This is a genomic window from Salmonella sp. 32120201201600049SM (genome assembly GCF_017572835.1).
In the GTDB taxonomy this organism is placed as follows: Bacteria; Pseudomonadota; Gammaproteobacteria; order Enterobacterales; family Enterobacteriaceae; genus Salmonella; species Salmonella enterica.
The window spans coordinates 573,740-804,425 of sequence record NZ_JAGESA010000001.1 but is presented as its reverse complement, the minus strand read 5'-3'; the positions used below and the strand labels follow the sequence as shown (position 1 = coordinate 804,425).

Annotated in this window: 222 protein-coding genes, 2 tRNA genes, 4 other RNA genes, 2 pseudogenes, 1 riboswitch and 1 other annotated feature (2 of these 232 cut by a window edge); of the genes and pseudogenes, 111 read left to right on the top strand and 119 right to left on the bottom strand. The window is 51.2% G+C overall.

Annotated features, from left to right (window positions below; genetic code table 11):
* The 4 genes from J4650_RS03990 to rlmA form a co-directional block, all read left to right on the top strand.
* Positions 1–116, top strand: the 3' portion of a protein-coding gene (locus tag J4650_RS03990; RefSeq protein WP_001537930.1) for a DUF2627 domain-containing protein. It extends 28 nt beyond the left edge of the window; 116 of the gene's 144 nt are visible here — the last part of the coding sequence; its start codon lies off the left edge, out of view; its stop codon occupies positions 114–116.
* 12 nt (positions 117–128) lie between these two features.
* On the top strand, positions 129–338 hold the full coding sequence (cspE, locus tag J4650_RS03985) for a transcription antiterminator/RNA stability regulator CspE (RefSeq protein WP_001062678.1): 210 nt from the start codon (positions 129–131) through the stop codon (positions 336–338).
* Between the two features lie 219 nt (positions 339–557).
* Positions 558–2,303 carry a peptidoglycan glycosyltransferase FtsI gene (gene ftsI / locus J4650_RS03980; RefSeq protein ID WP_000730322.1) on the top strand — a complete coding sequence of 582 codons (1,746 nt, stop codon included), beginning with the start codon at positions 558–560 and terminating at the stop codon, positions 2,301–2,303.
* A 65-nt stretch (positions 2,304–2,368) separates the two neighbouring features.
* Entirely contained in the window at positions 2,369–3,178 is an 810-nt protein-coding gene (gene rlmA / locus J4650_RS03975) for a 23S rRNA (guanine(745)-N(1))-methyltransferase (RefSeq protein WP_023993321.1), read from the top strand.
* Here rlmA and mntP read toward each other — a convergent pair.
* The 5 genes from mntP to manX form a co-directional block, all read right to left on the bottom strand.
* Positions 3,175–3,741 carry a manganese efflux pump MntP gene (gene mntP, locus J4650_RS03970; RefSeq protein ID WP_001518359.1) on the bottom strand — a complete coding sequence of 189 codons (567 nt, stop codon included), beginning with the start codon at positions 3,739–3,741 and terminating at the stop codon, positions 3,175–3,177. The genes rlmA and mntP overlap by 4 nt on opposite strands.
* 111 nt (positions 3,742–3,852) lie before the next feature.
* A riboswitch (yybP-ykoY riboswitch) is annotated at positions 3,853–3,954 on the bottom strand.
* A gap of 196 nt (positions 3,955–4,150) precedes the next feature.
* The gene (locus tag J4650_RS03965; protein WP_000156274.1) at positions 4,151–4,609 is read right to left on the bottom strand and encodes a DUF986 family protein; all 459 of its coding nucleotides are present in this window, start codon (positions 4,607–4,609) and stop codon (positions 4,151–4,153) included.
* Between the two features lie 58 nt (positions 4,610–4,667).
* Positions 4,668–5,519 carry a PTS mannose transporter subunit IID gene (locus J4650_RS03960; protein ID WP_001518647.1) on the bottom strand — a complete coding sequence of 284 codons (852 nt, stop codon included), beginning with the start codon at positions 5,517–5,519 and terminating at the stop codon, positions 4,668–4,670.
* A gap of 12 nt (positions 5,520–5,531) precedes the next feature.
* Positions 5,532–6,332, bottom strand: coding sequence for a PTS mannose transporter subunit IIC (manY, locus tag J4650_RS03955; protein ID WP_000406918.1), 801 nt, complete (start codon positions 6,330–6,332; stop codon positions 5,532–5,534).
* A 52-nt stretch (positions 6,333–6,384) separates the two neighbouring features.
* Complete coding sequence (gene manX, locus J4650_RS03950) at positions 6,385–7,353, bottom strand: PTS mannose transporter subunit IIAB (protein WP_000150523.1); 969 nt, start codon at positions 7,351–7,353, stop codon at positions 6,385–6,387.
* 472 nt (positions 7,354–7,825) lie between these two features.
* Between manX and yoaE the strand changes: the two genes are divergently transcribed.
* Complete coding sequence (yoaE, locus tag J4650_RS03945; RefSeq protein WP_000421815.1) at positions 7,826–9,385, top strand: CNNM family cation transport protein YoaE; 1,560 nt, start codon at positions 7,826–7,828, stop codon at positions 9,383–9,385.
* A 21-nt stretch (positions 9,386–9,406) separates the two neighbouring features.
* Here yoaE and J4650_RS03940 read toward each other — a convergent pair whose 3' ends face one another.
* The 4 genes from J4650_RS03940 to pabB all read right to left on the bottom strand — a co-directional run bounded on the left by J4650_RS03940 (position 9,407) and on the right by pabB (position 14,720).
* On the bottom strand, positions 9,407–11,008 hold the full coding sequence (locus J4650_RS03940; RefSeq protein WP_001192523.1) for a cyclic diguanylate phosphodiesterase: 1,602 nt from the start codon (positions 11,006–11,008) through the stop codon (positions 9,407–9,409).
* 137 nt (positions 11,009–11,145) lie between these two features.
* Positions 11,146–12,510, bottom strand: coding sequence for an L-serine ammonia-lyase (gene sdaA, locus J4650_RS03935; protein WP_000624277.1), 1,365 nt, complete (start codon positions 12,508–12,510; stop codon positions 11,146–11,148).
* A gap of 263 nt (positions 12,511–12,773) precedes the next feature.
* Positions 12,774–13,352, bottom strand: a complete 579-nt coding sequence (locus tag J4650_RS03930) for a CoA pyrophosphatase (RefSeq protein ID WP_000381544.1) — start codon at positions 13,350–13,352, stop codon at positions 12,774–12,776.
* Positions 13,353–13,355: 3 nt separating this feature from the next.
* Entirely contained in the window at positions 13,356–14,720 is a 1,365-nt protein-coding gene (gene pabB / locus J4650_RS03925) for an aminodeoxychorismate synthase component 1 (protein ID WP_023994269.1), read from the bottom strand.
* An 80-nt stretch (positions 14,721–14,800) separates the two neighbouring features.
* On the opposite strand from pabB, the gene J4650_RS03920 reads away from it, so the two are divergent.
* Positions 14,801–14,980 carry a YoaH family protein gene (locus J4650_RS03920; RefSeq protein WP_000457328.1) on the top strand — a complete coding sequence of 60 codons (180 nt, stop codon included), beginning with the start codon at positions 14,801–14,803 and terminating at the stop codon, positions 14,978–14,980.
* Positions 14,981–14,985: 5 nt separating this feature from the next.
* Here the strand turns inward: J4650_RS03920 and J4650_RS03915 are convergent, their stop codons facing one another.
* Positions 14,986–15,330, bottom strand: a complete 345-nt coding sequence (locus J4650_RS03915) for a RidA family protein (RefSeq protein ID WP_000029550.1) — start codon at positions 15,328–15,330, stop codon at positions 14,986–14,988.
* A 131-nt stretch (positions 15,331–15,461) separates the two neighbouring features.
* Here J4650_RS03915 and J4650_RS03910 point away from each other — a divergent pair, with 131 nt between their 5' ends.
* The 5 genes from J4650_RS03910 (at position 15,462) to rnd (ending at position 21,868) form a co-directional block, all read left to right on the top strand.
* On the top strand, positions 15,462–17,372 hold the full coding sequence (locus J4650_RS03910) for an ATP-dependent DNA helicase (protein WP_000128800.1): 1,911 nt from the start codon (positions 15,462–15,464) through the stop codon (positions 17,370–17,372).
* Between the two features lie 57 nt (positions 17,373–17,429).
* Entirely contained in the window at positions 17,430–18,125 is a 696-nt protein-coding gene (gene tsaB / locus J4650_RS03905) for a tRNA (adenosine(37)-N6)-threonylcarbamoyltransferase complex dimerization subunit type 1 TsaB (RefSeq protein ID WP_001221017.1), read from the top strand.
* A gap of 71 nt (positions 18,126–18,196) precedes the next feature.
* Entirely contained in the window at positions 18,197–18,778 is a 582-nt protein-coding gene (locus J4650_RS03900; protein WP_000290594.1) for a Slp family lipoprotein, read from the top strand.
* A 204-nt stretch (positions 18,779–18,982) separates the two neighbouring features.
* Positions 18,983–20,668 carry a long-chain-fatty-acid--CoA ligase FadD gene (fadD, locus tag J4650_RS03895; RefSeq protein ID WP_001532413.1) on the top strand — a complete coding sequence of 562 codons (1,686 nt, stop codon included), beginning with the start codon at positions 18,983–18,985 and terminating at the stop codon, positions 20,666–20,668.
* A gap of 72 nt (positions 20,669–20,740) precedes the next feature.
* Positions 20,741–21,868, top strand: a complete 1,128-nt coding sequence (gene rnd, locus J4650_RS03890) for a ribonuclease D (RefSeq protein WP_001109124.1) — start codon at positions 20,741–20,743, stop codon at positions 21,866–21,868.
* A 121-nt stretch (positions 21,869–21,989) separates the two neighbouring features.
* Here the strand turns inward: rnd and minE are convergent, their stop codons facing one another.
* The 3 genes from minE to minC are packed head-to-tail and all read right to left on the bottom strand — an operon-like array spanning position 21,990 to position 23,803.
* Positions 21,990–22,256, bottom strand: coding sequence for a cell division topological specificity factor MinE (gene minE / locus J4650_RS03885; RefSeq protein ID WP_001185666.1), 267 nt, complete (start codon positions 22,254–22,256; stop codon positions 21,990–21,992).
* A 3-nt stretch (positions 22,257–22,259) separates the two neighbouring features.
* Positions 22,260–23,072, bottom strand: a complete 813-nt coding sequence (gene minD, locus J4650_RS03880) for a septum site-determining protein MinD (protein WP_000101047.1) — start codon at positions 23,070–23,072, stop codon at positions 22,260–22,262.
* 23 nt (positions 23,073–23,095) lie between these two features.
* Entirely contained in the window at positions 23,096–23,803 is a 708-nt protein-coding gene (minC, locus tag J4650_RS03875; RefSeq protein ID WP_000072527.1) for a septum site-determining protein MinC, read from the bottom strand.
* Positions 23,804–23,928: 125 nt separating this feature from the next.
* Here minC and J4650_RS03870 point away from each other — a divergent pair, with 125 nt between their 5' ends.
* From J4650_RS03870 to J4650_RS03850, 5 genes are all read left to right on the top strand, one after another.
* The gene (locus J4650_RS03870) at positions 23,929–24,222 is read left to right on the top strand and encodes a YcgL domain-containing protein (protein ID WP_001525604.1); all 294 of its coding nucleotides are present in this window, start codon (positions 23,929–23,931) and stop codon (positions 24,220–24,222) included.
* A gap of 49 nt (positions 24,223–24,271) precedes the next feature.
* Positions 24,272–24,931 carry a fumarylacetoacetate hydrolase family protein gene (locus J4650_RS03865; protein ID WP_124234947.1) on the top strand — a complete coding sequence of 220 codons (660 nt, stop codon included), beginning with the start codon at positions 24,272–24,274 and terminating at the stop codon, positions 24,929–24,931.
* 92 nt (positions 24,932–25,023) lie between these two features.
* Positions 25,024–25,470 carry a YcgN family cysteine cluster protein gene (locus J4650_RS03860; protein WP_001285703.1) on the top strand — a complete coding sequence of 149 codons (447 nt, stop codon included), beginning with the start codon at positions 25,024–25,026 and terminating at the stop codon, positions 25,468–25,470.
* Between the two features lie 351 nt (positions 25,471–25,821).
* Positions 25,822–25,959, top strand: coding sequence for a hypothetical protein (locus J4650_RS03855; protein WP_001519337.1), 138 nt, complete (start codon positions 25,822–25,824; stop codon positions 25,957–25,959).
* A gap of 192 nt (positions 25,960–26,151) precedes the next feature.
* On the top strand, positions 26,152–26,325 hold the full coding sequence (locus J4650_RS03850; RefSeq protein WP_001083583.1) for an addiction module toxin, GnsA/GnsB family: 174 nt from the start codon (positions 26,152–26,154) through the stop codon (positions 26,323–26,325).
* 71 nt (positions 26,326–26,396) lie between these two features.
* Here J4650_RS03850 and J4650_RS03845 read toward each other — a convergent pair whose 3' ends face one another.
* The 3 genes from J4650_RS03845 to nhaB all read right to left on the bottom strand — a co-directional run bounded on the left by J4650_RS03845 (position 26,397) and on the right by nhaB (position 29,063).
* The gene (locus J4650_RS03845; RefSeq protein WP_000018967.1) at positions 26,397–26,738 is read right to left on the bottom strand and encodes a DUF1971 domain-containing protein; all 342 of its coding nucleotides are present in this window, start codon (positions 26,736–26,738) and stop codon (positions 26,397–26,399) included.
* A 108-nt stretch (positions 26,739–26,846) separates the two neighbouring features.
* On the bottom strand, positions 26,847–27,377 hold the full coding sequence (gene dsbB / locus J4650_RS03840) for a disulfide bond formation protein DsbB (protein ID WP_000943475.1): 531 nt from the start codon (positions 27,375–27,377) through the stop codon (positions 26,847–26,849).
* A 141-nt stretch (positions 27,378–27,518) separates the two neighbouring features.
* Positions 27,519–29,063 carry a Na(+)/H(+) antiporter NhaB gene (gene nhaB / locus J4650_RS03835; protein WP_000406446.1) on the bottom strand — a complete coding sequence of 515 codons (1,545 nt, stop codon included), beginning with the start codon at positions 29,061–29,063 and terminating at the stop codon, positions 27,519–27,521.
* A gap of 219 nt (positions 29,064–29,282) precedes the next feature.
* On the opposite strand from nhaB, the gene fadR reads away from it, so the two are divergent.
* Complete coding sequence (gene fadR, locus J4650_RS03830; protein WP_000234826.1) at positions 29,283–30,002, top strand: fatty acid metabolism transcriptional regulator FadR; 720 nt, start codon at positions 29,283–29,285, stop codon at positions 30,000–30,002.
* A gap of 46 nt (positions 30,003–30,048) precedes the next feature.
* Here fadR and J4650_RS03825 read toward each other — a convergent pair whose 3' ends face one another.
* Entirely contained in the window at positions 30,049–31,581 is a 1,533-nt protein-coding gene (locus tag J4650_RS03825; protein ID WP_020839290.1) for a SpoVR family protein, read from the bottom strand.
* 322 nt (positions 31,582–31,903) lie between these two features.
* On the opposite strand from J4650_RS03825, the gene J4650_RS03820 reads away from it, so the two are divergent.
* A complete protein-coding gene (locus J4650_RS03820) occupies positions 31,904–33,202 on the top strand; it encodes a D-amino acid dehydrogenase (RefSeq protein ID WP_001266938.1) in 1,299 nt (432 codons plus the stop codon).
* A 13-nt stretch (positions 33,203–33,215) separates the two neighbouring features.
* Complete coding sequence (dadX, locus tag J4650_RS03815; protein ID WP_023993320.1) at positions 33,216–34,286, top strand: catabolic alanine racemase DadX; 1,071 nt, start codon at positions 33,216–33,218, stop codon at positions 34,284–34,286.
* Between the two features lie 61 nt (positions 34,287–34,347).
* Here dadX and J4650_RS03810 read toward each other — a convergent pair whose 3' ends face one another.
* Positions 34,348–36,081, bottom strand: coding sequence for a potassium/proton antiporter (locus J4650_RS03810; RefSeq protein ID WP_000338376.1), 1,734 nt, complete (start codon positions 36,079–36,081; stop codon positions 34,348–34,350).
* Between the two features lie 96 nt (positions 36,082–36,177).
* Entirely contained in the window at positions 36,178–37,092 is a 915-nt protein-coding gene (gene ldcA / locus J4650_RS03805; RefSeq protein WP_023993319.1) for a muramoyltetrapeptide carboxypeptidase, read from the bottom strand.
* A gap of 170 nt (positions 37,093–37,262) precedes the next feature.
* Here ldcA and emtA point away from each other — a divergent pair, with 170 nt between their 5' ends.
* Positions 37,263–37,874 carry a membrane-bound lytic murein transglycosylase EmtA gene (gene emtA / locus J4650_RS03800; RefSeq protein WP_000776974.1) on the top strand — a complete coding sequence of 204 codons (612 nt, stop codon included), beginning with the start codon at positions 37,263–37,265 and terminating at the stop codon, positions 37,872–37,874.
* A 13-nt stretch (positions 37,875–37,887) separates the two neighbouring features.
* Here the strand turns inward: emtA and ycgR are convergent, their stop codons facing one another.
* Positions 37,888–38,622, bottom strand: a complete 735-nt coding sequence (gene ycgR / locus J4650_RS03795; protein ID WP_000017414.1) for a flagellar brake protein YcgR — start codon at positions 38,620–38,622, stop codon at positions 37,888–37,890.
* 168 nt (positions 38,623–38,790) lie between these two features.
* Between ycgR and J4650_RS03790 the strand changes: the two genes are divergently transcribed.
* Complete coding sequence (locus J4650_RS03790; RefSeq protein ID WP_000511323.1) at positions 38,791–39,045, top strand: GlsB/YeaQ/YmgE family stress response membrane protein; 255 nt, start codon at positions 38,791–38,793, stop codon at positions 39,043–39,045.
* A gap of 62 nt (positions 39,046–39,107) precedes the next feature.
* On the opposite strand, the gene J4650_RS03785 is transcribed toward J4650_RS03790, so the two are convergent.
* From J4650_RS03785 to hyaA, 11 genes are all read right to left on the bottom strand, one after another.
* Positions 39,108–40,820 (bottom strand): alpha,alpha-trehalase, encoded by a 1,713-nt coding sequence (locus tag J4650_RS03785; protein ID WP_023993318.1) that lies wholly within the window; start codon positions 40,818–40,820, stop codon positions 39,108–39,110.
* Positions 40,821–41,033: 213 nt separating this feature from the next.
* Positions 41,034–42,308, bottom strand: a complete 1,275-nt coding sequence (locus J4650_RS03780) for a Glu/Leu/Phe/Val dehydrogenase (RefSeq protein ID WP_023210510.1) — start codon at positions 42,306–42,308, stop codon at positions 41,034–41,036.
* A gap of 394 nt (positions 42,309–42,702) precedes the next feature.
* Entirely contained in the window at positions 42,703–42,792 is a 90-nt protein-coding gene (cbdX, locus tag J4650_RS03775) for a cytochrome bd-II oxidase subunit CbdX (RefSeq protein WP_000270301.1), read from the bottom strand.
* A 12-nt stretch (positions 42,793–42,804) separates the two neighbouring features.
* Positions 42,805–43,941: a cytochrome d ubiquinol oxidase subunit II gene (gene appB, locus J4650_RS03770; RefSeq protein ID WP_000888118.1), complete on the bottom strand. Its 1,137-nt coding sequence runs from the start codon at positions 43,939–43,941 to the stop codon at positions 42,805–42,807.
* A gap of 11 nt (positions 43,942–43,952) precedes the next feature.
* Positions 43,953–45,497 carry a cytochrome bd-II oxidase subunit 1 gene (gene appC, locus J4650_RS03765; RefSeq protein WP_000263613.1) on the bottom strand — a complete coding sequence of 515 codons (1,545 nt, stop codon included), beginning with the start codon at positions 45,495–45,497 and terminating at the stop codon, positions 43,953–43,955.
* A gap of 74 nt (positions 45,498–45,571) precedes the next feature.
* Positions 45,572–46,420 (bottom strand): hydrogenase expression/formation protein, encoded by an 849-nt coding sequence (locus tag J4650_RS03760; protein ID WP_000063377.1) that lies wholly within the window; start codon positions 46,418–46,420, stop codon positions 45,572–45,574.
* Positions 46,417–46,821 carry a hydrogenase-1 operon protein HyaE gene (gene hyaE / locus J4650_RS03755; RefSeq protein WP_001262581.1) on the bottom strand — a complete coding sequence of 135 codons (405 nt, stop codon included), beginning with the start codon at positions 46,819–46,821 and terminating at the stop codon, positions 46,417–46,419. Before hyaE ends, J4650_RS03760 begins: the two co-directional genes overlap by 4 nt.
* Positions 46,811–47,407 carry a hydrogenase 1 maturation protease gene (hyaD, locus tag J4650_RS03750; RefSeq protein ID WP_023254289.1) on the bottom strand — a complete coding sequence of 199 codons (597 nt, stop codon included), beginning with the start codon at positions 47,405–47,407 and terminating at the stop codon, positions 46,811–46,813. Before hyaD ends, hyaE begins: the two co-directional genes overlap by 11 nt.
* Positions 47,404–48,135, bottom strand: a complete 732-nt coding sequence (hyaC, locus tag J4650_RS03745) for a Ni/Fe-hydrogenase b-type cytochrome subunit (RefSeq protein ID WP_023993317.1) — start codon at positions 48,133–48,135, stop codon at positions 47,404–47,406. The genes hyaD and hyaC overlap by 4 nt, the downstream gene beginning before the upstream one ends.
* An 18-nt stretch (positions 48,136–48,153) precedes the next feature.
* A complete protein-coding gene (gene hyaB, locus J4650_RS03740) occupies positions 48,154–49,947 on the bottom strand; it encodes a Ni/Fe-hydrogenase large subunit (RefSeq protein ID WP_000070978.1) in 1,794 nt (597 codons plus the stop codon).
* Positions 49,944–51,062 (bottom strand): hydrogenase 1 small subunit, encoded by a 1,119-nt coding sequence (hyaA, locus tag J4650_RS03735; RefSeq protein ID WP_001058311.1) that lies wholly within the window; start codon positions 51,060–51,062, stop codon positions 49,944–49,946. The genes hyaB and hyaA overlap by 4 nt, the downstream gene beginning before the upstream one ends.
* 494 nt (positions 51,063–51,556) lie before the next feature.
* Between hyaA and J4650_RS03730 the strand changes: the two genes are divergently transcribed.
* The gene (locus J4650_RS03730) at positions 51,557–52,822 is read left to right on the top strand and encodes a DUF4427 domain-containing protein (RefSeq protein WP_124234948.1); all 1,266 of its coding nucleotides are present in this window, start codon (positions 51,557–51,559) and stop codon (positions 52,820–52,822) included.
* A gap of 489 nt (positions 52,823–53,311) precedes the next feature.
* Here J4650_RS03730 and J4650_RS03725 read toward each other — a convergent pair whose 3' ends face one another.
* The 3 genes from J4650_RS03725 to pth all read right to left on the bottom strand — a co-directional run bounded on the left by J4650_RS03725 (position 53,312) and on the right by pth (position 56,758).
* Positions 53,312–54,079 (bottom strand): hypothetical protein, encoded by a 768-nt coding sequence (locus J4650_RS03725; protein ID WP_020898832.1) that lies wholly within the window; start codon positions 54,077–54,079, stop codon positions 53,312–53,314.
* Between the two features lie 886 nt (positions 54,080–54,965).
* Complete coding sequence (gene ychF, locus J4650_RS03720; protein ID WP_000505850.1) at positions 54,966–56,057, bottom strand: redox-regulated ATPase YchF; 1,092 nt, start codon at positions 56,055–56,057, stop codon at positions 54,966–54,968.
* A gap of 116 nt (positions 56,058–56,173) precedes the next feature.
* Complete coding sequence (gene pth, locus J4650_RS03715; RefSeq protein ID WP_000985595.1) at positions 56,174–56,758, bottom strand: aminoacyl-tRNA hydrolase; 585 nt, start codon at positions 56,756–56,758, stop codon at positions 56,174–56,176.
* A gap of 275 nt (positions 56,759–57,033) precedes the next feature.
* On the opposite strand from pth, the gene ychH reads away from it, so the two are divergent.
* Positions 57,034–57,312 (top strand): stress-induced protein YchH, encoded by a 279-nt coding sequence (gene ychH, locus J4650_RS03710; protein ID WP_000823878.1) that lies wholly within the window; start codon positions 57,034–57,036, stop codon positions 57,310–57,312.
* Positions 57,313–57,356: 44 nt separating this feature from the next.
* Here ychH and dauA read toward each other — a convergent pair whose 3' ends face one another.
* The 4 genes from dauA to lolB all read right to left on the bottom strand — a co-directional run bounded on the left by dauA (position 57,357) and on the right by lolB (position 61,851).
* Positions 57,357–59,042 (bottom strand): C4-dicarboxylic acid transporter DauA, encoded by a 1,686-nt coding sequence (dauA, locus tag J4650_RS03705; RefSeq protein ID WP_208231560.1) that lies wholly within the window; start codon positions 59,040–59,042, stop codon positions 57,357–57,359.
* A gap of 124 nt (positions 59,043–59,166) precedes the next feature.
* Positions 59,167–60,114, bottom strand: a complete 948-nt coding sequence (prs, locus tag J4650_RS03700; RefSeq protein ID WP_001518537.1) for a ribose-phosphate diphosphokinase — start codon at positions 60,112–60,114, stop codon at positions 59,167–59,169.
* Positions 60,115–60,379: 265 nt separating this feature from the next.
* Positions 60,380–61,231: a 4-(cytidine 5'-diphospho)-2-C-methyl-D-erythritol kinase gene (ispE, locus tag J4650_RS03695; protein ID WP_000988258.1), complete on the bottom strand. Its 852-nt coding sequence runs from the start codon at positions 61,229–61,231 to the stop codon at positions 60,380–60,382.
* Entirely contained in the window at positions 61,228–61,851 is a 624-nt protein-coding gene (gene lolB / locus J4650_RS03690) for a lipoprotein insertase outer membrane protein LolB (protein ID WP_000174481.1), read from the bottom strand. The genes ispE and lolB overlap by 4 nt, the downstream gene beginning before the upstream one ends.
* Before the next feature lie 313 nt (positions 61,852–62,164).
* On the opposite strand from lolB, the gene hemA reads away from it, so the two are divergent.
* Genes hemA through kdsA form a run of 6 tightly spaced genes read left to right on the top strand, consistent with a single transcriptional unit; the run spans position 62,165 to position 67,468 of the window.
* The gene (hemA, locus tag J4650_RS03685; RefSeq protein WP_000173208.1) at positions 62,165–63,421 is read left to right on the top strand and encodes a glutamyl-tRNA reductase; all 1,257 of its coding nucleotides are present in this window, start codon (positions 62,165–62,167) and stop codon (positions 63,419–63,421) included.
* Between the two features lie 40 nt (positions 63,422–63,461).
* Complete coding sequence (gene prfA, locus J4650_RS03680) at positions 63,462–64,544, top strand: peptide chain release factor 1 (RefSeq protein ID WP_000804703.1); 1,083 nt, start codon at positions 63,462–63,464, stop codon at positions 64,542–64,544.
* Complete coding sequence (gene prmC, locus J4650_RS03675) at positions 64,544–65,377, top strand: peptide chain release factor N(5)-glutamine methyltransferase (RefSeq protein WP_023993315.1); 834 nt, start codon at positions 64,544–64,546, stop codon at positions 65,375–65,377. The genes prfA and prmC overlap by 1 nt, the downstream gene beginning before the upstream one ends.
* Positions 65,374–65,763 (top strand): invasion regulator SirB2, encoded by a 390-nt coding sequence (gene sirB2, locus J4650_RS03670; RefSeq protein WP_000150667.1) that lies wholly within the window; start codon positions 65,374–65,376, stop codon positions 65,761–65,763. The genes prmC and sirB2 overlap by 4 nt, the downstream gene beginning before the upstream one ends.
* A gap of 3 nt (positions 65,764–65,766) precedes the next feature.
* Positions 65,767–66,576 carry an invasion regulator SirB1 gene (gene sirB1 / locus J4650_RS03665; RefSeq protein ID WP_001257065.1) on the top strand — a complete coding sequence of 270 codons (810 nt, stop codon included), beginning with the start codon at positions 65,767–65,769 and terminating at the stop codon, positions 66,574–66,576.
* Between the two features lie 37 nt (positions 66,577–66,613).
* The gene (gene kdsA, locus J4650_RS03660; protein ID WP_000811046.1) at positions 66,614–67,468 is read left to right on the top strand and encodes a 3-deoxy-8-phosphooctulonate synthase; all 855 of its coding nucleotides are present in this window, start codon (positions 66,614–66,616) and stop codon (positions 67,466–67,468) included.
* Between the two features lie 53 nt (positions 67,469–67,521).
* Here kdsA and chaA read toward each other — a convergent pair whose 3' ends face one another.
* Positions 67,522–68,622, bottom strand: coding sequence for a sodium-potassium/proton antiporter ChaA (gene chaA / locus J4650_RS03655; protein WP_000148418.1), 1,101 nt, complete (start codon positions 68,620–68,622; stop codon positions 67,522–67,524).
* A gap of 266 nt (positions 68,623–68,888) precedes the next feature.
* On the opposite strand from chaA, the gene chaB reads away from it, so the two are divergent.
* Positions 68,889–69,119 carry a putative cation transport regulator ChaB gene (chaB, locus tag J4650_RS03650; RefSeq protein ID WP_001519701.1) on the top strand — a complete coding sequence of 77 codons (231 nt, stop codon included), beginning with the start codon at positions 68,889–68,891 and terminating at the stop codon, positions 69,117–69,119.
* 79 nt (positions 69,120–69,198) lie between these two features.
* On the opposite strand, the gene J4650_RS03645 is transcribed toward chaB, so the two are convergent.
* Positions 69,199–69,552, bottom strand: a complete 354-nt coding sequence (locus tag J4650_RS03645; RefSeq protein ID WP_001179794.1) for a DsrE/DsrF/TusD sulfur relay family protein — start codon at positions 69,550–69,552, stop codon at positions 69,199–69,201.
* A gap of 176 nt (positions 69,553–69,728) precedes the next feature.
* Here J4650_RS03645 and J4650_RS03640 point away from each other — a divergent pair, with 176 nt between their 5' ends.
* Positions 69,729–71,153, top strand: a complete 1,425-nt coding sequence (locus tag J4650_RS03640; RefSeq protein ID WP_031234490.1) for a YchO/YchP family invasin — start codon at positions 69,729–69,731, stop codon at positions 71,151–71,153.
* Here the strand turns inward: J4650_RS03640 and narL are convergent, their stop codons facing one another.
* A complete protein-coding gene (gene narL / locus J4650_RS03635; RefSeq protein WP_001064598.1) occupies positions 71,154–71,804 on the bottom strand; it encodes a two-component system response regulator NarL in 651 nt (216 codons plus the stop codon). It lies immediately after the preceding gene.
* Complete coding sequence (gene narX / locus J4650_RS03630; protein WP_000476244.1) at positions 71,797–73,593, bottom strand: nitrate/nitrite two-component system sensor histidine kinase NarX; 1,797 nt, start codon at positions 73,591–73,593, stop codon at positions 71,797–71,799. The genes narL and narX overlap by 8 nt, the downstream gene beginning before the upstream one ends.
* A gap of 340 nt (positions 73,594–73,933) precedes the next feature.
* On the opposite strand from narX, the gene narK reads away from it, so the two are divergent.
* The 6 genes from narK (at position 73,934) to J4650_RS03600 (ending at position 84,149) form a co-directional block, all read left to right on the top strand.
* Positions 73,934–75,331 (top strand): nitrate transporter NarK, encoded by a 1,398-nt coding sequence (narK, locus tag J4650_RS03625; RefSeq protein WP_000019850.1) that lies wholly within the window; start codon positions 73,934–73,936, stop codon positions 75,329–75,331.
* 387 nt (positions 75,332–75,718) lie between these two features.
* On the top strand, positions 75,719–79,462 hold the full coding sequence (locus tag J4650_RS03620) for a nitrate reductase subunit alpha (protein WP_023993313.1): 3,744 nt from the start codon (positions 75,719–75,721) through the stop codon (positions 79,460–79,462).
* Positions 79,459–80,994 (top strand): nitrate reductase subunit beta, encoded by a 1,536-nt coding sequence (gene narH / locus J4650_RS03615; protein WP_000702629.1) that lies wholly within the window; start codon positions 79,459–79,461, stop codon positions 80,992–80,994. The genes J4650_RS03620 and narH overlap by 4 nt, the downstream gene beginning before the upstream one ends.
* Positions 80,991–81,701, top strand: a complete 711-nt coding sequence (gene narJ, locus J4650_RS03610) for a nitrate reductase molybdenum cofactor assembly chaperone (protein WP_000571668.1) — start codon at positions 80,991–80,993, stop codon at positions 81,699–81,701. Before narH ends, narJ begins: the two co-directional genes overlap by 4 nt.
* The gene (gene narI, locus J4650_RS03605; RefSeq protein WP_000545594.1) at positions 81,701–82,378 is read left to right on the top strand and encodes a respiratory nitrate reductase subunit gamma; all 678 of its coding nucleotides are present in this window, start codon (positions 81,701–81,703) and stop codon (positions 82,376–82,378) included. The genes narJ and narI overlap by 1 nt, the downstream gene beginning before the upstream one ends.
* A gap of 241 nt (positions 82,379–82,619) precedes the next feature.
* Entirely contained in the window at positions 82,620–84,149 is a 1,530-nt protein-coding gene (locus J4650_RS03600) for a tetratricopeptide repeat protein (protein ID WP_023993311.1), read from the top strand.
* Positions 84,150–84,235: 86 nt separating this feature from the next.
* Here the strand turns inward: J4650_RS03600 and J4650_RS03595 are convergent.
* From J4650_RS03595 to J4650_RS03560, 8 genes are all read right to left on the bottom strand, one after another.
* Positions 84,236–84,367: non-coding RNA, RtT sRNA (locus J4650_RS03595), on the bottom strand.
* 43 nt (positions 84,368–84,410) lie between these two features.
* Positions 84,411–84,541: non-coding RNA, RtT sRNA (locus J4650_RS03590), on the bottom strand.
* Positions 84,542–84,584: 43 nt separating this feature from the next.
* Positions 84,585–84,669, bottom strand: a tRNA-Tyr gene (locus tag J4650_RS03585).
* Positions 84,670–84,703: 34 nt separating this feature from the next.
* Positions 84,704–84,829: non-coding RNA, RtT sRNA (locus J4650_RS03580), on the bottom strand.
* 44 nt (positions 84,830–84,873) lie between these two features.
* A tRNA-Tyr gene (locus J4650_RS03575) sits at positions 84,874–84,958 on the bottom strand.
* 28 nt (positions 84,959–84,986) lie between these two features.
* Positions 84,987–85,128, bottom strand: a non-coding RNA gene (locus J4650_RS03570) — RtT sRNA.
* A 170-nt stretch (positions 85,129–85,298) separates the two neighbouring features.
* Complete coding sequence (gene purU, locus J4650_RS03565) at positions 85,299–86,141, bottom strand: formyltetrahydrofolate deformylase (RefSeq protein WP_001191156.1); 843 nt, start codon at positions 86,139–86,141, stop codon at positions 85,299–85,301.
* Positions 86,142–86,191: 50 nt separating this feature from the next.
* Entirely contained in the window at positions 86,192–86,650 is a 459-nt protein-coding gene (locus J4650_RS03560) for a YchJ family protein (RefSeq protein ID WP_001540172.1), read from the bottom strand.
* 110 nt (positions 86,651–86,760) lie between these two features.
* Between J4650_RS03560 and rssA the strand changes: the two genes are divergently transcribed.
* The 3 genes from rssA to galU all read left to right on the top strand — a co-directional run bounded on the left by rssA (position 86,761) and on the right by galU (position 89,881).
* Positions 86,761–87,666: a patatin-like phospholipase RssA gene (gene rssA, locus J4650_RS03555; RefSeq protein ID WP_001230575.1), complete on the top strand. Its 906-nt coding sequence runs from the start codon at positions 86,761–86,763 to the stop codon at positions 87,664–87,666.
* A gap of 90 nt (positions 87,667–87,756) precedes the next feature.
* On the top strand, positions 87,757–88,770 hold the full coding sequence (gene rssB, locus J4650_RS03550; protein WP_000193432.1) for a two-component system response regulator RssB: 1,014 nt from the start codon (positions 87,757–87,759) through the stop codon (positions 88,768–88,770).
* Between the two features lie 202 nt (positions 88,771–88,972).
* Positions 88,973–89,881 (top strand): UTP--glucose-1-phosphate uridylyltransferase GalU, encoded by a 909-nt coding sequence (galU, locus tag J4650_RS03545; RefSeq protein WP_000729450.1) that lies wholly within the window; start codon positions 88,973–88,975, stop codon positions 89,879–89,881.
* 131 nt (positions 89,882–90,012) lie between these two features.
* Here galU and hns read toward each other — a convergent pair whose 3' ends face one another.
* Positions 90,013–90,426 carry a histone-like nucleoid-structuring protein H-NS gene (gene hns / locus J4650_RS03540; RefSeq protein WP_001287383.1) on the bottom strand — a complete coding sequence of 138 codons (414 nt, stop codon included), beginning with the start codon at positions 90,424–90,426 and terminating at the stop codon, positions 90,013–90,015.
* Between the two features lie 662 nt (positions 90,427–91,088).
* Here hns and tdk point away from each other — a divergent pair.
* A complete protein-coding gene (gene tdk, locus J4650_RS03535; protein ID WP_000068097.1) occupies positions 91,089–91,706 on the top strand; it encodes a thymidine kinase in 618 nt (205 codons plus the stop codon).
* Between the two features lie 195 nt (positions 91,707–91,901).
* On the opposite strand, the gene adhE is transcribed toward tdk, so the two are convergent.
* Positions 91,902–94,580: a bifunctional acetaldehyde-CoA/alcohol dehydrogenase gene (gene adhE, locus J4650_RS03530; protein WP_000301678.1), complete on the bottom strand. Its 2,679-nt coding sequence runs from the start codon at positions 94,578–94,580 to the stop codon at positions 91,902–91,904.
* Between the two features lie 476 nt (positions 94,581–95,056).
* On the opposite strand from adhE, the gene J4650_RS03525 reads away from it, so the two are divergent.
* The 7 genes from J4650_RS03525 (at position 95,057) to J4650_RS03495 (ending at position 102,968) form a co-directional block, all read left to right on the top strand.
* The gene (locus tag J4650_RS03525) at positions 95,057–95,704 is read left to right on the top strand and encodes a YchE family NAAT transporter (protein ID WP_000615840.1); all 648 of its coding nucleotides are present in this window, start codon (positions 95,057–95,059) and stop codon (positions 95,702–95,704) included.
* A 763-nt stretch (positions 95,705–96,467) separates the two neighbouring features.
* On the top strand, positions 96,468–98,099 hold the full coding sequence (gene oppA / locus J4650_RS03520; RefSeq protein WP_023182233.1) for an oligopeptide ABC transporter substrate-binding protein OppA: 1,632 nt from the start codon (positions 96,468–96,470) through the stop codon (positions 98,097–98,099).
* 121 nt (positions 98,100–98,220) lie between these two features.
* Positions 98,221–99,141 carry an oligopeptide ABC transporter permease OppB gene (oppB, locus tag J4650_RS03515; protein WP_000911097.1) on the top strand — a complete coding sequence of 307 codons (921 nt, stop codon included), beginning with the start codon at positions 98,221–98,223 and terminating at the stop codon, positions 99,139–99,141.
* Between the two features lie 14 nt (positions 99,142–99,155).
* Positions 99,156–100,064 carry an oligopeptide ABC transporter permease OppC gene (gene oppC / locus J4650_RS03510; RefSeq protein ID WP_000979653.1) on the top strand — a complete coding sequence of 303 codons (909 nt, stop codon included), beginning with the start codon at positions 99,156–99,158 and terminating at the stop codon, positions 100,062–100,064.
* Between the two features lie 11 nt (positions 100,065–100,075).
* Positions 100,076–101,083 carry an ABC transporter ATP-binding protein gene (locus J4650_RS03505; protein WP_000058857.1) on the top strand — a complete coding sequence of 336 codons (1,008 nt, stop codon included), beginning with the start codon at positions 100,076–100,078 and terminating at the stop codon, positions 101,081–101,083.
* Complete coding sequence (gene oppF, locus J4650_RS03500; protein WP_000994698.1) at positions 101,080–102,084, top strand: murein tripeptide/oligopeptide ABC transporter ATP-binding protein OppF; 1,005 nt, start codon at positions 101,080–101,082, stop codon at positions 102,082–102,084. Before J4650_RS03505 ends, oppF begins: the two co-directional genes overlap by 4 nt.
* Before the next feature lie 47 nt (positions 102,085–102,131).
* Complete coding sequence (locus tag J4650_RS03495) at positions 102,132–102,968, top strand: ion transporter (protein ID WP_000059074.1); 837 nt, start codon at positions 102,132–102,134, stop codon at positions 102,966–102,968.
* A 47-nt stretch (positions 102,969–103,015) separates the two neighbouring features.
* On the opposite strand, the gene J4650_RS03490 is transcribed toward J4650_RS03495, so the two are convergent.
* Both J4650_RS03490 and cls read right to left on the bottom strand, forming a co-directional pair.
* Positions 103,016–103,345 (bottom strand): HI1450 family dsDNA-mimic protein, encoded by a 330-nt coding sequence (locus J4650_RS03490; protein WP_000425070.1) that lies wholly within the window; start codon positions 103,343–103,345, stop codon positions 103,016–103,018.
* A gap of 33 nt (positions 103,346–103,378) precedes the next feature.
* A complete protein-coding gene (cls, locus tag J4650_RS03485; RefSeq protein WP_000206886.1) occupies positions 103,379–104,839 on the bottom strand; it encodes a cardiolipin synthase in 1,461 nt (486 codons plus the stop codon).
* A gap of 142 nt (positions 104,840–104,981) precedes the next feature.
* Between cls and J4650_RS03480 the strand changes: the two genes are divergently transcribed.
* Positions 104,982–105,155, top strand: a complete 174-nt coding sequence (locus J4650_RS03480) for a YciY family protein (protein WP_001531561.1) — start codon at positions 104,982–104,984, stop codon at positions 105,153–105,155.
* A 43-nt stretch (positions 105,156–105,198) separates the two neighbouring features.
* Here J4650_RS03480 and J4650_RS03475 read toward each other — a convergent pair whose 3' ends face one another.
* Complete coding sequence (locus J4650_RS03475) at positions 105,199–105,495, bottom strand: YciI family protein (RefSeq protein ID WP_000967605.1); 297 nt, start codon at positions 105,493–105,495, stop codon at positions 105,199–105,201.
* Positions 105,496–105,718: 223 nt separating this feature from the next.
* Between J4650_RS03475 and tonB the strand changes: the two genes are divergently transcribed.
* Positions 105,719–106,441: a TonB system transport protein TonB gene (tonB, locus tag J4650_RS03470; RefSeq protein ID WP_001532427.1), complete on the top strand. Its 723-nt coding sequence runs from the start codon at positions 105,719–105,721 to the stop codon at positions 106,439–106,441.
* 59 nt (positions 106,442–106,500) lie between these two features.
* Here tonB and yciA read toward each other — a convergent pair whose 3' ends face one another.
* The 4 genes from yciA to J4650_RS03450 form a co-directional block, all read right to left on the bottom strand.
* The gene (gene yciA / locus J4650_RS03465) at positions 106,501–106,902 is read right to left on the bottom strand and encodes an acyl-CoA thioester hydrolase YciA (protein WP_000210317.1); all 402 of its coding nucleotides are present in this window, start codon (positions 106,900–106,902) and stop codon (positions 106,501–106,503) included.
* A gap of 160 nt (positions 106,903–107,062) precedes the next feature.
* Positions 107,063–107,602, bottom strand: coding sequence for a septation protein A (locus J4650_RS03460; RefSeq protein ID WP_000808682.1), 540 nt, complete (start codon positions 107,600–107,602; stop codon positions 107,063–107,065).
* 56 nt (positions 107,603–107,658) lie between these two features.
* Positions 107,659–108,402, bottom strand: coding sequence for a YciC family protein (locus tag J4650_RS03455; protein WP_000028507.1), 744 nt, complete (start codon positions 108,400–108,402; stop codon positions 107,659–107,661).
* Positions 108,403–108,427: 25 nt separating this feature from the next.
* Complete coding sequence (locus J4650_RS03450; protein WP_000114955.1) at positions 108,428–108,832, bottom strand: YkgJ family cysteine cluster protein; 405 nt, start codon at positions 108,830–108,832, stop codon at positions 108,428–108,430.
* A gap of 337 nt (positions 108,833–109,169) precedes the next feature.
* On the opposite strand from J4650_RS03450, the gene ompW reads away from it, so the two are divergent.
* Positions 109,170–109,808: an outer membrane protein OmpW gene (gene ompW / locus J4650_RS03445; RefSeq protein WP_000714801.1), complete on the top strand. Its 639-nt coding sequence runs from the start codon at positions 109,170–109,172 to the stop codon at positions 109,806–109,808.
* A gap of 81 nt (positions 109,809–109,889) precedes the next feature.
* Here the strand turns inward: ompW and J4650_RS03440 are convergent, their stop codons facing one another.
* From J4650_RS03440 to trpL, 10 genes are all read right to left on the bottom strand, one after another.
* Complete coding sequence (locus J4650_RS03440; RefSeq protein WP_000488354.1) at positions 109,890–110,768, bottom strand: manganese catalase family protein; 879 nt, start codon at positions 110,766–110,768, stop codon at positions 109,890–109,892.
* A gap of 19 nt (positions 110,769–110,787) precedes the next feature.
* The gene (locus J4650_RS03435) at positions 110,788–111,294 is read right to left on the bottom strand and encodes a ferritin-like domain-containing protein (RefSeq protein WP_001109977.1); all 507 of its coding nucleotides are present in this window, start codon (positions 111,292–111,294) and stop codon (positions 110,788–110,790) included.
* 73 nt (positions 111,295–111,367) lie between these two features.
* Positions 111,368–111,871, bottom strand: coding sequence for a ferritin-like domain-containing protein (locus J4650_RS03430; protein WP_023993308.1), 504 nt, complete (start codon positions 111,869–111,871; stop codon positions 111,368–111,370).
* An 89-nt stretch (positions 111,872–111,960) separates the two neighbouring features.
* On the bottom strand, positions 111,961–112,143 hold the full coding sequence (locus tag J4650_RS03425) for a general stress protein (RefSeq protein ID WP_000807657.1): 183 nt from the start codon (positions 112,141–112,143) through the stop codon (positions 111,961–111,963).
* A gap of 479 nt (positions 112,144–112,622) precedes the next feature.
* Positions 112,623–113,429, bottom strand: coding sequence for a tryptophan synthase subunit alpha (trpA, locus tag J4650_RS03420; protein WP_000443031.1), 807 nt, complete (start codon positions 113,427–113,429; stop codon positions 112,623–112,625).
* Positions 113,429–114,622 (bottom strand): tryptophan synthase subunit beta, encoded by a 1,194-nt coding sequence (gene trpB / locus J4650_RS03415; protein ID WP_000209485.1) that lies wholly within the window; start codon positions 114,620–114,622, stop codon positions 113,429–113,431. The genes trpA and trpB overlap by 1 nt, the downstream gene beginning before the upstream one ends.
* 9 nt (positions 114,623–114,631) lie before the next feature.
* Positions 114,632–115,990: a bifunctional indole-3-glycerol-phosphate synthase TrpC/phosphoribosylanthranilate isomerase TrpF gene (gene trpCF / locus J4650_RS03410; protein ID WP_023993307.1), complete on the bottom strand. Its 1,359-nt coding sequence runs from the start codon at positions 115,988–115,990 to the stop codon at positions 114,632–114,634.
* A gap of 3 nt (positions 115,991–115,993) precedes the next feature.
* The gene (gene trpD / locus J4650_RS03405) at positions 115,994–117,589 is read right to left on the bottom strand and encodes a bifunctional anthranilate synthase glutamate amidotransferase component TrpG/anthranilate phosphoribosyltransferase TrpD (RefSeq protein ID WP_000763483.1); all 1,596 of its coding nucleotides are present in this window, start codon (positions 117,587–117,589) and stop codon (positions 115,994–115,996) included.
* Positions 117,589–119,151: an anthranilate synthase component I gene (gene trpE / locus J4650_RS03400; protein ID WP_023993306.1), complete on the bottom strand. Its 1,563-nt coding sequence runs from the start codon at positions 119,149–119,151 to the stop codon at positions 117,589–117,591. The genes trpD and trpE overlap by 1 nt, the downstream gene beginning before the upstream one ends.
* A 22-nt stretch (positions 119,152–119,173) precedes the next feature.
* Positions 119,174–119,269: a sequence feature (Trp leader region), on the bottom strand.
* Positions 119,246–119,290, bottom strand: a complete 45-nt coding sequence (trpL, locus tag J4650_RS03395; protein WP_010989026.1) for a trp operon leader peptide — start codon at positions 119,288–119,290, stop codon at positions 119,246–119,248. It overlaps the preceding feature by 24 nt.
* A 121-nt stretch (positions 119,291–119,411) precedes the next feature.
* Here trpL and rnm point away from each other — a divergent pair, with 121 nt between their 5' ends.
* The 3 genes from rnm to rluB all read left to right on the top strand — a co-directional run bounded on the left by rnm (position 119,412) and on the right by rluB (position 121,897).
* Complete coding sequence (rnm, locus tag J4650_RS03390) at positions 119,412–120,293, top strand: RNase AM (protein ID WP_017465596.1); 882 nt, start codon at positions 119,412–119,414, stop codon at positions 120,291–120,293.
* A 7-nt stretch (positions 120,294–120,300) separates the two neighbouring features.
* Positions 120,301–120,921 carry an L-threonylcarbamoyladenylate synthase gene (locus tag J4650_RS03385; protein ID WP_000077250.1) on the top strand — a complete coding sequence of 207 codons (621 nt, stop codon included), beginning with the start codon at positions 120,301–120,303 and terminating at the stop codon, positions 120,919–120,921.
* Positions 120,922–121,021: 100 nt separating this feature from the next.
* Positions 121,022–121,897: a 23S rRNA pseudouridine(2605) synthase RluB gene (gene rluB, locus J4650_RS03380; protein WP_001291233.1), complete on the top strand. Its 876-nt coding sequence runs from the start codon at positions 121,022–121,024 to the stop codon at positions 121,895–121,897.
* An 86-nt stretch (positions 121,898–121,983) separates the two neighbouring features.
* Here rluB and cobO read toward each other — a convergent pair whose 3' ends face one another.
* Positions 121,984–122,574: a cob(I)yrinic acid a,c-diamide adenosyltransferase gene (cobO, locus tag J4650_RS03375; RefSeq protein WP_023993305.1), complete on the bottom strand. Its 591-nt coding sequence runs from the start codon at positions 122,572–122,574 to the stop codon at positions 121,984–121,986.
* Positions 122,571–123,332 (bottom strand): YciK family oxidoreductase, encoded by a 762-nt coding sequence (locus J4650_RS03370; protein ID WP_000559308.1) that lies wholly within the window; start codon positions 123,330–123,332, stop codon positions 122,571–122,573. Before J4650_RS03370 ends, cobO begins: the two co-directional genes overlap by 4 nt.
* A gap of 237 nt (positions 123,333–123,569) precedes the next feature.
* Between J4650_RS03370 and sohB the strand changes: the two genes are divergently transcribed.
* Entirely contained in the window at positions 123,570–124,616 is a 1,047-nt protein-coding gene (gene sohB, locus J4650_RS03365; RefSeq protein WP_000422082.1) for a protease SohB, read from the top strand.
* A 41-nt stretch (positions 124,617–124,657) separates the two neighbouring features.
* Here sohB and J4650_RS03360 read toward each other — a convergent pair whose 3' ends face one another.
* A complete protein-coding gene (locus tag J4650_RS03360) occupies positions 124,658–124,909 on the bottom strand; it encodes a YciN family protein (protein WP_000548616.1) in 252 nt (83 codons plus the stop codon).
* Positions 124,910–125,311: 402 nt separating this feature from the next.
* Between J4650_RS03360 and topA the strand changes: the two genes are divergently transcribed.
* From topA to acnA, 5 genes are all read left to right on the top strand, one after another.
* Complete coding sequence (gene topA / locus J4650_RS03355; RefSeq protein ID WP_000513593.1) at positions 125,312–127,909, top strand: type I DNA topoisomerase; 2,598 nt, start codon at positions 125,312–125,314, stop codon at positions 127,907–127,909.
* A gap of 411 nt (positions 127,910–128,320) precedes the next feature.
* Positions 128,321–129,295, top strand: a complete 975-nt coding sequence (gene cysB, locus J4650_RS03350; RefSeq protein ID WP_000776233.1) for an HTH-type transcriptional regulator CysB — start codon at positions 128,321–128,323, stop codon at positions 129,293–129,295.
* Positions 129,296–129,575: 280 nt separating this feature from the next.
* Positions 129,576–129,716: a YmiA family putative membrane protein gene (locus tag J4650_RS03345; protein ID WP_213083417.1), complete on the top strand. Its 141-nt coding sequence runs from the start codon at positions 129,576–129,578 to the stop codon at positions 129,714–129,716.
* Between the two features lie 280 nt (positions 129,717–129,996).
* On the top strand, positions 129,997–130,089 hold the full coding sequence (gene ymiC, locus J4650_RS22725) for a small membrane protein YmiC (protein WP_223148964.1): 93 nt from the start codon (positions 129,997–129,999) through the stop codon (positions 130,087–130,089).
* A 182-nt stretch (positions 130,090–130,271) separates the two neighbouring features.
* Positions 130,272–132,947, top strand: coding sequence for an aconitate hydratase AcnA (acnA, locus tag J4650_RS03340; protein ID WP_000099469.1), 2,676 nt, complete (start codon positions 130,272–130,274; stop codon positions 132,945–132,947).
* Between the two features lie 55 nt (positions 132,948–133,002).
* Here acnA and ribA read toward each other — a convergent pair whose 3' ends face one another.
* Positions 133,003–133,593, bottom strand: a complete 591-nt coding sequence (gene ribA, locus J4650_RS03335; protein ID WP_001176284.1) for a GTP cyclohydrolase II — start codon at positions 133,591–133,593, stop codon at positions 133,003–133,005.
* 195 nt (positions 133,594–133,788) lie between these two features.
* Between ribA and pgpB the strand changes: the two genes are divergently transcribed.
* The 5 genes from pgpB to yciH all read left to right on the top strand — a co-directional run bounded on the left by pgpB (position 133,789) and on the right by yciH (position 137,441).
* Positions 133,789–134,553 (top strand): phosphatidylglycerophosphatase B, encoded by a 765-nt coding sequence (pgpB, locus tag J4650_RS03330; protein WP_000948636.1) that lies wholly within the window; start codon positions 133,789–133,791, stop codon positions 134,551–134,553.
* Positions 134,554–134,702: 149 nt separating this feature from the next.
* Complete coding sequence (locus J4650_RS03325) at positions 134,703–135,011, top strand: LapA family protein (RefSeq protein ID WP_000876301.1); 309 nt, start codon at positions 134,703–134,705, stop codon at positions 135,009–135,011.
* Between the two features lie 6 nt (positions 135,012–135,017).
* Complete coding sequence (lapB, locus tag J4650_RS03320; protein ID WP_000891378.1) at positions 135,018–136,187, top strand: lipopolysaccharide assembly protein LapB; 1,170 nt, start codon at positions 135,018–135,020, stop codon at positions 136,185–136,187.
* Between the two features lie 190 nt (positions 136,188–136,377).
* Complete coding sequence (gene pyrF / locus J4650_RS03315; RefSeq protein ID WP_023993304.1) at positions 136,378–137,115, top strand: orotidine-5'-phosphate decarboxylase; 738 nt, start codon at positions 136,378–136,380, stop codon at positions 137,113–137,115.
* Positions 137,115–137,441, top strand: a complete 327-nt coding sequence (yciH, locus tag J4650_RS03310) for a stress response translation initiation inhibitor YciH (protein WP_001285199.1) — start codon at positions 137,115–137,117, stop codon at positions 137,439–137,441. Before pyrF ends, yciH begins: the two co-directional genes overlap by 1 nt.
* Before the next feature lie 119 nt (positions 137,442–137,560).
* Here yciH and osmB read toward each other — a convergent pair whose 3' ends face one another.
* The 9 genes and pseudogenes from osmB to J4650_RS03265 all read right to left on the bottom strand — a co-directional run bounded on the left by osmB (position 137,561) and on the right by J4650_RS03265 (position 146,137).
* Positions 137,561–137,779, bottom strand: coding sequence for an osmotically-inducible lipoprotein OsmB (gene osmB, locus J4650_RS03305; protein ID WP_000481166.1), 219 nt, complete (start codon positions 137,777–137,779; stop codon positions 137,561–137,563).
* A gap of 258 nt (positions 137,780–138,037) precedes the next feature.
* Positions 138,038–138,790, bottom strand: coding sequence for a DNA-binding transcriptional regulator YciT (locus J4650_RS03300; RefSeq protein ID WP_001088594.1), 753 nt, complete (start codon positions 138,788–138,790; stop codon positions 138,038–138,040).
* 86 nt (positions 138,791–138,876) lie between these two features.
* Positions 138,877–139,056 (bottom strand): hypothetical protein, encoded by a 180-nt coding sequence (locus tag J4650_RS03295; RefSeq protein ID WP_001279854.1) that lies wholly within the window; start codon positions 139,054–139,056, stop codon positions 138,877–138,879.
* 121 nt (positions 139,057–139,177) lie between these two features.
* Positions 139,178–141,160 (bottom strand): cyclic di-GMP phosphodiesterase, encoded by a 1,983-nt coding sequence (gene pdeR, locus J4650_RS03290; RefSeq protein ID WP_023993303.1) that lies wholly within the window; start codon positions 141,158–141,160, stop codon positions 139,178–139,180.
* 261 nt (positions 141,161–141,421) lie between these two features.
* A complete protein-coding gene (locus J4650_RS03285) occupies positions 141,422–143,356 on the bottom strand; it encodes an exoribonuclease II (protein ID WP_124234949.1) in 1,935 nt (644 codons plus the stop codon).
* Between the two features lie 244 nt (positions 143,357–143,600).
* A pseudogene (locus J4650_RS03280) lies at positions 143,601–144,578 on the bottom strand (CMD domain-containing protein); the annotation flags it as partial.
* Positions 144,579–144,777: 199 nt separating this feature from the next.
* Positions 144,778–145,566: an enoyl-ACP reductase FabI gene (fabI, locus tag J4650_RS03275; protein WP_000506501.1), complete on the bottom strand. Its 789-nt coding sequence runs from the start codon at positions 145,564–145,566 to the stop codon at positions 144,778–144,780.
* A 117-nt stretch (positions 145,567–145,683) separates the two neighbouring features.
* Positions 145,684–145,983 carry a hypothetical protein gene (locus J4650_RS03270; RefSeq protein ID WP_010989025.1) on the bottom strand — a complete coding sequence of 100 codons (300 nt, stop codon included), beginning with the start codon at positions 145,981–145,983 and terminating at the stop codon, positions 145,684–145,686.
* Positions 145,958–146,137, bottom strand: coding sequence for a hypothetical protein (locus J4650_RS03265; RefSeq protein WP_001535215.1), 180 nt, complete (start codon positions 146,135–146,137; stop codon positions 145,958–145,960). Before J4650_RS03265 ends, J4650_RS03270 begins: the two co-directional genes overlap by 26 nt.
* Positions 146,138–146,171: 34 nt before the next feature.
* Between J4650_RS03265 and steC the strand changes: the two genes are divergently transcribed.
* Together steC and J4650_RS03255 are read left to right on the top strand one after the other, a co-directional pair.
* On the top strand, positions 146,172–147,545 hold the full coding sequence (gene steC, locus J4650_RS03260) for an SPI-2 type III secretion system effector kinase SteC (RefSeq protein WP_001116912.1): 1,374 nt from the start codon (positions 146,172–146,174) through the stop codon (positions 147,543–147,545).
* Between the two features lie 466 nt (positions 147,546–148,011).
* A complete protein-coding gene (locus J4650_RS03255; RefSeq protein WP_001268395.1) occupies positions 148,012–148,719 on the top strand; it encodes an EAL domain-containing protein in 708 nt (235 codons plus the stop codon).
* Positions 148,720–148,734: 15 nt separating this feature from the next.
* On the opposite strand, the gene sapF is transcribed toward J4650_RS03255, so the two are convergent.
* From sapF to pspF, 6 genes are all read right to left on the bottom strand, one after another.
* The gene (gene sapF, locus J4650_RS03250; protein WP_000230462.1) at positions 148,735–149,541 is read right to left on the bottom strand and encodes a peptide ABC transporter ATP-binding protein SapF; all 807 of its coding nucleotides are present in this window, start codon (positions 149,539–149,541) and stop codon (positions 148,735–148,737) included.
* 1 nt (position 149,542) lies between these two features.
* Positions 149,543–150,535, bottom strand: a complete 993-nt coding sequence (sapD, locus tag J4650_RS03245) for a peptide ABC transporter ATP-binding protein SapD (RefSeq protein ID WP_001128869.1) — start codon at positions 150,533–150,535, stop codon at positions 149,543–149,545.
* The gene (sapC, locus tag J4650_RS03240) at positions 150,535–151,425 is read right to left on the bottom strand and encodes a peptide ABC transporter permease SapC (protein WP_001146150.1); all 891 of its coding nucleotides are present in this window, start codon (positions 151,423–151,425) and stop codon (positions 150,535–150,537) included. The genes sapD and sapC overlap by 1 nt, the downstream gene beginning before the upstream one ends.
* Positions 151,412–152,377, bottom strand: a complete 966-nt coding sequence (gene sapB, locus J4650_RS03235) for a peptide ABC transporter permease SapB (RefSeq protein ID WP_000583298.1) — start codon at positions 152,375–152,377, stop codon at positions 151,412–151,414. Before sapB ends, sapC begins: the two co-directional genes overlap by 14 nt.
* On the bottom strand, positions 152,374–154,023 hold the full coding sequence (gene sapA, locus J4650_RS03230; protein ID WP_001241630.1) for a peptide ABC transporter substrate-binding protein SapA: 1,650 nt from the start codon (positions 154,021–154,023) through the stop codon (positions 152,374–152,376). The genes sapB and sapA overlap by 4 nt, the downstream gene beginning before the upstream one ends.
* A 111-nt stretch (positions 154,024–154,134) precedes the next feature.
* Positions 154,135–155,115, bottom strand: a complete 981-nt coding sequence (gene pspF / locus J4650_RS03225; RefSeq protein WP_001738297.1) for a phage shock protein operon transcriptional activator — start codon at positions 155,113–155,115, stop codon at positions 154,135–154,137.
* A gap of 170 nt (positions 155,116–155,285) precedes the next feature.
* On the opposite strand from pspF, the gene pspA reads away from it, so the two are divergent.
* The 8 genes from pspA to tyrR all read left to right on the top strand — a co-directional run bounded on the left by pspA (position 155,286) and on the right by tyrR (position 161,521).
* A complete protein-coding gene (gene pspA / locus J4650_RS03220) occupies positions 155,286–155,954 on the top strand; it encodes a phage shock protein PspA (protein WP_000510996.1) in 669 nt (222 codons plus the stop codon).
* Positions 155,955–156,013: 59 nt separating this feature from the next.
* Entirely contained in the window at positions 156,014–156,238 is a 225-nt protein-coding gene (gene pspB / locus J4650_RS03215; protein WP_001274953.1) for an envelope stress response membrane protein PspB, read from the top strand.
* A complete protein-coding gene (gene pspC, locus J4650_RS03210; protein ID WP_000508938.1) occupies positions 156,238–156,597 on the top strand; it encodes an envelope stress response membrane protein PspC in 360 nt (119 codons plus the stop codon). Before pspB ends, pspC begins: the two co-directional genes overlap by 1 nt.
* A 22-nt stretch (positions 156,598–156,619) precedes the next feature.
* Positions 156,620–156,838 carry a phage shock protein PspD gene (pspD, locus tag J4650_RS03205; protein ID WP_001097607.1) on the top strand — a complete coding sequence of 73 codons (219 nt, stop codon included), beginning with the start codon at positions 156,620–156,622 and terminating at the stop codon, positions 156,836–156,838.
* Positions 156,839–156,913: 75 nt separating this feature from the next.
* Positions 156,914–157,228: a thiosulfate sulfurtransferase PspE gene (gene pspE, locus J4650_RS03200; protein ID WP_000913428.1), complete on the top strand. Its 315-nt coding sequence runs from the start codon at positions 156,914–156,916 to the stop codon at positions 157,226–157,228.
* 148 nt (positions 157,229–157,376) lie between these two features.
* Entirely contained in the window at positions 157,377–158,774 is a 1,398-nt protein-coding gene (locus J4650_RS03195) for a YcjX family protein (RefSeq protein ID WP_000825858.1), read from the top strand.
* On the top strand, positions 158,771–159,832 hold the full coding sequence (locus J4650_RS03190; RefSeq protein WP_023138304.1) for a YcjF family protein: 1,062 nt from the start codon (positions 158,771–158,773) through the stop codon (positions 159,830–159,832). The genes J4650_RS03195 and J4650_RS03190 overlap by 4 nt, the downstream gene beginning before the upstream one ends.
* Positions 159,833–159,979: 147 nt before the next feature.
* Complete coding sequence (tyrR, locus tag J4650_RS03185) at positions 159,980–161,521, top strand: transcriptional regulator TyrR (protein ID WP_001235493.1); 1,542 nt, start codon at positions 159,980–159,982, stop codon at positions 161,519–161,521.
* Between the two features lie 89 nt (positions 161,522–161,610).
* Here tyrR and tpx read toward each other — a convergent pair whose 3' ends face one another.
* Complete coding sequence (gene tpx, locus J4650_RS03180) at positions 161,611–162,117, bottom strand: thiol peroxidase (RefSeq protein WP_000084401.1); 507 nt, start codon at positions 162,115–162,117, stop codon at positions 161,611–161,613.
* Positions 162,118–162,232: 115 nt separating this feature from the next.
* On the opposite strand from tpx, the gene ycjG reads away from it, so the two are divergent.
* The gene (ycjG, locus tag J4650_RS03175; protein WP_001258073.1) at positions 162,233–163,198 is read left to right on the top strand and encodes an L-Ala-D/L-Glu epimerase; all 966 of its coding nucleotides are present in this window, start codon (positions 162,233–162,235) and stop codon (positions 163,196–163,198) included.
* Here the strand turns inward: ycjG and mpaA are convergent.
* A complete protein-coding gene (mpaA, locus tag J4650_RS03170) occupies positions 163,173–163,901 on the bottom strand; it encodes a murein tripeptide amidase MpaA (protein ID WP_000219107.1) in 729 nt (242 codons plus the stop codon). The two genes, ycjG and mpaA, sit on opposite strands and share 26 nt — an antisense overlap.
* Positions 163,902–164,090: 189 nt before the next feature.
* Here mpaA and J4650_RS03165 point away from each other — a divergent pair, with 189 nt between their 5' ends.
* Positions 164,091–165,704 (top strand): peptide ABC transporter substrate-binding protein, encoded by a 1,614-nt coding sequence (locus tag J4650_RS03165; protein WP_001216563.1) that lies wholly within the window; start codon positions 164,091–164,093, stop codon positions 165,702–165,704.
* Between the two features lie 96 nt (positions 165,705–165,800).
* On the opposite strand, the gene J4650_RS03160 is transcribed toward J4650_RS03165, so the two are convergent.
* Positions 165,801–166,730: an aromatic alcohol reductase gene (locus tag J4650_RS03160; protein WP_023993301.1), complete on the bottom strand. Its 930-nt coding sequence runs from the start codon at positions 166,728–166,730 to the stop codon at positions 165,801–165,803.
* A 118-nt stretch (positions 166,731–166,848) separates the two neighbouring features.
* Here J4650_RS03160 and J4650_RS03155 point away from each other — a divergent pair, with 118 nt between their 5' ends.
* Both J4650_RS03155 and J4650_RS03150 read left to right on the top strand, forming a co-directional pair.
* Positions 166,849–167,754, top strand: coding sequence for a LysR family transcriptional regulator (locus J4650_RS03155; RefSeq protein ID WP_023202503.1), 906 nt, complete (start codon positions 166,849–166,851; stop codon positions 167,752–167,754).
* A 275-nt stretch (positions 167,755–168,029) separates the two neighbouring features.
* Positions 168,030–168,899: an aldo/keto reductase gene (locus J4650_RS03150; RefSeq protein WP_000456771.1), complete on the top strand. Its 870-nt coding sequence runs from the start codon at positions 168,030–168,032 to the stop codon at positions 168,897–168,899.
* Positions 168,900–168,989: 90 nt separating this feature from the next.
* Here J4650_RS03150 and bdcA read toward each other — a convergent pair whose 3' ends face one another.
* Complete coding sequence (gene bdcA / locus J4650_RS03145; protein ID WP_023993300.1) at positions 168,990–169,703, bottom strand: SDR family oxidoreductase; 714 nt, start codon at positions 169,701–169,703, stop codon at positions 168,990–168,992.
* A 77-nt stretch (positions 169,704–169,780) separates the two neighbouring features.
* On the opposite strand from bdcA, the gene J4650_RS03140 reads away from it, so the two are divergent.
* Complete coding sequence (locus J4650_RS03140; RefSeq protein WP_000208474.1) at positions 169,781–170,371, top strand: TetR/AcrR family transcriptional regulator; 591 nt, start codon at positions 169,781–169,783, stop codon at positions 170,369–170,371.
* A gap of 128 nt (positions 170,372–170,499) precedes the next feature.
* Positions 170,500–170,736, top strand: coding sequence for a YgdI/YgdR family lipoprotein (locus J4650_RS03135; protein WP_001168017.1), 237 nt, complete (start codon positions 170,500–170,502; stop codon positions 170,734–170,736).
* Between the two features lie 213 nt (positions 170,737–170,949).
* Here J4650_RS03135 and J4650_RS03130 read toward each other — a convergent pair whose 3' ends face one another.
* Together J4650_RS03130 and J4650_RS03125 are read right to left on the bottom strand one after the other, a co-directional pair.
* Entirely contained in the window at positions 170,950–172,059 is a 1,110-nt protein-coding gene (locus J4650_RS03130) for a hypothetical protein (protein ID WP_023993299.1), read from the bottom strand.
* Positions 172,060–172,449: 390 nt separating this feature from the next.
* The gene (locus tag J4650_RS03125) at positions 172,450–173,307 is read right to left on the bottom strand and encodes a GyrI-like domain-containing protein (RefSeq protein ID WP_077248414.1); all 858 of its coding nucleotides are present in this window, start codon (positions 173,305–173,307) and stop codon (positions 172,450–172,452) included.
* A 296-nt stretch (positions 173,308–173,603) separates the two neighbouring features.
* Between J4650_RS03125 and zirU the strand changes: the two genes are divergently transcribed.
* From zirU to J4650_RS03105, 4 genes are all read left to right on the top strand, one after another.
* Positions 173,604–174,449 carry a two-partner-like secretion system exoprotein ZirU gene (gene zirU / locus J4650_RS03120; protein WP_023993298.1) on the top strand — a complete coding sequence of 282 codons (846 nt, stop codon included), beginning with the start codon at positions 173,604–173,606 and terminating at the stop codon, positions 174,447–174,449.
* Positions 174,450–174,523: 74 nt separating this feature from the next.
* Positions 174,524–176,506 carry a two-partner secretion translocator ZirT gene (gene zirT, locus J4650_RS03115; RefSeq protein ID WP_023993297.1) on the top strand — a complete coding sequence of 661 codons (1,983 nt, stop codon included), beginning with the start codon at positions 174,524–174,526 and terminating at the stop codon, positions 176,504–176,506.
* 20 nt (positions 176,507–176,526) lie between these two features.
* Entirely contained in the window at positions 176,527–177,357 is an 831-nt protein-coding gene (gene zirS / locus J4650_RS03110) for a two-partner-like secretion system exoprotein ZirS (protein WP_001242918.1), read from the top strand.
* 98 nt (positions 177,358–177,455) lie between these two features.
* On the top strand, positions 177,456–178,013 hold the full coding sequence (locus tag J4650_RS03105) for a peroxiredoxin (RefSeq protein WP_023993296.1): 558 nt from the start codon (positions 177,456–177,458) through the stop codon (positions 178,011–178,013).
* Positions 178,014–178,118: 105 nt separating this feature from the next.
* Here J4650_RS03105 and J4650_RS03100 read toward each other — a convergent pair whose 3' ends face one another.
* Both J4650_RS03100 and J4650_RS03095 read right to left on the bottom strand, forming a co-directional pair.
* A complete protein-coding gene (locus J4650_RS03100) occupies positions 178,119–178,457 on the bottom strand; it encodes a hypothetical protein (RefSeq protein ID WP_000051812.1) in 339 nt (112 codons plus the stop codon).
* Positions 178,458–178,484: 27 nt separating this feature from the next.
* The gene (locus J4650_RS03095) at positions 178,485–179,171 is read right to left on the bottom strand and encodes a B3/4 domain-containing protein (RefSeq protein ID WP_000097251.1); all 687 of its coding nucleotides are present in this window, start codon (positions 179,169–179,171) and stop codon (positions 178,485–178,487) included.
* Between the two features lie 43 nt (positions 179,172–179,214).
* On the opposite strand from J4650_RS03095, the gene J4650_RS03090 reads away from it, so the two are divergent.
* Positions 179,215–179,817, top strand: a complete 603-nt coding sequence (locus J4650_RS03090; protein WP_000163362.1) for a helix-turn-helix domain-containing protein — start codon at positions 179,215–179,217, stop codon at positions 179,815–179,817.
* A gap of 81 nt (positions 179,818–179,898) precedes the next feature.
* Here the strand turns inward: J4650_RS03090 and J4650_RS03085 are convergent, their stop codons facing one another.
* Positions 179,899–180,930 (bottom strand): mechanosensitive ion channel family protein, encoded by a 1,032-nt coding sequence (locus J4650_RS03085; RefSeq protein ID WP_000493665.1) that lies wholly within the window; start codon positions 180,928–180,930, stop codon positions 179,899–179,901.
* 238 nt (positions 180,931–181,168) lie between these two features.
* On the opposite strand from J4650_RS03085, the gene J4650_RS03080 reads away from it, so the two are divergent.
* Positions 181,169–181,423 (top strand): DUF2534 family protein, encoded by a 255-nt coding sequence (locus tag J4650_RS03080; RefSeq protein ID WP_000605339.1) that lies wholly within the window; start codon positions 181,169–181,171, stop codon positions 181,421–181,423.
* A gap of 54 nt (positions 181,424–181,477) precedes the next feature.
* On the opposite strand, the gene uspE is transcribed toward J4650_RS03080, so the two are convergent.
* The 3 genes from uspE to ogt form a co-directional block, all read right to left on the bottom strand.
* Positions 181,478–182,425: a universal stress protein UspE gene (gene uspE, locus J4650_RS03075; RefSeq protein WP_001262138.1), complete on the bottom strand. Its 948-nt coding sequence runs from the start codon at positions 182,423–182,425 to the stop codon at positions 181,478–181,480.
* A 150-nt stretch (positions 182,426–182,575) separates the two neighbouring features.
* Positions 182,576–183,328, bottom strand: a complete 753-nt coding sequence (gene fnr / locus J4650_RS03070; protein WP_000611914.1) for a fumarate/nitrate reduction transcriptional regulator Fnr — start codon at positions 183,326–183,328, stop codon at positions 182,576–182,578.
* A gap of 195 nt (positions 183,329–183,523) precedes the next feature.
* Entirely contained in the window at positions 183,524–184,039 is a 516-nt protein-coding gene (gene ogt / locus J4650_RS03065; protein WP_000945036.1) for a methylated-DNA--[protein]-cysteine S-methyltransferase, read from the bottom strand.
* A 257-nt stretch (positions 184,040–184,296) separates the two neighbouring features.
* On the opposite strand from ogt, the gene smrA reads away from it, so the two are divergent.
* From smrA to dbpA, 4 genes are all read left to right on the top strand, one after another.
* Positions 184,297–184,860, top strand: a complete 564-nt coding sequence (smrA, locus tag J4650_RS03060; RefSeq protein WP_001046799.1) for a DNA endonuclease SmrA — start codon at positions 184,297–184,299, stop codon at positions 184,858–184,860.
* A 392-nt stretch (positions 184,861–185,252) separates the two neighbouring features.
* A complete protein-coding gene (locus J4650_RS03055; RefSeq protein ID WP_023993295.1) occupies positions 185,253–186,407 on the top strand; it encodes a methyl-accepting chemotaxis protein in 1,155 nt (384 codons plus the stop codon).
* 145 nt (positions 186,408–186,552) lie between these two features.
* A complete protein-coding gene (gene zntB / locus J4650_RS03050; RefSeq protein WP_000387373.1) occupies positions 186,553–187,536 on the top strand; it encodes a zinc transporter ZntB in 984 nt (327 codons plus the stop codon).
* Between the two features lie 486 nt (positions 187,537–188,022).
* Positions 188,023–189,396 carry an ATP-dependent RNA helicase DbpA gene (gene dbpA, locus J4650_RS03045; protein WP_023993294.1) on the top strand — a complete coding sequence of 458 codons (1,374 nt, stop codon included), beginning with the start codon at positions 188,023–188,025 and terminating at the stop codon, positions 189,394–189,396.
* 43 nt (positions 189,397–189,439) lie between these two features.
* Here dbpA and ttcA read toward each other — a convergent pair whose 3' ends face one another.
* Both ttcA and J4650_RS03035 read right to left on the bottom strand, forming a co-directional pair.
* On the bottom strand, positions 189,440–190,375 hold the full coding sequence (gene ttcA / locus J4650_RS03040; protein ID WP_001156218.1) for a tRNA 2-thiocytidine(32) synthetase TtcA: 936 nt from the start codon (positions 190,373–190,375) through the stop codon (positions 189,440–189,442).
* A 51-nt stretch (positions 190,376–190,426) separates the two neighbouring features.
* A pseudogene (locus J4650_RS03035) lies at positions 190,427–190,630 on the bottom strand (tyrosine-type recombinase/integrase); the annotation flags it as partial.
* Between J4650_RS03035 and J4650_RS22965 the strand changes: the two are divergent.
* Both J4650_RS22965 and J4650_RS03030 read left to right on the top strand, forming a co-directional pair.
* Positions 190,586–190,738 (top strand): hypothetical protein, encoded by a 153-nt coding sequence (locus tag J4650_RS22965; protein WP_000089155.1) that lies wholly within the window; start codon positions 190,586–190,588, stop codon positions 190,736–190,738. The pseudogene J4650_RS03035 and the gene J4650_RS22965 sit on opposite strands and share 45 nt — an antisense overlap.
* The gene (locus tag J4650_RS03030) at positions 190,731–191,069 is read left to right on the top strand and encodes an SMR family transporter (RefSeq protein ID WP_000159240.1); all 339 of its coding nucleotides are present in this window, start codon (positions 190,731–190,733) and stop codon (positions 191,067–191,069) included. The genes J4650_RS22965 and J4650_RS03030 overlap by 8 nt, the downstream gene beginning before the upstream one ends.
* Positions 191,070–191,118: 49 nt before the next feature.
* Here J4650_RS03030 and uspF read toward each other — a convergent pair whose 3' ends face one another.
* The 3 genes from uspF to J4650_RS03015 all read right to left on the bottom strand — a co-directional run bounded on the left by uspF (position 191,119) and on the right by J4650_RS03015 (position 195,919).
* A complete protein-coding gene (uspF, locus tag J4650_RS03025) occupies positions 191,119–191,553 on the bottom strand; it encodes a universal stress protein UspF (protein ID WP_001082296.1) in 435 nt (144 codons plus the stop codon).
* Between the two features lie 481 nt (positions 191,554–192,034).
* Positions 192,035–195,559 carry a pyruvate:ferredoxin (flavodoxin) oxidoreductase gene (gene nifJ / locus J4650_RS03020; RefSeq protein ID WP_001193248.1) on the bottom strand — a complete coding sequence of 1,175 codons (3,525 nt, stop codon included), beginning with the start codon at positions 195,557–195,559 and terminating at the stop codon, positions 192,035–192,037.
* A gap of 60 nt (positions 195,560–195,619) precedes the next feature.
* Entirely contained in the window at positions 195,620–195,919 is a 300-nt protein-coding gene (locus J4650_RS03015) for a hypothetical protein (RefSeq protein ID WP_001137722.1), read from the bottom strand.
* On the opposite strand from J4650_RS03015, the gene J4650_RS03010 reads away from it, so the two are divergent.
* The gene (locus tag J4650_RS03010; RefSeq protein WP_001200679.1) at positions 195,835–196,101 is read left to right on the top strand and encodes a DUF333 domain-containing protein; all 267 of its coding nucleotides are present in this window, start codon (positions 195,835–195,837) and stop codon (positions 196,099–196,101) included. The two genes, J4650_RS03015 and J4650_RS03010, sit on opposite strands and share 85 nt — an antisense overlap.
* Positions 196,102–196,144: 43 nt before the next feature.
* Here the strand turns inward: J4650_RS03010 and hslJ are convergent, their stop codons facing one another.
* Both hslJ and ldhA read right to left on the bottom strand, forming a co-directional pair.
* Complete coding sequence (gene hslJ, locus J4650_RS03005) at positions 196,145–196,555, bottom strand: heat shock protein HslJ (protein ID WP_000725242.1); 411 nt, start codon at positions 196,553–196,555, stop codon at positions 196,145–196,147.
* A gap of 110 nt (positions 196,556–196,665) precedes the next feature.
* Positions 196,666–197,655 (bottom strand): D-lactate dehydrogenase, encoded by a 990-nt coding sequence (ldhA, locus tag J4650_RS03000; protein ID WP_124234950.1) that lies wholly within the window; start codon positions 197,653–197,655, stop codon positions 196,666–196,668.
* 239 nt (positions 197,656–197,894) lie between these two features.
* Between ldhA and J4650_RS02995 the strand changes: the two genes are divergently transcribed.
* The 4 genes from J4650_RS02995 (at position 197,895) to J4650_RS02980 (ending at position 201,645) form a co-directional block, all read left to right on the top strand.
* Complete coding sequence (locus J4650_RS02995) at positions 197,895–200,531, top strand: YdbH family protein (protein WP_023993293.1); 2,637 nt, start codon at positions 197,895–197,897, stop codon at positions 200,529–200,531.
* Entirely contained in the window at positions 200,531–200,722 is a 192-nt protein-coding gene (locus J4650_RS02990) for a YnbE family lipoprotein (protein WP_000784063.1), read from the top strand. The genes J4650_RS02995 and J4650_RS02990 overlap by 1 nt, the downstream gene beginning before the upstream one ends.
* A gap of 7 nt (positions 200,723–200,729) precedes the next feature.
* The gene (locus tag J4650_RS02985; RefSeq protein WP_000760345.1) at positions 200,730–201,053 is read left to right on the top strand and encodes a YdbL family protein; all 324 of its coding nucleotides are present in this window, start codon (positions 200,730–200,732) and stop codon (positions 201,051–201,053) included.
* Between the two features lie 142 nt (positions 201,054–201,195).
* Positions 201,196–201,645, top strand: a complete 450-nt coding sequence (locus tag J4650_RS02980; protein ID WP_001518898.1) for a GFA family protein — start codon at positions 201,196–201,198, stop codon at positions 201,643–201,645.
* Here J4650_RS02980 and azoR read toward each other — a convergent pair.
* Positions 201,642–202,247, bottom strand: a complete 606-nt coding sequence (gene azoR / locus J4650_RS02975) for an FMN-dependent NADH-azoreductase (protein WP_000048924.1) — start codon at positions 202,245–202,247, stop codon at positions 201,642–201,644. The two genes, J4650_RS02980 and azoR, sit on opposite strands and share 4 nt — an antisense overlap.
* Positions 202,248–202,447: 200 nt before the next feature.
* Here azoR and hrpA point away from each other — a divergent pair, with 200 nt between their 5' ends.
* The 3 genes from hrpA (at position 202,448) to cybB (ending at position 207,861) form a co-directional block, all read left to right on the top strand.
* Entirely contained in the window at positions 202,448–206,350 is a 3,903-nt protein-coding gene (hrpA, locus tag J4650_RS02970; protein ID WP_031234497.1) for an ATP-dependent RNA helicase HrpA, read from the top strand.
* 63 nt (positions 206,351–206,413) lie between these two features.
* Positions 206,414–207,214, top strand: a complete 801-nt coding sequence (locus J4650_RS02965; RefSeq protein WP_001098500.1) for a YdcF family protein — start codon at positions 206,414–206,416, stop codon at positions 207,212–207,214.
* A gap of 116 nt (positions 207,215–207,330) precedes the next feature.
* Positions 207,331–207,861 carry a cytochrome b561 gene (gene cybB / locus J4650_RS02960; RefSeq protein ID WP_023993291.1) on the top strand — a complete coding sequence of 177 codons (531 nt, stop codon included), beginning with the start codon at positions 207,331–207,333 and terminating at the stop codon, positions 207,859–207,861.
* Positions 207,862–208,131: 270 nt separating this feature from the next.
* Here the strand turns inward: cybB and J4650_RS02955 are convergent, their stop codons facing one another.
* The 6 genes from J4650_RS02955 to J4650_RS02930 form a co-directional block, all read right to left on the bottom strand.
* The gene (locus J4650_RS02955; RefSeq protein ID WP_001531566.1) at positions 208,132–208,794 is read right to left on the bottom strand and encodes a class I SAM-dependent methyltransferase; all 663 of its coding nucleotides are present in this window, start codon (positions 208,792–208,794) and stop codon (positions 208,132–208,134) included.
* A gap of 463 nt (positions 208,795–209,257) precedes the next feature.
* On the bottom strand, positions 209,258–210,808 hold the full coding sequence (locus J4650_RS02950; protein WP_023993290.1) for a glycosyltransferase family 39 protein: 1,551 nt from the start codon (positions 210,806–210,808) through the stop codon (positions 209,258–209,260).
* A gap of 136 nt (positions 210,809–210,944) precedes the next feature.
* Positions 210,945–211,625 carry an amino acid ABC transporter permease gene (locus tag J4650_RS02945; RefSeq protein WP_000560166.1) on the bottom strand — a complete coding sequence of 227 codons (681 nt, stop codon included), beginning with the start codon at positions 211,623–211,625 and terminating at the stop codon, positions 210,945–210,947.
* Positions 211,622–212,353, bottom strand: a complete 732-nt coding sequence (locus J4650_RS02940) for an amino acid ABC transporter ATP-binding protein (RefSeq protein ID WP_001196341.1) — start codon at positions 212,351–212,353, stop codon at positions 211,622–211,624. Before J4650_RS02940 ends, J4650_RS02945 begins: the two co-directional genes overlap by 4 nt.
* A 24-nt stretch (positions 212,354–212,377) precedes the next feature.
* Positions 212,378–213,025: an amino acid ABC transporter permease gene (locus J4650_RS02935; protein WP_000094446.1), complete on the bottom strand. Its 648-nt coding sequence runs from the start codon at positions 213,023–213,025 to the stop codon at positions 212,378–212,380.
* Positions 213,026–213,031: 6 nt separating this feature from the next.
* Positions 213,032–213,793: a transporter substrate-binding domain-containing protein gene (locus J4650_RS02930; protein WP_000949370.1), complete on the bottom strand. Its 762-nt coding sequence runs from the start codon at positions 213,791–213,793 to the stop codon at positions 213,032–213,034.
* A gap of 906 nt (positions 213,794–214,699) precedes the next feature.
* On the opposite strand from J4650_RS02930, the gene J4650_RS02925 reads away from it, so the two are divergent.
* Entirely contained in the window at positions 214,700–215,044 is a 345-nt protein-coding gene (locus J4650_RS02925; RefSeq protein WP_001748412.1) for a DUF1294 domain-containing protein, read from the top strand.
* Between the two features lie 120 nt (positions 215,045–215,164).
* Here the strand turns inward: J4650_RS02925 and sseJ are convergent, their stop codons facing one another.
* Positions 215,165–216,391 (bottom strand): SPI-2 type III secretion system effector SseJ, encoded by a 1,227-nt coding sequence (gene sseJ, locus J4650_RS02920; protein WP_023993289.1) that lies wholly within the window; start codon positions 216,389–216,391, stop codon positions 215,165–215,167.
* A gap of 425 nt (positions 216,392–216,816) precedes the next feature.
* Here sseJ and J4650_RS02915 point away from each other — a divergent pair, with 425 nt between their 5' ends.
* The gene (locus J4650_RS02915) at positions 216,817–217,533 is read left to right on the top strand and encodes a membrane protein (RefSeq protein WP_000997195.1); all 717 of its coding nucleotides are present in this window, start codon (positions 216,817–216,819) and stop codon (positions 217,531–217,533) included.
* Between the two features lie 128 nt (positions 217,534–217,661).
* Here J4650_RS02915 and steB read toward each other — a convergent pair whose 3' ends face one another.
* Positions 217,662–218,063 (bottom strand): type III secretion system effector SteB, encoded by a 402-nt coding sequence (gene steB, locus J4650_RS02910; protein WP_001540100.1) that lies wholly within the window; start codon positions 218,061–218,063, stop codon positions 217,662–217,664.
* A gap of 522 nt (positions 218,064–218,585) precedes the next feature.
* On the opposite strand from steB, the gene J4650_RS02905 reads away from it, so the two are divergent.
* The 3 genes from J4650_RS02905 to J4650_RS02895 all read left to right on the top strand — a co-directional run bounded on the left by J4650_RS02905 (position 218,586) and on the right by J4650_RS02895 (position 221,805).
* A complete protein-coding gene (locus tag J4650_RS02905; RefSeq protein WP_001120770.1) occupies positions 218,586–218,861 on the top strand; it encodes a metal/formaldehyde-sensitive transcriptional repressor in 276 nt (91 codons plus the stop codon).
* A 31-nt stretch (positions 218,862–218,892) separates the two neighbouring features.
* Positions 218,893–220,011: an S-(hydroxymethyl)glutathione dehydrogenase/class III alcohol dehydrogenase gene (locus J4650_RS02900; protein WP_000842135.1), complete on the top strand. Its 1,119-nt coding sequence runs from the start codon at positions 218,893–218,895 to the stop codon at positions 220,009–220,011.
* A gap of 168 nt (positions 220,012–220,179) precedes the next feature.
* Positions 220,180–221,805: a methyl-accepting chemotaxis protein gene (locus J4650_RS02895; RefSeq protein WP_000528480.1), complete on the top strand. Its 1,626-nt coding sequence runs from the start codon at positions 220,180–220,182 to the stop codon at positions 221,803–221,805.
* A 60-nt stretch (positions 221,806–221,865) separates the two neighbouring features.
* On the opposite strand, the gene J4650_RS02890 is transcribed toward J4650_RS02895, so the two are convergent.
* Positions 221,866–222,789: a LysR substrate-binding domain-containing protein gene (locus tag J4650_RS02890; RefSeq protein ID WP_000414259.1), complete on the bottom strand. Its 924-nt coding sequence runs from the start codon at positions 222,787–222,789 to the stop codon at positions 221,866–221,868.
* A 292-nt stretch (positions 222,790–223,081) separates the two neighbouring features.
* Here J4650_RS02890 and J4650_RS02885 point away from each other — a divergent pair, with 292 nt between their 5' ends.
* The 5 genes from J4650_RS02885 to J4650_RS02865 all read left to right on the top strand — a co-directional run bounded on the left by J4650_RS02885 (position 223,082) and on the right by J4650_RS02865 (position 229,842).
* Positions 223,082–224,425 carry a VOC family protein gene (locus tag J4650_RS02885; RefSeq protein ID WP_023258967.1) on the top strand — a complete coding sequence of 448 codons (1,344 nt, stop codon included), beginning with the start codon at positions 223,082–223,084 and terminating at the stop codon, positions 224,423–224,425.
* Positions 224,426–224,473: 48 nt separating this feature from the next.
* On the top strand, positions 224,474–225,982 hold the full coding sequence (locus tag J4650_RS02880; protein WP_023993288.1) for a carboxylesterase/lipase family protein: 1,509 nt from the start codon (positions 224,474–224,476) through the stop codon (positions 225,980–225,982).
* Between the two features lie 219 nt (positions 225,983–226,201).
* Positions 226,202–227,857, top strand: a complete 1,656-nt coding sequence (locus tag J4650_RS02875; protein ID WP_023993287.1) for a glucan biosynthesis protein — start codon at positions 226,202–226,204, stop codon at positions 227,855–227,857.
* Positions 227,858–228,052: 195 nt separating this feature from the next.
* A complete protein-coding gene (locus J4650_RS02870; protein ID WP_023993286.1) occupies positions 228,053–228,628 on the top strand; it encodes a YceI family protein in 576 nt (191 codons plus the stop codon).
* 11 nt (positions 228,629–228,639) lie between these two features.
* Positions 228,640–229,842 carry a lactate oxidase gene (locus tag J4650_RS02865; RefSeq protein WP_000848084.1) on the top strand — a complete coding sequence of 401 codons (1,203 nt, stop codon included), beginning with the start codon at positions 228,640–228,642 and terminating at the stop codon, positions 229,840–229,842.
* A 54-nt stretch (positions 229,843–229,896) separates the two neighbouring features.
* On the opposite strand, the gene aac(6') is transcribed toward J4650_RS02865, so the two are convergent.
* Together aac(6') and J4650_RS02855 are read right to left on the bottom strand one after the other, a co-directional pair.
* The gene (gene aac(6'), locus J4650_RS02860) at positions 229,897–230,334 is read right to left on the bottom strand and encodes a cryptic aminoglycoside N-acetyltransferase AAC(6')-Iy/Iaa (RefSeq protein ID WP_023993285.1); all 438 of its coding nucleotides are present in this window, start codon (positions 230,332–230,334) and stop codon (positions 229,897–229,899) included.
* Positions 230,334–230,686: the 3' end of a DeoR/GlpR family DNA-binding transcription regulator gene (locus J4650_RS02855; protein ID WP_001682390.1), read on the bottom strand. The gene runs 439 nt beyond the window's last position; the window shows 353 of its 792 coding nt (coding positions 440–792); its start codon lies off the right edge, out of view; its stop codon occupies positions 230,334–230,336. Before J4650_RS02855 ends, aac(6') begins: the two co-directional genes overlap by 1 nt.

The window sequence follows — 230,686 nt, the reverse complement described above, 5'->3', positions numbered from 1 at the left end:
TGAGTAAACACGTTGACGTTGAATACCGCTTCTCTGCCGAACCTTATATTAGTGCCTCAAGCAGTAATGTCTCAGTTTTATCTATGTTATGCCTACGGGCAAAGAAAACACTCTAAGGAATTTTGCAAATGGCAAAGATTAAAGGTCAAGTTAAGTGGTTCAACGAATCCAAAGGTTTTGGCTTCATTACTCCGGCTGACGGCAGCAAAGATGTGTTCGTACACTTCTCCGCTATCCAGGGCAATGGTTTCAAAACTCTGGCTGAAGGCCAGAACGTTGAGTTCGAAATTCAGGACGGCCAGAAAGGTCCGGCTGCTGTTAACGTAACAGCTATCTGATCGACACCACTGATTTGATGCGTTTGTCGCGTCAGCCTCAGATATAAAGCCTCGCTAAAAGCGGGGCTTTTTAATTCAATATCCTTCAAAATGTGTCTGGATGCGCTCTCGTTAGCGATTTGTTGCAAAGGCTCGAGGTTATTAGCATTGTTTTTTCTGGTTTTTCCGGCCGTTTCCCGTTAAATCAATCACCTGAAAAATGATTCGGCTGGAGATCAGGTGAAAAAGAAAAGCGACGGCGATACCCGTAATTTTACGCCCATACGTTTTGCACTACTTTGCACTGCCATTCTGCTCAGTATGGCATTGTTGTTAGGGCGGGTGGCATGGCTGCAAATTGTTACGCCGTCGAAACTGGTGAAACAAGAAGATATGCGCTCGCTTCGTGAAGTGACCACGGCCTCTCCACGCGGCATGATCACCGACAGAGAAGGGCGGCCCTTAGCGGTGAGCGTTCCGGTTAATGCTGTCTGGGCCGATCCGAAGACTATCATAAGCAAAGGCGGCGTTGGCTACAATGAGCGCTGGCAGGCGCTGGCCAGCGCCTTACATCTGTCTCTCAGTACGCTTGCGGAACGGGTAAACAGTAACCCGGCAGGCCGTTTTATCTACCTTGCGCGCCAGGTTTCACCCCAGCAAGCCGAATGGATAGATAAACTGAATCTACCGGGTATTAACCTGCGGGAAGAGTCGCGCCGTTTTTACCCTGCCGGACACGTAGCGGCCAATTTGATCGGCTTTACCAATATCGACGGGCAGGGAATAGAAGGTATTGAAAAAAGCTTTAACGCGCAACTGACGGGAAAACCGGGCTCCCGACTGGTGCGTAAAGATAAATTTGGTCACGTTATTGAGAACATTACGGAAGTGAATCCGGTTCCTGCTCATGAACTTCAGCTTAGCATTGATGAACGTCTGCAAACGGTTACCGAAGATGCGCTGGATAACGCCGTCATCTGGAACAAAGCGGAATCCGGCGCTGCCGTATTGATTAACATCCCAACGGGTGAAATTCTCTCGATGGCGAGCTATCCGGATTTCAATCCGAACAACCGTGAAGGCGCGCAGTTGGACGATTTTCGTAACCGCGCGATTAGCGACACTTTCGAACCCGGTTCTACTGTGAAGCCATTGGTCATTATGACTGCGTTACAGCAGGGCATCGTGCAGCCGGACAGTGTTATCGATACCCATCCTTTTACTCTCGATGGACACCGTATCCGCGACGTCGGTTACTATCCGGAACTGACATTAACCGGCATTTTGCAAAAATCCAGCGATACCGGCGTTTCTCACCTTTCTCTGGCGATGCCGGTGCAGAAATTAATGGATACTTATAAAAGCTTTGGTTTCGGCGTGCCTACCGGACTGGGTCTCACCGGAGAGAGCAGCGGGTTATTACCGAAACGCCGTTACTGGAGTGATTTAGATCGCGCTACCTTCGCTTTTGGCTATGGATTAATGGTGACGCCGCTGCAACTGGCGCATGTTTATGCCACGATTGGCAGCTTTGGTATCTACCGTCCGTTATCGATCACCAAAGTTGATCCGCCCGTGATCGGCACGCGGGTAATGCCGGAAGAACTGGTGCACGAGGTGGAACATATGATGGAGAGCGTCGCGTTGCCTGGCGGCGGCGGAACAAAAGCCGCAGTAAGAGACTACCGTATTGCGGTCAAAACCGGGACGGCGAAAAAAATTGGCGATGATGGTAAATACGTCGATAAGTATGTGGCATATACCGCAGGCGTCGCGCCGGCAAGTAACCCCAGATTTGCGCTGGTGGTGGTGATTAATAATCCGCAAAACGGGGCTTATTATGGCGGCGCGGTATCTGCGCCCGTATTCAGCCAGATCATGGGCGATGTGCTGCGGCTGGAAAATGTTGAGCCAGACGGTATGCCAGCCGATTCAGATCACCTTCTGGTGATGCATGGCAGCCACGTTGCGGTTCCGGGCTCGTAAAGGATTTTCCCGGGGCGCAATTCGCGTTACACTTGCGCCCTTTAGCGCCCCAGTCCGGAGTTGTCATGTCGTTTACCTGTCCGCTTTGCCATCAGCCGCTTACGCAGATTAATAACAGCGTTATATGTCCACAGCGCCATCAGTTTGATGTGGCGAAAGAGGGCTACATCAATCTGCTGCCGGTACAGCATAAACGTTCGCGCGATCCGGGCGACAGCGCCGAAATGATGCAGGCAAGGAGAGCGTTTCTTGATGCAGGCCATTATCAGCCGCTGCGCGATGCCGTGATTAACCTGTTGCGCGAGCGGCTGGGTCAGTCGGCCACGGCGATTCTGGATATCGGCTGCGGCGAGGGGTATTACACTCATGCTTTTGCCGAGGCGTTGCCGGGAGTCACCACGTTTGGACTGGACGTTGCTAAAACGGCGATCAAAGCGGCAGCGAAGCGCTATTCGCAGGTGAAGTTTTGTGTGGCGTCAAGCCATCGACTGCCCTTTGCCGATGCGTCAATGGATGCGGTGATCAGAATCTACGCCCCGTGTAAGGCGCAGGAATTGGCGCGCGTGGTGAAACCAGGTGGTTGGGTCGTTACCGCCACGCCTGGACCGCATCATCTGATGGAACTAAAAGGGCTCATTTATGATGAGGTGCGTTTACATGCGCCGTATACCGAGCAGCTCGACGGATTCACATTGCAGCAGAGTACCCGCCTTGCTTATCACATGCAGCTCACCGCCGAAGCGGCTGTAGCACTGTTGCAAATGACGCCATTTGCCTGGCGCGCCAGACCAGAAGTGTGGGAACAACTGGCTGCCAGCGCCGGACTTAGCTGCCAGACGGATTTCAACCTTCATCTCTGGCAGCGTAACCGTTAACCGTGAAAATGCGTCCAGAGGATCTGGACGCCAATTCCTATCAGTACGACCCCGCCGAGAATTTCAGCACGCTTACCCAGCATTGGGCCGATAAAGCGACCGATCATCATTCCGAGGGTGGACATGATAAGCGTGGCGCAACCGATAGCTAATGCGGTAGCGATGATGTTTACCTGCAAAAACGCCAGACCGACGCCAACCGCCATCGCATCGAGGCTGGTCGCGATAGCCGTCGTGACTAATAGCCAAAAGCTGTGGCGGCGTAACGGTGTTTCATCTTCATCACTACCGCCGCGGATACCTTCGATGATCATGCGTCCGCCCAGAAAGATCAGCAGAACAAAGGCTATCCAGTGGTTCCATTCCAGAACGAATTTACTCGCCAATATCCCCAGCCCCCAGCCGATTAACGGGGTCAGCGTTTCAACCGCGCCAAAGATAAGGCCGGTACGCAACGCTTCTGAGAATTTGGGTTTATGTAGGGTGGCGCCTTTGCCAATTGATGCCGCGAAAGCATCCATCGACATGCCGAAAGCGAGAAGAACAGTAGCAGTAAAGTGCATGACAACGTCCTGACCGGGGTATCCATTAAACACATCACTGCCCCCAGCAAACATGCATGTCGCCATTCTGTGACGAAATACACAGCAGTTGATGCGCCTATGGTCTCGCCTGACCAGCGGCGGCTGGTCCGTACGCGCCACGTTTTGCAACGAGTATGTTGACGCGTACATTTCCGGAGTCTGGAAATCGGCTACTCCCCAATTGACGGCGCAACATTAACATATTTTTAGAATATAAAACAACAGCGATAAAATATTATTTGCCTTCTAATTGAAAACGATTTTCATTTAGATTTATTCATCAATAAAACGTTAAATTAAATAACAATTGGTCAATAGAAAATATAGCCTTAGCTATATTATGATTCGAAATAAAATTCGAAAAACATAGTTGAGGCTATATCTTAGATTATTGATTTTCAATAAGAAGTTTATATATTTTTTCCAGATCGTCGATATTGCGTACACGGATAAGCAAGCGTCGTTGTTCTAATTGCATCACCAGTACGCCGTCTTCCGATAAATTCATCTCTTTAATACGGTTATATTCTATCCAGACATTGGCGAAGAAAAAGCCACGTTGTTTAAAGATGATCCGTGGCGTGCGGATCCAGAATATATAAAACCCCATTAACGCCAGCGCGCTTAATAACCATGTGGTCATCTGCGCTCCGTGGCCGGTTACGTTGTTATAAATAAGGATGGCGACCAGCCCAACGAAGATAACGCTGTCTACGCGACCGCGGCGGAGCAGGGCTATAGAAAGCAGAGTGGGGCCATTGCGACGGGGCATGATGAACTGATCGTAGAGAGCGTAAGCCAATAATGCGGCAATAAAGAGAATCAGCACCAGGTCCGTGATAGTCATTTATCCTCCAGAGAAATAAAAAAACGGGGCCGTTTGGCCCCGGTAGTGTACAACAGCCTTACTGACCCAGCAGTCCTACGGAGTAGCCGGCGATACCGATGACGAAGAAGCCCACGATAATCCACAGCGGGTTAACTTTCTTACGCAGCAGCCACATACAGGCAAAGGTCAACAGTAGCGGAACCAGACCCGGCATCAGCTGGTCGAGAATGGTTTGCACGGTGGTAACGCGGGTCTGACCATCCTGACCGGTGATGGTGGAGACCACCAGCGGGATATTCACGTGCGTCCACTTGTTAACCAATGCCCCCATGACAAACAGGCCGAGGATTGACGCCCCCTCAGTCAGTTTTTGCAGGAAGCCGCCGCCCATATCTTTAACGATATCGACGCCTTTGCGGTAGCCATAAGCTACGCCATAATAGCGGGTCGCCAGACGCACCAGGTTAAACAGGATGAAAAACAGCAGCGGACCAAGCAGGCTGCCGCTCATTGCAATACCTGCGCCCAGCGCCGCGAATACCGGACGGACGGTACCCCAGAAGATAGGGTCGCCGACGCCTGCCAGCGGTCCCATCAGACCGACTTTGATGCCGTTGATAGCACCATCGTCAATCTCTGCGCCGTTCGCACGCTTTTCTTCCATTGCCAGGGTCACGCCCAGTACCGGCGCCGCAACGTAAGGATGGGTGTTAAAGAACTCCAGGTGACGTTTAATCGCCTGTTTACGCGCGTCATTATTCTCCGGATACAGGCGACGAATCGCCGGCACCATAGAGAAGCAGAAGCCCAGCGCTTGCATACGTTCGAAGTTCCATGACCCCTGGAACAGGTTAGAACGAAGAAATACGCCGCGAATATCGCTCGGAGTGAGTTTTTTCTCGGTGGTAGTTTTAGTCATATCAACCATTTCGCTCACCTGTTAGTCCAGTTCGTTATCGAGATCGTTATTGCCAGCCGCCGCTGCAGGCGCGCCCGCTACACGGTTGTATTTCGGGCTCAGCTGGATGTAAAGAATAGCCATCACTGCGCCGATGACACCCAGTGCGACCAGGTTGAAGTTTGTGAAAGCCGCGGTGACGAAACCGAGGTAGAAGAACGGCATCAGGTAGCCTGCGCGCATCATGTTGATAACCATCGCATAACCAACCACGACGATCATGCCGCCGGCGATGTTCAGACCGCCCGTGACGACTTCAGGAATCGCATTCAGCATCCCCTGTACTTCGCTGGTGCCTACGGAGATGGCAACGATAACCGCCGGGATAGCGATACGCATTGCCTGCAGGAACAGAGAAGAAACGTGCAGCCAGGAGAGCGCCGTCAGGTTGCCGTTTTCAGCCGCCTTGTCCGCCGCGTGCTGGAATGCCACGGTGATGGTACGAACGATAATGGTCAGTACCTGGCCTGCCGCCGCCAGCGGAATCGCCAGCGCGATACCGGCGCCAATGCTTTGATGCCCGGCGATGACCAGAACGGTAGAGATGATGGACGCCAGTGCGGCATCAGGCGCAACGGCAGCACCGATGTTCATCCAGCCCAGAGCGATCATTTCCAGAGTACCGCCGATGATAATACCGGTTTTCATGTCCCCCAAAACGGCGCCGATTAAGGTACAGGCGATCAGCGGACGGTGGAACTGAAATTCATCAAGTACCGACTCCATACCTGCGATACATGCGACGATGAACACCAGCACAATCTGAAGAGTGGTAATCTCCATTGTACTTCTCCTATTGCTATCTTAAGTGTGAAAGCTAATTAAATGCCGGCGGTTATTTCGCCACTTTGGCAATTAAATCCATCATTTTCAGTTTCGGATCGGTGGAAACTTTACGCACCTCAAGCTCGATGCCGCGCTCGTTGAGCTTTTTAAAGGCTTCGATATCCTTTTCATCGACGGAAACGGCGTTGTTCACCTGCGTTTTACCTTGACGGTAGGCCATACCGCCAATGTTCACGGAGGTGACTTTCACGCCGCCCTCAACGATGCGCTCGACGTCGGTAGGATTGGTAAACAGAAGCATCACGCGTTCGCCGGCGTATTTCGGGTTATTGTAGACGCGAATCATCTTCGCGACGTCAACCACATGCGCCGTAACGCCCGGCGGCGCAACTTGCGTCAGCAGCGTTTTACGTACGGTATCCGCCGCGACTTCATCGCTCACAACAATAATACGGCTGACATTGGTCTCTTTGGTCCAGCGGGTAGCGACCTGACCGTGAATGAGGCGGTCATCAATACGGGCAAGCCCGATAACCATATAATCATTCGGGCCCATCGGTTTTGCCGGCGTGGCCGCTTTTGGCGCGGCGGCGACTGGCGCTGGCGCGGCTTTTTCTACCGGTTTCGCTTTCAGCGCTTTTACGCCTTCACGACCGGTTTCTACCGCCAGTGCGACCAGCTCGTCAAAGCTTGGATCGTCGTCACGAGCCATAAACGTTTCGACCAGCATCGGGATGTTGACGCCGGCAATAACTTCATAGCGCTCTTTATCGACGACAATGCGGCTGGCAGCATTAAACGGACTGCCTCCCCATGTATCAACGAGAAATAGCACGCCTTTACTGGTATCGAGTTTAGCCAACTGAGCGTTGTACTTTTCGATCAGCGTTTCGGCATTTTCGCCTGGAACGAAATCGATCCAGCCGACGTTTTCCTGCTCGCCTAACAGCATTTCGGCTGTTTTAAGTAACTGCTCTGCAGCCCAACCATGTGTGCCTATAACAATAGCAATGGTCACTTGCTACCTCCTTTATTATTGTCAACACATCAACTTGACAGATGTATTTTTTGAATCGCCGTCCGCAAGCGAATCGATTCAGATGAGGGTTACAACGAAAAACGCATGATTTTCGTGAATTATTTTAGATATCGAAAAAAATATTTTGTGTGATGGAGATCCGTAATTTTGTTTTCGATAATGAGAAATTTCGAAGTGTAAAATATCCCGGTTACATCTCTTTGCAAAGGAAGGTAAATCTTTGCCAAAAACCAGTTGTCTCTGTTATGTTTAGATTCCGTTTAATTAGAATGGGGTATAGGGCAGCAGCCCGTTGTATGGATCGTCACCGACGTCATTTCACTCTTTGGCCGTTTTGCGCCTGTCAATCTGGCATATCTTGCCATAGCCTTACTTTGTTTATTGCGTTACCGCCTGCATCCTTTGAGATGTTGTGGGCGCCGTTTAGTCATTCCTTAAGCAGGAGCTTGTCATGGAATTATTAATGGATCCCTCAATTTGGGTGGGTTTACTCACGCTCGTCGTCCTGGAAATTGTCCTGGGTATCGATAACCTGGTCTTTATCGCGATCCTCGCCGATAAATTGCCGCCAAAGCAGCGTGACAAAGCGCGTCTTATCGGGCTCTCGCTGGCGCTGATTATGCGTCTGGCGCTGCTGTCCATTATTTCGTGGCTGGTGACCTTAACAAAGCCGCTCTTTACCGTCTGGGATTTTACCTTCTCCGGCCGCGATTTAATTATGCTGCTGGGCGGTATATTCCTGCTGTTTAAAGCGACCACCGAGCTGCATGAACGTCTGGAAAACCGCGAGCATGACACCGGACACGGTAAAGGCTATGCGAGCTTCTGGGTGGTAGTCACGCAGATTGTCATCCTGGATGCGGTCTTCTCGCTGGACGCCGTGATTACGGCGGTAGGTATGGTAAACCATCTGCCGGTTATGATGGCGGCGGTGGTGATTGCGATGGCGGTGATGCTACTGGCGTCAAAACCGCTGACCCGTTTTGTCAACCAGCATCCGACGGTGGTAGTGCTCTGTCTGAGTTTCCTGCTGATGATCGGCTTGAGCCTGGTGGCGGAAGGGTTTGGTTTCCATATTCCGAAAGGGTACCTGTACGCGGCAATTGGTTTCTCGATCGTTATCGAGGTGTTTAACCAGATTGCGCGCCGCAACTTTATTCGTCATCAGTCCACGTTGCCGCTGCGCGCGCGTACTGCGGACGCTATCCTGCGTCTGATGGGCGGTAAACGTCAGGCAAGTACGCAACATGAGACGGATAGCCCGGCCGCGATATCGGTGTCGGAAGGCGCCTTCGCCGAAGAAGAACGCTACATGATTAACGGCGTACTGACTCTGGCGTCGCGCTCCCTGCGCGGCATTATGACGCCGCGAGGCGAAATTAGTTGGGTGGATGCGAATCTCAGCGTAGCTGAAATCCGTCAGCAGTTACTCTCTTCTCCGCATAGCCTGTTCCCGGTATGTCGGGGCGAGCTGGATGAAATTATCGGTATCGTTCGGGCGAAAGAGTTGCTGGTGGCGCTGGAAGAGGGCGCGGACGTTGCGGCTATCGCCGCGTCTTCTCCGGCGATAGTGGTGCCGGAAACGCTTGATCCTATCAATCTGTTAGGCGTTTTGCGTCGCGCGCGCGGCAGTTTCGTTATCGTCACTAACGAGTTCGGCGTGGTGCAGGGGCTGGTTACGCCGCTGGATGTGCTGGAAGCGATTGCCGGTGAGTTCCCGGATGCCGATGAAACGCCGGAAATCGTTGCCGATGCCGAGGGCTGGATAGTGAAGGGCGGCACCGATCTTCATGCGTTACAGCAGGCGCTGGAAGTTGACCATCTGGTGAACGAAGAGGGCGATATTGCGACGGTCGCGGGGTTAGTGATCGCCGCTAATGGCCATATTCCTCGTGTAGGCGATGTCATTGATGTTCCGCCACTGCGGATCACCATTGTCGAGGCCAACGACTACCGTGTCGATCTGGTTCGGATTGTTAAAGAACAGCCTGCCCACGACGAAGAGGAATAACGTCACACGCAGGAATCAAGTCTATAGATGCGGCATCGCGGACATAATCTGTCCGTTATGCCGGGCGGGCGGCGGCGCGCTGCCCGCCAGCCACTGTGGAAATTCGCTAATGGGCATCGGCTTCGCATAGAGATAGCCCTGTAACATTTGCACGCCATGCTGGCGCAAATGCTGTGCCTGCGTCTGGTTTTCGACCCCTTCCGCCACCAGTTCAATATTCAGTCTTTGCCCCAGCGCGATAATAATATCGGTCACCGTTGAATTGACCGCATCGGTACCGATGGCGGCGGTGAAGGATTTATCGATTTTCAAAATATCCGGCCGCAGTTTTTCCAGCCAGGAGAGCGAGCTGTTTCCTGTGCCAAAATCATCGATGGCTAACTTCACGCCTTTACGATGCAGCTCGCGCATCAGGCGGTAATCAACGTCAAGCAACGCGTCGCGTTCCGTGAGCTCCAGCACCAGTTGCTGAACAGGTTCCGCACTAAACCAGTACTGATTAAGATCTTTGAGAAGCACGCCGTGTCGGAAATGGCTTGCCGCTACATTGATGCCGATATGAAACTGATGGTTGATGGGGAAGTAGTGCCGCTGCCGAATGGTTTCCGCAATCACATAGCGGGTCAGCGGCGCTATCAGGTTATGTTCCTCGGCGATAGGAATAAAAACATCCGGTGAGATCCAGCCCTGGCGCGGGTTGTTCCAGCGTAACAGGATCTCAACGCCGGTACATTGCTGCGTGCGGGCATTAAGCAACGGCTGACAAAATAGCTCAAACTCCCGTTCGGCAAGGGCCAGATTAATTTCCCAGGAAAAGCTCATTCTGCTGGCCGTTGCCAGCCAGGCGATATAACCGATCAACAGGCTAAGCAATACGGCCAGCGGTAACTGCGTCGGGAGATGTTTGAACGCCAGTACGCCTGCCGACGGCCCGCTGACGCTGATAGTAAAAGGGAAATGCCGCGATGAAAGCTGGTAACGCTCTTCATCTTTTTTTAATTCCGGAAGAGTATCGACCACGCCCCGACCATATAACAGGTGCCGTTTGCCGACCGTCAGGCTGGCGCTGGTAATTTGCGGCTGCTGAGGCTCAAGTAGCATAGTCGCCAGCAAGTCAATATTCACAATTTCCATCACGCCATCCTGGCCATCGGCAGAGGCGGGATACCACTGAATGAGGATCGGGCTTCCCTTGAGTAACGATTGGTCCGTGGAAAGTAGCAGCAGATCGCCAACTGCGGGAAGATCGGGCTGAAGCTGGCGTATGGGAGTGTTACGGGCGCCAAAAATGCTTGAGCAGTAGAGAATTCCCTCTTTTACCAGCCCGATAGAACGAATGGTTTGCAGGCGGGCGGCTTGCTTACGCAACGGCAAATGCGCGGTCGCGCACGGAAGCTCAAGTAAGGGTAGCAGTATGTTTCGTCCGACCAGGAGAGGATGCAGCACATTATCCAGCGCATCAACGGCATGATTCGCGAATGCAACCGTGCGATGGTGATTTAAGTTCCGCTCCGAAATAAATCGGATGCTCAACGTAAGAATGAGCGTGACCAGTGCACAAATCGTGCAAACAATGAAACGATTACGGCGATAATGATTGATGATCCGTTGTGCTGTTTGCATGCGGGCCGCCCAATAAGCGTTGGCGACAAAAGCCAACCGCGACACAGCAAGTGTAGTGGGGAAACGTGGAGTCGACGAGGAAGAGATAAAAATTTCGCCCATCCGTAGCAGATGGGCGAAGGGAGGGGAAACGGCGTTTAATCACACTGGACTTTAATAGCCAACCCGCCGCGCGACGTTTCGCGGTATTTTGCGTTCATGTCTTTTCCGGTCTCGTACATCGTTTCGATGACTTTATCCAACGAGACGCGCGGCGCGCTGGTTCGACGCATGGCCATACGCGCAGCGTTGATCGCTTTAACCGAAGCAATGGCGTTACGTTCGATACACGGCACCTGCACCTGACCGGCAACCGGGTCGCAGGTCAGCCCCAGGTTATGCTCCATGCCGATTTCAGCGGCAACGCAAACCTGTTCCGGACTGGCGCCCAGCAGTTCAGCAAGGCCTGCCGCCGCCATCGAACAGGCGACCCCGACTTCGCCCTGACAGCCGACTTCCGCGCCGGAAATAGACGCGTTCATCTTATACAGCGCGCCAATAGCGCCTGCCGCCAGGAAGTAGCGGGTGTAAATATCCGGGCTGACAGACTCAATAAAATGGTCGTAGTAAGCCAGTACCGCAGGCACGATGCCGCACGCGCCGTTGGTTGGCGCCGTCACGACGCGACCACCTGCGGCGTTCTCTTCGTTCACCGCCAGAGCAAACATGTTCACCCAGTCAATGACGTTCATCGGATCGCTGGAAAGCTTATCGCTGGAAACCAGCATACGACGCAGCGCAGAGGCGCGACGCGGTACGCGCAGCGGCCCCGGCAGCACGCCTTCGGTATTCATACCACGATCAATACAGGCCTGCATGGTCTGCCAGACGTGACCGAAATACTCTTCAATCTCTTTCTTGCTATGCAGCGCCAGTTCGTTTTGCATCACCATGCCGGAGAGTGAAAGGCCGGTACTGTTGCAATACTCCAGCATTTCTTTCGCCGATTTAAACGGATAAGGTACAGTAACCTCATTCGTCGCTTCCTGGCCGAAATGCTCTTCATCAACGATAAAGCCGCCGCCGATGGAATAGTACGTCTTGCTATAAATGACCGTGTCGTCATGCCAGGCGTGGATCTGCATCCCGTTTTCATGCAGCGGCAAATTGCCGTTGTGAAAACGCATTCCGTCATCTTTCGGGAAGTCGACTTCGTGACGTCCCTGGGCCAGTAACAGACGCTCGCGCGTTTCGACGTCGCGAATAAAACCGGGGATACTATCAATATCCACGGTAGCGGGTTCATTACCCGCCAGACCCATAATAATGGCGATATCGGTATGGTGACCTTTCCCCGTCAGCGACAGCGAGCCGTAGACATCGACAGCGACGCGGGTAACGTTATCCAGTAATCCTTTTTCGACCAGGTCATCGACGAACTGTTTACCGGCCTTCATCGGGCCAACAGTGTGGGAAGAGGAGGGACCAATCCCTACCTTAAACATGTCGAATAGGCTAATCACGATAATACTCCTGACAGGGCAACCGGGGCTTCCGGTTACGATGTTATAACTGCGCATAGTGTAAGAGGGAACGCTGGCATCAGCTTAACTATTCACATGAATTAAACTAATGAATAACCGCGTTTTTACTAATATTGCGACAGTAATCTCAAGTCGTGTCTTGCGCACGTAAAGTTAAGTATATACACGTTGCCCTTCAGGCTGCCTCTTTGGGGGAGGCGATTGTTACCGCCTTGAGGCAACGTGAATGGCGTTGTGTACAGTCAGGGCTTTACGCCGATTTGCAGCGCCAGCTCACGAAGAATGTTTGCGGTCATGCCCCAGACGAAATAATGCTCATACCAGGAGAGCCATACGCGGTGCGAATTGCCGCGACGGTAAACATCAAGCGGATGATATCGACCCAGTTGCAACGCTTGCGCCAGCGGCATTTCAAACACCGCAGACACTTCGTCTTCACTGGCGCGCCAGGGGAGATTTGGCGGAATAATGCCGACCACCGGGGTGACCTGAAAACCGGTCACGCTGTCTACCGGCGGTAAAACGCCAATCACTTCCACGGCTTGCGGCGGGATGGCGACTTCCTCCTGCGCTTCGCGAAGCGCTGCGGCGATAAGCGAAGCATCGGTACTGTCCACGGCCCCGCCGGGAAAGGCGACCTGTCCGGCGTGTTTGCGCAAATGAATAGCCCGCTGGGTCAACAGCAGCCCCGGCTGGGGGCGGCGAACCACAGGGATCAGTACGGCGGCCTGACGTTGATTTAACGTTTCATGAGTCATCTGCGGGCGCAAAAGCTGAAAGCGCGATAAGAAATGATCGAGCGTCAGACGGCTGGTATCCACGTATTAGTTCTCCAGTGGGTGCAGGATACGATTAACTTTATCAAAAGTTTCCTGATATTCCGCTTCTTCGTTGCTATCGGCCACGATACCGCCGCCGGCTGAGCAATAGAGTTGGCCCTGCGTTGCCGTGACGGTGCGGATAGTAATACTGGTATCCATCTTGCCGCAGAAACTCAGATAACCGATGCTACCGCACCAGGCGTTGCGTCGCTGCGGCTCCAGTTCGTCGATAATTTCCATTGCCCGCACTTTAGGCGCGCCGGTAATGGAGCCGCCGGGGAAAGCCGCGCGCAGCAGGTCGGTAGCATGAAGCGAGTCCGGTAAACGGGCGGTAATGGTGCTAACCAGATGGTGAACGGCAGGAAATGGTTCGACGACGAACAGTTCCGGCACTTTCACCGAACCCGGCACGGCGACCCGGCCAATATCGTTACGCATCAAATCGACAATCATCAAATTTTCAGCGCGATCTTTCATTGAATTAGCCAGTTTCTGCGCCTGCTGACGATCCGCCTGCGGATCGTTAAGCCGTGGAAGCGTACCTTTGATCGGGCGCGTCTGAATATGACCGTTCTCCAGTTGGATAAAACGCTCGGGAGAAAGGCTCAATATGGCGCCGTCATGTAAACGAAGAAAGGCGCTGAACGGGGCGCGATTTGCGCGGTTAAGGCGTTCGAAAGCCTGCCACTCATCACCCTCGTAGCTCGCCTGAAAACGCTGGGAAAGATTGACCTGATAGCAGTCCCCGCTGTGCAGCCAGGCCTGCACCTGACGAAACTTCTCGCCATACTCGCAACGCGTCATATTGGATTGCCAGGCCGAGGTAAGCCTGAAGGGCGTTCGGGTTGGCGCGCGCTGGCTGGTGAGCCAGCGATATCGGGCGTCTGCATCGTGATAGCTTATCAGCGACACTACCTGTTTATGGTGATCGACAATCAGCGCCCAGTCGTAAAGGCCAATCGCCATATCGGGTAAAGCGATATCGCGCGCGGCAGTATCGGGCAGAATTTCGAAACGCCGCCCTAAATCATAACCAAACAGACCCAGCGCGCCGCCCTGAAAGGGTAAGTCAGGGTCAGGCTGAGGATGAAAAGGCAGCGCCTCCAGTTGAGTCTGCAAAACGTGTAACGGATCGTCGAGAGTGACGGTAGTCGTGCGCGCAGTACATACCGTGGTTTCCTGCGCGCGCGTGGTCAGCGTGGTGACAGGATCGGCGACCAGAATATCAAAGCGGTTATAGGGATGAATAGCATCACCTGAATGCAGCAGCATCGCCCAGGGCAAATGGTTTACGGGCGCAAAATAGTGTTCAGCGGCGTCCGGACGCCAGGGTAAGGTGATAACAGTGGGAGATAACGTCTTCATCATTCCTGACTCGTTACAACACTACTGGCTTACCGCCGGGTAGCGTGAAATAATTAGCGCTAACAATTTAGCAGGAGTTAATCATGTTTGCAGGTTTACCTTCACTCAGTCATGAACAACAGCAAAAAGCCGTAGAACGTATCCAGGAATTGATGTCGCAAGGTATGAGCAGCGGAGAAGCGATTGCCCAGGTAGCGGGCGAACTTCGCGCCAACCATACCGGCGAACGGATAGTGGCGCGTTTTGAGGATGAAGACGAATAAGCGGCTTATACCGCCGCGACAATCTTAATCTCAACTTTATATTTCGGGTTCATCAACCCGGCCTGTACGGTACAGCGTACCGGCGCATGGCCTGCGACGACCCACGCATCCCACGCCTTATTCATGGCGGCAAAATCCGCTTTATCGCTCAGGAAAATAGTGGCATCCAGAATACGTGACTTACTGGAGCCCTGTTTTTCCAGCACCGCATCAATTTGCGCCAGAGTATTCGCCGTTTGCTCAAAAGCGTCGGCGTCGAGGTTTTCCGGCACGCCGGTATACCACAGCGTATTATTGTAGATCACCACGTCTGACCAACGATCTTCGGCATCAATACGCACGATAGACATCACTTATTCCTCATTTGCTTTCCATTTGAATGGCTCAAGACTGCCACAATGTGGCGCCGCCGTCACCTCTGTAACTGGCGTAAGCCTTTCTACCCTGACATAATCCCCTGTGCAAATTAACAGGGGGCAGTGTGACGGACGATTTTGCAGCAGATGGCCAACTGGCCAAAGCGATAACTGGCTTTAAACCGCGCGAACCACAGCGACAAATGGCGGTTGCCGTAACACAAGCGATTGAAAATGCGCAGCCTCTGGTTGTTGAAGCCGGCACCGGAACCGGGAAGACCTATGCTTACCTCGCTCCGGCGTTGCGCGCCGGGAAAAAAGTCATTATTTCGACCGGGTCGAAAGCGTTGCAGGATCAACTCTACAGCCGCGATCTGCCGACGGTAGCAAAAGCGTTGGCGTTTACCGGTAAGACGGCCCTGTTGAAAGGACGTTCAAACTACCTCTGCCTGGAGCGTCTGGAACAACAAGCGCTGGCGGGCGGCGATTTACCGGTACAAACGTTAAGCGACGTGATATTGCTGCGCTCCTGGTCAAATCAGACGCGGGATGGCGATATCAGCACCTGCGTCAGCGTGGCGGAAGATTCCCAGGCCTGGCCGCTGGTCACCAGTACCAACGACAACTGCCTTGGCAGCGATTGCCCGCTCTACAAAGAGTGCTTTGTGGTGAAAGCGCGTAAAAAGGCGATGGACGCGGATGTGGTGATTGTAAACCACCACCTTTTTCTTGCGGATATGGTGGTTAAAGAGAGCGGGTTTGGCGAACTTATCCCTCAGGCTGAAGTAATGATCTTCGATGAAGCCCACCAACTGCCTGACATCGCCAGCCAGTATTTCGGACAATCGCTCTCCAGCCGTCAGTTACTGGATTTAGCAAAAGACATCACCATCGCCTACCGGACGGAACTGAAAGACACTCAACAGTTGCAAAAATGCGCCGATCGCCTTGCCCAGAGCGCCCAGGATTTTCGTCTGCAACTGGGGGAGCCCGGCTACCGGGGAAATTTGCGTGAACTGTTAGCCGACCCACGTATCCAACGGGCATTTTTACTGCTGGATGATACGCTGGAGCTTTGTTACGACGTGGCGAAGCTGTTGCTGGGCCGTTCGGCGCTGCTGGATGCGGCTTTTGAACGCGCCACGCTATACCGTTCACGGCTGAAACGCTTAAAAGAGATCAATCAGCCGGGATACAGCTACTGGTATGAGTGCACTTCGCGCCATTTCACCCTGGCGCTGACGCCGCTCACCGTGGCGGACAAATTCAAAGAGGTGATGGAACAGAAACCCGGTAGCTGGATTTTTACCTCGGCCACGTTATCGGTAAATGATGATCTTCACCACTTTACCGCCCGTCTGGGAATTGAACAGGCAGAATCCATGCTGCTGCCCAGCCCATTCGACTATACGCGCCAGGCGTTACTCTGCGTACCGCGTAACCTACCGCAAACCAACCAGCCCGGCGCGGCGCGACAGTTGGCGGCTATGCTCAGGCCGATTATCGAAGCCAATAACGGGCGATGTTTTATGCTGTGCACCTCGCACGCCATGATGCGCGATCTGGCGGAGCAGTTTCGCGCCACCATGACGCTGCCAGTGTTATTGCAAGGGGAAACCAGTAAAGGCCAACTGTTACAGCAATTTGTTAGCGCCGGCAACGCGCTGCTCGTCGCCACCAGCAGCTTCTGGGAAGGGGTGGACGTGCGCGGCGATACGTTATCGTTGGTGATTATCGACAAATTGCCGTTTACCTCCCCGGACGACCCGTTGTTAAAAGCGCGAATGGAAGACTGTCGTTTGCGCGGTGGCGATCCGTTTGATGAGGTTCAACTGCCCGATGCGGTGATTACGCTGAAGCAGGGGGTGGGGCGGCTAATTCGCGATGCGGACGATCGCGGGGTGTTAGTGATTTGTGATAACCGGCTGGTGATGCGGCCCTATGGCGCCACGTTTCTCGCCAGCCTGCCTCCTGCGCCGCGCACGCGTGATATCGCCCGTGCCGTTCGCTTTCTTGCGATTCCATCCGCCGAGTAATTTGTTACGGAGTATGGTAAGATGCGCGCTATTTTATTGATCTAAGCACGAAACCTCATGCGAATTCTGGCTATCGATACCGCCACAGAGGCCTGTTCTGTCGCCCTGTGGAACAACGGTACTATCAATGCTCACTTTGAGCTTTGTCCACGAGAACACACTCAACGTATCCTGCCCATGGTGCAGGAGATTCTGGCCGCCAGCGGCGTCTCGCTCAATGAGATAGATGCGCTGGCGTTTGGGCGCGGTCCGGGCAGCTTTACCGGCGTGCGTATCGGCATTGGTATTGCGCAAGGGCTGGCGTTAGGGGCAAATCTGCCGATGATCGGTGTTTCGACGCTTGCCACGATGGCGCAGGGCGCGTGGCGTAAAACCGGCGCGACCCGCGTACTCGCCGCGATTGACGCGCGGATGGGCGAAGTGTACTGGGCGGAATACCAGCGTGATGCGCAGGGCGTCTGGCAGGGCGAAGAGACGGAAGCGGTGCTGAAACCGGAACGGGTCGGCGAGCGGTTGAAACAGCTTTCCGGCGAGTGGGCGACGGTAGGAACGGGTTGGTCCGCGTGGCCCGATCTGGCGAAGGAGTGCGGCCTGACGCTTCATGATGGGGAGGTGTCGCTCCCGGCAGCGGAAGATATGTTGCCCATCGCCAGTCAAAAGCTGGCGGCAGGAGAGACCGTTGCCGTGGAACATGCCGAGCCGGTTTATTTGCGTAACGAAGTGGCGTGGAAGAAACTTCCCGGCAAAGAATGACTCTCACTACTATTACCTCCCATACTTTATGCTGTGGGGTGGAATAGAGGTCGAGAAAAAGGAGTCGCATCATGGCGGTTCAAAAAAGGTTAATAAAAGGGGCGCTGGCGTGCGCTTTTGCGCTTATGCTGAGTGGTTGCGTGACTATCCCGGATGCCATTAAAGGTTCGAGTCCGACGCCGCAGCAGGATTTGGTGCGGGTGATGAATGCGCCACAACTCTATATCGGGCAAGAGGCGCGTTTCGGCGGTAAAGTTGTGGCGGTACAAAATCAGCAGGGAAAAACCCGGCTTGAAATCGCGACCGTACCGCTCGACAGCGGCGCGCGTCCTGTTCTGGGCGAAGCCTCGCGCGGCAGAATTTTTGCCGATGTGAACGGTTTTCTGGACCCGGTGGACTTCCGTGGCCAGTTAGTTACCGTTGTCGGCCCGATAACCGGCACGGTTGACGGTAAAATCGGCAATACGCCGTATAAATTTATGCTGATGCAGGCTACCGGCTATAAACGCTGGCATCTTGTTCAGCAGGTCGTCATGCCTCCACAGCCGATCGATCCGTGGTTTTACGGCGGACGCGCCTGGCCTTATGGCTATGGCGGTTGGGGGTGGTATAACCCTGGACCCGCAGAGGTTCAGACGATAGTAACAGAGTAACTCTTTGTTTTATCAATAAAAGAAACAGCGGCTGGTCCGCTGTTTCTGCATTCATAGAGACATAATAAAAATAAATAGTGACGCGCTTCGCAACCTTTCAGTTGCGTAATTAATAAACTGGTACGCTGAGTTAATATAATGTTAACGACTTGTTTATTAACTGGGGTTGTGATGACGACGAACACTCATTTTAGAGGTGATGCATTGAAGAAGGTTTGGCTTAACCGTTATCCTGCTGATGTTCCGGCGGAGATCAACCCTGACCGTTATCAATCCCTGGTTGAACTGTTTGAACATGCGGCGACGCGCTATGCCGATCAGCCTGCGTTCGTCAATATGGGGGAGGTAATGACCTTCCGCAAATTAGAAGAACGTAGTCGGGCATTTGCGGCTTATTTACAACAAGGGCTGGGACTCAAAAAAGGCGACCGTGTGGCGCTGATGATGCCAAACCTGTTGCAGTATCCTGTCGCGCTATTTGGTATTTTACGCGCCGGCATGATTGTGGTGAACGTTAACCCGCTTTACACGCCGCGCGAACTTGAGCATCAGCTTAACGATAGCGGCGCGGCGGCAATCATTATTGTTTCTAACTTTGCCCATACGCTGGAAAAAGTGGTCGAGAAAACGTCGGTACAGCACGTTATTCTGACGCGGATGGGCGACCAGCTTTCTACCGCCAAAGGTACGGTTGTTAACTTTGTCGTGAAATACATCAAGCGTCTGGTGCCAAAATACCACTTGCCAGATGCGATCTCGTTTCGCAGCGCGCTACAGCATGGCTACCGTATGCAGTATGTCAAACCCGAGGTTGTCGCTGAAGATCTGGCTTTCCTGCAATATACCGGCGGTACGACGGGCGTGGCGAAAGGCGCGATGTTGACCCACCGCAATATGCTGGCGAATCTGGAGCAGGTGAAAGCGACCTATGGGCCGCTGCTGCACCCGGGGAAAGAGCTGGTAGTGACCGCGCTGCCGCTGTATCACATTTTTGCCTTAACTATGAACTGTCTGCTTTTTATCGAGCTGGGTGGGCAAAACCTGCTGATTACCAATCCGCGTGATATCCCCGGCCTGGTCAAGGAGCTGGCGAAATATCCATTTACGGCGATGACTGGCGTTAATACGCTATTCAACGCTCTGCTCAATAATAAAGAGTTTCAACAGCTGGATTTTTCTTCGCTGCATCTGTCAGCCGGCGGCGGGATGCCGGTGCAAAACGTCGTTGCGGAACGTTGGGTAAAGCTGACCGGGCAATACCTGCTGGAAGGCTACGGGCTGACCGAGTGCGCCCCGCTGGTGAGCGTCAACCCGCATGATATTGATTATCACAGCGGCAGTATCGGCCTGCCAGTACCGTCAACAGAAGCCAAACTGGTGGATGACGATGACAATGAAGTCGCGCCGGGTGAGGCCGGAGAGCTTTGCGTGAAAGGTCCGCAGGTTATGCTGGGATACTGGCAGCGTCCTGACGCGACGGATGAAATCATTAAAGATGGCTGGCTGCATACGGGCGATATTGCGGTTATGGATGAAGAGGGCTTTCTGCGGATTGTCGATCGTAAGAAAGATATGATTCTGGTTTCTGGTTTCAACGTTTATCCAAACGAAATTGAAGATGTGGTGATGCAGCATTCTGGCGTGCAGGAAGTCGCGGCGGTTGGCGTGCCTTCCGGTAGTAGCGGCGAAGCGGTGAAGCTTTTTGTGGTTAAGAAAGATCCGGCATTGACTGACGATGCGTTGATCACCTTCTGCCGTCGCCATCTGACCGGATATAAGGTGCCCAAACAGGTAGAGTTTCGCGAGGAATTACCAAAATCTAACGTTGGGAAAATTTTACGACGAGAACTGCGTGACGAAGCCCGTGGCAAAGTAGACAATAAAGCCTGAGCGTTAAGTCAGCTAACGAGAGACGCCGGTTAAGCCGGCGTTTTTTTTGGCGCGAACCAAAGAGAACACGATTTGAATTACCAAATGATTGAAACGGACGATGCGCTGGCGAGCCTGTGTGAGGCTGTCCGCGCATGTCCGGCTATTGCTTTAGATACGGAATTTGTCCGTACCCGCACCTATTACCCGCAGTTAGGATTGATCCAGTTATTTGACGGGGCAAATGTCGCCCTGATCGATCCGCTCGGCATCAGCGACTGGTCGCCGTTAAAAGCGGTGTTGCGCGATACGGGAATCACCAAATTTCTGCACGCGGGTAGCGAAGATCTGGAAGTATTTCTGAATGCGTTTGGCGAACTGCCGGAGCCCCTGATTGATACGCAAATTCTGGCGGCGTTTTGCGGGCGTCCGCTGTCGTGGGGGTTTGCGGCGATGGTAGAAGAGTATACGGGCGTGGCGCTGGATAAAAGCGAGTCTCGTACCGACTGGTTAGCCCGGCCTTTAAGCGAACGTCAGTGTGAATACGCGGCGGCGGATGTCTGGTATCTGTTACCGATCGCCAAAAAGCTGATGATTGAAACTGAAGCCGCAGGATGGCTGCCTGCCGCGCTTGATGAATGCCGATTGATGCAGCAGCGTCGTCAGGAGATTCAGGCGCCGGAAGAAGCATGGCGGGATATCACTAATGCCTGGCAACTGCGTACCCGCCAGTTAGCCTGTCTGCAACTTTTAGCTGACTGGCGGCTGCGTAAGGCGCGTGAGCGCGATATGGCGGTGAACTTTGTTGTGCGTGAAGAAAACCTGTGGGCGGTCGCGCGTTATATGCCGGGCAGTCTCGGTGAGCTGGATAGCCTGGGGCTTTCCGGCAGCGAGATTCGTTTTCACGGCAAGACGTTGATATCGCTGGTGGCGAAAGCACAGGCATTACCGGAAGAGGCATTGCCGGAACCCCTGTTGAATCTGATGGACATGCCGGGCTATCGCAAAGCGTTTAAGGCCATCAAAGCGCTGGTGGCGGAGGTGAGCGCGTCGCATCACGTCAGCGGCGAGCTACTGGCATCGCGTCGGCAGATTAATCAGTTGCTTAACTGGCACTGGAAATTAAAACCGCAAAATGGGCAACCGGAATTGATTTCCGGCTGGCGCGCCGAACTGATGGCGGAGAAGTTAACTCTTCTGTTGCAGGAGTACCCGCGTTAACGGCGGTAATTGCCGGGAAAACGGCCAGTGAAATAAATGTCCGTATCCGGAATAATGTAAAAAAATAAAAAAGGCAGATTCTTCTGCCTTTTTTAATCCAGGAATTTTCCCATAAAAGAGCTTATTTTGACTCTTCGGCTTCCGGCAACGTTACGTTAAGTTCAAGGATGGAGATATCACCATCTTTTTGCTCAAGCTGGACGGTAACCATTTCCGGATCGATTTGTACGTATTTACAAATGACCTCAAGAATATCTTTACGTAACTGCGGTAAATAATGCGGTTCGGCATCGCTACGGCGACGTTCCGCGACAATGATTTGCAACCGCTCTTTTGCAATATTAGCGGTACTCTTTTTCCGCGAGAGAAAAAAATCCAGTAATGCCATAATTTATCCTCCGAACAGGCGTTTGAGGAAACCTTTCTTCTCTTCTTCAATGAAGCGGAAAGGACGTTCTTCTCCCAACAGACGATCTACGGTATCTGCATAGGCTTTACCCGCATCCGCAGTGGCGTCAAGAATCACCGGTTCGCCCTGGTTCGATGCGCGCAGTACGGATTGATCTTCCGGGATCACACCGACGAGTTTAATACGCAGAATCTCCAGTACATCTTCCATGCTGAGCATGTCGCCTTTATTGACGCGGCCTGGATTGTAGCGCGTCAACAGGAGATGTTCTTTAATCGGTTCTTCGCCATTTTCTGCGCGACGAGATTTCGATGCCAGAATACCCAGAATACGGTCCGAGTCACGGACAGAAGAGACTTCCGGGTTGGTCGTGATGATCGCTTCATCGGCAAAATAGAGCGCCATCAGCGCCCCGGTTTCGATACCCGCCGGCGAGTCGCAAACGATGAACTCAAAGTCCATCGCTTTCAGTGAGTCCAGTACCTTAGCGACGCCTTCGCGCGTTAGCGCGTCTTTATCCCGGGTCTGCGACGCCGGAAGAATGAAGAGATTTTCAGTACGCTTATCTTTGATCAGCGCCTGATTCAGTGTCGCATCGCCCTGAATGACGTTTACAAAATCGTAAACGACACGACGTTCGCACCCCATAATCAGATCGAGGTTACGCAGTCCGATATCAAAATCAATGACGACAGTTTTCTTTCCCTTCTGGGCCAAACCTGTAGCGATGGCCGCGCTGGAGGTGGTCTTGCCAACGCCCCCTTTACCCGAAGTAACAACAATAATGCGTGCCATAAAAATTCCTTGTTAAAAAGGGATCAATTCAACGGTTGAACTGTCAAAGCGTTGTCTGCTAAACGCAGGCGCGCCGCTTTGCCATAAAATTCTGCCGGGATTTTATCACTCAGCCAGTAAACACCTGCGATAGAGACCAGTTCTGCCGTCAGATGGGTACAAAAAATTTGCGCTTCCCGATCGCCGCTCGCTCCTGCCAGCGCGCGACCTCTCATCATGCCATAGACATGGATATTGCCGTCAGCGATAAGCTCTGCGCCAGCGCTGACGTGACTTGTAACAATCAGATCACATTGTGGAGCATAAATGCGCTGACCGGAACGAACCGGAACATCAATTAATCGCGTTTTTGTGATGGGATTAGCGTTTTGCGGCGGTTCGCTGGGCGTTGCCGGCTCAACGGGCGCAGGCCGAACCGCTTTCTCTTTACCTTCAGTCAGTAAAGGAAGACCCATCCGATCGATTTCTACTTTCAGGCTGGCGTCTTTACAGCCGCTCACGCCGATAATGCGTAAGCCGGTTGAGGTCACGATCTTATGCAGTTCCGGCCAGTTTACCGGGCTTTCAAGACCGCTAACGTTAATAACGACAGGGGCGTGTTTTAAAAACGCAGGAGCCTGCGCTATTTTGTCTTCTAACGCCTGACGAATAACCTCTGGTTCCGCTTCATGCAAATGAACCACTGATAAGGTGAAGCTACTGCCTTTAAGCTCGATTGGCGTGTTTGACATCCTGGCCTTACTCAATTTGCTATTTATCATCTCCGATACGGAGTGATATTCCGAAGTCCAGAAGGCATGTTATAGTCAGTATTATATTGAGGCAAGTCACCATCCCGTTAATTCAGAGTAAAAGTATGTTTTGTGTGATCTATAGAAGTAGCAAGCGCGATCAAACCTATTTGTATGTCGAAAAAAAAGACGATTTTTCGCGGGTGCCTGAAGCGTTGATGAAAGGATTCGGTCAGCCGCAGTTAGCGATGATGCTGCCGCTTGATGGACGTAAAAAATTAGTCAATGCCGAGCTCGAAAAAGTAAAACAGGCGTTAAGCGAGCAGGGCTATTATTTACAATTGCCGCCGCCGCCGGAAGATTTGCTGAAACAACATCTTTCTTCGGTGGGACAAAATACGTCGCCCGCTGACCGTTAAACGGTATTCGGCGCCGCGCCTGAATTCCATCATGATCTTAGGGGAAAATATGTATCAACATCGTAACTGGCAAGGTGCCTTGCTTGATTACCCGGTAAGTAAAGTGGTCTGCGTGGGCAGTAATTACGCAAATCACATCAAGGAGATGGGCAGTGCGACGCCGGAAGAACCCGTGCTTTTTATCAAGCCGGAAACCGCATTGTGTGATATTCGCCAGCCGCTGGCGATTCCGGCGGATATGGGCGCTGTTCATCATGAAGTTGAACTTGCCGTGCTGATTGGCGCAACGCTCCGCCAGGCGACCGAAGATCATGTACGTAAAGCGATAGCCGGTTATGGCGTGGCGCTTGATTTAACCCTGCGCGATATTCAAGGGAAAATGAAAAAGGCCGGGCAGCCCTGGGAAAAAGCCAAAGGTTTTGATAACGCATGTCCGATTTCAGGCTTCTTCCCTGTCGCGGCCTTCTGCGGCGATCCGCAAAATACGGTTATCGGACTTAACGTTAATGGCGAGGTTCGCCAGCAAGGGTCGACCGCGGATATGATTCATCCTATTGTGCCCCTTATCGCCTATATGAGCCGCTATTTTACGCTCAAAGCCGGGGACGTGGTGCTAACCGGCACGCCGGCAGGCGTGGGGCCATTATTAAGCGGCGATGAGCTGGACATTCGTTTTAATGGCGAAACGTTGTCTACCCGCGTTCTGTAAAATCTGCTTGCCGCCTTCAGCGGCGGTAAAACTTGCATCTGCAGGCCAGACTGGTTATAAGGTGCAGCTTTAGTGCAATGGCGGATACTTTAATGAGCGATACACCTTTCTGGCAACGTAAAACCCTGGATGAAATGACCGATGCCGAGTGGGAGTCGCTGTGCGATGGCTGCGGTCAATGCTGCCTGCATAAGCTGATGGATGAAGATACAGATGAAATCTACTTCACCAACGTGGCGTGCAGGCAATTAAATATCAAAACGTGCCAGTGCCGTCATTATGAACGCCGTTTTGAATTTGAACCCGACTGTATCAAACTCACTCGCGAAAACTTGCCAGACTTTGAATGGTTGCCGATGACCTGCGCCTACCGTTTGTTGGCGGAAGGTAAGCCCTTGCCGACGTGGCATCCGCTGCTGACTGGATCGAAAGCCGCTATGCATGGCGAGCGAATTTCTGTCCGTCATATCGCGGTTAAAGAATCTGAAGTACGGGACTGGCAGGATCATATTTTAAATAAACCGTCGTGGGCAGAATAAGTCTTCGGCAAAACGGCTGATTGTTTACAATTCTTTAATTTACGCCGGGCGACCCCTGAAATCAGGAATTGCGTGCAAATTCCGTCACCTGGCGTTATCACTGCCTTCTACTCCTCCCTGACGCGCCTTGTCGCTGCGCTCGCGCACGTATGGTGGCGACTCTATACTTTCAAAGCAGTATATCGCTGCCTATCCTGAGGAGTTACCCCATGAATAACCAACCGTTGCGCGTTTCAAAGGATCAGCCCAGGAAGCCTGATAAGACACCCGAAGACGAAGGAAAAAATCCAAAGAAAAACCAAAAGTAGTGCTGTAGGGTATCTTTAATAACTATGGTTCGTTGGAGGCTTTATGTCTGAACGTCCTGATTTAGTCGATCCATTACCAGAGGATGAGCCGCTTCCTGGTGAAAATATTCCGGATACGCCAGAGGGAGACGATCCTCTCGACCCGGATACCCAGAATGAGGTTGAAGATCCTCGTAGATAGCGACTTGTGCTATTAACCAACCGCCTGATGCAGCTCCTGTGCCAGGCGGTTTTTTTGCATCTTTCAAAGTGAAACATCCTGATAACTCTCAGAAAGATAGCCTATAATTTTTTGTACGTTAAAATAGTAGCGCGTCCATGACGACACTGTCTTATTGCGCTTAGCCGTTTGCGAGTTCAAAGGAGGAAATCAATGAACAGCGAAGAGTTGACACATAAAGCAGAAGAGGAAATCGCGGCACTCATTAGCAAAAAGGTTGCCGAACTACGGAAGAAAACCGGGCAAGAGGTTTCCGAAATAGAGTTCGTGCCGCGAGAAACGATGAAAGGGCTTGAGGGATACCACGTTAAAATTAAACTACTCTAGCGTTTAATTAGCGCCATTAATCACCTGGCTACTGGGCGGGACGCCGCCCAGTGGTGACTGGTTTACCGATGTCAGGCTTTTTTCTGTTGATACATTTCCTCGCCCTGATGGTCTTCCTCTACCCAAAAATGAATGTTGAACCGCGCATCATCGCTCAGCTCTACCCGATGCCAGTATTGCGGCGGACTGGTGGCGAATTGCCCGGCATTAATCACCACTTTCACTTCTGGTTCTGTCGCGGTTTCATTCGCAAAACCATAGTAGGTCACGGTGCCTTCCATCACGCAGAGTTGTCCGAAAACGCCTGCCGCTGTGTTGTGATGAGAGAGCAGTGCCGCCGGAACATTCTCTTTGGTGAAAAAGGGGGTAGAGCGTTTAACTTTCCAGTTTGCCGGGATGCGTAAGTGGGACATAAGACATCTCCCTGATGTGGTGATTAAAAGGTGTATTTAATATACACCTTTTAATCACTGGCAAACAACGCTTCGGGCAAAAAAAACGCTCACGAAGGAGCGTGTGTATCAACGACCGAACAGGTCGCGTTTTTTAGGCTTAAATGCCTGGGCTATGACGACGGCTATCGCCACCACAAGGTAAGCGGCAAAGATCCCCAACAGCCATTGCGGCATCTCCAGCGTTAAAAACGACCACTGGCGCTCGGCGCAATCACCGGATGCCACAAACACCTGCGGTAGCCATTTACCCAACGGTAACCAGTCTGGAAAGCGCGCCATAAAGTCACAGGTCATGAACGGCGAGGGATGCAACTGAATCATCGTATGTTCATACGCCAGTTGTAGACCCCGCCAGGCGCTGTAAATCCAGATAACCATTGCCACGTATCGCAGCGGCGTTTTCGGCGCTATTGCGCCGACCAGACCCGCGCCCATCACGCCAAACAGGGCGCAACGTTCGTAAATACATAGCACGCAAGGTTTAAGTAACATGACGTGCTGGAACCACAGCGCCACCATTTCCAGCGCCAGGGCGGTAAACGCCATCAGTAACCATGCGCCCCGACCCCGTGAGCACTGGTTTAAAAATCGCAACATAATAATTTCCCTGCAACATGCGTAGAGACCGCAGTGTAAACCAATTCAATTCGTGCGCCACTAGCGGGAAATGAAATAATGTGTAATTGGATAATTATCAGGCAAAAATCGGAGCCGGGCGGTGTATTGCCCGGCCAAACGTTACGAAAGCGTTGCTAACCATCCTGCCTGAGTCATCCATTCGGTGGCCGGCGCAAGAGTGAATTCGACGCACAGTAGCCCTATCAGGGTCAGTACGATAGTGTACGGTAACGCCATCCAGACCATACGGCCATAGGAGAGACGGATTAACGGCGCCAGCGCGGAGGTCAGCAGGAATAAGAATGCCGCCTGACCATTTGGCGTCGCTACCGATGGCAGGTTAGTACCGGTATTGATGGCCACAGCTAACAGCTCAAACTGTTTTAAGCTGATAGCGCCGTTTTCCATTGCCGCCTTCGCTTCGTTGATATAAATGGTGCCGACAAAGACGTTATCTGAGATGGAAGACAACAGGCCGTTAAAGAGATAGAACAGCGTTAGCTGCGCGTGTTCAGAGGCTTGCAAGACGAACTGAATAATCGGCGCGAAAAGATGTTGATCGATAATAACCGCCACAATGGAGAAGAAAACGGTTAACAGCGCAGTAAACGGCAGCGACTCGGTAAACGCTTTGCCGATGGCGTGTTCATCGGTGACACCCGTTAACGCGGTGGCCAGAATAATGACCGACAGACCAATCAGTCCCACCTCCGCGAGATGGAGGGCGAGGGCGGTAACCAGCCAGACGCCAATAACCGCCTGGACTATTAGTTTAATTTTATCCTGGCGGGTGCGCTTCTTACGGCTTTGATCGTCGAATTGCTGCAAGACGTCGCGGACTTTTTCGGGCAACGTTTCGCCATAGCCAAACCAGCGCATTTTCTCGACCAGCATACAGGTTAACAGTCCACATACCAGTACCGGGACGGTGACAGGCGACATCCGCAAAAAGAAGTCGCCGAAATGCCAGCCAGCCGCTTTAGCGATGATCAGGTTTTGCGGCTCCCCGACCATGGTCATGACGCCGCCCAGCGCCGTCCCCACGCCCGCATGCATCATCAGGCTACGTAAGAATCCGCGGAATTGCTCCAGCACCGTTTTGTAATGCGGATCGATATGGCTGTCGTCCAGCATATCGTTCTCTTCGCCGCGCGATGAGGCCACACGATGGTAAATCCCGTAAAAACCGACGGCGACGCTGATCACCACCGCAACGACGGTAAGCGCGTCAAGGAAAGCCGACAAGAACGCGGCGGCGACGCAAAAGGCCAGCGACAGAACCATCTTCGAGCGGATACTGAGTAACAGACGGGTAAAAATAAACAGCAATAACTGCTTCATAAAGTAGATGCCTGCCACCATAAACATCAGCAGCAGCAAGACTTCCAGGTTGGCGGCAACCTCTTCACGTACATGGGCGGCGCTGGTCATACCGATGATGACGGCTTCAATGGCCAGTAACCCGCCGGGCAGCAGGGGGTAACACTTTAACGCCATCGCCAGAGTGAAGATAAACTCTGCCACCAGCAGCCAACCGGCAACAAAGGGATTAGCTAAGAAAATGAATGGGTTAACAATTAAAAAGACAAGTAGTGCCAGTTTGTACCAGTCGGGCGACTGGCCTAAAAAGTTGCGCCACATGGCGCGACCCCATGAGATCTCCATGAAATTTTTCCTTACCTAGAAAAATGAAATAGCGTTTTTATGTTTAAACACAGAGAGTAGCGAGCGCGACGAATGCAAGCAAGTCCTTAACGATATTGGCAGGCGATATCAGAAATGGTGCCTTGATCCCCTTTTTCTTCATTGCGTCCGCTATCAGGTGTTACGCCCGTCTGGTATGATGAGTACAACTATGTTTTGCTGTGTAATGGAAATCTCACTATGGTCATTAAGGCGCAGAGCCCGGCGGGTTTCGCGGAAGAGTATATTATTGAAAGTATCTGGAATAACCGCTTTCCTCCTGGCACGATCTTACCGGCAGAACGAGAACTCTCCGAACTGATCGGCGTGACGCGCACGACATTACGCGAGGTGTTACAGCGGCTGGCGCGAGATGGCTGGCTGACCATTCAGCATGGCAAACCGACAAAGGTTAATAATTTTTGGGAAACGTCAGGGCTGAATATCCTTGAAACGCTGGCCCGCCTTGATCATGAAAGCGTTCCGCAACTGATCGACAATTTGTTGTCGGTGCGTACCAATATTTCTACTATCTTTATTCGTACCGCATTGCGTCAACACCCGGATAAGGCGCAGGAAGTGCTGGCCACTGCCCACGAAGTGGCCGACCATGCCGATGCATTCGCCGATCTGGACTATAACATCTTTCGTGGTCTGGCATTCGCCTCCGGCAATCCTATTTACGGCTTGATCCTGAACGGCATGAAAGGGTTATACACCCGCATTGGTCGCCACTATTTCGCCAATCCGGAAGCGCGCAGTCTGGCACTGGGTTTCTATCATAAATTATCGTCGTTATGCGAGCAGGGCGCGCACGACCAGGTGTATGAAACGGTGCGGCGTTATGGGCATGACAGCGGCGAGATTTGGCATCGGATGCAGAAAAATCTGCCCGGCGATTTAGCGATTCAGGGACGATAATCCCGCGATGCCCGGTAGACGCAAACACTACCGGGCAGCATCTCGATTACAGCGTGTTCATGCGCGGCGGACAACGTTCCAGCAGTTCTACGCTGCCATCCTCATTTTGTTGCTCCAGCATCACATCAAAGCCCCATAACCGATGCACATGTTTCAGCACCTCTTTGCGGCCTTTATCCAGCGGCGCGCGGTTATGCGGGATATAACGCAACGTCAGCGATCTGTCGCCGCGTAAATCCACATTCCAGACCTGAATATTCGGCTCCAGGTTGCTCAGGTTATACTGTGACGACAGTTTTGATCGAATCTCCCGATAACCTTCTTCGTTATGAATGGCGGAGATCTCCAGATAATTATGCCTGTCATCATCAAGTACCGTGAAGAAACGGAAATCACGCATCACTTTTGGCGACAGGAACTGGCTGATAAAGCTTTCATCTTTAAAATCGCGCATGGCGAAGTGCAGCGTTTCCAGCCAGTCGGAACCGGCAATATCCGGAAACCAGTATTTATCTTCATCCGTGGGCGACTGACAAATACGTTTGATATCCTGGAACATGGCAAAGCCGAGCGCATAGGGGTTAATTCCGCTATACCAGGGGCTATTATAGGGCGGCTGAAATACGACATTGGTATGGCTGTGTAAAAACTCCAGCATAAAGCGTTCCGTCACTTTGCCTTCATCATACAGATGGTTCAGGATGGTGTAGTGCCAGAAGGTCGCCCAGCCCTCGTTCATGACCTGCGTCTGTTTCTGCGGATAAAAATACTGGCTGACTTTACGCACGATGCGCAGAATTTCGCGCTGCCACGGCTCGAGCAACGGGGCGTTTTTCTCCATAAAATAGAGCAGGTTTTCCTGCGGTTCAGCGGGAAAGCGGCGTGCTTCGGTGACAGTTTTTTCTTCCTCGCGTTTTGGCAGCGTGCGCCACAGCATATTCACCTGGCTTTGTAGATACTCTTCCCGGCTTTTTTGTCGCGCTTTCTCTTCCTGCAACGAGATTTTCTGCGGGCGCTTATAGCGATCGACGCCGTAATTCATCAGCGCGTGGCAGGAGTCGAGCAGTTTTTCTACTTCATCCACTCCGTAGCGTTCTTCACAGCGGGTAATGTAATTTCGGGCGAAAATCAGGTAGTCGACGATAGAGCTGGCATCCGTCCAGCTCCGGAAGAGATAATTATTTTTAAAAAAGGAGTTGTGGCCGTAACAGGCGTGCGCCATGACCAGCGCTTGCATGGTGATGGTGTTCTCTTCCATCAGGTAGGCAATGCAGGGATTAGAGTTGATCACAATTTCATAAGCCAGTCCTTGTTGACCATGCTTATACAGACGTTCCGTCTCAATGAACTTTTTGCCAAACGACCAGTGCGGATAATTGATCGGCATCCCGACGCTGGAGTAGGCGTCCATCATCTGTTCGGAAGTGATGACTTCAATTTGGTGCGGGTAAGTATCCAGTTGGTAGAGCTTCGCCACGCGGTCTATCTCTGCCAGATAGACATCCAGCAGATCAAATGTCCAGTCGGGTCCATCGCTCAAACGTGTGGTGTCCTTGTTCATGGAATCAATCGTTGCCATTCGCGCACCCTCATTGTTGGCGACGCTCTCTGTATGGAGCGCCTCCTTTCAAGCATAGAACACCATGTTAAAAAACGACTTGATCGTGAAAACTTTTCTTTGCGATTTCCTCCACATTGAACGGCAAAAAATCGGGTATTGGCATCATTTTATGCTGTATAGCCATGCCGCGTAGCAGGAGATCCCAAACCAGTGGGATCGCTTGTCTTTAGGGTATATGTGAAGCACGTCACCATAAAAAAGTCATATGTTGAATAATATTTTCATCTGGGTTATCAAGATGTAATCAGAAGATTGTTCTTTTACTATTAACGGAGTGGCTATGCGAGTTGTCATCCTGGGGAGTGGCGTAGTTGGCGTGACCAGCGCCTGGTATTTGAGTCAGGCGGGGCATGATGTCACCGTCATCGATCGCGAATCCGGCCCGGCGCAAGAAACCAGCGCGGCGAATGCCGGACAAATTTCACCGGGATATGCGGCGCCCTGGGCGGCCCCTGGCGTACCGCTGAAGGCGATAAAATGGATGTTCCAGCGCCATGCGCCGCTGGCGGTGCGTCTGGATGGCACCCCGTTTCAACTGAAGTGGATGTGGCAAATGCTGCGTAACTGCGATACCCGGCATTATATGGAAAATAAAGGCCGCATGGTGCGCCTGGCGGAATATAGTCGCGACTGTCTGAAAACGCTACGCGCCGCGACCGGTATCGAATATGAAGGCCGCCAGGGGGGAACGCTACAACTCTTCCGCACCGCGCAACAGTATGAGAACGCCACCCGTGATATCGCCGTGCTGGAAGATGCCGGGGTGCCGTATCAGCTCCTGGAATCCAGCCGACTGGCGGAAGTTGAACCCGCTCTGGCTGAAGTTGCGCATAAATTAACCGGCGGACTGCGCTTACCGAATGATGAAACCGGGGACTGTCAGCTCTTTACCCAGCGTCTGGCGCGCATGGCGGAGCAGGCGGGCGTAACCTTTCGCTTTAATACTCCCGTGGAAAAATTACTGTACGAAAATGATCAGATTTACGGCGTGAAATGCGCCGATGAGATCATTAAAGCAGATGCGTATGTTATGGCGTTTGGATCGTATTCGACGGCGATGCTTAAAGGCATTGTTGATATCCCGGTGTATCCGCTGAAAGGCTATTCATTAACCATCCCAATCGTCGAGCCAGACGGCGCGCCGGTATCGACGATTCTTGATGAAACCTACAAAATCGCTATTACGCGTTTTGATAAGCGTATTCGCGTGGGGGGAATGGCGGAAATCGTGGGCTTTAATACCGACTTACTGCAACCGCGCCGCGAGACGCTGGAGATGGTTGTGCGCGATCTCTTTCCGCGCGGCGGTCATATTGAGCAGGCCACATTCTGGACCGGCCTGCGCCCCATGACGCCGGACGGCACGCCGGTAGTCGGACGTACCCGTTATAAAAATCTGTGGCTTAATACTGGACACGGCACGTTAGGCTGGACGATGGCCTGCGGTTCAGGCCAGTTGTTAAGCGATATCTTGTCGGGTCGTACGCCAGCGATACCCTACGACGATCTGAGCGTGGCGCGATACCGTTCCGATTTTACGCCCACCCGCCCGCAACGTTTGCATAGCGCGCATAACTGATAAAGGAAGTGAAATGACCCGCCCTATACAGGCCAGCCTTGATTTACAGGTAATGAAACAAAATTTGGCTATTGTGCGCCGGGCGGCCCCGGAGGCGCGCGTCTGGTCGGTAGTGAAAGCCAACGCCTACGGCCACGGTATTGAACGCGTCTGGAGCGCGCTGGGCGCCACAGATGGTTTCGCTATGCTCAACCTTGAAGAGGCGATTACCCTGCGTGAGCGCGGGTGGAAAGGGCCGATATTGATGCTGGAGGGGTTTTTCCATGCGCAAGACCTGGAGGCGTATGACACTTATCGGCTGACCACCTGCATCCACAGTAACTGGCAGTTGAAAGCGCTGCAAAATGCGCGGCTTAACGCGCCGCTGGATATCTATGTCAAAGTCAACAGCGGCATGAACCGACTCGGTTTTCAGCCTGAGCGGGCGCAGACCGTCTGGCAGCAATTGCGGGCAATGCGCAATGTCGGTGAAATGACCCTGATGTCACATTTTGCTCAGGCCGATCATCCGGAAGGTATCGGGGAGGCGATGAGGCGTATTGCGCTGGCGACGGAAGGCCTTCAATGTTCATACTCGTTATCAAATTCGGCAGCGACGCTGTGGCATCCCCAGGCGCATTATGACTGGGTCAGGCCGGGCATTATTTTGTACGGCGCGTCGCCGTCAGGACAGTGGCGGGATATTGCCGATACCGGACTAAAACCCGTGATGACGCTGAGTAGCGAAATTATTGGCGTGCAGACGCTGAGCGTTGGTGAAAGGGTAGGCTATGGCGGAGGGTATTCTGTTACTCAGGAACAACGCATTGGCATCGTCGCGGCGGGTTATGCCGATGGCTATCCACGCCATGCGCCGACCGGGACGCCCGTGCTGGTGGACGGTATCCGTACCAGAACAGTAGGCACCGTTTCAATGGATATGCTGGCGGTGGATTTGACGCCGTGTCCGCAGGCGGGAATCGGCACGCCGGTTGAATTATGGGGCAAAGAAATTAAGGTCGATGATGTCGCCTCTGCGGCAGGCACGCTGGGCTATGAGCTACTGTGCGCCGTAGCGCCGCGCGTGCCGTTTGTGACAACGTAACCTAACTCAGGCTAAGGCGTCGACCGGTCCACCGGGGGCGGGTCGACGTTGTCCGGCGACCTTATTCTGCTTCGTCTTCGGCGACGCGTACCCCAATCTTGCGTACCACGTTATCTTCTTTTTCAGCTACCGTCCAAATCATGCCGCCAAACTCCACCTGATCGCCAACGACCGGCGCAGCGCCCAGCAGCTGCTGTATGATTTCACCCAGAGTTTGTTGTTTATCCCGGTATTCCGTTCCTTCTTCCAGCCCGTAGATAAGCGCCACGTCGGCGAATTTCGCATTCGCTTCGAGGATAAAATCGCCAAAGAAACGCTGATCTAACGAAACCGGCGGCGACTGGCTAAACAATTTGCCCAGCGCTGGCAGATCGCGCTCCCGGCCAATCACGCAGAGTACGTCGCCTTCCTGCAGGCGAGTGCTACCCGTGGGGTGAAACAGTTCATTATTGCGAAATAGCGCGGCAATGCGGGTTTCGTTCGGCATATGCAGGTCGCGCAACGCCGCGCCGACGCACCATTTGTCGGCGCTCAACTGATAAATGAATTGCTCCCACGGATTATCAGGATGGATGTCAAGCCCCACGCGCGATACTGGCCAGCCAACCGGAGGCACGACCACTTTGGCTCTTTTCGCCGCCCATGACAGCGATGTTCCCTGCAGAAGCAGCGACACCAGTACCACAAAGAAAGCGACATTAAAGAACAGGCGAGCGTTTTCAAGCCCGGCCATCATCGGGAAAACGGCGAGAATAATCGGCACCGCGCCGCGCAGTCCGACCCAACTGATGAAAATGCGCTCCCGAAGATTGAAGCCGCGAAATGGCAGCAGGCCGGTAAACACCGACAGTGGGCGGGCGAAGAAAATCATCCAGATGGAGAGAATAAGCGCAGGGACGGCAATCGGCCACAGATCGGAAGGCGTCACCAGCAGCCCCAGAACCAGGAACATCGCGATCTGCGCCAGCCAGGCTAGTCCGTCAAAGTTTTGCAGGATGCCGTAACGGTTGCGAATCGGGCGGTTTCCTAACAGGAATCCGCACAAATAGACCGCGAGAATGCCGCTGCCTTCAAGCGCGGTCGTCAAAGCAAAAATCAGAATACCGCCGCTGAGCGCCAGCATCGGATACAGGCCGCTGGGCAGAGAAATACGGTTGATCATCTGCTGTAGCAGGTAACCGCCGCCCAGGCCAAAAACAATACCGAGACCGAACTGTTGGATAATATGGACGGCAAACATCCAGTCCAGGCCGGTTTCATGCTTCTGGATCATCTCAATTAATGTAATGGTCAGAAAAACGGCCATCGGGTCGTTACTTCCCGATTCGATCTCCAGCGTGGAGCCTACACGTTCGTTTAGCCCTTTGCCGCCAAGCAGAGAAAAGACCGCTGCGGCGTCAGTGGAACCGACTATCGCGCCGATAAGCAGACCTTCGATAAGATCCAGATGAAACAGCCAGGCGGCCATCATACCTGTTAACCCCGACGTGATTAGTACGCCGAGCGTCGCCAGCGACAGCGCGGGGCCCAGCGCTACCCGGAAAGAGCTGGCCTGGGTGCGCATGCCGCCATCGAGTAAAATAATCGCCAGCGCCAGGTTACTGACCATATAAGCGAAAGGATAATTATCGAAAGGAATACCGCCAATGCCATCCACACCCGCTAACATCCCAATGGCGAGAAAAATGACCAGAATCGGGATACCCAGTCGCGATGAGAATGAACTTAACAGGATACTGCTGGTTACAAGGATGGAACCTAAAATAAATAGACTAATAATTGTTGCAGCATCCAACGTTTTATATCTCCTGACTCACACGACTTCGTATTATTTAACATTAACATAATAACGGCCAGGGCAGCGTTTTACTTAGCCTGTCGGGGACTTTTTTTACAATTGCAGCGTAGGATGGCCAGATAAAGTGAGTTGAGTCCCCTGGCGCGTATTTTTAAGCGTCGCGTTTGCCCCGATAGGGAGCGTCACCGTACGCTGTTCATGCCCGAAGTCGAGACCGGTAATCAGCGGAACGGACAGACGGGAACGTAAAAACGCGTAGACGCTCTCCAGAGAATAGCCGGCGTCATACTCGTTGGGCGCCGCGCCGCTAAAGCTGCCGAGAACGATGGCGCTCTGGCGGTTTAAAATTCCGGCGTACTCCAGTTGCAAAAGCATACGCTCCACCCGGAAAGGATGCTCATTGACATCTTCCAGCACTAAAATTCCTTTATCGATAGTCGGCATCCAGGGCGTACCGATAAGGGAAATCAACATCGCCAGATTTCCGCCCCATAAGGTGCCTTGTACGTCGCACTGAGGGCCGTCGCCTTGCCACTCTACGGTAAATTGCGCCTTGCGTAGCGCCAGCCAGAAATGTTGCTCGGTGAACGTATTCAGCGTTTCGGCGCCAAAATTTGCCGCCAGCATAGGACCGCTAAAGGTGATGACATTGGCCTGCGCCAGGAGTCCAGCCTGAATCGCCGTAAAATCGCTATGACCGCAAATCAGTAAGGGATCGCACTGTTGCCGGGAGGCGAGCGCCTGCCAGTCGATACGATCCAGCAAGCGGCTGGCGCCATAGCCGCCGCGAACCGGCATGACGATCGTATCCGGCGAAGTTAGCGAGGCCAGCGAATTAACATCGGCCAGCCGTTCCGAGTCCGTACCGGCAAAACGCTGATAGCGGCGACGAATCACCTCGTCATTCTCCACCTGATGACCCGCGTCAGTCAGGCGCTGAACGCCGCGTAACGCGGCCTGTTGGTTAATACAGTAGCCCGAGGGGGCGATTAAATGAAACAGAGACATGGTAATTCCTTGCTGACAATAGAATGCAAATGTATATCATGCCGCATATATTAGGCGATGTCCCTCGTTGTGCGACGTTTCTGGATGCGCACCAGGGAGGCAACCTAAGTGCCTGGCCGGGGCGGTATGACCTCTTCGGCAGATAAGTTACGGCTATAAGGATAGATGACGTGAAATTAAGATGGTTTGCTTTTTTGGTAGTAATACTGGCTGGCTGTAGCTCAAAACAGGATTACAGGAATCCGCCGTGGAATGCCGAAGTGCCTGTAAAGCGTGCGATGCAGTGGATGCCCATCAGTGAAAAAGCCGGGGCGGCATGGGGGGTTGATCCGCATTTAATCACCGCGATTATCGCCATTGAATCCGGCGGCAACCCTAACGCGGTCAGTAAATCCAATGCGATTGGCCTGATGCAGTTAAAGGCGTCGACCTCCGGGCGCGACGTTTACCGTCGTATGGGCTGGCGTGGCGAACCGACCACCAGCGAGCTGAAAAACCCTGAGCGTAACATCTCAATGGGCGCGGCGTATCTGAGCATTCTGGAAAATGGGCCGCTGGCCGGCATCAAAGATCCGCAGGTGATGCAATATGCGCTGGTCGTCTCTTATGCTAACGGCGCAGGCGCGTTATTGCGTACTTTTTCATCCGACAGGAAGAAGGCGATAGAAAAAATTAACGATCTGGATGCGGACGAGTTTTTTGAGCATGTTGTTGATAATCATCCCGCGCCGCAGGCGCCGCGCTATATCTGGAAGCTTCAGCAGGCGCTGGACGCCATGTAGTTTAGCGTGAAGATTATTCTCGCACTTTATTCGCCCTTTCTCGGGCCTCGCGCTCAAGCGAAAAAATAATCCGCTGCAACTCCCGCTCCACCGCCGGGCTAACGTTAAGGAAACGAAAGCTCAGGCGGGGAGTGGTGATCGTTTCATTTTTCCCATCAATCACCTTACGCTCGCTGATGGCGATAAGCTGGGCGTCAACGTGAAAAATCCCCCATGGCCCCATGTTCAGTTCAACCTGCGAAAAGCGCGCGCCTTCGATTAGTCCGTCGGGGATGGCGGATTCCAGTAGCGCGCCCATGCCGCCCAGGGAAAGATCAAACAGGCGAAAACGTAACGTACGGGTGTCCGGTAGCGTGGTGACGCCGTAATAAGGCGGATACAGCGGCGCGCCAATACGAAAATACTCCCGGCGCTGGACAAACCACAGTGACGACGGCAGGGGCGTGATAAAGGCCGGCAGCCGCTGATATTCGCCTGTAACGAGTTGCGGCAACGTGAACTCGACTTTTGCGCCCTGCGTTTCTGCGATAATGGCTACCTGCCCGGCACGTAATACGGCGCTATTTTCATATTCCTGGCTGCCGTAATCCACGATGAGTTTTTCCGGGTCTACCGCCAAAATTTTACTGATGAATTGACCATGCGCCCATGAAATACGCAGTGGAACCTGATTTTTATTTAAATCCCGTAGCACGCCTAATATCGCTAATGGATTTTTTTTCAGGAACTGCTCATTGTAACCACTCACACGAAATAACCCCTGATACGCAGACTATCGTTGGGTTATCGGCATCGGTAGAAAGAACTTAATAGCGATAAATAAATTTTTATGTCCGCGAGATAAATCAGTGTTCAGAAATGCGACGCTCGACTTTGCCTATACTTAAAACGTTTTTACTGGAAAGAGGGTTTGCAAATGGGAATTATCGCCTGGATTGTTTTTGGTTTGATTGCCGGCGTTATCGCCAAATTGCTTATGCCGGGGCGCGATGGCGGGGGATTTATCCTGACCTGTATTCTCGGTATCGTCGGGGCGGTCGTTGGCGGATGGCTGGCGACGATGTTTGGTATTGGCGGCAGTATCAGCGGCTTTAATCTGCACAGTTTCCTGGTCGCCGTGGTGGGCGCGATTGTGGTGCTGGTGATTTTTCGCCTTCTGCGACGCGGCTAACCGCTGCAAAACGTTTAAGCGTTGACCCGGTCAGCGCCGGGTCAACCTACTATAAACACGCGTTACTGCGTCGCTGCAGACGGCGTTTTTGTCGGCGTTGCGCTTAACGATGCCGGACGAGTAGACGGTACGCTATCGCACGGTTTTTCCTGCGGACAAATCAGATCGAGCATTTTCAGCGTCACGCCGTTGGTCCAGCCAAAGCCGTCCTGAAGTGGATATTCGCCGCCGCCACCGCCGGTTCCGGTGCTGCTGACATCATATTTTTCGACCAGTTTTTTCTCGCGATCGTAGGTGTGCTGCACATTGGTTAAAAAGCGCCAGGTGACTTCCATTGCCACGTCATCCTGCCCATAATTTTGCAATCCTTCGGCAGCGACCCATTGTAACGGCGCCCAGCCGTTTGGCGCATCCCATTGCTGTCCGCTTTTAACCGAGGTGGTAGCCAGCCCGCCAGGCTGTAGCAGATGCGCCTGGGCCGCCGCCGCCACTTTCGCGGCGCGATCTTTCGCGGCGGCGTTTACATAGAGCGGGAACAGCGCGGCAGCGGTGAGTTGGTCACGGATTTTATTGTTCTTCAGATCGTAGTCGGCATACCAACCCTCTTTGTTATTCCACAGATGCATTTCAATGGCTTTTTGCCGCGCGTTGGCCAGCGCGTCATAGTGCGAGGCTTTGGCCCGATCGCCCGCCGCAGCGCTGGCGCGGGCGAGGGTTTTCTCCAGTTGATACAGCAGAGCGTTAAGATCGACAGGGGCAATAGTGGTGGTACGAATGGTACTGAGCTGCTGCGGATTATCCATCCAGCGGGAGCTGAAATCCCAGCCGGAGGCGGCAGCAGAACGGAGGTCTCGATAGATCTCCGTTGCCGGGCGGTTGGGGTTGCTTTTGGCGGTAGCGATATCTTCAACCCAGGATTCAGGGCGGGGCGTATCCCGATCGTCCCAGTAGCGGTTGAGAACGCTGCCGTCTTCCAGTTTGACGACGCGTTGGTTTTGTTGCCCTGGCTGCAATGTCTCAACGCCCTCCATCCAGTAGGCGTACTCTTTTTGCAGTTGCGGCAGGTATTCTTTCAGCGCATCGTCACCTTCATGTTGCGCCAGTAACTCAACCATAAACGCAAAGAAAGGCGGCTGCGAACGACTCAGGTAGTAGGTACGGTTGCCGTTAGGAATATGCCCCCAGGCGTCAATTTCGTAACCAAAGTTCGCCACCATATCCGCCACCTTATCCCAGTGCTCGCTTTCCGCCAGCCCCAGCATCGTAAAGTAGCTGTCCCAGTAGTAAATCTCTCTGAATCGCCCACCCGGTACGACATAGGATTCAGGCAACGGCAAGAGCGAGTCCCACTTTTCGACGTTTTTAGTTGAACGGGTCAGCACCGGCCACAGGCCATCAATATGTTCACGCAATGACTGGCCGGCCGGCGGGACATATTTTTCACCCGCTTTCGGCAGGGTGAAGTTAACATCAACAAAATGACGCAAATCGAAGCCGGACTGGTTCCGCTGCATACGATAATCCGCAAGAATCATGAGCGGATCGCTATTAGGTATGGCGTCAGCAAAGGTTTTCTGATCGGGGAAGAGTTTTGCATTCTGGACATCATTAAAGAGCGGGCCAAGCAAAATATCCGGCGGCTGCGGAGTTTCAGTGTCGGAAGACGGGTCTGCGGCAGTCGCCGAAAACGATGCAAACGTCAGCAGCGTCCCTGCCAGCGCCAGTTTTATGGCTTTCTGCAGTAGAACAGAACGGCGAATCTCTGGGGGTATCATCAAGTTATCTCCTTAGCGGTGAGCCAAAGCCAACGGCATTTACCATGACAAAACCTTAGTCTACGATGACCAGATACGCGTGATTGAACCGCTATTTTGCGAACAAACAGACATTTTATTGAGACAGAATTTATCGGCGCGCGCGTGGAAAACGGGGTATACAGACAAAAAATCCACGCCGGGACGTGGATTTTAGCGCAATGATTTGTCGCCTTAACCTGGATAGATACCGCGATCTTTACGGGCCAACAGAATGCGCTCACAGGCGACAATATAGGCTGCGGTGCGCAGAGAACAGGATTTCTCAGTCGCTTTCTCCCAGACATGGACGATCGCGTCGGTCATGATTTTGTCCATGCGCGCGTTGATCTCTTCTTCGCTCCAGAAGAAGCTGGCCATATCTTGGACCCATTCGAAGTAGCTGACGGTTACGCCGCCTGCGTTACAGACCACGTCAGGCACCACAAGGATACCACGGCTGGCCAGAACATCATCAGCATCCGGATAGGTCGGGCCGTTAGCCCCTTCCAGCACCAGCTTACACGTCAGGGCTTCCGCGCGCTGACGAGTTATCTGGCCTTCAAGCGCCGCCGGGATCAGAATATCCATCTCCAGACGCCAGAACGCATCGCTGGCGATAGTTTCCGCACCCGGGAAACCGGCTATCTGTTTGTGTTCTGTCTGCCATGCCGTGAGCGCCTTCATGTCAATACCGGTGGCGTTAAACAGCGTCGCGGTATGATCCTGAATCGCCACGACACGGGCGCCAGCGCCTGCAAACAGACGCGCGGCTTCGCTGCCGACGTTACCAAAACCCTGAACCGCAACGCGAGCGCCTTCAACGGCGATATTCGCCCGACGCGCGGCTTCCAGTCCGCTGACGAAAACGCCGCGCCCCGTCGCTTTTTCACGGCCCAGCGAACCGCCAAGATGGATAGGCTTACCGGTAACGACGCCAGTGATCGTCGTGCCATGATTCATGGAATACGTATCCATCATCCAGGCCATCACTTTACCGTTGGTGCCGACATCCGGCGCAGGAATATCTTTCTGCGGCCCGATGATAATGCCGATCTCGCTGGTATAGCGGCGGGTCAAACGCTCCAGTTCACCTTCCGACAGCGAGAACGGATCGACGCGGATGCCGCCTTTGGCGCCGCCGTACGGCAGGTTCAGCGCGGCACATTTGATGGTCATCCATGCTGACAGGGCCATCACTTCATTGAGATCAACGTCAGGATGGTAGCGAACTCCGCCTTTACCCGGACCTCGGGAGAGGTTGTGCTGCACGCGATATCCTTCGAAATGACGAATAGTGCCATCATCCATTTGTACCGGAATATCGACGATCAGAGCGCGTTTTGGGTGGCGCAGAGTATCCACCCAGGGGGATAACTCGCCCAGATAAGGGGCCACACGCTCGATTTGTTGCAGGTAGGTATTCCAGGCAGATGTGCTGCTATCTGAAGCGTAAGATAACTTATCCATGATAAACCTTAGTGATAAAAGTAATATGTTCTTTAATTGACCGTGGTACATAGTAGATCACACCATGTAGCGATAAATTTAACACTTTTTTAAACAATTAACTCAGATCAAAAATGGCAGGCAGTTGGATTTTCGTTATGTTTTTGGATGAGAAGTGGTTAACTATCCGCTATAAGAGGTGATATATCGCTAATTATGCAATTAATTGCTTAAATATGCGTGATATGTGCAAGACGGCTATTTGTCATAATTATGACGCACCTCTAAAAGTAAACATTATGATAACGACATGTATCAATGTTATGTCGTCCTGTCGGCGGGGAAACGTCTTCGCCAGGCGCGTAAAAAGATAAAAATAACCGGAGTCAGATGGCGCTGGCCCCGGTTTACCTCTTTATTGTTGACGCGACTCAAGCCATACCAGCGCCAGTGTCGACAGTGAGCACATCAGCAGAATGCCGACAAACCACAGTAAATACCACATCGCTCCCGCTCCCTAATAAAGTTCATGATCGTTGCGGCGGAGGGTCTCCAGGTTGATACGCCCCAACATTTTGTAATAGCTCCACAGCGTATAGAGCAGTACGATTGGCAGAAAAATCAGCACAATCACCAGCATGATTTCGAGCGTCATCTGGCTGGAGGTGCTGTCCCACACCGTCAGGCTGGAGAGAGGACTAACACTCGACGGCATCACAAAAGGAAATAGCGTTATGCCGGCGGTAAAGATGACGCAGGCCTGGGTCAGGGAAGCGAACAGAAATCCACGAATAGTCTGACCGCGAAGGCAGGCATAGAAAGCCAGAATCGGCAGGATCATACCGAGCAACGGGATGATGAGCAGTAGCGGCGAGCGTATAAAGTGGTTCATCCATGCGCCAGGGAGTATCGCCACGCCTTTTAAGAGCGGATTGGAAGGGCCGTTGGCATCCTGCGTGAGTAAGACAAAGCCATCAACGCCGGCCCACAGCCAGTAACCGGCCAGCAGGAAGCAGATCACGATCAGCAGCGCGCTGTGGCGGGTGGCCGACAGAGCCCGTTGACGAATAACGCCCTCCGTTTTCAACTGTAACCAGACGCCTCCTTGCATAATCACCAACGACAGACTCAATAATCCACACAGTAGGGCAAAGGGCGAGAGTAACTGCCAGAAGGTGCCAAAATAGTTAACATGAAGCTGCGGCGTGAAGGCAAACGGCACGCCTAAAAACAGGTTGCCGAACGCGATGCCGAATACGACTGGGGGAACCAGGCTGCCGATAACCAGACCGGTATCCCACAGCGCGCGCCAGCGGGCATTGGCGATTTTACCCCGATAATCAAAGGCCAGCGGGCGAAAGAAGAGGGCACACAGCACCAGGATCATCGCCACATAAAAACCGGAAAACGCGGCGGCATAGACCCGTGGCCAGGCGGCGAATAATGCCCCGCCCGCGAGAATCAACCATACCTGGTTTCCTTCCCAGTGGGCGCCGACGCTATTGATCAATACCCGGCGTTCGTCATCGTTGCGCGCTATCAGCGGGAGCAGGCAACCGACACCCATATCAAACCCGTCAGTTACCATAAATGCCACCAGGATGACGCCGATCAGCAGCCACCAAATGAACCGCAACGTTTCATAATCCAACATGATTGTCTCCTTTATCCCTGTTGTTGCGCTTGTTGTTGATGTTGCATGGCGCTCGGCCCAAGACGCGCGTACTTCTGCATCAGATAGACTTCCGCGATTAAAAACAGGGTGTAAAGTCCGAGGATAAGCCCCATTGAGAAGGCCAACTGGCCCGGCGTCAGCGCGGAGTGAGCGTACCAGGTCGGCAGAATGTCCTGAATCGCCCAGGGCTGACGGCCAAACTCCGTCATAAACCAACCGGCTTCAATGGCAATCCACGGTAACGGCAGGCTCCAGAGCGTCATACGCAATACCCAGCGATGCTGGTCGATACGCATTCGCAGCGTCTGTATCAACGCAATCAACATCACCACTAACAGCAGCGAACCGCAGCCGACCATAATACGGAAACTCCAGAACACCGGCGCCACCTGAGGAATAGCGCCACGCTGGGCCGCACGATACTGCTCCGGCGTCACATGGTTCATATCCGGGGCATATTTCGCCAGCAGAATGCCGTACCCCAGATCGCCCTCAACGGCGTGAAACGCATTCAGTACCTGCGGCGAGCGATTGCCTTGCGCTATCTCCTGCATGAGTAGCCAGGCCTCCCGGCCACGCTTCAGGCGCGGCAGAGCGTCGTCCATCAGGTTTTTTAACCCCGGAACCGGCGTATCCAGCGAATGGGTGGCCAGAATACCCAGCAGAGCAGGGATCTTCACGGCAAACGCATTACGCTCCTGTTCCTGCTGCGGCCAGGCAATCAGATGAAACGGCGCGGGCGCGGGTTCGGTTTGCCATTCGCCTTCCATCGCCGCCAGTTTCACCGGCTGAATTTGGGCGACCTCGTAGGCCGAACTGTCCCCCAGTTGCAGGGTTCCCAGAATGGCCAGGGTGCCGAATACTGAGCCGATAGCAAACGAGCGCAAGGCCACCTCACGCTCGCGGCCACGTAGCAGATACCAGGCGCTGATAGACATAATAAACATGGCGCCGGTGACATAACCGGACATGACGGTATGGACGAATTTCACCTGGCTCACCGGGTTAAAGACCAGATCGCTGAAGCTGCTCATTTCCATCCGTAACGTATCGATGTTGAAATGAGCGCCGGTAGGATACTGCATCCAGCCATTGGCATTCAGAATCCATAATGCTGAAATATTGGAGCCGAAGGCCACCAGCCAGGTGACCAGCAGGTGTTGGTATTTATTCAGCCGCTGCCAGCCGAAAAAGAACAGACCGACAAAAGTGGATTCGAGAAAAAAGGCCAGTAACGCTTCCATCGCCAGCGGCGCGCCGAAGATATCGCCCACATAGTTGGAATAGAGCGACCAGTTAGTCCCGAACTGAAACTCCATGGTCAGGCCGGTAGCCACACCGAGAGCAAAATTGATCCCGAAGAGCTTGCCCCAGAAACGCGTCATATCGCGGTAGACGGTTTTCCCCGTCACCACATAGATCGTCTCCATGACGGCCAGCAAAAAAATCAGCCCAAGCGTAAGAGGAACAAATAAAAAGTGATACAGCGCGGTCAGCGCAAACTGCCAGCGCGATAAGTCAATGACATCCCACATGCTAACTCCTGTAGGCAGAAAGAGAGTAAAAAGCTAATCAGTACCGGACTCCGGTGACGTTCCTGTTGAGAGCGCTAGCGCGTCTCCAGCCATCGGCAGACTTCATCCAGGCGCTGGCGCGAATCGGCCAGATCTTCCGGGGCCGCCAGTACCAGCTCCGGCAAAGGACAAATCTCATAGCTATCGAGCAACGGCCCTTTAAGGGCGTCCAGACAGCGCACATGCCAGAGATGGCGCAATGCTGTGGCGTTGATTTGGCTTTCGCCATACCCGGAGATGCGAATCTGGATGTTCCCGTGTCCGCATAAACGCGCCAGAAAAAGACGATCGGCCTCGCTGAGCGGCAGTTGGGTCAAATTGATGCTGTGTGGTTGCAACGCCGGATCGCGTACGTGCGCCAATAATTCATGGGCCAGCGGCAGTCCATTCATCAGGCCAGCGACAGGCGGAGGCAGCAGAGAGTCGTCAGGCAGCGTATCGGCAGTCGCCGCTTGCCATAATGTCAGGGGCGCGCTACCCGCTTCCAGACGATCCGTCAGCAGACGTCGGTTATGCAGATGGCGTACCCGCCACAGGCCGCAGAAGATGGTCTCCTGGATCTCGCTTTCACTCCCGTCCGGATGCTGAATGCGTACCGAGACTTCGCCTTCGCCCAATAGCGTATTGAGGAATGAGAGATCATCGGCATTCAGGGGAGATAACTCCCATCCCAGCACGTCGCCGACTTCCGGGATGCGCCGGGCAAGCTGACCTCGCAGATCGGTCAACAATGCCATCACCGCCGGGCTGTGAGCGCAGCGCTCCAGCGCCGCCATACTTGGGTCGCCATTGACCTGACAGGTGAGCGGTAAGGGATTCATCGAGAAACTGGCGTCATCAGGCTGCGTACCTGGCCCCAGCAGATGAAAAAAGGCGTTGCTCATTGTACTGTCTCCTGCGCTGCGGGAGTGTCAACTATCGAACGCATCAGCGTGAGCAGTTCAGCCCAGGGATGAATGCCGCTGAGCGCGCCGCGTAGCTTGCCGTCTGTAAAAACCAACGTCGCCGGAAACCGACGTACATTAAAGCGATCGCCGATAGCTTCGCTTTGTTCAAGGTCGGCCACCGCCACCTGCCAGTCAAACTGCGGGAACTCACGCAGGAGTTCGGCAATCATCACCGGGTTATCGCTGACTTCCGGCGTACGCCGCGGATCGCTACTTAACAGGATGACGCCATCTCCAACCCGTTTGATCCAGTCGTCTACCGTAGAAGCCTCTACCGGTTGCCATCCACGGGTTAACAGGCGTTGCCATAGCGCAGAGAACGGGGTGTCATTCGCCACTTCTTTTGCCCTCCAGACGTGTCTGATACTGACGTATGCGCACTCCCTCATAATTTTCCATCGACAGGCATTTATAGTTCAGGCAGCGTGCGACCTCGTTTGCCTGCGGTACGATCCCCCAGGCGGCCAGTTGCGCCAGGGCGGCCTGTTCCGCCGCCGGTAGCTGGTCGCGAGCTATTTCGCTCAGGCTACCGCCATAGTCGTCCAGGTGCGCCGGTTGCAGACCGACCAGCGCTATGTGACAGGGCAGATGCCCGCGGATGTCGGCCAGCGCCAGAACTTCGGAAAAACTGTTTTGATGCAGACTCATTTTTTTGGCGCTGAGATACGCGGGGATTTTCTCGCCGGCATAGGTTCGCAGGCTGCCCGGCGCCAGGCCGTAATCGATCGCGTCAAGGAGCAGGAGATGGCTGGCTTGCTCAACATAACCTAACAGGTTTAGCCCTTGCGTACCGCCGTCCACAATTTCTACCTCTTCAGGCCAGTGATATCGGGCATACAAACGCTCCGCGACCCGGATACCGAATCCTTCATCGGCCCACAGCAGGTTTCCTAACCCCATCACCACTACGCGTTGCGCATTCATGAGGGCTCCTTGTCGTGCGGTTTGGGGAATTTATGGCTGCGATAGCCATTGATCATGGTGGAGATCACCGTATCGTCGGACATAATGTCTTCCCGGATAGCGAGGTAAACGTGCCCGACGATGAAGGCGGCGATCAGCCACATGCCCAGTCGGTGCCAACTGTGAATATCGATGGAGTTGCCGCCGGTCCAGTAGAAAAATTCAACCACATAGCGGAACGGCGCAAAGATGGCGTACTGGCTATGCTCGCCAAACAGAGCGAAACCGGTGAGGATCATAAATACCGATAACAGGAAATAGCCGAACATCGCGGCCTGCGCGACAGGGTTATGTCCGATGTCGCTCCCCGGTTTTTTCTCCAGAAACAGATACCAGCGAACCACGGAGAAAGCGCCTTGCCACCAACTGCGACGCCAGACCGGGACGATAAACAGCTCTCGCGAATAGCGGTTGCCGACACAGGCCCAATAAATTCGCCCCAGCAGTAACATGGTAAAGATCATCGCGGCGGCAAAGTGGATCAGCCGGATATAGCCCATGTAAAACAGATAGGTCGCCTCGCCACTCACCGACGGCAAAGGCCGGCCAATGAAGTAGCCTGTTACCATCAGTACCAACATGCAGGCCACCGTTAGCCAGTGCCACAGGCGTACCGGCGCTTCAAACACATAGTGGCTGACGGCAGTATCACGCGCCTCCCCGACGCGTGGAGATAGCTTTCCAGTCATCGTTCTTTTCCTTAACGCTTAGCGTACCTGGACGGCAATCAGTTCGCTGCCGTCGTCGCCGAGCACGTGGGTTGAACAGGCGAGGCAGGGGTCGAAGCTGTGCAGCGTCCTCAGGATTTCTAACGGTTGGTCGGGAATCGCCATTTGCGTTCCCATCAATGCCGCTTCATAGGCGCCGATCTGTTTTTTAGGATCGCGTGGGCTGGCGTTCCAGGTGGTGGGGACCACGCACTGATAGAGTTCAATCTTCTGATCGCGGATTGACGCCCAGTGTCCCAACGCTCCACGAGGCGCTTCGGTAAAACCGATGCCGCGGCAGTGCTGCGGCCAACTGGCCGGTTCCCATTTCTCGGTATTGGCGGTGGCCAGGTCGCCGTTTTTCAGGTTGGTCATAAGCCTGTCGAAAAAATACTGCAGCTTACCGACGGCCCATTGCGCTTCGTGCGCGCGGCATAAAATACGGCCAAGCGTAGACTGGATACCGGAGAGCGGCAGTTTTAGGGCGGACATCATGCGATCTACCGACTCTATGGTGGCGGCATCCCCTTTGTGATACGCGATAAGCGTTCGGGCAAGCGGGCCGACTTCCATGGCATGACCCCGCCAGCGCGGCGCTTTAATCCAGGAGTAACGTTCCTGCTCGTTGAGCTGCTGGATATGCGTATCGCTGCCTTTGACATCACCCGGGTTGTACCAGGGATCGGTAATGCCGTCAAAAGGATGACGGCCCAGCCGATCGTCCGGATAGCGATACCAGGCGTGATCCACAAACTCCTGTATCTGCTGCGGATCGGCCAAATCTACCGGCATAACGTTTTTAAAATCGCCATTGATCACCGCGCCGCCCGGCATTAACAGGCTTTGCTGGCTGAAGTCGTTGGCAATGTCCGGAAATGCGCCGTAGCTCAGCACGCATTTATCCGACAGACCGGTGCCAATTTGACTCCATGCTTTATTGAACTGGCCGATAGCCAGCGCGTCCGGAACCATCACGTTGTTAATGAAGTCGGCGGTGCGGGTGATGATCGACTGCACCAGGTTGAGGCGCTCCATATTGATAGCCCCGACCGCGCCGCTTTGATCGAGATTGATCGCGCACGGCATCCCGCCAACGATCCAGTTAGGATGGGGGTTCTTACCGCCAAATATGGTATGGATTTTGACGATCTCGCGCTGGAAGTCGAGGGCTTCAAGATAGTGGGCAAAGCCCATCAGATTAGCCTCTGGCGACAGTTTGTACTGTGGATGTCCCCAATAGCCGTTACGGAATATCCCAAGCTGGCCGCCATCGACAAATTTCTTCAATCGATTTTGTACGTCAAAGAAGTAGCCCGGCGATGACATCGGCCAGGCGGAAAGGCTTTGCGCCAACTGCGAGGTGGCGCGCGGATCGGCTTTCAGCGCATTCAGAACATCAATCCAGTCCATACCGGCTAACTGATAAAAATGGACCAGATGATCGTGACACCACAACGTAGCCAGCATGATGTTACGTATAATATTGGCGTTATCCGGCACCTGGATACCAATCGCATCTTCGATAGCGTACACCGATGCCAGAGCATGTACCCCGGTACATACACCACAAATACGTTCAACAAACGCCCAGGCGTCACGCGGGTCACGGCCTTGCAGAATGATCTCCAGCCCGCGGAACATTGTGCCGCAGGAAACGGCATTGGTAATGACGTTTTGCTCATCAATGTTCACTTCGCAGCGCATATGCCCTTCGATGCGGGTAATCGGGTCCACGATCAGACGACGGCCGGCGTCGTTAACGGTATAACCCTGGGTTTGATACTGGTTACTCATGCCTGTTTATCCTCATTGTCCGGCTGTTGTTCGGCTTGCGCTAACTGTTGTTTGTGGCGTTTACGTTGGTTGAGCGCGCTGGCGATAGCGTGACCGCCAACGCCCGCCGCGACCACGCCCAGCGCGGTCAGCCCCACCGTATCGGCGGTTGAATGGGTACCCATCTGGGGAATATCCACCACGCGGCTATAAAACGAGCCGCGATCCCAGAAACCATTTTCTGAGCATCCCAGACATCCGTGACCGGACTGGATAGGAAAGGAGACGCCGTCATTCCAGCGTGTGGAGGAGCAGGCGTTATAGGTGGTTGGCCCTTTACAGCCCATCTTGTACAGGCAGTATCCCTTGCGGGCGGCGTCATCATCCCAGCTCTCGACAAATTCACCGGCGTCAAAATGGGCGCGGCGGTAGCATTTATCGTGGATACGCTGACCATAGAACATCAGTGGACGGCCCATGCGATCGAGTTCCGGCAGACGATCAAACGTCACCATATAGGTGATAATGGCGCTCATGACATCCGGGATTGGCGGACATCCAGGGACTTTCACGATCGGCTTGTCGGTGATCACTTTATCGATAGGCGTTGCCTGGGTCGGATTGGGGCGGGCGGCCTGGACGCAACCCCAGGAGGCGCAGTTTCCCCAGGCGATAATAGCGCTGGCGCCCGCGGCGGCTTTCTTCAGTTTTTCAATAAACGGGCGGCCGCCGCTGATACAGAACATTCCTTGCTCTCCTAACGGCGGATTGCCTTCCACCGCCAGAATGTATTTCCCGGCGTAGCGAGTGGTAATATCGTCAAAGACTTCTTCGGCCTGTGCGCCGGCGGCGGCCATCAGGGTGTCGTCATAATCAAGGGAAATCAGCGAGAGGATCACATCTTTGGCTAGCGGGTGCGAGGAACGGATAAAGGATTCGGTACAGCAGGTGCATTCCAGTCCATGAATCCAGACCACCGGAATCCGCGGTTTATTCTCCAGCGCCCAGGCGATCTTTGGCGTCATTCCGGCGCCCAGTCCCAGCGATGTGGCGGCAAGGCTACAGAATTTGAGAAAGCTGCGTCGGGTCACTCCCTTACGACGCATGGCTTGATAAAAGGTCTCCTCGTTATTCATAACGCGTATTTTTTCTCCTTTTTGCACCACGCTCCGCCAGGGGCATAAGGCGCTTTTGCGGGTCCGTTGACGTTCCGCCAGCAAGGTAAATCATTGTGTTACGCGCGAGCGCGGAAACGAGCCCGATTCACTTTGCACCGGCGTATACCGCCAGAAATAATGTGAAAAAAGCGTATCGGATTAACGATAAGAAACAATGTGAAGTGTGTGGGTATAGCTTATAGCGGTATATTTATACCCATTATCGGTTTTTCGGCGAAAGGGCCGTGGCGGGGAAGGACGGTTGAGCTTGTTCCAGGATGAGGTTTTCAGCGAGCAACCTCGGGTAGATTTAGCCTGGTCTCGCCATTTCAGGGATACGTAAGTTGACGCAAAAGGAGGGAGGATTTGATGTCATCGTTAAAAGAAGCATACTTCGTGATGATTTTTATATAAAATGATGGTGCTGGTTTTAAAGGAATGCAAAAAAGAGACCGTTTGAAAGAGGGCGTCCCATGAAAAATAACATCAGATTTGACTTATCCGATTATTTGATTCATTTTTTTCGGGACGTTGATTTAGAGACCGGTAGCCATATTTATTTGCCTGAACACTGTGGTTTTAATAATCAGCACCACGCATGTTTCATTGATGCTAAATATTTACTTCGATTATCTTTACGCAGTCATAAAAATTTCTCGTCCTGGTCATACCGAAATGGGCAACGAACCGTATATGGTGACTCCCCGGTGGTATGCTTTACAGATATGCCGATTGCAGCTTATTTAGAAACTGGTGTTCGCCGATTAGAACGAAAAGAAAAAATCGGTTTATATGCAATCGTTTTACCTAAAGAGCAAATGTTTAATTATGGGGCAAGGCCAGTCATATATGGGTTGGATCAGCATAACAATGCTCGCTGCTCGCAAGGCAGAAACGGGGAACGTATTCTTGATGAAACGGCTCTTCCTTTGATTGAGCAATATAGATATGTTACTTATGTTCCAGGTAAGATTGACTGGACACATGAACGCGAATGGCGATGGCCATATCGTGGCGATATTAAAAATTTCCTTAATCATATTAAAGAGTATGGTATTCCGGAAAACATTGAAAGCACCCCAGGGTTTGATTTTAAATCAAGCGAAATAAATGGTGCGGGAATAATCGTCCCGTTTGCAGAAGATATCCTTACCGTAGCTCACGATATTTTAACTTTAATTGACCGGGGCGTCATTGGAAGAAACACTTTCAAATTCATTATAGCTGTAGAGAGTTTACAATCATGGACCCAGCTCTCGGAACCGGGCGCGTTACTGTCTTGTATTAATGATAATACTTTCGGATTTGAATCTTTTTTTGATTTATCTGCATCTAAAGTAAAAAATTATGCTGATTCTATCAATGATTATGTAAGTGAATTATACTCAAAAAAAGATTTTCTAAATGATAGTTATGCAATGGAATTTGGAAATGCCTGGGTCTGGATTCATGATAACCAATCCCAGGTGGTACGGGCGTTACTGCAGGCTGGAATGATCGAGGTTAATAAAGAAGGGCGGTACTTATTAGATGTTAATTTGGCTTCTGTTGATTGGCCATTAAGAAGAAAAGAAGCTTTCGCAAGTCATGTTGCGGGATGGCTCAAACATCGTTTTGATATCGAAGCGGGAAGGTATTCCGTTTGGGGAAAAGATGATTATGATGCGATCCCAAGTTATGAGACGCCGCTAAAGGATCAGCATCCTTTTTATAATCATACAGTGAATGTCGACTGGTAATTAAGAAAAGAACTTACCCTGTAAGATCTGCGTTAATTTAACGCATTGATTTTTATAGATGAATGAAAGAAATTAGAGGCTATTATAAAATAGACTCTAATTAAAATTGCACATCTGTCTGTTTTTGATATGTGTATTCCAACAACAGAGTCAGGCAGCTTGTGGACGAATTAAAATTCTGCGGCTCGCTACGAAAGTTGCTACAGCCCTTAAAAACTATAGGCGCTGTCGAATCGCTATGGACAGCCTTTGAGAAACGCAAAGTATTTCTGACGGAGGCAAAATTATTTATCCGGCGATCAAGGATGCGTCGAAAAATGGAGTGTGTTGCTCTGGAGTGCTGGCGAAGAACCGTTTTATTATCGGAGTTTAGTGACCGTCTGACGATCACCTTCAAGAAAGCAGGCAGTTACAGAGAATTACTAGTAACCTCTGATAACAGGCACTTTTCATACTCTTTTATGCATCATAAAATGCTGTCTGAACTTGTTAAGCTCTTTCCATAGCATTTGTAAAATAACTATTTTCAAGATATTGATACCAGTGCTCGAAAGATTCATCTTCACCTTTTGGTGCATAGCAATTACCATTCTTATAGAGTTGACCACCAATTAGATAGTGAGATACTCTTAATGTCAATATACCATTTTTAATAGAAAGACTATTTAGTTTTGATTTTTTGTTTCCTTCATCTATAAAATAAAAATAAACGTGGTGATTTGTTTTTGAAAGCTCAAGGAGTTTCTGAAAGGTATCCCTTTCTGGGTAGTGAGTACGAATTACTTCAATGATAATGTTTGGATAGGCTGAGCGGGGGAAAAATTTGTTTCTATCCCTTCCTCCAATATCGGGTTGAATATAAGAATCCTCATGAAATGCAATACGTGCGTCCTTTTCTTTATACCACCCAAAATCACTATCTTTCAGCGGACTAAAAATTACTTGCTCTTCATATGTTCGATCCTCTGCAAAAACATATGTAGAGAACTTAACAGCTTCAATATTTTTATTATTTAACTCATCATATAAATAATTTACGCAATTATCGTGAGTTGGATTATCTTCGGCTCTACCTAACCTTTTGCCGAAAGATGGATTTCCTACTCTTCTGAAATGGGGAGTAATCTCATTTCTTACAGGGACAACAATACAGTCATCTTCATTAAGAAGAGGTTCCTCCTTCATTCTTGGATATAAAGTATGGTCAAAGATATCGCATTCCGAATAGTCTCGGCCTGAGATTAGTCCTCTTGGCATATGTGCTCCTTAAGCTTAGATGTTTAAACCTTGTAATAAAATTTAGCTGAAAAATTAAATGTTCTTTTATGATATATTATAATGAACATATGAAGTTTACCACAGGATATTACTGTAGCTTGATAATAATCAATATAATTATCGTTAATCCGCACTCAGTGGTGATTAGATTGCTTGAATTAATCTATTCTCAGCTTGCATAAAATTGATGAATAATATCAATCTGGATAGTTATAAATGATATCTTTAAAGTACTTTATGGTTTCGCAACGCTGTGATAGCTATTATGGTTGGTTGTTAAATTCGTGACCAAATTTTAATATTTACCAATGCTGATATGCGAAAATCGAATGAAGTTTCCCTTTCAACGGACAGTAAATTCTTCGGGGACCTAAAGAATGCAGGGGCGGACACCGTTTTGAAGCCTGTTAGAAGGCGCTTTTAGAAATCTACCGATACTGAAGTTCCTAATATTTATAATATGGGTGATAATGGTGGTAAAAATTCACCTCATAGATATTCCATTGATAGAAAATATCGTATCATTTTGGTGTAAATATACAATTCGTGAACATTATTCCCTAAATTATGTAGTCGTTGGTGGCGAGTCTATCTGTTCTGGAACCAGTCATTCAGACAATTCACTGCCATTTTGAAAACGTTAACTGTAGTGAGCTTCTGGATGCTCAGCTAATTTGAGTGGGCGGACTTATCATGTGTGAAAATAGCTGCTTATTGTACTCACTGGAATGCTCAGTTTTAGTCGCGTTTCTACGCTCTCATCTGAGATACTATAAAAGATAAAATCCACGCAATGGCGTGGATTTTATAGGGTTTTACCGCTGTCATGAGATTCAGCGAAACCTCATGAGGCAACAGAAACTAATTAGACGTTGAACAGGAAGTTCATTATATCGCCATCTTTAACGATGTAATCTTTGCCTTCCGCTCGCATTTTACCGGCTTCTTTCGCGCCTTGCTCACCTTTATAGGTAATAAAGTCGTCAAAGGCGATAGTTTGGGCGCGGATAAAGCCTTTTTCGAAGTCGGTATGGATTTTACCTGCTGCTTGCGGCGCGGTTGCGCCAACCGGAATGGTCCATGCGCGAACTTCTTTCACCCCGGCGGTGAAGTAGGTCTGGAGGTTCAGCAGGCGATAACCAGCGCGAATAACGCGGTTCAGCCCCGGTTCTTCCAGACCCAGTTCAGCCATAAATTCGTCACGCTCGTCATCATCCAGCTCAGCAATATCAGCTTCGACGGCGGCACACACCGGAACCACGACCGAACCTTCTTTCGCGGCGATTTCGCGAACCTGGTCCAGATACGGGTTATTTTCAAAACCGTCTTCATTGACGTTAGCGATATACATCGTCGGCTTCAGCGTCAGGAAGCTTAAATAACGGATAGCCGCTTTATCTTCGTCCGTCAGGTCCAGCGAACGCAGCATCCCCGCTTCGGCCAGGTGCGGCAGGCATTTTTCCAGTGCGGCCAGTTCCGCTTTGGCGTCTTTATCGCCGCCTTTGGCTTTCTTCTGTACGCGATGGATAGCGCGCTCGCAGGTATCGAGGTCAGCCAGCGCCAGTTCGGTATTGATAACATCAATATCTTCTGCCGGGTTTACTTTACCCGCCACGTGGATGATATTGTCGTTCTCAAAGCAGCGAACCACGTGACCGATAGCTTCGGTTTCACGGATATTGGTCAGGAACTGGTTACCCAACCCTTCGCCTTTGGATGCGCCTTTTACCAGACCGGCGATATCCACGAACTCCATCGTGGTTGGTAGAATGCGTTGCGGTTTAACAATCTCAGCCAACTGGTCCAGACGCGGATCGGGCATCGGAACGACACCGGTATTCGGTTCGATAGTGCAGAACGGAAAGTTTGCCGCTTCAATACCGGCTTTTGTCAGCGCGTTGAACAGGGTGGATTTCCCGACGTTGGGCAGACCGACGATACCGCATTTGAATCCCATGATTTAACTCACCTTAATATCTTAATAATCAACCTGTTATAGAAAACAGATTGCAGAAATGGAAATAACTTCGCCTATTATACACGGCGTGCGGCAAAAATGCCGCACATCACTGGTTATTGCGCCTTAAAGGTATGCAAACGGCTTGTTGCTTTGGCCAGACCCTCTTTGAACCACAATTCCGTACAGCGTGCCGCTTCGTCAATGGCCTCATCAATTAATTTTTGTTCAGAAACAGGGGGTTTACCCAGCACGAAACCAACAACTTTATTTTTATCGCCTGGATGACCAATTCCAACGCGTAAGCGGTGAAAGTTGGGATTATTGCCCAGCTTGCTGATGATGTCTTTCAGACCATTGTGGCCGCCGTGGCCGCCGCCAAGTTTAAATTTCGCGACGCCCGGAGGGAGATCCAGCTCGTCGTGAGCGACCAAAATTTCGTCCGGCTGAATACGGTAAAAACTGGCCATTGCGCCAACTGCTTTACCACTGAGGTTCATGAACGTGGTGGGTACCAGCAGGCGAACATCTTCCCCTTCCAGCGTGATGCGTGAGGTATAGCCAAAGAATTTAGGCTCTTCACGCAACGGCGCGCGCAGGCGCTCCGCCAGTAAATCGACGTACCATGCGCCTGCATTGTGTCGCGTCGCGGCATATTCCGCACCGGGATTCGCCAGACCAACAATCAATTTAATTGCCACGTTTTTTGTCCTGAGTAGATCCATAACTGGCGCGTAGTTTACTGTCTGTCTGCCCGCTTGACAAAACACAGTGGCACTCTGAAGTAAATTAAATAATTGCCAGCATTGATTATTAAAAATGTAAACTGTTCAGAGTGTTATTTGTAAAGTTTTGTTAAATGAAACTTTACATTTGTGATCGCACCCGCACTTACAAATGGAAGTGTTGTCTATACTTTACACATAAAGTTTAGGGGGATTTCCTAAAAACAACCCAAAAGTTCCGGAGGTGACATATGAAACGCAAAAACGCTTCGTTATTCGGTAACGTGCTGATGGGGTTGGGGCTGGTCGTGATGGTTGTCGGCGTGGGTTACTCTATTTTAAACCAACTGCCGCAGTTTAATTTGCCGCAATTTTTTGCGCATGGCGCAATACTGAGTATTTTTGTCGGTGCAGTTCTTTGGCTGGCAGGGGCTCGTGTAGGGGGGCATGAGCAGGTGAGCGACAAATATTGGTGGGTACGTCACTATGACAAACGTTGCCGCCGTAACGACAATCGTCGTCATAGCTAACCGGTTCAGGCCCGGTAAGCGTTATCGCCACCGGGCATTGTCCATTAACTGAGTAAATCCGCTAACGCCTCCGTCCTGTTCGGGAAGAAGGTCAGACGCCCAGGAATAGGTTTGATACCGGCACGCGCCATTGTGCGCAGCGGTTGGAACTCCAGATTACTGATACGCAATTCGCAACCCTCCGGCAGACGCTTCACAAAACGCTGAAAAGCATCAAGCCCGCCTGCATCCAGCACTGGTACTGCGTCCCATTTCAGAACGACGATACGTTTGCCCTTAATACGTGACTCAAGGTCGGTAAACAGCCCTTCCGCCGCGGCGAAAAAGAGCGGACCGATAACACGCAGCACCAGCACATCTTCAGGCACATCGACATTGACCGGCGCAAGTCGAGTCATACGCGCAATACGGCGCATAAACAGCAGGGAAGCAAGGACAATCCCCACGCTGATGGCGATGACCATATCAAACAGAACCGTTAATGACATGCACAGCAGCATAACGATAATGTCGTCTTTCGGCGCATGGCGTAACAGATCCACCACTTTATGGGCTTCACTCATATTCCATGCCACCATCAGCAGTAGCGCCGCCATCGCGGAAAGCGGCAGCCAGGAGAGTAGCGGGGCCAAGACCAGTAGCGCCAGAATGGCCAGGATAGCGTGAATTACCGCCGAGATGGGAGAGGTCGCGCCAGCGCGGACGTTGGCGGCAGAGCGGGCAATCGCGGCGGTGGCGGTGATGCCGCCAAAGAACGGCGCGACCATATTCCCCAGTCCCTGGCCGATAAGTTCGCTGTTAGCTTTATGTTTGGTGCCGGTCATGCCGTCCAGCACGACGGCGCAGAGCAATGATTCGATTGCCCCCAGCATTGCCATCGAGAAGGCCGCTGGCAGCAGCGCGCGCAGCGAATCCCAGCTTAGCGTGAAATCGGAGCCAGGAAGACTCCACGGCAGCATCAGTTGCGGCAGGAGCTGCGGGATGCCGTTGCCCTGAGTGCCGTCAGCCAGAACATAATGGAACTGTGAGCCGATAGTCGCCACATTGCCGCCCAGCAGATTAACGATCCCCATCACGGCGCAACCAGCCAGCAGCGCGGGAAGATGTCCTGGCAGACGAATACCGAGACGCGGCCAGAAAATCAACGTTCCCAGCGTTACCACGCCAATGGCGGCATCGCCAATATTGACGGTGGGCAACGCCATAAACAGCGCGCCGACTTTCTGCAAATAGTGCTCTGGCACATGGGCCATCTGCAGACCAAGAAAATCTTTAATCTGCATGGTACCGATGGTAATACCAATCCCTGAGGTAAAACCCAACGTGACCGACACCGGGATATATTCAATCAATCGCCCCAGTCTCGCCAGGCCGAAAAGGATCAGGAAGAAGCCCGACATCAGCGTGGCGACCAGTAGGCCCGCCAGACCAAACTGTTGCGATACCGGATACAAAATCACCACAAACGCGGCGGTAGGGCCGGAAACGCTAAAGCGCGAGCCGCCGGTTAGCGCGATCACGATCCCGGCGACAGCGGAGGTATAGAGGCCATACTGCGGCGCAACGCCACTGCCAATTGCCAGCGCCATCGCCAGCGGGATAGCAATAATCCCGACGGTGATCCCGGCTATCACATCACGGGTGAACCGGGAGGCGGTATATTTTTCTTTCCAGCAAGCATCGATGAGAGCGCGGAAAGGCATCACATGTGAGGAAAATAATTTGTTCACAATAATGTTTCATCCATGAGCGCATCATCTGTCAACTAAATGGCAGGTGAAGGAGGCATAAGTCATACAAAAGGGTGTTACAGACAAAAAAACCCGCCGCAGCGGGTTTCAGATCCGGGTTCGATCAATGCTCGAACATGGCGGAAATCGATTCTTCGTTGCTGATACGGCGAATCGCTTCGGCCAGCATACCTGACAGGGTCAAGGTACGCACGTTCGGCAGCGCTTTGATTTCGTCGGTCAGCGGAATGGTGTCGCAGACAACGACTTCATCAATGACGGAGTTGCGCAGGTTGTTTGCCGCATTGCCTGAGAAGATCGGGTGCGTCGCGTAGGCAAACACGCGTTTAGCGCCACGTTCTTTCAATGCTTCTGCTGCTTTGCACAGAGTACCGCCGGTATCGATCATATCATCAACCAGCACGCAGTCACGGCCAGCGACGTCGCCGATGATGTGCATCACCTGAGAAACGTTCGCGCGCGGACGACGTTTATCAATGATAGCCATATCGGTATCGTTCAGCAGCTTAGCGATAGCGCGGGCACGAACCACGCCGCCAATATCCGGAGAAACCACGATCGGGTTATCCAGATTCAGTTGCAGCATATCTTCGAGCAGGATTGGGCTACCGAACACGTTATCAACCGGAACGTCAAAGAAGCCCTGGATCTGTTCAGCATGCAGATCTACGGTGAGAACGCGGTCAACGCCGACGCTGGACAGGAAGTCAGCGACAACTTTTGCGGTAATCGGCACACGGGCGGAACGTACGCGACGGTCCTGACGTGCATAGCCAAAGTAGGGGATAACGGCGGTGATACGACCTGCGGAAGCACGACGCAGGGCATCAACCATAACGACCAATTCCATCAGGTTGTCGTTGGTTGGGGCACAAGTGGACTGGATGATGAAAATATCACCACCGCGTACATTTTCGTTGATTTGTACGCTGACTTCGCCGTCGCTAAAGCGACCTACGGCGGCGTCGCCGAGAGAAGTGTACAGGCGGTTGGCAATACGTTGTGCTAGTTCCGGGGTGGCGTTACCAGCAAAAAGCTTCATATCAGGCACGAGAAGAACCTCAGGCATGCGTCCATTGGTGGAAAGAATCTGCCGAAAACTGTGCGGGCCAGGCAAAATCCTATCCAGGCGGTGTATTAAAGAGCGCGATGCAACGTCTGGAACAAGGTGACGTTGTCACCGAAGCTCAGCTTGCCCGGCTTACTCGTCTTCATTCACGTTTCATGTGCGCTGGTATCGATGCCTCACACCGGTCAAATACGGCATATATGACCGGCGACTCGTCATTTCGCCATCTTCCTGAAACCCGAATGCGTTAGAGTAACTCTCGATGCAATGGGGAGAGGTTGACACCCTTCGCCACAAAAGCATTGAGCCATTCCGGGGCTTGCTCAAGCACCTGGCGAGCACAAGACTCTGTATCGAATTCAGCAAAGACACAGGCCCCTGTCCCAGTCAGGCGCGACGGCGCGTATTCTAACAGCCAGGAAAGCGCCGCATCAACCTCGCGAAAACGTTTTCTTGCGATAACCTCGCAATCATTGCTGAATTCACATTTTAGTAACGTATCTATTGACCTTTTTGGCGTATTACGCGGCAATTGAGGATCTTTAAAGATAACCGGCGTCGGAATGCTTACGCCAGGGTGCGCGACCAGATACCATTTTTCCGGCGGATTCACCGGCGTTAATATTTCGCCTACGCCTTCGGCAAACGCGGCGTGGCCACGAACAAAGACCGGAACGTCGGCGCCGAGCGTCAGGCCGAGCGTCGCCAGTTCATCAATGGAAAGCCCGCATTGCCAAAGATGATTGAGCGCCACCAGAACGGTCGCGGCGTTAGACGAGCCGCCACCCAGACCGCCGCCCATGGGAAGGCGCTTCTCAATGCTGATATCCGCGCCGCTTCCGGCGGGCAGGCGTCCACTCTCCGAGGCGATTTTCATCAACAGCCGCGCGGCGCGGACGATCAGATTGTCTTCATTTTCAACGCCGTTAACCGGCGTTAATAAATGGATTTCGCCATCGCGACGCGGTTCGATGTGGAGTGTGTCGCCATAATCCAGAAACTGAAACAGCGTCTGCAGCGTGTGGTAGCCGTCTGCACGCTGTCCGGTGATATATAAAAACAGGTTTAATTTTGCCGGAGAAGGCCAATGGGTCATCATTTCACAATCCAGTTATCCATTTTCAGCTTAATGCGCTGACTGCCGTCTGAAAGCTCCATATTGGCAGGCATGGCAGGCTGCGTTTTGCTGTCATAGCCACCGTAAACCACTTTCCAGTTTTTACCATCCTGGCGATAGTTCACTTCGCTCAGGCGATACTGGTCGTCCAGTTTGTAGTCGGTGGCATCGCCAGGCAGACCGAGGATCCACTGCCGCAGGCTGTTTAACGGAATCGGCATCCCGGTGAGTTTGCCGATCATCTCTTCGGCGTCATCGGCGGTATAACGCTGGCCTTTGTTATCCACCAACTGGACGTTGCCCGGCTGGGCGTTAAGCTCCAGCTCGGTGCTGCCCAGCGGATTGGTAAGCAGCAGGCGGTAGCGATCCTGTCCGGTCTGTTGCCAGAAGAAGCGCGCATAGACTTTCTGATCATCTGAGATGTAAGCAAAGGCGCCGCGCGTCTGGTATTGATTCAGATGACGCACCTCTTGCTGATGCTGGCGCCACTGAGGGGAATCCGGGCTCTTGCCCGGGCCTTCATGCCCAGGAAGCGTACAGGCGGTGAGAACCAGGCTTGCTAACGGCAGTAGACGAATCAGGCGAAAATCGGGCAGGGTCATAGTGATGACGAATCCTTGTGATACGGTGCAATAATTGCCTGATGGCATTACGCTTATCAGGCCTGAAAACTGAACCTGCAGGCTGTAAAAACGTTCGCGCCGCGATTCGGCAAATTTTTGCTATCGGTTACAGTTATAGTCTTTAATGCTAGCGCCGCCTGGTGACATCGTCTACTTTCAAGTTGTCTTAAATCATCAAATTAGCGAGCGCTGCCAATTACTCCAAAAGGGGGCTCTCTCTTTTATTGACCACGCGCATCCTGTATGATGCAAGCAGACTAACCATATCAACGCTGGTACTACTCCCGCAGACATGACCCTTTTAGCGCTCGGTATTAACCATAAAACGGCACCTGTATCGCTGCGAGAACGCGTAACGTTTTCGCCGGACACGCTTGATCAGGCGCTGGACAGCCTGCTTGCGCAGCCAATGGTGCAGGGCGGGGTCGTGCTGTCAACCTGTAACCGTACAGAACTGTATTTGAGCGTGGAAGAGCAGGATAACCTGCAAGAAGCGCTGATCCGCTGGTTATGCGATTACCATAACCTGAATGAGGACGATCTGCGCAACAGTCTGTACTGGCATCAGGACAATGACGCCGTCAGCCACCTGATGCGCGTCGCCAGCGGTCTGGATTCACTGGTGCTGGGCGAACCGCAAATCCTCGGTCAGGTGAAAAAAGCGTTTGCGGATTCGCAAAAAGGCCACCTTAACGCCAGCGCGCTGGAGCGAATGTTTCAGAAGTCGTTTTCCGTCGCCAAGCGAGTGCGGACTGAAACCGATATCGGCGCCAGCGCCGTCTCCGTCGCGTTTGCCGCCTGTACGCTCGCCCGCCAAATCTTTGAATCGCTGTCGACGGTCACTGTACTGTTAGTTGGCGCGGGCGAAACCATTGAACTGGTGGCGCGTCACCTGCGCGAGCATAAAGTACAAAAGATGATTATCGCCAACCGAACCCGCGAGCGCGCGCAAGCCCTGGCGGATGAGGTTGGCGCTGAGGTTATCTCGCTCAGCGATATCGACGCCCGCTTGCAGGATGCCGATATTATCATCAGTTCGACCGCCAGCCCGCTGCCGATTATCGGTAAAGGCATGGTGGAGCGCGCATTAAAAAGCCGTCGCAACCAGCCGATGCTGCTGGTGGATATCGCCGTACCGCGCGACGTTGAGCCGGAAGTCGGCAAACTGGCGAACGCTTATCTTTATAGCGTCGATGATTTACAGAGCATCATTTCGCATAATCTGGCGCAGCGTCAGGCTGCGGCGGTAGAAGCGGAAACGATTGTTGAGCAGGAAGCCAGCGAGTTTATGGCCTGGCTACGCGCCCAGGGGGCTAGCGAGACCATTCGGGAATACCGTAGTCAGTCGGAGCAGATTCGTGACGAACTGACTACCAAAGCGCTGTCGGCCCTTCAACAGGGCGGTGATGCGCAAGCCATCTTGCAGGATCTGGCATGGAAACTGACCAACCGCCTGATTCATGCGCCAACGAAATCACTTCAACAGGCTGCCCGTGACGGGGATGACGAACGCCTGAATATTCTGCGCGACAGCCTCGGGCTGGAGTAGCAGCACACACCACACTTTTTTACAGGGTGAATTTACGCCTATGAAGCCTTCTATCGTTGCCAAACTGGAAGCCCTGCACGAACGCCATGAGGAAGTTCAGGCGTTGCTGGGCGATGCGGGAATTATCGCCGACCAGGACCGCTTTCGCGCATTGTCGCGCGAATATGCGCAATTAAGCGACGTTTCTCGCTGTTTTACGGACTGGCAACAGGTTCAGGACGATATCGAGACGGCTCAGATGATGCTCGACGATCCTGAAATGCGAGAAATGGCGCAGGAAGAACTGCGCGAAGCGAAAGAAAAAAGCGAACAACTGGAGCAACAGTTACAGGTACTGCTGCTGCCGAAAGATCCGGACGATGAACGAAACGCGTTCCTTGAGGTTCGCGCCGGCACTGGCGGCGACGAAGCGGCGCTGTTTGCCGGCGATCTGTTCCGCATGTACAGCCGTTATGCCGAAGCGCGCCGCTGGCGCGTGGAGATCATGAGCATGAGCGAAGGCGAGCATGGCGGTTATAAAGAGATCATCGCCAAAATCAGCGGCGACGGCGTGTATGGCCGGCTGAAATTTGAGTCCGGCGGACATCGCGTACAGCGTGTTCCGGCGACCGAGTCGCAGGGGCGTATCCATACCTCCGCCTGTACCGTCGCCGTGATGCCGGAGCTGCCGGAAGCCGAGTTGCCGGATATTAACCCGGCGGATCTGCGCATTGATACGTTTCGTTCTTCCGGCGCGGGCGGTCAGCACGTTAACACCACCGACTCCGCTATCCGTATTACCCACTTGCCGACCGGCATCGTGGTGGAATGCCAGGACGAGCGTTCGCAGCATAAAAACAAAGCGAAAGCGCTCTCGGTGCTCGGGGCGCGCATTCACGCCGCCGAAACGGCAAAACGCCAGCAGGCCGAGGCGTCAACGCGCCGCAACCTGCTTGGCAGCGGCGATCGCAGCGATCGTAACCGGACCTATAATTTCCCGCAGGGGCGCGTGACCGATCATCGTATTAATCTGACGTTATATCGCCTTGATGAAACGATGGAAGGTAAGCTGGATATGCTGATTGAGCCGATTGTTCAGGAACATCAGGCTGACCTGTTAGCCGCATTGTCCGAGCAGGAATAATGGATTTTCAGCACTGGCTGCATGAGGCGGTAAACCAGCTCCGGGACAGTGACAGCCCCCGGCGCGACGCCGAGATCCTGCTTGAGTACGTTACGGGCAAGGGGCGGACGTATATCATGGCCTTTGGCGAAACGCCGCTTACCGACGTCCAGCAACAACAGCTCGCGGATCTGCTGCAGCGGCGTAAACAGGGCGAACCCATTGCGTACCTGACGGGCTTACGCGAATTTTGGTCGCTGCCGCTCTTCGTTTCTCCCGCCACGCTAATCCCGCGCCCGGATACCGAATGTCTGGTTGAACAGGCGTTGGCGCGATTGCCGGTAAAAACCTGTCGTATTCTGGATTTAGGCACCGGAACCGGCGCGATTGCGCTGGCGCTGGCCTACGAGCGACCGGATTGCGAGGTGACTGCGGTCGATCGTATGCCTGATGCGGTTGCGCTGGCGATACGCAACGCGGAACATTTGGCTATCCGGAATGTGCGTATACTGCAAAGTTGTTGGTTCAGCGCGCTATCGGGGCAGCAGTTCGACATGATTGTCAGCAATCCGCCCTACATTGACGCGCAGGACCCGCATCTTAGCGAAGGCGATGTACGCTTTGAACCGCGCTCGGCGTTGGTGGCGGACGAAAACGGTATGGCGGATCTTACGCATATTATCGATAACGCCCGCCAGATGTTAACGCCCGGCGGCTTCCTGCTGCTGGAACACGGTTGGCAGCAGGGCGAAGCGGTAAGAGCGGTTTTCAGGCGGTCTGGTTACTCGGATGTAGAAACGTGTCGTGATTATGGTGGTAATGAACGCGTGACCTGCGGACGTTTTACGCCATGACAATTGCAATGTTGCTCACGCTTCATCTTATCTGTGTTGCGCTCTCCGTCAGTTTGTTTGTCGCTCGTTACTGGTGGCGCTATTGCGGCCATGCGTTGGCCGCCGCGCGCTGGACACGAATCGTGCCTCCCGTCATAGATACCCTGTTACTGCTTAGCGGTATTGGGTTAATCGTTAAAACGCACATCCTGCCATTCACGGAGTCGGGCTCATGGCTGACTGAAAAACTGTTTGGCGTTATCATCTACATCGTTTTGGGTTTTATTGCGCTTGATTATCGTCAGGCGCGCAGCCAGCAGGCGCGTTTTATCGCTTTCCCGCTGGCGCTGGTGGTGCTGTACATCATCATTAAACTCGCCACCACAAAAATACCGTTACTGGGGTAAGTCATGAGGTCGTTAGCTGATTTCGAATTTAACAATGCGCCGCTGTGTGATGGCATGATCCTGGCATCAGAGATGATTCGCCTGGATTTTCCCACGCAGTTTGTCTACGACGAACTGGAACGTCTGGTCAGTCTGGCGCAGGAAGAAATTAGCCAGCTCCTGTCTCAGGATGAGCAACTGGAAAAATTGCTGGCACTTTTTTACGGCGAGTGGGGGTTCACGGATTCCCGCGGCGTCTACCGTCTTTCTGATGCTTTATGGCTCGATAAAGTCCTGAAAAAACGCCAGGGGAGCGCGGTATCGTTGGGCGCTATTTTATTATGGATAGCAAACCGTCTTGATTTGCCGTTGGTGCCCGTTATCTTCCCAACGCAGTTGATTTTGCGTATTGAATCGCTGGAAGGGGAAATGTGGCTGATTAACCCGTTCAACGGTGAAACGCTTGATGAACATACTCTGGAAGTCTGGTTAAAAGGCAATATTAGTCCGGTCGCCGAGTTGTTTAATGAAGATTTGGACGAAGCGGATAACGCCGAAGTGATTCGTAAGCTACTGGATACGCTGAAATCCTCGCTGATGGAGGAACGGCAAATGGAGCTGGCGCTACGCGTTAGCGAAGCATTGTTGCAATTTAACCCGGAAGATCCTTACGAAATCCGTGACCGCGGGTTGATCTACGCGCAGCTTGAGTGTGAACACGTTGCGCTGACTGATTTAAGCTACTTCGTTGAACAGTGTCCGGAAGACCCGATCAGCGAAATGATTCGTGCGCAGATCAACACCATTGCGCACAAGCAAATTGTTCTACATTAATTAACCGACATTTTACCTATAAGTGTAAGGCGATCCTATGAAACAAAAAGTGGTTAACATTGGCGACATTAAGGTGGCAAATGACCTGCCGTTTGTGCTGTTTGGCGGTATGAACGTGCTGGAGTCACGCGATCTGGCAATGCGCATTTGTGAGCACTACGTAACCGTTACCCAGAAGCTGGGTATTCCTTACGTGTTCAAGGCCTCTTTTGATAAAGCCAACCGTTCCTCTATTCACTCTTACCGTGGGCCGGGTCTGGAAGAAGGGATGAAAATCTTCCAGGAACTCAAGCAGACATTTGGCGTAAAAGTGATCACTGACGTCCATGAAGCCAGCCAGGCGCAGCCTGTTGCTGATGTGGTTGACGTGATTCAGCTCCCGGCGTTTCTGGCGCGCCAGACCGACCTGGTGGAAGCGATGGCGAAAACCGGCGCTGTGATTAACGTGAAAAAGCCGCAGTTCGTAAGCCCGGGTCAGATGGGCAATATTGTGGATAAGTTCCATGAGGGCGGTAACGATAAGGTGATTCTGTGCGACCGCGGCGCGAACTTCGGCTATGACAACCTGGTGGTGGATATGCTGGGCTTTAGCGTGATGAAAAAGGTCTCCGGCAACTCGCCGGTGATTTTCGACGTCACCCACGCGCTGCAATGCCGCGACCCATTTGGCGCCGCCTCTGGTGGTCGTCGAGGTCAGGTGACCGAGCTGGCGCGCGCCGGTATGGCTGTCGGTCTGGCGGGCCTGTTCCTGGAGTCGCATCCGGACCCGGCTAACGCGAAGTGCGACGGTCCTTCCGCGCTGCCGCTGGCGAAACTGGAGCAGTTCCTGACCCAGATAAAAGCGATTGATGATTTGGTGAAAAGCTTCGACGAGCTGGATACCGAGAACTGATTGCGGTTTTTAGCTTGTGTAGGCCGGATAAGATACTATCCGGCTTTTTTATATCAGGCAAAAATCGTCATCAGATAGGCGGCAAATAAAGCCAGATGCGCCGCGCCGTTTAGCACGTTGGTGCGTCCGGTAGAGAACGAAATATGGCACAGCACTAACGAGGCCACCATCACTACCATTTCCGGCGCGCCTAAACCAAATACCAGATCATTACCTGTCGCCCAGGCGATGAGCGTGACGACCGGCACGGTTAATGAAATCGTCGCCAACACCGATCCGAAGAACAGATTCATTGCCCGCTGAACCTGATTATTCAGTACCGCCTTCAGCGCACCCAGTCCTTCCGGCGAGAGAATTAACAGCGCGACCAGGAAACCGGTAAAGGCGACCGGGGCGTTCATGCTGGTCAGCAACGCCTCCAGCGGGCTGGCATTCATTTTGGTAACGGCAATGACCGCAATTAAATGAATGAGTAACCAGACCGTATGCCAACCGCTACTGTGCGCGGAGGGTTTACCGTGGTGTGGATTGTCATCATCGCCTTCATCTTCATGTTCATAGATAAATAAGCTCTGGTGCGTTTTGGTTTGAATCAACAAAAATACGCCGTACATCGCGGCGGAAATTAACGCGACCAATAATGCCTGACCGGTAGAGAAATTGGCTTGCGGCAATGCCATTGGAAAAACCAGCACAATAATCGCCAGCGGAAACAGCGCGATAAGATACTGCTTAATCCCAAATAAATTCATATATTGCGTTGCGAATTTACGCCCGCCCAACAACAACGAGAAACCGACCAGTCCCCCGGTGACAATCATAATAATAGAGTAGAGCGTATCGCGCATAAGCGTTGGCGCAGCATCGCCGGTAGCCATCAGCGCTGAAATTAAACTCACCTCAAGAATAACGACGGACAGGCTTAAAATAAGCGATCCATAGGGTTCGCCGAGTCGATGCGCTAATACATCGGCATGACGGACCACGCTAAATGCGCTGCTTAAAATACCAATAAGTGCAAGGATATTGATGCCAATAACCACTGGTAGTGACTGGCTGCTTCCCCAAAGGAACAGCACTACCAGCGCAAGAACCGGGAAAATAAGCGAAGTCTCCTTATGGCGGGTTTTCACCGCCTCACAGGCATGTGTCATGAGGGTCTCCCTTGTGCAGGTGTTAATATTTTGGAAAGAGTAAAGAAGGTAAAAATAGCAGAAATTTGTATTTTTTTAGTGGTTTTTTACGTAGTTTTACGGCGTAGACGATTTTTTTCTTTCAAGGTCAGTAAAACAACGATCTTGTTTTAACAGTGTTTAAATAACAAAAAGTTAATTTCCGTAAAAAGCAAAAATCCTCCTCGACTGGCGTAATAACGCATTGTTTACCACACTTAATGTTTTCCCTGAAGACGGAGGCGCTGATGCCGTATAAAGCCAAAAGTGATTTACCCGATAATGTGCGGAATGTTCTTCCAACCCATGCCCAGGACATTTACAAAGAAGCCTTTAATAGCGCCTGGGAGCAATATAAAGATAAAGCCGATCGTCGTGATGACGCCAGCCGCGAGGAAACCGCACACAAAGTCGCCTGGGCGGCGGTTAAAAACGATTATGAAAAAGGCGAGGATGATAAATGGCATAAGAAAAAATAAACGCGGTATTACTCGCGTGTTAGCCTGATTTTCTTGCTGGAAGTCTATCCTGACGCGGGAGCTTTTCCCGCGTACAGATTTAAAATGTCAGCACTTTGTCCGCCGCCAGCGTCCATTGCGCCAGCTCGACCAGCGTTCCGATTTCCACACCGTCAATCAGCGGCAGGGGAGTGATACCACGTCCGTCCGCACAGGTTTTGCATAATTTTACCGGTACGTTTTGCGCGGTCAGAATTTCCAGCATTTGCTGAATATTGTAGCCTTCGGCTGGTTTTTGACCGCGTAACCCTGCGGTTACGGCATCTGACATCAAAAACAGGCGTAAATCGAGATGGCTTTCCTGCTCGCGCAGCGCAATGGCCAGACGCAGGCTATTAAATAATGATTCGCTGCCGTAGGCGGCGCCGTTAGCGATAATGACGATATTTTGCATGGATAACCTTTCTCCTTGAGAAATTTTGTCGGCAATGGCGTTATGTTACCTCGGGAACCGGGTACCGCCAAATGCGTGGAGAAAATCCTGGGACGCTCTGCGGAAAAAATAAGGATATTCCTGGAAGCACGAGAAAAGGCTGCAAAACCTGTCCGGACACGTTATGGTTTACTCTGATGCCATTCCTCTCATCTTTTGTTGTAGAAGTTGCCGACACGTTGAGCCGTATTATTTTTCGTTCATTCTCACTCTCGCTTCTCTTGCTGGCTGCCAGCGGTACGATCCGTGCGCAGGCGCAAGATCCTTTCACGCAAAACCGTCTGCCGGATTTAGGCATGATGCCGGAATCCCACGAAGGGGAAAAGCATTTTGCCGAGATGGCCAAAGCGTTTGGCGAAGCCAGCATGAAAAATAACGATCTGGATACCGGTGAACAGGCGCGGCAATTTGCTTTCGGACAGGTACGCGATGTGGTCAGCGAGCAGGTTAACCAGCAGCTTGAAAGCTGGCTATCAGCCTGGGGCAGCGCCAGCGTGGATATTAACGTCGATAACGAAGGTCATTTTAACGGCAGTCGCGGAAGCTGGTTTATCCCTTTACAGGATAAACAGCGCTATCTGACCTGGAGCCAGCTTGGTCTTACGCAACAGACTGACGGACTGGTAAGCAACATTGGCGTAGGACAGCGCTGGGCGCAGGATGGCTGGCTTCTTGGCTATAATACCTTTTACGATAATCTGCTGGATGAAAATCTGCAGCGCGCCGGCTTTGGCGCGGAGGCGTGGGGAGAATATTTGCGTTTATCCGCCAACTATTACCAGCCTTTTGCCGACTGGCAGACGCATACGGCGACCTTAGAACAGCGAATGGCGCGCGGATATGATATCAACGCGCAAATGCGGCTGCCGTTTTACCAGCATATCAATACCAGCGTTAGTCTGGAGCAGTACTTTGGCGATAGCGTGGATCTGTTTGACTCCGGAACGGGGTATCACAATCCTGTCGCGTTAAAACTGGGTCTCAACTATACGCCAGTACCTTTGCTTACCATGACCGCCCAGCACAAACAGGGCGAGAGCGGGGTCAGTCAGAATAACCTGGGGCTGACGCTTAACTACCGCTTCGGCGTGCCGCTCAAAAAGCAGCTTGCCGCCAGTGAAGTGGCGCAAAGCCAGTCATTACGCGGTAGCCGCTATGATACGCCGCAACGTAACTCGCTGCCGACAATGGAGTATCGGCAGCGTAAAACGTTAACGGTTTTTCTGGCGACGCCGCCCTGGGATCTTACGCCTGGTGAGACGGTTGCGTTAAAATTGCAGGTGCGCAGCGTGCATGGTATTCGTCATTTGAGCTGGCAGGGCGATACTCAGGCATTAAGTTTGACGGCAGGAACGGACACCCGCAGTACCGAGGGCTGGACAATCATTATGCCGGCCTGGGATCACCGCGAAGGCGCGGCAAATCGCTGGCGTTTATCGGTGGTGGTTGAAGATGAAAAAGGTCAGCGTGTCTCTTCCAATGAGATCACGCTCGCGCTGACTGAACCGTTTATCACGATGCCGGACGATAATCCGCATTGGCAACCGTTCCAGGAGCAATAATTAAAAGATGCGTTCCTGATGTACCCAGACGGCGGCCTCCACGCGCGATTTCAGCTTCATTTTCTTGAGCATATGTTTCACGTGCACTTTGACCGTACTTTCGGTGATATCCAGACGCCGGGCAATCATCTTATTTGGCAATCCCTGCGCGATGAGCTTAAGAATATCGCGCTCACGCGGGGTGAGTTGCGTTACATCGCGATCGGTGGTAGCGCGGTTGGCCCGCAGGCTGGCCGCCAGTACCGGCGTTAACGCTTCACTTAATACCATTTCGCCGGCGGCGGCCTGTTGTAACGCTTTGAGCAAGTCCTCCGGCTCCATGTCTTTCAACAGATAACCATCCGCGCCGCGCTTTAGCGCCGTGACGACATCTTCTTCATGGTTGGATACGCTGAAAACGACAATACGTCCTGACAGCGCTTTTTCGCGTAATTTATCCAGCGTTTCGAGACCATTCATTCCCGGCATATTCAAATCAAGGAGGATCAGATCGGGATCGAGCGATTCCGCCAGGTCAATACCCTGCTCACCGTTGCTGGCTTCTCCGACCACGCTGATATCGGGCGCCATACTCACAAGCTGCTTTACACCCGTGCGTAGCATCGGATGGTCGTCAATTAACAGGATGGTTGCCGGTTCCTGATTATTCATGGGTATCTCCCTGGGTTTCTGTGAAGTTTGTTTCTGGAATAAAAGTAACAGTGACCTCTGTTCCGCCAGTCTCGCGTCGGCGTACCTGGCAATCGCCGCGCAAACTTTGCGCCCGATCGCGCATGATGATCATGCCGTAGTGATTACTGCGTTCGGCGTTTTCCGGGACGCCGCAGCCATTATCCTGCACTTTTAGTTTGACCTGTTTGCCACATTGCGTCACTGTCACCACCACATCGTCGGCATGAGAGTGTTTAAGGGCGTTGCTGAGGGCTTCCCTGGCAATTTGCAACAGGTGTATCGCCTGGTGTGACGGCACCAGGCGGGGGGGAAGCTGATAATCCAGTTTTACCGTAAAGCCAAACCGGGCGCTGAACTCCTGGCAGCTTGCTTCCAGCGCCGGACGTAGCCCGGGTTCCGTCAACTGTAAGCGGAAAGTGGTTAACAGTTCGCGCAGTTGCGCCCAGGAGCAGTTCAGCTCATTGCGAATTTGGCTGAGTAACTCACGGCTGCTTTCCGGTAACACGTCGCCCTGCATTTGCAGGCAGCTCACCTGCATCTTCATACAAGAGAGCGACTGGGCAATAGAATCATGCAGTTCGCGGGCAATGGTGGCACGCTCTTCCATGACAATCAACTGCTGCTGGCGCTCCTGATGCCTGTCGAGCGCCAGAGTCGCGGTAAGCTGTTCAACCAGCGTGTCCACCAACTGTTGCTGATCGTGGCTGAGATGGCGTCCATAGGGCAGCGTCGCCAGCAAAATACCGTATTGGGTGTGAGAGTCGGTGAGCCGCCATTTTAAGGTGGTACCGCCGTTAATCATCGGCAGGGCGCTACGTGGGCAAAGGTGGCAGCCTTTATCATCGCAACTGATGTCCGACTGACAGGTAAATTCCTGGTGATTATCTTCATCTTCCAGGTCATAGACTCGCAGCTCAATATCATGCAACTGGGTTAAATTTTGCAGGCCATTCAGTACCGGTGAAAGACGCTCACATAGCGGAGCCTGTGAATGCAGTCGGCGGTTGGCTTGCCACAAAAACGAGAGAATCTGGTTTTTATGTTCCAGACCGGCTGTTTTTTCCTGTACGCGCTGTTCCAGTACCGCATAACTTTCGGCCAGTTCTTCAGACATATTATTGAGCGCAGAACCCAACGCGGCCATCTCATTGCGTCCACTGATATTGGCACGTTGGGTAAAGTCGCGCTGACTGACGGCGCGCGCCATTGATAATAACTGTTTCCAGGGCTGCAAAAGGCGAACACGTAGCCAGATAATCGTAAATACCAGCAATAGCGCCATAAAGATCGCCATTACCCGGTGAACTAATACCACGCGTTCGATACGCAATTCAGTAGTATGGTCGAACGACGTCACCAGGCGATCCAGGCCCGCCACAAAGCGCGTGACATCTTCTGCGACCGCGTGCGCGTTTTGCGCGTGCTGTAGCCCTGGCGAGAGTTCGTTATGCCAGTAATCCTGCAACGCTTTAAGCTGTTTCTGCTGCCCGTCTCGCTCAGCGGCGCGGGTCAGTTCCGGGCTGAATGCCGTTTGCTCCATCTCATCCAGCAGCTTTTGATCTTTAGCATCCAGCGGGACAGCGGCCAGTAGTCGATAGCTTTGCATACGCAATGAGCCCGCTTTATTAATCGCATGAGCGCTACCCTGCACGCCCTGAACCAGCCAGCCGGAAACCGCCATCCCCGCCACGCCGATAGCGGTAGAGAGCATGACAATCAGCGCCAGTTGGTTAACCAGCGTAAGAGGAGAGAAACACCGTTTAAACATGTTACCTTCTTTCTTCGGGGTAATGTCGCCGAAAAAACGTAGCAAAAAAGAGGGGCGTCAATCGGCTGTGCCGCTATTCTCAACGATACAGCGGAGTATACCCATACCTATAACGAGTTACTCCTTAATTGCCGCCGTAGAGAGGTATCTGCGACGGGAAGGAGTAGACAGACACAGCATGGTGAAAAACCACAGCTTTTTTACCAAAATAGCCTACTCATTAAGGGTAATAACTATTTTTAGTCGCCGGTGATGACGACTTTTCCTTTGATTTATATCAACTTACCTTCGGCAGTAAACCCTAATGTGGCAGACATCAAATCAAGAATCAGAGGTGTCTATGAGTCACTCATCCGCCCCGGAAAGGGCAACTGGCGCTGTTATCACGGAATGGCGTCCGGAAGATCCGGCGTTCTGGCAGCAGCGCGGCCATCGTGTCGCTAGCCGTAATTTGTGGATTTCTGTCCCGTGTTTACTGCTGGCGTTTTGCGTCTGGATGCTATTCAGCGCAGTGGCGGTGAACCTGCCGAAAGTGGGATTTAATTTTACGACCGATCAGCTCTTTATGTTGACTGCGCTGCCATCTGTTTCCGGTGCGCTGCTACGGGTGCCTTACTCCTTTATGGTGCCGCTATTTGGCGGACGTCGCTGGACAGCGTTCAGTACCGGTATCCTCATCGTGCCTTGCGTATGGTTAGGCTTTGCCGTTCAGGATACCAGTACGCCATTTAGCACTTTCATTATTATTTCCTTGCTGTGTGGTTTTGCCGGCGCGAACTTTGCCTCCAGTATGGCGAACATCAGCTTTTTCTTTCCTAAACAAAAGCAGGGCGGCGCGCTGGGTCTGAACGGCGGTCTGGGCAATATGGGCGTGAGCGTGATGCAGCTGGTTGCGCCGCTGGTGGTTTCGCTCTCTATCTTTGCCGCCTTTGGTAGCCACGGTGTAGAGCAGCCGGATGGTTCTCAGCTCTATCTGGCGAACGCAGCCTGGATTTGGGTGCCTTTCCTGGCCATTTTTACGCTGGCGGCGTGGTTCGGCATGAACGAATTGGCGACGTCTAAGGCCTCGCTAAAAGAGCAACTGCCGGTGCTCAAACGTGGTCATCTGTGGATCATGAGTCTGCTGTATCTGGCGACCTTCGGATCGTTTATCGGTTTCTCCGCGGGGTTCGCTATGCTGTCTAAAACACAATTCCCGGATGTGCAGATCCTGCATTATGCGTTTTTCGGTCCGTTTATCGGCGCGCTGGCGCGTTCGGCAGGCGGCGCAATTTCTGACCGTCTGGGGGGGACTCGCGTCACGCTTATCAACTTTGTCCTGATGGCGATTTTCAGCGGTCTGCTGTTCCTGACATTACCTACTGGCGGCGTTGGCGGTAGCTTTATCGCGTTCTACGGGGTATTTCTGGCGCTGTTCCTGACGGCTGGGTTGGGGAGTGGTTCTACCTTCCAGATGATCTCCGTTATCTTCCGTAAACTGACAATGGACCGGGTAAAAGCGGAAGGCGGGTCGGAAGAAAGAGCCATGCGTGAAGCGGCAACTGATACGGCGGCGGCGCTGGGCTTTATTTCCGCGATTGGCGCGATTGGCGGCTTTTTTATTCCGAAAGCGTTTGGTTCATCTTTAGCATTAACCGGTTCTCCAGTCGGCGCGATGAAAGTCTTTCTTATTTTCTATATCGCCTGCGTCGTTATTACCTGGGCGGTATATGGACGTCATTCTAAAAATAAAAAGTAACTTTTGATTATCCTTTGCGCGGCGTTAGACCGCGCTTTTTTTTATCTGTATTTAGTTACAACATACTTATAATCAAGAAGAGAGACGCGGCAGGGCTAACCACGCACATCTTTATCGGTCATCCAGGGGGATACCCCTTAATACCCACTTGTTGAAAATTTAACATTCATGTCGTGCGTAAATTTAATTTTATGTAATTAAATCAGTAATATATATAAATAAAACTCCTCCTCCAAAAGGAGTATGCAGGAGGTTTGCGCGCCATTTGCATCCCTGCCCGCCTTGATCGTTATCAATTCTCACGCCCATTCAGCGCGTTACCTTCGCCCTTAGTTAAGCAATGTCGATTTATCAGAGAGCCGTAAGGTTCCACACAGGAGAAACCCGATGAGTAAATTCCTGGACCGGTTTCGCTACTTCAAGCAGAAGGGCGAAACCTTTGCCGATGGGCACGGCCAGCTTCTCGAAACAAACCGGGACTGGGAGGACGGATACCGCCAACGTTGGCAGCATGACAAAATTGTGCGCTCAACCCATGGGGTGAACTGCACCGGTTCTTGTAGCTGGAAAATTTATGTCAAAAATGGTCTGGTGACCTGGGAAACACAGCAAACCGATTACCCGCGCACCCGTCCTGATATGCCAAACCATGAACCTCGCGGCTGCCCGCGCGGCGCAAGCTACTCCTGGTATCTCTACAGCGCTAACCGACTGAAATATCCGCTAATGCGCAAACGTCTGATGAAGATGTGGCGCGAGGCGAAAAAACTGCATCGCGATCCGGTAGAGGCATGGGCCTCAATTATTGAAGATGCCGATAAAGCCAAAAGCTTCAAACAGGCGCGTGGTCGTGGCGGCTTTGTTCGCTCCTCATGGCAGGAAGTGAACGAGCTGATCGCCGCTTCCAACGTGTACACCGTGAAAACCTATGGCCCTGACCGCGTCGCGGGCTTCTCACCCATCCCGGCGATGTCGATGGTCTCCTACGCTTCCGGCGCACGTTATCTTTCGCTGATTGGCGGTACCTGCCTGAGCTTCTACGACTGGTACTGCGACCTGCCGCCAGCCTCCCCGCAAACCTGGGGCGAGCAGACCGACGTGCCGGAATCCGCTGACTGGTACAACTCCAGCTATATTATCGCCTGGGGCTCTAACGTGCCGCAAACCCGTACGCCGGATGCCCACTTCTTTACCGAAGTACGTTACAAAGGCACTAAAACCGTCGCGGTGACGCCGGACTATGCCGAAATCGCCAAACTGTGCGATCTGTGGCTGGCGCCGAAGCAGGGGACCGATGCGGCGATGGCGCTGGCGATGGGCCACGTCATGCTGCGCGAGTTCCACCTCGACAACCCGCGCCAGTACTTCACCGATTATGTCCGTCGCTATACCGACATGCCAATGCTGGTGATGCTTGAAGAGCGTGATGGTTATTATGCCGCAGGTCGTATGCTGCGCGCTGCCGATCTCGTTGATTCGCTGGGGCAGGAAAATAACCCGGAATGGAAAACCGTCGCTATCAACAGCAACGGTGAAATGGTGGCGCCAAACGGTTCAATTGGTTTCCGCTGGGGCGAAAAAGGCAAATGGAACCTCGAACAGCGCGACGGGACTACCGGTGCAGAAACTGAATTGCAGCTCAGCTTGCTGGGCAGCCAGGATGAGATTGCTGACGTGGGCTTCCCGTATTTCGGCGGCGAAGGTTCAGAGTACTTTAATCATGTGGCGCTGGATAACGTCCTGCTGCATAAATTGCCGGTTAAACGTCTGCAACTGGCCGATGGTTCTTCAGCGTTAGTCACTACCGTGTATGACCTGACCATGGCGAACTATGGTCTGGAACGCGGCCTCAACGATGAAAATTGTGCCGCCAGTTATGATGATACCAAAGCGTATACGCCAGCATGGGCCGAGCAGATCACCGGCGTGCCGCGGGCGCAGATCATCCGTATCGCACGGGAGTTCGCCGATAACGCGGACAAAACGCACGGGCGTTCAATGATTATCGTTGGCGCCGGTCTGAACCACTGGTATCACCTCGATATGAACTATCGCGGGCTGATCAATATGTTGGTGTTCTGTGGTTGCGTTGGTCAGAGCGGCGGCGGCTGGGCGCACTACGTCGGCCAGGAAAAACTGCGTCCGCAGACCGGCTGGCAGCCGCTGGCGTTTGCCCTTGACTGGCAGCGTCCGGCGCGTCACATGAATAGCACCTCTTACTTCTATAACCACTCCAGCCAGTGGCGCTACGAGACGGTGACCGCCGAGGAATTATTGTCGCCGATGGCGGACAAATCCCGCTATAGCGGTCATCTGATTGACTTCAATGTGCGCGCCGAGCGTATGGGCTGGTTGCCGTCGGCGCCGCAGTTAGGCACTAACCCGCTGTACATTGCGCGTGAAGCGGAAAAAGCCGGTATGACGCCGGTAGACTATACCGTCAAATCCCTGAAAGAGGGTTCGATTCGCTTTGCCGCTGAGCAGCCGGAAAACGGTAAAAACCACCCGCGTAACCTGTTCATCTGGCGTTCAAACCTGCTTGGGTCTTCCGGTAAGGGCCATGAGTACATGCTGAAATATCTGCTGGGTACTGAGCATGGTATTCAGGGGCTGGATCTGGGTAAACAGGGCGGTGTGAAGCCGGAAGAAGTGGAGTGGTGCGACAATGGCCTGGACGGCAAACTGGATCTGGTGGTGACGCTGGACTTCCGCCTGTCGAGCACCTGCCTGTACTCCGATATCGTACTGCCGACCGCCACCTGGTATGAAAAAGACGATATGAATACCTCGGATATGCATCCGTTTATTCATCCGCTGTCTGCCGCCGTAGATCCGGCCTGGGAATCGAAAAGTGACTGGGAAATCTACAAAGGCATTGCGAAGAAATTCTCCGAAGTCTGTGTAGGTCACCTGGGTAAAGAGACTGACGTCGTGACGCTGCCGATCCAGCACGACTCTGCCGCTGAACTGGCACAGCCGCTGGACGTGAAAGACTGGAAAAAAGGCGAATGCGATCTGATCCCAGGGAAAACCGCGCCGCACATCATGACCGTCGAGCGCGATTACCCGGCGACTTACGAACGCTTTACCTCTATCGGCCCGCTGATGGAGAAAATCGGCAACGGCGGGAAAGGGATTGCCTGGAACACGCAGAGCGAAATGGACTTGCTGCGTAAGCTTAATTACACCAAAGCGGACGGTCCGGCGAAAGGCCAGCCGATGCTCAACACGGCGATTGACGCGGCAGAGATGATCCTGACGTTAGCGCCGGAAACCAACGGTCAGGTGGCGGTGAAAGCCTGGGCGGCGCTGAGCGAGTTTACCGGTCGCGACCATACGCATCTGGCAACCAATAAAGAAGAAGAGAAAATCCGCTTCCGCGATATTCAGGCCCAGCCGCGCAAAATTATCTCCAGCCCGACCTGGTCTGGTCTGGAAGATGAGCATGTTTCTTATAACGCCGGTTATACCAACGTTCACGAGCTGATCCCGTGGCGTACGCTGTCTGGTCGTCAACAGTTGTATCAGGATCACCAGTGGATGCGCGACTTCGGCGAAAGTCTGCTGGTGTATCGCCCACCGATCGACACCCGCTCGGTGAAAGCGGTGATGGGGCGTAAGTCCAACGGTAATCCGGAGAAGGCGCTCAACTTCCTGACGCCGCACCAGAAATGGGGTATCCACTCGACCTACAGCGATAACCTGTTGATGCTGACCTTGTCGCGTGGCGGCCCGATTGTATGGATGAGCGAAACCGACGCCAAAGATCTGGGCATTGAAGATAACGACTGGATCGAAGTCTTCAACAGCAACGGCGCATTGACCGCACGCGCAGTGGTCAGCCAACGTGTTCCGGCAGGGATGACCATGATGTACCACGCGCAGGAACGTATCGTTAACCTGCCGGGTTCAGAAATCACCCAGCAGCGCGGTGGGATCCACAACTCGGTGACCCGTATTACGCCGAAACCGACCCATATGATCGGCGGCTATGCGCAGTTAGCCTACGGCTTTAACTACTACGGTACCGTCGGTTCCAACCGCGATGAGTTTGTGGTGGTACGTAAGATGAAGAACATTAACTGGTTGGATGGCGAAGGCAATGACCAGGTACAGGAGAGCGTAAAATGAAAATTCGTTCACAAGTCGGCATGGTGCTGAATCTCGATAAGTGCATCGGCTGTCATACCTGTTCAGTCACCTGTAAAAACGTCTGGACCAGTCGCGAAGGTATGGAATACGCCTGGTTTAACAACGTAGAAAGTAAGCCTGGCGTTGGTTTTCCGAATGACTGGGAAAATCAGGAAAAATGGAAAGGCGGCTGGATCCGCAAAATCAACGGCAAACTACAGCCGCGCATGGGCAACCGGGCGCTGCTGCTGGGTAAAATCTTCGCTAACCCGCATCTGCCGGGCATCGACGACTACTACGAGCCGTTTGATTACGACTACCAGAACCTGCATACCGCGCCGGAAAGCAAACATCAGCCAATCGCGCGTCCGCGCTCGCTGATTACCGGCCAGCGGATGGACAAAATTACCAGCGGGCCAAACTGGGAAGAGATTCTGGGCGGCGAGTTCGAAAAACGCGCTAAAGACCAGAACTTCGAAAACATGCAGAAGGCGATGTACGGCCAGTTCGAAAACACCTTCATGATGTACCTGCCGCGCCTGTGCGAGCACTGCCTTAACCCGGCGTGCGTGGCGACCTGCCCGAGCGGTGCTATCTACAAGCGTGAAGAAGACGGCATCGTGCTGATCGACCAGGACAAGTGCCGCGGCTGGCGGATGTGCATCACCGGTTGCCCGTACAAGAAAATTTACTTCAACTGGAAGAGCGGCAAGTCCGAGAAGTGCATCTTCTGCTACCCGCGTATCGAAGCCGGTCAGCCGACTGTTTGCTCGGAAACCTGCGTGGGCCGTATCCGTTATCTTGGCGTACTGCTGTATGACGCAGATGCCATTGAAAGCGCCGCCAGTACGGAAAACGAAAAAGATCTGTACCAGCGTCAACTGGACGTGTTCCTCGATCCAAACGATCCGGCTGTCATTGAGCAGGCGCTGAAGGACGGCGTGCCGCAGAGCGTGATCGATGCGGCGCAGCAATCGCCAGTATACAAAATGGCGATGGACTGGAAGCTGGCACTGCCGCTGCATCCGGAATACCGCACGCTGCCGATGGTCTGGTACGTGCCGCCTTTGTCACCGATTCAGTCTGCAGCCGACGCGGGTGAACTGGGCAGCAACGGTATTCTGCCGGATGTAGACAGTCTGCGTATCCCGGTGCAGTACCTGGCGAATTTGTTGACCGCTGGCGACACTCAGCCGGTACTGTTGGCGCTGAAACGGATGCTGGCGATGCGTCACTACAAACGTGCGGAAACCGTAGACGGTAAAGTGGATACCCGCGCGCTGGAAGAGGTGGGTTTAAGCGAAGCCCAGGCGCAGGAAATGTATCGTTACCTGGCAATTGCTAATTATGAAGATCGCTTTGTGGTGCCGAGCAGCCATCGTGAACTGGCGCGTGACGCATTCCCGGAGAAAAGCGGTTGTGGCTTTACCTTCGGCGATGGTTGCCACGGGTCTGATACCAAATTCAATCTGTTCAACAGCCGCCGCATCGACGCTGTTGATGTGACCAGCAAAACGGAGCCGCACGCATGATTGAACTCGTCATTGTTTCGCGTCTGCTCGAGTACCCGGATGCTGCCCTGTGGCAGCATCAGCAGGAGTTGTTCGATGCGCTCGCGTCATCTGAGAACCTGGATAAAGAGGATGCCCAGACTCTGGGCGTTTTCCTGCGCGATTTAACCGCGCAGGACATGCTGGATGTACAGGCCGCCTACAGTGAACTGTTTGACCGTGGTCGCGCCACATCGCTGCTGCTGTTTGAACATGTACACGGGGAATCCCGCGATCGCGGTCAGGCGATGGTTGACCTGATGGCACAGTATGAGCAGCACGGTTTGCAGCTCGACAGCCGCGAACTTCCCGATCATCTGCCGCTGTATCTGGAATACCTTGCGCAATTGCCGAAAAGTGAAGCGTTAGGGGGTTTACAGGATATCGCGCCGATTCTGGCGCTGCTCAGCGCACGTTTGCAACAGCGTGACAGCCGTTATGCGGTGCTGTTCGATCTGCTGTTAAAACTGGCGAATACCGTTATCGACAGCGACAAAGTGGCTGAAAAAATTGCGAATGAAGCACGTGATGATACCCCGCAGGCACTGGATGCGGTCTGGGAAGAAGAGCAGGTGAAATTCTTCGCCGATCAAGGGTGTGGCGAGTCGGAAATCTCCGCTCACCAGCGTCGTTTTGCCGGGGCCGTGGCGCCGCAATATCTGAATATCACCACCGGAGGACAGCACTAATGCACTTCCTGAATATGTTCTTCTTTGATATCTACCCGTACATTGCCGGATCGGTATTTCTGATCGGTAGCTGGTTACGTTACGACTACGGTCAGTACACCTGGCGGGCGGCTTCCAGTCAGATGCTGGATCGCAAAGGAATGAACCTGGCGTCAAACCTGTTCCACATTGGGATTCTGGGTATTTTCGCCGGTCACTTCCTGGGCATGTTAACGCCGCACTGGATGTATGAAGCTTTTCTGCCGGTCGACGTGAAGCAGAAGATGGCGATGATTGCCGGCGGCGCCTGCGGCGTGCTGACGCTGGTTGGCGGTATTTTACTGCTCAAGCGTCGTCTGTTTAGCCCACGTGTCCGCGCCACCACTACCGGCGCAGATATTTTGATTCTCTCGCTGCTGGTGATTCAGTGCGCGCTGGGCCTGCTGACCATTCCGTTCTCCGCCCAGCATATGGACGGGAGTGAAATGATGAAGCTGGTCGGGTGGGCGCAGTCAGTTGTGACCTTCCACGGTGGCGCATCCGCACATCTGGATGGTGTAGCCTTTATCTTCCGTATGCACCTGGTACTGGGGATGACGCTGTTCCTGTTGTTCCCATTCTCGCGCCTGGTGCATATCTGGAGCGTGCCGGTCGAGTATCTGACCCGCAAATACCAGATTGTACGTGCACGTCACTGATTTTCTCTCGATGCCCTAAACTCCGCTTCGGCGGAGTTTTTTTATGGCTGTTTGCCGGAGTGCGGCATAAATGCCTTATCGACCGCCGCCTTGTTTCGTTTACAGCGGATCTGCCATGTCTGGCATCTGAATCCGTACTCTTTGTTTTTGGGTTTATTCAGCATCTGTGCGAGTTTTTTGTAAGCAGAAAAAGGATGATGCAGCATATAATCACGCCATAAACGACAATAAGGATAGTTGTATGCGTTTTTCATCAATTTTCAAAATAATAATATTAAATATATTTATTTCAAAAATGGCTCACGCTGCTGTCTGCGAGGAGCGCTATCCCCCCGACTCGGAAGAATGCCAGTACGTTCAGGAATTAGAGCAAAAAGCGGAACAAGGAGATGAAAGCGCGCAGTTCTCGCTTGGAAGCTGGTATGCGGAGGGGCGATATGTTAAGCCTGATTATAAACTAGCCATAAAATGGCTGGAGAAAGCGGGTAAACAAGGTTCTGATTTTTCCTATTTCATCCTTGGCTATCATTACAACTATGGTGAAAATTTTCCACTTAGTCGACAAAAAGCGCTGGAGTGGTATCGCAAGGCGGCAGAGCTAGGGGATAGTAGTACGCAAGAAATCCTCGGTGACGCCTATATGTATGGCGATGGGTTTCCCCAAAATACCCAGCTAGCGCTGGAGTGGTATCGAAAAGCCGCCTCTCCAACCAATGATGCGGGCGTTGTCCGCGGACAGGGTTCAGCTTCGTCAGCACAATTTAAGCTTGGAGTAATGTACGCCCACGGTCAGGGCGTTCCTCAGGATTATCAGCAAACGGCGATCTTGATGCGTAAAGCGGCGGAAAATATGTACTACCCCGCGCAACTTTATCTCGGCGTTGCCTATTTTTATGGTGAAGGCGTGCCTCAGGATTATCGTCAGGCAGTTTACTGGCTTAATGAAGGTATACCAGGCAGCTATACGCCAGGCCACATTCCGCTGAATGCGCTCTATGATAAAGCGCATCCCGCTGACCGGGTTCACTCTCAGACGTGGTATCGAAAAACAGCGCAACGCGTGATGGCAAAGGTACAGTACAATTTTGGCGTATGGTATTACAACGGTTATCACTTATTGAAAGATCACAACCTGGCGCTGGAGTGGTATCGCAGAGCCGCAGCGCAAGGATTGGCCGAGGCGCAGGATGCGATCGGCGTGATGTTTATGCAGGGTGAGGGCGTTTCTCAGGACTACCAACAGGCGCTGGCGTGGTATCGCAAAGCCGCTCGCCAGGGGCTGCCTGCTGCGCAAACGCATCTGGGCATCATGTCTGCATTTGGTCGCGGCGTCGCGCAAAGCGACAGACAGGCTATCGCATGGTATCGAAAAGCAGCAAAACAGGATTTTGCGAAAGCGCAATATCAGCTTGGCGTAGCATATAGCACGGGAAGAGGCGTGCCTGAAAATAGTCGGAATGCGCTGAAGTGGTACCTTAAAGCGGCAGAGCAGGGGTTTACTCCGGCACAATCAGCGCTTGGGGAAATTTATGCTCATGGGCGCCAGGGGGTGCCTAAAGATAATAAGCAGGCCTATATTTGGTATTACATGGCAAGTATATATACGGAAAAATCTAAGGATGATTGTTCAGCGCTCATTGCCGAAAGAAACCGACTCAAGGGAACGCTTACCCCAGATCAACTTAGCGAGACATATGCCGCCTTTGATCTCATCAGGCGAAAAATCAACCAGTCAAAGGAGGCGAAAAAGATTGCCAGGAAGAAGTATTGATAAGATAACCAATAAGCCATGGCGCCATGGTGTGAAGTCTGCCTGTGGGGGCGATGAAGATTGATTGAGGCGCTGCCGGGAGATTATGGTGGTGGGGGAAGGATGACTCAGCGCTGCGCGTTTCGCCCTTCGGGTCGTTGCCTGCGGCAACGCTTTCTCGCTTTCGCTCGAATCGAACCTTAGTCGAAGCTTCTCATCCTTCCCGTACAGAGAGATATGAGACACTATGCTTAACGGGGATAAGATACGCGACGGGAGTGATGGTGGTGGGGGAAGGATGACTCAGCGCTGCGCGCTTCGCCCTTCGGGTCGTTGCCTGCGGCAACGCTTTCTCGCTGCGCTCGAATCGAACCTTAATCGAAGCTTCTCATCCTTCCCGTACGGAGAGATATGAGACACTGTGCTTAACGGGGATAAGATACGCGACGGAAGTGATGGTGGTGGGGGAAGGATTCGAACCTTCGAAGTCGATGACGGCAGATTTACAGTCTGCTCCCTTTGGCCGCTCGGGAACCCCACCAGGGGTAATTCAAATTGTAGGTAAAGCTTGAAGATGGTGGTGGAGGAAGGATTATTCGTCGCTTCACTCCTCACCCTACGGGCCGTTACCGTTGGCAACGTTCTTTCGCTCGAGTCGAACCTTAATCGAAGGTTCTCACCCTTCCCCGACAAGTGCAAACTTCTGCATTGCTCATCGAGTTAACTACATCGCTGTAGTGAATAATGGTGGTGGGGGAAGGATTCGAACCTTCGAAGTCGATGACGGCAGATTTACAGTCTGCTCCCTTTGGCCGCTCGGGAACCCCACCACGGGATAAATTCATTATGCTGCTTGCATTCTATAGCGGGAAGGATTATTCGGAGCTAAAGCTCCTCACCCTTCGGGCCGTTGCCTGCGGCAACGTTCTCTCACTATTGCTCGAGTCGAACCTTGAAGTCGATGACGGCAGATTTGCAGTCAGCTCCCTTATGATCGCTCGGGAACCCCACCACGGGGTAATGCTTAATACTGGCCCGCTTCCTTTTGGGAAGCGGGGCGCATCATATCAAATGACACGCCGCTGTAAAGCATTCCTTTGCCTGAAATGAACTGTTTGCGTACTTTTCATCCGTAACGGATTAAAGCTAATCAATTCATATTACTGACGATTAAAGAATAATCGTCCGATTGCCGTAAACAAAGACTCGCTGTGCCAGAACCTGATACAGCGCGCGGCTTAATACGTTTTTCTCAACGTCGCGCCCGGCACGCATCATATCTTCTGCGGTGTAGGTGTGATCGACGTGAATCACGTCCTGCATAATGATTGGGCCTTCATCCAGATTATCATTCACATAGTGCGCGGTAGCGCCGATGATTTTCACGCCGCGCTCATAGGCCTGATGATAAGGACGCGCGCCGATAAACGCCGGCAGGAATGAGTGGTGGATATTGATAATTTTGTTCGGGAAGCGCGCCACAAAACCTGGCGTCAAAACACGCATATACTTGGCCAGCACTACATAGTCCGGTTGATGGGCATCAATGGCGTCCGCCATCTTCGTGTCATGCTCTTCACGCGTTAATCCCTCATGGCTGACCAGTTCGAAAGGGATCTCAAAACGTTCAACCAGCGAGCGTAACGTTTCATGGTTGCCAATGACCGCGGCGATTTCAACATCCAGCCCGCCATAGTTGGCTTTCATCAGCAGGTCGCCCAGACAATGCGCCTCTTTAGTAACCAGAATCACTACCCGACGGCGTCCGGCGGGATTGAGTTCACGAACAGAGCCTTCCGGTAAGGCGCTGTCCAGATCGGCCAGAAGAGTGGAATCATTGAAGATGCCTTCCAGCTCGGTCCGCATAAAAAAGCGTCCGGTGCGATGGTCCACAAATTCATTGTTTTGCACAATATTAAGCTCGTGCTTATAGCAAATGTTGGTAATCCGCGCGATAAGGCCTTTTTGATCGGGACAAATAGTACGCAGAACTTTACGTTGTAGTGATTGCATTGCCGGAAAAATCCTGTTGAGAGTGTTTGCTGTATCGATACTGTCAGGCGTCACTGGCCGCAGCACTTTTTAAATTTTTTGCCTGAACCGCACGGGCAGGGATCATTTCGACCCAACTGCGGGCGGGTACCGTCAATATAATACCACTGACCGTTTTCTTTGATAAAACGAGAACGTTCGATAATCGCCCCGGTTTTCCCTTGTTCGGAAAAACGCGCGATAAAACTAACATACCCTGTATTTTCTGCTTCTGACCAGGTATGTTCAAAAATAGTCAGGCCGAGCCACCTGGTATTGGCAAATCCGGCGATGATATCATCACGAAACGCGGCCGCATTGCAGGTTGGATGCCAGCTCTTAATTAAGTAATCTGCGTCTTTCATCACAAAAGCGCAGTAACGAGAGCGCATGAGATGTGACGGATCGGGTGCTACTCGTTCTCCGGACACAATACGACCACAACATAGGCTATACTCGTCAGCGCTACCACAGGGACAAGGCTGAGACACAATAATCTCCCTGAATATAAAAAACGGCGTTGAACGCCAGGGTGGCATTATGTTAACTGAGCAGTGGCGATGTTGCTACGTCTTGAAGCCAGGGGAAGTCGTTAAGTACGATGAGAAAAATGAAAATAGGGCTGGCGCTGGGATCTGGCGCAGCGAGAGGATGGTCTCATATTGGGGTCATCAAAGCCCTCAAGCAAACAGGCATTGATATTGATATCGTTGCAGGATGCTCAATAGGTTCGCTGGTCGGCGCCGCGTATGCCTGTAATAAATTATCGGCGCTTGAACAGTGGGTATGTTCATTCCGCTACTGGGATGTTTTACGCCTGATGGATGTATCCTGGGGCAGAGGAGGGTTGCTTCGCGGCGAACGCGTATTTAATCACTATCGGGATATTATGCCCGTCACGGATTTTGACCACTGTTCAAGACGTTTTGGCGCGGTCGCGACGAATCTTAGCACGGGACGAGAGCTATGGTTTACTGAAGGCGATCTACACCTTGCCGTACGCGCGTCGTGCAGTATGCCAGGGCTGATGTCTCCGGTTGAACATAACGGTTACTGGCTGGTAGATGGCGCAGTCGTTAATCCGGTACCTGTTTCGTTAACCAGGGCGCTGGGGGCTGATATCGTTATTGCGGTAGACCTGCAACATGATGCCCACCTCATGCAGCAAGATTTGCTCTCTGTAAATGTCGGGAATATCAATGAAGAGAGCGATGATGCGCTGCCCTGGCATAAGCGTTTAAAAGAACGTTTCAGTAGCCTGACTTCACGCCGTGGCGTGAGTTCGCCTGGGGCAATGGAAATCATGACAACCTCCATCCAGGTGTTGGAAAATCGTCTTAAACGTAACCGTATGGCTGGCGATCCGCCTGATATTCTCATTCAACCATTCTGTCCGCAAATCTCTACGCTGGATTTTCATCGCGCCCATGCCGCTATTGCGGCGGGTCAGTTAGCCGTAGAGAAAAAGATGGACGAACTTATACCCTTGGTGCGTACCGACGTTTAATGTACCTTTTACGATCACTTAAGCAAATTCTGACAGGCGCAAGCGGCAATACCATGCCACTATTGATTAAAGCCAGTCAGGGGAGAGAACATGACGCAGCCATTGGTCGGAAAACAGATTCTTATTGTTGAAGACGAGCCTGTATTTCGCTCGCTTCTGGATTCGTGGTTTTCCTCTTTGGGAGCGACAACGGCATTGGCAGGCGACGGGGTGGATGCCCTGGAGTTGATGGGGCGTTTTACCCCTGATCTCATGATATGTGATATCGCGATGCCGAGAATGAACGGTCTCAAACTGGTAGAAAACTTACGTAATCGCGGAGACCAGACGCCTATTCTGGTTATTTCCGCAACAGAAAATATGGCGGATATCGCCAAAGCGTTACGCCTTGGGGTTGAAGATGTCTTGCTGAAGCCGGTAAAAGATCTCAACCGCTTGCGGGAAACCGTATTCGCTTGCTTATACCCTAATATGTTTAACTCGCGGGTTGAAGAAGAAGAACGCCTGTTTCGTGACTGGGATGCAATGGTGAGTAATCCGACCGCCGCAGCGCAATTGTTGCAGGAATTGCAGCCCCCGGTACAGCAGGTGATTTCCCATTGCCGCATTAATTACCGGCAGCTCGTCTCCGCCGATCAGCCTGGACTGGTGCTGGATATTGCGCCGCTATCTGATAACGAACTGGCATTTTATTGCCTGGATGTCACCCGGGCGGGCGATAACGGCGTGTTAGCCGCATTGTTGCTGCGGGCGCTATTTAACGGCTTATTGCAGGATCAGCTCGGCCAACAAAAGCACCGTTTACCGGAGTTAGGCGCGCTATTAAAACAGGTAAATCATCTGCTCAGACAAGCCAATTTACCTGGGCAATTCCCGCTATTTGTCGGCTACTATCACAGTGAGCTCAAAAATTTGATTCTCGTCTCCGCCGGATTGAACGCCACCTTAAATACGGGCGCTCATCAGGTTCAAATTAGCAGCGGCGTGCCGCTAGGAACATTGGGTAACGCCTACCTTAACCAATTAAGCCAGCGTTGCGACTCGTGGCAGTGTCAAATATGGGGCGCAGGAGGGCGTCTGCGATTGATGTTGTCTGCGGAATGACCAAACGGAAGAGTGAGCGGAAATTGCTTTACCGGCCTTTCCCGACGAGTGTTACTATCTGCGGCAGATTTATAAGTATTTGTCTTAATTATACCAATATAAGTCCTTTTTGGACCTGAGGCTTGTTCTGGTACTGATATACTGGAACACGATACAGATTAATGAACACGTTCAATACATGAACAGTCCAGGAGAATTTTAAATGGCTGCCCTTAATTCGAAAGTCAAAAAAGCCGTTATCCCGGTCGCGGGATTGGGAACCAGGATGCTGCCAGCGACCAAAGCTATCCCGAAAGAGATGCTGCCGCTGGTTGATAAGCCATTAATTCAGTACGTCGTGAACGAATGTATCGCTGCTGGCATTACTGAAATCGTGCTTGTTACGCACTCGTCTAAAAACTCTATTGAAAACCACTTTGATACCAGTTTTGAGCTGGAAGCGATGCTGGAAAAACGCGTTAAGCGTCAGCTTCTGGAGGAGGTTCAGTCTATTTGCCCTCCGCATGTCACTATTATGCAGGTACGTCAAGGGCTGGCAAAAGGCCTGGGCCATGCCGTATTGTGCGCGCATCCCGTTGTCGGAAACGAACCTGTCGCTGTTATTCTGCCAGACGTTATTCTTGACGAATATGAGTCCGACCTGTCTCAGGATAACCTGGCTGAAATGATCCGCCGTTTCGACGAAACCGGCAATAGCCAGATTATGGTTGAGCCAGTAGAAGATGTGACTGCATACGGCGTGGTCGATTGTAAAGGCGTTGAGCTGGCGCCGGGCGAAAGTGTGCCGATGGTTGGCGTGGTTGAAAAACCAAAAGCGGATGTCGCGCCGTCTAACCTTGCGATTGTCGGGCGTTATGTGTTGAGCGCGGATATCTGGGCGTTGCTGGCGAAAACCCCTCCGGGCGCCGGGGATGAAATTCAGTTGACCGATGCTATCGATATGCTGATCGAAAAAGAAACGGTTGAAGCCTACCACATGAAGGGTAAAAGCCATGACTGTGGTAATAAGTTAGGATATATGCAGGCATTCGTTGAATATGGCATCCGTCATAATTCGCTGGGTGCTGAATTTAAAGCCTGGCTTGAAGAAGAAATGGGTATTAAGAAGTAACGATACGTTATAAATTTTTTAACAGAAGCGCTGGTAAATCCGGCGCTTTTTTTATGCCTGGGGTCGTCAGCGGAGAACTCAGGCAAAAAAAATCCCGCCAGCGGCGGGATTTTAAGCATCCAGGAAGTAAATTATTCCTTGATCAGGAAATCTTCCAGTTGCTTACCTTGTTCTTCCATTGCTTTTTTGATTACAGCCGGTGTACGACCCTGGCCAGTCCAGGTTTTAGTTTCACCGTTTTCGTCAACATAGCTATATTTAGCCGGACGAGCTGCGCGTTTAGCTTTGGTACCGGATTTAGCGGCAGCCATGCTATTCAGCAGTTCATTCGGGTCAATGCCGTCGGCAATTAACATTTCACGATACTGTTGCAGTTTACGAGTGCGTTCTTCCACTTCAGCAGCAGCAGCGCTTTCTTCTTCACGACGCTCATTAACGACAACTTCTAATTTTTCCAGCATTTCTTCAAGCGTTTCCAGAGTACATTCTCTTGCCTGCGCACGAAGAGTACGGATGTTGTTCAGAATTTTAAGTGCTTCGCTCATTGTAGTAATCTCAAACTTATATTGGGGTGGTTTGTTGAGCTAATAATAGAGCGATAAATTCAGTTGTGCAATAGCCAGGAATGTAAGGAATTCAAAATTACGCTTTATTAAGCACACGTTTTAATTATCTCAACTTAAATTTTCCTTGAGGCGCCGCACAAAAAAGAGCTTATTGGCAGGGGGGATACTCACCGTCTGTCGCTAAAAATTTAGGAGTCAGGTCACATTTTATCATGATGAAATACGATCTCATTGCAGAGATATCAATCTCTTGTATTAGCTTTCCTTACAAGAAAACCCTATTACTTTGCACCGGGTATGAGTAACGGTAACAATAAGTACAAGGTTTTCATATTGGCGGGTGATGATAAGCATTGTTGATGAATTTTAACGGCATAATTTGTGAAGGAATGTGTATATACCCTTCATACTTCAAGTTGCTTATGTGTTGGCTACGCTCGCTCACCCCAGTCACATAGTTATCTATGCTCCTGGGGACTCACTCCCTTGCCGCCTTTAAGCAACTCGAATTATTTTGGGTATAGTGAGCGATGTTTGTACAATTCTTAATACTCACCGGAGCGCGAGCCGCGCCGTCGCGTCGGTAAATTATGGTACAATCCCGCCAATCTTTATTTCACTCAGGTGAGGTCCTGCGACCAATGGCACAGCTATATTTCTACTATTCGGCAATGAATGCGGGTAAGTCGACTGCACTGCTGCAATCTTCATACAATTATCAGGAACGCGGGATGCGTACCGTCGTATATACGGCGGAAATCGACGATCGTTTCGGCGCAGGCAAAGTCAGCTCTCGTATCGGTTTGTCGTCGCCGGCAAAATTGTTTAACCAAAATACATCCTTGTTCGAAGAGATTCGTGCCGAGAGCGCGCGGCAGACAATACATTGCGTGTTAGTCGACGAAAGCCAGTTTTTGACTCGCCAGCAGGTTTATCAATTATCCGAGGTTGTCGACAAATTAGATATTCCAGTACTTTGCTATGGGCTACGAACAGACTTTCGTGGGGAGCTCTTTGTCGGCAGCCAATACTTGCTGGCATGGTCAGATAAGCTGGTGGAATTAAAAACTATCTGTTTCTGCGGTCGTAAAGCCAGTATGGTGCTGCGCCTTGATCAGGACGGCAGGCCTTATAACGAAGGCGAACAGGTGGTTATTGGCGGGAATGAACGCTACGTTTCAGTTTGCCGTAAGCATTATAAGGACGCGCTGGAGGAGGGCTCACTGACGGCGATTCAGGAGCGTCATCGGCACATATGATACCTGAGGTAAAGATCGGCTTATAAAACGCCCTGTAGCGCTTTGGAGGTCATTATTCAGGCCTCCTGACGAAGGGCGTGCCGTGAGCACGTAGGCCAGATGATCAGCATAGCGCCTTCAGGCATCAGATAAACAGGTAAAACAAAAAACGGCCTCAATTGAGGCCGTTATTGTCATGCTAAAGCAGATAACGAATTAAGCGGATTTTTTCGCTTTTTTCTCTGCTTTCGGTGCGGCAACGACGTCTTTCTTCGCTGCAACTTCACCTTCGGTGAAATCACGACCGTAGTAGGTATCCAGCAGAATCTGTTTCAGTTCGGAGATCAGCGGATAACGCGGGTTAGCGCCGGTGCACTGGTCATCGAAGGCATCTTCAGACAGTTTGTCAACGTGTGCCAGGAAGTCAGCTTCCTGTACGCCTGCTTCACGGATAGACTTAGGAATACCCAGCTCAGCTTTAATGCTTTCCAGCCATGCCAGCAGTTTTTCAATCTTAGCGGCGGTACGATCGCCCGGCGCGCTCAGGCCCAGGTGATCAGCAATTTCAGCGTAACGACGGCGTGCCTGCGGACGATCGTACTGGCTGAAAGCGGTCTGCTTGGTCGGGTTGTCATTCGCGTTGTAGCGGATAACGTTACAAATCAGCAGGGCGTTCGCCAGACCGTGCGGAATGTGGAACTGAGAGCCCAGTTTGTGCGCCATGGAGTGACATACACCGAGGAAGGCGTTGGCAAACGCGATACCGGCGATAGTCGCTGCACTGTGAACACGTTCACGCGCAACCGGGTTCTTGGAACCTTCGTGGTAAGACGCCGGCAGGTTTTCTTTCAGCAGTTTCAGAGCCTGCAGAGCCTGACCGTCAGAGAACTCAGAAGCCAGTACGGAAACGTAAGCTTCCAGGGCGTGAGTTACCGCATCCAGACCACCGAACGCACACAGGGACTTCGGCATATCCATCACCAGGTTGGCGTCGACAATCGCCATATCCGGGGTCAGGGCATAGTCAGCCAGCGGATATTTCTGACCGGTTGCGTCGTCGGTCACAACCGCAAACGGTGTGACTTCAGAACCGGTACCGGAAGTGGTGGTGACGGCGATCATTTTCGCTTTCACGCCCATTTTCGGGAACTTGTAGATACGTTTACGGATGTCCATAAAGCGCAGCGCCAGTTCTTCGAAGTGAGTTTCCGGGTGTTCGTACATGACCCACATGATTTTCGCGGCGTCCATCGGGGAACCGCCGCCCAGCGCGATGATCACGTCTGGTTTGAAGGAGTTAGCCAGCTCAGCGCCTTTGCGAACAACGGAAAGCGTCGGGTCGGCTTCAACTTCGAAGAAGACTTCAGTTTCAACGCCAGCCGCTTTCAGAACAGAGGTGATCTGGTCTGCGTAGCCGTTGTTGAACAGGAAGCGGTCAGTCACGATGAGCGCACGTTTGTGGCCATCAGTAATCACTTCATCCAGCGCGATGGGCAGAGAGCCACGGCGGAAGTAGATAGATTTCGGAAGTTTGTGCCACAACATGTTTTCAGCTCGCTTAGCAACGGTTTTCTTGTTGATCAGGTGTTTCGGACCAACGTTTTCAGAGATGGAGTTACCACCCCAGGAACCACAACCCAACGTCAGGGAAGGTGCGAGTTTGAAGTTGTACAGGTCACCGATACCCCCCTGAGAAGCAGGGGTATTGATCAGGATACGCGCGGTTTTCATCATCTGACCGAAGTAAGCAACGCGTTCTGGCTGGTTATCCTGGTCAGTGTACAGGCAGGAGGTGTGACCGATACCGCCCATAGCGACCAGTTTTTCTGCTTTTTCTACCGCTTCTTCGAAATCTTTCGCACGGTACATCGCCAGAGTCGGAGACAGTTTTTCGTGTGCGAACGGTTCGCTTTCATCAACGACCGTAACTTCACCGATCAGAATCTTGGTGGTTTCTGGTACGGAGAAGCCTGCCAGTTCAGCAATTTTGTAGGCTGGCTGACCGACGATAGCAGCGTTCAGAGCGCCATTTTTCAGGATAACGTTTTGAACCGCTTTCAGCTCCTGGCCCTGCAGCATGTAGCCGCCGTGGCTGGCGAAACGTTCGCGAACGGCATCATAGACGGAATCAACAACGACAACAGACTGTTCAGAAGCACAGATTACGCCGTTATCAAAGGTTTTAGACATCAGAACAGACGCCACAGCGCGTTTGATATCAGCGGTTTCATCAATGACAACCGGAGTGTTGCCTGCGCCTACGCCGATAGCCGGTTTACCGGAGCTGTATGCAGCTTTAACCATGCCTGGACCGCCAGTGGCGAGGATCAGGTTAATATCCGGGTGGTGCATCAACGCGTTAGACAGTTCTACGGAAGGTTGATCGATCCAGCCAATCAGATCTTTCGGCGCGCCGGCAGCGATAGCCGCTTGCAGAACGATGTCTGCCGCTTTGTTGGTTGCTTCTTTAGCGCGCGGATGCGGAGAAAAGATGATGGCGTTACGGGTCTTCAGGCTAATCAGCGATTTGAAGATCGCGGTAGAGGTTGGGTTAGTGGTTGGAACGATACCGCAAATAATGCCGATAGGTTCAGCAATGGTGATGGTCCCGAAGGTGTCGTCTTCAGACAGCACGCCGCAGGTTTTTTCATCTTTATAGGCGTTGTAAATATATTCAGAAGCGAAGTGGTTTTTAATCACTTTGTCTTCCACGATACCCATACCGGATTCGGCGACGGCCATTTTGGCCAGCGGAATGCGGGCATCAGCGGCAGCCAGAGCGGCGGCGCGGAAGATTTTGTCGACCTGTTCTTGAGTGAAACTGGCATATTCACGCTGGGCTTTTTTTACACGCTCTACGAGTGCGTTAAGTTCAGCGACATTAGTAACAGCCATAATGCTCTCCTGATAATGTTAAACTTTTTTAGTAAATCATCTGCGCGATACGTGAGTATAGACAGATCGACGATACTTTGTATAAATGCCTGAAATTCAGGTGGTTACTTAACGTCCGTTTCGCTCTGATTTACTAAAAGAGCTTCTGCGTTAGTATCATTTAACTCTAACGCGTTACGTCCAGGTGGCGTAAGCAAGATTACTCACTTCTGAGTAGCGATTGTGTGATCTAAATCAAGATTACGCAAAGCTGACACCTTTCAGCAGGCCATTTTAGCCTTTTATGTAAATTGTTAAGAAATCGTTGTCATGAAGAGTAAGTGGATTAGCATAACGAGTACATATAAATAACAGTGATGAATGGATGAAATTAGGTGTAGATAAGAGGTGAACTATGCGAATAAAAGGCGTATCTTCTGCGCGTTTTGATCATTAACGAAAATTGACTTCATCCGGCTAACGCTTCGGAGCTAACCGTGATTCAACCGCTTTTTGATTTTCCTGTTTACTTTAAGTTCTTTATCGGGCTCTTTGCGCTGGTTAACCCGGTGGGGATTATCCCCGTTTTCATCAGCATGACCAGCTACCAGACGGCCACAGCGCGTAATAAAACTAACCTCACCGCGAATCTGTCGGTTGCGATTATCTTGTGGAGTTCCTTATTCCTCGGCGATGGCATCCTGCAGCTGTTTGGTATTTCTATTGACTCGTTCAGAATTGCGGGCGGTATCCTGGTTGTCACCATTGCAATGTCGATGATCAGCGGGAAGCTGGGGGAAGATAAACAAAACAAGCAAGAAAAGTCAGAGACGGCCATACGCGAGAGCATTGGCGTTGTGCCGTTAGCGCTGCCGTTAATGGCGGGGCCAGGGGCGATTAGCTCCACTATCGTCTGGGGGACGCGTTATCACAGCATCGCGCATTTGCTTGGCTTTTCAGTTGCCATTGCGCTTTTTGCGCTTTGCTGCTGGGGCGTGTTCCGTATGGCGCCGTGGCTGGTTCGTTTGCTGGGGCAAACCGGTATCAACGTTATTACCCGAATCATGGGGTTGTTGTTAATGGCGCTCGGCATCGAATTTATTGTCACAGGAATAAAAGGCATTTTCCCCGGCTTGCTCAACTAAACTCCCACCTGCTGATTTACAGGCGGCGCCCTAAGGGGCCGCCTTGTGACATTCCCACGTAACACTTCTTACTTTGATAAGCATTCAGCGTTTAAATGATAAAAAATACTAATATAATCTAACGATATTTATTTTTATTAATCAAACTATTATCAACATTACTGAGTCCGTGAGAAGCGGTAGGTCTGTTATTTTATTCACACCATACTCTGGGGCTTGATGAAGGATTATTGAAATGTTATTAGTTGTTTCAGCTCCATCGTAGATGAATGTGCTAAATAATGAGCATTTGTTAAATTTGTGTGTGTTTTCTGGCGCAGGTATATCCTACGATGTGACAGCGAGACGATTTTCTTTCAAATTATTGATTATAAAGAATAAATTAAAGCTTTTTAACATTCCTTAACTGTTTTTCTGGGCAGGAAATTTTCCATAAAAGAGAATTGGTTAACAAAATTGTAAAATGAATTGGCGGTTCAGAAACGCATTTGATACTTTTCGGCCAAACATTTTGCAGAAGATTTCACATCGTTGATAACTATTTTCATTTAGATGGTTGTCAGAAATAACATGCGACGTGGGCAGGTACGTCGTATACCGAATCGACGAAAGGCGATCGAACGAATCGTCAGAATAAATAAAGTCGGTGATAGCAAAAGCAGTGACAGACCTGGCAGTACACCACCAGTGCTGTACAGGAACCCTGACGGGATTAAACAGGCTGGTAAAAACCAGTAATTATAATGAGTGGAGTACAAACACAATGTCTAACATCACGAAAAAAAGTTTGATTGCAGCGGGAATACTCACTGCGCTCATCGCCGCCAGCGCCGCGACTGCGGCAGACGTGCCCGCCGGCGTTCAGTTAGCCGACAAGCAAACGTTGGTACGTAATAATGGATCAGAAGTGCAGTCTCTCGACCCGCATAAAATTGAAGGCGTGCCGGAATCGAACGTCAGTCGTGACCTCTTCGAAGGCTTATTAATTAGTGATGTCGAGGGGCATCCTTCACCGGGCGTCGCGGAAAAATGGGAAAATAAAGATTTTAAAGTCTGGACATTCCATCTACGTGAAAATGCGAAATGGTCAGATGGTACGCCCGTCACCGCCCATGATTTCGTTTATAGCTGGCAACGCCTGGCCGATCCTAATACGGCATCGCCGTACGCCAGCTATCTGCAATACGGTCATATCGTTAATATCGATGACATTATCGCCGGTAAAAAACCCGCCACCGATCTGGGGGTAAAAGCGCTTGATGATCACACCTTTGAAGTGACCTTAAGTGAGCCGGTGCCTTATTTCTACAAATTGTTGGTCCACCCTTCAGTGTCTCCTGTACCGAAATCAGCGGTCGAAAAATTTGGCGATAAATGGACGCAACCAGCCAATATTGTCACTAACGGCGCTTATAAGTTAAAAAACTGGGTGGTGAACGAACGTATCGTGCTGGAGCGTAACCCGCAATACTGGGATAACGCCAAAACCGTCATCAATCAGGTGACTTATTTGCCGATCTCTTCGGAGGTGACGGATGTCAACCGCTACCGCAGCGGCGAGATCGATATGACTTATAACAATATGCCGATCGAATTATTCCAGAAACTGAAAAAAGAGATCCCGAATGAAGTCCGCGTAGACCCTTATTTGTGTACCTATTATTACGAAATTAATAATCAAAAAGCGCCGTTTAACGATGTCCGCGTGCGTACCGCGCTGAAACTGGCGTTAGATCGCGACATTATTGTTAATAAGGTTAAAAATCAGGGCGATTTACCCGCTTATAGCTACACGCCGCCGTATACCGATGGCGCAAAACTGGTAGAGCCTGAGTGGTTCAAATGGTCCCAGCAAAAGCGTAATGAAGAAGCGAAGAAATTGTTGGCTGAAGCCGGCTTTACGGCGGATAAGCCCTTAACATTCGACCTGCTGTATAACACCTCCGATCTGCATAAAAAACTGGCCATTGCCGTGGCGTCTATCTGGAAGAAAAATCTGGGCGTCAATGTGAATCTGGAGAATCAGGAATGGAAAACCTTCCTGGATACCCGTCATCAGGGCACATTTGATGTCGCCAGAGCCGGGTGGTGCGCAGATTATAATGAACCGACTTCATTCCTGAATACTATGTTGTCCGACAGTTCAAATAACACCGCGCATTATAAGAGCCCGGCGTTTGATAAGCTGATTGCCGACACGCTGAAAGTGGCGGACGATACACAGCGCAGCGAACTCTACGCTAAAGCGGAGCAGCAGTTAGATAAAGACTCGGCTATTGTGCCGGTGTATTACTACGTTAACGCGCGCCTGGTGAAACCCTGGGTGGGCGGGTATACCGGTAAAGACCCGCTGGATAATATTTATGTGAAAAACTTATATATTATCAAACATTAATGGCAAGACATGGGACAACTGCGGTTGTCCCATGGTGTCTTTTTTCATCGCACTATAACTTTCCCTGGCGGATCTTTTGTCACGTCCGGGAAGTAAAGGCACAGGCCAGAAGGTACGGGCAATGTTGAAATTTATTTTACGCCGCTGTCTGGAAGCGATTCCGACGCTGTTTATTCTTATTACCATCTCTTTCTTTATGATGCGCCTCGCGCCGGGTAGCCCTTTTACCGGCGAGCGCGCATTGCCGCCGGAAGTGCTGGCCAATATTGAAGCAAAATATCATCTGAACGATCCCATCATGACGCAGTACTTCAGCTACCTGAAGCAGCTGGCGCATGGCGATTTTGGACCATCGTTTAAATACAAAGATTACACGGTCAACGATCTGGTTGCCGCCAGCTTCCCCGTTTCGGCGAAACTTGGCGCTGCCGCTTTTTTGCTGGCGGTCATTATTGGTGTCAGTGCTGGAGTGATTGCCGCGCTAAAGCAAAATACGCGATGGGATTATACGGTGATGGGATTTGCCATGACCGGCGTCGTTATCCCCAGTTTTGTGGTAGCGCCGCTACTGGTGATGGTCTTTGCAATAACCTTGCAATGGCTGCCTGGCGGCGGCTGGAACGGCGGGGCGTTAAAATTTATGATCCTGCCGATGGTCGCGCTTTCACTGGCCTATATTGCCAGCATCGCTCGTATTACGCGCGGCTCAATGATTGAAGTTCTGCATTCGAACTTTATTCGTACCGCGCGGGCAAAAGGATTACCGATGCGCAGAATCATCTTCCGCCATGCGTTAAAACCTGCGCTGCTGCCGGTTTTATCCTATATGGGGCCAGCCTTTGTCGGCATTATTACCGGCTCAATGGTGATCGAAACGATTTATGGCTTACCGGGCATTGGGCAGCTTTTCGTTAATGGCGCGCTCAACCGCGATTACTCGCTGGTGTTAAGTTTGACCATTCTAGTCGGGGCGCTGACCATATTATTTAACGCCATTGTCGATGTGCTCTATGCCGTTATCGACCCGAAAATTCGCTATTGATACTGGAGCTCGCGATGATGTTAAGTAAGAAAAACAGCGAGACGCTGGAAAATTTCAGTGAAAAGCTGGAGGTGGAAGGTCGCAGCCTTTGGCAAGATGCCCGTCGGCGCTTTATGCATAACCGTGCGGCGGTGGCCAGTCTTATTGTCCTGTTTCTGATAGCCCTGTTCGTGACAGTGGCGCCTATGCTGTCGCAATTTACCTATTTCGATACCGACTGGGGCATGATGTCCAGCGCGCCGGATATGGCGTCCGGTCACTATTTCGGCACTGACTCTTCCGGGCGCGATCTGTTGGTGCGCGTTGCCATCGGCGGGCGTATCTCATTAATGGTCGGGATTGCCGCCGCGCTGGTGGCGGTCATTGTCGGAACGCTGTATGGCTCGCTGTCCGGCTATCTGGGCGGCAAAATTGATTCTGTGATGATGCGTTTGTTGGAGATCCTCAACTCGTTCCCGTTTATGTTCTTTGTGATTTTGCTGGTGACGTTTTTTGGGCAGAACATTCTGTTGATTTTCGTCGCCATCGGCATGGTCTCCTGGCTTGATATGGCGCGTATCGTGCGTGGCCAAACCCTAAGTCTTAAACGTAAAGAGTTCATCGAAGCCGCGCAGGTGGGTGGTGTGTCGACCGCCAGCATTGTGATCCGCCATATTGTGCCTAACGTCCTGGGCGTAGTGGTAGTGTATGCATCGTTGCTGGTGCCCAGCATGATTCTGTTTGAGTCTTTCCTCAGTTTCCTGGGGCTTGGGACGCAGGAACCGTTAAGCAGTTGGGGAGCGTTATTGAGCGATGGCGCAAATTCAATGGAAGTCTCACCGTGGCTGCTGCTGTTTCCGGCTGGCTTTCTCGTGGTGACGTTATTCTGTTTTAACTTTATTGGTGATGGCCTGCGTGATGCCCTCGACCCGAAAGATCGTTAAGGAGTACAGCCATGAGCTTATCAGAAACCGCAACTCAGGCGCCGCAACCGGCGAATGTACTGCTGGAGGTAAACGATCTTCGTGTTACGTTCGCTACGCCTGATGGCGATGTGACGGCGGTCAACGATCTGAACTTTACGCTTCGCGCTGGAGAAACGTTAGGTATTGTTGGCGAGTCTGGATCGGGGAAATCGCAAACGGCGTTCGCATTAATGGGACTGCTGGCGACGAATGGTCGAATCGGCGGTTCCGCGACCTTCAACGGACGTGAAATTCTTAATCTACCTGAGCGCGAACTGAATACGCTGCGCGCAGAACAGATTTCGATGATTTTTCAGGACCCGATGACCTCGCTAAATCCTTATATGCGCGTTGGGGAGCAGTTAATGGAAGTCCTGATGCTGCATAAAGGGATGAGCAAAGCGGAAGCTTTTGAAGAGTCCGTCAGAATGCTGGATGCCGTAAAAATGCCGGAAGCGCGCAAACGGATGAAAATGTACCCGCACGAATTTTCCGGCGGAATGCGTCAACGTGTGATGATTGCGATGGCGCTGTTGTGCAGGCCGAAACTGCTTATTGCCGATGAGCCTACCACCGCGCTTGATGTTACCGTGCAGGCGCAGATTATGACCTTGCTTAATGAGCTAAAGCGCGAATTTAATACCGCCATTATCATGATTACCCACGATCTGGGCGTGGTCGCGGGTATTTGCGATAAGGTCCTGGTAATGTATGCCGGGCGTACCATGGAATACGGTAAGGCGCGCGATGTCTTTTATCAGCCCGTTCATCCGTATTCGATAGGCCTGCTTAATGCGGTGCCGCGTCTGGATAGCGAGGGGGCGGAAATGCTGACGATTCCGGGCAATCCTCCCAATTTATTGCGTTTGCCTAAAGGTTGTCCGTTCCAGCCGCGTTGTCCTCATGCGATGGAGATCTGCAATAATGCGCCGCCACTTGAAGCGTTCAGTCCTGGTCGCTTGCGCGCCTGTTTTAAACCGGTGGAGGAACTGCTATGAATGCTGTGATTGAACAACGTAAAGTTCTCCTCGAAATCGCCGATCTGAAAGTACATTTTGATATCAAAGAAGGGAAGCAGTGGTTCTGGCAACCGCCGAAAACCCTGAAAGCGGTGGACGGCGTTACGCTACGCCTGTATGAAGGCGAAACGCTGGGCGTGGTGGGCGAATCCGGCTGCGGCAAGTCGACGTTTGCGCGCGCCATTATTGGTCTGGTGAAGGCGACAGACGGTAAAGTCGCCTGGCTGGGAAAAGATCTGTTGGGCATGAAAGCGGATGAGTGGCGCGAGGTGCGCAGCGATATCCAGATGATTTTCCAGGACCCGCTGGCGTCACTCAATCCGCGAATGACAATTGGCGAAATTATCGCTGAACCGCTGCGCACTTATCATCCTAAACTTTCGCGCCAGGACGTGCGTGACCGCGTGAAAGCCATGATGCTGAAAGTGGGGCTGCTGCCGAATCTCATCAACCGTTATCCCCATGAATTTTCCGGGGGGCAGTGCCAGCGCATCGGTATCGCCCGGGCGTTGATCCTGGAACCTAAGCTTATTATTTGCGATGAGCCGGTGTCGGCGCTGGACGTTTCTATTCAGGCGCAGGTGGTGAATTTGCTCCAGCAGTTACAGCGAGAGATGGGGCTGTCGTTGATTTTTATTGCGCACGATCTGGCGGTCGTAAAGCACATATCCGATCGTGTCCTGGTGATGTATCTCGGTCATGCAGTAGAATTGGGCACCTATGATGAGGTGTACCATAATCCACTGCATCCTTATACCAAAGCGCTGATGTCGGCGGTACCGATTCCCGATCCCGATCTGGAGCGAAATAAGAAGATACAATTGCTGGAGGGCGAATTACCTTCGCCCATTAACCCGCCTTCCGGCTGCGTGTTCCGTACACGCTGTCCGCTAGCCGGGCCAGAATGCGCGCAAACGCGACCGGTGCTGGAAGGGAGTTTTCGCCATGCCGTTTCCTGCCTTAAAGTAGACCCGTTATAATCGCAAGGGCTGACAATTCGTCAGCCCTTCTTTTAGGTGAGGTTACCGTGTCACTTTCTTTGTCGTCGGTTCGCCGTCGTCTTTATCATAATCTGTTCGATTTGACTACGCGCTCAGGTCGCCGTTTTGAAGGGTTATGCGCGCTGTTTGCGCTGCTTAGCGTACTGGTCATTTTTGTTGAATCAGGCGTAGGAACGGAATATCACCTGACATTTGATGAATGGCATATTTTTGTCTGGCTGGAGCTGTGCGTTACCCTGATATTTACCGGTGAATACTTGCTCAGACTGTTTAGCTGGCCCGAACCGGCAAAATACGTTTTTAGTTTCTGGGGATTTATTGATCTGGTGACGATTTTGCCGCTGTACGTCATGTGGCTGTGGCCGGAAATTAGCCTGAACTATATGTTTGCCTGGCGTGCTATGCGAGCGATTCGCGTGCTGCGTATTCTTAAACTGCTACGCTTTATGCCATCCCTGCGCGTATTCTGGAGCGCCATTATTAGCGCGCGTCATCAGCTTATTCTGTTCTATTCATTTATTGCGATCGTGATGATTATTTTCGGTGCCCTGATGTATCTTATTGAAGGACCGAAATATGGCTTCACGACGCTTAATGCCTCGGTGTATTGGGCGATAGTGACAGTCACAACCGTGGGGTACGGTGATATTACGCCGCATACGCCGCTGGGACGTATTGTCGCGTCGGTGCTTATTTTGATTGGTTATTCGGTGATTGCGATTCCTACAGGACTGATTACCACGCACATGAGCAGCGCGTTTCAAAAACGTCACTGGCAGCGAAAATGTCCGCAGTGCCAGCAAAGCCAGCATGAACATAGCGCGCAATATTGTAACCGATGCGGCAGTAAGCTACCGGATTAAACAGGCTTGCCGGAGGGCGCAATCAGACGCCATCCGGCCTGAACCGCTTATTCGCGCCAGAGAATATGGCACAGCTTGTGGTCCTTTTCCCGGCACAGCAGAACGCGGGCGAAAATGTCGTTAATTTCGCCGTCTTCGGTATCCGCCAGGCCAATTACCACCTCGGCAAAAAAGTCTGGATTCAGGTCAAAATCGACGTGCTCTTGCCAGTCTTCAGCGGGATCAAACAACTCCGCGCCGCCGCGCTCCTCGAATTGCAAATTGAACAGAATGATATCAGCCGGATCAAGATTATCCGCCGCCAGCTCAAGAAAAATATCGTAAGCCTGCTCAAGCGTTTCGTCTTCAGTCAGGCGATTGTTCAGATCCATTTCCATAGTGACTACCTGTTTACTCATGTTGGTCACGTTTTACAGCAATGGACTAAAGAAGTAAAACAATCGCTCGGTAATACGCTGCCATAACGGACGTTTTACCCACAAACGCGCATCTAACAGGCGGGAGCGCGAAATATAATCGTCCTGTACCGCAGCCAGATCGGCGCCGAAACCCGTATCATCAATGACCAGCGTAATCTCGAAATTAAGCCACAGGCTACGCATGTCGAGATTCACGGTACCGACCAGGCTCAGTTCGCCATCGACCAGCACGCTTTTGGTATGCAACAGCCCGCCTTCGAACTGATAGATTTTCACGCCCGCCGCCAGTAACTCGCTGAAAAAGGCGCGACTGGCCCAGCCGACGAGCAGTGAATCATTTTTACGGGGCAGGATAATACTGACATCCACGCCGCGCTGCGCAGCGGTACAAATGGCGTGCAGCAGATCGTCGCTGGGGACGAAATATGGCGTGGTCATAATTAAATATTCGCGCGCAGCATAGGTGGCGGTTAATAGTGCCTGGTGAATGAGATCTTCCGGAAATCCAGGACCGGAAGCAATGGTATGAATGGTATGCCCGCTGGCCTGCTCAAACGGCATAATATTCACATCCGGCGGGGGAGGCAGAATGCGTTTACCCGTCTCGATTTCCCAATCGCAGGAGTAAACAATCCCCATTGCTGTCGCCACGGGCCCCTCCATCCGCGCCATCAAATCGACCCATTGTCCAACGCCGGCATCCTGTTTGAAAAAACGCGGGTCCACCATATTCATACTGCCGGTATAGGCGATGTAATTGTCAATCATCACCATTTTACGGTGCTGGCGAAGATCCATACGGCGTAAAAAGACGCGCATCAGATTCACCTTCAGCGCCTCTACGACTTCAATGCCAGCGTTACGCATCATGGCCGCCCAGGGGCTGCGGAAGAAAGCGACGCTACCCGCGGAGTCCAGCATAAGCCGGCAGTGGATGCCGCGGCGGGCAGCGGCCATTAACGATTCAGCGACCTGATCCGCCATGCCGCCTGGCTGCCAGATGTAAAACACCATTTCGATATTGTGCCGCGCCAGTTGGATATCGCGAATAAGCGCCTGCATGACATCATCGGAGTCGGTAAGCAATTGCAACTGGTTGCCTTTGACGCCCGCAATCCCCTGACGTCGTTCGCACAGCTTAAACAAGGACGATGCGACGCTACTGTTTTCTTGCGCGAAAATGTGTTTGCAGGCTTTGAGGTCATTCAACCATTTGGCGGTAGACGGCCACATGGCGCGGGCACGCTCGGCGCGACGTTTGCCTAAATGCAATTCGCCCACGGACAAATAGGCGATGATCCCGACCAGCGGAAGGATATAGATGATTAACAACCAGGCCATTGCGGAGGGAACTGCGCGCCGTTTCATTAGAATACGTAATGTGACGCCGGCAATGAGAACCCAATATCCCAAAATGACCAGCCAACTCACCACGGTGTAGAAGGTTGTCATAACTTTAAAAATCCTTTAGAAAGCGTGTTGTTAAGAGTTTACGCGTCAGGATTCACATGGCAAATAAAAACACGGGAAAAGCGCTGGTCTGCATCCGGCGAGGGGGTATAATGGCGCTTCTGTTACAGTGAGAGTCGTAAACATGAAGCGTAGTAGAACGGAAGTGGGGCGCTGGCGAATGCTACGTCAGGCGAGCCGCCGTAAAGCGCGTTGGCTTGAAGGGCAATCACGCCGTAATATGCGTATCCATACCATCAGGAAATGCATCTTTAATCGTCAGCGTAATTCATTACTCTTTGCGATTCACGGTGTGTGAGCCAGAAAGGGCACCGTATGCGGTGCCCAACAGGCCATCCTTTTCAAAAGATCTTCTTATACGGTTTGACCGAAACCTGCGCATAGACGCCCGCTGCGACGTAGGGGTCCGCATCAGCCCAGGATTGCGCCGCTTCTAAAGATTCAAATTCAGCAATGACCGTTGACCCGGTAAATCCGGCTACCCCAGGATCGTTACTGTCCACTGCGGGCATCGGCCCGGCAGTTAATAATCGCCCTTCATCATGCAGAAGTTGCAGGCGCGCCAGATGCGCGGGCCGTACCGAGAGGCGTTTTTCAAGCGAGTTGGCATTGTCCTGAGCGTAAATAACATACAGCACGGGTAGAGCTCCTTAATCGGTAAAAGTTGCTGATTACGTTATTGGAAAGGGCATTTAACTGCAATGTAAAGATACCGACTTTGTTAAACATGCACATTTTGTGTGGTGTTTTTGCGCGATATCATCTTTTAAATGCCGCTATCGGCAATGCCTTATTGAATATGATTGCTATTTGCATTTAAAATTCAGCTCTGGTTTTTCAACTGAAACGATTATGACTTCAATGACCCTTGATTTACCTCGTCGCTTTCCCTGGCCGACACTTCTTTCCGTAGGCATTCATGGTGCTGTAGTGGCAGGTTTGCTCTATACCTCGGTACATCAGGTTATTGAATTGCCTGCGCCAGCGCAGCCTATCACGGTGACAATGGTTTCACCCGCCGACCTGGAGCCGCCCCAGGCGGTTCAGCCGCCGCCGGAGCCGGTGGTTGAACCCGAACCGGAGCCAGAGCCGATCCCTGAACCGCCTAAAGAAGCGCCCGTGGTGATTGAGAAACCCAAACCTAAACCAAAACCCAAGCCGAAACCGAAACCGGTGAAAAAGGTTGAAGAGCAGCCGAAGCGCGAAGTCAAACCAGCCGCACCGCGTCCTGCCTCACCGTTTGAAAATAGCGCCCCGATGCGGCCAACAAGCAGCACCGCATCGGCGACCAGCAAGCCGGCGGTGAGCGTGCCCACTGGACCTCGCGCTCTGAGCCGTAACCAGCCGCAGTATCCGGCGCGAGCACAGGCGTTACGTATTGAAGGCCGCGTAAAGGTGAAGTTTGACGTGACCGCTGCTGGGCGAGTGGAAAATGTACAGATTCTATCCGCGCAGCCAGCCAATATGTTTGAGCGTGAAGTTAAGAATGCGATGCGAAAATGGCGCTATGAAGCAGGCAAGCCGGGTTCCGGGCTGGTGGTCAATATTATCTTCCGTCTGAACGGTACGGCGCAGATTGAGTAATCTCTGGCGCCGCCAGCCAGGAATATACCATCACCTGCTGGCGGCGTAAGTGGGTATACTTAACCCTGAACCGGGAGCGGGCGAGGTTTACCGTCCGGATCGACGGCAACATAAATAAACAGCGCCTCGGTGGCCTTGTAGCGCTGTCCAATCGGTTCTGACGCGACTTTTTTCACCCAGACTTCAATATTGATGCTAATAGACGTCGTACCGCGTTTAACGCAGCGCGCGTAGCAGCATACGACATCGCCAACCGCGACGGGGCGCAGAAATGTCATTCCTTCCACGCGTACGGTTACAACCCGACCGTGCGCGATCTCTTTGGCCAGTATCGCGCCGCCAATATCCATTTGCGACATCAGCCAGCCGCCAAAAATATCGCCGTTCGCATTGGTATCGGCAGGCATGGCCAATGTACGTAAAACCAGCTCGCCCTGAGGAGTATTATCCATTGTTGTCATTGTAAAACCGACTATCAGAAAAAATTACAGCCGCGATGCTACTATGAATTTTGTGTGGAGAATAGTGGGAATAAAGGTACTGACGGGAAAGCGCAGGGCGTAAAGGCGAAGAAAATATCGCCAGGCGTTCGCAGTCTGGCGATGATAAGTCACGGGAGGGTTATGATTTATCTTCCTGTGGCAGATGCCGGTAGATATAGACGCCGCTCAGCAGGGTAAAAATGAGCGTCAGCGCCGTGAGTCCAAAGACCTTAAAGTTGACCCAGATATTTTGCGGCAACCAGAAGGCGATATAAATGTTAGCCAGACCGCACGCAATAAAAAACAGCGCCCACGCCAGGTTCAGCTTTGACCAGACCTGCTGCGGCAACGCCAGTTCTTTACCTAACATACGTTGGATTAACGGTTTTTTCATCACCCACTGGCTTATTAACAGCGCGCCGGCGAACAGCGCATAAATAACCGTCACCTTCCATTTAATAAATTCATCGTTATGGAAGAAGAGCGTCAGACCGCCGAAGACGGCAACCAGAACAAAGGTAATCAGCGCCATCTTCTCTATTTTCCGATAGCGCACCCAGCTATAAATCAGCACGATTGCCGTCGCGACAATCAGTGCGGAGGTCGCCGCATAGATGTCATAAAGTTTATAAAACGCAAAAAAGACAACCAGCGGTAAAAAATCCAGAAACTGCTTCATTCTTCGATTCCATCATCAACGAGCGTCGAATGCGCCGCGTAACGGCGCATTGCGGATTATTGGCGAATCAACATATACAGGCGGAATAAGTAGATAAGCAATACTGCGGAAATCAGATTGCTCAACGTATTCGCCAGTACAGCGCCTACATTTGGGGTCAGTACAGCGAAGCTGGGCGCGAACAGCAATAGCAATGTTTTAGCCAGTAACCAGCCTATCACCGCGGGCGCGACCAGTCTCATGTTAGCCCAGGCTAAACGCATACTGCTGCGCATTGCGGCAAACACGCCCATTTTCTCTTCAACCAACATCACTGGCGCAAGCGCCAGCACAATGGCCATAATAATCCCCGGAACGACAATCAGCATTATACCGATTTGCACTAACAGGGTAGTCAGAAAAATGAGAATAAACAGTTTAGGCAATGCAGGGGCGCTGGCGCCGATAGCGCGCAGCGCGCTAACCCGATGTCCCGCTGAAACTAACTGAATCATCAGGATGATACCGCCGGCCAGAATAGCGTTGCCGATAAGCCCGGAAAACGTCGAGGCGGCAGAGGCGCGCAACAGGATCTGTTGCTGCTCCGGCGTCATATTTTGTACCAGCTCAAACAGGCCAGCGCTGCCTGCCAGATGTTCTCCTTCACTGAGTTGCGCGATTTGCGCATCGCTGGGTGAAAAGGCATGACCTAAGACCACCGTGATAAATGCGCACAGCAACGAAACCAGCAAGATAGTAATAAATTGATTTCGGAAAAAATTTCCGGCGTCACGGTAAACGGACTTCGCCGTGATAGACATGCACTCTCCTTGAGTTTTGCAGGTGTTAATTTGCGGGCAATTGTACCCTGGATAACTCTACAGTGGCAGCATCAGCAGTTGTATGGAAAAGCATATCTTTGTAAAGCGGCGGTAATCCGTATCGCGCGCGGGCGCGATTACACGCCTCATTCACTTCGCCTCCTTCGCCCGATATCGAAAATTCGCGACAGGTTGAAGGGCGGTTTTCATAAATAGCGCAACTGACGTTTTCACCCGGCGTGCCAATTAGCGCTTTACAGTGCGGCTGTTTTTGGTTGGTGCCGGCCATACAACGTAAAAAAGGGGTAACAGGCTCGGTTAATGACGCCGGAACGCGTCCGCTGGCGTCGTCGCCTTCCGCCCAATAAAAGGAGACACGAAAATAGGCACAACAGGCACCGCATGTCATGCATGGGTTAAGAACGCTCATGATTCACCTGCAAAAAACTCACGTATCAATAGATTACAACGGAAATTAATCTGTCCCGCAGTGTTCGCGAATCTTAACGCCACGCGCCATTGCGGGACATTGATTACCTTAGCCAGCCTTTATCGCCAGGGCAACAGGAGCAGACAAATATTTGCATAGCGTGAATATGTCAAAATTGATCTGAACTCCTATAACCAGGATTTTCAATACAAGTTCTAAATTAATCTGGATCAATAAATGTTAAATTATAAGAACAAATGTGATCTGTGTTAGATCACTTATTACTTCATTGTGGGTATATTCATCACGCTTTTATAACCATAACGATGGAGCGGGTATGAAAAAATTTACAGTGGCGGCACTGGCGTTAACAACTCTTCTCTCAGGCAGCGCTTTCGCGCACGAAGCCGGAGAATTCTTTATGCGTGCAGGTCCGGCAACCGTCAGACCTACAGAAGGGGCGGGTGGTACGCTGGGGCATTTAAACGGGTTTGATGTGAGTAATAACACGCAACTCGGCCTGACATTCACTTACATGGCGACGGACAATATCGGGGTTGAATTGCTGGCGGCCACGCCGTTCCGCCATAAGGTGGGTACGGGCGCGACGGGAGATATCGCCACGGTTCACCTGTTACCGCCAACGTTAATGGCGCAGTGGTACTTCGGCGATTCCAGCAGCAAAGTGCGTCCTTATGTCGGCGTGGGGGTGAACTACACCACCTTCTTCGATAACGGCTTTAACGATAATGGTAAAAACGCCGGGCTGTCCGATCTGAGCTTTAAGGATTCCTGGGGCGCGGCAGGGCAAGTTGGGGTAGATTACCTGATTAACCGCGACTGGTTAATTGGCGCCTCTGTCTGGTACATGGATATTGATACTACCGCCAATTATAAAATGGGCGGCGTTCAGCATCATGACAGCGTGCGTCTGGACCCATGGGTATTTATGTTCTCGGCAGGCTATCGTTTCTAATCGCGTGATGTTGTGACGAAAAAAGACCCCGCCAGGCGGGGTCAAAAAAGGACATGACACACGGATTTTACTTGTCGGAACTCACTTGTCTTCTTTCGGTTCGCCGCAGCCTAGTTCTGCGCCAGTGAGAGGATCAACGGTGGGGTCCGATTTCGTTCTTTCTGCCATCGCTTTGAGCAGCGCCATCTGCTCGCGCGGCAATTTCACTGTCGCCAGGCCATCGCCGCCATCAACAGCAGGCATCGGTTCTGCGACATAGTTGAAGTTCTCATCGCTATTCCAGCTACCTCGCGGATCGTCGCCTTGCGACATGTTGTAGTACACGTCGGTATACTGTTCTACCGGCGGTAATTTACCCGGCGGGAAGTTGTTACGAATCGAATACAGCGCCTTTTCAAAAGAGAGCTGGTGCGCGACTTCACGGGTCATTAAGAAACTGAGCGTGTCTTTTACGCCGGGATCGTCGGTCAGATTAATCAGGCGTTCATAAATGATCTTCGCTCGCGCCTCTGCCGCGATGTTTGAGCGTAGATCGGCTGTGACTTCGCCGATAGTATCAATATAAGCCGCGGTCCATGGTACGCCGCCGGAGTTCGTCAACGCCGGGCCGCCGCCATACAGCAGAGAGGTGATATGGCTGTCATTACCATTCTGCGTCAGCGAGCGATAAAGTTCCGCTTCGCTTTCGGTACCTTCCGCCAGCTCGCCTTTAGCGCCTTTATTAAGCATTCCTACCAGTGAGCCGATAATTTCCAGATGACTCAGCTCCTCGGTGGCGATGTCCATTAACATTTCTCTACGACCGGCATCATCATCGCTTAAACCTTGCGTGAAGTAGCGGCAGGCGGCCGCCAGTTCGCCCTGCGGGCCGCCAAACTGTTCCAGCAGCAGGTTCGCTAATCCAGGATTAGGTTCGCTCACTCGCACAGTATATTGAAGTTGTTTTACGTGTCGAAACATATTGCCTCCTGCTTATTATTTATTTTTTGGCTTCAACGCCATCTGCTTCAGATCGCAGTAAAAATTGTTCCGTTGTCTGCGGAATATGTTTGATAAGCCAGTCAGCCATTTGCATTTCTTCTTTCAGAATGGCTTCAATCGTCGGAATTGAGGCAGTGTCGCCAGCTTTTTTTGCCGCCGCCAGCAGGGAGGTATAACAAGCAATTTCGAACTGCTCGAAAACATAACCGCTAATTGAGCCTTTGACAATTTCATCGGAAGGGAACATGCCACCGATAGATTGCCCCATTGCAGCCATTTTACTCATGGAGTCTTTCAACACCGAACGGGAAATGCCATTACGGTCCAACACTTCTTCGAGCATGGTAATTTGATGTTTGGTTTCACTAATATGTTGTTCAATTCTGGCTTTTATATCAGGATAATTTTCAATACGGCTGGCCATAGATTCAAGCATCGATTCTGCCTGTTTTTCCATGGCATGGGCGTCACGAAGCCAGTCATGATAATGTTCAGTATAATTCATTTTACATTCCTCAATGCGTGATAATCTGCTCCGATAATAAAATCGGAATCATGCAAGCTGATAATTAAAAATATTATTTCGATTTGTGTTCAGCACTTTTATTAACATTGCTGACTGCTAAATCGGTAAGTTTTAAATCAGTTTGTTTTTCCTCGTCGAGGGTTTCTTTGAGCAGTTTTAATGCCTTGCTATAGCCGAGCTGCTCGGCCAGGGTGGCTAGCGTGCCGTAGCTGGCGATTTCGTAATGCTCGACTTTTTGCGCCGCGGCGATAAGCGCTGCATCGCGTACTTCGTTTTTCTCCGTACTTTCGATGACTTCATTGGCTTCTTCAATCAGCCCTTCCATAGCGACGCATTTCATTCTTTTCAGTTTAATGCCAGATTCAGATTCGACGATCTGATCAATACGTTCAATCTGACCCTGGGTTTCCTCAAGATGAGATTGAAAGGCCTGGCTTAATTTTTCATTGGACGTGGCTCTGGCAAGTTTAGGAAGAGCCTTGGTTAATTGTTTTTCTGCACTATAGGTATCTGAAAGTAGATGGATAAAAAGGTCTTCAACGGTTTTGATATTCATAAATCTAATTCTCCTGGGCAAAATACTGCGAGCCAGAAGACTCGCAGATTGCTTGATAAAAGCATGTGTTATATTTACATTACAGTAAATCAGGAATTATCGGATTTACGTCCGCCGTGACTATTCTGACCACCTTTTTTACCGGCTTCAGAAGCTCGTTGCGGATCGTTTTTGAAATTCCCGCCGCTATGCTGACCGCCTTTGCGGCCCGCTTCAGATGCTTTTTCACGATTCTCGGCGAAATTTCCTGAACCACCACGATGTTCGGCCATATTATTTCTCCTGTCTCGTTGCTTGCTGAAAAAATCGGTTTTAACCGTGTCGACACCCTATTAAAATTAGTTGGTTAAACCGATTAGTCAAATTGACGGAAATAGTTGTGATTTACCGCGTAAATAACGCACAAAAAATGGTTTAGAGATAATATATTCTATATTTTCTTTTAGAATAAGCGATTTAACAGGAAATGCTTTGCATTGTTATTAATAACAAGCGTCACTATATGCGGCCATAGAAACGTTAATGCATTGTTTATTGACATTTCTTTACATAAAGGCGGGGAAAATTGACGTGAAAACGCTAAATTTTTCGGCGTGATTAGGAGTTTTCTTAGCAAAAATTGACTTCAGACTTTTTGAAAGCTGGACAGGGAATAACACCAAAAAGATTGATGATCTACGTCTGAATCGTGATTCTGGTTCGGCGCCAACCTCTCATTAAGCCGCCAGCGTTATGCTGACGGCTTAACCCGTTATGCGCGGCTGGCGGCTTTCATCGCTGAGACAAAGGACCTGAGCTCCGCCAACATCTGTTCGGGAGACGCGTGGTTTTTCTCGATAATGTTGACAATGGCTGAGCCGGAGATAGCGCCAGCCGCCCCGGCACGCACGGCCGCAGACACCTGTTCCGGCGAGGAGATACCGAAGCCCTGTAACGCAGGCGCGGCATGGTACTCTTTAAGCTTCTCAATGAGATGATGCAACGGCAATGCGCCACGGTTTTCCGCGCCGGTGACGCCCGAACGCGAAAGCAGGTAGGTGTAACCGCGGCCGTAAGATGCGACCTGGCGCAGAAGATCGTCATCCGCATTTGGCGGGCAGATGAAGATCGGCGCGATATTATGCCGTAACGCCGCCTGGCGGAAGGGGGCCGATTCTTCAACCGGGACATCTGCGACCAGCACGGAATCTACGCCAACCTGTTCACAGCGGGCATAGAATGCATCTATGCCGTTATTGAACACCAGATTCGCGTACATTAGCAGGCCAATCGGAATGGTCGGGTGTTTTTCACGAATCAGCGCCAGCATTTCAAAACACTGAGCCGGCGTGACGCCAGCGGCGAAGGCGCGTAAGTTCGCATTCTGGATGGTGGGGCCATCGGCCAGCGGATCGGAGAAGGGAACCCCCAGTTCCAGAGCGTCGGCGCCAGCATCAATCAGTGTGTCGATAATTTTCAGTGACTGTTCAATGCCAGGGTCGCCCAGAGTCACGAAGGGGACAAAAGCGCCTTCCCGGCGATCGTTGAGCTGTGCAAATAAATTTTCGTAGCGTTCCATCAGATTTCCCCTCGCGCTTTCAGGATATCGTGTACGGTAAAGATGTCTTTATCTCCGCGGCCAGAGAGATTGACCACCAGCAGTTGCTCTTTTTCCGGCTGCTCGCGCATCATTTTCAGAGCGTGCGCCAACGCGTGGGAGGATTCCAGCGCCGGGATAATTCCCTCATGGCGGCACAACGTTTTGAAGGCTTCCAGCGCCTCATCATCGGTAATGGAGACATAATCCGCGCGTCCGATGCTGTTCAGGTACGCATGTTGCGGCCCAACGGATGGGAAATCGAGCCCGGCGGAAATGGAATATGACTCTTCAATTTGCCCGTCCGCTGTTTGCATCATCGGCGCTTTCATCCCGAAATAGATGCCAACGCGACCATGTTTAAGCGGCGCGCCATGCTCGCCGGTTTCAATACCGTGACCGCCAGGTTCAACGCCTATTAGCCCGACGCTGGTATCATTAATAAAATCCGCAAACATCCCGATAGCGTTTGAGCCGCCACCGACGCAAGCGATAACGGCATCTGGCAGACGGCCCTCTTTGTCGAGGATTTGCGCTTTCGTCTCTTCGCCAATCATGCGCTGGAACTCGCGAACGATGGTGGGATAGGGATGCGGTCCTGCCGCCGTGCCGAGCATATAGTGCGCGGTTTCGTAACTACCGGACCAGTCGCGCAGCGCCTCGTTACAGGCATCTTTTAGCGTAGCGGAGCCGCTATGAACCGGGATGACCTCCGCGCCCATCAGACGCATACGGAAGACGTTCGGCGACTGGCGCTCAACGTCTTTGGCGCCCATATAGATACGGCATTTCAGACCCAGCAGGGCGCTGGCGAGCGCAGAGGCGACGCCGTGCTGGCCGGCGCCGGTTTCAGCGATAATCTCGCTTTTCCCCATCCGTTTGGCCAGCAGCGCCTGACCCAGTACCTGATTGGTTTTGTGTGCGCCGCCGTGCAGTAAATCTTCGCGCTTTAAATACAACGTGGTACGCGTACCGGCGGTAATGTTCTGGCATTTCGTCAGTGCGGTGGGGCGTCCCGCGTAGTTTTTTAGCAGATCGGCGAATTGCGCCTGAAATTCAGGATCTTTTTGCGCGCTGACGAAGGCCTCTTCAAGCTGGTTCAGCGCAGGCATCAGGATCTGCGGCACATACATGCCGCCGAATTCACCAAAGTAGGGATTGAGAAGTGTTGTCATGTTTTTTCCTTAATATGCGCGCAGTGTCTGAAAAACCGAGGCCAGAAGACGAGCATCTTTGATGCCCGGCTGTGACTCCACACCTGAATTAAAATCGAGACCGGCACAGCCGACTTGCGCCGCCTGGACGCAGTTATCGGCCGCCAGCCCGCCCGCCAGTAATACATTATCCAGCGGTTGCCCCTGTAGCAGTGACCAGTCGAAGCGCTGCCCGCTGCCGCCTTGCCCATTGTCGAAAATGTATTTATCGACATGGTGATAATCGCGTGCGGGAAGAGCATCGCTAACGCTCAGCGCCTTCCAGATTTGCACATTGCGCGGCAACGCCTCGCGCAGCGCGTTGACATACGCCTGGTCTTCGCTGCCATGTAGCTGTACGGCAGAAAGCGACAGGACGGCGGCTTTCTGGCAAACATCGGCGATATCAGCGTTCTGGAAAACGCCGACATACTGCAATGGCGCGCCGCTTATCACTTCTCGCGCCTGCTCAACGCTAACCGCGCGCGGAGATGAGGGCACAAAAATCAACCCGCCATATATTGCGCCAGCGTCACAGGCCGCTTTAGCGTCCTGGGCGCGGGTCAGGCCGCAGACTTTATTCTCGCCAAGCAGCACGCGACGGACGGCGGCGTTAAGATCGTCATGCGCCATTAACGCGGAACCAATTAAAAAACCGTTGGCGAAGTGGCTCAGTTCGCGTACCTGACCATAGGTGTTAATCCCGGACTCGCTGATGACAGTCACGCCGTGGCCCAGTTTTGGCGCCAGCTGGCGGGTGCGATTCAAATCAATCGACAGATCGCGCAGATCGCGATTGTTGATACCTACCACTTTTGCGCCTAACGCTATCGCGCGCTCCCGTTCTTCGTCATTACTGACCTCCGTGAGCACGCCCATTTTCAGACTGTGCGCGACGGCGGAGAGTTGGCGATACTGTTCGTCATCCAGAACCGAGAGCATCAGTAAACAGGCATCGGCCTGATAGTAACGGGCAAGGTAGATCTGATAGGGATCGATAATAAAATCCTTACACAGAATCGGCTGCGGCGCGCTTTGGCTAACGACCGGCAGAAAATCGAAGCTCCCCTGAAAATATTTTTCGTCGGTGAGCACCGAGATCGCCGAGGCGTAATGTTTATAAATACTGGCAATACGCGCCGGATCGAAATCGTCGCGAATCACGCCTTTTGATGGCGATGCTTTCTTACACTCCAGAATAAAGGCGGTACGCGCGCCCTGGAGCGCATCATAAAAATGGCGTGTACTTGGCTGGATCTCATTTTGAAAGCTGGCCAGCGGCTGTTGCTGTTTGCGGGCTTCTACCCAAATCGCCTTGTCTGCGACGATTTTCGCTAAAACGGTTTGCATTATTTACCCTCTTGCCGCCAGTGCGGTGACTCTGTCATATGCGGTGCCGTTGCGCAGAACATCAAGCACGGTTTGCGCGTTGGCTTTGAGATCTTCCTGACCATGCAGACGCATCAGCATCGCCACGTTGGCGGCGACGGCGGCCTCATGCGCGGCATCGCCTTTACCTTGTAATAACCGCGTCAGAATGTCACGGTTTTCTTCCGGCGTGCCGCCAGCCAACTGATCCTGATGGTAAGGCGTCAGGCCAAAATCCTCCGCCGTAAGTTGATAGCTTTTAATTTCGCCGTCATGCAGCTCCGCGACAATCGTCGGCGCATGGAGCGAAACCTCATCCATGCCGCCGCTATGTACCACCGCCGCGCGCTGATAGCCCAGTACCCGTAAGGTTTCCGCAATCGGCAGCACCAGTTCCGGGCTATAGACGCCAATCAATGCCAGCGGCGGATGCGCCGGGTTGATCAGCGGGCCGAGTACGTTGAACAGGGTTCGCGTTTTTAACTGTTGGCGAACCGGCATCGCGTGACGGAATCCGGTGTGATATTTCGGCGCAAACAGGAAACAGACGCCCAGTTCATCTAACGCCTGACGTGATTTATCGGCGTTCATATCCAGATTAATACCGAACGCCGCCAGCAGATCGGATGACCCCGATTTGCTGGACACGCTACGGTTGCCGTGTTTCGCCACTTTCAGTCCACAGGCCGCTGCGACAAAGGCGCTGGCGGTAGAGATATTGATACTGTTGCTGCCATCGCCGCCGGTACCAACGATATCCGCAAACAGGTAGTCCGGGCGCGGGAACGGGGCGGCATTTTCCAGCAACGCAGTGGCGGCGCCGGCAATTTCATTGGGATGCTCGCCGCGAATTTTCATGCTCACCAGCGCGGCGGCGAGCTGTTCAGGCTTAAGTTCGCCGCGAACGACCGCCGAAAACAACTGATGGCTCTCTTGTTGCGTCAGAGTTTGCGCCTGATAGAGTTTCTCCAGAATTGGCTGTAGGGTGTTGGTCGGTTCCAGCTTTTGTTGCGCCCAGGCTAATGTTTGCTCCAGCAGACGCGCGCCCTGTGTCGTCAGGATGGACTCAGGATGAAATTGAAAACCGCAAACGCGATCCGCATCATGACGTACCGCCATCACCATGCCGTTGAAATGGGCGTTAATGGTTAGCCCGGCAGGAACATTACTGCCGACCAGCGAATGATAACGCGCGACCGGTAGCGGATTCGCCAGACCGGCGAACATCGCCTGACCGTCATGTTCAATGCTGGAGGCTTTGCCATGCAGGATTTCTCCCGCCTGACCGACATAACCGCCGTAAGCTTCGACAATCGCCTGATGCCCCAGACAAATGCCGATGATCGGTAACTTGCCGCGTAGTCGGGTCAGCAGCTCCGGCATACAGCCTGCCTCGCTGGGAATGCCCGGACCGGGGGAGAGCATTAGCACCGGATTTTTCATTGTCGCCAGGCGATCGATAAGCGTCTGCGCCGGAATATGGTTACGGTAAATCACCACGTTATGACCGTTGGTCCGTAGCTGATCTGCCAGGTTCCAGGTAAACGAGTCGATGTTATCGAGCAGCAGAATATCAGCCATCAGAAGGTCTCCTGTGCATGATGCGCGGTGGCGATAGCACGCAATACGGCGCGCGCTTTATTACGGGTTTCATCGGCTTCAGACTGCGGAACCGAGTCCAGTACAATTCCGGCGCCCGCCTGTACGGTGGCGATACCGTTTTCCACCAGCGCGGAGCGGATAACAATACAGGTGTCCAGATCGCCGTGGGCGGTGAAGTAACCGACCGCGCCGCCATAGCTGCCGCGGCGCTGTCCTTCCGCATCGGCAATCAACTGCATGGCGCGTACTTTCGGCGCGCCGCTCAGGGTGCCCATGTTCATGCAGGCGCGATAGGCGTGCAGCGCGTCGAGATCGTGACGCAGTTCGCCCACCACCCGGGAAACCAGATGCATCACGTACGAATAGCGGTCAACTTTTGTCAGATCGGCAACGTAGCGACTGCCCGGCGTACAGATGCGCGCCAGGTCATTGCGCGCCAGATCGACCAGCATCAGATGTTCGGAAAGCTCTTTATGGTCGGTACGCATGTCCAGCTCAATACGGCTGTCGAGATCTCTGTCCAGCGTACCATCAGCGCGGCGACCGCGTGGACGGGTACCCGCGATGGGGTAAATCTCAATCTGACGACTGGCGGCGTCATATTTCAGCGAGCTTTCCGGCGACGCGCCGAAAAGCGTGAAATCATTATCCTGCATAAAGAACATATACGGGCTGGGGTTGCTCTTTTTCAGCACGTAGTAGGCAGCCAACGGCGACGGGCAGGGCAGTGAAAAGCGGCGCGACGGCACCACCTGAAATATCTCCCCCGTGCGGATGGCTTTTTGCAACTGGCGTACCACCGCGCCGAACGCGTCATCGCTCTGATTACATTCGCAGCGCATGTCCGGCACCGGCGTGACCGGCAACGGCGGCGCAGGCTGGGTTAACTGTTGGCTAAGGTACGCCAGGCGGGCGTTCAGGCGCTGTTTTTCCCGGTCGCTGGCGGTGAACAGACTGGCCTGAATACGGGTGCTTTTTTTCTGATGGTCTATCACCATCAGCGTTTCCGCTAAATAAAAGCAGTAGTCCGGGCAGTTATTGCCAGCCTCAAGGTGTGGCAGCGCTTCAAAGCCAGCGACCAGGTCGTAGGCAAACAGACCGCCGAAAAACATAGCCTCCCGCTCTTGCGTCGGTATGTTCACCACTCCCTGTAACAGACGGAACGCATCAAATACCGACAGAGAGCATAAACGGGCGTCTTCATCTAATAATGGGCTGACGGGCGGAAAGCGTAGAATGCGACCGGCAGGCAGGACTTCGTTCTCCACGCCAGCGGGCAGGGCGGTATCCAGTAGCGGCAATAACGAGGCGCCATTATCAGATAACGCCTGAATAGTGACAGTGTCACCTAAAGCGGTAATGCGCAGCGCGCTATCCACCAGCAGCAGGCTTTTTAAATCGTCTTTACTGTCGATATCCGCGGATTCCAGCAGCAGCGTTGCCGGGCGATCGCCGCAGACCTGGTGAAAAAGCGCCGTTGGGTTTTCTCGATAGGCGGCATCGCAGGTCAACAGTTCGAGCGTGGGTTTTGGTGTTTGCATGGTTATTCTCATTATTTTGTTCAAAAAAAAGCCCGCTTAACAGGCGGGCCGGGTATCGTTTGGCTGATTACAGCTGTTCATACACCGCCCGCTATCAGGAAGTGCGCCACCAACCGTGTAATGCAAATGTCGCTGCCATTTTAGATACCCTCTTCATGTGAACTTTCGTACTAGTTAACTAGTTCGATGGAATAATGTCAACACCTATTTCAGTATATTTGCCGGAACCGTTATGATGTACATGACATACCTTTATCTCTATGGGAGCCGCCTTGAGCGACACGAATTACGCAGTGATTTACGATCTGCACAGTCATACCACGGCGTCCGATGGACTGTTGACGCCAGAAACATTAGTACACCGTGCGGTAGAGATGCGAGTCGGCACGCTGGCGATTACCGATCATGACACCACAGCCGCGATTCCTGCGGCAAGAGAAGAAATTTCACGTTCCGGGCTGGCCCTGAATCTTATTCCCGGCGTGGAGATTTCAACGGTCTGGGAGAATCATGAGATTCACATTGTGGGTCTGAATATTGATATTGCGCATCCGGCAATGCGCGATTTTCTGGCGCAGCAGACACAGCGGCGTCAGGCGCGTGGTCGGCTCATTGCGGAGCGTCTGGAAAAAGCCCATATTCCCGGCGCGTGGGAAGGGGCATTGAGACTGGCCAATGGCGGCGCGGTGACGCGCGGCCACTTCGCCCGCTTTCTGGTGGAGTGCGGCAAAGCCGCGACCATGGCGGATGTTTTTAAAAAATATCTCGCGCGTGGGAAAACCGGTTACGTTCCGCCGCAGTGGTGTACAATAGAACAAGCTATTGATGTCATTCATCATTCTGGCGGTAAGGCGGTGTTGGCCCATCCGGGACGCTACGACCTTAGCGCTAAGTGGCTGAAAAGATTAGTGGCGCAATTTGCCGACCATCACGGCGACGCGATGGAAGTGGCGCAGTGCCAACAATCGCCCAATGAACGCACCCAACTGGCGACGCTTGCGCGTCAGCATCATTTATGGGCATCGCTTGGATCTGATTTCCATCAGCCCTGCCCGTGGATTGAGTTGGGGCGTAAACTCTGGCTGCCCGCTGGCGTTGAAGGCGTATGGCAGACATGGGAACAGCCGCAAATATCACAGTGAGGGAAGTATGAGCCAGTTTTTTTATATCCATCCGGATAACCCACAGCAACGGCTGATTAATCAGGCCGTCGACATTGTGCGTAAAGGCGGTGTTATTGTTTATCCAACCGATTCCGGCTATGCCCTTGGTTGTAAAATTGAAGACAAAGGCGCAATGGAGCGCATTTGCCGCATCCGTCATCTGCCGGACGGCCACAACTTCACGCTGATGTGCCGCGATTTGTCCGAGTTGTCGACCTACTCCTACGTCGACAACGTGGCGTTTCGTCTGATGAAAAACAATACGCCGGGTAACTACACCTTTATCCTGAAGGGGACAAAAGAGGTGCCGCGCCGTCTGTTGCAGGAAAAGCGTAAAACTATCGGCCTGCGCGTACCGTCAAACCCGATTGCGCTGGCGTTGTTGGATACGCTGGGCGAACCGATGCTCTCGACGTCGTTGATGCTGCCTGGCAGCGATTTTACCGAGTCGGACCCGGAGGAGATTAAAGATCGGCTGGAGAAGCAGGTGGATCTGATCATCCACGGCGGTTACCTCGGTCAACAGCCTACCACGGTAATTGATTTGACCAATGACTCCCCGGTGGTGCTGCGCGAAGGCGTCGGCGACGTTACACCTTTCTTATAAGGGCGTTAGCCTGTATACTACGCGGCCTTAAAATGGCGCGGCAACGCGCCGTTCATTCTCCTGTTCGACGCCTGTGAAGGCGACACCTGAAGGAAGCTCTATGAGCGAAAAGTTACAAAAAGTGCTGGCGCGCGCTGGCCACGGCTCTCGCCGTGAAATCGAATCCATTATTGAAGCGGGACGTGTCAGCGTTGACGGTAAAATCGCCACGCTTGGCGATCGTGTTGAAGTCACTCCCGGTTTGAAAATCCGTATTGACGGTCACCTGATTTCGGTGAAAGAGTCGGCGGAACAAATTTGCCGCGTTCTGGCCTATTACAAACCAGAAGGTGAACTGTGTACCCGCAATGACCCTGAAGGGCGACCAACCGTTTTTGATCGCTTACCGAAACTGCGCGGCGCGCGGTGGATTGCGGTAGGACGTCTGGATGTCAACACCTGCGGGCTATTGTTATTTACCACCGACGGTGAACTGGCGAACCGCCTGATGCACCCTAGTCGTGAAGTTGAACGTGAATATGCCGTGCGCGTGTTCGGTCAGGTGGATGAATCGAAACTGCGTGATTTAAGCCGTGGCGTACAGTTGGAAGATGGCCCGGCGGCATTTAAGACCATTAAATTCAGCGGCGGCGAAGGCATTAACCAGTGGTACAACGTGACGCTGACGGAAGGGCGCAACCGCGAAGTTCGCCGACTGTGGGAAGCGGTAGGCGTTCAGGTCAGCCGTCTGATCCGCGTTCGTTACGGCGATATCCCGCTGCCGAAAGGCCTGCCGCGCGGCGGCTGGACTGAGCTCGACCTCGCGCAAACGAACTATCTGCGTGGTCTGGTAGAGCTCCCGCCGGAAACCTCGTCGAAGGTTGCCGTCGAAAAAGACCGTCGTCGTATGAAAGCGAACCAGATCCGTCGGGCGGTAAAACGCCACAGCCAGATCGCTGGCGGACGCCGCTCCGGTGGGCGTAATAACAACGGGTAATCTCTACCGCGGTCTATAGGCCGAGAATCATCAGACAAGAGGGTTTGTGCCGGATGGCGGCGCAAACGCCTTAATCCGGCCTACGGTTAATAATCAATTCCCATCTGGGCTTTTACGCCCGCGTCGAAAGCATGTTTAACCGGACGCAGTTCGCTGACGGTATCCGCAAGATCAAGAATATCCCGGTGACAGCCGCGACCTGTAATAATCACCGTCTGGTGACAAGGGCGCGCGTTTAGCGCGCTTATGACCTCTTCCAGCGGCAAATAGTCATACGCCACCATATAGGTCAGCTCATCCAGTACCACCATATCAAGCAGCGGATCGGCCAGCATCCGTTTCCCATGCTGCCAAACGGCCATACATGCTGCAGTGTCTGCCTCGCGATTTTGCGTCTCCCAGGTAAATCCCGTTGCCATCACCTGAAATTCGACGCCATGCGGTTCCAGCAGATTACGCTCGCCGTTGGGCCAGGTGCCCTTAATAAATTGCACCACGCCTACGTTTTTACCGTGTCCTACGGCGCGGGCGGCAGTCCCGAAAGCCGCCGTGGTTTTGCCCTTACCATTGCCAGTAAACACGATAATAATACCGCGCTCTTCCTGTGCCTGGGCGACACGGGCGTCAACCCGATCTTTTACCTTCTGCTGGCGCTGCTGATAACGTTCATCACTCATTGGGCGATTCCTGGTTTACGGCCCGGTTGGGCGTCAAAGGTCATACCGGTTTTACGGCGACTGTCGTCGCCCATAAGCCACAGGTAAAGCGGCATAATATCGGCAGGCGTTTTTAATTTCTGTGGATCTTCCGTCGGAAAGGCGCTGGCGCGCATACTGGTGCGCGTGCCGCCCGGGTTAATGCAGTTAACACGCAGAGGACGGTTCTGGTATTCGTCCGCCAGCACCTGCATCATTCCTTCAGTAGCAAACTTCGAGGTGGCATAGGCGCCCCAGTTGGCGCGTCCCTGACGGCCAACGCTTGATGACGTAAAGACCAGCGAGCCGGCATCGGACTTCAATAATAACGGTAACAGCGCCTGGGTGAGCATAAAGGTGGCGTTAACGTTTACCTGCATGACATCCTGCCAGATCTGCGGATCTTGTTCGCTCATTGGGCCGATTTCCCCCAGTAACCCGGCATTGTGCAGGACGCCATCCAGGCGGGGATAGTGCGCGGCGATGCGGTCGGCCACTTGCCGGCACTCTTCAGCGGTGCAGGTCAGCAGATCGAGCGTAAACCACTGTGGTTGAACATGTTGCTCGTCAGCAATGTGCTGCGCGACCCGACGCAGTTTCTCTTCGTTGCGTCCCAGCAGAATCACCGTTGCGCCGTAACGCGCATACGTGAGCGCGGCTTCCCGCCCAATGCCATCGCTGGCGCCAGTGACCAGAATAATGCGGTTTTGCAATAGATCTTGTTTCGGTTGGTAATGCATGGCTACTCCTCAACGGCGTGGTGCACCGTCCTGCCAGGTTGTCTTATCTTCGCGTTAACTTTTCGGGTTTATGCCTGAAAGCGCCTTTTTTTTCAATCAGACAGGGGCGATAACGCCGTAAAATGAACGTCTTGTCATACTTTTTCTTCCTCAACAGGCATACGGATGAAGAGAGACTGGCTTCGATGCCTGTTGTACACTGAGCGCAAGTCGCGTTATTTAATCAAGGTGGGAGTCGTGGAATTGTTGTCTGAATATGGCTTATTTTTGGCAAAAATCGTCACCGTTGTGGTGGCCATTGCCGTCATTGTGCTGCTGATCGTGAATGCTACGCAACGCAAACGTCAGCGCGGCGAGCTGCGCGTGACCAATTTGAGCGAGCAGTATCAGGAGATGAAGGATGACCTTGCTGCGGCGTTGATGGATGGCCATCAGCAAAAACTGTGGCATAAAGCGCAGAAAAAAAAGCATAAGCAGGAGGCGAAAGCCGCCAAAGCAAAAGCGAAGCTGGGAGACATTGCGACATCGGACAAACCGCGTGTATGGGTGATAGATTTCAAAGGCAGTATGGACGCTCACGAAGTTAATGCGTTGCGCGAAGAGGTCACGGCGGTGCTGGCAGTGGCGAAACCCGGCGATCGGGCGGTTGTGCGTCTGGAAAGCCCAGGTGGCGTTGTGCATGGCTATGGCCTGGCGGCATCGCAATTGCAGCGCCTGCGCGATAAAAATATTCCGCTGACCGTGACGGTGGATAAAGTCGCGGCAAGCGGAGGCTACATGATGGCCTGCGTGGCGGAAAAAATTATCGCGGCGCCGTTCGCTATTGTGGGGTCAATTGGTGTTGTCGCGCAAATCCCGAACTTTAACCGCTTTCTCAAAAGTAAAGACATTGATATTGAACTGCATACCGCAGGGCAGTACAAACGTACCCTGACATTGTTAGGCGAGAATACGGAAGAAGGGCGGCAGAAGTTTCGTGAAGATCTCAACGAAACGCACCATCTGTTCAAAGAGTTTGTGCAGCGGATGCGTCCGGCTCTGGACATTGAACAGGTCGCCACGGGCGAACACTGGTACGGTCAGCAGGCGCTGGAGAAAGGACTGGTTGATGAGATTAACACCAGCGATGAGGTTATCCTCGGCCTGATGGAAGGGCGTGAGGTGCTGAATGTGCGCTATATGCAGCGTAAAAAACTGATCGATCGTGTTACCGGCAGCGCGGCGGAAAGCGCGGATCGGCTGCTGCTGCGCTGGTGGCAGCGTGGACAAAAACCGTTGATGTAAACCGCTATTGCCGGATGGCATTCAGCGCCATCCGGCATGGATTAATCCACCAGGTGATACTTCTCAGACAGCACATGCGCCAGGTGTTTAAACATGTTAAACACCGCGGTGCTTTTAGGGGTCGGTAACCCTTGCTCGTCTAAAAAGTAATCGCCGCTGAAAACCAGCACGCCATTTCTCTGCGTTACGCCGGTGGCGACAATACCTGCCATCGTGTCTTCATGTTCCCGAATAATTTTGTTGGCTTCAAGCAACAGTGTTTCGCGATCGATAGGTTGCGTCTCTTTATGCATTTTTTACTCCTTAAACAAGGAGATTAGTCTACGCTGAGCACTTCTGATGGGCAAATATTCTCACAGGAAATTGATGGATTTGTCATGTTGCGTTCACTGGCAAGATTTGTTTTTGCATGCTAATAAAGTTGCGTATCGAATTTTATCAGGTACAGTGTGACGCTTTCGTCAATCTGGCAACAGAATTGCTTGACATTCGACCAAAATTCCGTCGTGCTATAGCGCGTGTGTGCAAAAAAGCCTGTTAACTCAGTCACCTGAGGGTTACATTTCGTACACAAAGCCAGTACAAGGGGTTGATATCCGCAGACGCAGAGACCATATATCGTTGTCTCGTCGCCAGTGGAAGGTGAATCAACGTGCGACGCATTCCTGGAAGAATCAACTTAGGTAAAGGTGAATATGGGTAAAGCTCTTGTCATCGTTGAGTCCCCGGCAAAAGCCAAAACGATCAACAAGTATCTGGGTAATGACTACGTGGTGAAATCCAGCGTGGGTCATATCCGTGATTTGCCGACCAGTGGCTCAGCAGCTAAAAAGAGCGCCGACTCTACCTCCACCAAAACGGCTAAAAAGCCCAAAAAGGATGAACGTGGCGCTCTCGTCAACCGTATGGGGGTTGACCCGTGGCACAACTGGGATGCGCACTATGAAGTGCTGCCCGGTAAAGAGAAGGTCGTCTCTGAACTGAAACAGTTGGCGGAAAAAGCCGACCACATCTATCTCGCAACCGACCTTGACCGCGAAGGGGAAGCCATTGCATGGCACCTGCGGGAAGTGATCGGCGGCGATGACGCGCGCTACAGTCGCGTAGTCTTTAACGAAATAACCAAAAATGCTATTCGCCAGGCGTTTGAACAGCCGGGCGAGCTGAACATTAACAGGGTCAACGCCCAGCAAGCGCGCCGCTTTATGGACCGCGTGGTAGGCTATATGGTCTCGCCGCTGCTGTGGAAAAAGATCGCCCGTGGTTTGTCGGCAGGTCGCGTTCAGTCTGTCGCGGTCCGTCTGGTCGTTGAGCGCGAGCGCGAGATTAAAGCGTTTGTTCCGGAAGAGTTCTGGGAAATTGACGCCAATACGACGACGCCGTCTGGCGAGGCGCTACCGCTACAGGTCACGCATCAGAACGACAAGCCATTCCGGCCGGTAAATCGCGAGCAGACGCTTGCCGCCGTCAGCTTGCTGGAAAAAGCGCGCTATAGCGTACTGGAGCGTGAAGACAAACCGACCAGCAGCAAACCTGGCGCGCCGTTTATCACCTCCACGCTACAACAGGCGGCCAGCACCCGGCTGGGCTTTGGCGTGAAGAAAACCATGATGATGGCGCAGCGTCTGTATGAGGCGGGCTACATCACCTATATGCGTACAGACTCCACAAACCTGAGTCAGGATGCGGTCAACATGGTGCGTGGTTATATTGGCGATAATTTCGGCAAGAAATACCTGCCGGATAACCCGAACCAGTACGCCAGCAAAGAAAACTCTCAGGAAGCGCACGAAGCGATCCGTCCTTCCGACGTTGCTGTCATGGCGGAGTCGCTGAAAGACATGGAGGCTGACGCGCAGAAGTTGTATCAACTAATTTGGCGTCAGTTTGTCGCCTGTCAGATGACGCCAGCACAATATGACTCTACTACGCTTACCGTTGGCGCAGGCGAATTCCGTCTGAAAGCGCGTGGGCGTATTTTGCGCTTTGACGGCTGGACAAAAGTGATGCCGGCGCTGCGTAAAGGCGATGAAGATCGCACATTGCCTGCCGTGAATAAGGGCGATGCGCTGACGCTACTTGAATTGACGCCTGCTCAGCACTTTACTAAACCGCCAGCCCGGTTTAGCGAGGCTTCTCTGGTTAAAGAGCTTGAGAAGCGCGGTATTGGTCGTCCGTCTACCTATGCGTCGATTATCTCGACCATTCAGGATCGCGGCTATGTTCGCGTTGAAAACCGTCGCTTCTATGCGGAAAAAATGGGTGAAATCGTCACCGATCGGCTGGAAGAAAACTTCCGCGAATTGATGAACTACGATTTTACCGCGCAGATGGAAGATAGTCTGGATCAGGTTGCAAATCACCAGGCCGAGTGGAAAGCGGTACTGGATAACTTCTTCAGCGATTTTACTCAGCAGCTCGATAAAGCCGAGAAAGATCCGGAAGAAGGGGGGATGCGTCCTAACCAGATGGTGCTGACCAGCATTGACTGTCCAACCTGTGGCCGTAAAATGGGAATTCGTACTGCCAGTACGGGGGTTTTCCTTGGATGTTCAGGTTATGCGCTTTCGCCGAAAGAGCGTTGTAAAACGACCATTAACCTGGTGCCGGAAAATGAAGTTCTGAACGTGCTGGAAGGCGACGACGCCGAAACCAACGCCCTGCGCGCCAAGCGTCGCTGCCAGAAGTGCGGTACGGCGATGGACAGCTATCTGATCGATCCGAAGCGTAAATTGCATGTGTGTGGTAATAACCCGACCTGTGATGGCTACGAGATTGAAGAAGGCGAGTTCCGCATCAAAGGGTATGACGGCCCGATCGTTGAGTGTGAGAAATGTGGTTCCGAAATGCACCTGAAAATGGGGCGTTTTGGTAAGTACATGGCCTGTACTAACGACGAATGTAAAAACACCCGTAAGATCTTGCGTAACGGTGAAGTTGCGCCGCCGAAGGAAGATCCTGTTCCATTACCGGAACTGCCGTGTGAAAAATCGGACGCGTACTTTGTGCTACGCGACGGCGCCGCAGGGATATTCCTGGCGGCCAATACGTTCCCGAAATCACGCGAAACGCGCGCGCCATTAGTCGAGGAGCTTTACCGGTTCCGCGATCGCCTGCCGGAAAAACTGCGTTATCTGGCGGATGCGCCGCAGCAGGACCCGGAAGGTAATAAAACCGTTGTTCGCTTTAGCCGCAAAACAAAACAGCAGTACGTTGCGGCGGAAAAAGACGGGAAGGCGACGGGATGGTCAGCGTTCTTCGTCGACGGCAAGTGGGTTGAAGGCAAGAAATAACCCCTGCCTGTCGCCACTGTAGTCAAGCGGGCCGCGTAAGCGGCCCTTTTTTATATCCCCTTCATATTTCAAGTGGCTTATGTGTTAGCTACGGATTACTCGGCCCATCCATGGGCCTCGTCCTGACGGGCCGTCGCACGCGATGTTCAAATCTGCTCCCGGCAGATTTGTCGCTCACCCCAGTCACATCGTTATCTATGCTCCTGGGAACTCACTCCCTTGTCGCCTTTAAGCAGCTCGAATTATTTTGGGTATAGCGGTCTTATTATTTTATCGCGCTGGCTATACAGTTCAGATATAAATGATATAGTGGTTATAGTTAACACCTTTTTTATTATTAAATCGTATTAGCAGCCCAATGATGTCTGCAGATAAACGATGGCCTGATGGCGCTAATCTGGATGATGTATTATGAAATTGCAGCAGCTTCGTTACATTGTTGAAGTGGTTAATCATAACCTTAACGTCTCCTCTACCGCTGAGGGGTTGTATACTTCCCAGCCGGGGATCAGCAAGCAGGTTAGGATGCTGGAAGATGAGCTTGGCATCCAGATTTTCGCCCGCAGCGGTAAGCATCTGACTCAGGTGACGCCCGCAGGCCAGGAGATTATTCGTATTGCGCGTGAGGTGCTTTCCAAAGTCGATGCCATTAAGTCGGTCGCCGGCGAGCATACCTGGCCGGATAAAGGCTCGCTCTATATTGCCACTACCCATACTCAGGCGCGTTACGCATTGCCAGGCGTGATTAAAGGCTTCATCGAGCGTTACCCGCGCGTTTCGCTGCATATGCACCAGGGGTCGCCAACGCAGATTGCGGAAGCGGTATCGAAAGGGAACGCCGATTTCGCGATTGCCACGGAAGCGCTGCATTTATATGACGATCTGGTGATGTTGCCATGCTACCACTGGAACCGTTCGATAGTGGTGACGCCGGATCATCCATTGGCGGCAACGTCTTCCGTAACGATTGAAGCGCTGGCGCAGTATCCGCTGGTGACGTATACCTTCGGCTTTACCGGGCGTTCCGAACTGGATACCGCTTTTAATCGCGCAGGATTAACGCCGCGGATCGTCTTTACTGCAACCGATGCGGATGTGATTAAAACCTATGTCAGGTTGGGGCTGGGCGTTGGCGTCATTGCCAGCATGGCGGTCGATCCGCTTGCCGATCCTGATTTAGTGCGGATTGACGCGCACGATATTTTTAGCCACAGCACCACAAAAATTGGTTTTCGCCGTAGTACTTTTTTACGCAGCTATATGTATGATTTTATCCAGCGTTTTGCGCCGCATCTGACGCGTGACGTGGTGGATACGGCGGTGGCGTTGCGTTCTAATGAAGAAATTGAAGCGATGTTTCAGGATATAAAGCTGCCTGAAAAGTAATAGCATCGTCGGTTTGTGTCGTAGTGGCATGGCAGACAAAGCCGCCTTTTGCAATATCCCTCGAAGTATTACGGGTAATGATCAGCAAAATAGTGTTGAATTACCCGTCCCGCCAGTTTCTTTTTCCAAATAGTTATCTTGAGTCAAAAGATTGATTTATTCACTGGCAACGATTCGTAAATTGACTGGATTTTTGACTAAAGTTTATTTAGGATTTGTCTCATCTGATGATTAATTGTACCGATTGTTTGGTGCTGAAATGATAAGTGATACCGATAGCATGAGGTTAGTAATGCCTTCTGAAAACCAGGAACCGCGCCGCGACCCTGAGCTCAAACGTAAAGCATGGCTGGCGGTTTTTGTGGGTTCTGCGTTGTTCTGGGTAGTGGTAGCGCTTGTTATCTGGCATTGGTGGGGCTAAGTGAGCATTACGTCGGAACGCGAGCGCGTGGTCGCGCCCCCGATTCAATCTTGTGACGATGATAACACCCCGGATACGACCGTTTTTCGGTCTGTTCCGCAACACTGGACGCTCACACCGCGGCAGCGGGCATTTATTGATGCTTTTGCTGACGAGGTGTCACAAAAATAATATTCGTCTTTTTATTGGCGTTACTGTTTTATTAACGCTGTCTTATTACACCTCAGCAACCGTGTGCTGAGCGCTTCTCAGTATTGATTAAACACAGTTGGTGTCGCCTATGTTAACGTCAAATATAAAGTATTGGTCATGGACTGGCGCGTTTATATTATCGCTACTGTTCTGGGCCGAGTTAATCTGGATTGCCGTCTAATCTCGTCAAAGCCCGATAATGCGTTATTTATCGGGCTTTTTCATCTTCGTTCCTCGCCTGTTAGGTTTCTCCTCTTTTAGCAATTTGGGTTGTTATCAAAACGTTACATTTTGTTTGTGTTATCTTTAATACAACCCTGTGGAGAATCAGGGTAACGCAACCCTGTCATTTAAGGAGGAGCTATGTCGTCAACCCTACGAGAAGCCAGTAAGGATACATTGCAGGCCAAAGATAAAACGTATCATTACTACAGTCTGCCGCTGGCTGCCAAATCCCTGGGCGATATCGCCCGTTTGCCCAAATCACTTAAAGTGTTACTGGAAAACCTGTTGCGCTGGCAGGACGGCGAATCTGTGACTGATGAAGATATTCAGGCGCTGGCCGGTTGGCTTAAAAATGCCCATGCCGATCGTGAAATTGCCTGGCGGCCCGCCCGTGTCCTGATGCAGGACTTTACCGGCGTGCCTGCCGTTGTCGACCTGGCGGCGATGCGTGAAGCCGTTAAACGCCTCGGCGGCGATACGTCGAAAGTGAACCCGTTATCGCCGGTTGATCTGGTTATTGACCACTCTGTGACGGTCGATCATTTCGGCGATGACGATGCGTTTGAAGAAAACGTGCGGCTGGAAATGGAACGTAACCATGAGCGTTATATGTTCCTGAAATGGGGAAAGCAGGCATTCAGCCGTTTCAGCGTGGTGCCGCCCGGAACCGGCATTTGCCATCAGGTTAACCTGGAATACCTGGGTAAAGCCGTCTGGAGCGAATTACAGGACGGGGAGTGGATTGCTTACCCGGACTCGCTGGTGGGGACTGACTCCCATACGACCATGATTAATGGTCTGGGCGTATTGGGGTGGGGCGTGGGCGGTATCGAAGCGGAAGCGGCGATGCTTGGTCAGCCCGTTTCGATGCTTATCCCGGATGTCGTCGGCTTTAAGTTAACCGGTAAACTTCGGGAGGGAATCACCGCCACTGACCTGGTGCTCACCGTCACGCAAATGCTGCGTAAGCATGGCGTCGTGGGTAAATTTGTTGAATTTTATGGTGATGGTCTGGATTCGCTGCCGTTGGCGGATCGCGCGACCATCGCTAATATGTCGCCGGAATATGGCGCAACCTGTGGTTTCTTCCCTATTGACGCCATCACCCTGGAATATATGCGATTAAGCGGACGTAGCGACGATCTGGTCGAGCTGGTTGAAGCCTACGCGAAGGCGCAGGGAATGTGGCGTAATCCCGGAGACGAACCGGTATTTACCAGTACGCTGGAACTGGATATGGGCGATGTCGAGGCCAGCCTGGCCGGGCCGAAACGCCCGCAGGATCGCGTGGCGTTAGGCGATGTGCCGAAAGCCTTTGCCGCCAGCGCCGAGCTGGAGCTGAATACCGCGCAAAGAGATCGCCAGCCGGTTGACTATACGATGAACGGACAGCCATATCAGCTTCCGGATGGCGCTGTCGTCATTGCCGCCATCACCTCCTGCACGAATACCTCGAATCCCAGCGTGCTGATGGCGGCGGGATTACTGGCGAAAAAAGCAGTAACGCTGGGGTTGAAGCGTCAACCGTGGGTCAAGGCTTCTCTGGCGCCGGGGTCAAAAGTGGTATCTGACTATCTGGCGCAGGCCAAACTTACGCCTTATCTGGATGAACTCGGTTTTAACCTGGTCGGTTATGGCTGTACGACCTGTATCGGGAACTCCGGTCCGTTGCCAGAGCCTATTGAGACCGCGATTAAAAAAGGCGATCTGACGGTAGGGGCCGTGCTTTCCGGTAACCGAAATTTTGAAGGGCGTATCCATCCGCTGGTGAAAACGAACTGGCTGGCGTCGCCGCCGCTGGTGGTCGCGTATGCGCTGGCCGGAAACATGAATATTAACCTCGCGACAGACCCGCTGGGGTACGATCGTAAAGGCGATCCGGTATACCTGAAGGATATCTGGCCTTCGGCGCAGGAAATTGCCCGCGCCGTTGAACTGGTATCATCGGATATGTTCCGTAAAGAGTATGCGGAAGTGTTTGAGGGCACGGAAGAATGGAAATCGATTCAGGTTGAATCGTCCGATACCTACGGCTGGCAGTCGGATTCAACCTATATTCGCCTGTCGCCTTTCTTTGATGAAATGCAGGCCCAGCCTGCGCCAGTCAAAGATATCCACGGCGCGCGTATCCTGGCGATGCTGGGGGATTCGGTAACGACCGACCATATTTCTCCGGCCGGCAGTATCAAGCCGGACAGTCCCGCCGGACGCTATCTGCAAAACCACGGCGTTGAGCGGAAGGATTTTAACTCCTATGGATCACGGCGCGGCAACCATGAAGTGATGATGCGCGGTACGTTCGCCAATATTCGTATTCGCAACGAAATGCTGCCCGGCGTCGAAGGTGGGATGACGCGGCATTTGCCGGGTACGGAAGCGATGTCGATTTATGATGCTGCGATGCTCTACCAGCAGGAAAAAACGCCGCTGGCGGTAATTGCCGGGAAAGAGTATGGGTCGGGATCGAGCCGTGACTGGGCGGCAAAAGGTCCGCGGCTGTTAGGTATTCGCGTGGTGATCGCCGAGTCGTTCGAACGTATCCATCGCTCAAACCTGATTGGGATGGGGATCCTGCCGCTGGAGTTTCCACAGGGCGTAACGCGTAAGACGCTGGGACTGACCGGGGAAGAGGTGATTGATATCGCGGATCTGCAAAATCTGCGCCCTGGCGCGACCATTCCGGTTATGTTAACGAGAGCGGATGGCAGCAAAGAAACGGTGCCTTGTCGCTGTCGCATTGATACCGCCACCGAGCTGACTTACTACCAGAATGACGGCATATTGCACTATGTCATTAGAAATATGCTGAACTAAAGCCGTTTATCGGGCCTGCCGTAAACAGGCAGGCCCGCGCCTTAATACCGGTGGCTTACTTACTTAGCAGGTGGCCCATTTTGGCCGCTTTAGTATCGAGATAATGCTCATTATTTGGATTACGACCCACAATGAGCGGAACGCGTTCGACGATATTAATTCCCGCCTCGGTCAGTATTTCGACTTTCTTCGGATTATTGGTCAGCAGGCGAACTTCATCCACGCCCAGTAATTTGAACATATCCGCGCACAGGGTGAAATCACGCTCATCGGCGGCAAAGCCGAGCTGATGATTGGCCTCCACCGTGTCATAGCCTTGATCCTGTAACGCATAAGCGCGAATTTTATTAAGCAGGCCGATATTGCGGCCTTCCTGACGGTGGTAAATCAGAATACCGCGTCCTTCTTCCGCAATATGCGTCAGCGCGGCTTCCAGTTGAAAACCACAATCACAGCGCAGACTAAAAAGCGCGTCCCCGGTAAGACATTCGGAATGAACGCGAGCCAGTACTGGCGTTTTACCTGAAATATCGCCAAAAACCAGCGCGGCATGGTCGTGTCCGGTTGCCAGTTCTTCAAATCCCACCATCAGAAAGTCACCCAATGGGGTTGGCAGTTTGGCTTCTGCCACACGTTTAAGCTGCATGTATTTCTCCAGATTATGCTGACGCCTGCGGTGTCGTCGCCTGTTGGATTGTATCCCGCTATTTTGCCATAAGGCGGCGGACATCACCTAATCACTACCACGTAATTGCTCAGGAATGGCACAAATTTGTCAATTTTCCAGTCCGGCGAGAATTTTCAGTTATGATTGTGATACTTACTTATAAAAGGAGCATCCATGCTTTCAATTGCGAAGCGCACCGCGGCAGGAGCCGCCCTGTTGCTTATCATGCCGCTTGCCGTATGGGTATCAGGCTGGCAGTGGCAGCCAGGACATCAGGTCTGGTGGCTAAAAACGCTATTCTGGATAACGGAAACCGTGACCAAACCCTGGGGCGTTATCACGCATGTGATTCTTTGTGGATGGTTCTTATGGTGCCTGCGATTTCGCCTGCGCGCCGCCATTATGCTGTTTGCGATTCTCGGCGGGGCGATTATCGTCGGGCAGGGCGTGAAGTCATGGGTAAAGGAGCGCGTACAGGAGCCGCGGCCATTTGTGGTCTGGCTTGAAAAAACGCACCATATTCCCGTCGATGAGTTCTACACTTTAAAGCGTACAGAACGCGGACATTTAGTGAAAGAGCAGTTGGCCGGGCAACAGAACATCCCCGTTTTCCTGCGTCAGCACTGGCAAAAAGAGACGGGCTTTGCGTTTCCCTCCGGACACACCATGTTTGCAGCGAGCTGGGCGCTTTTGGCCGTGGGTCTGTTATGGCCGCGCAGACGGACTTTCACCATCGCGTTTTTGTTAGTCTGGGCGACCGGCGTAATGGGCAGCCGTTTGCTTCTGGGAATGCACTGGCCGCGAGATTTAGTGGTCGCCACGCTCATCTCCTGGCTATTAGTTACCCTGGCGACCTGGCTGGCGCAGCGAATTTGCGGGCCGCTTATGCCGCCTCGTGAAGAAGCGCAAGAAATTGCTGAACGCGAGCAGGAAAGCTGACAACGGTTGATTTTCTGACTATTGCCCTTAAATCATCTGATGGCGGGCGCATTTCCATTTCGCGCGAGGCGGGAAAATGGTAATTTAGAAGGCTGGATGCGGTAAGTTGGACACGATTTATTCGCGCAAACCACATAACGGGAAGTAATGTGAAATATTTACTCATTTTCTTACTGGTATTGGCGATTTTTGTTATTTCGGTGACGCTGGGCGCGCAGAATGATCAACAGGTGACGTTTAACTACCTGCTGGCGCAAGGGGAGTATCGTATCTCCACGTTGCTTGCTGTGCTGTTCGCCGTCGGTTTTGCGATTGGCTGGCTGATTTGCGGCCTGTTCTGGCTGCGGGTCCGCGTTTCCCTTGCCCGCGCTGAACGTAAAATTAAACGACTGGAAAACAAGCTTTCGCCAGCAACCGACGTTGCGGTCCCTGCCGATTCGTCGGTTGTAAAGGAATAATCATTTATGTTGGAGTTGTTATTTCTGCTGTTGCCTGTAGCCGCTGCCTATGGGTGGTATATGGGTCGCAGAAGTGCGCAACAAACAAAACAGGATGAAGCTAACCGCCTGTCGCGCGATTATGTCGCAGGGGTTAACTTCCTGCTGAGTAACCAACAAGATAAAGCGGTGGATCTGTTCCTCGATATGCTTAAAGAGGATACCGGCACCGTTGAGGCTCATCTCACTCTCGGTAATTTGTTTCGCTCTCGCGGCGAAGTCGATCGCGCCATTCGTATTCATCAAACGCTCATGGAAAGCGCTTCATTGACCTATGAACAGCGTTTACTGGCTGTTCAGCAACTGGGGCGCGACTATATGGCCGCCGGTTTATATGACCGCGCGGAAGATATGTTTAACCAACTTACCGACGAAACGGAATTTCGCGTAGGCGCGTTACAGCAGCTCTTGCAAATCTATCAGCTAACCAGCGACTGGCAAAAGGCGATCGAAGTAGCAGAACGGCTGGTGAAACTGGGCAAAGATAAACAGCGTATCGAAATCGCCCATTTTTACTGTGAGTTAGCTTTACAGCAGATGGGCAACGACGACATGGATCGCGCGATGGCGTTGCTGAAAAAAGGTGCCGCCGCAGATAAAAATAGCGCCCGGGTGTCTATCATGATGGGGCGCGTTTATATGGCGAGAGGGGATTACGCCAAAGCGGTCGAAAGCCTGCAACGTGTGATCGTTCAGGATAAAGAGCTGGTCAGCGAAACGCTGGAGATGCTGCAAACCTGTTATCAACAGCTCGGTAAAAATGCCGAGTGGGCGGAGTTTTTACGTCGCGCCGTTGAGGAGAATACCGGTGCTGGCGCTGAGTTAATGCTTGCCGATATTCTGGAAGCGCGTGAAGGTAGTGACGCTGCTCAAGTCTATATCACGCGTCAGCTACAGCGACATCCTACCATGCGGGTGTTCCATAAGCTGATGGATTACCATCTCAACGAGGCGGAAGAAGGGCGAGCGAAAGAAAGCCTGATGGTACTGCGTGATATGGTTGGCGAGCAGGTGCGCAGTAAACCGCGGTATCGTTGTCAGAAATGCGGTTTTACCGCCTATACCTTGTACTGGCACTGTCCGTCCTGCCGGGCATGGTCGACCATTAAACCTATTCGCGGACTTGATGGGCAGTAGTATATAAAAAAAGCTTCACTTTAGTTACAACATACTTAATGATGTAAAGCTAGAAACGACGCTGACATCGGCGACCAAGGCTTATCAGGTTGTCAATCGAACCTGTTAATTTCCCTGCGCCGCAGGTAGAATGCACGCCGTTTATCCAATTTGCGCCACTTCCGGTGCCCATCATCAAGAAGGTCTGGTCATGACGTTTACTGCTTCATCTTCTTCCTGCGCTATTACTGAATCGCCTGTCGTTGTGGCGTTGGATTACCATGAACGCGATAAAGCCCTGGCGTTTGTCGATAAAATCGATCCTCGCGATTGTCGCTTAAAAGTGGGCAAAGAGATGTTCACGCTGTTTGGTCCACAGCTCGTTCGGGATCTCCAGCAACGTGGGTTTGATGTCTTTCTTGATCTAAAATTTCATGATATTCCCAACACCACGGCCCGGGCGGTCGCCGCAGCGGCAGACCTGGGCGTCTGGATGGTAAACGTTCATGCGTCTGGCGGGGCGAGAATGATGGCCGCAGCGCGCGACGCGCTGGCGCCATTCGGTAAAGATGCGCCGTTGCTCATTGCCGTGACCGTGTTGACCAGTATGGAAACCAGCGATCTGTGCGATCTGGGCGTGACGTTGTCACCGGCGGAACATGCGGAGCGGCTGGCGCGCCTGACGCAGCAATGCGGGCTGGATGGCGTGGTCTGTTCCGCTCAGGAAGCGGTCAGATTTAAACAGGCCTTTGGCGCTGCATTTAAGCTGGTGACGCCGGGCATTCGGCCAGCAGGCAGCGAGGCAGGCGACCAGCGACGCATTATGACGCCCGAACAGGCATTATCCGCCGGCGTCGACTATATGGTGATTGGCCGCCCGGTTACGCAATCGGTAGATCCGGCGCAAACGCTGAAGGATATTAACGCGTCACTGAAACGGGAGGCATAATGAGCGATTCCAATAGTCGTCTGGTTTATTCAACACAGACGGGGCGCATTGAAGAACCTAAAACGGCGCCGGTTCGTCCCAAAGGGGATGGTATCGTTCGCATTCAGCGTCAAACCAGTGGCCGTAAGGGTAAAGGCGTATGTTTGATTACCGGTATCGAGATGAATGATGCGGAATTAACCAAACTGGCGGCTGAACTGAAGAAAAAATGCGGCTGTGGCGGGGCAGTAAAAGAAGGGATTATTGAAATTCAGGGTGATAAACGCGACTTGATAAAATCATTGCTGGAAGCTAAAGGAATGAAAGTAAAATTAGCTGGCGGCTAATGAAAACGCCACGGTTGTAAATTACCGTGGCGTAAAAGTCAACTTTGTCTATTTTTGTAATCCAGACCTGAAAAGAATAAACGTATTATTTTGAGCCGTTCAATATTTAAACGTCTGAATTATTTTCCAACCTGGTGACCAATCACGCCGCCGACCGCCGCGCCGCCCAGGGTGCCTAATGTACTGCCGTCCGTTAACACTGCGCCGCCTAACGCCCCCGCACCTGCGCCAATAGCCGTGTTGCGATCGCGCTTGGACCAGTTTGAGCAGGCGCTCAGAGACATTGCTACGGTGATTGCCAGCACAGCAGCGGCCATTTTTTTGCTCGTCATAAACATAATACTCTCTCCTGAATTAACGATTCACGGAATTAAGCTCACTATAACTATAGTTAAAATAAAACCTGTTAAGAGATTTTCCGTAAAACCTGATTGCGCAGGGGTATATCACGCAGGTGATAGTCACTTCCTGTTATTTCGCTAATATTAATTTTACGACGTTACGCTCGTTACAACAGGTAAATAGTCTTAATTGGGATGCCAGAAAAGTCTTAGAGAGAGGATGATTTGCCATAGGGCAAACCATCGGGAAATATTTTAAACGGATGAGCCAATAACATTGACTAGCAGCCCTGCATGCTCTAACTGCATTTGATCGCTGGCGGAAATTCTGGAATCCGTAATGACACGATGGAAGCGAGAGAGCGGGCCCAGGGGATAGGGATGCACACAGCCAAATTTGGAGCTGTCGGTGAGGACAATCGCTTCTGAGCCTTTTTCCAGAACAGCGTTAACCACATCCGATCGCATCATATCGCGTCCGGTAAAGCCGGTATCAGCCTGCCAGCCATCAATACCGATAAATGCTTTGCTGAAATGCACTTGATGGATAAACTGTCGCGTCAACGGCCCTACCATGCTTTCACTTTTTTTCTGATAGATTCCACCGAGGAGAATGACTTCGCAAGGGGTTTCTTTGAGCAGATGCGCGATATAACTGCTCACGGTGATGATCGTGACATCTTTTTGTTCCGCCAGCGTCCGGGCCAATAGCGCATTGCTACTGCCATTTTCAATAAAAACGGATTCACCTGGACTGACCAGCGAGGCGGCGAACTCCGCCAGTCGGCGTTTTAGCGTGTAGTTCGTCATCATGCGAGTCTCTACGTCATCGCTCTCAAGCGAAACGGCGAAACCGTGCGCACGGCGTAAATAGCTCTGTTTTTCCAGGGTATTCAGATCCTGACGAATCGTGACTTCAGATACGCCGGTAATTTTCGCCAGTTCAGCAACGCTCATCTGGCCTTTATCAACCACCATTTGCAAAATTGATTGTTGTCGGGAGTTCATAGTATTAATTTTATACGTTAAGAGAAGTCAACAGACAGTCAGAGAGCCGGGAAGGGCTAACGGCCATCCCGGACAAATAATCGCTATCAGATTTCCCAGGGCGACCCGGGAGCCTGGGATGGCGAGATACCGTCTTTAACCTGATCTAACAGCTCTGCTCTCAATATTTCAAGGTTATTGATGGCCGAGTGGTAATCGCCAGCAACAAGGATATCCAGCACGGTATCAATGCGTGCGGCAATTCGTTGTGCTTCGATATCAGACATGTTTGTCATCCTTAATGTCAGAAAAGGTTTCAATTCATGATGCAGAAATTAATCTGAAAAGAGAAGGGAAAAATAGGGCTATGCCTGTCTGCACAGGCTGTTCTCCCTATTATCGCCGCCATTAACGCATTTTTTTCGTCTGATAACGTTTGTACCAGCGTTCAAAAGAAACGGCGGGCATAGGTTTAGCGAATAAAAAGCCCTGTCGTTCATTGACACCGTTTTTTGTCAGGAAGGCATCTTCTTTAGCATTTTCTACGCCTTCGGCAATCACTTGTAAATTTAGCGCCTGAGCCACCGCGACAATCGCCCGAACCAGAGATTGCGACAGCGGTTGCTTATGGATATCTCTGACGAAAGCCTGATCCAGTTTAACGGCATCAATAGGGAACCGGGCGAGTTGAGAAAGCGAAGAATACCCGGTGCCAAAATCATCCAGATGAATCTGAGCGCCGAGCTGACTAAATTGCTGGATAACCGATAGCGCCAGCGTGTCGTTTTCAATCAGGCAGCTTTCCGTTAGCTCGACATCGATCGGGCAATACTCAAAATTCAGATCGTACAAAGCCTGTTTGAGCGCAGTAAAAAGCGTCTGGTCGGCCAGTTGTCGCGCCGAAAAGTTAACGGCTACGCGCAAGTTAATCCCCTTATCGCGCCATTTCGCAATCTGGCGAACCACATCCAGAATCACCCAGCGGCCCAGCGGGACGATGAGTCCTGACTCTTCGGCGTATGAGATGAACTCCAGCGGCGGAATTAATCCGCGTTCCGGCGATTGCCAGCGTACCAGCGCTTCCAGGCTACGTACTTCGCCGCGCCAGGTAATTTTGGGCTGATAGTGAATAAGTAACTGGTCGTTTTCCAGCGCTTTTCGCAGGTTTGTATCCAGCCAGTGATAGTCAAATACGCGCTGATTCATTTCCGGCGAAAAAACGCAGAACTGACCGCGGCCGCCTTCTTTGGCGTTATACATTGCGGTGTCGGCAGTGCGAATGAGACTTTCGCTGTCCTGTCCGTGCCGGGGGGCCAACGAAATGCCAATGGCGCATCCCGTGTAAACTTCAATAAGTCCAATACGAAACGGTTGCCGCAGACGGGTAAGGATTCGTGAGGCTACTGCTTCCAGCGCGGCCTGAGACGTATGGGCAGCGAGGATAATGAATTCATCTCCCCCCAGTCTGGCCAGCAATTGATCTTCCTCCAGACAACTCAACAGCGCCAGCGAAACGGCCTGTAAGAGCTGATCGCCAAACATATGCCCATAGACGTCATTAATTTTCTTGAAGTTATCCAGATCGAGATAAACGATACCCACCTGCGACTCGCCAGCCGAGGCAATAGCATGATTAATAAATTCATGGATAGCATTGCGATTGGGCAGGCCGGTGACGGTGTCTGTATTCGCCAGTATGCGTAAACGCTCCTGAGCCCGCCTTTCTTCGGTGATATCCGTGCCTGCGCAGATCAGGAAAATTTCGTTTTTTCCGCTACCGTTATGGACGAATTTATTACGAAATAAGAACAGGCGTTGGCCTTGACGGGTCTTTATCCAGCGTTCGATTTCATAGGCATTGCCATTGCGAAAAAAATTCTCAATGTAGTGCCGGGAGGCAACCGCCTCCCGGCGACTCATAAATAATTTAAAGACGCTTTGACCAATTACATCTCGCTCTTTTAAGCCCGTGTACTCTTCGCATAACCGATTAAATCGACAGATTTTTCCCCGACTATCCAGTATCGCAATGACTGAGTTGGCTTCTGATACGATTTGCTCGGCAAAAGAGAGCTCCTGCGCCTGCGTTGGCGCGACGGCAGGCGTATCAGGCCAGGTTGCCAGGCTGCCAGCCCATTCACGGTTATTAATCTTACGGCCTACCAGGTGCACAGCGGTAACCTGTTTTTCTATCAACAACGTTATCAGCAGACTGGACGTAATCGCCGTTATTTCCCGGATACGCCCGGCTTGCTCCGGCGATAGCTCAACCGTTTTTTCTGCATCCGTTTCACCTGTCGGGGAGAGATACAGCACGTTGCGGTCATCAGCCAGACGCCAGTGAGAGTGAAGGGGATTTAGCGCCGTTTGTTCCTGAATCTGTTTCATCATGCGTACCATCCCATTTAAGCGCCAGGTGCCCGAAAAGAAAGGTTAGCCATGTTATAAATAAGGGTAATTATGGCTGAACGTATTGTTTTATCTATGTATTCATATGTAATCCAGATTCTGGAAAAAGCATAGTCGCCAGCTAAAAATAACAAGAAATGGGGCGCTTGAATAAGATTAAACTTAGAGCATGACGGAAGGGAGAAGAAGAAAAGAAACGGCCTTTGCCTTCTCAGCAAAGGCCGTTGAGTGAGCTAAGCGTGGTTACGCTGCCGGTCGGGCAATAATGCTGCGGGTTTCCATGCGAACTTCCGCAATAGTGATATCAATGACATCCGTCACTTTATAAACCGTCTCACCTTTAATCTGTACCGTACCGTTTTCCTGGCTGCATACCAGTTCATCGCGAACGGCGTGCAGGAACGGGGCAGGGATAAAGGCGATAGCGCCGTTATCGACCAGTCGCACGCGCATACCACCGCGGCTGACGTCAATAATTTCTGCCGCGAAACGGGTATTTGTCCCCGCCTTATCGTTAAGGAAGCGTGCATATAACCAGTCGCCGACATCGCGCTCCGCCATGCGGTTCAGGCGACGGCGTTCCGCCATTTGTTGGGTGATATCTTCCTGCGGACGCGCAATAGCCTCCCCCTTGATGACCGCTTTCAGCAGGCGATGGTTAATCATATCGCCATACTTACGGATGGGAGAGGTCCAGGTGGCATAAGCCTCAAGACCAAGACCGAAATGCGGCCCCGGCTCGGTGCTGATTTCCGCAAAAGACTGGAAGCGACGAATGCGGCTGTCAAGGAAACCGGAGGGCTGCGCATCCAGTTCGCGACGCAGTTTACAGAAGCCTTCCAGCGTCAGCACCTCTTCGGCATCGACATGCAGACCATGCGTTTTCAGCAGCGCGGCCAGCGCGTCGGCATTCGCGGGATCGAAGCCCGTATGTACGTTGTAAATACCGAAACCGAGCTTATCGCGCAGTACGCGCGCGGCGCAAAGGTTAGCGGCGATCATCGACTCTTCTACGATACGGTTAGCGATACGGCGCGGTTCCGCCACAATATCCAGTACTTCGCCTTTTTCGCCAAGCACAAAGCGGTAATCCGGGCGGTCTTTAAAGACTAACGCATGATGATGACGCCACTCACTGCGGCTTAGACAAATACGGTGCAACAGACGAATCTGCTGGGCAATGCCTTCGTTCTCCGGCTGCCAGGTGCCGTTATTTTCCAGCCAGTCGGAGACATTGTCGTACGCCAGCTTGGCCTTCGATTCGATGGTGGCCGCAAAAAAGGCGATATCATCGTCAATGGTGCCGTCCGCGGCGATGATCATGCGACAGGCGAGCGCCGGACGCACTTCGTTGGCGCGCAGCGAACACAGATCGTCAGACAGCTCACGCGGCAGCATAGGAATATTGAAGCCCGGCAGGTAGTTGGTGAAGGCGCGAATTTTCGCTGTGTTATCCAGCTTACTGCCTTCGGCAATCCAGGCGGTAGGATCGGCGATAGCCACCGTAAGCTGGAGTCTGCCGTCCGCTAATTCCTCAGCATAAAGCGCGTCATCCATATCTTCAGTGCTGGCGCTGTCGATAGTGACGAAATTCAGCGCGGTCAGATCCTGGCGCTCCAGCCCTTCGTCCAGCATCTCCGTCGCTACGCCGTTCGGCGCTTCTTTTTCCAGGTTGTGGCGGGCAAGCGTAACCCACCAGGGAACAAAGTGATCGTCGGCAAAGGTGATGTACTGCGTTAAATCGGCGTAAAACGAACGGTCGCCTTTAAGCGGATGGCGGCGCATTTCGGCAACCGCCCAGTCACCTTCTTTGAACTCATGCTGAACGCCGCGCGCGGCGCGGCAGGGAATCGCGTCTTTCAGCAACGGATTATCCGGCACGATGGACAGGCGGTCATTTTTACCCTGAACTTTTCCCACAAAGCGCGTCAGGAACGGTTCGATCAGTTCTTCCGGCTCGGCAGACTCCCGTTCTTTTTCCGTGTGGATGACCGCGACGATACGATCGCCATGCATCACTTTTTTCATCTGCGGCGGAGGAATAAAATAGCTTTTTTGCGCGTCAACCTCAAGGAAGCCAAAGCCTTTTTCCGTGGCTTTTACGACCCCTTCAGCGCGCGGCGTCTGGGAATGCAGTTGCTGTTTAAGCTGCGCTAGCAGCGGGTTGTCCTGAAACATATTCGTCTATTTTCGTAGCCAAAAGAGCGGCTGACAGTTTTACGCGATTCTGCCTGGCGCAGCAAGCGCTCTTTCAGTAATGGATGAGTTAATAGGTTTCGCCCAACGCGATTTTTAAACGATTTAACCATCCGCACACGCCGCACCAGCCTAACATATTAATGGCCTGCTCCGATGAAACTCCCCTGGTGAGTAGCGGGAAAAAATGCGCGGCGCTAAAGCGATCGGGCGCTCTGGTGAGCCATTGTATCGCCTGTGTCAGCGCAGGCTCAAGTTCCCAACGAGCGATGTCGTCGTCTTCCTGGCGTAACGTGATGACAGCGCGACGCCACGCGCCAGGTTGGGTTGCCTGTTCGTTAAAGCAGGCGGCGCTGCCGTTGATACGTGATGTGAGGAGCGTGATAAGTGGAAGTAAAGAAGGGGGCGATGCAGTGTGTAATGTGCTGGTCAGTATGCGTTCGAGTAACGCGAATGAAGACGGATCGCGCATGAGTACCGGCGCCATCATTTGGCATTGTGAAGACGAATATTGCCGCCGAACTTTGGTATGGGCTGGAGGATATTCTACCAGACTGGCGGCGGGCCGCCATATCGTCTGGGGGTTTTGAAACCGCGCGGCCCTGGCAAAGCGCTGCATCTCCTGGCCGGGCAGTTCGCGCACGGGCAGACGGCAAAACGCCTGAAATATCGCCGCTACCCGCGCCTGAAAACCGATAAACCCAATGATCTGATTGATGAGTACGGTATCCCGGGCGGTTAATCCCACCTCTGCAAGCTGTTCGCGGGCTCGCGTATTGATAACGGAGGGGGAGCCGGCAAGCTGACGAGCGTATTGCGTAATTTGCGCCAGCCGTTGATTGCTCTCTCTTGAGGCGTCAGGGCCAGGTAGCGGCGCCAGACGCGCGGCATAATGGCGGCACAAACGCTGAACCCCAAATACCTGAGCGGCGGTCAGCGCGGTGCTCATACGTTCATAGGTGCTAAACGTATGAAGCCGGTCGTTGAGAACCGTGCGGGGAAATAAGACATCCGCCAACTGGCGAGCGGGCTTTAACCATGACTCAAAAGGCGTCAACGCGGTTTCTGCTACCGTTAAATCCAGTAAAAAACGATCGTTAACATACGCGGCTTCCGGCATCAGCGAAAGCGGGGGTTGTGACGACATAGTGGATTGTGTTTCATGATACCAGTGGCTTTTACCCGCTTTTCGGCATTGTTCCATAGGGTTTCCCGAGGATGAAATGGCGATCGATAATGATTCGGCGTCGGATCGTTTATGCTGGATTATCCTGGCGTATGCGGGAAAGGGATGAAAGATTGTTAGGTGATAACAAATATCAGAACGCTATATAACGAGATGAGCGGTGAGTGAGGGGAATGGGGCAGCACAGCCGTGCCGCCCGCTAATAAACTTAATGCGCTTACTTCAGTTCCAGTTCATTCATTGCCGCAATGCTGAACCCGCCGTCAACATGGACGACTTCGCCAGAAATGCCTGCCGAGAGATCGGAACACAGAAACGCCGCTGAGTTACCCACATCTTCAATGGTCACGGTGCGACGAATTGGCGTAACGGCTTCACAATGCGCCAGCATTTTACGGAAGTCTTTAATACCGGACGCCGCCAGCGTGCGGATTGGACCCGCAGAGATGGCGTTGACGCGAACGCCTTCCGGCCCCATTGCATTTGCCATATAACGCACGTTGGCTTCCAGAGAGGCTTTCGCCAGACCCATGACATTGTAGTTCGGGATGGCGCGCTCCGCTCCCAGATAAGACAAGGTCAACAGCGCAGAACCCGGATTCAGCATGGTGCGGCAGGCTTTCGCCATGGCAACAAAGCTGTAAGAGCTAATATCGTGAGCGATTTTAAAGCCTTCGCGGGTAACCGCATTAACATAATCGCCGTCCAGCTGATCGCCAGGCGCGAAACCGATCGAGTGTACAAAACCGTCAAATTTCGGCCAAACGTTACCCAGCTCCGCAAACATAGCGTCAATGCTGGCATCTTCAGCGACATCACACGGTAAAACGATGCTGGAACCCAGCTGGGCAGCAAATTCTTCTACGCGGCCTTTCAGTTTGTCGTTCTGGTAGGTGAACGCCAGTTCAGCTCCTTCGCGGTGCATCGCCTGTGCGATACCGTAGGCGATGGACAGTTTACTGGCCACGCCAGTGACCAGAATGCGCTTACCGGAAAGAAAACCCATAGCTTTAATCCTTATAGTCATTGCTTATTTTTTGCTTTTACGAACAATGGTTAACAGCAACTTTTCAACATTATTCGAAATTAGTCTGAAATTATATCCCACTCCTGGCCCCGTGTGTCACGCTATTTTTCCGCCGCTATCTCCGGCAGGTGACGTTCTAAAACCACACGGTAACGAAGTCCCTGAGGATTTTGAGCACTCCCCAGGGCCAAACTGGCAAATCAAAGAGTCTAATGGGACAGGCCCTACGGTGCAGTATACCAGCTGGTGTAAGGTTCGCCTCATCCAACCAGAGACACCGGGACGGATAGCAAGTACGATAGCGATGCGCTTTCCACCAGACAAATAAAGGTTCTGTAGGAAGCCTGAATATTCATCCAAATGGTTTACCTCACCTATTAGCGATGTTATGGACATGTAATTTTAACCAGCAAATGCTTAACAAAAATAATTTCTTTTTTAAGCGCTGAAGGTTTTCTCTATTTATTGATGCAGAGTAATACTGAATATGAAAAATTTTGGAAATCAGGTGATTACAGTAGTTACAAACCAGGTTTTTATATGTTTGCATGTGTATTATAATAAATTTTCAGAGGATGAGACATATGCCGTTTACATTTCATATCGGAAATCATAGTTGCCAGATATCAGAAAGGTATTTAAGAGATATCATCGATAATAAAAGAGAGCATGTTTTTTCAACGTGTGAGAAATTTATAGATTTTTTCAGGAATATATTTACCAGGCGAAGTTTAATTTCTGATTATAGAGAAATCTATAATCTACTGTGCCAAAAAAAAGAGCATCCCGATATTAAAGGGCCTTTCTCTCCAGGACCATTTTCGAAGCGAGATGAAGACTGTACACGATGGCGCCCCCTTCTTGGATATATTAAACTTATTGATGCCTCCAGGCCTGAAACAATAGATAAATACACTGTAGAGGTATTAGCACATCAAGAAAATATGTTACTACTACAGATGTTTTACGATGGAGTATTAGTGACCGAGACGGAGTGTTCTGAACGTTGCGTCGATTTTTTAAAAGAAACGATGTTTAATTATAATAACGGGGAAATTACGCTTGCCGCTTTGGGTAATGATAATCTACCGCCGAGCGAGGCAGGTAGTAATGGAATCTATGAGGCTTTTGAGCAACGTTTGATAGACTTCCTGACCACGCCCGCCACGGCGTCTGGTTATGAGAGCGGCGCTATTGATCAGACGGATGCATCACAACCAGCGGCAATAGAGGCGTTTATTAACTCGCCGGAGTTTCAGAAAAATATTCGCATGCGTGATATTGAAAAAAATAAAATAGGTAGCGGAAGTTATGGGACAGTCTATCGGTTACATGATGACTTTGTTGTTAAGATTCCAGTTAATGAGCGGGGAATAAAAGTGGATGTTAACTCTCAGGAACATCGTAATTGTCATCCTGAGCGTGTCAGTAAGTATTTGAATATGGCCAATGGCGACAAGAATTTTTCTCGTTCGGCCATCATGAATATTAATGGTAAAGACGTTACGGTTTTAGTTTCAAAATATATTCAAGGTCAGGAGTTCGATGTTGAAGATGAAGATAACTATCGAATGGCGGAGGAGCTTCTTAAATCCCGGGGGGTTTTTATGCATGATATAAATATCTTAGGTAATATTCTGATTAAAGAAGGGGTTCTTTTCTTTGTGGATGGCGATCAAATGGTGCTGTCACAAGAATCCCGGCAACAGCGAAGCGTTTCTCTTGCAACAAGGCAACTGGAAGAGCAAATTAAGGCCCATCACATGATAAAATTAAAGCGGGCCGAGACCGAAGGAGATACTGAAGATATTGAATATTATAAGTCACTTATTGCGGATCTTGATGCGTTAATCGGAGAGGAAGAACAGACACCTGCGCCAGGAAGACGTTTTAAACTAGCCGCGCCTGAGGAAGGGACTCTTGTGGCTAAGGTATTAAAGAATGAATTAAAAAAATAGCATTTAGTTCAGTTCTTTTCTGCGAATCGCCGGGGGCTCATTCGCTACAGATTTGCCGATCAATTATTGAGAGTTGCTATTCGCTTCAAGGTCGTTCGGGGGATCTGGACAGCCTGTAGCGGAGATGCAACTCGCCATTAGGGTTGGCGATGCCGCGCTGCCATAGTGGGTGAAATGCCACGCGATGGTGCAACACCATTAACTCGCCTTGATTTTTCCCCTCTGCCTGACAAGAAAAACATGGCTTTACGGATGGTCTCATGCCGTCGTATTAGCGTTGGTCGGCGTAGTATGTAAATTTCCTTATAGCAATAGAAGAACATTCTCAAAACATAAAATTAGCAAGTTATCATGAAGTTAACATATATTGTTTTTTTCGATCATTTTTTATATATTGATCGTTTTTATTGATTGATTTGCGTTAAAAGCGCATTATCAGGGAGTTAAGATCAAGTGGAGTGGTCACATGCGCTATTTTTTTATGGCAGAGCCGATAAGGGCAATGGAGGGGGATTTACTGGGCGTCGAAATTATTACCCATTTTGCATCGTCGCCCGCTCGTCCGCTACACCCTGAGTTTGTTATCTCGTCATGGGACAATTCGCAGAAGCGCCGTTTTCTGCTTGATCTGTTGCGGACAATCGCGGCCAAACATGGCTGGTTTCTACGCCACGGCCTATTCTGTATCGTAAATATTGATCGGGGTATGGCGCAGCTTGTCCTTCAGGATAAAGATATTCGCGCATTACTACACGCCATGCTATTTGTGGAGCTGCAGGTCGCTGAACATTTTTCATGTCAAGATAACGCCTTAATCGATCCTTTAATACACGCGCTTCATAAGCAACCTAATCCATTATGGCTGGGCGACCTGGGCGTAGGGAATGCAACCGCTGCGCCATTAGTTTGCGGGTGTTTTAGCGGCGTAAAACTTGATCGCAGCTTTTTTGTCTCACAAATTGAAAAAATGACGTTTCCGCTGCTTGTCAAACATATCCGGCGTTATTGTGACAAGATCGTGGTGGGGGGCCAGGAAAACACACGCTATTTGCCGGTGTTAAAAACGGCAGGCATTTGGGCAACCCAGGGCACGTTATTTCCTTCCGTTGCGTTAGAAGAGGTTGAAACATTGCTGTTGGGCAGTCGCATGAACACCCTCAGAGAATCGAACTGAGGGTATTTGTTTCGCTTAGCGATCCTTTCGCCATGCGTCAGCGGTCAGCGCCTCGCCAAAATGGCCTGCGATTAAACGGCGGGTAAGCTCATGTAGCGGAGAGGCGAGCACATCGGCGGTGCTGCCGCGTTCAACCACTTCCCCCTGATGCATCACTAATACCTGATCGCTAATATGTTTCATCATGCCGATATGCTGCGTGACATAGATATAGGAGATGCCTTGTTTTTCCTGCAATTCAAGCATCAGATTGATGAGCTGCGAGCGCATGGACATATCAAGCGAAGCCAGCGCTTCGTCCGCGATAATGACTTTAGGGCGTAAAATCAGCGCGCGGGCCAGGCCCAGACGCTGTTTCTGCCCCGGCGCCAGCATATGCGGGTAGTAGCTCACGTGATCGGGCAATAGCCCCACCATACGCATCGTCTCGACAATCTGTTTGCGCCGCTGTTCCGGCTCCAGATCGGTATTAAGGCGCAGGGGGAAGTCAAGGATCTGCGAAATACGTTGACGTGGATTCAGTGACGTTGAGGGGTCCTGAAAAATCATTCGAATACGTTGGCTTCGAAACGAATAGTCGCCGTAATGCAGGGGATGATCGTCAATAAGAAGCTCGCCGCTGGTGGGTTCAATCATGCCGGCCAGCATCTTCGCCAGCGTGGATTTGCCGGAACCGTTTTCGCCGATAATGGCCAGGGTCTGACGCTCACGAAGCGTAAAGCTTAATGGTTTCACGGCGTCGACGGTCTGGCGACGAAACCATCCTGTCCGGTAGCGAAAGGTTTTACTCAGGTTGCGCACTTCAAGCAGAGTTTCCACCATATCACTCTCTCTCCATATTCAGCGGAAAATGACAGGCATAGAGATGATTTTTCGCGCCGGTTAAGCGTGGCGTGATAATGCATTCTCGTTGCGCGTAAGGGCAGCGCGGCCCCAGACGACAACCTATCGGTAACTGCTCCAGTAGCGGGATCGCGCCCGGCAGCGTATTGAGACGGCTTTTATGCGGCATCGCGCTGCCAAAATCCGGAATCGCACGGATAAGCGCCTGCGTATAAGGATGATGTGGCGTCGTCACCAGATCTTTACTTGGCGCGGTTTCTACCGTCTGGCCGCAGTATAAAACGTTGATTTTGTCAGCCCACTGACTCAGCATTTGCAGGTCGTGGCTAATCAACAGAATGGTGGTATTACTGTTTTGATTCAGTCGCGTCAACAGGCGAAAAATTTGCGCCTGCGTCGTCGGTTCCATTGAGTTGGTGGGTTCATCAGCGATCAGGAGTCGCGGTTGATTCGCCAGCGCGATAGCGATCATAACTTTCTGACACTCGCCATCGGTCAGTTCATAGGGAAAACTGCGCATCGCGTCTTTATGATCTTTAATTCCCACTCGGTGCAGTAATTCAATTGCACGCCGTTTACGCCAGCCTAAACGCTGCCACCAGCGGCCTTTATAGGTCCAGGCGGGAATATTTTGCATTAACTGGCGGCCGACGCGTTCGGAAGGATCAAGGCACGACTGCGGCTCCTGGAAGATCATCGACACATTATGTCCGACCAGCTTACGCCGTTCACGTGAGGAGAGGCGCAGCAGATCGATATCATCAAAACGCATACGGTCGGCAGTGACTCGCCAGTTGTCTTTCGCGACGCCGCAAATAGCTTTAGCAATCAAGCTCTTTCCGGAACCCGATTCACCTACCAGGCCGCGAATTTCACCTTCGCTTAATGTCATACTGACGCGATCGACCGCTTTTACCCAACCTTCGCTGGTTTTAAATTCAATGGTGAGATTGCGGATATCCAGTAACGGCATTATTCCACCCCCGCAATAATCGCACGACGAATCCCATCTCCGAGCAGGTTTACCAGTAAAACACTGAGCGTTATCGCCGCGCCGGGTAGCATAACGGTCCACGGCGCGACATAGATTAGCTCCAGCGCATCCCCCAACATGGCGCCCCATTCAGGAGAGGGAAGCTGCGCGCCGAGATCTAAAAATCCCAGCGCGGCGATGTCCAGAATCGCCATCGACAGCGCCCGGGTAATTTCGGTGACCAGACCGGCGGTAATATTCGGTAAAATGGCGAACCACAGAATATTCAGCGTTGTCGCGCCATCCAGACGGGCGGCAATGACGTACTCTTTTTCCAGTTCATCATGCACCATGCTGTAGACGGAACGTACCATTCGCGGCAACAGGGCCAGCCAGACGGCAAACATCGCGTGTGACAGATGTGGGCCGGCAAATGCCACGACGATAATCGCCAGCAAGAGCGAAGGGATGGAAAGTAGCGTGTCCAGAATATGGTTCAGCACGGCAGAGCGTAAACCGTGCGTCGCGCCTGCCACTACGCCGAGGACTAATCCACATAGCGTAGCCGCCAGCGTTACGATAAACGCGCCGCCGACCGTGGGCGCCGCGCCGCTTAACAGGCGGCTCAGCACATCGCGCCCCAGATCGTCAGTCCCCAGAAAAAAGGAGACTTCGCCATAGCGTGACCAGGAGGGTGGCAGTAGCTGATAGCCCAGAAATTGCTGATCGATACCATAGGGCGCGATCCAGCCGCCAAAAATACACAGCAACGCCAGACCGGCGCATCCATACAGACCCACCATCGCAGGCGCGTCGCTATAAAATTTACGCCAGGCAGTGCGCAGGGTGCCTGGCGGGCGCTTTTCGCTGTATACGCTATCGTAAGGCATACCATTCCTTATGTTTCAGAGGGTTAGCCATAGCACCCAAAATATCGGAAATCACATTGACCACAATAACCAGCGACCCAATGACCATCACGCCAGCGGAAATAGCGGCATAGTCCTGCTGACGAATGGCATGAATTAACCATCGTCCCAGCCCTGGCCAGCTGAAAACCATTTCGGTAATCATCGCCAGCGTTAACATGGTTGAAAACTGCAGACCAAGACGGGGAATGACCGGCGGCAGCGCATTATGCAACACGTGACGACGTAAAATCGTAAAGCGCGACAAGCCGCGCGTGGCCGCCGCTTTAACGTAGTTCTGATCGTAGACCTCAATAGTGCTGATTCGCATCAGGCGGATCACTTCTGTGGTCGGCGCGACGGAAAGCGTGAGCACCGGTAAAACCATATGCCGTATGGCGCTCATTACCATTTCATCGCGCCACGGCGAATCTGAAATCCAGGCGTCAATGATGGCGAAACCGGTAACCGGTTTAACTTCATAAAGCAGGTCAAATCGCCCGGATACCGGCAGCCACCCCAGCGTGAGCGAAAAGAACAGTGTGAGCAGAAGCGCCAGCCAGAAAACCGGAATTGAGAAACCTAATAGCGCCAGCGCGCTGATAAAACGATCCGGCCATTTGCTACGCGTCACGCCAGCCAGCATCCCGACCGGGATGCCGACCATCAGCGCAAAACCAAAGGCGAGAATGCACAGCTCCATCGTGGCGGGAAACACCTCTTTAAGCTGTTCGGAGATCAGCTGGCCGTTAATGCTGGACACGCCAAAGTCCCAGTGCAGCAGACCGTTGAACCAGAAAACCCAGGCATTCCATAATGATGCGCCTTGTAGCGGCGCGTGCGGCGTAAAATAGCTCAGGCTAAAGCCGATAAAGGTCAGGAAGAATAGCGTCACCAGCAACAGCAATAACCGACGCAGGGTGAAGATAATCATGGTTTTTTCACCTCTTCGTGTTTTTCGCGGGAGACGCCGGCAAAAGACGCATTGCCGAACGGGCTTAACACCAGCCCTTTAATATCGTAGCGGTAAGCCTGCAGGCGTAGTGATGATGCCAGCGGCAGTATCGGCAGCTCTTTCTCCAGGATATTCTGCGCTTCCTCATACGCTTCTATGCGCGAAGCCAACTGCTGCGACGACAGTGCTTTACGCAGCACGCTGTCAAATTCAGGGTTACACCAGTGGGCGAAATTGGTTTGCGAATTGATGGCCGCACAGCTTAACAGTGGTCTGAAAAAGCTATCCGGATCGTTGCTGTCCGTGGCCCAGCCGGATAAGGTCAGATCGTGATTCATATCCATCAGGCGCGCCTCCTGAAAACGACCTTCAACCGGCACAATGACCACTTTTACGCCAACCTGCGCCATATCCGCCTGAATAAGCTCCGCCGTTTTTAGCGGACTTGGGTTCCAGGCCTGAGAACTGGTCGGCACCCAGAGATGCAGCGTAAGATTCTCAATGCCCAGCGCTTTTAGCTGTTCGCGCGATTTTTCCGGATTGTACTCCGTAATTTTGGCATCGTTACCGTAAGCCCATGAGGCTCTAGGTAAAATGGAGGCTGCGGTTTCCGCCGTGCCGTAATAAATCGACTGCATCAGACGCTGGTTGTTGATCGATAAGGCCAGCGCATGGCGCACTGCGGGATTATTCAACGGCGGCTTATCGGTGTTAAAGGCCAGATAGGCGATATTCATCCCCGGGCGCAACGTCAGACGTAAACGCGGATCGTCGCGTAAAATAGTTAGCTGGCTGGCGGCGGGCCAGGCCAGAACATCGCATTCACCGGTCAGTAATTTCGATAAACGCCCGGTACCGCCGGAGCCTAAATCCACCACCACTTGCGGCATCAGCGGTTTGCCGCGCCAAAACCCATCGTGGCGCTGGAGACGAATAAACTGCCCGGCACGGTACTCCGAAAGCTGGAAAGGCCCGGTGCCGACCGGTTGGCGGTCTAGCAGTTCCTGACGATCTTTTCGGCTAAGCTGCGCGGCGTACTCAGCGGACATGACGGAAGCGTAGTGTGTGGCCAGATGCCATAAAAAGGAGGCGTCTGGCTGCGTCAGGCGAAACTCAACGGTGTTATTGTCCAGCTTACGCACGCTTTTTACATTGTCGGCGAACTGTAGGCTATCAAAGTAGGGGAAGCTACTGCCGTTGATGTTATGCCACGGATGCCGACGATCAAAAATCCGCTGAAAGGTAAAGACGACATCATCAGCATTGAGTTTTCGGGTCGGCGTAAACCAGGCGGTTTTTTGAAAGGAAACGTCGCGGCGCAGGTGAAAACGGTACGTTGCCCCGTTATCCAGCACTTCCCAGCTTTCTGCCAGCTCTGGGACTAAACGATAAGTATAGGGATCGACATCCAACAGGCGGTCATATAACTGGGCGGCCAGGGTATCGACGATGAGGCCGCTGCTCGCTTTTTGCGGATTAAAGGTGTTGACCTGCCCGCTGACACAATACACAAAGCCGCTATCGCGAATATCTGCACTCGCAGTTTGTTCGGGCGCAGTCGCAGCCGTAGCCTGACTACTCAGTAGACCCGCTATCACGATCAGAGACGATAAAACCAGGCGCATAATAGTTAAGTTTTTGAAGTTCAATTTGCAAAGTGTATCGCACTTCGGCCCGCCACGTAAAAATGTCGGTGGATAACTGGCGTAAATGTCGTCAATTAGCCGGAGAAATAGCTAAAGCTGATGCTTTTTAAGCAAGGCGCGAAACTGGTGGTAGGTGAGCGCCAGCAAATCGGCGGCTCGTTTCTGGTTAAACTTCGCCTGCTGTAAGCTACGTTGCAGCAGCGCTTTTTCCTGTTGCAGTTGAAACTCACGTAATTTGAGCGGCAGGTCAGGCGTGACGGATGCCGCTGGCAGGGCGGGCGCGGGCGGTTCAGCGGGATGGCGTTGAAAAGGATCGATAACAATTTCATCCAAAGGTTGTTCACTACTGCCGTGGCGATACACTGAACGTTCGACTACGTTTTTCAGCTCGCGGACATTACCTGGCCAGGCGTAATGCAACAACGTTTCTTTTGCCCGATCGGTAAAACCGGGAAATAAGGGCAGACGTAGCTCACGACACATCTGAATAGCAAAGTGCTCGGCCATCAGCATGATATCGCTCTGGCGTTCGCGCAGCGGCGGCAGTTGTACAACATCAAAAGCCAGCCTGTCGAGCAGATCGGCACGAAATGTCCCTTCCTTCACCATGGCGGGTAAATCGGCATTAGTGGCGCATACTAATCGCACATTAACCTGTAACGGCTGGCTGCCGCCGACGCGCTCTAGCTCGCCATATTCAATCACCCGCAGCAGCTTTTCCTGTACCAGCATCGGCGCTGTCGCCAGTTCATCCAAAAACAGCGTGCCGCCATCGGCGCGTTCAAAGCGACCGGGATGGCGTTTTTGCGCCCCGGTAAAAGCACCCGCTTCATGACCAAACAGTTCGGAGTCCAGCAGATTTTCGTTAAGCGCTGCGCAGTTAAGCGAGATAAGCGGCCCCTGCCAGCGTGAAGAGAGATAGTGCAGGCGATTGGCGATAAGTTCTTTACCCGTCCCGCGTTCGCCAATAATCAGCACTGGCTTATCCAGCGGCGCGAGCCGGGAGACTTGTTCCAGTACTTCAAGAAAACGGTTTGCCTCGCCGAGCAGGTTATCTTTAAATTCAGCCATGATGAAAATCGCCACTTGTTAGTGTTTTTCACCACTTTATCCTTTTTTGCTGGCGAGGTAAAACGAAACAATTTCTTTATTATCAGTGACATGAAAAGTTGGCACGCAAATTGTATTAATCATGTAGCAGGGCATCGCCCGTTATCAGAACATTATGTGAGGATTGAATTATGGGTATTTTTTCTCGTTTTGCCGACATCGTGAACGCCAATATCAATGCGTTGTTGGAAAAAGCGGAAGATCCGCAGAAGCTGGTGCGCCTGATGATTCAGGAGATGGAAGATACGCTGGTGGAGGTTCGCTCGAACTCCGCGCGAGCTTTAGCGGAAAAGAAACAGTTATCCCGTCGTATTGAACAGGCTACGGCTCAGCAGATCGAGTGGCAGGAAAAAGCGGAACTGGCCCTGCGCAAAGATAAAGACGATCTGGCGCGCGCCGCATTGATTGAAAAACAAAAGCTGACCGATTTAATTGCTACGCTTGAACAGGAAGTCACGCTGGTGGATGACACGCTGGCGCGCATGAAGAAAGAGATTGGCGAGCTGGAAAACAAACTCAGCGAAACACGCGCTCGCCAGCAGGCGCTGATGCTGCGTCATCAGGCGGCGAGTTCTTCCCGCGATGTCCGTCGTCAGCTTGACAGCGGCAAACTGGATGAAGCCATGGCGCGGTTTGAATCCTTTGAACGTCGTATCGATCAAATGGAAGCGGAAGCGGAAAGCCATCGTTTTGGTAAGCAGCAATCGCTGGACCAACAGTTTGCCAACCTGAAAGCCGATGATGAAATCAGCGAGCAGCTTGCGCAGTTGAAAGCCAAAATGAAGCAAGATAATCAATAATGACAATGGCGGCGCCGATACGCGCCGTCGCTCATCAGCTTTAGGTGTAAGGAGAACGCATGAGCGCGCTATTTCTGGCCATCCCGTTAACCATTTTTGTGTTGTTTGTGTTACCGATTTGGCTGTGGCTGCATTACAGCAACCGCGCCGGTCGGGGAGAACTGTCGCAAAGCGAGCAGCAACGCTTACTGCAACTCACAGACGATGCGCAACGTATGCGCGAGCGCATTCAGGCGCTGGAAGACATTCTTGATGCAGAGCATCCGAACTGGAGAGAGCGCTAATGGGTGGAATCAATCTGAATAAAAAACTATGGCGTATGCCGCAAAAGGGCATGGTGCGTGGCGTTTGCGCCGGGATCGCCGACTACCTTGATGTACCGGTAAAACTGGTGCGTATTCTGGTCGTGCTGTCGATTTTCTTTGGGCTGGCGTTTTTTACCGTAGTGGCCTATATCGTTCTGTCTTTTGTACTGGACCCTATGCCGGATAATCTGGCCGCAGGCAAACCGCAGCCGACCAGCGGCGAACTGCTGGATACCGTAGACAGAGAGCTTGCCGCAGGCGAAAAGCGTTTGCGAGAAATGGAACGCTACGTCACGTCAGATACGTTCACACTGCGTAGTCGTTTCCGTCAACTGTAAGTGATATATCGGGAAGGTGAAGATGAATACTCGCTGGCAACGCGCCGGGCAGAAGGTGAAGCCCGGCTTCAAAATAGCAGGTAAGCTGGTTCTGTTGACCGCGTTACGCTACGGGCCTGCCGGCGTGGCGGGATGGGCGGTAAAATCCGTCGCCCGTCGTCCGCTAAAAATGTTGCTGGCGTTTGCGCTGGAGCCAGTACTTCGTAAGGCGGCGAATAAAATTTCGCAGCGTTACAAATAGCGAGTCTGGTCATAATATTTCGTTAAGCTCTGGCGTATAGTGTGTGCGAAATACATTACGTGTCAGGACGGAAGTATGTTGAAAAAAGGAATATTTGCGTTAGCGTTATTCATAGCCATGCCGCTTTATGCCGCAGAATACTGGATAGATGTCCGCATTCCGGAACAATATCAGCGAGAGCATATTCAGGGCGCGATTAATATCCCATTGAAGGAGATTAAATCTCATATCGAAACGGTAGTTCCAGACAGGAACGATACGGTAAAGTTATATTGCAACTCCGGACGACAGTCGGGCATGGCAAAACAAATGTTGCTTGATATGGGGTATACGCACGCGATGAATATGGGCGGTATCAGTCGTCTTGATATGCCGAAAGTAAAAAAATAGATAATCTATTGCTCAATACTCATACTAACCGCGGCGCTTAATGCGCCGTTGTTGATCTCTCCGGGTAGTTGATAATAACGTTTTTGCACATATCTATAACGCAGGCTCGTTATTATTTTTTCTTCTCTTCAGGCTCAACAGGATGTCAATGAAGCGACTTAAAACTGAACTCAACGCGCTGGTCAATCGTGGGGTAGACAGGCATTTGCGTCTTGCCGTAACCGGGTTGAGCCGCAGCGGTAAAACAGCGTTTATCACGGCGATGGTTAACCAGTTGCTTAATGTCCACGCGGGCGCGCGCTTACCGTTGCTCAGCGCGGTACGCGAAGAACGCCTGCTTGGCGTAAAGCGCGTGCCTCAACGTGATTTTGGTATTCCCCGTTTTACCTACGACGAGGGGATACTTCAGCTTTATGGCAATCCTCCCGCATGGCCCACACCGACGCGCGGCGTGAGTGAGATTCGGCTGGCGTTGCGCTATCGCTCCAACGACTCGCTGCTGCGCCATTTTAAAGATACCTCGACATTGTATCTGGAGATTGTGGACTATCCAGGGGAATGGTTACTCGATCTGCCCATGCTGGCTCAGGATTATTTAAGCTGGTCCCGTCAGATGAACGGCTTGTTACAAGGGCAACGCGCTGAGTGGGCCGCAAAATGGCGGCAACTATGCGACGGACTCGATCCGCTGGCGCCCGCCGATGAAAATCGGCTGGCGGAGATTGCCGCCGCCTGGACGGATTATTTGCATCAGTGTAAATCGCAGGGATTGCATTTTATTCAGCCTGGACGGTTTGTTTTGCCGGGCGATATGGCGGGCGCGCCAGCGTTGCAGTTTTTCCCGTGGCCGGATGTGGACGCCTTCGGCGAGTCAAAACTGGCGCAGGCGGATAAACAGACCAACGCTGGAATGCTGCGCGAACGCTTTAACTACTATTGCGAAAAAGTGGTCAAGGGGTTCTACAAAAATCATTTTCTACGCTTTGATCGCCAGATTGTGCTGGTCGACTGTCTGCAACCGCTTAATAGCGGGCCGCAGGCGTTTAATGATATGCGTCTCGCCTTAACGCAGTTGATGCAAAGTTTTCACTATGGCCAGCGGACTCTGTTTCGCCGCCTGTTTTCGCCGGTAATTGATAAATTGCTGTTCGCCGCGACGAAAGCCGACCATGTCACCCTCGACCAACATGCCAATATGGTGGCCTTGCTCCAGCAGCTTATTCAGGATGCCTGGCAAAATGCCGCGTTTGAAGGCATTAGTATGGATTGCCTGGGGCTGGCGTCGGTACAGGCGACCACCAGCGGCGTGATTGAGGTCAACGGCGAAAAAATCCCGGCTTTACGTGGAAACCGTTTGAGTGACGGCGCGCCGTTAACCGTGTACCCCGGCGAAGTGCCTTCGCGTTTGCCGGGACAAGCGTTTTGGGATAAGCAGGGCTTTCAGTTCGAAGCCTTTCGTCCGCAGGTGATGGATGTTGATAAACCGTTACCGCATATTCGTCTGGACGCTGCGCTGGAGTTTTTAATAGGAGATAAGCTGCGATGAGCGAACCGTTAAAACCGCGTATTGATTTTGCAGAACCGCTAAAGGAGGAGCCTACGTCGGCCTTCAAAGCGCAGCAAACTTTCAGCGAAGCGGAGTCGCGTACATTTGCGCCTGCGGCTATCGATGAGCGCCCGGAAGACGAAGGCGTGGCAGAAGCGGCGGTCGATGCCGCGCTGCGCCCCAAACGCAGCCTGTGGCGTAAAATGGTGATGGGAGGGCTGGCGCTGTTTGGCGCGAGCGTGGTCGGGCAAGGCGTACAGTGGACAATGAATGCCTGGCAAACTCAGGACTGGGTCGCTTTAGGCGGCTGTGCCGCAGGCGCGCTGATCATTGGCGCTGGCGTGGGATCGGTGGTCACGGAGTGGCGGCGATTATGGCGCTTGCGCCAGCGGGCGCATGAACGCGATGAAGCCCGTGAACTGTTACATAGCCATAGCGTCGGGAAAGGTCGCGTATTTTGCGAAAAACTGGCGCAGCAGGCGGGGATTGATCAATCACATCCGGCATTACAACGTTGGTATGCCGCTATTCACGAAACGCAAAACGACAGGGAAATCGTCGGTTTGTATGCGCATCTGGTACAGCCGGTACTTGACGCGCAGGCGCGACGTGAGATTAGCCGTTTCGCCGCGGAATCGACTCTGATGATCGCCGTCAGCCCGTTAGCGTTGGTGGATATGGCGTTTATTGCCTGGCGTAATTTACGCCTGATTAACCGTATCGCAACGCTGTATGGCATTGAACTTGGTTATTACAGCCGCCTTCGTCTGTTCCGTCTGGTGTTGCTGAATATCGCGTTCGCGGGGGCCAGTGAGCTGGTGCGTGAAGTCGGTATGGACTGGATGTCTCAGGATCTGGCCGCACGCCTGTCCACGCGCGCGGCGCAGGGGATTGGCGCAGGTCTCCTTACCGCTCGACTGGGAATAAAAGCGATGGAGCTATGTCGACCATTGCCGTGGATCGACAACGATAAACCACGTCTCGGTGATTTTCGTCGTCAGCTTATCGGTCAGCTAAAAGAGACGCTGCAAAAGAGTAAGTCGTCGCCTGAGAAATGACCTTCCACAGGGCGCTGACTGCCTGGCTTTACGCCGCAGCGCCCGTTTTTCCGTCATGCTGTCAATATTTGTTGACAGAATCCTTCCTGCCAGCCGAATAGTGGCTTATCATCTATTTAATGGTTCATTATTCAGGTGAAGGTTCCCATGCGTCTGGAAGTCTTTTGTGAAGACCGACTTGGTCTGACCCGCGAATTACTTGATTTACTGGTGTTACGTAGCATTGATTTACGCGGAATCGAGATTGATCCCATTGGGCGAATTTATCTTAATTTTGCTGAGCTGGAATTCACCGACTTTAGCAGCCTGATGGCCGAAATCCGCCGTATTTCCGGCGTAACGGATGTCCGTACCGTTCCCTGGATGCCGTCCGAACGTGAACATCTGGCCCTGAGCGCGCTGCTTGAGGCGTTGCCGGAGCCGGTGCTCTCATTGGATATGAAGAGTAAAGTGGAGATGGCGAACCCGGCGAGTTGTCAGCTTTTTGCCCAGAGCCAGGAGCGAATGCGGCACCATACCGCCGCACAATTAATCAACGGTTTCAATTTTCAGCGCTGGCTGGACGGTAACCCGCAAAGCTCCCATAACGAACATGTCGTGATCAACGGGCAAAACTTCCTGATGGAGATTACGCCGGTACATTTACAAAACGAAAATGACGAATACGTGTTGACCGGGGCGGTAGTGATGTTGCGTTCCACGATTCGTATGGGACAGCAGCTACAGAATTTGTCCACGCAGGATCTGAGCGCGTTTAGTCAGATTATTGCCGTGAGCGCAAAGATGAAGCACGTCGTTGAGCAGGCGCGCAAACTGGCGATGCTCAGCGCGCCGCTGCTGATTACCGGCGATACGGGAACCGGCAAAGATCTTTTCGCCTATGCCTGTCACCAGGCAAGCCCTCGTTCAGCGAAACCGTATCTGGCGCTCAACTGCGCTTCAATCCCGGAAGATGCGGTAGAAAGCGAACTATTTGGCCATGCGCCGGAAGGTAAAAAAGGTTTCTTTGAACAGGCGAATGGCGGTTCGGTGCTGCTGGATGAAATTGGCGAAATGTCGCCGCGTATGCAGGCGAAGCTGCTGCGTTTTCTCAACGATGGTACGTTCCGTCGCGTCGGCGAAGATCACGAAATTCATGTTGATGTCCGCGTTATCTGCGCCACGCAGAAAAATCTGGTGGAGCTGGTGCAAAAAGGACTGTTCCGCGAAGATCTCTATTATCGACTTAACGTTCTGACGCTTAATTTGCCGCCGTTGCGCGATTGTCCGCAGGATATTATGCCGTTGACCGAACTGTTCGTGGCGCGTTTTGCCGACGAACAGGGCGTTCCGCGACCGAAACTGTCTGCCGATCTGAGTACGGTCCTCACTCGTTACGGCTGGCCGGGTAACGTTCGCCAGCTTAAAAATGCGATTTACCGGGCGCTGACGCAACTGGAAGGGTATGAGCTGCGTCCGCAGGATATCCTGCTGCCTGACTACGATGCCGCGACGGTGGCAGTCGGCGAGGATGCGATGGAAGGCTCGCTGGATGACATTACCAGTCGTTTTGAACGTTCTGTCCTGACCCAGCTTTATCGTAGCTATCCGAGTACGCGTAAACTGGCGAAACGGTTGGGGGTATCGCACACCGCGATTGCCAATAAGCTGCGTGAATATGGTCTGAGCCAGAAGAAGGGTGAAGAGTAGAAAAAAAGAAGGCCTCCGGATAGAGGCCTTCTTGTGACAAAAGAGCACCGCCTGTAGCACTGACAAACGTAGCGCCAGCAGTCGCTGGCTTATGCCTTCAGGACATTAAGCGCGGCGTCGTAATCCGGCTCGTGGGTGATTTCATCCACCAACTGGCTGAAAATAACGTTGTCGTTTTCGTCAAGCACGATGACTGCGCGCGCCGCCAAACCTTTCAGCGGGCCGTCAACGATTTCGACGCCGTAGTTTTTCAGAAACTCGTTATTACGCAGAGTGGAAAGCGTAATAACGTTGCTCAGGCCTTCCGCGCCGCAAAAACGCGACTGTGCAAAAGGCAGGTCAGCAGAAACGCACAATACGACGGTATTCTCCACTTCTGTGGCCAGTTGATTAAACTTACGAACTGATGCGGCGCATACGCCAGTATCAATGCTGGGGAAAATATTCAGCACTTTGCGTTTGCCTGCATATTGGCTGAGGGAAACGTCAGACAAATCTTTTGCGACAAGAGTAAAAGCCTGTGCTTTGCTACCAGCCTGCGGAATAACGTTGGCAACGGTGACCGGGTTACCCTGGAAATGTACAGTCTGTGACATAATTATGTTCCTATTTACTTATAGTTAACGTCGAAATCCAGTTTAAGTCATTATTCATTAACACGGCAAATACTATTTGTAGCAAGCCGCGTCCGGCGCTATCAGAGGGGAAGAGATGAGATCTGTTAAGGTATATGAGGAAACCTGGCCGTTGCATACGCCTTTCGTTATTGCGCGTGGTAGCCGAAGCGAAGCGCATGTTGTCGTTGTCGAACTGGAAGAAGAGGGCGTAAAAGGCATCGGGGAATGTACGCCATATCCACGTTATGGTGAAAGTGATGCCTCGGTCATGGCGCAAATCATGAGTATTGTGCCTCAGTTGGAAAACGGGCTGACTCGCGAAGCATTGCAGAAACTGTTGCCGGCAGGCGCGGCGCGCAACGCGGTGGATAGCGCCTTATGGGATTTGCAGGCCCGCCAGCGGCAGCAAAGCCTTGCCGGGCTGCTCGGCGTGACGCTGGCCCCGGTTTTTACTACCGCGCAAACGGTAGTGATAGGCACGCCGGAACAGATGGCAGCCAGTGCGGCGGCACTATGGGAAAAAGGGGCGACGTTGCTGAAAATTAAACTCGATGCTCGTCTGATTAGCGAACGTATGGTGGCGATCCGCTCGGCGGTGCCGGAGGCGACGCTCATTGTGGACGCCAATGAATCGTGGCGTCCGGAGGGGCTGGCGGCGCGTTGCCAGTTACTGGCGGATCTGAATGTCGCGATGCTGGAGCAACCGCTGCCCGCGCAGGATGACGCCGCCCTGGAAAATTTTATTCATCCGTTGCCCATCTGTGCAGATGAGAGCTGCCATACTCGCAGTAGTCTGAAAGCCCTGACGGGGCGCTACGATATGATCAACATTAAGCTGGATAAAACCGGCGGTCTGACCGAGGCGCTGGCGCTGGCAACGGAGGCGCGGGAGCAAGGATTCGGCCTGATGCTGGGCTGTATGCTCTGTACATCAAGAGCGATTAGCGCCGCGCTGCCGCTTATGCCGCAGGTGAGCTTCGCCGATCTTGATGGCCCAACATGGCTGGCGGTTGATGTTGAGCCCGCGCTACGCTTTACGACGGGTCAACTCCATCTTTAGGATGCCAGCGGAGCAGATTCGACATCGCCAGCAAGTATTTTTCGCTGGCTTCATCGGCGGAAACAGGGGGAAACTCGGCGGTAATGCAGTGCAGGTTGAGGTCGGCGCACCAGCTGCCAAACGAACCGGGCGTTTCGTAACCTACGCTGGTCACCAGCGGCAACGCAAACGCATCGGCCAGCCACTCGCCTAGCTCGCTGCGACGTGGATCTTCAATGCAGGCTAGCGGATCGTGAAAAGAGACGACCCAGGCGGGTTGGAGTCGATGAATTAACTGGCAAAGCGCCTGGGTTTCCGGTTCTGAGCCGGGATGGTCGCCGGTTAGCAGCACGACATCACGCTCTTGCGCGCGGCTATTCCAGCGATAAACTGTCTCACCCGCTTTCCAGTTGGCGGCGGGAAAGTTACGGTTTAGATCAATGCCATTCGCATTTGCCCTTAACCCCAGTTGACAGCCATCAGGATTAACGGCAAGTACGACATGATGACGGCGAAGGGACGGATTTAAGGTGCGTAACGCACAGGAGAGCGTCACCACGGATGAGGTTTCATCCCCGTGGGTGCCAGCCAGTATCAGACCGCTTTCGCGATTGGCGGCAGGCGCCGGAAACCAGATTAGCGGCGCGCCTAGTAGCGAACGTCCATAATGTTCAGTGCCTGGCGGAAATGCGCCGCGCTCGGCACGGGGGCGGGTGACAGTCATACGCGTTTCCCGAAGCTGAGACCAGTAGGGTAATCATCGTAGTGTTGTGTAAAACCCGCCGATTATCAAATGGTTTCTATTTACCATCTTGTATGGCGCGATATCAACTTTCTGGCGGAAGATAATTGCATTTCTTTCTGCTGAAACAAATAATTACGTTGTCATTTAACTCATCTTTGAGGAACTTCTATGAGGCATTCTGTTTCAGTAACCTGTTGTGCGCTGTTGGTTAGCAGCTTTTCCCTGGCATATGCTGCGGATGTTCCCGGCGGAACGGTACTGGCAGAAAAACAAGAACTGGTGCGTCATATCAAAGATGAGCCCGCTTCGTTAGATCCAGCGAAAGCCGTTGGGCTGCCTGAAATTCAGGTGATCCGCGATCTGTTTGAAGGGCTGGTTAACCAGAACGAAAAGGGTGAAATTATCCCTGGTGTCGCCAGCCAGTGGAAGAGCAATGATAATCGTATCTGGACGTTTACGTTGCGGGATAATGCGCAATGGGCCGATGGAACGCCGGTGACCGCCCAGGATTTTGTCTATAGCTGGCAACGCCTTGTTGATCCCAAAACGCTTTCCCCCTTCGCTTGGTTTGCCGCTCTGGCTGGCATCACTAATGCGCAAGCCATTATCGACGGTAAAGTCACGCCGGATCAGCTTGGCGTCAGTGCCGTGGACGCGCACACTTTGCGTGTTCAGCTTGACAAGCCGTTGCCCTGGTTTGCCAGTCTGACCGCCAGTTTTGCCTTTTATCCGGTCCAAAAAGCGAATGTCGAAAGCGGCAAAGACTGGATGAAGCCGGGAAAACTGATTGGCAATGGCGCGTATGTGCTTAAAGAGCGCGTGGTAAATGAAAAACTGGTGGTCGTGCCTAATACGCATTACTGGGATAACGCGAAAACGGTACTGCAAAAAGTGACATTTTTACCCATTAACCAGGAGTCGGCTGCGACGAAACGTTATCTTGCCGGTGATATTGATATCACCGAATCTTTCCCTAAAAATATGTACCAGAAATTATTGAAGGATATTCCAGGGCAAGTTTATACGCCGCCGCAATTAGGGACTTATTATTATGCGTTTAATACGCAGAAAGGGCCGACGGCGGATTCCCGCGTTCGTCTGGCGCTAAGTATGACCATTGATCGCCGTTTGATGGCGGAAAAAGTCTTAGGTACCGGTGAAAAACCGGCCTGGCATTTTACACCGGATGTCACGGCAGGATTTAAGCCCGATCCTTCACCGTTTGAACAAATGAGTCAGGAAGAACTTAACGCCCAGGCGAAAACATTGCTGCGTGCAGCAGGCTACGGATCGCAGAAGCCGCTTAAATTAACTCTGCTTTACAATACCTCAGAAAACCATCAGAAAATCGCGATTGCGGTGGCGTCAATGTGGAAGAAAAATCTGGGGGTGGATGTGAAATTGCAAAACCAGGAGTGGAAAACGTATATCGACAGCCGTAATACCGGTAATTTTGATGTTATTCGCGCCTCCTGGGTGGGTGATTACAACGAACCGTCGACTTTCTTATCCTTATTAACGTCCACGCATACGGGGAATATTTCACGCTTTACTAATCCGACTTATGACAAAATCCTGACGCAAGCGACGATGGAAAATACCGCCGAAGCACGTAACGCGGATTACAATGCAGCGGAGAAAATTTTAACGGAACAAGCGCCTATAGCGCCTATTTATCAGTATACCAATGGCCGGTTAATTAAACCGTGGGTAAAGGGATATCCCATTACTAACCCGGAAGATGTGGCCTATAGTCGCACAATGTATATCGTGAAGCACTGATGCGTACTGGTTTCTTGTTAACGCAAGGTAGCCATGCCCGCCGCCTGATGCTGGCAGAAGGCATGGGGATTAAGCGAGCGCCTGATGCCGCCGTTCTCATTGGTGTGTTTTCAGCCAGGCGGCAATATCCTGTGTCGGCAGATGATGTTGTGCATTCCAGGTGTCACTCATCGGCCACCACATACCGTCACCACGCGCGAAGGCGACGCGATAGCGCAGCATTGGGTCATGCGGATGTAAACGGAGCTGCTCCTGTAAGTCAGGTTGCGTCAATACGCCTCGGGTAAAGGTTTGCTGCGTCACGCGTTCGACCGTTTCCGCCAGTTTTGCATAAGAGGTCGTTTCCCCCGCGACAAAGACGACTTCGTTAGTGATACGCGGCTGATGCAGATAAATTTCAGTGGTCAGGCGACCAATATCCGCAGGCGACGTGACAGTGACCTGCATTTCCCATCCGCCGAGGGCATTGATGGTTTTTTGGGCTAAGTTGACCACACCAAAGGCCGGTTCGAAGAGAAAAGAGGTAAATAAACCGGTTGAAACAATCACCCACTCTGTGACGTTTTGCTCGCGCAAAAGCGTCCTGACGTCATACTGTTCGTCCCACACCGGCTGGCCGCTGCCTTTGCCGACCACATCGTAATTCACGCCAAACTGCCAGGGGAAATAGCGCTTAACGCCCGCCTCCAGTACCGCGCGGGTGATTTTTATCTGGGTACCCGCACCGGCGACAAACCCCATACAATTGATGATCGTATCAAAACCGTGGAATTGATCTTTTAACGCTGCAACCGAACTGTCTGCGATGTCGACCGGGATAAACCGCGCACCGGCATCCGCCAGTTGTTGATGAATGCTGGAACGTCGTTTGCTCTGTTTATCCCTGGATCGCCCTGACACAATAATGCAAACGGAACCATTACGCTGTGTGACCGCCGGAACCAACGACGCCAGCACTGACGCCCCCAGTTGTCCCGCGCCCAGCACCAATACTTTTTCACCCACCTGATTATTGGATTGTTTCATTTGCACCTCTCTGTGTTGATTCACCTGTAGATAGAGATTACGTCAGGGATCTGCGTTCGATAAGACGCCGAAGACGGGTTAGACTGTTCTGATAAATGGGATAATTGGCGGGGGGAAAATGGACAAGCTGGAAGCGATGCAGGTCTATGTTTGCGTGGTGGATACCCATAGTTTTATCAGAGCCGCCGAAGTGCTGGGCGTGCCGCGCTCAACGGTATCGCGGGTGGTTAAAGAACTGGAATCCTGGCTTAAGATTCAACTTTTGCAACGTACAACTCGCAAACTTAGTGTGACCGCAGAGGGGCGGCGTTACTACGAAGAGTGCAAAAGAGTACTGGCAGATATCGCGGCCATGGAGTCGTCATTTCCCGGCCGGGCGGCACAACCCAAAGGGCGTTTTAAAGTGGGGATGCCGCAATCTCTCGCCCGACATTGCATTATTCCCACGCTCCCGGCCTTTTTGCGCCAATATCCGGAGCTGGAGCTGATACTTTGTTCCAGCGATAGCGTGGAGGATATTATCCTGCAAGGGTATGACTGCGTGATTCGGGCCGGCAGGATCGATGATTCCACCACGCTGGTTGCCCGTCCGCTCGCCAGTTTTAACTGGGTGATAGCAGCATCGCCCACTTACATTGAGCGTTACGGTAGCCCTGAAAATTTAGATGATCTGCAAAAACACCATGCGGTCGGCTACCTGAACCACCGCACCGGGCGTACCACCGACTGGTTTTTTACGCGTGAGGGGGAGGATTACGCGATGCGGGTGCAGGAGACGCTGGTTGTCGATGATACGGACGCTTATATTCAGGCCGGAATACAGGGGCTGGGGTTAATTCGCGTCGCCAGCTATCTGGTTGCGCCGTATCTGCACAGCGGGGCGCTGGTGACCTGCATGGACAACCATTCTTATGATTTGCCGCTTGCGCTGGTCTATCCGCAAAACAGGTTTTTGCCGCCTGCGGTACGCGCTTTTTATGACTGGTGCAAAACGGCGCTGAGCCAGTCGGAGCCTCTTCGCTAAAAAATATTATTCCGGATATCGCATTGCCTGTTCAGAAAACTTTTTCACAGACGGTCAAAATGACGGTACTGGTTTTGACGCATAAGAAAAAGTCATTATCAAACAGGTGCTACACGGCGAGGATATAGCAAGCACTGAACGTTTGGATGCAATAAAAAATCTGTACAACTGTTATTAATGAACTTTTTGTATAAATATAATTGGATTTAACAATACTCATTGTACCTGTATTTTGTTCTTATCATGGCGTCTTTACGACGAAAGGGTGCTTTAGCGTGGAATATTCAATATTAAGTAACAACCTTAAAATGCCTATGGTTGGTTTTGGCGTTTTTAAGGTAACCGACAAAGAAGAATGTCAGCAGTCAGTGTTAAGCGCTATTCGCAGCGGTTATCGCCTTATCGATACCGCTGCGGTATACGGCAATGAAGATGCCGTTGGTGACGCTGTTCGTGAAGCCATCGCGACAGGTCTGTGTACCCGTGAGGAGTTATTTATTACTTCTAAACTGTGGGTGCAAGATATGGCTAACTACGATCTGGCCAAAGCAGGTATTGAAGCATCGCTGAAAAAATCCGGGTTAGATTATTTTGATCTCTATTTATTGCATCAGGCAATGGGCGATTATTTTAGCGCGTGGCGCGCGCTGGAAGACGCTTATGAAGCTGGTAAACTAAAAGCCATTGGCGTGTCCAACTTCTATGCGCATGTGTTAGCCAACTTCTGTGAAACCGTCAGAATTACGCCAATGGTAAACCAGGTCGAATTGCATCCATACTTTGCACAACCCGCCGCGCTGGAAACCATGAAGCATTATAACGTCCAGCCTGAAGCGTGGGCGCCGTTAGGCGGCGGGAGACATAAACCGTATGAAAATGAAATGCTTCAAAGGATTGCCGATGCCCATCAAAAAACCATCGCGCAGGTTGTCCTGCGTTGGAACGTGCAGCGTGGCGTCACGGTTATTCCTAAATCCACTCGACAGGAACGCATTGAAGAGAACTTTGCTATCTGGGATTTCTCACTAACGGATAACGAAATGGCTCAAATCAACGCCCTTGATTTAGGCTACGTTGGCGAAGCGGTGAAGCATTTTAATCCTGAATTTGTTCGCGGTTGTCTTGGCGTTAAAATCCACGATTGATCCCGGCGCTTGCGGATGTTTTCTCACATGAACAGCTTCTAACACGGTTGCCGGAGCGTAGACGGCAACCGTGTGATATTCGCCTGGCCGTCAGGCGCCGAAGGCACCATCGATGGTGTGCATCGCACCGGTGACGAAAGAGGCTTCCGGGCCGGCAAGCCATGCCACCATTCCAGCCACTTCTTCAGGTCTTCCGTGTCGTTTGATCGCCATGAAACTGTGCATCAGCTCTTTCATTGGGCCATTTTCCGGATTGATGTCGGTATCAATGGGGCCTGGCTGCACTACATTTATTGTAATCCCGCGGGGGCCAAAATCACGGGCTAAGCCGCGCGCCAGCCCTTGTAGGGCTGATTTACTGGCGGCGTACGCGGCCATTCCCGGTACGGGCATCCGATCGCCATTCACGGAACCGATAATAATAATGCGTCCACCTTCCGGCATGTGGCGGGCTGCTTCGACTGACGCATGGTAAGGCGCATGGATATTAATGCGGAACAAACGATCTATCGCATCGCTATCTTGTTCCAGCGCATCGCCGAAGAGAGCCACGCCCGCATTGACGACCAGAATATCCAGCGGTCCGTACTCACGCACGAGGCTGATGACGGCATCCCGATCGGCGCTATCCGTCTGGATGGCGATGCTTCCGGTTTCCGCTGCCAGTTTTTCGGCGGCTTCGCGCGATCCGGCGTAGCTGAAAACGACCGATGCGCCGTCAGCGCTAAAGCGTCGTACAATAGCCGCGCCGATACCACGACTTCCCCCTAAAACCAGTACAGATTTGTTGCGAAATAGCGTCATCAGGATGTCCTTTATGATATTGTAGTAGCCACTACAATATGCGTAATGAAATCATGCCGTCAAGGAGTTATGTAGTGATGACTACAAAACATAGCCGAACGCCGGGTCGCCCTCGCCAGTTCGATCCGGAGCAAGCCATTGAAACCGCTCAACACTTATTTCATTCGCGCGGATACGACGCGGTGAGCGTAGCGGATCTGACAAAAGCGTTCGGGATCAATCCTCCCAGTTTCTATGCGGCGTTTGGCAGCAAGCTGGGGCTGTATACTCGCGTATTAAAACGTTACAGGATGACCGACGCGATTCCGCTCGGGGCGCTTCTGCGTCACGATCGCCCGACCGCGAAGTGCCTTATCGATGTGCTGATGGAAGCGGCAAGACGTTACGCTGCCGATCCTGATGCCACTGGATGTCTGGTTCTGGAGGGCGCTCATTGTAACGATAAACCGGCACGAGAGGCCGCCTGCGAGTTTTACATCGCTGCTGAAAACCTGATTCGCACTTATGTCGCCATGCGGTATCCGCAAGAGGCTGACCGGACGACGGACTTTATGGGGACGCTAATGGCGGGGCTTTCCGCCAAGGCGCGAGCGGGGTATAGCCTGGAGCGTCTTCAGGAGAGCGTGCTTCTGGCTGGGGATGTGCTGGAGCGATTACTGCCGGATTAACGCAGCGCATCAAAAAACCTGAGCCAGTCAGATACGGACAAACAGGGAGCAATAGCCCTAATCATCCATCTTGCCGTTGCGGTATTCGGTAAAGTACATCAAAAATAGAGGTGTCAGGGAAACAAGAAATGCAAAAGTGTAGTCTTATTACGGTACTTAGCTTATCAGTGTTGATGCTAGCCGGATGTACAACGACCTATACCATGACGACCCGGACGGGAGAGATTATTGAAACGCAGGGTAAGCCGGAGGTTGACACCGCAACCGGAATGACGAAATACGCTGATGTTTATGGTTATCATCGCGTTATTAAAACCAGTGAAATAGTGCAGACGACAGAAGGCGCATCGAAGCTGGACTGGTAATGCGCTAAAGCAGTTGGGAGGCCGTGTCCAGTATGGGTACCGGACGGTTTCTGGGCCTGAATTGAATAGAGCGCCTGTATAGCCGAATTCCGGGTCTCGGCTTGATTTGTGTTGTCAGTTATTTGGTTGTTCCCTGTATAGTGAAGATAAACAGTACTCATGGCTAACGGTCTGTTTTGGATTGCTAACTATCCCGGATTCTGCGCGTTTTATTTAGTCACAACCGTGGTTAAGAATATTTTGGGTCAGACTTACACGCCGGGTATTAAGATAATCCGTCGCATAGAGAGCTTGATCGGCATCATTCGGTTCAAGAAGAAACGGCGTAACTTTAGGTATGAGATCAGCAAACAGGTTATATTGATCCACAGAGGCAAAATGCCGGGTAGCGCTGGCCCAGGGCATTCGCATCAGCTCTGCGTAAGAAGGGGATAGTTGAACTGGCAAATCAAATTCTTTCAGATTAGCAAGCATCTCCTTACTCATATAAAATGTGACCCTGTTTCGCGAAAAGGTGTTAAGCACTGCCTTCAGTCGTTTAACTTTTGCTTCTTTACTCATGCTATTATCAAAAAAACGTGGTGAAAGCATAATAGCAATCGATGCATTTGGTGAAATAACATTATGTAGTGGTTTCAGGGCTACAACAATCTGATCGTTTGTGAAGATACGCTGCGTACCAGAAGAGGTAGTATAGTTTCCACCCAGCCAGATCACATAATCCGTTGTTTTGAGGGGAAGCGCTTTTTCCGGTATATTACCCCTGTCAGGTGCCACTGTTTCAATTGCTAGTGAGTCTTGTCCCCAGACATTATTTACTTTAGAACTCAAAAAATTATATTCTGAAATGTTCCTTAGTTTTAGTAGAGTTATCTGCGAGCGGGTAAAAAAGAGATTGAATCTCACTTTGTTCTGCAATTGCCGAAGTAATCTGAGCGTGTTTTGATCGATCAGATGAGTATAAAGACCAACCGTTTTTCCGGAAAGTATTGCTGAGGCATTGTTCGCAAGAAGCATCTCTTTTATAGCTCCTTGCCCAATAATCAGTACGCAACGGTATTTTTCTGGTCTGATTTTATCTATGGGGATATCGGTAAGATTGACCAGGTCAGGAGTGCCATGCCGCCAATTATCATGAATGACTGCGGCTCCGGAGGCGTCTCCTCCGGCTCCCCTGGTGATAATAAGAGGAGGGTGGGTACTGGCATGTGCGATATACGAAAAACACGCTACCATTGCTAGCGTTGTGTTTCTGATGGTTGTATACATATCGTCTGCCCTGATTTCGAAAATATGAATAATGTCTCCTCTTATAATGTACATCAAAAAGAGAGCATTTTAATTAAACGTTATCTCAACGAGATAAAAGGTTAGCACAGTAAAATATAGAGAGAATGTAATCATACCAACATTGTAAATGTGGGAGCATGAAGGCCCCGCAAGCCGCCCGGCCAGCATACTCCCATTAATAGTTAAAGTATGGACTTTGCTTTTACCATAAACTGTAGCCAATATTACCTGATCACTACACCGTACAGTACTGTCAGTAATCTGTCTCCGGTGTCGCGTGCACGCAATTTATTTTTTTCAATTCTTTCAAAACGTTAATTATATTAATAGTCACTTATTTTACCAGAATCAATACTGAGAGTTTTATTACCGTTCTGAAAAGAGAAGACTTTTCAGATGAAATGCGTGGATGGTACGAAGTCATTACAGTACAGGGATGTAATAATAAAGATCGACAATGGATTCATTATTCTGTTGCTTTTGGACGGATGCCAAATGGAAGTATTCAATATCTTCTCCTTCTCTCCTGATAAGATTCAGTTTTGGCAATATACACATATATATTGTATTGGAAAATTGTTGATATTGTTCCTTATGACCAACGAAATGGAATTTTGCATATTTACCACATTTTATTACCCTCGACATGGGTATTTTTCCTCCATCGACGGAATTATGTTCCATACCAAAAAAACTGCTTACGGCGATGACCTGGTCTTTGGTATTATCCGGCTTAAAAGACGAGAGACAATACACATTTTCGCCCCACGTTCTGAGCGTCTCATGAATGATTTTCCATTTTATAGGCGACGCTTTTTTAGGAAGGTCATTTGTTGCGATCTGATGAGATGTTTGAAATCCGAAAATTTCTTTTGACGTAAGCTGACAAATTTCGAACTGATAATGCTCATCACAGTCAAGCCAGTAGGGAGGCCGTAGGTTTCTGAGATCCCAGAAATCAGCCTTGCGATAGTTATTGGGATTGACGCCAAATGTTTTTTTGAACTCTCGACTATAGGACTGCACTGAATCAAACCCCATTCTGAACGCGATATCTGTGACCGACTGAGAGGTCAGCTTTAGCAGAGTGGCGCTTCTGCTCAACTTGCGTTGTCTGATATATTTCCCGATAGAGACGCCACACTTTTCTTTAAAAAAATCCTGCAAACTCCTTCGCGAATAACCTGTTATAACAACCAACTTTTCAATATCAATCCTCTCTTCAAGATTTTTTTCTATTTGCTCTAATACTGAGACTATTATGGCTCTTTTCATCATCATTCCTCTTTATTGAAGCCGAAAATATAAACATTTAAGGTGTTTGACATACTGTGTTATTAAACCAGTGGGGGGTTGTTAGCTTTTCTGGCAAAACAAGAAAGATTTAAATTGCTTGACGTTTCTGAATAAACTTTACACTTGGAGATCGGCTTTTGCCAGTAAAGCTAAGTAATTGGCATGGCGAAGGGCATAATTTCACAGGCGGTTAAAATGATTGAATAATCCTGAATTTTTAGCCCGTGAGATTATAAATCTCATAATTATTTCTAATGATTTAATAAAAGGGATGAATTGTTTTGTACTTCAAAAAATCTTTATTAGCTTTAGCGATTTGTGCATCCGTGGTCTCAGTAGAGGCGGTGGCGAATATCAGAGCCAATGATATGGCTTCTTCTGCTACGCCTGCTTCTGTTGGTCACCGTCCTGTGGCAACTACTAATGCAAAAAAGATAGAAGTGTCTGGGGAACTGACGACCGGTTCAACCCTCCAGATAGCGGATGTTTTTATTGAGGATGAGGATGGGGATCCCTTATCGCTGGATAAAATGAATAATGCCGACGATATTAAATGGTATCTGGTGGATAATGAGGCCGCCGATCCTTCTGGAACCCCGGCGGCAACCGGGACGGCTTTTACCATTCCTGCTGATGCAGGCGGTAAAAAAATTAAAATCGTTTACCGGATTAAGACGGCAACGGGGACGCCGGATAGTGCATTCTTGCCTGCCACTGTCTTATTAACTGCTGCATCTTCTGGGGTGAGCGGCGACTCCGCCGCAGACGGTACAATTTCTAATAAGCTACGTTCTGTCACTATCAATGTGGTGAATGAAAGTGGTAAACCGACTGATGAACTCAACGGTACCAATGACGCCAACACTCCAGTGGTAGGCGGCACCCTTGAAGCGGTACTGGAATGTGCCGCCACAGCGGCGGCTGAGTGTGAGGTCAGTAATTATAACTTTACCTGGCAGATGGCGGATGCCGGGACACCAGATAAGTTCACCGATCTGAATAATACCAACGCTGAAAAGCATAAATATATTATTAAGGGAACTGAGCAGAATAAACTGTTCCGTGTCCACGTTACGCCTAAAACGACGAAAGCCACGCCGGAGAATAAACGCGCTATCCGTCGCTGATGGTTATCGCCAAATAAACATCTTATTTAAATACTCCCTCTGCCAGGCAGGGGGATATAGCAGGAGACAATAAAGTGGTTTTTTCTAAAAAACCCATTACTAAATATATAACCTGGGCCATTGTTACCAGTCAGATTCCACTGCCGGTCATTGCTGATAGCGATAATGAAATTCAGTCGTGGATTGCGGGGACGGCATCGTCTATTTCTCCGCATCTGCAGGAGGGGACGCTGGAGGATTATGCCAAAGGAAAAATAAAGGCGTTACCAGGGCAGGCCGCTAATCATCTGGTGAACGAGGGGATAAAGAGCGCTTTTCCGGAGATTATTTTCCGTGGTGGCGTCAATCTTGAAGATGGCGCGAAATATCGCTCATCAGAGTTCGATATGTTTATTCCCGTCCAGGAAACAACATCGTCTTTACTCTTTGGTCAGCTTGGCTTTCGCGACCACGACAACAGCAGTTTCGATGGCCGCACCTATGTTAACGTTGGTATGGGTTACCGCCAGGAGGTCAATGGATGGCTGCTCGGCGTCAATACGTTTCTGGATGCCGACATCCGTTATTCCCACTTACGTGGCGGCATTGGCGGGGAAGTTTATAAAGACAGTCTGGCCTTTTCCGGCAACTATTATTTCCCTCTCACCGGCTGGAAAACGTCAGCAGCGCATGAATTACATGATGAGCGTCCGGCATATGGCTTTGATCTGCGAACAAAAGGCACGCTTCCCGATTTTCCCTGGTTCAGTGGCGAGCTCACATATGAACAGTATTACGGGGATAAAGTTGATCTATTGGGTAACGGTACATTAAGCCGGAATCCCCGCGCCGCAGGTGCGGATCTGGTCTGGAATCCTGTCCCCTTGCTTGAGGTCAGAGCAGGATATCGGGACGCCGGTAACGGCGGCTCGCAGGCAGAGGGCGGTCTGAGAGTCAACTATTCCTTCGGTACGCCGTTACATGAACAGCTTGATTACCGCAACGTTGGTGCGCCGTCAAATACGACTAATCGGCGTGCCTTTGTCGATCGTAATTACGATATCGTCATGGCGTATCGGGAGCAGGCCAGTAAAATCCGCATTACGGCAATGCCGGTTTCAGGCCTGTCCGGGACGCTGGTGACATTAATGGCGACGGTAGATAGCCGTTACCCGATTGAGAAGGTTGAGTGGTCGGGTGATGCGGAACTTCTCGCCGGACTCCAGCTTCAGGGGAGTTTGGGCAGCGGCCTTATCCTTCCACAACTTCCGCTGACGGTGACCGACGGTCAGGAGTATAGCCTTTATTTAACGGTGACTGACAGCCGGGGTACTCGCGTGACCTCCGAGCGTATCCCGGTAAGGGTGACACAGGATGAGACCAGTTTCCGTTCATGGATAAATGTTATCAATGACGATGTTCAGGTTGAGGACGGCAACTTTGTTATCAGTACGCCGCTTCCTGCCGGCGAAGAGGGGAAGGTTATTGAGTGGCACTACGTGCGCGAGCGCTCTGAAGAGGAGTGGGCGTCGCTCAAACCACGTCATATTAAGTATCAATCAGATATGCCGGGTCTGGCATTTAAAGCGCTCGGTGGCACAGAGCGTGACGGCCATTGGGTTGAACGGGTTCTGGTGACCCATATCGGCGATGATGCTCGCCCGCTCAAATTACATATTGAAGCAAGCGGACCAGACGATAAACATCCGGTGAAGGGGACCGTACTGCTGCAAGCGCAGTCAGACAGCATTGCTCAGAAGGTCACTTCTGTGGAGGTGCTTTTTACGCCGGGTACTGAAGAGGCCAACGGAAGCGTTACCGCGCCAGTCGTCGGAACGGAAATGCGAGCCAGAACGCTTTGTGTAAATAACACGGACTGTACTGATGCGTTTAATTATCAGTGGGAAATCTCGGATGAAATGAAATCCTGGAAATCCGTACCGGGGGCGACAAAGGCCACCTGGCTTATCCCTTATAGCCTTAACGGGGAATCGCTTCAGAATAAATATATCCGCGTCAGAATTATTTCTGATAAAGAAAATGCCAAGAGTTCTACCGCAGCATCTGATGCGAATTAATGTTTTAAAAAGGATCAACAGTGCGTATGTCGAAACATAATCTTATTATCTATAGCCTGCTTCTGGCGGCTGCGCCGATAAGCGTCTTGGCGGATTCGTCGACAACGTCCGCGGCAACCGTCGGGATGTTTTCTCCACCTACGGCACCGAGCGTTGGGCACAGGCCTGGAACACCTCGTGATACCTACGAATTGCAGTTTAATGGACTTGGCTTTTCTATTGAAAAGTATACACCTTTTCCGGGAATGACTATTGCGAGGAATGCCAGAAATGTAGGCATCAGAGATCCGGATAATAACTATCAGTCTGCGGAAACTTTTACTACAGTATGTACGTATTATCAGATCAATAAAGATAACTCTCAGCATATACTTAAACGTGAAAAGCCATGTGAGCATAAATTTAATATCCAAAAGGAACATCGGGGTTCAAAGATTAAACTAGAAATTTATAATGAAACGGATATGGCTTCAGCGTCAGGGTACACGCCTGTGCCATCGGTATCTGAGTTCCAGTATATTGAAACAGAAACTATATCTAATACGCCAAGCCCAGATTTAACAGTTATGAGTATAGATAAGTCTGTATTATCGCCGGGTGAAAGTGCCACCATCACAACTATTGTTAAGGATATCGACGGGAATCCTGTAAATGAAGTTCACATTAATAAGACTGTAGCGCGTGAAAATTTAAAAGGCTTATGGGATTATGGCCCTCTTAAGAAAGAAAATGTTCCAGGTAAATATACACAAGTTATAACCTATCGTGGGCATAGTAATGAACGTATTGACATATCTTTTAAATATGCAATGAGTTTCACGAAAGAAATTTCCATCAGAGGAAGACTATAAAACTATATTAATTATTATGACTAATATAATTCTTTTTATCACCATCATCTTATTATGGATGTTCACCTGGTTTTTTAGCGGATTGCTAAATAATTATTATGGCTAAAAGAATACAAACGTTAAAAGGAGAAGTTTTTATGACACCAGCAACAACACAAGATTATATTTCATTGGGTCAGGAACACGCTGTCACCTTTGGCAAAACGCAGCTGACCCTCAAACCCGGTATACTGGCTGAAGGCGAACCATTACCCTGCACAAAGGGGCTGGTGAGCCATAATTTATTACCGGGTTACTGTATCCCGGGGATAAAAAAGCGGATTATTGTCGTCCCGTCACTGGATACGCCGGTTTGTGAATGGCAGGTAAAAGACTATAGTGACCGCCTTAAATCAGCGGGTAGCCACTCAAACCGGGCGGTATATGTGCTGAGTATGGATACGCCATTTGCTCAGGCCCGTTTTATTCGGGAACATGATATTCATCCCGGCATAACCTTTGTTTCTGACTACGCTTGCCGCCAGTTTTTGGATAATTCCGGGCTGAAAATTAATGAGCTCAGTATTTTTGCCAGAGCGTTGATAGAGTGCGATGAAAATAATGTGGTTACGCGTGTTATTGTACCACGAGATATCACTCATCTTCCTGTTTACTAATCACTTATATCAGCACCGTCCCTGCACAGAGAACCGAATAACCGGCAATGCAGGGGCGCAGGCATTCTCTTGTGTGCCCCCACATTTAATACATATGCTATTGCATCACGCATAAGGAACTGAAAATGATGCCAGCGGATGGGGCAGGTTAACGTTATGGCACCCCTGAATTTCTGCAATAATCGTCTGGTAACCGGAAAGCCACTTATGACTTTGTGATTTGGCCTGCTGGTGCTGTAAATTATTTATCAATAGCTCCATTGATTCGCGGGTCTGCCAGTAATAATTATTAACCATTCTTCCGCTGGCGGCATCGGTATAGCTTTCCATCCCAATATAGCCATCAATAGACTGCGTATAGCGCTCAATCCAGCCATCCAGTTGATAAAACTCTTCGTCGTACTCTTTTTTTTCGAAAATAAAACTTGTCAGAAACAGCGACATGGTATTTCTCCTGTTACGCAATATCAATCAAACACCTATCAACGTGGATTCAAAACGTAAACCTGGCATCATTTTTTCAAGGCCGTCAGTCAGCATGTTTCCTGCCGCGTACAATTCATCAACCGGCATTTCCGGCAAGCTTTCAAGGATAAACCACATCGTTTTATCTGAAGCGCTTAGTCGGGTACGTACTCCCTGACGCCAGTTCCAGCGCCGACAGGTGACGCCTCTGTCATCGCGCCAGATAACTTCGCCCGGTTCTGGCGACTCGGTGGCGGGTTGTCCTTCTTTCAGGGTATCAAATGTTTCACTACCGTCTGCGAAAACCAGCCGCGGCGATCCACAATAAGCCGCGCTATTTTCGCCGCCTACCGGTACGGCATAGCGCAGGCTCACCGCGTTATAAAGATCAACGACCGGGTCCAGCGACGCCATTGTTCCATCCTTCAACACGCGTTTTCGTAGCGCTTCAGCCGAGCAGGGGGTGCGCTTTGGTTTTGCGCCGAATGCTTTAAACACTGCATTCCAGGCGTCTATATGCGCCTGTGCCCACGCCGGTTGGCCGTTAATTACGGCCTGACAGGCCTCTTTTAGCGCGATTTCTCCGACCTGCGCATCGCGAATCGGAGCGGCAATAACATTAATACTTAATGCACGAAAGCCGGGAGCGATACGGGCCAGTTCCGGGCTGATTGACGGTAACATAGAAGACATCGCATAATCCTGTAATGACTATTTTCTTCTATGATATCGACCAATGACCAAAAAAGTCAACTTATCGACCACGGCGGGCGCCGACGTCAGCACAATAAATGCAGCTGTTTCCCAACGTATCAAACAATTTCGTAGCCAAAAAAAGATATCGCTGGATGAGCTTGCGCGGCGTTCCGGCGTCAGTAAAGGAATGCTGGTGGAAATTGAAGGCTGTAAAGCCAATCCAAGCATTGCGCTGTTATGTAAGATCGCGGCGGCAATGGGAGTGTCCGTGGCGGATGTTGTCAACGTCGCCAGCGAGCCGATGGTCCATCTTATCGACCGGGATGCTATTCCGGTGTTGTGGCGCGGCGAGAAAGGCGGCAGCGCAAAACTGATGGCGGGAACCAGCGGGCCGGATATGCTGGAACTCTGGCAATGGATAATGCATCCTGGTGAACAGTTTGAATCGGCAGGGCATCCGGCAGACACCTGTGAATTACTGTTTGTTAATCAGGGAACACTGACATTAACAGTCAATGGTAGACGCTTTATTATTCGGGAGGGCTGCTCCGCTGTAGCCAGAACCGACATGCCTCATGCCTACGTTAACGACACTAATGAGGTGCTTGAATTTACCATGACGGTGAATGAAAAGAGCCGTTGATCACCGTAAGGCGCTAACAACCCGTCATCCGGACAGGGAAGCCTCGGTGCCCGATAAGCGTTATCGGGCACCGGCTATCTTTTATTTTGTCGCAGGCGCGGCCTCCGGGTCATCGATATAGAGCGTCTGGCTTGGGAAGGCGAAGTCAGCGCCGTTTTCCTGGACAATCGCAATAATTTTCAGGTAAACATCCTGCTGTACGGCAAGCCATTCCTGCCATACTGTTGTTTTGGTAAAGCAATACACCATAATATTCAGCGAAGAGTCGGCGAATTCATTAAAATAGACCAACAGCGTCTGTTTCTGATCGATATCTCTGTGCGCCTGCAGCATGTTTCTGATAGCGTCAACAATGAGGCCAATTTTGTCGGCATCTTCGTAACGTAATCCAATAACCGTTTTTATTCGACGGTTGGTCATCCGTCCCGGATTCTCAACGCTAATGGATGAAAAGACGGAATTAGGCACGTACAACGGGCGGTGGTCGAATGTGTTAATTCGCGTAATTCGCCAGCCGATTTCGGCGACCGTACCTTCGATATTTCTGTCAGGAGAACGAATCCAGTCTCCGATACTGAAGGGGCGATCGAAATAGAGCATAATACCGGAGAAAAAATTGCTCAGGACATCTTTGCCCGCCATACCAACAGCGATACCGCCGATACCGCCAAAGGTCAGCAGACCGGACAGACTCATGCCAAAATGTTCGCCATACAGTAAGACAATCGCGACAATAATGGTTATTTTTATGACCCGTGCCAGAATACGGGTACTGGTGACATCTCTACCTTTATTGACCTGTGCTTTTTCAAATTGGTTAATAATCAGGAAAAGTTTTATCGTCAGAATAAGCGCAATGAGCGAGGTGCAGATAAAATCAATGACCCCGGAAGAGATAAAACGCAAATTATAATCTTCAATAGCATTATTCAGGATGCTCCCGATGGTTCCAATAATAATCGCGTAAATAAAAAACTGTGCCGCATGGAACGTGAATCCTTTCTTCCACTGTACGTTACGGCTGAGCCAAAATCTCACGACCAGCAACGCCATACCGCAACTGAAAAGTATCGCCAGATTAAATGCGTTTTTGAGAAAAAATTCAGTGAACATTATTGTTTTCCGCTCCTTCCTACGATAACAGCTCAGAATGACCTGATTAACAGGTATTTTACCCAGGATAAACGCGTAGATCATCGATAAGTAAAAAGAAGAAATAGTGCTATCAGCTTTAATCTCAGCGGTTTACTTTTTATGTAAATACAATGTCACGTTTTATGGAGCAGACATCGCGTGATTGTCATGGTATTGTTGCTATCAGGTAACAAAGTCATCTGTAAAGGACAATACTATGATCATGATAAAGCTGAAATCGGCGAAGGGGAAAAAATTTCTGTTATGCCTGCTGGCAGTGTTTATCGTTGCGGCATCGGTGGTAACGCGCGCGACTATCGGCGGTGTGATTGAGCAATATCATATTCCACTGTCCGAGTGGACAAGCTCTATGTATGCCATTCAGTCGGCAATGATTTTCGTTTACAGTCTGGTGTTCACTATTCTGCTGGCGATTCCTTTGGGGATCTATTTCCTCGGCGGAGATGAGTAACAGGAATGAGGTATTGGCCGGATGGCAGCGCCATCCGGCAGGACGGAAGAGGGATTAATCGTCCTCGTCGTCCAGTTCAACCGGTGTTTGATACTCATCAGGCTTAATGACTAACAGGTCGCAGCGCAGATGGTCAATGACCTGTTCGGCCGTGTTCCCCAGAAACGCGGCCGAGAGTCCGGTACGTCCAACGGTGCCAAGCACAACGATCCCCGCCTGGAGATGTTCAGCAAGATCCGGGATAACTTCTTCAGGCAAGCCTTTTTCTACATGCGTAACTTTTTCATCGATGCTGAATTTCTGGCGCAGCGCTTTCATCGCCAGTAAATGCTGGCCTCTGATGGCGTCGTTATACACGCTGGGATCAAATTCCGGCAGCTCAATGGCGATATTGATTGGCGTAACGGGGTAGGCGCCGACCAGGTGCACTTCGGTATGATTAACCTGCTCCGCCAATTGTAAGGTCTCTTTTACCAGCTTTTCGTTGAGAGCATTATGATAGGGCTCTTCGCTTGCCAGGTTCACGGCGACCAGGGCTTTGCCGCCTTCTGGCCACGGCTGATCTTTGACCATCCACACGGGGCTTGGGCATTTACGCAGCAAATGCCAGTCGGTAGGGGTAAAAATGACCGCTTCCAGTCGATCGTGCTGATGCGCCATTTTCAACACCAGATCGTGACTGCCGGCGATAACCTCCTGGATGATGGCCTCAAAGGGACGATTGTGCCAGACCACTTTAATTTCAATGGGGACACCGGCTTCAAGATAATATTTCGCCTGCTCACGTATCCAGGCTGTGCGTTGACTTATTACGCCCTGACGCATTGCGGTGCGTTCGTCAGGAGAAAGCAGGGTGGTCATCTCATACGAGAAATCGTAAATAGGCAGGAAAGCTTTAATTTTGCCGCCAATCCGTTGATGCAAATAAACTGCTCGCCGTAATGCGGGTTGGTCGTCCTGATTGGGATCGATGACCACCAGCATATTTTGATACATAGCCATACAGGGTCTCCTTACAACTGTCATCGCAGTTTGTAACTAAAGAGTAACTCAAATATGGTGAATGAAACAGAGGAAGCGCTTCTGCCAGATCAATAAATGAGAAAAATTTAACGATATGGCAGAAGATAACATCAATGGTTTAGCTGACGTTTAAGCGACGTTGCGGGTATGACCGGCGAGGGCCGCCAGCGCATCGCTGTTTTCAATAGTAATATACTTACCTTTCACCGCCAGCATACCGCTTTTCTGGAAACGCCCCAGCAGACGGCTAATGGTTTCGACCGTTAAGCCCAGATAGTTGCCGATATCGCCACGGGTCATCGTCAGGCGGAATTCACGCGGTGAAAAACCACGCTGCGCAAAGCGGCGGGACAGGTTGTAAATAAACGCAGCCAGACGTTCTTCGGCGTTTTTCTTCGACAATAACAGGATCATATCCTGATCGCCTTTAATTTCACCGCTCATCAGACGCATCATTTGCTGACGCAGGTTAGGCATTTTGCCGGACAGGTCATCCAGCGTCTCAAAGGGGATTTCACATACCATTGAGGTTTCCAGCGCCTGTGCAAAGCTCGGATGATGACCGCTGCCAATGGCGTCAAAACCCACCAGGTCGCCTGCTAAATGGAATCCAGTAATCTGCTCATCGCCTTGCTCGGTAATGGTGTAGCTCTTAATCGTTCCGGAGCGGATAGCATAGAGCGATTTCAGTTCATCACCTGCTTTAAACAGAGTTTGCCCTTTCTGAATGGGCTTTTTGCGCTCGATGATATTATCAAGCTGATCAAGCTCATGCTCGTTAAGTGTGAACGGGATGCAAAGCTGGCTGATACTGCAATCCTGGCAATGGATAGCACAACCGCCAGACTGAATGCGCCGTATAATTCGCTTTTCCGGGATCATAGGTCTGCTCAAGCCGTAATTGATATTTGTCAATTTTAACATCTTTTTGGTGAGCGCGTAAGTCTGAGCTATCCCGGAGAAGGAATAATTCAAGTATAAGTTTGATGAATACTTTTATCTATTTGAAAACACGTAATTTATTTGTTGTTGCTTTACATAAAAGTGTGACCGATAAGGCACTTTTTGCCTGTATTTTCATAATAAAAGATAGCCTTCATGGCGTAATAGCCACTCTTTTCGCTGCACGCCACCGGCGTATCCGGTCAGAGTGCCGTTACGCCCGATGACGCGATGGCAGGGAACAACAATACTGATGGGGTTAGCGCCATTCGCAGCACCGACTGCGCGTGCGGCGCCCGGTCGTCCCAGTTGCGCCGCCAGTTGACCATAGTGCATCACCTGCCCGCAGGGGATAGCGCGCAACGCCTGCCATACTTCCCGTTGAAAAGGTGTGCCCCCCGTGGCGGTTTCCAGGGTATCAATTACGGCGAGATTGCCTGCAAAATAATCTGCAAGCTTATCGCTGAGTCCACCGGGGTTAGTCGCAGAAACGCGTTCATAGCCTTCGTGACGGTAGTGGATATTTAGCAGTTGCTCCATACGATCGCGGTACTGTTCCCACTCAATGGCCCGCAGTCGAAACTGCTCATCGCAAACCACCCATAACGGACCTAATGGCGTGGCTATCTTCTCTTCAAGTAATCTCAGCATCCGTTCTCTCACATCGTCTTAATCTAACGTAAGAGACAAGATATCATGCCAGGAATACCCGCAACCATACTCCTTAAAAGATAGTCAGGGATAACACATTTAGCGACAGTAATATCGTAGGCGGAGAAAAAGAGAGCCTGGCGAGGCGGTTAATTGCCTGACATTGTCGCTGTTATTGGAAATAACTGTAAACCGTTGTCGGTATAACAGGGCACGGTTATGATAACGGCAGTCGCAAAAACGCTGGAGGATGAACCATGAACCTTGACGATAAAGCGCTGTTTCTTGACGCCATGGAGGATGTCCAGCCGCTGAAACGCCATACTGATGTACACTGGCAGCCAACGCGTAATCTTAAAACGCCCCAGCGTATCGACACGCTCCAGCTTGATAATTTCCTGACGACGGGCTTTCTGGATATTCTGCCGCTGAATGAACCGCTGGAATTTCGTCGGGAAGGATTGCAGCAGGGTGTCATCGACAAGTTACGCAGTGGGAAATACCCTCAGCAGGCCAGCCTCAATTTGTTACGCCAGCCGGTCGAAACGTGCCGAAAAATGCTGTTTCGTTTTATCCTGGAGGCGCAGAAAGAGGGGTTGCGTAATGTCCTGATCATTCATGGTAAAGGGCGAGAGGCGAAGTCGCATGCCAATATCGTCCGAAGCTATGTGGCCCGCTGGTTGACAGAGTTTGAAGATGTACAGGCTTATTGTTCGGCGCTGCCGCACCATGGCGGCGGCGGGGCATGTTATGTCGCGTTACGTAAAACGGTGCAGGCTAAACAGGATAACTGGGAGCGCCATGCGAAGCGTAGTCGGTAAATCGTTGCCGCTGGCGGACAGGACCGCCAGCGCAAGCTCGCGCGAACCCGATTTTATGCCTGATGCTCAGGATTCTGCAAGAGAACGGGCGATAACGCTGTCCGCGGTAATAACACGGAGAAACAGTCATTCGCTTATTTAAGCGTCTATTAAAATATACTGGCTTTCGACTTAACTATTAAGCAGAAAATGGTGATAAGTACATCACTTGTCAATATGGATGGATGAATATCCTGGCATAGCGAATATAGGTGATTTTATCTGTTGCACTAAGGGAAATGACGATGGTCTGGTATTGAATATGGAGAATGTCAAAGAAACGAATGGCAATAGCTATCTGAAATGCTATAAAAATAAAACCTGTCTCCTATCCTGGTTGTAGGCCATCAAAAATGTTAAGAAATATCAGCGTCAGGACATGCATTATTCTATTCATGGTATGTACGTTTCTTTTGGTGGATACTTTACAAATAACCTTTCTGCACGATCTCCCTATTTTAATTACGTGTAATATCATTTATCTGATCTCGACATTACTGCTTTGGTGGTATATGACCTGCTATCTGGTAGTGCCGATTAATACCGTGAAGAAAAGTATTGAAGAGGTCGCAGCAGGAAACTTGTCTATTCATATCTCCGAATTTGGCAATAATTGCGCCGGGCGACTCATCCCCGGAATTAATAGCCTGTCGGAGAATATTTCCGCGCTGGTACGCGAAATCAGATCCTCTTCGCAAACGGCAATGACCCTTTCCGAACAACTGGCGGCGCGCAGTATGTCGCTATCCGTAAAGACGGAACAGCAGTCGGCCTCGTTAATTCAAACTGCCGCCAGTATGGATGAAATGGCGGCGAGTACCAAAAACAATGCGGATAATACCCGAATGGCGAGCATACAGGCGGATTGTGCAACCCAATGCGCCCGTAAAGGCGGTGAATTAATGGTGCGGGTTACAGAAAATATGCGTTCTATTACCGACTGTGCCTCGCAGATGACGGAGATTATTTCATTGATTGACGGTATCGCATTCCAGACTAATATTCTGGCGCTTAACGCGGCGGTAGAGGCTGCGCGGGCGGGCGATCATGGAAAAGGTTTCTCCGTGGTGGCCGGGGAAGTGCGTAATCTGGCGCATCGTAGCGCTGAGGCGGCAAAAAATATCAAGGCGCTGATCGACGTTACGCATGACAATGTGCGGCAGGGGGCCGCCATAGCGCAGGAGGCTGAAAAAAATATGCAGGAGATTGTTGGCGGCTCCGGGCAATTAAACGTGCTGATGAGTGAAATTTCCACCACCACGCGGGAGCAGGAAAAAGGCATTAACCAGATAACACTGGCGTTGAGCGATCTGGAAAGCGCAACCCATAGCAATGTCTTAATGGTTGAAGCGCTATCTGCTTCTTCGGATGTTTTAAAGGCGCAGGTGATCGAGTTACAGACTAAAACCGACAAATTTCGTTTAAGCCAGCCGGGTTACAGTGAACATGCGCTGTCGCGCTCTCATGTATCACCTCTTTCGACCATCACCAGGCGCGGCCAGGCCTGATAATACATGTTTGGTAAGCGCCTGTTGCTAAGGCGCTTTTTTCGCACGTTCCCGTCATTCTTTTTGCGCAATGAGAAAATGAGAGATTGCTTAACCTTTCCCGAAAGCTAGACTAACGGCATCAGAGTTGTAACGTGGAGGCGCTGTGGAAGCCATTAAGGGATCGGATGTGAACGTGCCGGATGCCGTTTTCGCATGGCTACTGGATGGTCGTGGTGGAGTAAAACCGCTCGAAGATAATGATGTGATCGATAGTCAGCATCCCTGTTGGCTACATCTTAATTATACCCACCCGGACAGCGCCCGCTGGTTGGCTTCAACGCCTTTACTCCCCAATAACGTGCGTGATGCGCTGGCTGGTGAAAGCTCGCGCCCGCGCGTAAGTCGTATGGGGGAAGGGACGCTCATTACGCTGCGCTGTATTAATGGCAGTACTGACGAACGCCCGGATCAATTAGTGGCAATGCGTTTATATATGGACGAGCGATTCATTGTGTCTACCCGTCAGCGAAAGGTTCTGGCGCTGGACGATGTGGTCAGTGATTTGCAGGAGGGCACCGGGCCCGTAGATTGCGGCGGCTGGTTAGTGGATGTGTGCGATGCGTTAACCGATCACGCCAGTGAATTTATTGAAGAGCTACACGATAAAATTATCGATCTGGAAGATAATCTTCTCGACCAGCAAATCCCACCGCGCGGTTTCCTCGCATTGCTACGTAAACAGCTAATTGTTATGCGTCGCTATATGGCGCCGCAGCGCGACGTCTATGCCCGGCTTGCGAGTGAACGGCTGCCGTGGATGAGCGACGATCACCGGCGCAGAATGCAGGATATCGCCGACAGGCTGGGAAGGGGGTTGGATGAAATTGACGCTTGTATCGCGCGTACTGGCATCATGGCGGATGAAATTGCCCAGGTGATGCAGGAGTCTCTGGCGCGCAGAACTTATACCATGTCGCTTATGGCGATGGTTTTTCTGCCCAGCACCTTCTTAACGGGGTTATTTGGCGTTAACCTGGGCGGTATTCCTGGCGGCGGATGGCGGTTCGGCTTTTCTCTGTTTTGTATTCTGTTAGTTGTCCTGATCGGTGGTGTTACTTTATGGTTGCATCGCAGTAAATGGTTGTAACAAAAGCGCTTTTCAGACCGTTTTGGGTGAAAAAACGCCGAGAAATTTGAGCGAAGTCAATAAACCATCTACCTATTCGGGGCAATATCTCTCTCGCAGGTGAATGCAACGTCAAGCGATGGGCGTTGCGCTCCATATTGTCTTACTTCCTTTTTTGAATTACTGCATAGCACAATTGATTCGTACGACGCCGACTTAGATTAGTCGGCTTTTTTTTGCCTGTAGACTATCTGCGTCTACCCTTTAAGAGTCTGAATGACATTCTGGAGGGTAATATGAGCTGTCTTTTGACGTTATTATATCTACACTCGTCCTTGTCGGACCCGATTCCCACTGACCCTGTTCCCATTCCTGAGCCGCTTCCCCGTCCTCAGCCGATGCCCGACCCGCCGCCGGACGAAGAACCGATTAAAATGTCGCATCAAACGCGCGGATCTGCGAGGATACGCGCCTGCTGACTATGAGTCGTTACCGCGAGAGTAAATTGTGACCGCTTTTTCAACCCTGAATGTTTTGCCCGCCGCCCAGCTCAATAACCTTACTGAGCTGGGCTATCTTGAGATGACGCCTGTTCAGGCCGCAGCATTACCCGTCATTCTGGCGGGAAATGATGTGCGTGTGCAGGCCAGGACCGGTAGCGGCAAAACGGCGGCGTTTGGTCTTGGGCTCTTGCATCGAATTGATGTCACTCTGTTCCAGACACAGGCGTTAGTGCTTTGTCCGACGCGGGAGCTGGCGGATCAGGTTGCCGGAGAGTTACGTCGCCTGGCCCGTTTTCTGCCAAATACCAAAATTCTGACCTTGTGTGGCGGGCAACCCTTTGGCGCACAGCGCGACTCGCTTCAGCACGCTCCGCATATCATTGTCGCGACGCCGGGGCGCCTGCTGGATCATTTACAAAAAGAAACCGTATCGCTGGATGCGCTGCACATTCTGGTAATGGATGAAGCAGACCGAATGCTGGACATGGGATTCAGTGACGCCATTGATGAGGTGATCCACTTTGCGCCTGCGACGCGCCAGACGTTATTGTTTTCAGCAACCTGGCCTGAGGCCATTGCGGCGATTAGCGGTCGTGTACAGCAGCAGCCAATACGTATTGAAATCGATACGGTAGATGCGCTACCGGCTATCGAACAACAGTTCTTCGAAACGTCTGCGCATGAAAAAATTTCGCTGCTACAAACGTTGCTTAGCCAGCATCAGCCAGCGTCCTGCGTGGTGTTTTGCAATACCAAAAAAGATTGTCAGGCCGTTTGTGATGCGCTTAATGCGGTAGGACAAAGCGCGTTGGCGCTCCACGGCGATCTGGAACAACGCGACCGCGACCAGACGTTGGTGCGTTTTGCAAATGGCAGCGCGCGCATTCTGGTTGCCACCGACGTTGCCGCGCGAGGGTTAGACATTAAATCGCTCGAACTGGTGGTTAACTATGAACTGGCCTGGGACCCGGAGGTGCATGTCCATCGTATTGGCCGTACGGCGCGCGCGGGAAGCAGTGGCCTGGCGATCAGTTTCTGCGCGCCGGAAGAGGCGCAGCGGGCGAATATTCTTTCAGAAATGCTGCAACTCAAGCTGAACTGGCTGAATGCGCCCGCCCGGCAGTCGTTGCTCCCTCTGGCCGCAGAGATGGCTACCCTATGTATTGACGGCGGCAAAAAAGCGAAAATGCGTCCGGGAGATATTTTAGGCGCGCTGACCGGCGATATTGGATTAGACGGGGCGGATATCGGCAAAATTAATGTGCATCCAATGCACGTTTACGTCGCCGTACGTCAAGCAGTAGCGCAAAAAGCCTGGAAGCAGTTGCAAAACGGGAAGATCAAAGGCAAGTCATGCCGGGTACGGCTATTAAAATGATCGATAGCATGGCGTCTCAGCGGAGTGCTGAGACGCCTGCAGATTATTTCACTTCGATAACATCAAGCCGCAACGCCTCTAAGGAGGTGTCATCTTCTTCCGGCTGCCAGCCAGCGGGCTGCAAGGGAATCTCTTCACGATCGAACGCTAAATCGCCGCCGTCGACGACCTCGGAACCGTGAGTGATTCCTTTGAAATCGAACAGGTTAGTGTCACAAAGGTGAGACGGCACGACATTCTGCATGGCGCTAAACATCGTCTCGATCCGTCCAGGATAGCGCTTATCCCAGTCGCGTAGCATGTCGGCAATCACCTGGCGTTGCAGGTTGGGTTGCGAACCGCACAGATTACAAGGAATGATAGGGAAGGCTTTGGCCTCAGCAAAACGGACAATATCTTTCTCGCGGCAGTAAGCCAGCGGGCGAATCACGATATGTTTGCCGTCATCGCTCATCAGCTTCGGCGGCATCCCTTTCATTTTTCCGCCATAGAACATATTCAGAAACAGGGTTTGCAGAATATCGTCGCGGTGGTGGCCCAGGGCGATTTTGGTCGCGCCCAGTTCAGTCGCCGTACGATACAGGATACCCCGACGCAAACGCGAGCACAGCGAGCAGGTGGTTTTTCCTTCCGGAATCTTCTCTTTCACAATGCCGTAGGTGTTTTCTTCGACGATTTTATATTCTACGCCCAGCTGCTCAAGGTAGGCTGGCAGGATATGTTCCGGGAAACCTGGCTGCTTTTGATCGAGGTTGACGGCGACCAGTGAAAAATTGATCGGGGCGCTTTGTTGCAAATTACGTAAAATTTCCAGCATCGTATAGCTATCTTTGCCGCCAGAAAGGCAAACCATAATGCGATCGCCTTCTTCAATCATATTAAAATCGGCAATCGCTTCGCCAACGTTACGGCGCAGGCGCTTTTGCAACTTGTTGAGGTTGTATTGCTCTTTCTTTGTATTCTTTTGAATTTCTTGCATTATTTCAGTTCTCTGGTACTAAATGGGGCAAATTGGGGGCAAACTTTGCAATTACGATAACCGCGCATTCAACATCGCTACTTGTTCGTCGTTCATGTCATCAATCCACATACCGTAAATTTCATACACCATCTGCGCAGTTTCATGCCCCATTTGGCTGGCGATAAATGCCGGGTTCGCTCCTGCCGTCAACAGCCAGCAGGCAAAAGTATGTCGCGTATGGTACGGATTACGGCGACGAATGCCAGCACGTTTTTATGGCAAGATACGCAATGGTTCAAAAGCGTCTTTATTCTGTCATCCGTATTACTTAAGATATCATCACGACCCGAAAAATATTGGAACGAAGAGATGTATGACTAAAGAAGCTGTAATCTTTCTATTTATCGCCATCGTGGTAGAAGTTATCGCCACGATCTCATTAAAATTATCAGATAGTTTTACGCGTCTGGTACCGAGCCTCGTTACTATCATCGGATATTGTATTGCGTTCTGGTGTCTTACCATCCCAATGCGAACCATCCCTGCGGGTATCATTTATGCTATTTGGTCTGGGGTAGGGATTGTTCTTATTGGATTGATAGGATGGTTATTTCTCGGCCAAAAACTGGATATGCCGGCTATTATTGGCATGTTGCTTATCATCTGCGGCGTAATCGTAATCAATCTGTTTTCAAAAAGTGTCAGTCACTAGGCGATGATGATTGATTTGAGCCCGCACTCTCTTATGCGGGCTCGGGTATTTAGCGTACCACCAGTACGGAGCATTCCGCATGACGCACAACGGCTGCGGCGTTGGAACCCAACAGATAGGTAGTAATATCCGGGCGATGCGAGGCGATAATCACCATATCGGCCGGTAATTTTTTTGCCATTTCCAGAATCTTATCTTTAGGAGAGCCTTCTGCAACGTGCGCCTGCACGCGGTCCGCGGGAAGGTTGAATTTCTTGATAATCGCTTCCAGTTGAGATTTGGCTTCGGCTTTCAAATCGTCCATTGCGGGAAGCTCTGCTGAATAAGCCAGTCCCAGTGAAGCGTAATAGGGCAAAGACGGGATTACAGTCAAAAAGTGCACTTTAGCGTCGTCAATCTTTGCTTCAGCTTCAACATGCGAAATCACGCGTTGAGTTAATTCTGAATCTGAAATATCGATGGGTACAAGAATCGTTCTGTTCATAAAACCTCCTGTTTAAGTATCCACAGAAATTCTACTCCCTAAAGGCACTTTATGTACAATGACATACGTCACATTTTAGGTGCTGCTCCACGATACTCTGCGGGGACTGCCTACAGGGGAGGGCGACGTAATATTACGCGTATTCCACGTAAATAATCAGCGAGTTGACGTTAAAACGTTATTTCTGCCTTGTCAGGAAAGACCTAAAAAGAGATGTTACCGTTTAATTCAATAATTAATGAAATAATTCGCAGTGAAATAGATATAATTTATACGAATGCTTTTGGGGGTATTATATGAAATAAAAATTATACAATATCATTCGGTTACGATATTCTACGCCTGTTATATGCCTTTATTGTCACATATTCATTTTGTCGTTGGGCCATTGCGTTAACCTTTGCTTTCCAGCGTATAAATTGACAAGCCCGAACGGATGTTCGGGCTTTTTTTGTTTCCAGGTTAATCCTTAGAATATTTTTTAATCTGCGCCGGGTTTTTCCGCTTTTCCTGCCAGCAAGGCAAGAAAGTCATAGCGTTTTTGCAAATCCAATGCGGCATCTCGCCATAATTGTTCAGCTACTTCAGGCTGTTGCGCATTCAGGCGACGGAAACGCTGTTCATTAAGCAACGTTTCCGCCAGGGCATCAGACGGTGGCCGAGAGTCCAGAGCCAGCGGCGGCTTGCCTTCATCCGCGCGGCGGGGATCAAAGCGGTATAACGGCCAGAAACCGGTCGCCGTTAACTGGCGCATCTGGTCATGGCTTAGCGCCAGATCGTAGCCATGTTCTTCACAGGGGCTATAGGCAATGATCAGCGACGGTCCTGGCCAGGCTTCGGCCTCCTGGATGGCTTTCACCGTCTGGTTTAACTGCGCGCCCAGCGAAATTTGCGCGACATAAACATGACCATACATCATCATGCTGACGCCAAGATCTTTACGGGCTTTACGCTTGCCATGTTCGCCAAACTTAGTGACGGCGCCAAGCGGCGTCGCCTTCGACGCCTGGCCGCCAGTATTGGAATAACACTGCGTATCCAGAACCAGAATATTGACATTCTCCGTCAGGCTTAACACATGGTCTAAACCGCCAAAGCCGATGTCGTATGCCCAACCATCGCCGCCAATCAGCCAGATTGATTTTTCTACCAGCGCATCAGCATCCTTTAACAGTTCCTCTGCGCCCGCAACCGATTTCAGATGTTGGCGTAATGCGGCGACCTGCTCACGCCGAACGTCAGGCGTTGCTTCGGCATGCAGCGCATCGTTTAATTCCGCCGGAATGCGATCGGCGAATTGCGCCAGTAAACGCATGACGCGCGCCCGGTGCTGATCCACGCTCAGACGGAAACCGAGGCCAAATTCCGCGTTATCTTCAAATAACGAATTCGCCCATGCCGGGCCGCGCCCGTTGGCATCAGTGGTATAAGGCGTAGAGGGTAAGTTACCGCCGTAAATAGAGGAACACCCCGTGGCGTTAGCGATTAACATTCTGTCGCCATATAACTGAGTCAGCAGTTTAATATACGGCGTTTCGCCGCAGCCGGAACAGGCGCCGGAATATTCAAACAGCGGCGTAATGAGCTGCGATGTGCGGATATCAATTCGTTCCAGTTTGCTGCGTTCGATTTCCGGTAAGTCGAGGAAGAAGTCATAATTCACTTTCTCTTCTTCCACATGCTCAAGGCGTGACATCATGTTAATCGCCTTAATCTGTGGATCTTGCCGATCTTTAGCCGGGCAGACCTCTACGCATAAATTACAGCCAGTACAGTCTTCCGGCGCGACCTGCAGCACATATTTCTGGCCGCGCATATCGCGGGACTTCACGTCCAGCGAATGCAGACTGGCTGGCGCGTTCTCCATCGCCTGCGGGGAAACGACTTTCGCACGAATTGCCGAGTGAGGGCAGGCAGCGACGCAGTGATTACATTGTGTACACAGTTCCTCTTTCCAGACAGGAATCTCTTCGGCGATATTGCGTTTTTCCCAGCGGGTGGTGCCCATTGGCCATGTTCCGTCCGGCGGCAGGGCGGAAACAGGCAGTGCGTCGCCGAGGCCCGCCAACATGGCGGCGGTAACGGTTTTCACGAAATCCGGCGCGGCGTCGGAGACGACCGGCGGGCGATGCGCGCTATGCGGATTAACCGCCTGCAACGGCACTTCCGCCAGCGATTCCTGCGCCAGAGCCAATGCCTGCCAGTTACGCTCAACCAGATCCTGTCCTTTGCTGCTATAGCTTTTGGCAATCGCGCCCTGCAGCTCAACCAGGGCGCTATCGCCCGGAAGAATATGCGTCAGGTGGAAGAAAGCCATTTGCATGACGGTATTGATGCGGGCGCCAAGTCCACATTCGCGGGCGATTTTCGCCGCGTTAACCACGTAAAAACGCGCCTTTTTCTGATTCAACACCGCCTGAACTTCTTGCGGCAGACGCGACCAGACCTCGTCGGCGCTGTACGGCGTATTAAGCAGAAAGATACCGCCGGGCTTTAGACGCTCCGCCATCTGATATTTATCGATAAACTGTAATTGATGGCAGCCGACAAAATCCGCCTGAGCAATTAAGTAAGCGGAACGAATGGGTTTTTCGCTGACGCGCAGGTGCGATACCGTGAGCCCGCCAGCTTTTTTAGAGTCATAAACGAAATAACCTTGCGCATACCACGGCGTAGAATTACCGATAATTTTAATATTATTTTTCGTGGCGGATACGCTGCCGTCGCTTCCCAAACCGTAAAATAACGCTTCCAGTTTAGCGCTGCCGGGCAGGGTATTTTCCGGTAATGGCAGCGAGAGATTAGTGACGTCGTCATAAATACCCACCGTAAACCGTGGCTTGGGTTTCGCGCGGCTGAGTTCATTAAAGACCGCCAGTACGCACGCCGGGCCGAACTCTTTGGATGATAGCCCATAACGGCCGCCAATGGTGCGCGGCAATGTTTCGCGCTCGCCATTATTAAAGGCTTCCGCCAGTGCGGTCATCACGTCCAGATAAAGCGGCTCGGCCTGCGCGCCAGGCTCTTTGGTGCGATCCAGCACGGCGATAGCGCGAACGGTTTCCGGTAATGCCTGTAACAAATGTTTGGCGGAGAAGGGACGGAACAGACGGACTTTCAGAACGCCGACCTTTTCTCCGCGTATCAGTAGCTCGTCCACGACCTCTTCGCAGGTGCCGAGGGCGGAGCCCATCATTATGATGACGCGTTCAGCCTGGGGATGGCCATAATATTCAAATGGCTGGTACTGACGGCCCGTAGCGTCGCCAAATGCCTTCATCGCCTCTTCAACATGATCATAAACGGCGTTGTACCACGGGTTGGTCGCTTCGCGAGACTGGAAGTAGGTATCCGGATTCGCTGAAGTTCCACGAATCACCGGATGTTCCGGATTCAGCGCGCGGGCGCGGTGAGCGTCGATCTCCGCCTGCGGCATCAGGTTCAGAATGGTTTCATCCGTTAGCGGTATAATTTTGTTGATTTCATGCGATGTACGGAAGCCATCAAAAAAATGAATAAACGGAACGCGGCTTTTCAGCGTAGCTCTGTGCGCGATCAGCGCAAAATCCTGCGCTTCCTGAACGCTGGCGGCGCATAACATCGCGCAGCCTGTCTGGCGGACCGCCATCACATCGGAATGGTCGCCAAAAATAGAAAGCGCGTGTGTGGCGACGGTGCGCGCGGCAACGTGCAGTACAAACGGCGTGAGCTGCCCCGCCAGTTTATACAGCGTTGGAATCATCAGCAGCAGTCCCTGCGATGATGTAAATGACGTAGAAAGCGAACCGGTTTGTAGCGCACCGTGAACGGCGGCGATCGCGCCGCCTTCCGACTGCATCTCTACCACACGCGGCGTATCGCCCCAGACATTTTTAAGCCCATTACCGGCCCAGGCATCCGCTTGTTCAGCCATTGTTGAACTGGGCGTAATCGGGTAAATGGCGATAACCTCGCTGGTACGGAACGCCACCGACGCTACCGCGCCATTACCGTCAATTGTTTGCATATGACACCCTTACATTGCGCAAAAAAGAGGGACACGCATAATCGTGAGCGCATCCTGTAGTTATCCTTTTATTTTAGCAAAGCCCTTCAAGCCCCATTTTCGCTTTTGTGTCCCTGGCGGGAGGAGAATGGCGATTTCTTGCCGAAAAGACGTAAAAAATTGCCAATAAATGTTAATGAAGCGCATAAATGCGCGCTTTGCCTCTCGACGCGTCAGTTTCTGCTGCCTATTATTTAGGGCGGTGTCGTTTGGATGAATAAACAGAGGGGAGAGAAATGCGCGCAGCGTTTTGGGTGGGATGTGCCGCGTTATTATTGTCGGCTTGCAGTAGCGAACCTGTTCAGCAGGCAACCGCGGCACATGTTTCGCCAGGGATGAAAGCGGCGATGTCCAGCGCTGGCGAAGCGAATTGCGCTATGATTGGCGGTTCGCTTTCAGCGGCCCGGCAGCTTGATGGTTCAGTAATTGGTATGTGCGCGCTACCCAACGGCAAACGTTGTAGCGAACAGTCGCTTGCCGCCGGAAACTGCGGGAGTTACTAAGCGCGGCGTTTCGCCTGACGCGTATAACTTTTCACTTAATGGCTTAGTGCGCTAAATCCGCCAGTTTATACATTAGCGTTGTTTCTGCCGTCGCCAGCGTTAATTGGTTCGCAGTTAAATCGACCTGCGCGCCTTTGCTGAAGAGCTCGCTGAGGGTGCCGTCCAGCGCATTAAGCTGCGGATCGGCGCACATCATTCGGGTCATCGCTAAATTTTTCACTTTTAATTCGCCGTCAGACAGTTTTCCTTCGCCGGTGAATTGATTGCACATTTTGCCGGATACCGTCATGTCCTCGCCAAAGCTGAGCTCCGGGCCGGTGACCGTTTTACCGTTTACGCTTTCCAGAACAAAGCGGTGGTGCTCCAGTTGCTCGCGTTTGACGGACACTTTTCCACTGCTCACACACCCTGTCATTATGATGCTCAGGGCGACCAGCGTGACGATTTTCTTCATTGATATTCTCTGTAATCTGATAGTTAACACTGACTATAGTAATGATATGACCGGATAGATCTTCAGGGGTTATCCGAAAATGCTCCCCTGAGCGCAGGGGAGCGACAGGATTAGAACAGCGCGTTCGGGCAGGCTTCGCCCTTCTCAAGCTGGCTTAAGTTTTGTAACGTGGTTTCAGAGATGCTGATCAGCGCTTCTGCGGTCAGGAATGCCTGATGCCCCGTAAACAGTACGTTATGGCAGGCCGACAGACGGCGGAAAACATCATCCTGAATAACATCGTTTGACTTGTCTTCAAAGAACAGGTCGCGTTCGTTTTCATACACATCCATCCCCAGCGAGCCGATTTTCTGATTCTTCAGAGCTTCGATAGCCGCCTGGGAATCAATCAGCGCGCCACGACTGGTATTAATGACCATAACGCCATTTTTCATTTGATCGAATGCCGCATGGTTCAGCAAATGGTAGTTTTCCGGCGTGAGCGGGCAGTGCAGGGAAATGACATCCGATTCGGCAAACAACGTTTGCAGATCCACATACTCGACGCCGAGGTCAAGCGCGGCGGTGCTGGGATAGGGATCAAACGCCAGTAAACGCATTCCAAAGCCTTTCAGGATACGCAGCGCGGCGACGCCGATTTTACCGGTACCAATGACGCCAGCGGTTTTTCCGTGCATGGTAAAGCCGGTCAGTCCCTCAAGGGAAAAGTTAGCGTCGCGGGTGCGTTGATAAGCGCGGTGAATACGGCGGTTCAATGTCATCATCATGCCAATCGTATGTTCAGCGACGGCTTCCGGAGAATAAGCCGGCACGCGGACCACCTGCAAACCGAGCTCTTTAGCGGCATCCAGGTCGACATTATTAAATCCGGCGCAACGCAGCGCGATGTATTTCACGCCGTGTTTTTTCAGCTCTTCCAGTACCGGTCGGCTCCCGTCGTCATTCACGAAGATACAAACTGCTTCACATCCATTGGCGGTTTTCGCTGTTTTCTCGGTCAGCAGAAAATCAAAAAACTCCAGTTCAAAACCGAACGCTTCGTTCACTTGCTGTAGATATTTCTTGTCATACTGTTTGGTACTATAGACGGCGAGTTTCATATGACCTTCTCCAGTGATGTTAGAATCACACAAATATGCTTAAAATTATCTTACAAAAAATCAAAAATAATTGATAGTCATACATATAATGAATAATTTTAGGTTATCATTCTCCACAACGCCTCAAATAGCCGGAGGGCGCCCCTGCAACATGAACTATTAGGCTATGTACGGGCAATCATGCCAAAATAAAGAGATAGCCGACTGAATTTTTCGTTAAATCAGGAAATTAATGGCCCATGAAGGGTAAATATAAAGCCGCCCTTGCGCTACTGTTACTGCTGATTCTTATCCCTCTGACGCTACTGATGACCCTCGGGCTGTGGGTTCCCACTCTGGCGGGAATTTGGCTACCCGTCGGTACCCGTATCGCTCTGGAACAAAGTCCACGCCTGACACGTCATGGGTTAGTGATTCCCGATCTTCGCTATCTGGTCAATGATTGTTCGTTAGCGCATATTACCCAGGCGGAACTGACGCATCCCAGCCGTTGGTTGCTGAATATTAAAAGCCTCAAACTGGATGCCGCGTGCCTGGCGAAACTGCCCGCTACGGAAGCTTCCCCCGCCGCGCCGCGTACGCTGGCGCAGTGGCAGTCAATGCTGCCCAATACCTGGATTAACATCGATAATGTCATTCTCGCGCCCTGGCCGGAATGGCAGGGCAAGCTGGCTATCTCCATGACGCCGGTCATTCAGCAGATACGTTATCAGGGCGAAAAAGTAAAATTTCAAGGGCAGCTACGCGGTCAGGCATTGACGGTGAGCCAACTGGAGATCGCCGCGCTGGCCAACCAGCCTCCCGTTAGCCTGGCGGGGGAATTTGTGTTGCCGCTGGTACCGGATGGCCTGCCGGTCAGCGGTCATGCGGCAGCGACCTTGCGTCTGCCGCAGGAACCGTCGCTGGTGGATGCGGAACTGGAGTGGCGTGATAACGCCGGACAGCTCATCGTGATGGCGCGAGGTAATCCTGACCCGATTCTCGATCTCCCCTGGGCGGTAACGCGTCAGCGGCTTACCATCAGCGATGGCCGCTGGAACTGGCCATATCAGGGATTCCCCTTGAGCGGACGTCTGGCTTTTAATATCGATAACTGGCAAGCCGGGCCAGATAATGCGCGAGTCAGCGGACGCCTGAATATTCTGACCCAGGGCGATGCCGGTAAAGCGAACGCGGTACTGACTATCGGCCCGGGAAAACTCAGCATGGATAGCAGTGAGATGCCTCTACAGCTTACCGGCGAGGCTAAACAGAAGGATTTAATCTTTTATGCCGTCTTGCCCGCTATGTTCCGCGGCAGTCTGGCCGATCCGCAGCTCACCTTTGCACCTGGCGCATTGCTACGCTCACGTGGGCGAGTGATTGATGCGTTAGATATTGATGAAATTCGTTGGCCGCTGGCGGGCGTCAAGGTGACACCGCGCGGCGTTGATGGTCGATTACAGGCTATTTTACGGGCGCACGAAAATGAGATGGGCGATTTCGTTCTTCATCTTGATGGCCTGGCGAATGATTTTCTCCCTGATGCTGGTCGCTGGCGGTGGCGCTATTGGGGGCAAGGAAGCTTTACGCCAATGCGCGCCCACTGGGATATTGCCGGACAGGGCGAATGGCATGATAACACCATCAGGTTGACCAGTTTGTCCACCGGTTTTGATCAGTTGCACTATGGCGCAATGACTGTCACATCGCCAAGACTGGCGCTGAATAAACCTATTGTCTGGGTTCGCGACGCCACAACGCCGTCGCTACAGGGCGCGCTGTCTCTGGTGGCGGGGAAAACCGTATTTACCAGTGGGAGCGTGCTGCCGCCTTCTACCCTTAATTTTAGCGTTGAAGGGCGAGAGCCAACCCTGTTCCAGTTTAAAGGCGACCTTCGGGCGGGGGCGATAGGGCCGGTACGGCTGAATGGGCGCTGGGATGGCGAACGCCTTCGTGGACAGGCCTGGTGGCCGAAGCAGTCGCTTATCGTTTTCCAGCCGTTGCTTCCACCGGACTGGAAAATGACGCTGCGCAAAGGCTCACTGTATGCGCAGGTGGCTTTTTCCGCTGCGCAGGGGCAGGGATTTGAAGCAGGTGGACACGGCGTGTTAAAAGGCGGCAGCGCCTGGATGCCTGATAACAAAATCAACGGCGTCGATTTCATTCTGCCATTTCGCTTCCACAACGGCGCGTGGCAATTGGGGACGCGCGGGCCCGTCTCGCTGCGTATCGCCGGGATAGTTAACCAGGTCACGGCGAAAAATATCACCGCTGATTTACAGGGCGGTTATCCCTGGAGCGAGTCGAATCCATTACTGCTAAGCGATGTCAGCGTAGACGTGCTGGGCGGTCAAATCATTATGAAACAGTTGCGAATGCCGCAGCACGACCCGGCGCTTTTGCGGGTGCAAAATATTTCATCCAGCGAATTGATTAGCGCCATAAATCCAAAGCAATTCGCCATGTCTGGTCCGGTCAGCGGCGCGCTGCCGCTGTGGCTGAACAATGAAAAATGGATAATCAAAGATGGCTGGCTTACGAATCCTGGGCCAATGACGTTGCGTATCGATAAAGATACTGCGGATGCGGTGGTGAAGGATAATGTCACGGCAGGCTCGGCGATCAACTGGCTACGTTATATGGAGATTACGCATTCGTGGACGAAAATTAACGTTGATAACCTGGGCGTACTAACGATGCAGGCGGCTATTACCGGCAAAAGCCGGGTAGATGGTAAAACCGCGATCGTTAACTTGAACTATACCCATGAAGAAAATGTGTTTACGCTGTGGCGCAGTTTGCGTTTTGGCGACAATTTACAGGCATGGCTTGAACAAAATACAGCGTTGCCGCAACCTCCTTGCCGGAAAGACAAGGACTGTGAGGATAAATAATGAAAATGAGTATTGCCATGCTGTCAGCGCTTGCGTCATTTATCGTGGTGGGCTGCACGCCACGTATTGAAGTCGCCGCGCCGGAACAGCCGATTACCATCAACATGAATGTAAAGATCGAGCATGAAATACATATCAAAGTCGATAAAGATGTTGAAGAACTCCTGAAATCACGCAGCGATCTATTTTGAGGCCATAATGAAAAAGTATTTAATACTATGGGTGCTGACGCTGAGCTTGCTCACACCTTCTGTGTGGGCCTTAACCCTGGACGAAGCGCGCACGCAGGGCCGGGTCGGGGAAACGCTGAATGGCTATCTGGTGGCCTTAAAGAATGATGCCGAAACCCAGAAGCTGGTGCTTGATATTAATCATGCCCGCCGCGCCAGTTATCAGCAGTTAGCGGATAGCAATCATCTTCCCGTGGACGAGGTGGCGAAGATGGCAGGGCAAAAACTGGTTGAGCGCGCCAGGCCGGGAGAATATGTCCAGGGAATTAATGGCAAATGGATGCGTAAATAACCGCTTCCCGACAATTTTTTTACCGCAAAATGCATTTTTATATGGGTAATTTTTGAATACGAAGGTCGTATTTACATTAGGCGAACCGGAAGGCTATTTCTATACTGTCGACTGGTATCACTATTCGCGAGAGTAACCAGGTATGACGTCTGAAAAATTATCTGCTGCCTGCCATTGTGGCAGCGTCGTGTTTACCGTTCAACTTAGCGATGGCTTTCATACCGCCAGGCGCTGCAACTGTTCGTTTTGCCGGATGCGCGGAGCAGTGGCAGTGTCTGCGCCGCTGTCGGGTATTAAAGTGCTAAAAGGGCAGGATAAGCTTACCGAATATCGCTTCAATACGGGCAAGGCGGTGCATTTTTTCTGTTCGGTATGCGGGATATATACTTTTCATCAGCGTCGATCCAATCCCGATCAATATGGGGTCAATGTGGCGTGCATCGAAAATGTGTCGCCTTTTGATTTCGCCTGCGTTGAAGTCAATGATGGGGTAACGCATCCCAGCGATGGCGGCAGTAGCGGCGTGGTAGGATATTTGCGCTACGAACCGAAGAAATCACCTCCCGTCGAAACGGGAGGCAAAAATATTTAAGCGGCCACTACGCTGTCAATCGCGGCTTTTGCATCGGCCTGGGCTTTAGCCGCCACTTCCGGCCCGTAGGCGATGCCTTCGGCAAAGACAAAATTCACGTCGGTAATACCGATAAAACCAAGGAACACTTTCAGGTAAGGCGCAATCAAATCCGTCGGGGTGTCTTTATGGATACCGCCGCGGCTGGAGAGAACCACCGCGCGTTTACCGGTTACCAGACCTTCCGGGCCTTTTTCGGTATAGCGGAAAGTGATACCGGCGCGGGCAATCAGATCAAAGTAGTTTTTCAGCTGCGTCGGGATATTGAAATTGTACATCGGCGCCGCAATAACGATGACGTCGTGGGCTTTCAGTTCAGCAATGAGTTCATCAGACAGCGCCAGAGCGTCCTGCTGACGTGGCGTTAAAGGCGCATCGCCCGGACGCATCGCGCCCACCAGCTCGCCATCCAGCACCGGAACAGGGTTGGCCGCCAGATCGCGGACAGTAATTTCATCTGCGACGTGTTTTTCGCGCCATTGTTCAATAAAATAGTCAGTCAACTGACCAGACTGAGAGTACCCTGCCAGAATACTGGATTTAAGAACTAATACCTTGCTCATGGGTGTTTCCTTTTATGTGTTTGAAGGGGCGTGCCCCGTTGCTTGTTGACACTTTATTCACAAATATGTCGCAGGGATAGCGCAATATATCGAACCCTTTGTTCGAAATTATTGAACAACACAAAAAAAGCCCCAATGTGGTACTCTATACCTATCATTTAAAACGATTTTAAACAGGCAGAATGCTGCCCAAGAGCTTTATGACTGAACAATCTAGGTTGACGCTTCAGGTGTTACAGCAGCGGCTGGATGCACTGATGCTGCGCGACAAACAGCGCTTTTCGCGCCGCCTGCATGGCGTAAAGAAAGTAAAAAATCCTGATGCGCAACAGGCCATTTTCCAGACGATGGCGAAAGAAATTGAACAGGCTGCGACGCAGGTCGCTCTCCGCGAAGCGGCGCGCCCCTCAATCACTTATCCGCAAAATCTGCCTGTTAGCCAGAAGAAACAGGACATTCTGGAAGCGATCCGCGATCATCAGGTGGTGATCGTAGCAGGGGAAACCGGTTCCGGTAAAACCACCCAGTTGCCGAAAATTTGTATGGAGCTGGGACGCGGGATTAAAGGACTTATTGGACATACTCAGCCGCGTCGCCTGGCGGCGCGCACCGTCGCTAACCGCATTGCCGAAGAGTTGCAAACGGAGCCAGGCGGCTGCATCGGCTATAAAGTTCGTTTCAGCGATCATGTCAGTAGCAACACCATGGTCAAACTGATGACGGACGGTATCCTGCTGGCGGAAATCCAGCAGGACAGACTATTGATGCAGTATGACACCATCATTATTGATGAAGCGCATGAACGCAGCCTGAATATTGACTTCTTGCTCGGCTATCTGAAAGAGCTTCTGCCGCGTCGCCCCGATCTGAAAGTGATTATTACCTCTGCGACCATCGACCCGGAACGCTTCTCGCGCCACTTTAATAACGCGCCGATTATCGAAGTCTCTGGCCGAACGTATCCCGTAGAAGTTCGTTATCGCCCCATTGTGGAAGAGGCTGACGACACTGAACGCGATCAGCTACAGGCAATTTTCGACGCTGTCGATGAACTGGGGCGTGAAAGTCCCGGCGATATCCTGATTTTTATGAGCGGAGAGCGGGAAATCCGCGATACCGCCGACGCCCTGAACAAGCTGAACTTACGGCATACCGAAGTGTTGCCGCTGTATGCACGCTTGTCGAACAGCGAACAGAACCGCGTTTTCCAGTCGCACAGCGGACGCCGTATCGTGCTGGCGACTAACGTGGCGGAAACCTCGCTGACGGTGCCGGGTATCAAGTATGTGATCGATCCTGGCACTGCGCGCATCAGCCGCTACAGCTACCGCACTAAAGTGCAGCGCCTGCCGATTGAACCGATCTCACAGGCTTCCGCCAACCAGCGTAAAGGGCGTTGCGGGCGCGTATCGGAAGGGATTTGCATTCGTCTGTATTCGGAAGATGACTTTTTGTCACGTCCGGAATTTACCGACCCGGAAATTCTACGTACCAACCTGGCGTCGGTTATTTTGCAGATGACCGCCCTGGGGCTGGGTGACATTGCCGCCTTCCCGTTTGTCGAAGCGCCGGATAAGCGCAATATTCAGGATGGCGTGCGTTTGTTGGAAGAGCTGGGGGCGATTACCGCCGACGAACAGCAAACGGCATATAAGCTGACGCCACTGGGCCGACAATTATCCCAGTTGCCGGTCGACCCGCGCCTGGCGCGTATGGTTCTGGAAGCGCAAAAACATGGCTGTGTGCGCGAAGCGATGATCATTACTTCCGCACTCTCTATTCAGGATCCGCGCGAGCGCCCAGTGGATAAGCAGCAGGCTTCCGATGAGAAACACCGGCGTTTCCATGATAAGGAGTCCGATTTTCTGGCGTTTGTTAACCTGTGGAATTACCTCGGCGAGCAACAAAAGGCCCTGTCGTCGAATCAATTCCGCCGTCTGTGTCGCACCGACTATCTGAACTATTTACGCGTGCGTGAGTGGCAGGATATCTATACCCAACTGCGTCAGGTGGTAAAAGAACTGGGGATTCCGGTAAACAGCGAACCCGCAGAGTACCGGGAAATTCACGTTGCGTTGTTAACGGGACTGTTGTCGCATATCGGGATGAAAGATGCCGATAAACAAGAGTACACCGGCGCGCGTAACGCCCGATTCTCTATTTTCCCCGGTTCCGGTTTATTCAAAAAACCGCCGAAATGGACAATGGTCGCAGAACTGGTGGAGACCAGCCGTTTGTGGGGGCGCATCGCTGCCCGCATTGAGCCAGAATGGGTGGAACCGGTAGCCCAGCACCTGATTAAACGTTCATATAGCGAACCGCACTGGGAGCGGGCGCAAGGCGCGGTGATGGCGACGGAAAAGGTTACTGTCTACGGTCTGCCGATTGTCGCCGCGCGCAAAGTGAATTACAGCCAGATTGACCCGGCGTTGTGTCGCGAGTTGTTCATCCGCCATGCGCTGGTGGAGGGGGACTGGCAAACCCGCCATGCCTTCTTCCGTGAGAATCTAAAATTGCGTGCGGAAGTCGAGGAACTTGAGCACAAATCTCGCCGCCGCGATATCCTGGTGGATGACGATACCCTGTTTGAGTTTTATGACCAGCGTATTAGCCATGACGTTATTTCCGCCCGCCACTTTGATAGTTGGTGGAAAAAAATCAGCCGCGAGACGCCGGATCTGCTCAACTTTGAAAAAAGTATGTTGATTAAAGAAGGCGCGGAAAAAATCAGCAAACTGGATTACCCGAATTTCTGGCACCAGGGCAATCTCAAGCTGCGTTTGAGCTATCAGTTTGAACCGGGCGCGGATGCTGACGGCGTGACCGTCCATATTCCGTTGCCGCTACTTAACCAGGTTGACGAGAGCGGTTTTGAATGGCAGATCCCAGGGCTGCGCCGTGAATTAGTGATTGCGCTGATTAAATCGTTGCCAAAACCGGTACGTCGCAACTTTGTTCCGGCGCCAAACTATGCTGAAGCGTTTTTAGGTCGCGTAACGCCGCTGGAGCTGCCGCTGCTGGACGCTCTGGAACGTGAACTGCGCCGGATGACCGGCGTCACGGTCGACCGGGAAGACTGGCATTGGGATCAGGTGCCCGAGCATCTGAAAATCACGTTTCGCGTGGTGAATGACAAAAACAAGAAACTGCAGGAAGGGCGTTCGCTCGCCGAGCTTAAAAATGCGCTGAAAGGCAAAGTGCAGGAGACGCTCTCGGCGGTGGCGGATGACGGCATTGAGCAGAGCGGGCTGCATATCTGGAGTTTCGGCGAGCTGCCGGAAAGCTACGAACAGAAACGCGGTAATTATAAAGTGAAGGCGTGGCCGGCATTAGTGGATGAGCGTGACAGCGTCGCTATCAAATTGTTTGATAATCCGCTGGAACAACAACAGGCGATGTGGTGCGGTTTACGCCGTCTGCTGTTGCTCAATATTCCTTCACCGATTAAGTATCTGCATGAGAAATTGCCGAATAAAGCCAAGCTGGGGCTGTACTTTAACCCGTACGGCAAAGTACTGGAGTTGATTGATGACTGTATCGCCTGCGGGGTAGATAAGCTGATAGATGCCAACGGCGGGCCGGTGTGGAGCGAAGCAGGTTTCACCGCGCTGCACGAAAAGGTACGCGCCGAGCTGAATGATACTGTGGTGGATATCGCGAAGCAGGTCGAGCGGATCCTGACGACCGTATTCAATATCAATAAGCGTCTGAAAGGGCGGGTGGATATGAGCATGGCGTTGGGGCTTTCCGATATCAAGGCGCAGATGAGCGGTCTGGTATACCGTGGTTTTGTGACTGGCAACGGCTTTAAACGTCTCGGCGATACGCTGCGTTATCTGCAGGCAATTGAAAAGCGGCTGGAGAAACTGGCTGTCGATCCGCACCGCGATCGGGCGCAAATGCTGAAAGTCGAAAGCGTCCAGCAGGCGTGGCAACAATGGATAAATAAACTGCCTCCAGCGCGTCGCGAAGATGATGATGTTAAAGAGATCCGTTGGATGATTGAAGAACTGCGTGTCAGTTATTTCGCCCAACAGCTCGGTACGCCTTATCCTATTTCCGATAAGCGTATTTTACAGGCCATGGATCAGATTACGGCCTAAAAAGCCAGGCGACGATGTCTTTCAAAGAGATCCGGTACAAGTTCGGAACAAAAAGGAGGAATTATGAATACAACGCCATTTCCGGCGCTCTCTGCGGAAACATTGCTGGCGGTGAATACCGTCGGACAGTGGCTGGCGCAAAATGATTTTTCCGGCGAACAACCTTATTCGTCGGATTGCGTCGTCCTGGCGGGCAATGCGGTGATCCCCACTATCGACGCGGCCTGTCGCATCGCCAAAGCGCAAGGCGTTCCTTTACTGATTAGCGGCGGTATAGGTCATTCGACGCCGTTTTTGTACGCCGTGATTGCCCGGCATCCGCGCTACCACACTATTCGCACAAGCGGACGCGCTGAAGCCGCGATCCTCGCGGATATCGCGAACCAGTTCTGGCATATTCCGGCTGAGAAAATTTGGCTGGAAGATCGGTCAACTAATTGCGGCGAAAATGCCCGTTTCTCCTGCGCACTGATCCGTCAGGCGAAAGAAAACATTAACACGGCTATCGTTGTGCAAGACCCCACCATGCAGCGGCGCACTATCGCGGCATTCCGGCGCGTGACAAACGACGACACCGATGCGCCGCGCTGGCTGAGTTTTCCTGGTTTTGTTCCGGTACTGCGCCACCTTAACGGCGGTACACGTTTTGCCAACGTTGAAGAGGGCATCTGGACGGTGGAGCGTTATCTGTCTCTGATTGCCGGCGAGCTGCCACGTTTGCGTGACGATGAAACAGGGTATGGACCGCGCGGTAAAGATTTTATCATTCACGTTGATATCCCACGCGATATTGAAAAGGCATGGCAGGTATTGCAGGCAGATACTACGTTGCGCAGTGCGTTAGGACAGAGAGCTTTACGCTAAAAATCGCCCGTTTGCGAGGGTGAACGGGCAAGTGCGACCACCAACTCATAAATTTGATGAATTATTTATAAAAGCTGGTTATGTTGTCGCTTTACGGTTTTCATTCAGGACGCGCTATGGGCAATAAGTATTCCGGCCTGCAAATTGGTATTCACTGGTTAGTCTTTTTTCTGGTTATTGTGGCTTACGCCGCGATGGAGCTACGCGGTTTTGCGCCGCGTAGTTATCGGCCCTGGTTTAATATGACGCACGTTTCATGTGGTATCACTATTTTGCTTTTAATGGTGGCACGCTTGTTTATTCGGCTGAAATATCCCACGCCGCCCATTGTTCCTCGTCCAAAACCGATGATGACCGGAATGGCGCATTTAGGACATCTGGTGATTTACCTGTTATTTATCGCGCTGCCTGTTATTGGTCTGGTCATGATGTATAACCGCGGTAATCCCTGGGTCGCATTTGGCATTACTATGCCCCATGCCGCCGAAGCTAACTTTGAACGCGTAGATATGCTGAAATCCTGGCACGTCACGCTGGCGAATCTGGGCTATTTTGTTATTGGACTTCATGCCATCGCTGCTTTGATGCATCACTATTTCTGGAAAGACAATACGCTGTTACGGATGATGCCGTGTAAGCGTGACTGACCGTCCTGTATGACGTTTGCTTCAGGCGGGGTTAACTGCTTAAGGCAAACAAGGCATCTATCAGAGGGGATGGCGTATTCCATACAGAAAACGCCTGCGTCTAACCAGGACCCGTGACGCAGGCGAAGGAGGACGGGTCTACATCGGAAGCGGGTATTATACTTATTTGTATGACAAATAAAATAAGCAATTACTATTCCGTAATCCAATGTTTAATCAACGGTTTAAACCCACATGATCGCGCTGCCGACCGCTCGGAAGAGCCTGTACTTACGATGAACGTGGGGTAGTGGCGGAAAATAGCGCAACGGCGCCATGTTGCTCCAAAGTCACCTTAGCGAAATGTTCGTCCAACACGCTGCGTAACGTATCGGCTGAATCATTGATATTACTGAATATTCCTTTCTTGTTATAAACAGCCATCAATTTCTTGCCAAAAGCATTGTGAGGAACCTCTTTGCCCAGAATCGTGGCGCCAAAAAGTGTGCCGCCGGGTTTAAGCGCCATACCGGCATTTTTAATTGCCTTCGCTTTTGTTGTCATCTCACCAGGTAAGCAGTGCAGAAGATAGTACATCGAAACGGAATCGAAGCGCCCGTGCCAGTCCGCCGGGAACGTGTCGAAAACATCGTGTTGTAGTGTGGCGCGGATTTTCGTATTACCCACTCGGCTGGCGGCTATTTTCAGGCTATCCGGATTTAAATCCATCAGCGAAATGGCATGAGTCGCAGGTGCATGTTTCAGGTAATAACCTGTACCTACGCCAATATCCAGGTGAGTCTCGCCCATGTGATGCAGGAAGAAAGGAAGTAGTCGCGTATCAGTAGGACACTTCCATGCATATTTGTTTGAGATATTGAGTACCCACCAGTCATATAAGCTAAGCGTGAATGGGTTATAGACTTTTGCGCCTGATTGTTGTGTATGCTTCATTGTTCTCTCACTAAATAATTTCGCGCTGGAATTAAAACAACGAAGCAATCGTTAGGCAAGCATTAATCAGGTGAGTGAGTAATTTAATGCGACGAATAAAGGCGATATTATGAATTAAGCGGTTATCTTAAAGAATATAGAGGATAATAATAGCTGATAAATGAATTGAACAGTCATATTATTATAAGCTGATAATTAATAATCGTTGATGTACGCGTATTAAGCCCTTTGATAATAACAATGCAATTAAATGCAGGAAGAACAATATTTATTCAAACACATAAAGCGATTATTGCACATTAATTGATATTTTAAATGTTACGCTGAGATAGCCATCTTTATTTAATATCACCTACCTGGAGGCGATATGATTGAGGTTTTTGAAGCGTTTGGCTGGACCTTACTTTTAGGCGGTCTGGCAGTGGCAGTACTGTTTATCACTGCACTGGATAGAAAACGGTAATCATTGCATTTGACGCGCCTGTTGAGTTGGTATTACAAATAATTGTACCTGAAATCTACCACTTCTGAATTTTGCGATATTTTGCCATTCTGACGGCAAGGGGTAATCCTGACTAAAGTTACCGCCGCTTACCAACCAGACACGATGGTAACTTTTTGAAAGCGTTGTCAGAGTATCAATATATGTCTGATCGGCTTGCGCATAAAACAGTGAACCAAAGCCATAGGCATTCGGTCTTCCTGATGTTCCGTGTGCGTTATGCGGTGTATAAAGAAACGTACGATAATCTCGCTTATTATAATACACATAACTTAAATAATCGAACATTTTACTGACTACCACGGCATCATTAGGCTGGTGACGGGTATTAATATAGTTTACCAGTGGTTTAAACTCGTCTATGTGCTCAGGGTTATTATGATATGAACCATAGCCGAATAATAAGGTGAATAAGATAAACCAGAAGCCACAAACCGCTTTTTTTGCGCGGGTAAGTAATACCGCGAGCAGGGGAGGAATGCTCAGCGATGAGAAGAAGAAATAACGATCGATAAATAACGGCATCCACCAGGAAATGATGAAGACCAGCATTACAGGGATGACCAGATTACAAAATAATATCAGCTGATATCTTTCATATTCTCCGTTGCATAAAGATATTCGCCCCACAGTACCGATAAAACCTCCCACAGCCAGCCACAGAATGAACGACGGAAAACCCTGTCCGTTGTTTCCGGTAAAAAAATGCCAATACATCGCAGGCAGGTCACGCCATGTTACGGGGGGAATCCAACCGATATCATTACCGGCTCTCAACTGCGCCAGATGAGTCAGTAAATTAAACAATACGGGCAACCAGGGGAGATAAGCGACAGCAATCGCCAGGTTAGCAAACCACCAGCCAGGAAGTTTAAGGTAGCAGGCCGTTTTATGGCTTTGGCAGGATAATATTGTTACTGCGATCCAGTGGGCAATAAGTGTAAATAGGGTGAAATAATGGGTGTAAAAGCTGAACGTCATAAGTAAAGCATACGCGACAAGATAGCGATTATGGGTGGGTGTTTTTATCCACATCATCAATGCTAACGCGGCAGCGAGCGTTAGCATTCCCATTAACGCGTACATGCGCGTTTCTTGACTGTAATGAACTGCCATCGGCATCAGGGCGGCGAACCATCCCGCCAATAAGGCTGTACGTTCATTTGCCAGCCATCGCGTAAGCGCGATAACCAGCACAACTGTCAGGATCCCAAAGAGTAGACTGAGAGAGCGTACCGCTGCAATGCTATCACCCAATAATATGATCCAGTCATGCAGTAACAGATAATAAAGCGGGGGATGCACGTCAAAAGCGGCATGGAAGAGCTGATTATCTACGCTATGTCGACTAATCAGCACGCTGGACGCTTCGTCACACCAAAGGTAGCGGTCAGTTAAAAACAGCAACCGTATAAGGACGGAGAATATGACAATGAGACAAACATGATATTTATACTTTATTTTTCTTAACCCATCGCCGGGCTGCCATATTGATAGTTGTGGTAGCGCCATAATATCCTCAATGGAGTAAGACTTAAACCAGAATGGACACCTAACGCAATAATGAAGGTTAAAATCTTAACCAACACTAAATAAAAATAACTTTGATAATGTCAGCGGTGAATTAATCAAAATAGTGCAGTGCAACTCAGTAACCCTGACCGTAATGGCGAAGCAGTCTATGCTCTAAAAACCGCGTCAAACCGACAATAAAGGTAACGCCAATAAGGTACACTATGGCAGCAAAAAGGTAAGCATGGAAGAATTTAAAGCTGGTTGCTGCAACCTCCTGAATTCGCGCGAAAAACTCTGTATATTGGATAAGAAAAACGATGGTACTGTCTTTAAGGTTATTAATCACCTGATTCGTTAAGGCTGGAATGGAAGACAGCAATACCTGAGGCAGTATAATCCACAAAAAGACCTGCCGTTTGTTCAATCCCTGAACGACTGCTGCCTCCGTTTCATATTTATTCAATGCGTTATAGGCCGTTGTCATGTACGCGGCATTATATGCGCCGACATTTAAGGTAAACCCTGTAACCGCCACGGTAAAAGAGGACAGGTGAATGCCAGATTGAGGTAAACCATAATAGATAACAAACAGAATAAGAATGAGTGGCGTACCGATAAAGAAATCCATGTACAGTCGAGTTATGGCTTTTACCACGGGGCGATGGCTAAGGCTCAGAAAGAAAATGATAATTCCCCACAAAAAACCGGTGATGGAAACAATCAGCGCAAGTTTACAGGTTTCTTTAATACCGTCCACAACAAGTGGCAGTTGTTCAGTCAGGTCATTAAAGAAAAGAGACCAGCCAGCGATCATCGTTGTGCCTCGCTAAAAAAACAGTGGATATCTGGATCCGTTTCTCGTAAGGCAAGATCGGTAAAAGCGCCTTCTGCACGAATTTTGCCATGATTAAGAAACGTTACGTTATTGCTTAGTAATCTGGCGAGGCGAATATCATGAGTGACGCATAATATAGTGACGCCATTGTCATGAAGTTGCTTGATCAACATTCCGACTTCACGAGTCATGAGCGGATCAAGCGCAGACGTCGGCTCATCAAAAATAATGAGTTCTGGGTCGGTGACCATTGTACGGGCCAGGGCGACGCGCTGTTGCTGGCCGCCCGATAATTGCGAAGGGTATTTCGCGCTATGCGAGGCCATATCAAGTTTTTGTAGCTCATGTAAGGCTTTCTCCCGGGCTAGTTGCCCCGGCATGCCAAACACTTTACATAGGGCAAGGGTAATATTATCCATGACGTTAAGATGGCGATATAAAGCGTAATTCTGGAAGACACAACCAACTTTTTTTCTGAACTCAAGAATAGTAAATTCTTTGTCGTAAATATTTTTCCCGTGAAAATAAATATTGCCATAATCAGGTTCTTCTAATCGAAGCAGACAGCGTAAAAGCGTCGTTTTTCCACAACCTGATGGCCCCATGACTACTTTCATGTCTCCCGATTGAATTTTCAGACTAACCGTATCAAGAACCTTTTTTCCTGAATATTCCTTACTTATCTCTTTTAGTTTCAGTAAAGCCATGAGTATCACCTCTATTTTTATGGTTCAACTGATGCGATATTTTTTCTCAAACACTCCGGCCAGAAGAGTAAAAACTTTATAAATAATGAAATATAATACCCCGGCAAGAGTATAGATCTGTAACCCGTTCAGCGTGATGGCTGTCAGTGACATTGCCTGCTTCGTTATTTCAGCGATACCTACAGTATAAGCAAAGGGCGTCGCTTTTAATACAGAAGAAAACTCATTGATAATACCGGGCACAGAAAATCGCAACATCTGTGGCAGTTCAATATTTATTATAACCTGTAATTGACGCATTCCTGCTACTTTCGCTACCGTAATTTCGTATGGCTCAACTAATTTAAGCGCCCCTCTGAACACCTCGGCAAGATAGCTCCCACTGATTAAGCCGACGCTGAGGTTCATGGCCACCAGAGGTGAAACATATATGCCAATCGATGGCAATCCAAAATAAACAAGAAAAACAGCAATAAGTATTGGAATTCCCCGAAGAATAAAGACCAGTACGTCGAGTATCTTCTGTAGTGGAAGGGGGGATAGTCGCCGTAATACGGCGACTGTAAGCCCAAACAAAAACGCTGAGAGAAAACAGGTAAATGTTACAAGCAGCGTATTACCAATCCCTTCCAATAGGAAATAAAAGATAGCCAGCATATTACCTGATGACATAGCTTACTATTTCATCCAGCTATCGACAATGCCAGATATTTTTTGTGGCCCTTGCTCTTTAAGCCATAAGTTGAAATCATCGCGCACGGGAGAGCCTTTCTTAAAGGCAATGCCAAGCTGATCAACATTCTTGAAAACATAACGGCTTTCTATCGGCATCTTTTTCTTATTTTTGAAGGTAAAATAAACCGGCTCTTCTATAAAAGCCAGATCAAGATTGCCATTTTTTAGATCAGCCATCGTCTCATTATAGGTTGGATACAATTTTACTTTACTTAACGAGTAGTATCCTTTGGGCTCCAGATCGTTTTTGATAAGGTCGGAGTAAGCCATTCCTCGAGGGTATCCAATAGAATATTTATTTAATTCATTGAGGTTATTGAGCGTTATTTTATGATTGGCCATACTGACCAGATAAAAAGAGTTGATGTAATAAGGTTCAGAGAAATCAATAACTTTCTTACGTTTATCTGTAATTGAAATTCCCGAAAATGCGACATCTGCCTGACCACTCGCCACTGCGCCAAGCATTCCATCCCAGGCATATTCGGTGATGTTTAGCTTACAATGCCGTGACTGACAGTAAGACGAAAAAAGCTCCAGATCTATCCCCTGCAATTTGCCATCAGCACTTTTAAATAACATAGGGGGAGAGGCTGGTGATACTGCGACATTGAGCGTTCTCCCTTCAACGATGCTATCAGCAAACGCTGAAGACGACATTATTCCCAACACTATCATCGATAAGCCAAATTTTTTGGATAACATGCTATCTATTTCCTGTAGTAAGGTAATGCGTATTATAAATTAAGCATTAGGGCGTGAGCCTGACATTTGCAGGCGTAAAGTACTTAACGTTATGTATTCCATCGCTGTTAACTAATTTAATCAGGAGGTTTGACAGGAATCATCAAAGGGAATGGATTGAATATACCATGAGATATCAACTGGATATGAGTGCAGCGACACCATGAAAGGTGAAAATGTAAAGATATCATAGACATTAGTATACTGGACATAGTTTATGCTCCATTTACGCATACATATTTACATGATAAGCAGATAAATGCTTCAGTGACGGTGCCTTTCATGTCTCTAATTATCATCTTACCACTCTATCCAGGGCCAATATAAAGACTTATCTTTTCTTGTCAAATACATTTTTTGAGCTAAGTTGATTTGCGTGCTATCTATATTTGCAAGCATATAAATTATTTGTCTCATGAACAAACGACAACAAATCAGGATTTTTGACGATGTTGTTATGTTTATCAAAACGTTAACTTGTTTTAATCGATGATAATCTTAATTCAGAAATATCTGAATATATACGGTTGTTGAGATAAAATTCTCAAATTAACATCGTACATCTTATGTAATAAATATAAATACGATTAATAAATCCAAAACTGAGACTGCCAACCGGATAACAAACAGCAATAAAGAGGGTTCTTCATTAAGTTATCCTGGCAACGATTAAGGTGATAACATTTTCGGTGGCTTTACCCATTTTAATCGTGTTCACAGCCGTTAATTACCTTATGATTACCATGGTAATTAAAAATGAATCCTTAATGACTCGTTGGCTGAGTGAAAAAAATTCTACATCACATAGGCGCATGTATCGCGTATAATGGGCTCCGATGCCCCTAATTATTGCTATGACATAATGATATGTATCTTAACCGCTTTTATTATTTACTCCTGATCTTCGCTGCGGTCGGAAGCATTTTTACATCGCATCCCGTCGCGATGTGGTTCCTGCTCGCCAATGTGCTAACGCTGGCGATCTACGGTATAGACAAAACGGCGGCACGTAAAACCTGGCGCAGAGTGCCGGAATCCACTTTGTTGGTGTTTGGGGTTGTCGGTGGGTGGCCTGGGGCGATTGTTGGTCAACAACTCTTCCGTCATAAAACGCAAAAGCAGCCATTCAAAACATACTTTATTGTCAGTGTGATAGTGAGTATTTTAGTTACGGTGGCGATTTATCGACTCTATCCATTTTTGTCTTACTGAACATAGACTATGTATCACTTATTGACCAATCGGCAGCAAAGATAGCATCATATTTTCATGCCACCGGCACTATGATATTGAGTTGTGTTTTGCTCAAGGCGTACCGCAGCCGATGGAACTTTATTCAGTGGAATAATGATGAGCTATAAAACTTTCTAACATTATGGCAAAACAATGATGGACTTCCTGGGTTGGATGGACAAGGTCGTTGAAGACGTATTGCGGACATATATCTAGCTGAGGGTCTTTAGCCCCGGGAACATGTACATAGCCGTGGTGAGTATAAGGGTTTTCCGTATCATAACCAATATTACTGGCCGCCTCCATTATCACCTTAAATGCATCGGCAGTCTCGTAATAGCATATTTTATGCTGGGGGTATTTTTCTTTTAATTCTTCAACATTAGTTTTTAACAGGGCATTGTGAGCGATGCTTTCATCCTTAAGCTTTCTTTTTTCATCAGAATGTTTGCCATAAGGTGTTAAAGACAAATCGGGAATCCCCATGACCAGAACATTATTAACTCCACCGGAAATTATTTTTTCAATATCATCAATTTGTTGCTCAACGACCATTATTACATTATCTTTGTGTAGTGTCATATAGTCATTAGCCCCCAATAAAAATATCGCCAGGTCCTGGTGAGAAGGGGTGTAAGATGCGACTTGTCTGTCCGTATTTGATACAAAGTCACCGATGCAATTAAAGCAGGAATAGCTTGCCGATGTACTTCCCCCTTCAGCAAAATTAAGCATCTCTTTACCTAAGAAGTGTGGAGATGATAAAAACTCAGTCCAGGTAAATCCATTAGTAAACCTTCCGCCAAAGTATTGACCATAGGAGGGTAAGATATGATGTGTTTTTTCAAACATACGCCCTAAGGAGTCAGACAAGCTGTCGCCAAAAAATACCAGTCTGGTAATATCACCCAAAGAAATATTTTTGGGCTTGGGATGTGATTTATTGATTTCTTTGGCAAGACCAAAAGCTTCCGGATGACATTCAACCTCAATAGATAAAATATTTTCACCATTATCATCTTTAATAATCAACTTATCGGCGTGTGCCTGTGATTCTATAATAAACTGTTCTTTACATCCCTGAGACGCTAAGGCTCGAAGTTTGATGTAGGCTCCGCGAACCTGTACCGGTGTTAGATTCAGTTCCTGATGGTGGTAAAGATTAAAGATACATTCGAGCGCCTCTGCATGGTGGGTGGTAAAGAAATATGCTTTGATTTTCTCCCATAAACTTAATTCCGGAAGGCGTGCGCTTTCTTTTATCGCATTAAATTTTTCAGAACTGATAGATGATGTGAAATAACCCTGTCCAACACTCAATGGCATAGTGTCCTCCTTACTTTATTAAACACGCTTTAGCAAATAATTAATTAGCAAATATTAGCAAGAAAAGTAATCAGGTAAATGGTGTATATGGAATTACGCTTCTTTAACAGTTTTTCGTCGCCAATAAAATACATACAATGTTTATTGTTTTTCAACGAAGTAAATATATCATCAACAACGTGAGGTTAATGCCTGGTACATATTATCTGACTGCTATCATTATTGAGTGTGCGCCTGGCTAAGGCAAAGATCTAAAAAAGAAGCCACTCCTGATTTTAGTGTGCTGGCGTGAGTATGAGCTGGCTTGATACTCAGGAAAAACAGACAAACTTATCATCCGACTATTATTGCTAAAGTGCTAGTGTTTTATGTGACATTTTGATTTCTATTTTCATATTAAATATTTCTTAAGTGAGTTAACTATAATGAATGATGATTCAATTATTAAAAACTCTTCGATGCTTTTGGCCTATTTAGGTGGTTTGGGATGGGGAAGCGCCTATTTTTATGGCTGGGGCGTCTCCGCGTACTATGGTTTCCCGTGGTGGTATGTAGGCGTCGGCCCTGACAACATTGCCCGAAGTCTATTCCATGCGATTAGCCTGATGGCTATATTCATAATAGCGTGGGGAGTGGGTATTCTATTATTTTTTCTAGTAAAGCAAAAAGCACGTATCCACGACATTAGCTTTTTACGTCTTTTTTTGGCAGCGGTTTTGTTCTTTATTCCAATTGTTATCGAGTTTTCTCTCTTAACAGAATCGTTTTTGTGGGAGCTTTTTTTTATCATTTTACTGGTAGCTTTATGCTTATCGGTGGGGATGCGTTTTTATAGTAAATTGATGCCAGTGATTTGTTTTACGCAACTCAGTTGGGTGCGAAGGCATTGTTTCACTATAGTTATGCTTGGTTTTATTATATATTTTTTTATATTTTCTTTTTTTGTTGGGATCTATAAACCACAATTAAAGAAAGAATACGAAATGATATTGTATGATGGAGGCTGGTACTACGTCCTGGCCAGATATCATGATAGTTTTATTTTGTCGAAATCCTTTACTAAAAATAACAATAGATTTATTATTTTTAGACCAGAAGATGGGCACTCTTATGAAATTACTCTGGTAAAAGTCAGGCTTTAATAAAATGCTGGTTGGCAAGAGCGTGAAATGACGGCAGAACTTCCCATAGCAACGATTGAGGAAAGAACTGAGCGCCCATATCTGTAGGCTGTGGAATAGCAATGCCGGGAAGGACATGGCATAACACTTTATCTGACATTACCATTTGAGTGACAGGTTAGCAGATGTTTCAGGCCAAACCCAAGTTGAACTGGAGCGCTCAGAAGCCGATTACCTACATAACAAATATTGGCCGCAAGCTTATGCTGTGGGCGGAATATACGACCGCTATTATCCAGACTGGCTGTTAACTTATTTATTTTCCCATAGTAACCTATAACAGGCCTCCCTGAGGCATTGGCTAGCATCTGTGCATTGGAAAAACAGGCTCCATTTGCACTATAGCAACTTATAAATTTTATTTCCTCATGAGAGTTGCTAATATGGCGGATTGATTTTGAAAGTGATGATGACTGACTTGCACCGGAACCGTACCGATTTTCATGTTGAACAACAAAAGGAGCACCATGTTTACAAATCGAAATAGGCATGGATTATTACCTGAGATTGATTTCAAATTAACAATAATGATGACGCTTTTGGGTATTAAAAATCTTTCAAATAACGCTCATTTGATTTTTTGTCCACATTGACTAAGCCTGGAAAGACACAGGGTTGAGATATTTTCGCTACCCGTCGGCGGTGTATCGCAGTTGTGATGTTACGTTCTTACAAGACTGACATCTGCATATCATAACCTTTATTCATTACCACCTGGTGAGTAAATAAAAACTATTAAGCAAATATTTACTTCTGGGTAATGGGACTGGATTTACCGGCATTACCTCTGTGCCCCAGTCGGGCAGAACATTGCAGCTTAGAAAGAAAGCTTTGGTGTTTATTGTCTGTGGCCTGAAAAAGTTCCCATGAGCTGAATATGCTGAATGTGAACTGATTCTTGATGGTCTATGCCGGAAATCTATAAGCTATTGATTTTTATATTGTGCGTAATTTTACAATTACATAAACATAAAATTCTGATAGTATACCCCCCTATAGTATATGGAGGTCGAATGCCGCATTCACCTGAAGATAAAAAACGTATCCTTACCCGTGTTCGTCGCATACGCGGGCAGGTCGAAGCGCTGGAGCGGGCGCTTGAGTCTGGCGAACCTTGTCTGGCGATTCTGCAACAGATTGCCGCCGTGCGCGGCGCGTCTAATGGCCTGATGAGTGAAATGGTTGAAATCCATCTGAAAGATGAGCTGGTCAGCGGGGAAACTACGCCAGATCAGCGCGCGGTTCGGATGGCGGAAATCGGCCATCTTCTTCGCGCTTATCTAAAATAACAATTTCCCTCACCGTAACAGGAAGAGATATATGAAATCACGTGCAGCAGTTGCTTTTGGTCCCGGTCAGCCGCTAAAAATTGTCGAGATTGACGTTGCGCCGCCGAAAAAAGGCGAAGTTCTGGTCAAAATCACCCATACCGGCGTTTGCCATACCGATGCTTTTACCCTTTCCGGCGATGATCCGGAAGGCGTATTCCCGGCAGTACTGGGTCACGAAGGCGGCGGCGTGGTAGTTGAGGTCGGCGAGGGGGTCGCCAGCCTGAAACCCGGCGACCATGTTATTCCACTGTATACGGCGGAATGCGGCGAGTGTAAGTTCTGTAAGTCCGGTAAAACTAACCTTTGTCAGGCCGTACGCGCCACTCAGGGAAAAGGGCTGATGCCGGATGGCACTACACGCTTTTCTTATAACGGCGAACCCGTTTATCACTATATGGGAACCAGCACGTTCAGCGAATATACCGTTTGCGCGGAAATTTCTCTGGCGAAAGTGAACCCGCAGGCACCGCTGGATAAAGTGTGTCTGTTGGGCTGCGGCGTGACGACGGGTATTGGCGCCGTCCATAACACCGCTAAAGTGAAAGCGGGCGACACCGTTGCCGTTTTTGGTTTAGGCGGTATTGGGCTGGCGGTTATTCAGGGCGCGGTTCAGGCTAAAGCCGGGCGTATTTTAGCTGTCGACACGAATCCGGAAAAATTTACGCTGGCGGGCGAAATGGGGGCCACGGACTTTATTAATCCGAATGATTACGACAAACCGATCCAGGACGTTATTGTTGAGCTTACTGATGGCGGCGTAGATTTCAGTTTTGAATGTATCGGCAACGTTAACGTGATGCGAGCAGCGCTGGAATGTTGTCATAAAGGTTGGGGCGAAAGCATTATTATTGGCGTAGCGGGAGCAGGGCAGGAAATCAAAACCCGTCCCTTCCAGCTAGTGACCGGTCGCGTCTGGCGTGGCTCCGCCTTTGGCGGCGTGAAAGGGCGCACGCAGCTGCCAGGGATGGTCGAAGATGCGATGAACGGTAAAATCCGTTTAGATCCTTTTATTACTCACCGCCTGCCGCTGGAGCAGATTAACGATGCCTTTGAACTGATGCATCAGGGTAAATCCATCCGTACTGTTATCCATTTTGGCGATAACTGATTCATCCGCCAGCGGATTTTCCGCTGGCGCTTTTCTGAATTTTCTGGAATGAATGTTGTGAAAATGTGACGAAGGCGATGCTTTTCGCGATAAGCAAACGTCACGAAGTGCCGATGACTATCTAACGGGCGTGTTTTACGCATAAAACTTACAAGAGAGTCGACGGTCATGGGCAACACATTCTCGATGCAAGCCTCGCATAAACTGGGCTTCCTGCATCATATTCGGCTGGTTCCGCTGTTTTCCTCCATTCTCGGTGGCATCCTTCTTCTTTTTGCTTTGAGCGCCGGGCTGGCAGGCTATTTTCTGTTACAGGCCGATCGCGATCAGCGTGATGTCACGGACGAGATTCAGGTACGGATGGGATTATCCAACAGCGCTAACCACTTACGTACCGCACGTATCAATATGATCCACGCTGGCGCGGCGAGCCGGATTGCTGAAATGGATGAAATGAAAGCCAATATTGCCGCTGCGGAAACGCGGATCAAGCAGTCTCAGGACGGCTTTAACGCTTATATGTCCAGAGCGGTGAAAACACCCGCCGATGACGCGTTAGATAACGAGTTAAACGCCCGCTACACCGCCTATATCAACGGCCTGCAACCGATGCTGAAATTTGCCAAAAATGGCATGTTCGAAGCGATCATTAATCATGAAAACGAGCAGGCAAAACAACTGGATGCCGCATATAACCATGTCCTGTTGAAAGCGATTGAACTGCGCACCGAGCGGGCAAGACTACTTAGCGAGCAGGCTTACCAACGTACCCGGCTCGGTATGATGTTTATGATTGGCGCATTTACGTTGGCGCTGGTATTGACGTTAATGACCTTCATGGTGCTGCGTCGCACGGTGATACAACCCTTGCAGCAGTCTGCGTCACGTATCGAACGCATTGCGGCCGGCGATCTGACCATGGCTGACGAGCCCACAGGACGCAGTGAAATTGGTCGCCTGAGTCATCATCTTCAGCAGATGCAGCATGCGTTGCAACAAACGGTAGGGGCGGTGCGTCAGGGGGCGGAGGAAATTTATCGAGGCACCAGCGAAATTACTGCTGGTAATACGGATTTATCTTCTCGTACTGAACAGCAGGCTGCCGCCATTGAACAAACTGCGGCCAGTATGGAACAGTTGACGGCAACCGTTAAACAGAATGCGGATAATGCGCATCACGCCAGCAAACTAGCGGAAGATGCTTCCGGTAAAGCCAGTCGCGGAGGCCAGATGGTTTCCGGGGTCGTACAAACGATGGGGAATATTTCCACCAGCTCGAAAAAAATCTCGGAAATTACCGCCGTCATTAACAGTATCGCTTTCCAGACCAACATCCTGGCGCTAAACGCGGCGGTCGAGGCGGCACGCGCCGGGGAACAAGGACGCGGTTTTGCGGTGGTCGCCAGTGAGGTTCGTACCCTCGCCAGTCGCAGCGCGCAGGCGGCAAAAGAGATTGAAGGCTTGATCGGCGCATCGGTCAGCCTGATTGAACAAGGATCTGAAGAGGTTATCGCTGCGGGGAGCACCATGAATGAGATTGTGGATGCCGTCAAACGCGTCACCGATATTATGCTCGATATCGCGGCAGCCTCTGATGAGCAAAGTCGCGGTATTGTTCAGGTCAGTCAGGCGATTTCTGAGATGGACAAGGTTACGCAACAAAACGCGTCGCTGGTCGAAGAGGCGTCCGCGGCGGCGGCTTCGCTTGAAGAACAGGCCGCCCGCTTGACGCAAGCCGTTGATGCGTTTCATTTACAGGATACTGGCGCGACGATGCGATCATCCTTCCTTTAGTAAGCGTCGCGCCAGCGGGCTATTTTAGCCGCGGGCGCGTTTATTCTCCGACAGCCGCTATCACAGCGGCATCGATTTACGGATCGCCGCAATCAGCATTTGCGCCCCGGTTGAGAGCGGGATATCAACTCGCGTAAGAATACCTATCGGCTCGCCCGCGCTCTGGGTCGGCACGGGTAATGAGACCAGCGTCGCCTGGCGAAGATCTTCTTTAACCGCGCCAGAGGGGACGAACCAGACGTAATCGTAATCTACGGTCAGTTGTCGTGATAACGATGCGGATAGCGTTTCGATACATCCGGCAGGCATTTTACACCCCTGGCTTTGCAACAGGGCTTCCGCATTCTGGCGCGGTACCGTGCCTTTTGGCGAGACGACTACCGGCCATTCCATAACCCGGCTGAGCGTGATCGTCTCCTGTAACAGGGGATGACCGGGGCGTACCACTAATTTAAGCGATTCTAAAAACAGCAGTTCGTAATTTAAACCGCCCATTAATTCCGGGTCTGACATGCGGCCAATACCCAGATCGATCTCGCCTGATTTCAGACCCGCAAGCAACATCGTATTGTTCATGGTCGCGACCTGTAACGAGGTCGATTTTTGCTGTTGATGGAACCGCCCAATAGCCGCCGGGAGTATACCCAGCGCAGCGGTGGGGAGCGCGCCAACACGCACCACATCGGCGCTGGCGTCCTCTTTGCGATTCAGCGCCTGCCCGGCGGTATTCAATGCATCTAATACTTTTACCGCATGAGTCAAAAATTGTTCGCCAGGAACCGTTAATTGCGCGCCCAGTCGCCCGCGTTCGAACAGACGGGTTCCGGTGAGTTGTTCCAGTTCGTTCAGCGTTTTAGAAAGCGCTGGCTGGCTCAGGTTAAGAGTTTCAGCCGCGCGCCCCAGAGTTCCCTGTTGCGCAACGGCGACAAATGTATGAAGGTGGCGCAACCGAATGCGCTGACTAAACAGACCATTTTTTTCCATAAGCGATGTTAAAAACAGAGCCGTGCGGGTGACAAGTAAAGTTGTTTGTTTTTGATAACCTGATAGCAAAATATTATTAACATTTTACCATTTCAAGTTACAACTGTTTTATTTTACTGATGATTCAACTGCCGTTAAGCGTGTTAAGCCGCGATCTGGTCGGGGATATGCCAGCTCATGTCAATCCGTTCTGCATAATGAATTCAGGTCGGATCACACTTTATAAATTCTTCTCCCCGGAATGGATGAGGTTTTCTACACTCCAGGTAACATTCACTGGAGGCATGACATTATGGCGAACACCATCACGGCAGATGAGATTCGGGAACACTTTTCGCAGGCAATGTCGGCAATGTACCAGCAGGAAGTTCCGCAGTACGGTACGTTACTGGAACTTGTGGCTGACGTGAATCTGGCGGTGCTGGAAAATAATCCCAAACTGCATGAGCAGTTGGCTAATGCCGATGAACTGGCGCGATTGAACGTGGAACGGCATGGCGCCATTCGTGTTGGCACCGCAGAAGAACTTTCTACCTTGCGTCGGATATTCGCCATCATGGGGATGTACCCAGTAAGTTATTACGATCTCTCTCAGGCGGGCGTGCCTGTGCACTCCACGGCATTTCGTCCCATTGACGAGGCTTCGCTCTCGCGTAATCCCTTTCGCATGTTCACTTCGCTATTACGCCTGGAGCTCATTGAAAACGCGGCATTACGCCAGCGGGCGGCGGAAATCTTATCGCAGCGTGATATTTTTACATCGCGCTGCCGACAATTGCTGGATGAGTACGACGAGCAGGGCGGTTTTAGTGCTGCTCAGGCCGAAGAGTTCGTCCGTGAAACGCTGGAGACTTTTCGCTGGCATCGTCAGGCTACCGTTGATGAAGAAACGTACCGCAGCCTGCATCGTGAGCATCGTTTAATTGCCGACGTGGTCTGTTTTCCGGGATGTCACATTAACCATCTGACGCCGCGTACTCTGGATATCGACCGGGTACAGGCCATGATGCCGGAGTGCGGCATTACGCCTAAAATTCTTATCGAAGGTCCGCCTCGCCGCGAAGTGCCTATTCTGTTGCGGCAAACCAGTTTCAAAGCCCTGGAAGAGCAGGTGCTCTTCGTTGATGAAAAGCAGGGTACGCACACGGCGCGCTTCGGCGAAATTGAGCAACGTGGCGTCGCGCTGACGCCAAAAGGTCGTCGATTATATGACGAACTGTTGCACAAGGCGGGAACGGGTAAGGATAACTTCACGCATCAACTCCATTTGCGGGAGGTCTTTAACGCCTTTCCGGATAGCGAATTTCTGCTTCGCCAGCAGGGGCTTGCCTGGTTCCGCTATCGCTTAACGCCTTCCGGCGAGGCGCATCGTCAGGCGATCCATCCTGGCGACGATCCGCAGCCGCTTATTGAGCGCGGTTGGGTGATCGCGCAGCCGATTACCTATGAAGATTTTCTTCCGGTCAGCGCAGCCGGCATTTTTCAGTCGAATTTGGGAAATGAAACGCTGGTCAGAAGGCACGGTAATGCCAGCCGCGACGCCTTTGAACAGGCGCTGGGATGTGCAGTACGGGATGAGTTTTCGTTATATCAGGAAGCGGAAGAACGCAGTAAACGCCGTTGCGGTCTGCTTTAAAAGCGGTAAGCTTCACAGGCTGTGAGGATACTGTAAAAGGAAGGCGTTATGTTGAATCCCTCCATCCCGTTGGTGGAGACGCGTCACGGTAAAATCGTGGGCGTCGTACAGGAAGAAATCCATATCTGGCGCGGTATACCTTATGCCGCGCCGCCAATAGGGGAGCTACGCTGGCGTGCGCCGCAGCCTGTTACGCCCTGGCACGACGTGCGCCAGGCGGATTGTTTCTCCTGCGCCAGTTGGCAGGATATTACCTGGTGTCGCGAACTCGGCGGCGGCGATCCGGGAAATTTTTCTGAAGACTGTCTCTATCTGAACGTCTGGGCTCCCGCCGTACGTCATGAACCGTTGCCGGTCATGGTCTGGCTACACGGCGGCGGTTACACCATTGGCGCGGGGAGTTTGCCGCCCTATGACGGTCAAGCGCTGGCGAAGCGCGGCGCGATCGTGGTGACGGTCAATTATCGGCTTGGCCATCTGGGCTTTTTCGCGCATCCGGCGCTGGAAGGCGAAGGGGCGGAGTGTATTCATAATTTCGCTTTACTCGATCAAATCGCTGCGCTGCGTTGGGTGCAGGACAATATTGCCGCATTTGGCGGCGATACGCAGAATGTGACGTTATTTGGCGAATCCGCCGGCGCCCGCAGCGTGCTGTCGTTGATGGCTTCGCCGTTGGCGAAGGGGCTTTTTCATAAAGCGATTATTCAGAGTGGTTATACGCTGCCGGATACGCCCCGCGAGGTGGCGCTAAAAAAAGGCGTTGCGCTGGCGGAACATCTTGGTTTAGCCAATGCCACTGCCGAACAGCTACGCGCTTTACCGGCAGAGACGTTTTGGCCGCTGGACGCGCCGTTTAAAATTGCGCCGACGCCGATTTCCGGCGACGTCGTGCTGCCGCATCCGATGCTGGAAACCTTCTTTGCGGCGAAACAGCATCCGATACCGGTGATGATCGGCTCGAATAGCGATGAAGCCAGCGTATTGGCCGTTTTTGGCGTCGATATTGCCGGTCAAATTCAAAAAATGCGCCGTGAGCGGCGTGTTGGTCTGGGGTTAATCCGGCTGCTTTATCCTGGAGTGAAAGGCGACGAAGCGCTAGGGCGGCAGGTCTGTCGGGATATGGTATTTACCACGTTGGGTTATGTCGTCATGCAAGCGCAGCAGCGGATCGGCGAACCGTGCTGGCGTTACTGGTTTGATTATGTCGCCGAAGCGGAGCATAACACCTACGCGAATGGCGCCTGTCATGGCAATGAAATACCGTATGTATTCGATACGTTAACGCGGGCTGAGCCCACATGCCATTATGTGAATGAGAATGACCAGGCCTTTGCCTCGCAGGTGGCGGATTACTGGGTGAATTTCGCTCGTCATGCCAGCCGCACGCGCGACGTGCTGCACGGCCCGGTTCGCTGGCCCGCCAGCATTCGGGGGCGAGATCGTCTGTTGCGGATTGGGCTGAACAAACTTGCCGGTTTTAAAGTGGAAAACCGCTTTATGCGTGCGCGTCTGGCGCTGTTTAAACGAGTCATGAAACATCACGTTAGTCTGGAATAAACTTTTCATAACCTGAAGAAGGCTGCGTGAGGTTTACATCCGATTAGGTCGGTTCTTATCGACATAAAATATTTACGCTTTTGCACAGTTTCCAGGCGACCAACAATTGGATTATTAATGAATTTTGTCTAGAGTGAGCGGTCAGAAACGGGCACATTCTTGCTGCTGAAAAAACCAGCGCGGGACCATTCACAAGACCAGAAGGACTCATTTTCAGGTATGAATCGTAGACGATTTATTAAAGGTTCAATGGCAATGGCCGCCGTGTGCGGTTCCAGCGGTATTGCTTCACTCTTTTCTCAGGCGGCGTTTGCCGCGGAATCCGATATTGCGGATGGTAAAATTGTCCGTTTTGATTTTGCTGGTCTGCAATCAATGGCCCAGGCGTTAGCGAAAAAGCCCTGGGGCGGCGCGCCGGGACCCTTGCCGGATACGCTCGCCAATCTGACGCCGCAGGCCTATAACAGCATTCAGTATGACGCGGCGCATTCACTCTGGAACGGTGTTGCCAACCGGCAGCTCGATATTCAGTTTTTCCACGTAGGGATGGGCTTTCGTCGTCGCGTACGCATGTTTTCCGTTGATACGACGACGCATCTTGCTCGCGAGATTCATTTTCGCCCGGAACTGTTTAAATACAACGATGCCGGCGTCGATACGACGCAACTGGAAGGGCAGAGCGATCTCGGTTTCGCCGGTTTCCGTGTCTTTAAAGCGCCGGAACTGGCGCGGCGCGATGTCGTCTCCTTCCTGGGCGCCAGTTATTTCCGGGCGGTAGATGATACTTATCAGTATGGCCTGTCGGCTCGCGGGCTGGCGATAGATACCTATACTGACGGTCAGGAAGAGTTCCCTGACTTCACCGCATTCTGGTTTGACACCGCGAAGCCGGGCGATACTACGTTTACCGTTTACGCTCTGCTGGACAGCGCCAGCGTGACGGGCGCGTATAAATTTGTGATTCATTGCGAAAAATCGCAGGTGATCATGGATGTAGAAAACCATCTCTACGCCCGTAAAGATATTAAGCAACTTGGCATTGCGCCGATGACCAGTATGTTTAGCTGTGGGAATAATGAACGCCGGGTATGCGACACCATTCATCCGCAAATTCACGATTCCGATCGGCTGGCGATGTGGCGGGGTAACGGCGAGTGGATTTGCCGCCCGCTGAATAATCCGCAGAAATTGCAGTTCAATGCATATATGGACGATAACCCAAAAGGGTTCGGCCTGCTGCAACTCGATCGCGATTTCTCGCATTATCAGGATGTGATGGGCTGGTACAACAAACGTCCGAGCCTGTGGGTGGAGCCGCGCAGTAAGTGGGGGAAAGGTGCAGTTAGCCTGATGGAGATCCCAACCACTGGCGAAACTCTGGATAATGTGGTCTGTTTCTGGCAGCCGGAAAAAGCGATCAAAGCCGGGGATACGCTGGCGTTTAATTATCGTTTGTACTGGAGCGCGCAGCCGCCGGTACAATCGCCGCTTGCGCGGGTCATGGCGACCCGTACAGGGATGGGCGGATTTCCCGAAGGCTGGGCGCCGGGCGAACATTACCCGGATAAATGGGCGCGCCGTTTTGCTATTGATTTTGTCGGCGGCGATCTGAAAGCGGCCGCGCCAAAAGGCATTGAGCCGGTAATTACGCTCTCCAGCGGTGAGGCGAAGCAGGTTGAGATCCTCTACGTAGAGCCTTTCGACGGTTATCGTATCCAGTTTGACTGGTATCCGACCTCGGATTCTACGGCACCGGTGGATATGCGTATGTTCCTGCGCTGCCAGGGGGAGGCTATCAGCGAAACCTGGCTGTATCAGTATTTCCCGCCCGCGCCGGATAAGCGCCGTTATGTCGACGATCGTATCATGCGTTAGTCAGTTTGCCTTCTGTACCGCCACAAAGGCGGTACAGGTTGCAGAAATGGCCCTGGCATAAACTCATTCGTGAGCCGCTGTTTTTGTGACACGGCCTTTCCATCGTTCTATTTTTGCAACAGTCCTTCCTGTTTATCCCTCTCGATCCTGCGGACAGGGAACATTAAGATAACTTCACCTTATTTAAGATATAAAGTGAATATAATGAAAAAGAGTTTTCTTGGTGCTCTCCTGTCTCTGGGTTTATTAAGTGCTGCTCATGCAGATGTATATAAATTTGATAATACGCATACCAATGCGGTATTTAATATCGATCATTTCCAGACCTCAACCAATCATGGCGGGTTTTATGCTATTAGCGGCGACCTGAAATATCAGCCGGAAAAGCAAGATGCAGAGATGCGCGTGACGATTCCCGTGAGCGCCTTAAATACCGGGGTGGATGCGTTTGATAACCATATTCGCAGTAGCGATATTCTGGATGCGGAAAAATATCCAGAAATAGTATTTAAATCGACAAAATGGCATTTTGAAGATAATAAACCAGTTTCTATTGACGGTTTGTTAACAATGAAGGGAGTAACTAAGCCCGTCACCTTAACCACCACCAAGTTTGGCTGTTATATGAGCCCGATATTCAAGGCGCAGGTTTGCGGTGGTGATTTTGTCACGCAAATAGATCGCACCCAGTGGGGGATAGATTATCTGGTCGATATGGGGATGACGAAAGTTGTCGATATAAAAATCCAGGCAGAAGCGGTTAAGCAATAAAGGGAATAATGATGAAAACTCATCACCTCATTCGGGTAGTGGCCTCGCTGGCAATGTTGGCAACATCAGGCCTGGCTTATGCTGAAGAGTACAAAGCCAGCACGGACGAAAAAGCAATAAAAATGACGAACGTAGCCTCTCTGGAAGCGCGCGTTCAGGCCAGAATGGAGAAAGGGGCATTTGGTTATATTCGCGGTGGAGCCGAAGATGAGAATAACCTTCGCAGCAACACCGAAAGCTTTGACAAAAAATATATTATGCCGCGCGTATTACAGGGCATTGAGTTAAAAGAGATCGATTTATCAACGCAGCTACTGGGTATTCCGCTTAAAACGCCTATAATCCAGGCACCGATGGCGGCGCAGGGCCTGGCCCACGCCTCCGGAGAGTTGGCGACGGCGAAAGGCATGGCGCAGGTCGGTTCGATTTTCTCGTTGAGCACTTATGGCAACAAGACCATCGAAGAGGTGGCTAACGTTTCCGGGAAAAACCCGTTCTTCTTCCAGCTTTATATGAGTAAGAATAATCAATTTAACGAATTTATTCTTGCACAAGCGGTAAAACATGGCGCTAAAGCGATTATTCTGACCGTAGATTCACCTGTCGGCGGTTATCGGGAAGAAGATATTAAAAATAACTTCCAGTTCCCGCTGGGTTTTGCAAACCTGGAAATGTTCGCCAGGAAAAATGACGATGGTTCAAAAACCGGCAAAGGGGCAGGGATAAGTGAAATTTACGCGCAGGCTAAACAAGCCTTTACGCCGGAGGATATTGCCTATGTACATCGTATTTCCGGTCTGCCGGTTATTGTAAAAGGCATTCAGTCGCCGGAGGATGCTGAAATTGCTATCCAGGCTGGGGCCGCAGGAATATGGGTTTCTAATCATGGTGGCCGTCAATTAGACAGCGGGCCGTCCTCATTCGATATGCTTCCTGCGATTGCAAAAGTCGTCAACAAGCGAGTGCCTGTTATTTTTGACAGTGGAGTACGCCGTGGTTCGCACGTATTCAAGGCGTTAGCCAGCGGGGCGGATATTGTGGCGGTTGGCCGACCTGTATTATACGGTCTTAATCTTGGCGGCGCTCAGGGTGTGGCATCAGTGATTGAACAGCTAAACAAAGAGCTGACAATTAACATGATGTTGGGTGGCGCCAGGAATATTGAACAAGTGAAAACGACACGCTTGTTAACTGAAAAAGATCTGCCACAGTAATACAGTAATATAGAGGTCGGGTATTATACCCGACCTTTTCCTGTGTGATTTTCCTCAACAACGCTTTCGGTAGAAAATGACGCGCTCTGTTTCCTCAAATCCTAACGCCTGGTGAACTTTCTGGGAAATTGTATTTTCCGGCGTGGTATCGGAGGCCATTTCCCGACACCCTTTATTCGTTCCCCATCGTTGCACCGCTGCAATCAATTGTTTCGCTACGCCGCGTTGACGGAACGAGGGGAGAACAAAAATACCTTCAAGGAAAGCCACGGGCGAACTGTCACAGCCATTAACATAATCGTGGCGGATTGAGGCATCCGCAAAGCCAATCGCCACCCCGTCTGCCATCGCAATAAATGATGCCAGATGATCGGCTTGCAGGATTTCTTCGCCGTCTGCCAGATGGGCGTCATCCGGGTGACCGGGCCAGAGCTGTTTTCGCAATCCGCGCCAGTGCTCCAGATTGGTTTTGTTCATTTGCCTGATGTCCATTAACGCGCTCCTGATGAGGGGTCTGGCATGATGAGACGGCACCCCGCCTGCTGATAACGTCGGGCGATAGCAGACGGGAGCGCGCTGTCGCTAAGGATGGTAGTAATACAGGACAGCGTCGCCACCGCATGGGGTTCTACAGTATCAAACTTTGAGTGATCGGCCATCAATATGACCTCGCGTGAGCGCTGAATAATGCGCGTTTTAACGCCCACTTCAAACATGGTAGCGTTGGTGATGCCCGTTTCAATCGACAGCGCATCGCAGGAGATAAAGGCGCGTTCAACGGCAAAGGCGTTAATCATCTCCAGCGCCAGACTCTCGCCCACCGAAAAGTAACCGGGGCGAATCA

What these genes read in the sequence shown, in the direction of transcription:
- J4650_RS03480 (WP_001531561.1), top strand. Translation starts at nt 104,982, where the DNA reads ATGAAGCGTAGTAGAACGGAAGTGGGGCGCTGGCGAATGCTACGTCAG.
- J4650_RS02955 (WP_001531566.1), bottom strand. Translation starts at nt 208,794, where the DNA reads ATGAAGCATACACAACAATCAGGCGCAAAAGTCTATAACCCATTCACG.
- J4650_RS03845 (WP_000018967.1), bottom strand. Translation starts at nt 26,738, where the DNA reads ATGTCCCACTTACGCATCCCGGCAAACTGGAAAGTTAAACGCTCTACC.
- trpD (WP_000763483.1), bottom strand. Translation starts at nt 117,589, where the DNA reads ATGGCTGATATTCTGCTGCTCGATAACATCGACTCGTTTACCTGGAAC.
- prfA (WP_000804703.1), top strand. Translation starts at nt 63,462, where the DNA reads ATGAAGCCTTCTATCGTTGCCAAACTGGAAGCCCTGCACGAACGCCAT.
- J4650_RS02915 (WP_000997195.1), top strand. Translation starts at nt 216,817, where the DNA reads ATGAATGATGATTCAATTATTAAAAACTCTTCGATGCTTTTGGCCTAT.
- J4650_RS02940 (WP_001196341.1), bottom strand. Translation starts at nt 212,353, where the DNA reads ATGGCTTTACTGAAACTAAAAGAGATAAGTAAGGAATATTCAGGAAAA.
- narI (WP_000545594.1), top strand. Translation starts at nt 81,701, where the DNA reads ATGCACTTCCTGAATATGTTCTTCTTTGATATCTACCCGTACATTGCC.
- J4650_RS02930 (WP_000949370.1), bottom strand. Translation starts at nt 213,793, where the DNA reads ATGTTATCCAAAAAATTTGGCTTATCGATGATAGTGTTGGGAATAATG.
- J4650_RS02900 (WP_000842135.1), top strand. Translation starts at nt 218,893, where the DNA reads ATGAAATCACGTGCAGCAGTTGCTTTTGGTCCCGGTCAGCCGCTAAAA.
- J4650_RS03105 (WP_023993296.1), top strand. Translation starts at nt 177,456, where the DNA reads ATGGCTAAAAGAATACAAACGTTAAAAGGAGAAGTTTTTATGACACCA.
- sapD (WP_001128869.1), bottom strand. Translation starts at nt 150,535, where the DNA reads ATGCCGTTACTGGATATCCGCAATCTCACCATTGAATTTAAAACCAGC.
- manY (WP_000406918.1), bottom strand. Translation starts at nt 6,332, where the DNA reads ATGGAGATTACCACTCTTCAGATTGTGCTGGTGTTCATCGTCGCATGT.
- J4650_RS03135 (WP_001168017.1), top strand. Translation starts at nt 170,500, where the DNA reads ATGCAAAAGTGTAGTCTTATTACGGTACTTAGCTTATCAGTGTTGATG.
- appB (WP_000888118.1), bottom strand. Translation starts at nt 43,941, where the DNA reads ATGTTGGATTATGAAACGTTGCGGTTCATTTGGTGGCTGCTGATCGGC.
- J4650_RS03055 (WP_023993295.1), top strand. Translation starts at nt 185,253, where the DNA reads ATGTTAAGAAATATCAGCGTCAGGACATGCATTATTCTATTCATGGTA.
- hns (WP_001287383.1), bottom strand. Translation starts at nt 90,426, where the DNA reads ATGAGCGAAGCACTTAAAATTCTGAACAACATCCGTACTCTTCGTGCG.
- minC (WP_000072527.1), bottom strand. Translation starts at nt 23,803, where the DNA reads ATGTCAAACACGCCAATCGAGCTTAAAGGCAGTAGCTTCACCTTATCA.
- J4650_RS03620 (WP_023993313.1), top strand. Translation starts at nt 75,719, where the DNA reads ATGAGTAAATTCCTGGACCGGTTTCGCTACTTCAAGCAGAAGGGCGAA.
- oppC (WP_000979653.1), top strand. Translation starts at nt 99,156, where the DNA reads ATGATGTTAAGTAAGAAAAACAGCGAGACGCTGGAAAATTTCAGTGAA.
- J4650_RS03095 (WP_000097251.1), bottom strand. Translation starts at nt 179,171, where the DNA reads ATGTCTTCTATGTTACCGTCAATCAGCCCGGAACTGGCCCGTATCGCT.
- rssA (WP_001230575.1), top strand. Translation starts at nt 86,761, where the DNA reads ATGAGAAAAATGAAAATAGGGCTGGCGCTGGGATCTGGCGCAGCGAGA.
- steB (WP_001540100.1), bottom strand. Translation starts at nt 218,063, where the DNA reads ATGCCTATTTCGATTTGTAAACATGGTGCTCCTTTTGTTGTTCAACAT.
- J4650_RS03360 (WP_000548616.1), bottom strand. Translation starts at nt 124,909, where the DNA reads ATGCATAAAGAGACGCAACCTATCGATCGCGAAACACTGTTGCTTGAA.
- rlmA (WP_023993321.1), top strand. Translation starts at nt 2,369, where the DNA reads ATGTCGTTTACCTGTCCGCTTTGCCATCAGCCGCTTACGCAGATTAAT.
- tyrR (WP_001235493.1), top strand. Translation starts at nt 159,980, where the DNA reads ATGCGTCTGGAAGTCTTTTGTGAAGACCGACTTGGTCTGACCCGCGAA.
- J4650_RS03270 (WP_010989025.1), bottom strand. Translation starts at nt 145,983, where the DNA reads ATGTCCATAACATCGCTAATAGGTGAGGTAAACCATTTGGATGAATAT.
- purU (WP_001191156.1), bottom strand. Translation starts at nt 86,141, where the DNA reads ATGCAATCACTACAACGTAAAGTTCTGCGTACTATTTGTCCCGATCAA.
- J4650_RS03730 (WP_124234948.1), top strand. Translation starts at nt 51,557, where the DNA reads ATGAAAAATAACATCAGATTTGACTTATCCGATTATTTGATTCATTTT.
- J4650_RS02895 (WP_000528480.1), top strand. Translation starts at nt 220,180, where the DNA reads ATGGGCAACACATTCTCGATGCAAGCCTCGCATAAACTGGGCTTCCTG.
- hrpA (WP_031234497.1), top strand. Translation starts at nt 202,448, where the DNA reads ATGACTGAACAATCTAGGTTGACGCTTCAGGTGTTACAGCAGCGGCTG.
- J4650_RS03090 (WP_000163362.1), top strand. Translation starts at nt 179,215, where the DNA reads ATGACCAAAAAAGTCAACTTATCGACCACGGCGGGCGCCGACGTCAGC.
- cybB (WP_023993291.1), top strand. Translation starts at nt 207,331, where the DNA reads ATGGGCAATAAGTATTCCGGCCTGCAAATTGGTATTCACTGGTTAGTC.
- J4650_RS03125 (WP_077248414.1), bottom strand. Translation starts at nt 173,307, where the DNA reads ATGATGATGAAAAGAGCCATAATAGTCTCAGTATTAGAGCAAATAGAA.
- J4650_RS03265 (WP_001535215.1), bottom strand. Translation starts at nt 146,137, where the DNA reads ATGCAAACATATAAAAACCTGGTTTGTAACTACTGTAATCACCTGATT.
- J4650_RS03140 (WP_000208474.1), top strand. Translation starts at nt 169,781, where the DNA reads ATGACTACAAAACATAGCCGAACGCCGGGTCGCCCTCGCCAGTTCGAT.
- pspE (WP_000913428.1), top strand. Translation starts at nt 156,914, where the DNA reads ATGTTGAAAAAAGGAATATTTGCGTTAGCGTTATTCATAGCCATGCCG.
- J4650_RS03160 (WP_023993301.1), bottom strand. Translation starts at nt 166,730, where the DNA reads ATGAAACAATCCAATAATCAGGTGGGTGAAAAAGTATTGGTGCTGGGC.
- trpB (WP_000209485.1), bottom strand. Translation starts at nt 114,622, where the DNA reads ATGACAACACTTCTCAATCCCTACTTTGGTGAATTCGGCGGCATGTAT.
- tonB (WP_001532427.1), top strand. Translation starts at nt 105,719, where the DNA reads ATGACCCTTGATTTACCTCGTCGCTTTCCCTGGCCGACACTTCTTTCC.
- J4650_RS02990 (WP_000784063.1), top strand. Translation starts at nt 200,531, where the DNA reads ATGAAAATGAGTATTGCCATGCTGTCAGCGCTTGCGTCATTTATCGTG.
- rluB (WP_001291233.1), top strand. Translation starts at nt 121,022, where the DNA reads ATGAGCGAAAAGTTACAAAAAGTGCTGGCGCGCGCTGGCCACGGCTCT.
- mntP (WP_001518359.1), bottom strand. Translation starts at nt 3,741, where the DNA reads ATGCACTTTACTGCTACTGTTCTTCTCGCTTTCGGCATGTCGATGGAT.
- pyrF (WP_023993304.1), top strand. Translation starts at nt 136,378, where the DNA reads ATGACGTTTACTGCTTCATCTTCTTCCTGCGCTATTACTGAATCGCCT.
- ompW (WP_000714801.1), top strand. Translation starts at nt 109,170, where the DNA reads ATGAAAAAATTTACAGTGGCGGCACTGGCGTTAACAACTCTTCTCTCA.
- pspF (WP_001738297.1), bottom strand. Translation starts at nt 155,115, where the DNA reads ATGGCTGAATTTAAAGATAACCTGCTCGGCGAGGCAAACCGTTTTCTT.
- J4650_RS03725 (WP_020898832.1), bottom strand. Translation starts at nt 54,079, where the DNA reads ATGCCAAGAGGACTAATCTCAGGCCGAGACTATTCGGAATGCGATATC.
- J4650_RS03820 (WP_001266938.1), top strand. Translation starts at nt 31,904, where the DNA reads ATGCGAGTTGTCATCCTGGGGAGTGGCGTAGTTGGCGTGACCAGCGCC.
- J4650_RS03100 (WP_000051812.1), bottom strand. Translation starts at nt 178,457, where the DNA reads ATGTCGCTGTTTCTGACAAGTTTTATTTTCGAAAAAAAAGAGTACGAC.
- J4650_RS03865 (WP_124234947.1), top strand. Translation starts at nt 24,272, where the DNA reads ATGTATCAACATCGTAACTGGCAAGGTGCCTTGCTTGATTACCCGGTA.
- hyaD (WP_023254289.1), bottom strand. Translation starts at nt 47,407, where the DNA reads ATGAATGCGCAACGCGTAGTGGTGATGGGGTTAGGAAACCTGCTGTGG.
- ycjG (WP_001258073.1), top strand. Translation starts at nt 162,233, where the DNA reads ATGAGATCTGTTAAGGTATATGAGGAAACCTGGCCGTTGCATACGCCT.
- J4650_RS03255 (WP_001268395.1), top strand. Translation starts at nt 148,012, where the DNA reads ATGCGCTATTTTTTTATGGCAGAGCCGATAAGGGCAATGGAGGGGGAT.
- hslJ (WP_000725242.1), bottom strand. Translation starts at nt 196,555, where the DNA reads ATGAAGAAAATCGTCACGCTGGTCGCCCTGAGCATCATAATGACAGGG.
- J4650_RS03860 (WP_001285703.1), top strand. Translation starts at nt 25,024, where the DNA reads ATGAGCGATACACCTTTCTGGCAACGTAAAACCCTGGATGAAATGACC.
- cobO (WP_023993305.1), bottom strand. Translation starts at nt 122,574, where the DNA reads ATGAGTGATGAACGTTATCAGCAGCGCCAGCAGAAGGTAAAAGATCGG.
- cspE (WP_001062678.1), top strand. Translation starts at nt 129, where the DNA reads ATGGCAAAGATTAAAGGTCAAGTTAAGTGGTTCAACGAATCCAAAGGT.
- J4650_RS03435 (WP_001109977.1), bottom strand. Translation starts at nt 111,294, where the DNA reads ATGAATTATACTGAACATTATCATGACTGGCTTCGTGACGCCCATGCC.
- mpaA (WP_000219107.1), bottom strand. Translation starts at nt 163,901, where the DNA reads ATGACTGTCACCCGCCCCCGTGCCGAGCGCGGCGCATTTCCGCCAGGC.
- J4650_RS03085 (WP_000493665.1), bottom strand. Translation starts at nt 180,930, where the DNA reads ATGTTCACTGAATTTTTTCTCAAAAACGCATTTAATCTGGCGATACTT.
- J4650_RS03430 (WP_023993308.1), bottom strand. Translation starts at nt 111,871, where the DNA reads ATGAATATCAAAACCGTTGAAGACCTTTTTATCCATCTACTTTCAGAT.
- ldhA (WP_124234950.1), bottom strand. Translation starts at nt 197,655, where the DNA reads ATGAAACTCGCCGTCTATAGTACCAAACAGTATGACAAGAAATATCTA.
- ymiC (WP_223148964.1), top strand. Translation starts at nt 129,997, where the DNA reads ATGTTAACGTCAAATATAAAGTATTGGTCATGGACTGGCGCGTTTATA.
- hyaB (WP_000070978.1), bottom strand. Translation starts at nt 49,947, where the DNA reads ATGAGTAACCAGTATCAAACCCAGGGTTATACCGTTAACGACGCCGGC.
- J4650_RS03915 (WP_000029550.1), bottom strand. Translation starts at nt 15,330, where the DNA reads ATGTCTATCGTGCGTATTGATGCCGAAGATCGTTGGTCAGACGTGGTG.
- lolB (WP_000174481.1), bottom strand. Translation starts at nt 61,851, where the DNA reads ATGACCCTGCCCGATTTTCGCCTGATTCGTCTACTGCCGTTAGCAAGC.
- sseJ (WP_023993289.1), bottom strand. Translation starts at nt 216,391, where the DNA reads ATGCCATTGAGTGTTGGACAGGGTTATTTCACATCATCTATCAGTTCT.
- sapA (WP_001241630.1), bottom strand. Translation starts at nt 154,023, where the DNA reads ATGCGCCTGGTTTTATCGTCTCTGATCGTGATAGCGGGTCTACTGAGT.
- pspC (WP_000508938.1), top strand. Translation starts at nt 156,238, where the DNA reads ATGGGTGGAATCAATCTGAATAAAAAACTATGGCGTATGCCGCAAAAG.
- J4650_RS03920 (WP_000457328.1), top strand. Translation starts at nt 14,801, where the DNA reads ATGTTTGCAGGTTTACCTTCACTCAGTCATGAACAACAGCAAAAAGCC.
- chaA (WP_000148418.1), bottom strand. Translation starts at nt 68,622, where the DNA reads ATGACACATGCCTGTGAGGCGGTGAAAACCCGCCATAAGGAGACTTCG.
- J4650_RS03195 (WP_000825858.1), top strand. Translation starts at nt 157,377, where the DNA reads ATGAAGCGACTTAAAACTGAACTCAACGCGCTGGTCAATCGTGGGGTA.
- appC (WP_000263613.1), bottom strand. Translation starts at nt 45,497, where the DNA reads ATGTGGGATGTCATTGACTTATCGCGCTGGCAGTTTGCGCTGACCGCG.
- J4650_RS03505 (WP_000058857.1), top strand. Translation starts at nt 100,076, where the DNA reads ATGAGCTTATCAGAAACCGCAACTCAGGCGCCGCAACCGGCGAATGTA.
- J4650_RS02965 (WP_001098500.1), top strand. Translation starts at nt 206,414, where the DNA reads ATGAATACAACGCCATTTCCGGCGCTCTCTGCGGAAACATTGCTGGCG.
- J4650_RS03345 (WP_213083417.1), top strand. Translation starts at nt 129,576, where the DNA reads ATGAGGTTAGTAATGCCTTCTGAAAACCAGGAACCGCGCCGCGACCCT.
- J4650_RS02885 (WP_023258967.1), top strand. Translation starts at nt 223,082, where the DNA reads ATGGCGAACACCATCACGGCAGATGAGATTCGGGAACACTTTTCGCAG.
- sapB (WP_000583298.1), bottom strand. Translation starts at nt 152,377, where the DNA reads ATGATTATCTTCACCCTGCGTCGGTTATTGCTGTTGCTGGTGACGCTA.
- narK (WP_000019850.1), top strand. Translation starts at nt 73,934, where the DNA reads ATGAGTCACTCATCCGCCCCGGAAAGGGCAACTGGCGCTGTTATCACG.
- minE (WP_001185666.1), bottom strand. Translation starts at nt 22,256, where the DNA reads ATGGCATTACTGGATTTTTTTCTCTCGCGGAAAAAGAGTACCGCTAAT.
- pgpB (WP_000948636.1), top strand. Translation starts at nt 133,789, where the DNA reads ATGCTTTCAATTGCGAAGCGCACCGCGGCAGGAGCCGCCCTGTTGCTT.
- oppA (WP_023182233.1), top strand. Translation starts at nt 96,468, where the DNA reads ATGTCTAACATCACGAAAAAAAGTTTGATTGCAGCGGGAATACTCACT.
- J4650_RS03030 (WP_000159240.1), top strand. Translation starts at nt 190,731, where the DNA reads ATGACTAAAGAAGCTGTAATCTTTCTATTTATCGCCATCGTGGTAGAA.
- pspB (WP_001274953.1), top strand. Translation starts at nt 156,014, where the DNA reads ATGAGCGCGCTATTTCTGGCCATCCCGTTAACCATTTTTGTGTTGTTT.
- J4650_RS03155 (WP_023202503.1), top strand. Translation starts at nt 166,849, where the DNA reads ATGGACAAGCTGGAAGCGATGCAGGTCTATGTTTGCGTGGTGGATACC.
- J4650_RS03780 (WP_023210510.1), bottom strand. Translation starts at nt 42,308, where the DNA reads ATGGATAAGTTATCTTACGCTTCAGATAGCAGCACATCTGCCTGGAAT.
- J4650_RS02980 (WP_001518898.1), top strand. Translation starts at nt 201,196, where the DNA reads ATGACGTCTGAAAAATTATCTGCTGCCTGCCATTGTGGCAGCGTCGTG.
- J4650_RS03900 (WP_000290594.1), top strand. Translation starts at nt 18,197, where the DNA reads ATGGCGGTTCAAAAAAGGTTAATAAAAGGGGCGCTGGCGTGCGCTTTT.
- J4650_RS03960 (WP_001518647.1), bottom strand. Translation starts at nt 5,519, where the DNA reads ATGGTTGATATGACTAAAACTACCACCGAGAAAAAACTCACTCCGAGC.
- sapF (WP_000230462.1), bottom strand. Translation starts at nt 149,541, where the DNA reads ATGGTGGAAACTCTGCTTGAAGTGCGCAACCTGAGTAAAACCTTTCGC.
- J4650_RS03010 (WP_001200679.1), top strand. Translation starts at nt 195,835, where the DNA reads ATGCGCGCAGCGTTTTGGGTGGGATGTGCCGCGTTATTATTGTCGGCT.
- J4650_RS03385 (WP_000077250.1), top strand. Translation starts at nt 120,301, where the DNA reads ATGAGCCAGTTTTTTTATATCCATCCGGATAACCCACAGCAACGGCTG.
- narJ (WP_000571668.1), top strand. Translation starts at nt 80,991, where the DNA reads ATGATTGAACTCGTCATTGTTTCGCGTCTGCTCGAGTACCCGGATGCT.
- J4650_RS03600 (WP_023993311.1), top strand. Translation starts at nt 82,620, where the DNA reads ATGCGTTTTTCATCAATTTTCAAAATAATAATATTAAATATATTTATT.
- azoR (WP_000048924.1), bottom strand. Translation starts at nt 202,247, where the DNA reads ATGAGCAAGGTATTAGTTCTTAAATCCAGTATTCTGGCAGGGTACTCT.
- J4650_RS03940 (WP_001192523.1), bottom strand. Translation starts at nt 11,008, where the DNA reads ATGCAAACAGCACAACGGATCATCAATCATTATCGCCGTAATCGTTTC.
- ogt (WP_000945036.1), bottom strand. Translation starts at nt 184,039, where the DNA reads ATGCTGAGATTACTTGAAGAGAAGATAGCCACGCCATTAGGTCCGTTA.
- J4650_RS02950 (WP_023993290.1), bottom strand. Translation starts at nt 210,808, where the DNA reads ATGGCGCTACCACAACTATCAATATGGCAGCCCGGCGATGGGTTAAGA.
- J4650_RS03455 (WP_000028507.1), bottom strand. Translation starts at nt 108,402, where the DNA reads ATGTCTATCACGGCGAAGTCCGTTTACCGTGACGCCGGAAATTTTTTC.
- J4650_RS03870 (WP_001525604.1), top strand. Translation starts at nt 23,929, where the DNA reads ATGTTTTGTGTGATCTATAGAAGTAGCAAGCGCGATCAAACCTATTTG.
- oppF (WP_000994698.1), top strand. Translation starts at nt 101,080, where the DNA reads ATGAATGCTGTGATTGAACAACGTAAAGTTCTCCTCGAAATCGCCGAT.
- J4650_RS03440 (WP_000488354.1), bottom strand. Translation starts at nt 110,768, where the DNA reads ATGTTTCGACACGTAAAACAACTTCAATATACTGTGCGAGTGAGCGAA.
- J4650_RS03425 (WP_000807657.1), bottom strand. Translation starts at nt 112,143, where the DNA reads ATGGCCGAACATCGTGGTGGTTCAGGAAATTTCGCCGAGAATCGTGAA.
- kdsA (WP_000811046.1), top strand. Translation starts at nt 66,614, where the DNA reads ATGAAACAAAAAGTGGTTAACATTGGCGACATTAAGGTGGCAAATGAC.
- uspE (WP_001262138.1), bottom strand. Translation starts at nt 182,425, where the DNA reads ATGGCTATGTATCAAAATATGCTGGTGGTCATCGATCCCAATCAGGAC.
- bdcA (WP_023993300.1), bottom strand. Translation starts at nt 169,703, where the DNA reads ATGACGCTATTTCGCAACAAATCTGTACTGGTTTTAGGGGGAAGTCGT.
- dsbB (WP_000943475.1), bottom strand. Translation starts at nt 27,377, where the DNA reads ATGTTGCGATTTTTAAACCAGTGCTCACGGGGTCGGGGCGCATGGTTA.
- ychH (WP_000823878.1), top strand. Translation starts at nt 57,034, where the DNA reads ATGAAACGCAAAAACGCTTCGTTATTCGGTAACGTGCTGATGGGGTTG.
- pdeR (WP_023993303.1), bottom strand. Translation starts at nt 141,160, where the DNA reads ATGATGAAACAGATTCAGGAACAAACGGCGCTAAATCCCCTTCACTCT.
- ttcA (WP_001156218.1), bottom strand. Translation starts at nt 190,375, where the DNA reads ATGCAAGAAATTCAAAAGAATACAAAGAAAGAGCAATACAACCTCAAC.
- J4650_RS02905 (WP_001120770.1), top strand. Translation starts at nt 218,586, where the DNA reads ATGCCGCATTCACCTGAAGATAAAAAACGTATCCTTACCCGTGTTCGT.
- J4650_RS03850 (WP_001083583.1), top strand. Translation starts at nt 26,152, where the DNA reads ATGAACAGCGAAGAGTTGACACATAAAGCAGAAGAGGAAATCGCGGCA.
- J4650_RS02935 (WP_000094446.1), bottom strand. Translation starts at nt 213,025, where the DNA reads ATGTCATCAGGTAATATGCTGGCTATCTTTTATTTCCTATTGGAAGGG.
- steC (WP_001116912.1), top strand. Translation starts at nt 146,172, where the DNA reads ATGCCGTTTACATTTCATATCGGAAATCATAGTTGCCAGATATCAGAA.
- narX (WP_000476244.1), bottom strand. Translation starts at nt 73,593, where the DNA reads ATGTTTAAACGGTGTTTCTCTCCTCTTACGCTGGTTAACCAACTGGCG.
- J4650_RS03370 (WP_000559308.1), bottom strand. Translation starts at nt 123,332, where the DNA reads ATGCATTACCAACCGAAACAAGATCTATTGCAAAACCGCATTATTCTG.
- pabB (WP_023994269.1), bottom strand. Translation starts at nt 14,720, where the DNA reads ATGATGAAGACGTTATCTCCCACTGTTATCACCTTACCCTGGCGTCCG.
- lapB (WP_000891378.1), top strand. Translation starts at nt 135,018, where the DNA reads ATGTTGGAGTTGTTATTTCTGCTGTTGCCTGTAGCCGCTGCCTATGGG.
- yciH (WP_001285199.1), top strand. Translation starts at nt 137,115, where the DNA reads ATGAGCGATTCCAATAGTCGTCTGGTTTATTCAACACAGACGGGGCGC.
- J4650_RS02925 (WP_001748412.1), top strand. Translation starts at nt 214,700, where the DNA reads ATGTATCTTAACCGCTTTTATTATTTACTCCTGATCTTCGCTGCGGTC.
- sapC (WP_001146150.1), bottom strand. Translation starts at nt 151,425, where the DNA reads ATGCCTTACGATAGCGTATACAGCGAAAAGCGCCCGCCAGGCACCCTG.
- J4650_RS02995 (WP_023993293.1), top strand. Translation starts at nt 197,895, where the DNA reads ATGAAGGGTAAATATAAAGCCGCCCTTGCGCTACTGTTACTGCTGATT.
- J4650_RS03080 (WP_000605339.1), top strand. Translation starts at nt 181,169, where the DNA reads ATGATCATGATAAAGCTGAAATCGGCGAAGGGGAAAAAATTTCTGTTA.
- J4650_RS02875 (WP_023993287.1), top strand. Translation starts at nt 226,202, where the DNA reads ATGAATCGTAGACGATTTATTAAAGGTTCAATGGCAATGGCCGCCGTG.
- J4650_RS03855 (WP_001519337.1), top strand. Translation starts at nt 25,822, where the DNA reads ATGTCTGAACGTCCTGATTTAGTCGATCCATTACCAGAGGATGAGCCG.
- rnm (WP_017465596.1), top strand. Translation starts at nt 119,412, where the DNA reads ATGGGAGCCGCCTTGAGCGACACGAATTACGCAGTGATTTACGATCTG.
- oppB (WP_000911097.1), top strand. Translation starts at nt 98,221, where the DNA reads ATGTTGAAATTTATTTTACGCCGCTGTCTGGAAGCGATTCCGACGCTG.
- J4650_RS03190 (WP_023138304.1), top strand. Translation starts at nt 158,771, where the DNA reads ATGAGCGAACCGTTAAAACCGCGTATTGATTTTGCAGAACCGCTAAAG.
- J4650_RS03450 (WP_000114955.1), bottom strand. Translation starts at nt 108,832, where the DNA reads ATGAGCGTTCTTAACCCATGCATGACATGCGGTGCCTGTTGTGCCTAT.
- narL (WP_001064598.1), bottom strand. Translation starts at nt 71,804, where the DNA reads ATGAATAATCAGGAACCGGCAACCATCCTGTTAATTGACGACCATCCG.
- J4650_RS03460 (WP_000808682.1), bottom strand. Translation starts at nt 107,602, where the DNA reads ATGAAGCAGTTTCTGGATTTTTTACCGCTGGTTGTCTTTTTTGCGTTT.
- J4650_RS03760 (WP_000063377.1), bottom strand. Translation starts at nt 46,420, where the DNA reads ATGAGCAACGCCTTTTTTCATCTGCTGGGGCCAGGTACGCAGCCTGAT.
- galU (WP_000729450.1), top strand. Translation starts at nt 88,973, where the DNA reads ATGGCTGCCCTTAATTCGAAAGTCAAAAAAGCCGTTATCCCGGTCGCG.
- cbdX (WP_000270301.1), bottom strand. Translation starts at nt 42,792, where the DNA reads ATGTGGTATTTACTGTGGTTTGTCGGCATTCTGCTGATGTGCTCACTG.
- topA (WP_000513593.1), top strand. Translation starts at nt 125,312, where the DNA reads ATGGGTAAAGCTCTTGTCATCGTTGAGTCCCCGGCAAAAGCCAAAACG.
- J4650_RS02865 (WP_000848084.1), top strand. Translation starts at nt 228,640, where the DNA reads ATGAAAACTCATCACCTCATTCGGGTAGTGGCCTCGCTGGCAATGTTG.
- nhaB (WP_000406446.1), bottom strand. Translation starts at nt 29,063, where the DNA reads ATGGAGATCTCATGGGGTCGCGCCATGTGGCGCAACTTTTTAGGCCAG.
- J4650_RS03640 (WP_031234490.1), top strand. Translation starts at nt 69,729, where the DNA reads ATGCCATTCCTCTCATCTTTTGTTGTAGAAGTTGCCGACACGTTGAGC.
- J4650_RS03285 (WP_124234949.1), bottom strand. Translation starts at nt 143,356, where the DNA reads ATGTTTCAGGACAACCCGCTGCTAGCGCAGCTTAAACAGCAACTGCAT.
- cysB (WP_000776233.1), top strand. Translation starts at nt 128,321, where the DNA reads ATGAAATTGCAGCAGCTTCGTTACATTGTTGAAGTGGTTAATCATAAC.
- fadR (WP_000234826.1), top strand. Translation starts at nt 29,283, where the DNA reads ATGGTCATTAAGGCGCAGAGCCCGGCGGGTTTCGCGGAAGAGTATATT.
- ldcA (WP_023993319.1), bottom strand. Translation starts at nt 37,092, where the DNA reads ATGTCTCTGTTTCATTTAATCGCCCCCTCGGGCTACTGTATTAACCAA.
- hyaC (WP_023993317.1), bottom strand. Translation starts at nt 48,135, where the DNA reads ATGACTGGAAAGCTATCTCCACGCGTCGGGGAGGCGCGTGATACTGCC.
- J4650_RS02890 (WP_000414259.1), bottom strand. Translation starts at nt 222,789, where the DNA reads ATGGAAAAAAATGGTCTGTTTAGTCAGCGCATTCGGTTGCGCCACCTT.
- ychF (WP_000505850.1), bottom strand. Translation starts at nt 56,057, where the DNA reads ATGGGATTCAAATGCGGTATCGTCGGTCTGCCCAACGTCGGGAAATCC.
- trpE (WP_023993306.1), bottom strand. Translation starts at nt 119,151, where the DNA reads ATGCAAACACCAAAACCCACGCTCGAACTGTTGACCTGCGATGCCGCC.
- tdk (WP_000068097.1), top strand. Translation starts at nt 91,089, where the DNA reads ATGGCACAGCTATATTTCTACTATTCGGCAATGAATGCGGGTAAGTCG.
- hyaA (WP_001058311.1), bottom strand. Translation starts at nt 51,062, where the DNA reads ATGAATAACGAGGAGACCTTTTATCAAGCCATGCGTCGTAAGGGAGTG.
- sirB1 (WP_001257065.1), top strand. Translation starts at nt 65,767, where the DNA reads ATGAGGTCGTTAGCTGATTTCGAATTTAACAATGCGCCGCTGTGTGAT.
- fnr (WP_000611914.1), bottom strand. Translation starts at nt 183,328, where the DNA reads ATGATCCCGGAAAAGCGAATTATACGGCGCATTCAGTCTGGCGGTTGT.
- yoaE (WP_000421815.1), top strand. Translation starts at nt 7,826, where the DNA reads ATGGAATTATTAATGGATCCCTCAATTTGGGTGGGTTTACTCACGCTC.
- adhE (WP_000301678.1), bottom strand. Translation starts at nt 94,580, where the DNA reads ATGGCTGTTACTAATGTCGCTGAACTTAACGCACTCGTAGAGCGTGTA.
- ispE (WP_000988258.1), bottom strand. Translation starts at nt 61,231, where the DNA reads ATGATGACCCATTGGCCTTCTCCGGCAAAATTAAACCTGTTTTTATAT.
- ribA (WP_001176284.1), bottom strand. Translation starts at nt 133,593, where the DNA reads ATGCAGCTTAAACGTGTGGCAGAAGCCAAACTGCCAACCCCATTGGGT.
- osmB (WP_000481166.1), bottom strand. Translation starts at nt 137,779, where the DNA reads ATGTTTATGACGAGCAAAAAAATGGCCGCTGCTGTGCTGGCAATCACC.
- dadX (WP_023993320.1), top strand. Translation starts at nt 33,216, where the DNA reads ATGACCCGCCCTATACAGGCCAGCCTTGATTTACAGGTAATGAAACAA.
- tpx (WP_000084401.1), bottom strand. Translation starts at nt 162,117, where the DNA reads ATGTCACAGACTGTACATTTCCAGGGTAACCCGGTCACCGTTGCCAAC.
- J4650_RS03790 (WP_000511323.1), top strand. Translation starts at nt 38,791, where the DNA reads ATGGGAATTATCGCCTGGATTGTTTTTGGTTTGATTGCCGGCGTTATC.
- J4650_RS03785 (WP_023993318.1), bottom strand. Translation starts at nt 40,820, where the DNA reads ATGATACCCCCAGAGATTCGCCGTTCTGTTCTACTGCAGAAAGCCATA.
- J4650_RS03965 (WP_000156274.1), bottom strand. Translation starts at nt 4,609, where the DNA reads ATGACTATCACGGACCTGGTGCTGATTCTCTTTATTGCCGCATTATTG.
- J4650_RS03165 (WP_001216563.1), top strand. Translation starts at nt 164,091, where the DNA reads ATGAGGCATTCTGTTTCAGTAACCTGTTGTGCGCTGTTGGTTAGCAGC.
- acnA (WP_000099469.1), top strand. Translation starts at nt 130,272, where the DNA reads ATGTCGTCAACCCTACGAGAAGCCAGTAAGGATACATTGCAGGCCAAA.
- rssB (WP_000193432.1), top strand. Translation starts at nt 87,757, where the DNA reads ATGACGCAGCCATTGGTCGGAAAACAGATTCTTATTGTTGAAGACGAG.
- J4650_RS02985 (WP_000760345.1), top strand. Translation starts at nt 200,730, where the DNA reads ATGAAAAAGTATTTAATACTATGGGTGCTGACGCTGAGCTTGCTCACA.
- pspD (WP_001097607.1), top strand. Translation starts at nt 156,620, where the DNA reads ATGAATACTCGCTGGCAACGCGCCGGGCAGAAGGTGAAGCCCGGCTTC.
- J4650_RS03825 (WP_020839290.1), bottom strand. Translation starts at nt 31,581, where the DNA reads ATGGCAACGATTGATTCCATGAACAAGGACACCACACGTTTGAGCGAT.
- fabI (WP_000506501.1), bottom strand. Translation starts at nt 145,566, where the DNA reads ATGGGTTTTCTTTCCGGTAAGCGCATTCTGGTCACTGGCGTGGCCAGT.
- J4650_RS02945 (WP_000560166.1), bottom strand. Translation starts at nt 211,625, where the DNA reads ATGATCGCTGGCTGGTCTCTTTTCTTTAATGACCTGACTGAACAACTG.
- yciA (WP_000210317.1), bottom strand. Translation starts at nt 106,902, where the DNA reads ATGACAACAATGGATAATACTCCTCAGGGCGAGCTGGTTTTACGTACA.
- J4650_RS03300 (WP_001088594.1), bottom strand. Translation starts at nt 138,790, where the DNA reads ATGAACTCCCGACAACAATCAATTTTGCAAATGGTGGTTGATAAAGGC.
- J4650_RS03130 (WP_023993299.1), bottom strand. Translation starts at nt 172,059, where the DNA reads ATGTACATTATAAGAGGAGACATTATTCATATTTTCGAAATCAGGGCA.
- hemA (WP_000173208.1), top strand. Translation starts at nt 62,165, where the DNA reads ATGACCCTTTTAGCGCTCGGTATTAACCATAAAACGGCACCTGTATCG.
- trpCF (WP_023993307.1), bottom strand. Translation starts at nt 115,990, where the DNA reads ATGCAAACCGTTTTAGCGAAAATCGTCGCAGACAAGGCGATTTGGGTA.
- narH (WP_000702629.1), top strand. Translation starts at nt 79,459, where the DNA reads ATGAAAATTCGTTCACAAGTCGGCATGGTGCTGAATCTCGATAAGTGC.
- cls (WP_000206886.1), bottom strand. Translation starts at nt 104,839, where the DNA reads ATGACAACCTTCTACACCGTGGTGAGTTGGCTGGTCATTTTGGGATAT.
- chaB (WP_001519701.1), top strand. Translation starts at nt 68,889, where the DNA reads ATGCCGTATAAAGCCAAAAGTGATTTACCCGATAATGTGCGGAATGTT.
- pspA (WP_000510996.1), top strand. Translation starts at nt 155,286, where the DNA reads ATGGGTATTTTTTCTCGTTTTGCCGACATCGTGAACGCCAATATCAAT.
- J4650_RS03645 (WP_001179794.1), bottom strand. Translation starts at nt 69,552, where the DNA reads ATGCAAAATATCGTCATTATCGCTAACGGCGCCGCCTACGGCAGCGAA.
- minD (WP_000101047.1), bottom strand. Translation starts at nt 23,072, where the DNA reads ATGGCACGCATTATTGTTGTTACTTCGGGTAAAGGGGGCGTTGGCAAG.
- uspF (WP_001082296.1), bottom strand. Translation starts at nt 191,553, where the DNA reads ATGAACAGAACGATTCTTGTACCCATCGATATTTCAGATTCAGAATTA.
- J4650_RS22965 (WP_000089155.1), top strand. Translation starts at nt 190,586, where the DNA reads ATGTCGCGTATGGTACGGATTACGGCGACGAATGCCAGCACGTTTTTA.
- nifJ (WP_001193248.1), bottom strand. Translation starts at nt 195,559, where the DNA reads ATGCAAACAATTGACGGTAATGGCGCGGTAGCGTCGGTGGCGTTCCGT.
- J4650_RS03295 (WP_001279854.1), bottom strand. Translation starts at nt 139,056, where the DNA reads ATGTCTGATATCGAAGCACAACGAATTGCCGCACGCATTGATACCGTG.
- sirB2 (WP_000150667.1), top strand. Translation starts at nt 65,374, where the DNA reads ATGACAATTGCAATGTTGCTCACGCTTCATCTTATCTGTGTTGCGCTC.
- prmC (WP_023993315.1), top strand. Translation starts at nt 64,544, where the DNA reads ATGGATTTTCAGCACTGGCTGCATGAGGCGGTAAACCAGCTCCGGGAC.
- J4650_RS03490 (WP_000425070.1), bottom strand. Translation starts at nt 103,345, where the DNA reads ATGGAAATGGATCTGAACAATCGCCTGACTGAAGACGAAACGCTTGAG.
- tsaB (WP_001221017.1), top strand. Translation starts at nt 17,430, where the DNA reads ATGCGAATTCTGGCTATCGATACCGCCACAGAGGCCTGTTCTGTCGCC.
- trpA (WP_000443031.1), bottom strand. Translation starts at nt 113,429, where the DNA reads ATGGAACGCTACGAAAATTTATTTGCACAGCTCAACGATCGCCGGGAA.
- smrA (WP_001046799.1), top strand. Translation starts at nt 184,297, where the DNA reads ATGAACCTTGACGATAAAGCGCTGTTTCTTGACGCCATGGAGGATGTC.
- J4650_RS02880 (WP_023993288.1), top strand. Translation starts at nt 224,474, where the DNA reads ATGTTGAATCCCTCCATCCCGTTGGTGGAGACGCGTCACGGTAAAATC.